The sequence below is a fragment of the Mesorhizobium sp. WSM4850 genome, from assembly GCF_055811735.1.
The window spans coordinates 227,032-449,841 of sequence record NZ_JBVVPV010000002.1 but is presented as its reverse complement, the minus strand read 5'-3'; the positions used below and the strand labels follow the sequence as shown (position 1 = coordinate 449,841).

Genomic DNA, 222,810 nt, shown 5'->3' with positions numbered 1-222,810 from the left:
CTTGCCGCACTCGGCGAGGCCGAAGCCGAATTCTCCGGCACCGCTGCATCCAATGAAGCGATCCGTCCGCCGGCCGATGCGCTCAGCCGCTTCGCCCGGGCGCTCGACGCCGAGGCCGGTCCAGCGCGCGCGCCGGCGGCGTCCTGGCTGGCGCAAGCGTGGGGCCGCTTCACGGCAGTTCCCGCCGGCGTTGCCTGGGCTGCGGCCGCGGCTCTGCTGGCGCTTGTTGTGGTGCAGTCGTTTGAGCAGCCTGGCGGCATCGACAGCGATTTCGAAATTGCCGGCCAGCAAGGCGATCTTGCGAAAATGCCGTTCGCGCTGGTCACGTTCAAGCCGGATGCGAAGATAGCCGACATTGTCGCTTTTCTTGGCGAGCACCAGCTGAAGATTGCCGCCGGCCCAACCGCCGAAGGTGTCTTCCGTCTTGGCATCCCGGCCGCGACCGCAGCCGACTATGAAAAAGTGCTCGGCCTGATTGCCGCCCAGCCTTTCGCGGAGGCTGTGGTCGAGGGAAGGAAACCGGTCGATGGCGGCTAGGGCGGTCATCCGATTTGCGGCGCTGCTCGTGGCGGCGATGATAATCGGCGCTGTGCCGGCCTTGGCGCAGACCAATGATCCGAACCTTACGCAGACTGAAATCGATTGCCTCAACCGAGGGGCGACGGCGGCCGACTGCATCAAGCGCGACACAAAGGATGGCAGCGGCGAAAGGCCCGGCGCAGGTCTTGCCGCGACAAATGCCGTGCTTCTTCCCGCGCTGATCGTCGACCTGTTCCCCAATCCGATCGGCGGCGGCCAAGCGCCGCTGCCGACGCCCGATCCGCGCCGCGATCCGGCCAGCGGTGCGTTGCCGCCGCCGGTCCCGCCTGCCGGTGCGACAGCAATACAAGCCGCTGCGGCGGGCGGCCCGATCGTTTCGCCCAGCGATCTCGTCGCGGCCGAGCCGCCGCGCGCCATCGTCGGTGATTTCGTGCCGGACGAGGTGCTGGTGACGGTGGAGGGCGATGCCGTCCAGCAGATCGCCGCCTCCTTTGGCCTCGAGGTGCGCTCGCAGCGCCAGTCTCAGTTGCTCGGCTCCACGCTGGTGCGCTTCGGCATTCCCGATGGCCGTCCGGTCGGCGTCGTGCTGGCGCAGCTTGCCGCCGACGGCCGTGCTTTGCGGCGCGAGCCCAACCATATCTACTCGCTGCAGCAGGCAGCCACCATCGTCAACTATGCCTTCGAGCGCATTGCGCTCGATGCGAAAGGGGCGAGCGGCGAGAACGTGCGCATTGCCGTCGTCGACACCGCCATCGACGACACCAATCCAGCACTCTCCGGCGTCATCGCCGATCAGTTCGACGCCATGCCCGACGTGCCGATCGAGGCGCGCGATCACGGCACCTCGATCGACGGCCTGATCGCCGGCGTCGGCGCGCTCAAAGGCATGGCGCCGGGCGCCAGGATCTACCACGCCCGCGCCTTCGAGGGCGGCAAATCGACGATGGACGTCATCCTTGCGGCGCTCGACTGGGCGGCGGAGCAGGACGTCCGCATCATCAATATGAGCTTCGTCGGCCCGAAGAACGACCTGCTCGGCGTCGCCTGCCGCAATGCTCGCGCCTTGGGCATCGTGCTGGTCGCCGCCGCCGGCAACAACGGACCGAAGGCGCCCTACGGCTATCCGGCCGCCTTCGACGGCGTCATCGCGGTGACCGCCACCGATGCCAAGGACGGGCTGATGCAGCAGGCCAATCGCGGCGCCTACGTCTTCCTCTCCGCTCCCGGCGTCGAGATGGTGGCGCCGAGCGGCGCCGGTTCGGATGTCGTCACCGGCACCTCGTTTGCCGCAGCGATCGTCACCGGCGCGATCGCCAATCTGCTGCATACCGCACCCGACCGTTCCGCCGACTGGGTCGAGAAAGCGCTGGCCGCCACGGCAAGGGATCTCGGCCCCAAGGGACGAGACAATGATTTCGGCTATGGCCTGCTCAATACCAAGGCGGCCGAGGCGGCGAAAGAATAAGTCTCGGGCTTGAAGCATCTGCTTTTATGCACGTCGTTTTCCCAGCCGCTGCATAATTTTCGGCAACAGATATTGGGGTCAAAACTCAATCAGCCGGTTGCCGCAAATGACCGAGATGGGTGGAGTGCGGCCTTGCGCTATGTCGTCTCCATCGCGTGCTAGCCGATGCCTCTGATACCGGCCTCTGACATTGCCAGCTTGAAGGTTTCTGACACGAAAGGAAGATCAAACCCGCTCATGCGCGGGTCGATCCAGACGTTGCGCCCGCGGACCCGCTGCAGATTGACGACATAGGAACCACCGGGTCTGTTCATCCAGAGTCCCGACTTTTCGCGGAACTCATGCGTCGTTTGCTCTCTATCCGTGCCGTCGATGCGGTTGCATGGGTAAAACCAGAAATAGGAGGCGGCATGGCTGCCGTCCTTCCACAGCAGCTCGACTGGAACGAATTGATGCAGGCCGGGCTCCAGTTTCTCGACCACCTCACGGAATTTGCCACTGACGAAGAAGGAGTTGTGCATCATCAGGTCCGCCGGCATGATCTTCCCCCCTCCCACCTTTATCTTCGTGGGCAGGTGGGTGGGATCGATCGGGACGCCCTGGTAGGTGGCCGATTTGTCCACCCACGTTCCATCTTCCAGCCTCGCCGAATTCGTGACCGGATGGAATTCGAACCCGGCCGGGAACACCTTCCGGCGATCGCACCATCGACTGGATCGCCGCGACGTCCGAAGTCCGCGCCCTGGTCGGCGCCGGCGATTTCGGAATAGTTAGAAATTGCTGGCAAGCAAGGTTAGCAACTGCTGGTAATCGTCGGAAGGTCCGCAACCGGGTCGAACTCGGTCGCTCAGAGTGATTGAGTTTGACCACTAGGCCGGTGCGCCGGCGACCGATCCCCTGACCACCAGATCGACCGGCCAGGCTTCGCCGCGGGCGTCAGATATCAGGCGAGTACTGTTGTATCAGACTTGCCTGGAAGCGCTCGACCTCTTCCGCAAGAGTTACCCAATGATGTTGATATCGCTCGAAGATCGACACGGTTGGGGCCGGGAAGTTTGGATCGGCCAATGCGCCAACGGCTACGCCGATCATCGTAGGCAGAGCATCAGGCTTCCAATAGACTGTCGAACCACAGGTCGGGCAAAAATACATGCGTACATTGCGGCCGCTATCGGCAACGCGAATGAACTCCCTTGCAGCTCCCGAAATCGCGACGGTATCAGTCGCATAGAACGCGTTGACGCTGAATGATGTACCGGTTCGCCGTTGGCAAGCTAAACAATGACACGCGGCAACCAATTTTGTTGGCTCTCGCATCATAAGTCTGAGTGCGCCGCATACGCATTGGGCATCGGCCATGAAGAATCCTCCGTCTTTCTCGGTGAAACAACTTTGCGGTGTAGGGGTGAGGCGCAGTTCGAACCGCTGTTGCAGACAGGCAACGCGTAGGACGTGACCCTATCGAGGATCGGGATGCGCAACGCCAACAATGATGCGGCTCACGGAAGCTGTCAACCGCAGCGCATTTCCCGGGCCTTTCTGATGCGTCTCTCGACTACACGGCGATGGCGGTCGATCAGTTCCAGTTCGACCAGGCGAGGCAGATAGCGGGAAGATCGACGCCGTCGCGCGCATTCGCGAGCGACCTTGTCATACTCCCGCAAGACCGCGCAGGTCCCAAAGGGTCGAACTCAGTCGATCGAGTGATCCTTAGCCAGGTGCGCCGGCGACCGATCCCCTGATGACCAGGTCGACCGGCCAGACTTCGCCGCGGGCGCCCTCCTCCAACCCCGAAATCCGCGCCGCCAGCCGCTCGGCGATACGAGCGCCGGCCAAACGGATCGACGAACGCGTCGTCGACAACGGCACCGAAAAATTCTCCGGCTTCAGCCAAGGGAAGACGTCGTCATGGGCGATCAGCGACAGGTCGCCCGGAATGGTCAGGCCGAGATCGCGCACCGCTCGCACGACGCCGAGCGCCATGATCAGGCTGGAGCAGGCGATCGCGGTCGGCGCATCGCTTTGCTCAAGTAAGCGCCTGGCGGCGCGGTAGCCGTTCTCCTCGGTCATGGCGAGGGAACAGACATCGCCTTCGCCAAGCGCCAGACCGCTTGCCGCCAGCGCTCGGCGCACACCACGCTCGCGGTGAATGGCGAAGGTCTCGCGGCCGTCGCCGTTGATCAGCGCCAGCCGCCGGTGACCGAGTTGGACGAGCAACCGTGCCGCCTCGTGGAAGGCGCCCTCATTGTCGATGTCGGTGAAAGGGTAATCGAAATCGAGCCCTTCACTGCGGCCATGGACGATAAAGGGGATGCCGAGCGTGCTGACCAGCGCCACCCGCCGGTCGGCCGGCCTCGGCGAGGAGATGTAGACGGCGTCGACCTGCCGGTTGGCGACGATGCGCCGATAGGTCGTCTCCTGATCGTCGGTATCGGCGGGGGACAGCACCAGGTCGAGTTCGTGCGAACGGGCGTAGTCGCCGAGACCGGAGAGGAATTCGACGAAATGTGGGTCGATGTCGACGGCCGCCCCGGTCGGCAAGACATAACCGATCATCCCGGTCTTGCCGGTAGCCAGCCGACGCGCGCTCGGGTTGGGGCGATAGCCGTGGCGCTTGGCGGCGTCGATCACCCGCCGGCGCGTTTCCTCGTTGACTTCCGGGTAGCCGTTCAGCGCGCGGCTTACCGTCGTCTGCGAAAGCGCCAGCATATGGGAAAGCTGTTTGAGGTTCACCGGAGGCCCTCCAAGCCTCAAAGCGCTTTAACTATGGGTCGCTCGCGCCACGGCGGCGAGCGCTACCGATGCGACGATCATAAGCACCCTTTCTAACCGGTTTGAAGCAAAATTTGCTATTGCAGCGCCCAAAATGGTGCTGCAGCGCACTTTGTTTGCTCTTGCGGTCGTGGAATTAAATCGATTAGTTTACCAGCCTCTTGACTTCTGATTAATTCAGTGGCGTGATTGCAAAGACCAAAGCGCTTTGGAAGACTCTTCGAAAGGTTGCGGTTCCTTTCCGAGTGAGTCACAGTCCTGCTGCGTCGGCGGACGGAATGGAGGTTCCGTCCGGTGCCTGTCACCACTGGGAGGGAATACCAATGAGGAAAATGCTTCTGCTGAGCGCCGCCTTTGTCGCGCTCGCCCTGGGCGCACCGGCGCAAGCCGAACTGAAGTTCAAGCCGGGCGAAGACCCCCGCTTCAACTGGGCGAATTACGAAGAGCTCAAGAAAGTCGACCTCAAGGGCGAGACGCTGTCGATCTTCGGGCCATGGCGCGGCGAGGACGAGGGCCTCATCCGCACCGTTCTCGACTATTTCTCGGAAGCCACCGGCGCCGAGGTCAAATACTCCTCGTCGGAAAATTACGAACAGCAGATCGTCATCGACACGCAGGCCGGCAGCCCGCCCAACATCGCCGTGCTGCCGCAGCCGGGCCTGATCCAGGATCTGGCGTCCAAGGGCCTGCTGACGCCGCTCGGCGACGACACCGCCAACTGGATCAAGGACAATTACGGCGCCGGCGAGTCATGGGTCGATCTCGGCACCTTCAAGGACAAGGATGGCAAGCCGGGCTTTTTCGCCTTCCCCTACAAGGCCGACGTGAAATCGCTGGTCTGGTACTCGCCGGACAATTTCGAGGAAGCCGACTACGAGGTGCCGAAGACGCAGGAAGAGCTCGCCGAGCTCGAAAAGCAGATCATCGCCGACGGCGGCACGCCATGGTGCATCGGGCTCGGTTCTGGCGGCGCCACCGGCTGGCCGGCGACCGACTGGGTCGAGGACATCATGCTGCGCACCCAGACGCCCGAGACCTACGACAAGTGGGTGAAGAACGAGATTCCGTTCAACGACCCCGCGGTGGTCAACGCCATCGACATTTTCGGCAAGATCGCGACCGACGACAAGATGGTCGACGGCGGCGCCAAGGCGGTGGCGGCGACCGATTTTCGCGACAGCCCGAAAGGCCTGTTCTCGGTGCCGCCGAAATGCTATTTGCACCACCAGGCGTCGTTCATCCCGACCTTCTTCCCGGAAGGCACCGAGATCGGCCAGGACGCCGACTTCTTCTACTTCCCACCTTACGCTGCCAAGCCCGACCTCGGCACCCCGGTGCTCGGCGCCGGCACGCTTGCCATGATCACCAAGGATAGCAAGAGTGCCCGCGCGTTCATCGAATTCCTGAAGATGCCGCTCGCCCATGAGATCTGGATGGCCCAGGGCGGCTTTGTGACGCCGTTCAAGTCGGTCAACAAGGACGCCTATGCCAGCGACGCGCTGAAGAAGCAGGGCGAAATCCTCGCCGAGGCCTCGACCTTCCGCTTCGACGGGTCCGATCTGATGCCGGGCAAGATCGGCGCCGGCGCCTTCTGGACCGGCATGATCGATCTCGTCGGCGGCAAGTCCGCCCAGGATGTCGCCACCGACATCCAGAAGAGCTGGGACGCGATCAAGTAGGCGGTCCCGGCTGAACGTCCGATCCTGCATGGATCCGGGCCTCGATGGCCCGGATCCGACCGGCGGCCCGCACAGCAGCAATTTTTATGAGCACATTCCGGCATGACGCGCGACCAGCAAGTGCAAAACCCTGCCTTGCATCCGATCGCGTTCCAAATAACTGAATCGGCCTGTGATCGCATCGCCAAAGTCATTCCCGACTGGCGGATCATGCGCAGAGGGAGGGACCCGTGGCGGCTCAGATTTTCTCGGCCATATTCGTCATCGTCGTCGGCGTCGGCGGCTGCGTCGCCTATTTCTGGGGCGCCAACAAGCTGGTGGACATCATCTTCCCGTCGCGCGGCGTTGCAGGTGCGGCGGCCATCGACAATCTGCGCCGGCAGGGGATGATCCGGCCGTGGCTGTTCGTCGGCCCGGCCATGATCATCCTCACCATCTACCTGATCTACCCGGTCGTGGAGACGCTGAGGCTGTCGTTCCTCGATCGCGGTGGCGCCAATTTCGTCGGCTTCGCCAATTATGAATGGGCGTTCGGCGACCGCGAATTCCGCACCTCCATCCTCAACAACATCATCTGGCTGGCGGTCGTGCCTGCCGCCTGCACCTTCCTCGGGCTGATCATCGCCGTCCTCACCGACAAGATCTGGTGGGGCACCATCGCCAAGAGCCTCATCTTCCTGCCGCTGGCCATCTCGTTCGTCGGCGCCAGCGTCATCTGGAAATTCATCTACGAGTACCGCGGTGCTGGCCAGACGCAGATCGGCCTGCTCAACGCCATCATCCAATATTTCGGCGGCCAGCCGCAGGTCTGGATATCGCTGCCGTTCTGGAACAATTTCTTCCTGATGATCATCCTGATCTGGATCCAGACCGGCTTTGCGATGGTCATCCTGTCCTCTGCCTTGCGGGGCATTCCCGAGGAGACGCTGGAGGCGGCCGTCATCGACGGCGCCAATCCGTTCCAGATCTTCTGGAAGATCATGGTGCCGCAGATCTGGGGAACGATCGCCGTTGTCTGGACCACCATCACCATCCTGGTGCTGAAGGTGTTCGACATCGTGCTGACGATGACCAACGGCCAATGGAACAGCCAGGTGCTGGCCAATCTGATGTTCGACTGGATGTTCCGCGGCGGCGGCGATTTCGGCCGTGGCGCCACCATCGCCATCATCATCATGATCGCGGTCATTCCGATCATGATCTGGAACATCCGCCAGGCCAACAAAGAGACGGGAGGACATTGAGATGGCCGTCTCGACCGGAAAGTCCTTTGCCAGCCGTTTCGGCGTCCATATCGCGGTCTTCCTCTTCGTCGCGATCTGGACGATCCCGACGCTCGGCATTCTCGTCTCGTCGCTGCGCGACAAGGACCAGATCATCGCCTCGGGCTGGTGGAACTCGTTCGCCAGTTCCACGCAGACGGAAGCGGGGCGGCTGCCACCCGCCTCGGCGCAAGTCGAGAAGGACGGCAAGTTCGTCCTCGAGGGCAACATCTTCGGCGATGATCCGGCCCGCGACATCAGCGCCTTTGGCGTCAAGTCGTCGGCGCCGACGCAATATCCCGCCGGCACGACAGCCGATCTCGGCGACGGCGAGACCTTGCAGCTCAACCCCGACGGTAGTTTCGTCATGACCTCGACCAAGCCGTTCGAGGGCGAGCGTGGCCAGCGCGTCTACTACGCCTCGTCGGCGCCACCGAAATTCACCACCGACAATTACAATACGGTGCTGTTTTCGGAGGGCATCGGCCGCTCCTTCATGAATTCGCTGACCGTCACCATTCCGGCGACCGTCATCCCGATCCTGATCGCGGCGTTCGCGGCCTATGCGCTGGCCTGGATGCGCTTTCCCGGCCGGGCGTTGCTCATAGCGGTGATCATCGGGCTCCTGGTCGTGCCGCTGCAGATGTCGTTGATCCCGCTGCTGAAGCTTTACAACGGCGTCGGCAGCTTCTTCGGCGTGCCGTCGAAAACCTATCTCGGCATCTGGCTGGCGCATACCGGCTTCGGCCTGCCCTTCGCCATCTATCTCTTGAGAAGCTACATTGCCGGCCTGCCACGAGAAATCATGGAATCGGCGCGCATCGACGGCGCCAGCGATTTCGAGATCTTCGTCAAGATCGTGCTGCCGCTGTCGTTCCCGGTGCTGGCCTCTTTCGCCATCTTCCAGTTCCTGTGGGTGTGGAACGATCTGCTGGTCGCGATGGTTTTCCTCGGCACCGAGGGCGACCAGATCGTGCTGACCGCCAAGCTCAACGCGCTGCTCGGCTCGCGCGGCGGCGATTGGGAGATCCTGACGACATCGGCCTTCATCACCATTGTCGTGCCGCTGATCGTGTTCTTCTCGCTGCAGCGCTATTTCGTCCGCGGGCTGCTCGCCGGCTCGGTGAAGGGAGGTTGAGATCATGCAATCCGCTGTGAAAGCGACGTTGAGCCCCGACCTCGCCGTCGACCGCGACTGGTGGCGAGGTGCCGTGATCTACCAGATCTATCCGCGCAGCTATCAGGACTCGAACGGCGACGGCATCGGCGACCTCAGGGGCATCATCGGCAGGCTGCCCTATATCGCGGCGCTCGGCGTCGATGCCATCTGGATCTCGCCGTTCTTCAAGTCGCCGATGAAGGATTTCGGCTACGACGTGTCCGACTATTGCGACGTCGATCCGATGTTCGGCACGCTGGCCGATTTCGACGCCCTGACCGCCGAGGCGCACAGGCTCGGGCTCAAGGTGATGATCGACGAGGTGCTGTCGCATACGGCCGACATCCATCCATGGTTCAAGGAAAGCCGCTCGAGCCGCACTAACCCGAAGGCGGACTGGTATGTCTGGGCCGACGCCAGGCCCGACGGCACGCCACCCAACAACTGGCTGTCGATCTTCGGCGGTTCGGCCTGGCAGTGGGACACCAGCCGCCAGCAATATTACCTGCATAATTTCCTGGCCGAGCAGCCCGATCTCAACTTCCACAGCCGCGCAGTCCAGGACGCGCTGCTCGATGTCACCCGCTTCTGGCTGGAGCGCGGCGTCGACGGTTTCCGCCTCGACACCATCAATTTCTACTTCCACAGCCAGGGCCTGGAGGACAATCCGCCGCTGCCGCCCGAACAGCGCAACGACCAGACCGCTCCTTCCGTCAACCCCTACAACTACCAGGACCATCTCTACGACAAGAGCCGCCCCGAAAACCTCGGCTTTCTCGAACGCTTCCGCGCCCTGCTCGACGAATATCCGGCGACGGCGGCGGTCGGCGAAGTCGGCGATTCGCAGCGCGGACTGGAGGTGGTGGCGGCTTATACCGCCGGCAGCAAGCGCGTGCACATGTGCTATTCGTTCGACTTCCTGGCGCCTGAAAAGATCAGCGCGGCAAAGGTGCGTTCGGTGCTGGAAGCCTTTGGCGAGGTCGCCAGAGACGGCTGGTCGTGCTGGGCCTTCTCCAACCACGACGTGATGCGCACTGCCTCGCGCTGGGCGGGCGGCGAGGCCGACCAGACCGCTTATCTCAAGGTGATCTCGGCGCTGCTGATGTCGCTGCGCGGCTCGATCTGCATCTATCAGGGCGAGGAGCTTGGGCTCGGCGAGGCCGAGCTGCAATTCGAGGACCTGCAGGACCCCTACGGCATCCGGTTCTGGCCGGAATTCAAGGGCCGCGACGGCTGCCGCACGCCGATGGTCTGGAATGGCGCCGACGGCAATGGCGGCTTCTCCACGGCAAAGCCCTGGCTGCCCGTGCCTGCCAAGCACCTTTCGCAGGCGGTCGATGTGCAGCAGGGCGACGACAGCTCGCTACTGGAACACTACCGGCGCTTTCTCGCTTTCCGCCGCCTGCATCCGGCGCTGGCCAAGGGCGACATCGAGTTCATCGAAAGCCAGGGCGATACGGTCGCCTTCACGCGCCGCCAGGGCAATGAGCAGATCGTCTGCGCCTTCAATCTCGGCAGCCGACCGGCCGAAGTCGATCTCGGCGGACGCTCGCTGCAGCCCTTGCCGGGGCACGGGTTTTCGGGACAGACTGACGCCCGCTTTATCCGCCTCGGCGGCTACGGCGCCTGGTTCGGGCGTATCGATTGAATTTGCAGTTCACTGGAGGGAACCCATGGCCGATGTCACGCTAAGGCAAGTGAAGAAATCATACGGCAATCTCAACATTCTCCACGGCATCGACCTCGACATAAAGTCGGGCGAGTTCATCGTCTTCGTCGGCCCTTCGGGCTGTGGCAAGTCGACCTTGCTGCGGTCGATCGCCGGGCTTGAGGAAATCACCTCCGGCGAGCTCAAGATCGCCGGCGAGGTGGTGAACGACGTGCCGCCGTCGAAGCGCGGCATCGCCATGGTGTTCCAGTCCTATGCGCTCTATCCGCACATGACCGTCTACGACAACATGGCGTTCTCGATGAAGATCGGCAAGGAGAGCAAGGCCGAGATCGACAAGCGAGTGCGCCAGGCGGCGGAAATCCTGCAGCTGACCAAATATCTCGACCGCCTGCCCAAGGCGATGTCGGGCGGCCAGCGCCAGCGCGTCGCCATCGGCCGCGCGATCGTGCGCAACCCCAAGGTCTTCCTGTTCGACGAGCCGCTGTCGAACCTCGACGCGGCCCTGCGCGTCGCCACCCGCATCGAGATCGCCAAGCTCAAGGAATCGATGCCTGCTACAACGATGATCTACGTCACCCACGACCAGGTCGAGGCGATGACGCTGGCCGACCGCATCGTGGTGCTCAAGGAGGGCCATATCGAGCAGGTCGGCACGCCGATGGAGCTCTACAAGAGACCCGGCAATCTGTTCGTCGCCCAGTTCATCGGCTCGCCGGCCATGAACATCCTGCCGGCCACGATCGACAAATCAGGCAACCCGACCATCGTCAGCCATGTCGGCGGCCGCAAGGCGACGGTGCCGATCGCCACGCCGGCCTCGGCGACGGGCGCTTCGGTGAGCTTCGGCGTGCGGCCGGAGGATCTGACGATCGCCACCGGCGCCGATTATCTTTTCGAGGGAACAGTGGACTATGTCGAGCAGCTCGGCGAGGTCCAGCTCGTCTATGTCGACATCGGCCGCGCCGACCTGCCGCTGGTGACCAAGCTGCCAGGCAATGTCGAGGTCAAGCGCGGCGCTGCGCTGCGGTTGAATGCCGATGCCGGCGACCTGCATATTTTCGATGCCGACGGACATTCATTCACGCTCCACAAAGCGGAAGCAAAGGCAGCCTGAGAGCGGCAGCCGAACTGATGGAGTTTGGTGACCCAAAAACAAGAGCGGCGGGCAAAGCCCGCCGCTCTTGTGCGTTCCGGTCGCTGTTAGAGCGACGTGCGTCCAAGTGGACGCACAAAAGTACGCTCTAACACTTTAACGCTGCGCATCGTGCTTTCCGAAAATCGAACCGATTTTCGGGCCGATGCGCTAGCGGCCGAACAGGCTCCGGTCGCTGCCCTGCGGGGCGGACTTCTGTAAGTCGCCCGACGAGTTGAGCAGCTTGTAGACCGGCGAGCCGGTATTGCGTACCGAAGACGTCTGCGTGTTGTCGACGTTGATGGTCGCCTGCTTGTTGATGTCGGTTCCGCCAAAGTTGTCGCTACCGGCAAAAGCGCTGCCGGCAGCAATCAAAAGCGCGGCGGCGGTAACAACGATCTTCTTCATTTTCAAAACTCCTGGATTTTCTTGGTTCCACCAGCGCGGCGGGCAAATGCCGCCGCCGCTGTTGGAACGAACTGTTAGTTGTTGCCGAACAGGTTACGGTCGCTGCCGTTGACGGGTTTCTCGTGAGCCGGAACCGGATTCTGCGCCGAAGCCGAATTCCGAATCGAAGCCGTGTACGAGTTGCTGTCGACCGCGGCGGCCGGTTGGTTGGCACCGTTCGATCCAAAGTTGTCGCTGCCGGCAAAAGCGCCGCCGGAGATGGCCACAATGGCGGCGGTGGCAAGAATGAGCTTCTTCATTTCAAATACTCCTGAGTTCCTCAGATCCCGAGCGGCGGACCGCCACTTTGCTGTTTGGGACCAGCTGTTAATTGTTGCCGAAAAGGTTGCGGTCGGCGCCCGGGCCAACGGGCTGCTTTTCAGCGTGAGCCGGCGTCTGGACAGAGGCCGTATACGAGCTGTCGATCGCAGCAGTCGGCTGGTTGGCGGCGTTGGACCCATAATGGTCGCTGCCGGCAAAGGCGCTGCCGGTGATGGCCAGAGCGGCGACGGCAGCAAGAGCGATCTTTTTCATTTTAGTACTCCAGTATCTTAGTCTTCCGTCCGCCTAGCGGCGTGTCTTGGGAGGATGCGCGTCATTCGGACAGCCCCGATGTGGGAAGGCCATTCGGCGGATTCCAATCACGAAGTTGTTCCGTGTGGACCAAGAATCTACACCTTGAAATTGTACCAGAGGCATCTGCTACCATGGTTTTATGGTTTGTTTTCAATATCTTATTCAAAATTAGCCATTCATGATTTGACGGATTGGCGGATCTGCGTTCACAGGGTGCTGCACGCTGTCAACAGAAACGAACCGTTCGGTTCGATTTTAGAAGCGGCTAATAGTCACTTTGGTAAACTGTTAACTTTCCTGATCTCCGCCGCGGGTCAGATTCGATGTCACAGCAGCCGACAGTGGCCGCCGAAAAGTGGGTTTCAGCCCTGCAGATATAAACCTGCAGGTTTCGCCGGCGGTGTCGCGCCGCATGGATACGATGTCGCTTTCATGCCGACAGTCAGCCGGCCGGCATGATTAGATCACGCCATCTCAGGTGCCGCTTGGTGACGACGAAGCGGAGAATTGGGAAGCCGGTCAGAACCCGGTGCTGCCCCCGCAACGGTGGTGGAGTTCAAGTCGCAACGGGAGACCACTGGGCCACAAGCCTGGGAAGGTGTCGCGATGAGTCCGCAAGGACACTCCAGAGCCCGGAAACCAGCCCGAGATTTTTAGACTCGACTGATCGCGGTGGGCGGTCAAGAGGTGGATGATGCATGTCGGCCCTGTCGCCGGTCTGCGGCCGATCCTCCCTCCATCACCACCAGTTCAGTCCTTACACGAGGACAGGACATGGACGCGCGCAACGACATGCTGAGGCTCTTGCACGGCCGCAGGCAAGGCTATTCGCTCGAGCAGCCCTTCTACACCGATCCAGATTTCTTCAAGCTCGACATGGAGCTGATCTGGTATCGCGACTGGCTGTTCATCGGCCACGATTGCGAGTTGCCGAAAGCTGGCAGCTATATCACCGCCCAGATTGGCGACTATCCGGTCGTGCTGGTCCGCGACCAGCAAGGCAAGATCAATGCCTTCCACAATTCCTGCCGGCATCGCGGCAGCCGTGTCTGCAATGCCGACAAGGGCACTGCGGCGAAGCTGGTCTGCCCCTATCACCAGTGGACCTACGAGTTGGACGGCCGGCTGTTGTTTGCTCGCCAGATGGCAGACGGCTTCGACAAGAGCCAGTTCAGCCTGAAGCCGGTGGCTTGCGAAAGCGTTGGCGGCTACATCTTCATCTGCCTGGCCAACGAGCCGGTCGACTTCGCGCCGATGCGAGCCATGATCGAGCCTTACCTCCTGCCGCACCGGCTGCGCGAGGCAAAAGTCGCCTTCGAATCGACCATCGTCGAGAAGGGCAACTGGAAGCTCGTCTGGGAGAACAACCGCGAGTGCTATCATTGCGCCGGCAACCATCCGGAACTCTGCAAGACATTCCCGGAAGCGCCGACGGTGACCGGGGTGCAGGGCGCCGACAGCGATCCGGAGATGCTCGCGCACTGGGCGAAATGCGAGGCGGCAGGCCTGCCGAGCAAGTTCCGCATCGATCCGGCCGGGCAGTATCGCGCCACCCGCGCGCCGCTGCTGCGCGACGCCGTCAGCTACACGATGACGGGAAGACGCGCGGTGAAGAAGAACCTTTCCGACAGCGTTTCGACCGACCGTATCGGCTCGCTGCTGCTCTATCACTATCCGACGACCTGGAACCATATCCTCGGCGATCATGCCGTCACCTTCCGCGTGCTGCCGATCAGTGCCACGGAAACGGCCGTCACCACCAAATGGCTTGTCCATAAGGACGCGGTCGAAGGCGTCGATTACGACCTCGCCGAACTCACCCATGTCTGGACCGAGACCAACGATCAGGACCGTCGCATCGTCGAGGAAAACGCCTTCGGCATCCTGTCGCCGGCCTATGAGCCCGGCCCCTATTCGGAACTGCATGAGGGCGGCGTCATCCAGTTTGTCGAATGGTACGCCTCCTTCATCGGGCCGCGCCTTGCCGAGGTCGGGCGGCCGGCGCTGCGCAGCGTCGCCTGAACGAGATCAAGGGGATGAATGCGATGACGGACCTTGGCCTCTACCGCCATCTCGACGAGATGGCGCCCTGGAACGACAGGCTCCAGGTGCTGGAAGTCATCAGCGTCAGCGACGAGGCGCCTGAGGTGAAGACCTTCACCTTCCGCTCTGACAACCAGACCTGGTTCCGCTACAGACCGGGGCAGTTCGTGACGCTGGAACTGCCGACCACCGAGGGCCCGCTAATGCGGACCTATACGCTGTCGTCCTCGCCGTCGCGGCCGTTCTCGATCGCGGTGACGGTGAAGGCGCAGGCCGGCAGCCTCGGCACCCGCTGGATGTTCGACAATCTGAAACCCGGCGTTCACGTGAAGGCCTATGGGCCGGCGGGCGACTTTTCGCTGCACAGCCATCCAGCGGCCAAGTATCTGTTCATTTCGGCCGGCTCCGGCGTGACGCCGATGATGTCGATGCTGCGCTGGCTGAACGATTGCGCGCCATGGACAGATGTCGGCTTCGTCAACTGCGCGCGAACGCCCGAGGAGATCATCTTCCGCAAGGAGCTCGAGCTGCTCGGCAGCCGCATGCCGGGCCTGACGCTCGGGTTCATGATTGAGGAGCGGTCCAGCCGTGAGGGCTGGTTCGGCCATATGGGCCGGATCGACGCCATAAGGCTGCCGCTGCTGGCGCCCGATTTTCGCGAGCGCGAAATTTTCTGCTGCGGCCCCGACCCGTTCATGCGCGCCGTGCGGCAGACGCTGGAGGCGGCCGGCTTCGACATGGCCAACTACCATCAGGAGAGCTTTGCGGCCCCGGCGGTGGAGGAAATACCGGCCCCGTTCGGTTCGCCGGCAGAGGGTGGGCCGGCAAAGGGTGGGCCGGCAGAGGGCGGGGTCGAGGTACCTGCCGAGGCCGCAACTCCGATCCGCTTTTCGCTTTCGGATATCGATGCCGACTGCGTTGCCGGCCAGACCGTGCTGCAGACGGCGCGCGCTTCGGGCGTACGAATTCCCGCAGCCTGCGAGTTCGGCCTGTGCGGAACCTGCAAGGTGAAAAAGGTCTCGGGCACAGTCGAGATGAGCCACAATGGCGGCATCCTCGATCACGAGATCGACGACGGCTTCATCCTTGCCTGCTGTTCGAAGCCGCTGACGGAGCTCGAGATCGACGCCTGACCGGGGAGCTTAAACCCCGTAGCGCTCGGTGCGGATGAGGCTTGCCGGAACGCCAGCATCGATCAGCGCCTGGGCGGCGGCCGACACGAAGGCATTCGAGCCGCAGACAAAGGCGAACCTTGGCGGTGCGGGCAGCCTCAGCATCGATTGCTCCATCATCGCAACGTCGATCCGCCGTGAATAGTCCGCCGGGCGCCGGGCCGGCTCGCGGGTCAGCGCCAACACCAGATCGAAGCCGTCCCGGCGAGCGTGGAGGTCGATCAGCTCGTCGCGAAAGATGACCTCGTCCCAGACCCGTGCGGAAAATACCAGTGCCACGGGCACCGCCGATCTGCGCGCGGCGCGATGGCGGATCATCGCCATCAGCGGCACCACGCCGGACCCGCCGCCGACCAGCAGAAGCGGGCCGCCGTCGCTGTCGGACCAGACGAAGTGGCCGCCGAGCGGGCCGCGCAACTCGACCTCGTCGCCGACCGCCGCGATATCGTGGAAGAAGGGTGAGACCTCGCCATCATCGAGCCTTTCGATCGCCAGTTCGATCGTCTCGCCGGCTTCCGGCGCCGAGGCGATTGAGTAGGAGCGGCGCGCCTGATAGCCGTCCGGCGCCGTCAGCCTGACATCGACATGCTGCCCGGCACGATAGGCGAAGGGCCGCGACGGTTGGAGGAAAAAGCTGGTGACGCGCGGCGTGCGCTTTTCGATGCGGGCGATTGTCACCGTCTGCCAGGGCGACTGCGCCGCCGGCCCGTCGCTCATGGATCGCCCGTATAGCGCTGCTCGCGCCACGGGTCGCCATAGATGTGATAGCCGCGCAGCTCCCAGAAGCCCGGCTCGTCGCGCTCGGTGAACTGCAGCCCGTTCAGCCATTTGGCCGACTTCCAGAAATAGAGATGCGGAACCAGCAGCCGCGCCGGGCCGCCATGGTCCGGCGTGATCGGCTTGCCTTCGTAAAGCAGCGCCACCATCGCTTTGCCGGCGGTGAGATCCTGCGTCGGCACGTTGGTTGTATAGCCGTCGAAGGACAGCGCCAGCGTGAAGGCCGTCGGTGGCTCGATGCCGGCATCCGCCAGAATATCGTCGACCAGCACACCCTGCCACGCCGTGTCGAACTTGGTCCACGCGGTGACACAATGGATGTCGCGCGTCATCTTGGTCAAAGGCAGCGCGTTGAACTCTGTCCAGTTCCACGTCTTGATCGGCCGTGGTCCGTGCTTGAGCGTGAACGACCAGTCCTCAGTGCGCACACGCGGCGTCGGCCCGGCCGACAGCACCGGAAACCCTTGCTCGAGATATTGCCCCGGCGGGATACGCGCATCCGCATCCGTCGGGGGCTTTCGTCCTGAAGAGAAGCCGCGGGTGATCATCGAGACAATCCGTTTGCATCAGGCCGCCTGTCGGCCTTCACCAATGTTGTCAAAGATATTCCGGCGGGCAACCAGATTCTTGGCTTATGCGCCGTCTGTGCGCCTGAGATAACCGGTGGCGATCTCGCGCATCCGTTTGGCGTCGAAGCTTGGTCCATGGCCGCCATGGCCGATGCTGACAGGCAGATCGAGCAGCCGCTGCATTGTTCGGCGATAGGCTGATCGGTCGGAATCCGGCAGGTCGTCGATCAGCAAGGCGTCGTAGATGGCGTCGCCGGCGAAGAACAGGCCGTCGGCCTCATCGAACAGCGCGATGGAATCCGGCGAATGGCCGGGCAGATGCAGCACCCGGAATTGCCGGTCGCCGAGGTCGACCAGATCGCCCTCGTCAAGCGTCCGCGTCAGCGGCGCCGGCTGGATTCTGTATTCGGCCGCTCTCCAGCCCGGTGCCGGCAGCTTCGAGACGGCGCCGTCGAGATCATGAAACATGTGGGCGTAGGTGACGGCGTCATCCATGCTGTCGAATTGCGCAGCACTCATCCTCGGCCCGGCTCGCAGCGGGAATTCGTGCAGCGAGCCGACATGGTCGAGGTGGATATGGGTGGCGACGACGAGCAGCGGCTTGCCATCAGGCGTGTCGATCTCCGGCGCCAGCGGGCAAATCCCCATGCCGGTGTCGACAAGCAGGTCGACGTCGCGGCCGCGCAGATGCCAGATGTTGGCGCGCACGAAATCATGCACGAACGGCTCGGTCAGCATCGTCGTATCGGCGTCGATGACGGTCTTGCTGAACCAGTCACGCATCACGAAGATTCCGGCATCAGAAGCGAGCCGGCTCAGACGAACGGCCTTCCGACCTTGTACTTTTCGGGAACCAGCCGCTTCAGATAGGCCATTCCTGCGTCGGAGAGCTGGTTGGCATCCGGCAGCATGAAATCGTCGGGCATGTGACGGGTCTTGCCGGCAACGTTTTTCAGCGGCACCTTGTTCAGCACGGTTTTCTCGCCGTCATATTGCAGTGCCACCGAGCCGCCGCCCTGTTCGGCGACAGCGACCGCAAAGACGCCGGCATCGAAGGCTTCCTGCGCATCGACGGCGTTGATGGCGCCGACATAGCCGCGCGGCATGTAGCCGAGCGCATCGACGCGTGCCCGCTTGCCCGGCAATCCTTCGGCCAGCGCGCGCTCGAGGGCGGCCGGCAGGTCGCTGCCCGACAGCTTGACGTTGCCATGCGCATCGCGCTCCAGTTTGTCCGGCGGGACAAGACTTTCGACCAGCGCCTTGCCGTCGGCTGTGCTGACGCCTTCGGAGACTGCGACGATGCAGCGCTTGTGGCGATCGAGCGTGGCGCGCACGTCGTCGATAAAGGCTGAAGCCGAGAACGGTCGCTCCGGCACATAAACGAGGTGCGGGCCGCTGTCGGGATCAAGCTGCCATGCGGCGGCGGCGGCGGTGAGGAAACCGGCGTGCCGGCCCATGACGATACCGACATAGATGCCCGGCAGAGCACGGAAGTCGAGGTCGACCGAGAGAAAGGCGCCGGCGACGAACTCGGCTGCCGAAATGAAGCCCGGCGTGTGGTCGTTCTCCTCGAGATCGTTGTCGATGGTTTTCGGCGCATGGACGAAAGCCATCTTGCCGCCGGCGGCGTCGGTCAGGATCTGCTGCGTGCCGGACGTGTCGTTGCCGCCGATATAGATGAAGGCATCGGCGCCAGCCTTCTTCAGGCCGTTGAGGATGATTTCGCAATAGGCCTCGTCCGGCTTGTCGCGCGTCGAGCCAAGCGCGGCGCTCGGCGTCGCCGCAATCAACCGCAACCGGTCCTCAGGGATAGCCGAAAGATCGACATAGTTGCCGTCGCGGATGCCGCGCACGCCATGGATGGAGCCCAACACCTTGGCGCCGGGATGCCGCCTGCGAATCTCGAGTGTGGCGCCCACCACCGTCTGGTTGATGACGGCGGTCGGGCCGCCGCCTTGCGCGATGACAAAAGTTCCGGACATGCTTCACGTCTCCCGAGCAGTGACTTTGCAGGCACATTCGCCTGTCTTGCGAGATCGCGCAACGGGAGAGTCGAGCGGCCGCGTCAGCCGCCTCGAGTTCAGACGATGACCGGGAGGGTCAGACGACGACGACCGGGTTCTTCCTGGAGACGCGGCTGTAGAGGTCGATGATGTCCTGGTTGATCAGGCGAACGCAGCCCGACGACATCGCCTGGCCGATGCTCCACCATTCGGGCGAACCGTGGATGCGGTAGCCGGTGTCCTGGCCGTTCTGGTAGATGTACAGCGCACGCGCGCCGAGCGGGTTGTCGAGGCCGCCGGGCTGCCCGGCCTGCCATTTCACCAGTTCCGGCTTGCGGGCGATCATCTCGGCCGGCGGCCTCCAGGTCGGCCATTCCTTGCCGTACTGGATGTTGGCGCGGCCGGACCAGCGAAAGCCTTCCTTGCCGATACCGACGCCGTAACGGATAGCGTCACCGCCGGGCTGCACCAGGTAGAGCAGCCGCTCCTGCGAATGGACGACGATGGTGCCGGGCTGCTCGCCGGTCGGGTCGACGACGATCTGGCGGCGGAACTCCGGCTTGACCTTGAGGTAGGGCACTTCCGGCAGCGTGAAGCCGCCGTCGGTGACGGAGGCATACATCACACCAGGGCTGGTGATGTTCTTGTCGACGCTGATGCTCGGGCGGACAGGGGTAATCGCGCCGGTGGTGACGCCGTCGAGTTGCAGCGCCGACAGGTCGAGCGTCTGGCTGCAGCCGGCGACGCCGAGCAGCCCCAGCGCACCGGCGCCGGACAACACTGCGCGGCGGGAAAGCTGGATTTCGGAAATTTCGATTTCGTCGCCATTGTGCGGCGGCGTCAGACCTTGCGGCAACTCGCGCATCTACGCAAACCCTACGCTGTCGGCGGGAAACACAGTCCGGCCGGATAGAGTGCATTTTCACCAATCATGGTTGAAAAAGCGTGAAGAACCGTCGCCTGATGTTAACCAGGGGCATTTTCGATTTTTGCCCCTTTACATCTTTGTGAGCCCAAGGATTTATCCTCTTCTTTGAGCTCAAGGAGACGAACATGTCCTTCGAAAACTGGGCCGCCTTTGCCGCCGCCTCGACGATCCTTCTTGTCATTCCCGGCCCGACCATCCTTCTGGTCGTATCCTATGCGCTCGGCCAGGGCTGGCGCACCGCGCTGCCGATGGCGGTTGGCGTGGCATTTGGGGACTTTACCGCGATGACGCTGTCGATGCTGGGCATCGGCGCGCTGCTGGCGGCGTCGGCCACCGTATTCACGTTGCTGAAGGTGGTCGGCGCCGGCTATCTGATCTATCTCGGCATAAAGCTGTTTCGCGCCGGCGGCACGCTCAAGGCCGAGCCGCGCCTGGACGCGGTGTCCTCGGCCAAGATGATGGCGCATGCCTGGCTGGTCACCGCGCTCAATCCGAAAAGCATCACCTTCTTCGTCGCCTTCCTGCCGCAGTTCCTAGACCGGCATGCCGATTTCTGGACGCAGATGGTGATCTTCGAGACGACTTTCCTGGCGCTCGCCTTCGCCAATGCCTTCGGTTACGCGCTGATCGCCGCAAGGGCACGCAACGTCGTTCGCAACCCGACGGCGATCCGCATCTTCAACCGCACCGGCGGCACGCTGCTGGTCGGCGCCGGCATCGCCACAGTGGCGATGCGCTCGGGCAATTGAGGACATGACGTGGCAGTCAGGGACGCATTCGGGCTGACGTTTTCGGGCGCGACGGAGGCCGGGTTCTCGTCCTACAGCCAGGCCGTGCGCGAACTGCAATGCTTCATCGGCGACCCGGTCGGCTCGGTCGATCGCGCCATCGCCGAGGATCCTGGCTTCGTCATGGCGCATGTGTTCAAGGGCTATCTCTTCGGCCTCGCCACCGAGCGCGAGGCGGCAGCCGTGGCCAGGACATGCCACGAGGCGGCACTGCCGCTTGCCGCCACGCCGCGCGAGCAGGCGCATGTCGCAGCACTTGGCCATCTTGCCGCAGGATGCTGGCATGAAGCCGCTCGTCTGCTCGAGGATATCGCCATCGAGTTTCCGCTCGATGCGCTGGCGCTGCAGACCGGGCACCAGATCGATTTCTTCACCGGCAATGCCCGCATGCTGCGCGACCGCATCGGCCGCGCGCTGCCGTCGTGGCAGAGCGGCATGCCGGGCTACCACGCCGTACTCGGCATGCAGGCGTTCGGGCTGGAGGAAATGGGCGACTATGCAAGCGCCGAAAAGCTTGGCCGCATGGCAGTCGACATCGAGCCGCGCGACGGCTGGGCGCAGCACGCCGTCGCCCATGTCATGGAAATGCAGAGCCGGCAAAGGGACGGCATCGCTTGGATGCGCGCCAACCCCGACGCGTGGACGCGTGAAAGCTTCCTGAAAGTGCATAATTGGTGGCATCTGGCGCTGTTCCACTACGATCTCGGCGAAACCGACGAGGCGTTGGCGCTCTATGACGGCCCAATCTACGGCGAACGCTCGACGCTGGCGCTCAACATGGTCGATGCTTCGGCGATCCTGTGGCGGCTGCATCTCGGCGGCGTCGATGTCGGCGGCCGCTGGGCGGCGCTCGCCGCCAACTGGGCGAAGGCCAGCGCCGGCAACTATGCCTTCAACGATGCCCACGCAATGATGGCCCTCGTCGGCGCCGGCCAAGAGACGCCGGCTCGCACCTTGCTCGAGGCGCAGCACGAGGCCATGCACGCCAACGACGACAACGCCGCCTTTACCCGGGATGTCGGCCATCCCGTGACGCTCGCCATCAAGGCGTTCGGCGAAGGCAATTATGCCGAGACGGTCCGCCTGATCCGGCCCATCCGGGCGATCGCCCACCGCTTCGGCGGCAGTCATGCACAACGCGACGTCGTCGACCTGACGCTGATCGAGGCAGCGCTGCGGTCGGGCGACCGTGCATTGGCAAGGGCACTTGCCGCGGAACGCGCGCTGGCGCGGCCCCACAGCCCGCTGTCGGCGCTGCTTTCGCGGCGGGCTGCCGATTTGTCGGAGAATTGACCGGAGGCGGATCTTGTCTTAAAAACTGCCAAGTCAGATTTTTTCGAGATCCGAAAAAATTAATGACAATGGGAGGACACCATGTATCTCGGCCTCGATCTGGGCACGTCGGGCGTCAAGGCGCTGTTGATCGATGCCGGGCAGAGCATCATCGGCTCCGGCCACGCGTCACTCGACGTGTCTCGGCCGCACCCCGGCTGGTCGGAGCAGAACCCCGCCGAGTGGATCCGCGCCTGCGAGGGAGCGATCGCCGAGCTCAAGGTTTCTCATCCAGAACAGCTCGCCGCCGTCAAAGGAATCGGCCTCTCCGGCCAGATGCATGGCGCTACATTGCTCGATGCCGGCGACCAGGTGCTGCGCCCCTGCATCCTGTGGAACGACACGCGCAGCCATGCCGAGGCCGCCAAGCTCGACGCCGACCCGCGCTTTCGCGAGCTGACCGGCAACATCGTGTTTCCCGGTTTCACCGCGCCAAAGCTGGTCTGGGTGAGAAACAATGAGCCGGATATTTTCGCCAAACTGGCAAAGGTCTTGCTGCCAAAGGATTTTCTGCGGCTCTGGCTCACCGGCGAGCATATTTCGGAGATGTCGGACTCGGCCGGCACGTCCTGGCTCGATGTCGGCAAGCGAGGCTGGTCATCCGACCTGCTTTCCGCCACGTCGCTCGACGAGAAGCAGATGCCGTCACTGGTCGAAGGCACTGAGAAGGCTGGCGCGTTGCGCAGCGAACTGGCCTCGAAATGGGGGATGCAGGCGGGCATCCCGATCGCTGGTGGCGCCGGCGACAATGCGGCGTCGGCTTGCGGCATGGGCACGGTCGCCGCCGGCCAGGCCTTTGTCTCGCTTGGCACGTCAGGCGTGCTGTTTGCCGCCAATGCGTCCTATCTGCCCAACCCGGAAAGCGCGGTGCACACATTCTGCCACGCGTTGCCCGACACCTGGCACCAGATGGGCGTCATCCTGTCGGCAACCGATTCGCTCAACTGGCTGTCCGAGATTTCAGGCAAAGGCGCCGGCGAGCTGACCGCCGAGCTCGGCGATACGCTGAAGGCGCCGACCGGCGTGTCCTTCCTGCCCTATCTCTCGGGCGAGCGCACCCCGCACAATGATGCGGCCATTCGCGGCTCGTTTACCGGGCTTGCGCATGAATCGAGCCGCGCCGTGTTGACCCAGGCCGTGCTGGAGGGCGTGGCTTTCGCCTTCCGCGACAGTCTCGAAGCCCTGGCCAAAGCCGGCACGACGCTGACGCGGGTGACGGCGATCGGCGGCGGCTCGCGCTCGCACTACTGGCTAAAGGCAATCGCCACCGCGCTCGGCCAGCCCGTCGACATTCCCGCCGACGGCGATTTCGGCGCCGCCTTCGGTGCCGCGAGGCTTGGCCTGATCGCGGCGACGGGCGCCGATCCGCTCAGAGTGTGCACGGCGCCGGCCACCGATGCCACAATCGAGCCGGTCGCCGCGCTAAGCAACGCCTATGCGGATGCCTATCAGCGCTACCGCTTGCTTTACCCGGCTATCAAGGCGGCCACGGCGTGAGTGGTTTCCCACCCACGCCGCGGCCCGAGATCACCTCACTGTGCCGGGACCTTGTCGAGAAAGCCGGTGACGCTTTTCAGGCGGCCATTCTCGATGACGCCGATGTCGGTGCCTTCGATGACGGAATCGGTGCCTTCCGGCCCGAGATTCCACGAGAAGCGGATCGTGCCGCCAAACCCGTCCGGCTTGCCCTTCAGCGAGAACCGGAAGCCGGCAAATCGTTTTTGGACACCATCGATCAGTGCGGCGAGGCCATTGTGGCCGTCTCCCTGCATGATCGGATCGCGGTAGCTGACGTCATCGGTGAAGGCCGCCTTGAGCAAGGCTTGCCGGCGCGCGGCATCGCTCTCGTTCCAGGCGGCGATGTAGTTTTCGGCGATCGTGTTGAGGTCGGTCATGGTCTGTCTCCGTGGTTGATTGGCTTTGACATGACCCTTTTCATCCAGCGCCAGCGCGAAACCAATTACGCCTGAGGTAATCAGGACCGAACCCTGCGAGAGGACAGACAGACATGACCAGCGGCTTTTTCGGCGACATCCAGAAGATCAAATACGAGGGGCCGGATTCGACCAATCCGCTGGCCTACCGGTTCTACAATCCCGATGAGGTTGTCGCCGGCAAGCGGCTGGAAGACCATTTGCGCTTTGCCGTCGCCTACTGGCATTCCTTCGCCTGGCCAGGCGGCGATCCGTTCGGCGGCCAGACCTTCGAGCGGCCGTGGTTCGCCGAGGCCGGTGGCACCGACACGATGGAACTGGCCAAGCTCAAGGCCGATGTCGCCTTCGACATGTTTTCGCTGCTGGGTGTTCCCTATTTCTGCTTCCACGATGCCGATGTGCGGCCGGAGGGAAAAGATTTTTCTGAAAGTGCCGCGCGGCTCGACGAGATATCAGACTATTTTGCGGCGAAGATGAAGAAGACCGGGGTCAAGCTGCTTTGGGGCACGGCCAACCTGTTCTCCAATCGCCGCTTCATGGCGGGAGCCGCCACCAATCCCGACCCGGACGTCTTTGCCTATGCGGCAGCGACGGTCAAACACTGCATCGACGTCACCAAGCGGCTGAAGGGCGAGAATTATGTGCTGTGGGGCGGCCGCGAGGGCTATGAGACGCTGCTCAACACCGACCTTGCCCGCGAACAGGAACAGGCCGGCCGCTTCCTCAACCTGGTCGTCGACTACAAGCACCGGATCGGCTTCAAGGGCACCATCCTGATCGAGCCGAAGCCGCAGGAGCCGACAAAGCACCAGTACGACTATGACGTCGCCACGGTCTACGGCTTCCTGAAGCGCTTCGGGCTGGAGAAGGAGGTCAAACTCAACATCGAGCAGGGCCATGCGATCCTGGCCGGCCATTCCTTCGAGCATGAACTGGCGCTGGCCAATGCGCTCGGCATCTTCGGCTCGATCGACATGAACCGCAACGACTACCAGTCGGGCTGGGACACCGACCAGTTCCCCAACAACGTGCCGGAGATGGCATTGGCCTACTATCAGGTCCTGCAGGCCGGTGGCTTCAAGACCGGCGGCACCAATTTCGACGCCAAGCTTCGGCGACAGTCGCTCGATCCGCAGGATCTGCTGATTGGCCATATCGGCGGCATGGATTGCTGTGCACGCGGCCTCAAGGCCGCCGCTCGCATGGTCGGGGACAAGGCGCTGTCGGGACCGTTGGCCGAGCGCTATGCCGGCTGGAACTCGGCCGAGGCCAAGGCGATGCTTGCCGGCAAGCGGACGCTGGAGGAGATCACCGAGCGCGTCGTCAAGAAGAAGATCGAGCCGCAGCCGAAATCCGGCCGCCAGGAACTGCTCGAGAATATCGTCAACCGATACGTCTGAGGTGCCGCACCGGCGGGTCTGTTGACCGACCCGCCGGCCCGGAACAGCTTTGCGCGAGGGCGGAACCGACGACAAGGTTTTGCCTCGCACCGCCCCTCAATCGCCTCGCTCTTGCCTTCAAACAGCCGTCACGAATCTTGTATATATATGGTTGGTGGCGGAAACAGACCGAAGGAGGCGAAACGATATGCAGCACGAACGCGAAATCGACGCCCTGCTCTCATCTGGCGAGGGATCGATCATCGACCGGCTGATGGCGCTGCCGCATCCGAAGGATGGCGCGCGCGGTGCAAACGAATGGGACCGCGCGGTCGCCAGCCGCTTCGAGACCCACCTTGCGAGACAGATGCGCTCGCAGATCGACGGCAAAAGCGACCGCCAGGACGCTGCCTGATCCCGACTATCTCCTGCGCAGCCTGACCGGCGCTTCGCCGAAAGCTCTTGAGAACGCCCTGGAAAATGCCGCGGCGGACGAGAACCCCGTTCGCCCGGCAATATCGGCCATGGCCACGCGCGTGTCGACCACCAGCCGGCGCGCTGCACCCAGCCGCAGCCTGAGATAATAGGCGCCCGGCGTCTCGCCGATCGACTTGCGAAAGATGCTTTCCAGCGTACGTGCCGTCACCCCGGCACGCTTTGCCACCGCGGCGATGGTCAAGGGCTGGTCGACGTGGGTTTCCATCAGCCGGATGGCTTGCGCAAGCCGCGGATCGTAGCCGTCGAGGCGGCCGAGCGAGACCAAAGGCTGCGCGTCGGTCGCGGCGCGTGCCTGGTCGTAGATGAAGACGCTTGCCACATCGAGCGCGACCGCCATGCCGAGCCGCGTGCGGATCAGATGCAGCATCAGGTCGAAGGTCGGCGAAGCGCCACCGGAGGTGAAGACCGGCCCGTCGATGACATAGCGGTCGGGGCGAACGTCGATCTCGGGAAAGGCCGAGGAGAAATCCTCCATGTCCTCCCAATGGGTGGTGGCGCTGCGCCCTTCCAGCAGACCGGCGCGGGCGACCAGCCAGGTACCGGCTTCGACGCCGCCGCAGGCGCGTGCGGCGCGCCCCGCTCGGCGCAGGCCGGCAAGCAGGGCCGACGTGGCATAGTTCTGCGTGCCGAAACCGGCGACGACGACAAGCACATCCGTCGTATCCGCCGCATCGAAGCGGCCGCTGACCGCAACCGGCAGGCCGCATGTGGTGACCGGGGCTTCGCCGGTCACCGAAACCAGCCTAAAATCGAACAGCGTCTCGCCGGCAATACGGTTGGCGGCGCGCAGCGGATCGACGGCCGAGGCCACGCACATGATCGACGACCCGGAAAACACCAGCAGCGTCACCTTGAGCGGCAACCGTTCGGCGCGAAAGATCGACGACTTTTCGTTTTTCATCATACGCACTTCGTAAAATGCAAAACAGTTTCCTGCAAGTCAGGCATTGTTGCCATCTGTTCGATTGCGTCCATGTTTGATCGGGACCATCTGTGCTGATTGGGAGAAAAGTCGATGCCGCTTGCGATGAACCGTGAGGTCTTCATTACCTGTGCCATAACTGGGTCCGGCAGCTCGCAAGACCGCAGCCCGCATGTGCCGCGCTCGCCCAAGCAGATCGCCGACTCGGCCATCGACGCGGCAAAGGCGGGTGCGGCGATCGTCCACTGCCATGTGCGCGACCCCGAAACCGGCAGGCCGCGCCGCGACGTGCAGCTTTATCGCGAAGTGACCGAGTGCATCCGTGCGGCAGACGTCGACGTGGTGCTGAACCTGACCGCCGGCATGGGCGGCGACATGGTGTTCGGCTCGCCGGAAAACCCGCTGCCGCTGAACGAGAAAGCCACCGATATGGGCGGCGCCACCAACCGCGTGGAACATGTGCGCCAGTGCCTGCCGGAGATATGCACGCTCGACTGCGGCACCATGAATTTCGCCGAGGCCGACTATGTCATGACCAACACGCCAGGCATGCTGCGCGCCATGGGCGGCATGATGACGGCGCTTGGCGTCAAGCCGGAGATCGAGGCCTTCGACACCGGCCATCTGTGGTTTGCCAAGCAATTGGTCGAGGAAAAAGTGCTGGACCCGGATGCTCTCGTGCAATTGTGCATGGGCGTGCCATGGGGCGCGCCGGACGATCTCAACACTTTTATGGCGATGGTCAACAATGTGCCGTCGGGTTGGACCTGGTCGGCGTTCTCCATCGGCCGCAACCAGATGGCCTATGCCGCCGCTGCGGTGCTGGCGGGCGGCAATGTCCGCGTCGGACTCGAGGACAATCTCTGGCTCGACAAGGGCGTGCTGGCAACCAATGCGCAGCTGGTCGAGCGGGCGGTCAGCATCGTGTCGAACATGGGCGCAAGGGTCATCGGCCCCGATGAAGTGCGCAAGAAGCTCAATTTGACGAAGCGCGCACCGCTTTGAACAAGCAATCGGTAGGGAGGAGCCGCCGATGAAGACCGTGAAATTCACCGCAATGAAGGATGGCGACCGCGACGATTACGCGTTCCTCACCGAGCACGAGATCGACTATGCGGCGAAGACCGGCGAACGGCTGCTTGACGCGCTTGTCCAACTCGACGAAGGCCTGTCCGGCTACAAGATCACCCGGCTCGGCCATTCGCTGCAGGCGGCGACGCGCGCATGGCGCGACGGCGCCGACACCGACTGGATCGTCTGCGCCCTGCTGCACGACATCGGCGACGTCTACGCACCGTACAATCACGACGAATATGCAGCTTCGGTCCTAAAACCTTTCGTGCGCGAGCAGTGCACCTGGGTTGTGGAAAAGCACGGCGACTTCCAGCGCCTCTATTACGCCCACCATCTCGGCGGCAATCCGCATGCGCGCGACCGTTTCGCCGGCCACCTTTATTTCGACGATTGCGACCAGTTCTGTGAGCGCTGGGACCAGTCGAGCTTCGACCCCGACTACGAGACGTTGCCGATCGACTTCTTCCGGCCCTTCGTGCTCGAGGTGTTTGCGCGCAGGGCCTATGACCCCACCGTGATCCGCACCGGCGAGCGCGTGCCTCTCATCGACCTGGAAAAAGCCAGGACAAGAACCGGAGCCTCCGCATGAGCATCATCACCAAGGCAGCTGTAATCGGCGGCGGCGTCATCGGCGCCGGCTGGGTGGCGCGACTGCTCTTGAACGGCATCGACGTGTCGATTTTCGATCCCGACCCCGAAGCCGCGCGCAAGGTCGGCGAAGTGATGAAAGGCGCGCGCCGCGCCTACAAGCAGATGCTGCCCGACGGCCTGCCAAAAGAAGGCAAATTGACCTTTGCCAAGACCATTGCCGACGCCGTCGCCGATGCCGATTTCATCCAGGAAAGCGTGCCGGAACGGCTCGACCTGAAACACCGCGTGCTGGTCGAGATCGACCTCTATGCGCCGGCCAATGCCATCGTCGGCTCCTCGACCTCCGGCATCAAGCCGACCGACATGCAGGTGGCGATGAAGAAGCATCCGGAACGGCTGGTCGTCGGCCATCCATTCAACCCGGTCTATTTGCTTCCGCTGGTCGAGATCGTCGGCGGCGAGCAGACCTTTCCCGAGGCGATCGAGGTCGCCAAGGAGATGTACGCCTCGATCGGCATGAAACCGGTGGTGATCCGCAAGGAGATCGAGGCGTTCGTCGGCGACCGCCTGCTGGAGGCGGCATGGCGCGAGGCGCTGTGGCTGATCAAGGACGGCATCTGCACGGTCGAGGAACTCGACGACATCATGCGCTATGGCTTCGGCCTGCGCTGGGCGCAGATGGGCATGTTCCAGGTCTACCGCGTCGCCGGCGGCGAGGCCGGCATGCGCCATTTCATGGCGCAGTTCGGGCCGTGCCTGAAATGGCCGTGGACCAAGCTGATGGATGTGCCGGAGTTCAACGACGAACTGGTCGACCTGATCGCCACGCAGTCGGACGATCAGGCGGATGGCCTGTCGATCCGCGAGCTCGAAAAGATCCGCGACGACAATCTGGTCGCCATCATGGATGCGCTGTCGAAGCAGAACAGAGGCAAAGGCTGGGGCGCCGGCGCCTTGCACAAGGACTATACCAAGCAGCTCGCCAAGCTTGCGGCGAAGAAGCCCACCGCCTCCAAGGCGGCCGAGAAGGCCAAGGCCGAAAAGCCGAAGAAAAAGAAGAAAGGCTGAGACCATGGATTTTGGCCTCTCCGAGGAACAGAAACTGATCGTCGAGACGACGCGCGCCTTCGTCGAGAACGAGCTTTACCCGCATGAGCGCGAGGTGGAGCGCACCGGCGTGCTGCGCCGCGAGCTGATCGATGAGATCAAGGCCAAGGCGATCGAAGCCGGGCTCTATGCCGCCAACATGCCTGCGGAGGTCGGTGGCGCCGGCCTCGATACGGTGACCTGGCTGCTTTACGAAAAGGAACTTGGCCGCGCCAATTACGCGCTGCACTGGACCTGCGTGGCGCGGCCTTCCAACATCCTCTTGGCCGGCACGCCGGAGCAGCGCGAAAAGTATCTTTATCCCTGCATTCGCGGCGAGAAATGGGATTGCCTGGCGATGACCGAGCCGGGCGCCGGCTCCGATCTGCGCGGCATGAAGGCGACCGCGGTTCAGGACGGCGACGACTGGGTGCTGAACGGCACCAAACACTTCATCAGCCATGCCGATCTTGCCGATTTCGCCATCGTCTTCATGGCTTCGGGCGAAGAGGAGACGCCGCGTGGAAAACGCAAGAAGATCACCGCCTTCTTCGTCGACAAGGGCACCAAGGGTTTTACGGTGCGTGACGGCTACCGCAACGTCTCGCACCGCGGTTACACCAACGCCATCCTCGAATTCGACGATTGCCGGCTACCCGGAGCCCAGGTTCTGGGCGAGGTCCACAAGGGTTTCGACGTCGCCAATTCGTGGCTTGGCGCAACCCGCCTGCAGGTCGGCGCGACCTGTCTCGGCCGGGCCGAGCGGGCGCTTGGCCATGCGATCGAATACGCCGCGCAGCGCCAGCAGTTCGGCCAGCAGATCGGCAAGTTCCAAGGCGTTTCATTCAAGCTTGCCGATATGGCGACAGAACTGAAAGCGGCCGACCTGATGGTGTTCGAAGCCGGCTGGAAGTACGATCAGGGCACCGTCACCGATCAGGACATGGCCATGGCCAAGCTGAAGGCCACCGAGATGCTTGCCTTCGTCGCCGACGAGGCGATCCAGATCCATGGCGGCATGGGGCTGATGGACGATCTGCCGCTGGAACGCATCTGGCGCGACGCCCGCGTCGAGCGCATCTGGGAAGGCACGTCGGAAATCCAGCGCCACATCATTTCACGGGCGCTGCTGCGCCCGTTCGGGGGCTGATCAATGCACAAACTTGAGCGCCTCTTGCGCCCGCGCACGATTGCCGTGTTCGGCGGCGCACAGGCCGCCGCCGTCGTCGCGCAGTCGATCAAGATGGGCTTTGCCGGCGCGATCTGGCCGGTGCACCCGACCAAGGACGAAGTCGCCGGTCGCAAGGCCTACCGTTCGGTGGCCGACCTGCCCGGCGCCCCGGACGCCGCCTTTGTCGGCGTCAACCGGCATTCGACCATCGAGGTGGTCAAGGCGCTGGCCGAGCGCGGTGCCGGCGGCGCCGTCTGCTTTGCCGCCGGCTTTCTCGAGACCGAGGCTTATGACGAGCATGGCGAGCGATTGCAGGCGGAACTGGTCGCTGCGGCGGGCCAGATGCCGATCATCGGGCCGAACTGCTACGGCCTGATCAATTATGCCGACGGCGCGCTTTTATGGCCCGACCAGCATGGCGGCATCAGGCTGGCCGAGGGCGGCCGCGGCGTCGCCATCATCACCCAGTCGTCGAACATCGCCATCAACATGACGATGCAGAAGCGCGGCCTGCCGATCGCCTTTCTGATGACCGCCGGCAACCAGGCACAGACCGGCCTTTCGGAAATGGCGCTCGGCCTGATCGAGGACGATCGGGTCACTTCGCTCGGCCTGCATATCGAGGCGTTCGATTCGGTAGCCGGCTTCGAAAGGCTGGCCGCGCGGGCGCGAGAGCTGAAGAAACCGATCATCGCCATGAAGGTTGGCCGCTCCGAGCAGGCGCGGCAAGCAACGGTGTCGCATACCGCGTCGCTGGCCGGCTCGGACGCTGCCTCGGGCGCCTTCCTGAAGCGGCTCGGCATCGCCCGCGTCGATTCCATCCCTGCCTTCATCGAGGCGCTCAAGCTGCTGCACGTCACCGGCCCCCTGCCCGGCTACCGGCTGTCGTCGATGAGCTGTTCGGGCGGCGAAGCGTCTGTCATGGCCGACAGCGCCGAAGGCCGCTGGGTCAATTTCCCGGCGCTGACCGACACCCACCGCGCCCACGTCAAATCGACGCTCGGGCCGCTGGTTGCGGTGGCCAACCCGCTCGACTACCACACCTTCATCTGGAACAACGAGCCGGCGATGACCGCCACCTTCACCGCCATGGTGTCGGGCGGCTTCGACCTCAACATGCTGGTGCTCGATTTCCCGCGCCCCGACCGCTGCTCCGACACCGACTGGTGGACGACGCTGCGCGCCTTCGAATCGGCGCTGAAGACCAACAAGGCGCAGGGCGCGATCGTCTCCTCGCTGCCGGAAAACCTGCCCGAGGAATACACCGCCGGGCTGATGGGACGCGGCATGGTGCCGTTGTTCGGCATTTCCGAAGCCATGGACGCCGCCCAGGCGGCCGCCTTCATCGGCTGGGCCTGGCGCGAGCCGCAGGCGCAGCCGATCGACACCTCCGCTTCCGGGGCGCCGGCCGGCGACCATGTCACGCCTGATGAGGCCGAGGCGAAAGCGCGGCTGATCGAGGCCGGGCTCCCCGTGCCGAGCGGTGAACGCGCCGGCAATGCGGTCGAGGCGGTCATCTCCTCGATGGCGCTCGGTTTTCCGGTTGCGCTGAAGGCTTTGGGCGTCACCCACAAATCCGAGCTTGACGCGGTTCGGCTCAACCTCAGGGACGCCGAATCCGTCAGCACGGCCGCCCATGATCTCGATGCGCTCGGCACCGGCCTCTATGTCGAGCGCATGGTGCGCGACGGCGTCGCCGAACTGCTCGTCGGCTTCACCCGTGACCCGATGTTCGGCGCGGTGATGACGCTGGGCACCGGTGGTGTGCTGGTCGAGCTGCTGCGCGACAGCGTCACGCTGATGCTGCCGGCGACCCGCGACGACATCGAGGCGGCATTGCGCCGGCTCAAATTGTTCCCGCTGCTCGAAGGCTATCGCGGCCGGCCCAAGGCCGATCTCGCGGCGGCCATCGAGGCGATATCAGGCATCGCCGCCTTCGTGCAGAAAAATGCCGGCGAGATCGAGGAGCTCGACATCAACCCGCTGATCGTCTGCGCGCAAGGCAAAGGCGCCTGGATCGCCGACGCGCTGCTGGTGCTTGGAGAAAACTAGAATGTCTGACGTCATCACCACCCGCCGCGAGGGCACGATCCTCGAAGTCACGCTCGATCGGCCCAAGGCCAACGCTATCGACCTCAACACCTCGCGGCTGATGGGCGAGACCTTCAAGGCGTTCCGCGACGATCCGGATCTGCGGGTCGCCATCGTCAAGACCGCCGGCGACAAGTTCTTCTGCGCCGGCTGGGACCTGAAAGCCGCGGCCGGCGGCGATGCTGTCGACGGCGACTATGGCGTCGGCGGGTTCGGTGGGCTGCAGGAGCTGCGCGATCTCAACAAGCCGGTCATCGCCTGCGTCAACGGCATGGCGGTCGGCGGCGGCTTCGAGCTGGCGCTGTCCTGCGACCTCATCTACGCGTCGGATCACTCCTCCTTTGCGCTGCCGGAAATTCGCGCCGGCACGCTGGCCGATGCAGCGACGATCAAGCTGCCGAAGCGCATTCCCTATCATGTCGCCATGGACCTTTTGTTCACCGGCCGCTGGATGGATGTCGCCGAAGCGCATCGCTGGGGTCTGGTCAACGAGGTTCTGCCCAAGGAGAAGCTCGAGGATCGCGTGTGGGAGATCGCACGACTGCTCGCCGGGGGTCCGCCGCTGGTCTTTGCCGCGATCAAGGAGACGGCGCGGGTCGCCGAAGCACTCACCTTCCAGGACGCGATGAACCGGGTGACGCGCCGCCAATTGCCGACGGTTGACGCACTGTACGGCTCGGAGGACAATCTCGAGGGTTTTCGCGCCTTTGCCGAAAAGCGCGACCCAGTGTGGAAGGGGAAGTGAAGGTATTGTTGAAATGACGGCACTCCGTCACACCCCCCTCTGGCCTGCCGGCCATCTCCCCCTCAAGGGGGGAGATCGGATGTCGCTTCGATTTTCGCCAATCTCCAACGTTGCAAGATGGGCTGCAAGGCCGAAGCTGCCAATCTCCCCCCTTGAGGGGGAGATGCCAAATTCTGTCAAACAGGGCAGGCCAGAGGGGGGTGTCCAGGCGAATTCGTTGCGATCCGGTCAGCGTCCATGACCGACTACAAAAAACTGATCGACGCCGAGACCTGGGCCTTCATCGAACGGACCAATTCCTACTATCCGCCTGATGCGATCGACTACACGATCGATCAGCAGCGCGACATCTACGACCGCATGTGCCGTGAATTCTCTGCCGGCCACCCAGACAACGTTACGGCGGAGACCACCGCCATTGCCACGCCTTCGCATCCCATCCCGATCCGCATCTACCGCACACCCGCGCCGGAAGCGGCGGCGATGGTGCTTTATTTCCATGGCGGCGGTTATATCCTCGGCGGGCTCGACAGCCATGACGACCTCTGCGCCGAGCTTTGCAGCCGCACCGGCTATGAGCTGGTTTCGGTCGATTACCGGCTGGCGCCGGAACATCTGCATCCGGCCGGCTTCGACGATGCCATCAGCGCCTTCGAATGGGCGGCGACGACCTACAAGCGCCCGATCCTGCTTTGCGGCGACAGCGCCGGCGGCAATCTTGCCGCCGCGGTCAGCCATGCGACGCGCGGCCATGCACGAAGGCCGATCGGCCAGGTGCTGATCTATCCCGGCCTTGGCGGCGACCGCTCGCAAAGCTCTTACGTGACCCATGCCGAGGCGCCGATGCTGACGGTCCGCGACCTCGATTTCTACACGAATATCAGGACCGGCGGCGAAGACCGCACCGGCGATCTCACGCTGTCGCCGCTGGCCGATGCCGATTTTGCCAATCTGCCGCCGACTGTGCTGATCACCGCCCAATGCGACCCGCTGTCGTCAGACGGCGAGGCTTATCGCGACCGCCTCGTCGCGGAGGAGGGTCACGCCTACTGGTTCGAAGAGCCGGGGCTGGTGCATGGCTATCTCAGAGGCCGGCACACGGTCGGTCGTGCGCGGTCGAGCTTTTCCCGGATCATCGACGCGGTGTCGGCTCTGGGACGCGGCGAATGGATCTGGTGAGGGTCCTACCCCACTGCCCGGGACGCCGCCCGGCCGGCGCTGCGGCCTGAAAAAATGCAGCCGCCAAGAAACGTCCCTTCCAGCGCCGCATAGCCATGCATGCCGCCGCCGCCGAAACCGGCGGCTTCGCCAACCGCGTACAATCCTTCGACCGGTTGGCCATCGGTACCCAGGACGCGGCTGTCGAGATCGGTCTGCAAACCGCCCAGCGTCTTGCGGGTCAGGATGTTGAGCCTGACCGCGATCAGCGGCCCATTGGCAGGGTCGAGCATCTTGTGCGGCTTGGCCGTGCGGATCAGCCGGTCGCCGAGATAGGCTCGGGCGCCGCGCAAGGCGGTGATCTGCATATCCTTGGAGAACGGATTGTCGAGCTGCCGGTCACGGGCGCGGATTTCGTGCTCGACCTGCGCCAGTTCGAGCAGCGGCTCGCCGCCGACAAGCGCGTTCATGCGGGCGACCAGCGCCGGCAAATCAGGCTCGACGATGAAATCCTCGCCCTTCTCCATGAACGCCTTTACCGGACCGGGAACGCCCGATGTGGCGCGGCCAAGCACTTGGCGCCAGCTTTTTCCGGTGAGGTCGGGGTTCTGCTCGGAGCCCGACAGGGCGAACTCCTTCTGGATGATCTTTTTGGTCAGGATGAACCAGGAATAATCGAAGCCGGTGCTCATGATGTGGCTGAGCGTGCCCAGCGTGTCGAAGCCGGGATAGAGCGGCACCGGCAGGCGCTTGCCGCGGGCGTCGAGCCACAGCGACGACGGGCCGGGCAGGATGCGGATTGCATGGTCGGTCCAGAGCGGCGCCCAGTTCCTGATGCCTTCGACATAGTGCCACATGCGGTCGCGGTTGATGATGCTGCCGCCGGCCTGTTCGGTGATCGCCAGCATGCGGCCGTCGACATGGTCGGGAACGCCAGAGATCATGCACTTGGGCGGCGTGCCGAGCCGCTGCGGCCAGTTTTTGCGGACAAGCTCGGGATTGCCGCCGATGCCGCCGGAGGCGACGATGACCGCTTGCGCCTTGAGCTCGAAATCGCCGGCGATATCGCGCGAACTCCTGCGGCCGCGCTCGACATCGCTCGGCTCAAGCATGTCGCCGCGCACGCCATTCACGGCGGCGCCTGTCTGCGTCAGTTCGTTGACCCGGTGGCGGAATTTGAATCGGATCAGCCCGCTATTCTCGGCCTCGCGCACGCGCCGTACGAACGGGTCGAGCACGCCCGGCCCGGTGCCCCAGGTGACGTGAAAGCGCGGCACCGAATTGCCGTGGCCGACGGCGTTGCCGCCGCCGCGCTCGGCCCAGCCGACGATTGGGAAGAACTTCATGCCGCGCTGCGTCAGCCAGGAGCGCTTCTCGCCGGCGGCGAAGCCGACATAGGCCTCGGCCCAGCGGCGCGGCCAAAAATCTTCCGCACGGTCGAAGGCGGCGGCGCCAAGCCAGTCCTCGAGCGCCAGATCATGCGAATCGCGGATGCGCATGCGCCGCTGCTCGGGCGAATCGACGAGGAAGATGCCGCCAAGCGACCAGAACGCCTGGCCCCCGAGCGACTGTTCAGGCTCCTGGTCGACAACGATGGTCTTCTTGCCGGCCTCGGCCAGCTCGGCCGCCGCGACGAGCCCGGCAAGGCCGGCGCCGACAATGATCACATCCGCATCGTCAGTCACTTTCTCCCCCCGGCTCTCCTCCCCGGCTGACGATTGTCAGACCGTCTCCCAGCCTTCCTTCTCGCCGGCGCGGAAGATGGCGTCGATGACCTTCTGGTTGAGCACGGACTCTTCCAGCGTGAAGACGCGGTCGGTGCCGCCCTGTGCCGCCCGCGCGAAGGCCTCGACCTCCAGCCGGTATTGCTGCATGCCGGGGAAGCGGAACACTTGCGCCTCGCTGTGGTTCTGGTTGTGCAGCTCGATGCGATGGTGGTCGTAGATGCCGGCGTTGAACGGCGAAAGCACCTCGATGAAGCCCTTCTCGCCGTGGAACACCATCACCTGCCGCGCCGCCATCTGCGTCGACAGATAGAACGACAATTCGAAGTCGCCGAAATCGGCGCGGATCGAGGAGTAGATGTCGGTGCCGAATGTCTTGTCGCGCTCGATCGTCGCCTGGACGCGCAGCGGCTCCTTGCCCGTCGAAAAGCGCGTCGACACCGTCGGGTAGACGCCGATGTCGGGCAACGCGCCGCCACCGAGGTCGAGCTGGTTGCGCATGTTCTTGGGATCGACATTGTAGTAGGAGAACGCGCCCTGGACATGGCGCAGCCGGCCGATGGCGCCGTTGGCGATCAGCTCGCGCACCTTGACCCATTGCGGGTGGTAGACGACCATGAAGGCTTCGCAGACCAGCACGTTTTTGGCGTCGCGCAGCTTGATCAGCGGCGGAATGTCCCTGGCGTCGAGCGCCAGCGGCTTTTCGACCAGAACATGCTTGCCGGCCTCGATCGCCTTGGCGGTCCATTCGACATGCTGGGCGGTCGGCAGCGGGATGTAGACGCCGTCGACATCCCTGGATGCGAGCAGCTCGTCATAGGAGCCGAAGGCATGGGGGGCGCCGAACCGATCGGCCAGGGCACGGGCTTTCGACAGGTCGCGGCTGGCGATCGCCGACAGCACGCCGTTCTCCGCCTCGACCATTGCAGGCAAAAGATGCTCGCGGCCGATCTTGGCCGTCGACAAAACACCCCATCGGAACATCAGGCTTCTCCCTCTTCAAATTGCAGGCGTGGAGGTTTGCCTGAAATCGGCAAAAAAGCCAATGCGAAGCATGGCAGCGAGCAAGCCGATCGTCTGCGGCTTGTTCGGATGCCGGCGCTGCCCTCCGCAGAGCTTGGGTTCCTCGTCTCCGCAAAAGGGGAGGAAACCAGGTCCTGCAAAGGCTATCCCCTTCTACCTGTATGTGTCATGTCGAAGCCGACGACGCTCCTACAAGCCGGCTTTCTATCTTGAAGAAATCGACAAAGGCTCGCAGCGCCGGCCGCATCTGGCGGCGGCTCGGGTAGTAGGCGAAGAAACCGTCGAAGGGCGGGCACCAGTCTTCCAGCACGCGAATGAGCCGGCCGGTGGCCAACGCCTCGCGGACATAGTCCTCGAACAGGAAGGCAAGCCCAGCGCCGTCGGCCGCCGCATTGGCGATCAGATGGTCCTCGTCGAGGATCAGCGGCCCTTGCACCGCCAGTTCGATCTCCTCGCCGTCCTTCTCGAATTCCCAGCGGTAGAGGATGCCGCTGGAGAAACGGAAGCGGATGCAACGGTGACCGACGAGATCGTGTGGATGGCGCGGCCTGGGCATGGTCGCGAAATAGGATGGCGCGCCGACGACGGCGCCGCGAAGGTTTGGACCGATGCGCACAGCGATCATGTCGCGTTGCAGGCTCTCGCCGAGCCGGACGCCGGCGTCGAAGCCGCCTTCGACCACATCGGTGAAGCGGTCTTCGATGACGATCTCCAGCACGATGTCGGGATAGGCCGATGCAAAGGCACCGAGCCGCGGCGTCAGCGCCAGGTGGGCGGCGGTGCGCGGCACGGTCAGCCGGAGATTGCCAGCCGGCCGGTCGCGCGCCTCGACCGCCGATTCCAGCGCCAGATCGATTTCCGACAGCGCCGGCCTCAGCCGCTCGAGCAGCTGCGCGCCTTCCTCGGTCGGGGCGACGCTGCGCGTGCTGCGCGCCAGGAGCCGCACGCCAAGACGCGCCTCCAGGCTGGAAACCGCATGGCTGACTGCGGAGGGCGCTATGCCAAGCTCCTTGGCCGCACCGCGAAAGCTGCCGCACTGGGCGACGGTTGCCAGCACCGCAAGTTGGGAGAGATGCGTTCGGTTCATTGATCTATCTTTTAGAACAGCCCGTGCGAGTAAGAGCCGATTATAGAACGCGGTGCAAGGCGCTATCTCTGTCGCATCACAACAAGGAGACGCGTGATGCAAACCCGCAAGCTTGGAAATGAACTTGACGTCTATCCGGTCGGCCTCGGCTGCATGGGGATGAGCTTCGGCTATGGCGGCCAGCCGGAGGTGGACGCGATCGCCACACTTCGCCGCGCCGTCGATATCGGCGTCAATTTCTTCGACACGGCCGAGGTCTATGGCCCGTACGAGAATGAGATCCTGCTCGGCAAGGCGCTGAAGCCGGTACGTGACCAAGTGACGATCGCGACGAAATTCGGTTTCAAAATCCTTGAAGAAGGCAACGGCGTCGAGCGCATGGCGGGTGTCGACAGCCGCCCCGAACACGTCAAGGCGGTGGCCGAAGCGTCATTGAAGCGGCTGGGCACCGAGGTGATCGACCTGTACTACCAGCATCGCGTCGATCCCAATGTGCCGATCGAGGATACGGTCGGCGCCATGGCCGAGCTGGTGCGCGAGGGCAAGGTGCGCGCGCTCGGCCTGTCGGAGGCGAGCGCGGTGACCATTCGCCGGGCGCATGCGGTGCATCCGATATCAGCCGTGCAGAGCGAATATTCGCTGTGGAGCCGCGATCCGGAGGAAGAGGTGTTCGCCGTCTGCCGCGAACTCGGCATCGGCTTTGTCCCCTACAGCCCGCTCGGCCGCGGCCTGCTGACCGGAACGATCGCCAAGCCAGAGGTGCTCGGTGCCGATGACTGGCGGCGTGGACTACCGCGCTTCCAGGCCGACGCCATGGCCGCCAATGCGGCCGTTGTCGCCACGCTGGAGACAATGGCGGCGGACAAGGGCGTGACGCCGGCGCAGCTGGCGCTCGCCTGGGTGCTGCATCAGGGCGATTTCATCGTGCCGATCCCCGGTGCGCGAAAAATCCGCCATCTCGAGCAGAATGCGGCAGCAGCACAGATTGCGCTGAGCCAGGCGGAGGTGGCGGCCATTGGCGACGCCCTGTCGCCGGAGAAGGTCGTCGGCAAGCGCTACACCGAAGAAATGCTGGCGCTGGTCAATGGATGAACGGTGATCTACGGAGTAATCGAAACGGGGCGTTTCGATGCGCCTTTTTCGAGCCCCGCGCAACAATTGCGAGACGTGGGCGCGAGACACCCCCCTCTGTCCTGCCGGACATCTCCCCCTCAAGTGGGGAGATTGGATCTCTCCCACTTTCGCCAACTGCCAACGCCGTAAGATGGCGGGACGGCGAAACAGCCATTCTCACCCCTATCGGAGGAGATGTCCGACAGGACAGAGAGGGCGCTGTCCCGCCAACTTCTGCGGAGAATACTCGGCTCACCACGGCACGACAGTGATCGCCATGTGCTCGCAGCGTCAGGCTCTGAGCACGCCACCGGTCTGCTTTTGCACATTCTCGACGATGCGCTTGGCCAGCGCCTCGAAATCCTCGTCGGTCAGCGTCCTTTCGACCGGCTGGATCGACACTTCAATGGCGATCGATTTCTTGGCTGCGCCGAGTGACGCCCCTTCGAAAACATCGAAGACCGAGACGTTGGTGATCAGCTTCCTGTCGGCGGCAAGGGCTGCGCGGGTCAGCGTGCCGGCTTCGACCGCCTTGTCGACAACGAAGGCGAAATCGCGCTTGACCGCCTGGAAGGCGGACAGTTCCAGTCTCGGTTTTGTCCGCGTCGGCTTGGCCTTCGGCTCGGGCACGGCATCGATGAAAACCTCGAAGCCGCAGAGCGGCCCGGAGACGTCGAGTTCCTCCAGCGTCTTCGGGTGGAACTCGCCGAACGTGCCCAAAATGACCTTGGGCCCGAGCTTGATCGTGCCGGAGCGGCCGGGATGATACCAGGCCGGGCCGCCGGCCTCGATCTGCAGCCGCTCGACCGGCGCACCGCAGGCTTCAAGTGCTGCGATCGCGTCGGCCTTGGCGTCGAACACGCCGACCGGATCGGCATTGCCGGCCCAGTGGCGGCTGGAGCCTTCGAGCTTGGCCGTGCCGCGCCGCACGCCGGCGGCGACGCGCCGCTGCTGGTCGGCCGCGTCACCCTCGTAGGTGCCGGACACTTCGAACAGCGCTACATCGCCGATGCCCTTGTCGGCATTGCGCTGCGCGGCGGCGATCAGGCCCGGCAGCAGCGACGGCCGCATGTCGGACATGTCGGCAGCGATCGGATTGGCGAGCCTGAGTGCGGTCTGGCCGCCGCCGAACAGTTCGGCATGTTTTGCCGGAATGAACGACCAGGTGACCGCCTCCATCATGCCGCGCACCGCCAGCGCCCGCTTGGCGGCGCGGGTGCGGACCTGCAGGACAGTCAGGATCTTGGCGTTGACGGCATCGTGCGCGCCGAGCGGCTGCGGCGCGATGTTGTCGACGCCATGGATGCGCATGACCTCCTCGACCAGATCGGCCTTGCCGTCGACATCCGGCCGCCAGGACGGCACCGCCACATCGACGACATCGCCCGCGCCTTCCGGCTTGAAGCCGAGGCGCGAAAGAATGGCGAGGCTCTCCTCCATGGGCACCTCTGTGCCGGTCAGCCGCCTCACTTCCGACAGCGGGAAGGAAACGATCTTCGGCGCGTGACCGGCATAGCCGACGACTTCGGTTTCGGTCGGCGTGCCGCCGCAGAAGTCCAGCACCAGCTTGGTCGCCAACTCCACGCCGGGCACCATGAATTCCGGGTCGACGCCGCGCTCGAAGCGGTAGCGCGCATCGCTGATGATGCCGAGCGTGCGGCCGGTGCGGGCCGTGGTGATCGGATCCCACAGCGCCGATTCGATCAGCACGTCGGTGGTGTTCTCGTCGCAGCCGGAATGTTCGCCGCCCATGATGCCGGCGATCGATTCGACGCCGTCCTGGTCTGCTATCACGCACATGTCAGGCGTCAGCGTGTATTCGCGGCCGTCAAGCGCCAGCACCTTTTCACCGTCACGCGCCCGGCGCACGGTAAGGTTGCCGGCGACCTTGTTCGCGTCGAACACATGCAGCGGCCGGCCGCGATCGAAGGTGACGAAATTGGTGATATCGACCAGCGCGCTGATCGGCCGAAGCCCAATGGCGATCAGCCGCTGCTGCAGCCATTTCGGCGACGGTCCGTTGTTCACGCCTTTCACCAATCTCAGGGCGAAGCCGGGGCAGAGCTCCGGGGCTTCGATCGTCACCTTCACCGGGCACATGCCGCTGCCGGCATGCGGCATGATCGCGCCGCCGACGAGGCGGCCGAGCCCGCTCGCCGCCAGATCGCGGGCAATGCCGTAGACGCTGGTCGCGTCCGGACGGTTCGGCGTCAAATTGATCTCTATGACCGGATCGTCGAGATGGGCATAGGCGGCGAAGCTGGTGCCGACCGGCGCATCGGCCGGCAGATCGATGATGCCGTCATGCTCTTCGGAAAGCTCGAGCTCGCGCTCGGAGCACATCATGCCGTGGCTTTCGACACCCCTGATCTTGCCCACCGTCAGCGTCACGTCGATGCCCGGAACATAGGTGCCGGGCGCTGCAAAGGCGCCGATCAGGCCCGCGCGGGCGTTCGGCGCTCCGCACACAACCTGCACGGGTGCCTTGCCGTCGCCGGTATCGACCGTCAGCACGCGCAACCGATCGGCATCGGGGTGCTGCACCGCCGCCAGCACCTTGGCGATGACGAAGGGTTTTAGGCTCGATCTGTCGTCGACATGCTCGACTTCGAGGCCGATCGAGGTCAGCCGCTCGACGATCTCGTTGAGCGAGGCGTCGGTCTCGAGGTGGTCCTTGAGCCAGGAGAGGGTGAATTTCATGACTGTGTTCCGTCTGGTCTGGGCACGCTGGTCTTCAGATGTCTCGGCAAGTCATCCGGCATGTGCACGAAGGGAAGCTGCTCGCGCACATGGGCGTGGTGCGTCGGCTTGAAATAGGCCGGCATGTCCATGGCGCCGAGCATGAAGTAGATGTGGTCGGCCAGCCGCTCATCGACATAGGCGATCGGCGAGCCGCAGATGCCGCAAAAGGAGCGCGTCACCGGCCCGTTCTCGAACATCTTCAGCGCCTTACCCGTGAAGGCGACCTGCTCGGTGATGAAGCCGACGAAGGCCGATACCGGCGCGCCGCTGGCCCGCCGGCAATCGCCGCAATGGCAATAGCTGACATGGTGCGGTTCGGCCGAAGCCTCGAACCGCACGGCGCCGCAGCGGCAGCCGCCGGTGTGGGCCGCTGTCATGTGCTCAAGCCTGCGAACAGCGTCGGCATGTCGAGCGGCCGGAAGCCGTAATGCGACAGCCAGCGCACATCGGCGTCGAAGAAGGCGCGCAGGTCCGGCATGCCGTATTTCAGCATGGCGATGCGATCGATGCCCATGCCCCAGGCAAAGCCCTGATATTCGTCGGGATCGAGCCCGCCATATCTCAGCACATTGGGGTGGACCATGCCGCAGCCGAGGATCTCCATCCAGTCGGAGCCTTCGCCAAAGCGCACCTCGCCCGGCCGCGAACGGTCGCACTGGATGTCGACCTCCATGCTGGGTTCGGTGAACGGGAAGAAGCTCGGCCGGAAGCGCATCTTGACCTGGCGTACCTCGAAGAAGGCCTTGCAGAACTCCTCCAGCACCCATTTCATGTTGGCGACGTTGGCTGATCTGTCGATCACCAGCCCTTCGACCTGATGGAACATCGGCGAGTGCGTGGCATCGGAATCCTGGCGGTAGGTTTTTCCGGGAATGACGATGCGGATCGGCGGCTTCTGCATCTCCATGGTGCGGATCTGCACCGGCGAGGTGTGGGTGCGCAAAAGCTTGCGCTCGCCCTTCTCGTCCGGCTGGAAAAAGAAGGTGTCATGCATCTCGCGCGCCGGGTGGCCTTCCGGGAAGTTCAGCGCAGTGAAATTGTAGTAATCGGTCTCGATATCGGGACCTTCGGCGATGGCAAAGCCGAGGTCGCCGAAGATCGCGGCAATCTCGTCGCTGACCTGGCTGATCGGATGGATGCGGCCGCGCTCGGCCGGCGATTGCCGCACCGGCAGTGTGACGTCGACCTTTTCCGCCGCGAGCCGTGCCGCGATCGCTGCGTCCTTGAGTTCGGCGCGGCGCGCGGTAAGCGCCTCGGTGATGCGGTTCTTGAGACCGTTGATCGCCGGGCCTTTTATCTGGCGCTCTTCTGCGCTCATCGAGCCGAGCGTCTTCAGCATTTCGGAGACCGAGCCCTTCTTGCCGAGCGCTGAAATACGCACGGCTTCGATCGCCTGCTCGTCGGCGGCCGACGCAATGTCGCTCATCAGGGAATTTTCGAGAGTTTCCATGTCACTCATGTTTCAGACTCGATTGAAGGCAAAGAAAAACCCGCGCCAGCCCTGCCAGCGCGGGTTTCCCAAATCAAGTGTCGATGTGCTTGGGAAGGCGCTGGTTAGGCTACAGCGCTTTCAAAAGCGTTCGGCGTGGTGTTCTTGAGGTACTCGAGCGCGACCTTGGCCTTGGCCACAAGGGCGGCAAATGCCTGCGGCTCGTGGATGGCCATGTCCGACAGGACCTTGCGATCGATCTCAATGCCGGCCTTGTTGAGACCGTCGATGAACCGGCCATAGGTCAGGCCATGCTCGTGGGTCGCGGCATTGATGCGCTGGATCCACAGAGCGCGGAACGAACGCTTACGGTTCTTGCGGTCGCGGTAGGCATACTGCAGCGACTTTTCCACCGCCTGCTTGGCGATGCGAATGGTGTTCTTGCGGCGGCCGTAGAAACCCTTGGCGGCTTTCAGGACCTTTTTGTGCTTGGCGTGCGAGGTGACGCCTCTTTTTACGCGTGCCATGTCATGATCTCCTTAAAACTTGTCCAGACCGAATGCCTTAGAGGCCGTTCGGCAGAAAATTCTTGATGACCTTCTTGCCATCCGGTTCAGCCAGAACCATCGTGCCGCGGGCATTTCGAATGAACTTGTTGGAACGCTTGATCATGCCGTGACGCTTGCCGGCCGCAGCCGACAGGACTTTACCCGTACCTGTGATCTTGAACCGCTTCTTGGCGGCTGACTTGGTCTTCATCTTGGGCATTTTGCTACTCCGTTTATGTGCGCATCATCGCGCTTTTTGTTCGCTTCAGGCCGACCAAAGCCCGAAAAGCAAATGAAACCGCCACGGCATGCCCTGCCGGGCGGTTTTTGGGAACGGCGGTGCTATACGTCAAAGCGGGCCGGCGTGCAACACCCTGTGCCGACACACCCTTTGCCGACACACAATGGGCCTATGGGAAACGGAACAGCACCGGCAGTATGCCCGATTGCTGGGCGGCGTCGATCGATTCGAAAAACGGCATGGCGACGAGGAACACCAGTCCGTCCAGCAGCGTCGTCCTCAGCAGGCGCGGCTTGAAGCTGCCGGTGTCGCCTTCCTGATACAGCGAAAGCTTCGGGAAAAAGCGCGGCACTCGCGCCATATAGGCCTGGAATGGCGTTCCGAAGGCCTCCTTCAGGAACGTCTCTTCGCGCTGGATGACGACATGAAAGGCGGCGGCGCAAATCACCGCGAAGCCGATCGCCGCAGTGATCGAGCCCATCTGTGCGCCGACGCCGGCGGCAGCTATCGAGGAGAAGACATAGAGCGGATTGCGGGTGATCGAATAGGGTCCGCCGGTAACCACCTCGGAGGATTTGCGTCCGCCGATATAGAGCGTCGACCACAAGCGCCCGACAATACCGAGAAAGATCAGCAGGACGCCGACCATTTCGATCGTTTCGTGCGGCACGCTTTCGGGAGGAAAAGCAGACTGGCCAAACAGCAGCGCTGCGAACATGACGACCACGAGGGCGGCAAGCACCATCCTGCGCGCGTGCTGATACCTGCCCAACGCACGCCTGGCCTGCGCTTGTTCGGCCTGCGCAGATTTAACTTCATTGAGCATGTCGGGAATCCAATCGTCGAGGAACTTGCCGGCGATCGCGGCATCCGCAGCTCAATACAGCCAGAAGAGGACGGGAATTACACCGCTTTCCTGTCCGGACTCGATGAGTTCGAAAAACGGTACGGAAGCCACGAACATCAAGCCGTCGCGCAGCGTGTGATTAAAAATGCGCGGTGTAAAGGTGACCTCGGCCTGATCGCGATAAAGCCGGGGATTGGGAAAAAACCGCGGCACCCGTGCGATGTAGTCCTTGTACGGCGCCCCGAGCACGGTCGTCAAATGCCGTTCCTCGCGCAGCGTGACGATGTAGAACGCGGCGGCGCACAAAACCGCCGACGCCACCGAGACGATCACGCTGCCGGTCTGGGCGCCGATGCCGGCGGCCCCTATGGTGGAGAAAAAATACAGCGGGTTGCGCATTACCGAATATGGGCCGGTAGCAACCAGTTCGGCCGACTTGCGGCCGCCGATATAGAGGATCGACCAGAGCCGGCCGCCGATCCCGATCAGTATCAGGGCGATGCCGTACTGCCCCTCTATGCGTTCGTGGCCTAGTTCATCGTGCGTGGAGCCGCCGAAGATCAGCAAAGCGCAAAAAGCACCGATCAGCAGCGCCAGCAGGACGCGCCGGCGCCGCTGATAGCGGCCCATTTCGTCGAACGATCTTTCAATCGGGGAACGTGCCGCAGCGGCCATGGACAATCCTTTCGCCGCGAGGACCGGCAACCGGAATCCTTGTCGATGCAACTTGCGGAGAAATCATGGCGAAGACAAAAACAAACAAAAGGCCGCCGAAGCGGCCTTTGCTTTGACGGGACCGCTTTAGCGGAATCGCCTAGCGGGGCGCCAGCACCATCATCATCTGGCGGCCTTCGAGCTTCGGTTCGGCTTCGACCTTGGCGATCGGTGCAACTTCCTCGCGAACCTTGTTCAAAAGCTGCATGCCGAGTTCCATATGCGCCATCTCGCGGCCGCGAAAGCGCAATGTCAGCTTGACCTTGTCACCTTCCTCGAAAAACCGCCGGACCGCTTTCATCTTGGTCTCGTAGTCATGGCTGTCGATGTTCGGGCGCATCTTGATCTCTTTGATCTCGATGACCTTCTGGTTCTTGCGCGCCTCGGCCGCCTTCTTCTGGTTGGCGTATTTCAGCTTGCCGAGATCGAGAATTTTTACGACGGGCGGCACTGCGTTGGGCGATATCTCGACCAGATCGAGCCCAGCCTCTTCGGCGAGCAGCAATGCGTCGTTGATGGAGACATCGCCATGGTTGTGGCCTTCGGCGTCGATAAGCTGGACCCGGGGAACCCGGATGTCACGGTTGGAGCGCGGGCCCTCCTTGGTGGGCGCCGTTGCTTTGAAAGGTCTGCGAATGGTCGTGGTCTCCTTGAGCCGTTTCGTTCGGGGTTTTCAATTCAGAATTGCGAACGCGCCAATGTGGTGAGCGCGCGGCCGGAGTCAATAGCACAGCGCTCACAGGAAATCACCTGTTCCCTGACTTCTGCCTGCACCAAACGAAGAAAGTTGCCGAGCACTTTTCGTTGAACCGTCCGCTGTGTCAAAAGACCTGCGTGAGGAGTGAGCAATGACCGCACCGGTTTTTCTCGACGTCGACGGAACCAGCATCGCTGTCAGGCGCGCTGCGGGTGCCGAGCCAGGCATTGTCTGGCTCGGCGGCTACAAGTCGGACATGCTGGGCACCAAGGCCGAGAAGCTGGCGGAATGGGCGAGCGGGCAAGGCCGGGCTTTCCTACGCCACGACTATTCCGGTCACGGCGAATCGGGCGGCGCCTTTGCGGACGGCACCGTCTCGAACTGGCTTTCGCAAAGTCTCGCCGTCTTCAATCATTTCACGCAAGGCAGGCAAATCCTGGTCGGCTCCTCGATGGGCGCATGGATCGCGCTGCGCATGGTCCAGGAATTGCGCCAGGAATTGCACACGCCAGGCGAGAACCGCATCGCCGGTCTGGTGCTTCTAGCGCCGGCGCCGGATTTCACCGCCGAGTTGGTCGAGCCGGCGCTGACCAAAGCGCAGAAGCGCGATCTTGCCAAGAAAGGTTTTTTCGAGGAGCCGTCGGACTATTCGGCCGAGCCTTACATCTACACCCGAGCGCTGATCGAGGACGGCCGCAACAACCGGGTGCTGACCGGGCCGATCGACACCCACTGCCCCGTCCACATATTGCAAGGGCTGGCCGATGCCGACGTGCCGCCGAGCCATGCGCTGAAACTGGTCGGCCTGCTGCCGGCCGACGACGTCACGCTGTCGCTGATCCCCGACGGCGACCATCGCCTGTCGCGGCCTCAGGATCTCGACATGCTGGTGCGGGCGGTCAATGCCATCGTGCGGCAGGCAGGCTAGGACATGCGCATTTCCATTCCGGTATCCGCCTTCGTTGCAGCGATTGTCGGCTTCGGCGGCACGTTGGCCATCGTCATCGCCGCCGCCAAGGCAGTCGGCGCGACGCAAGTCGAAACCGCGAGCTGGGTGACGGCGATCTGCCTCGCGATGGCGATCGAGAGCCTGTGGCTGTCGTGGCGCACCAGGATGCCGGTCATCGCCGCATGGTCGACGCCGGGGGTGGCGCTGATCGCGGCATCGAGTGGCTTTTCGATCAACGAGGCCGTCGGCGCCTTCATCGTCACCGGGATTTTGCTGATTGCCACCGGCCTGTTCAGGCCCTTGACCAAGCTGATCGCCAGGATACCGGCCTCGGTCGCGTCGGGGATGCTCGCCGGCATCGTCGTCACCTTCGCCGTCAATGCGGTGAAGGCGATTCCCGTCGACCCGTGGCTGATCCTGCCGCTGATCGCCACCTTCTTTGTCATCCGCCTGTTCAATCCGGCGCTCTCGGTGCTGGCGGTGCTGATCGGCGGCGGCGCTGCCGCGTTCCTCACCGGCCGGGTCGGTGGTCTGCCGACCCCGGAACTTTCGACATTGACGCTGATTGCGCCGCAGTTCACCGTCACAGCGATCATCGGCCTGGCGCTGCCGCTTTATCTCGTCACCATGGCCTCGCAGAACCTCTCCGGCCTCGCCGTGCTGAGGGCGGCGGGCTACCACCCGGAACCCGGCCCGCTGATCGGCGTCACCGGCCTGCTTTCGTTGCTGTCGGCGCCATTCGGGGCCTCGACCACCAACCTGGCGGCGATCTCGGCGGCGATCTGCACCGGCCCCGACGTGCATCCCGATCCGGGCGAGCGCTGGAAGACCGGTCCCTTCTACGCGCTTGCCTACCTCGTCTTCGCCATTTTCGGCGCCTCGCTGGTGGCGATCTTTGCCGTGCTGCCGCAGAGCCTGATCGTGCTTGTCGCCGGACTGGCGCTGATGGCGCCGCTCGCCAACGCGCTGTCGATCGCATTGAAGGAAGACGGCGAACGCATGGCCGCTACCGTCACCTTTGCCGTCACCGCCTCGGGGCTGACGCTATTCGGCGTCGGTGCGGCGTTCTGGGGCCTGATTGCGGGCCTGGTCGTCCTTTTCCTTGAAACGCTCAAAAAGCGATAATCATTTCAAACGCTTGTCCGGTTTTGGCCGACACTGTCTTGAATCGCCGTTTTTCTCATCCCATTTCGATTCCACGCAGCCGGGATTGGCTGTCTCCAACTGAAGGATTGGGAGAAAATGAACACATCTGCATTGATCCGTCCGGCCTGGACGCCGGCGACCATCGCTCTGATGGTGATCGGTTTTATGGTGTTCTGGCCGCTCGGCCTCGCCATGCTCGCCTACATCATTTGGGGCGACCGGCTTGACGGCTTCAAGCGCGACGTCAACCGCGCGACCGACGGCATCTTCGCCGGCTGCCGCCGCGGTTCCGACAAAGCGGCGCGCTGGGGCCACGGCTCTGCCCGCACCGGCAACGTCGCTTTCGACGACTGGCGCGAAAAAGAACTCGAGCGGCTCAATGAAGAGCGCCGCAAGCTCGACGAGATGCTGAGCGAGTTCGACGAATACGCCAGGGAATTGCGTCGCGCCAAGGACCAGGAAGAGTTCGACCGCTTCATGGCGAACCGCAACAAGTCGACGTCGCCCACAACCGGCGGGCCCACAACCGGCGGTGGCAAATCCACGCCAGGCCTGCTTGACGAGTAAGGCACTTGCCTCGACATAAATAATAATCAAAAACGGCGTCGCGTCAGCGGCGCCGTTTCTTTTTTGTTCTATTCGTTTTCCTCGAATCACGTATCGTCCTGGCCATGTCATTCGGCTTCTTCCGCAACCTGACCAAACCCAGGCCCGCCCCCGTCGTGGAGCGGGAGCATTGTGTTGCCGGCCGCACGCTGCCGCTCAAGATCGTCGAGAGCGACCGGGCGCGGCGATTGACGCTGCGCATCGATTCCGGTGGCCGGGGCCTACGCATCACCGTGCCACCGGGCCTGCGGCGAGGCGAGGTGGAAAAATTCCTTGACCGCCATCAGGACTGGCTGGAGCAGCGGCTGGCCAAAGTGCCCAACCGGCCGCAGGTGCGGCCCGGTATCAAAATTCCGGTGCGCGGCGTGCCGCATCGCATCGTTCATGAGCCCTCGAAACGCGGTACCGTCACGCTGTCGTGCGACGAACGCGGTCCGCTGATGATCGTGCATGGCGAGCGCGTGCACCTGCCGCGCCGCATCGCCGATTTCCTCAAGCGCGAGGCCAAGCGCGAGATCGAGCGGTTGGTGGTCAGGCACACTGGGACGATCGGCAAGCGCGCCAAGGCAATCCGCTTCAAGGACACGTCGAGCCGCTGGGGGTCATGCACGTCGGACGGCAACCTGTCGTTCTCCTGGCGCATCATGATGGCGCCGCGACCGGTCATAAACTATCTCGTCGCGCATGAGGTGGCGCATCTCAAGGAGATGAACCACGGCCCGAAATTCTGGAAGCTGTGCGAGCAGCTCTGCCCCGACACCGAGCGCTGCAAGGACTGGCTCAAGCGCAATGGCGGCGCGCTACAAGCGATCATGTTCGAATAGATCGCCCGGTCAATCATCATTCGCCGCGTTCAACTCCTCTGGGCGCAGCCCCTCGTCGGTATGGCGCGGCCATGGCAGGAAGTCCTTCTTGAAGGCGTTGCTGCCGAAATAGTCGAGCGCGCGGTGTGCCTCGGCGCCGTTGAAGGCGGCCTTGTCCATCAGATGGGCGATGACCTCGCGAGCCTGCGCGACTTTTTGCCTGAGTTGGGCGACGGTATCGTCTGCCATGCTTGTTTGCTCCCGTCGGTATTATCTTTAGTAAGTAGCCCGTTCCGCTCTCTTGTCTTAGGAAGGTAGCGCGTTCCGCGCCGGTGGCAAACATGCGCTTTTTCTCGACTCTTTTGCCGTTTCGTGCCAATCCCCGCGTCATGGCGCTCGACATCAAGATATGCGGACTGAAGACCGACAAGGCATTGGCCGCGGCATTGGCCGGCGGCGCCAGTCATGTCGGCTTTATTTTCTTTGCCAAAAGCCCGCGCTATGTCGAGCCGGCGGAAGCCGGCCGCTTGCGCGAAGCGGCAATCGGCAAGGCCAGGGCGGTTGCCGTGACAGTCGACGCCGGCGATGCGTTTCTGGATGAAATCGTCGAAAAAATGCAGCCCAACATGCTGCAGCTGCATGGCTCGGAAACGCCGGAGCGGGTGGCCGAGATCAAGGCCCGCTATGGCCTGCCGGTGATGAAGGCGCTGCCGGTCAGCGAGGCTGCCGACCTGGAGCGGACAAGACCGTTCGTCGGCATTGCCGACCGTTTCCTGTTCGACGCCAAGCCGCCGAAGGGTTCGCAACTGCCGGGCGGCAACGGCGTTGCCTTCGACTGGCGCGTTCTGGCCGGCCTTGACGCAGGCGTCGATTACATGCTTTCCGGTGGGCTCAACGCCGCCAACATCGGCGATGCCTTTCGGCTTGCCAACCCGCCCGGACTAGACATTTCCTCGGGCGTGGAAAGCGCGCCGGGCGTCAAGGATCCGGCGCTGATCGAACAGTTTTTCCGGGCCGTCAGGGCAGCACACGCCAACCGCGCCGCCTGACCGTGCTTCAAACCACAAGCTAGGAGATCGGCGATGAACAAGCCGGCGATACCCAATTCCTTCCGCACCGGACCCGATGAGCAGGGCATGTTCGGCATCTTCGGCGGTCGTTTCGTTGCCGAAACGTTGATGCCGCTGATCCTCGACCTTGAACGGCACTGGAACGAGGTCAAGGACGATGCGGATTTCAAGGCCGAACTGACTGACCTTTCGACCCACTATGCCGGGCGGCCGTCGAAGCTTTATTTCGCCGAAGGTCTGACCAGGCATCTTCGCGAGGCTTCCGCGGCGAAAGGCGTTGGGGGCGGCGCAAAGGTCTATTTCAAGCGCGAGGATCTGAACCACACCGGCTCGCACAAGATCAACAACTGCCTCGGCCAGATCCTGCTGGCCAAGCGCATGGGCAAGAAGCGCATCATCGCCGAGACCGGCGCCGGCCAGCACGGCGTGGCGTCGGCCACCGTGGCGGCGCGTTTCGGCTTTCCGTGCGTCGTCTATATGGGCGCCACCGACGTCGCCCGGCAAAGCCCGAACGTCTTCCGCATGAAGCTGCTCGGCGCCGAGGTGCGGCCGGTGACTGCCGGCCACGGCACGTTGAAGGACGCCATGAACGAAGCTCTTCGGGATTGGGTGACCAATGTCGAGGACACCTACTACCTGATCGGCACCGCCGCCGGCCCGCACCCCTATCCGGAGCTGGTGCGCGACTTCCAGTCGGTGATCGGCATCGAGGCGCGCGCCCAGATCCTCGAGCAGGAAGGCCGGCTGCCGGACACCATCATCGCCGCCGTCGGCGGCGGCTCCAACGCCATCGGCCTTTTTCACCCGTTCCTCGACGACCGCAGCGTAAAGATCATCGGCATCGAGGCCGGTGGCCGCGGCCTCGACGGCATCGAGCATTGCGCCTCAATGAACGCCGGCGCGCCCGGCGTGCTGCACGGCAACCGCACCTATCTCCTGCAGAACGCCGACGGGCAGATCATGGACGGGCATTCGATTTCGGCCGGCCTCGACTATCCCGGCGTCGGGCCGGAGCATTCCTGGCTGCGCGACAGTGGCCGCGTCGACTATGTGCCTGTTCTCGACGACGAGGCGCTGGAGGCGTTTCAGTTGACGACACGCGTCGAAGGCATCATTCCGGCGCTCGAATCCGCCCATGCCATCGCGCATGCGGTGAAGATCGTGCCCGCCATGGACAAGGACCAGATCGTCATCGTCAACCTGTCCGGCCGCGGCGACAAGGACGTGCATACGGTGGCCAATATGCTGGGCATGGAGATCTGATCATGACCCCCCGCATCGACCGCCGTATGGCCAAACTGAAGGCCGAAGGGCGCCCGGCACTCGTCACCTATTTCATGGGCGGCGACCCGGACTACGACACCTCCCTGTCGATCATGAAGGCGCTGCCCGGCGCCGGCAGCGACATCATCGAGCTCGGCATGCCATTTTCCGATCCGATGGCCGACGGCCCGGCGATCCAGGCGGCCGGCCTGCGCGCGCTGAAAGGCGGGCAGACGCTGGTCAAGACGCTGAAGATGGCTTCGGAATTTCGTGCCACCGACAATGAAACGCCGATCGTTTTGATGGGCTACTACAATCCGATCTACATCCACGGCGTCGACCGCTTCCTCGGGGATGCGCTGGCCAGCGGCATAGACGGGCTGATCGTCGTCGACCTGCCGCCGGAAATGGATGAGGAGCTTTGCATTCCAGCGCTGAGGGCCGGCATCAATTTCATCCGGCTGGCGACGCCGACCACCGACGACAAGCGCCTGCCAAAGGTGCTGCAGAACACCTCCGGCTTCGTCTATTACGTGTCGATGACCGGCATCACCGGCTCAGCACTTGCCGACACCGGCAAGGTGGCGGCGGCGGTCGGGCGCATCAAGGGCCATACCGACCTGCCGGTCTGCGTCGGCTTCGGCGTCAAGACCGCCGAGCAGGCGCGCATCATCGGAGCGTCGGCCGACGGCGTCGTCGTCGGCACTGCGATCGTCAATGCGGTCGCCAATGTTCTGGGGCCGAAGGGCGAAAAGACCGCCGACCCGGCCGAGGCGGTCGCCACGCTGGTCAGCGGGCTTTCGCAAGGCGTGCGCGCGGCCCGCCTTGCTGCCGCCGAATAGTCTTGATCTTCTGGTTGACCATGATCTCCACCGAAAACCGGTTTCCACTTTTCGGGATCATGGTCTAACTCTTCGTCAGGACAGGAGCCGAAGCGATGAACTGGATCACCAACTACGTTCGACCGAAGATCAATTCGATGCTCGGCCGGCGCACCGACATGCCTGAAAACCTCTGGATCAAGGATCCGGAGACCGGCGAGATGGTCTTCCACAAGGATCTGGAGCAGAACCAGTTCGTCATCCCGTCCTCCGGCCATCACATGAAGATCTCGGCCAGGGAGCGGCTGAGATTCTTCATGGACGACGGCAAGTACGAGATGCTCGAAAACCCCAAGGTGGTGCAGGATCCGCTGAAATTCCGCGACGAGAAGCGCTACACCGACCGGCTGAAGGACGCCAAGGCCAAGACCGGGCTGGAGGACGCGATCATCAATGCGCTGGGCACCGTCGAAGGCCTGCCGGTGGTGGTGACCGTGCAGGACTTCGCCTTCATGGGCGGCTCGCTTGGCATGGCCGCCGGCGACGCCATCGTTCGTGGCTTCGAGGTCGCAGTGCAACGCAAGCGGCCGCTGATCCTGTTCGCGGCCTCCGGCGGCGCCCGCATGCAGGAGGGCATCCTGTCGCTCATGCAATTGCCGAGAACCACGATCGGCGTCGATCGGCTGAAGGAAGCCGGTCTTCCCTATATCGTCGTTCTGACCAATCCGACTACCGGCGGCGTCACTGCCTCCTACGCCATGCTGGGCGACGTGCACATCGCCGAGCCCGGCGCGCTGATCGGCTTTGCCGGGCCGCGCGTCATCGAGCAGACGATCAGGGAAAAGCTGCCCGACGGCTTCCAGCGCTCCGAGTATCTGATGGAGCACGGCATGGTCGACATGGTGGTGTCGCGGCTGGAGATGCGCCAGACGATCGCACGGCTCCTGAAAATGCTGCTCAAGCTGCCGGAAGAAGAAAAGCCGCTGGAACCGGAAATCCTGCCGCCGGTGGCGGTCCCGGCGGAAGCACGCCCGCAAGCCTGACGCGACATCCGTCGTCGCGAACCGCGATTGCGCGCCATCTGTGGCGCTGTAGCATCTTGATTCACGCATGATTCCTTTCCGAAAATCGATTTCGATTTTTCGGGGTCATGCGCTAGGATTCTCCCATGAGCACGCTTGCCGCCGACCGCGAAATCGAAAGCCTGATGTCGCTTCATCCGAAGGGCTTTGATCTTTCGCTCGACCGTATTTCGCGGCTGCTGGAGCGGCTTGGCAATCCGCAGGACCATCTGCCGCCGGTCATCCACATCGCCGGCACCAACGGCAAGGGCTCCTGCGCCGCGTTTTCGCGGGCGCTGCTCGAAGCGGCCGGCCACCGCGTCCATGTCCACACATCGCCACATCTGGTGAACTGGCATGAGCGCTACCGGCTGGCCGCCGACGGCGGCGGCAGGCTGGTCGAGGACGAGGTCTTCGCCGATGCCATCGCCCGCGTCGCCAAGGCCAATGAAGGCCAGAAGATCACCGTCTTCGAGATCCTCACCGCCGTCACCTTCCTGCTGTTTTCCGAACATCCGGCAGATGCCGTCATCATCGAGGTCGGCCTTGGCGGCCGCTTTGATGCCACCAATGTCATCACCGAGCCGGCGGTGTCGGTGATCATGCCGGTCTCGCTCGACCACGAATCCTTTCTCGGCGACCGTGTCGAACTGATCGCAGCCGAAAAGGCCGGCATCATCAAGCGCGGTTGCCCGGTGGTCATTGGCGCGCAGGAAAGCGAAACGGCGCTTCAGGTGCTTATCGAAACCGCCGAGCGGCTCGACTGTCCCGCCTTCGTCTATGGCCAGGATTTCCTCGCCTTCGAGGAAAACGGCCGGATGGTCTATCAGGACGAAGACGGGCTGATGGACCTGTCGCCACCGCGCCTGCCAGGGCGCCACCAGTTCGCCAATGCGGCGGCGGCGATTGCGGCGGTCAAGTCGGCAGGTTTCGAGATCAGCCATCGCGTCGCCGACAAGGCGATGGCCAATGTCACCTGGCCGGGGCGGATGCAGAAATTGCCGCAAGGCACGCTGACGGAACTGGCGCCAAAGGGCGCCGACATCTGGCTCGACGGCGGCCACAATCCCGGCGCCGGCGTGGTCGTCGCCGAGGCATTGGCCGAGCAGGAGGAAAAAAACCCGCGGCCGCTGTTCTTGATTTGCGGCATGATCAACACCAAGGACCAGAGCGGCTATTTCCGCGCCTTTAAGGGCCTGGTGCGGCATGTCTACACGGTGCCGGTGAGCCTCAGCGAGGCCAGTGTGCCGAATGACGAACTGGCGATCCGCGCCGTCGAGGCCGGCCTGTCGGCCGAACCGGTGAGCTCCGTCGCCAATGCGCTGATGCTGCTACGCGACACGTGGGACGGACCGCCGCCGCGCATCCTGATCAGCGGCTCGCTCTATCTGGCCGGCGCGGTGCTGGCCGAAAACGGCACGCCGCCGGTTTGAGGCGCGTGTTCACCAGGGCACGATGACGCCGGACTTCGTCAGATCACCGCGAGGAGCCAGCCGTGATCAAGGTAAAGCAGCTCGCTCACGTTTGCATCTTCGCAGATGATCTCGAAGTGACGCGAAGCTTCTATCGGGACGTCCTCTGCATGGACACCCAGTTCAACTTCCTGCGCGACGGCAAGATTTTCGGTTCTACCTCAATTGCGGCAGCCGCAGCCACGTCGAGGTGTTCCAGAAAGACGGGGCCAGCTATAGCGACCTGAACCAGATCAACCACTTCTGCCTTGAAGTGGAAAACCTTGACGCCGCGATCGCCGACGTAAGAGCGAAAGGCGTTGAAGTCACGTCAAAGAAACACGCATGCGATGATACCTACCAGGCCTGGATTCGCGATCCTAACAACGTGAAGATAGAACTGTTTGAATACACAGAGAAAAGTGCGCAGTTCGTCGGAGGCGATCGCATCGCGGATTGGTGATCGCCTCACGCCTATGGCGGAGACGGCCTCGGTGGGGACTACTTCAGCTCAATCTCGATGAAGGCATACTCGCCCTCATTGGCATTGATGACGTCATGCTCCACGCCCTCCTTGCGGAAATAGGGCGCCCCCTCCTTCATTTCGGCGAAGGATTCGCCGTCCTTGGTCAGGAGCTTGAGCTTGCCGTCCATCAGCGGCACGACGACATAATCATGGCCATGGCGGTGCCAGCCGGTATTGTCGCCCGGCGCGAAGCGGTATTCGGTGACGATGACGCGCTCATTGTCGATGAAGACGGTGGCCTTGGCGGATCCGGTCATGTCGTTCTCCTGCTTTAAGTCAGACAAGAACATGGGCCGGCAAGTGGCGAGTGCCACGGCGGACCAGCCGCATGACCCAGAAAATCCCGATCCGATCTTCGGTCAGATCAAGTGCAGCAGCGTCCTTCGCGCGTCCAGGGGGACGCGCAGTACATTAGATGACGCAGCAAAAAGCCCGGCGCGAGGGCCGGGCTTGTCTCCGGATTTCCGCCGGATCAGGCGAGATTGCCGTTGATCCAGTGCGACAGCGCCGTCTTCGGCGCGGCGCCGACCTTCATGTCGGCCATTTCGCCGCCCTTGAAGATCATCAGCGTCGGGATCGAGCGCACGCCGAACTGCGCGGCCAGCTCGGGATTCTCGTCGATGTTGAGCTTGGCGATCTTGACCTTGCCGCCGAGTTCGATGGCGATGTCTTCCAGCGCCGGCGCGATCATCTTGCACGGGCCGCACCATTCCGCCCAGAAATCGACGACGACCGGTTCCTTGGCGTCAAGCACATCGGTCTGGAAATTGCTCTTGTCGACCTTGACGGTGGCCATGCGAAAATCCTTTCGAGAGTTATTGTCGCACCAAATGTGGTGGTGATCGCGCCCTTCTTCAAGCAGCTGTTGTGTCACGCTCCCGTGAGTCGGGCAAGGGCGTCGTCCATCGCCGCCGGCGGCAGCTCGATCAATCGCGGCGCTTCAGTGAACAGCAGCGCCGCCGAGACCTCATGCCCGGGATAAAGCGGCTGGAGCAGCGAGCGATAGAGCGCGAGCTGCAGGACATAGGCCGGTGGAACGTCCGCCAGCGCTGCAGGCGCCGGCCGGTTGGTCTTGTAGTCGACTATCGACACCTTGCCTGATGTGATCGCCAGCCGGTCGATCTTGCCGGAGATCGAGCGCAGCTTGCCCTTGACCTCCAGGCTGCCCATGACCGCGACCTCAGCGCGTGAGTTCGGCGCAAACAGCTGATCGAAGCGGCTGTCGGCAAGGATCGCCGCCACTGAAGCCAAGGCCTTGTCGCGCTCGGTTTCAGGCCATTGCGCGCCAGCGCGCTTGAGGTAGCGCTCCGCGGCATCGCGGCGTTCGGTCTCGGCGATGCCGGGCAGCATCTGCAGCAATTTGTGCAGCGCCAGGCCCCGCATCACCGCAAAGCCAGGTTCTGCCTCGGTGTCCAGCACCGGCGAGCCGGTGTCGACTACGGCTTGCCTGGCCTCATCGATCAGCGCCGAGGCGCCGGACGGCGACAGCGGCCGCGGCAGATCCTCGAAGGGCGGCAAGGGCTGGAACAGGCTCTTCGGCAACGGCTCGAACTGTTGCGCCTGCCGCGCCGCTTCGGCGGCCGCCTGTGCGACCGGCGGCAATTTTGTCACGTGAAAGCGATGCACGGTCTCGCCGGTGGCGGGATGCTGCCGCTCGATGCTTTCGGGCGCGCCGACCAGCGCGCGGCTGACGATCGAGTGCCAGGTGCCGGCATTCGGCACCCGCTTGCCGTGATAGCCGCAGACGATCAGCCGGTCCTCGGCGCGGGTCATGCCGACATAGAGCAGCCGGCGGTATTCGTCGTCGGCCAGCTCGCGCGCGCGGACCGAAGCGGCCCGCGAAAAGCCATTGGCGACATCGCCGGCCGAACGCCAGAGATAGCCCTTGCCGTCCCAGTGTTGGCCCGAGCCATCGAACGGCATCAGTCGCGGCAGATGCTGATCGCTGAACGGCGCCGAGCCACCATCGGCCAGGAACACGACGGGCGCCTCGAGGCCCTTGGCGGCATGCACGGTCATGACGCGAACCTCGTCGCGGGTCTGGTCCATTTCGCGCTTGATCTCGGGGCCGGCATTCTCCAGCGTCGACAGGAAGGATTCCAGCCCCGGCAGGCCGGTCCGCTCCTCGGCCAGGCAGAAGCTCAGGAATTCGTCGAGGATGTCGCCGGCTTCCGGCCCGAGCCGCGCGACCATTTTCTTGCGCAAGCCGTCGCGGGCGAGAGCCCCGGCATAGAATTCGAACACCGGCCTGAATGCGGCTTCATCGGACCATGTGTCGAGCTGGGCAGCGATTGCGGCCAAGGCGGCGCTTTCGCCGGCTTGCTGCCTGAGCGAAGCGATCAACGAGAGGCCGGACGGCCGCTCGCCGGCGAGCGCGAAAAGCGTCTCTTCCGAAACACCGAAAATCGGGCTGCGCAGCACGGCGGCAAGCGACAGATCGTCCTCAGGCTGGACAAGAAAGTGGCCGAGCGCGATCAGGTCCTTGACCGCGATATGACCGGGCAGGCTGAGGCGGTCGGCACCGGCGACCGGGATGTCGCGGCGCTTCAGTGCGCGCGTCAGCGCATGGACGAAACGATCGCGCTTGCGCACCAGCACCAGCACGTCGCCGGGCCGAAGCTTCTTGCCGCGGCCTTCAATGATCTCGCCGGCGCCGATCCAGCCGGCAATGGTTGCCGCCACGTTTTCGGCAATACGCACCGCCGGCGCATGGGCGTGGTCGACGGCTTGCGTCCAGTCGTCGGGTTCGTCGACGACGTCGGCGCCGATCGACGGCCAGACCTCGACATAGCCCGGCGCATCGCTGCGGATCGCCTTGTGGGTCAGCGGGTCGGGATCGTGGCTGATGCCGCGCCGCACGAGCGGGTCGGCAAAGACACGGTCCACCGCCGCAAGCACGTCTTCGGTCGAGCGGAACGACCAGGTCAGCTTGAGATCGGCGAAGGCGGCTTTGGCGTCGCGCACTTTTGCGGAAAACAGCAGCCTTGAGTCGGCGAAGGAGTCGGGCGCCGCTCCTTGAAAGGAATAGATCGACTGTTTTTCGTCGCCGACCGCGAACACCGTGCGGTGAACATTGTCGCGTGCGCCGAGCCCGGCAAAGAATTCCTCGGCCAGTCGCTTCACCACCTCCCACTGGTCGGGACTGGTGTCCTGCGCCTCGTCGAGCAGGATATGGTCGATGCCCTGGTCGAGCTTGTATTGCACCCAGGGGCCGGCGTCGGGCCGCGCCAGGAGATTGACCGTTCGGGTGATGAGGTCGTTGAAATCGAGGAAGCCGCGGGCGCGCTTCAAGTGCTCGTAGCGGGCGATCAGCCAGTCGGCGATGGTCAGCGCGGCACGTGTGCCCTCCAGCATCCTGAACAAGGCCAATCGGTCGGAGATTTCGAGAATGGCATCGACCGCTGACAGATAGCGCTCGGCAAGATCCGGCAGCCGGTCGAGCAACGCCTTCTTGAACATTGCCGGCTCATAAGGCTCGCCATCACCTCGCAGGAAGGCTTTTGCCAGCAGATGCAGCCGGCGAACCGGATCATCCTCGGCGAAGGCAAGGCGCGCATAGGGCAGAACGTTGTTGAGTACGAAGCGGGCATCGGCGGCTTCGGCAGCGCGGGCAAAGGTGATGAAATAGTCCGGCAGGAAGCCCGGCAGCGGCCAGACGGACGCCGCCAGGCCTTCGGCGGTCTGGCCGGCGGGAAACCTGAACTCGTCGAACAGCGCCTGAAAACCATCGCCGCCAGCCGCGCTGATGAAGGCGCGCAGACCTTCGCGCTTGCGCACGATCTCGGCCAGCAAGGCGTCGAGCCCGTGTTCGCCGCCGCGTTCCAGAATGGTGGCGAAAGCCTCGGCCAGCTCCGCATCGCCGGCCGCCGTGCCCGAGATCATGTCGCGGCGGGCGGCGGCGAAGAGCGACGCCTCCATCTGCGGATCGAGCATTTCGAAATGGGCCGGTATGTTGGCTTCCAGCGGGAACTGGTGCAGCACCGATTCGCAGAAGGCGTGGATGGTCTGGATCTTCAGCCCGCCGGGCGTCTCCAGCGCCTCGGCGAACAGGCGGCGGGCGCGGCGCATGGCTTCGCGATTGGGCTGGCGACCGTCCAGCGCCTCTATCCTTGTCGCCAGTTCTGCGTCGCCAAGCGCCGTCCATTCCGACAATGTCGAAAACACCCTGTTCGACATGTTGGCGGCGGCGGCGCGGGTGTAGGTCAGGCACAGGATCTTCGACGGATCGGTGCCACGCAGCAGAAGACGGATGACACGCTGGGCCAGCACATGGGTCTTGCCCGATCCGGCGTTGGCCGACACCCAGGCGGAATTTTGCGGATCTGAGGCGCTTGCCTGGCTGACGGCGGTATCGGTCGGGATGGGATAGGCCTTCTTCATGCCTCCCCTCCCTCGTCGTCGGCATCGCCGCCGGCAGACCATTCGAGCACGCGGGCGAGATGGTCGTAGTCGCCGTCGGTCTCGCCCTCGCGGAACGGCAACGCCCGCGACAGGTATCCGGTCGCCGGGTTGGCATAGTGGATCAGCAGTTTTTCGAGCCGCGCCCAGGCTTCCTCGGCGAGGTCTGCGGCGGTTCGCGGCTTGCGGTTGTATTCGAGGATGGATTCCTCGAACACCTCGCCATTCGGCTTCAGCCTGATGAAGGCCAGCTGCGACGGCTCGCGCGCGCCTAGCCCCTTGAAGGCGCCGCGCCTGAGTAGCGCGCCCTCGAGCGCCAGTTGCGGCGAAAGCAGCGTATGGGCCTGCGCCTTCGACGGCGAAGAGCCGGTCTTGTAATCCAGGATGTCGGCCATGCCGCCGGCCAGGAGATCGACACGATCGGCATAGCCGGACAGCGTCACGCCGGACTGGCCGACGCCTGTTTTCTCGGCGTGCTCCTCGGCATGCCGCATTGTCACGGCGAAGGCGCGGCCGCGCTCCCATTCGATGATGCCGGCGGCGAGCTTTTCGAAGCGCGGCCACCACACCGCCTCGACATCGGGAGGAAGGGCCGCCTCGGCAAAGCATTCGCGGCCGGCGGCAATGAGACCGTCCAGCGCCTCCGGCACAAGCGGATCGGCCACGGTCCGCGAAAAGAGATGCAGGATGGCGTGAAACAGCGTGCCGCGTTCGGCAGCACCCGGGTCGCGGATGACCGGGTCGAGCGGCATCAGGCGGAGGATCCTCCTGGCATAGATCGCGTAAGGGTCGCGGCGCAGCGTTTCGATCTCGGTGACCGAGAAATGTTGCGGCCGCACATCCAGCGGTGGCTTCGGCTGCGGCCGCGGCGCGAAGTCTCTTCGTTCGCCGGCATCGAGCGCACGGGCCCAGGACAGGAATTCATCACCACGCCGGCGAAGCACCGCCGCATGGTCCTTGCCTATGAAGGTCAGCAGGCGCTGCAGCCAGCGCGACGGCACCGCCGGTGCGTCGCCGGAGCGGGCGGAGCGCGCCAGCACCACTTTCCTCGCCCCCATCGCCATCTGGAAATCATGGGCGGCCAGGCCGATGCGCCGTTCGGGCGGCTCGAGGTCGATGCCGGTCTTCATCAGCCGGGACATGAAGCGGTCGCTTTCCGGCTTGCGCGGCCACACGCCTTCGTTGAGTCCGCCGACGACCAGCGTGTCGACGTTTTGCAACCGGGCTTCCAGCGCACCCCAGATGGCGATGTTCCTGTCGGTGCCTTGTGCCGGCTTGACCGTCTCGGGTGCGATCAGCGCCTCCATCACATCGGGCCATTCGTCGGCTCCGAAGGAGAACGACGCCGAGGCAGCGACCAGCCCGCGCAAGAGCTCGGTGAGCTTTTCGCCGGCGTCGTCGGCATAGAGTTCGCTCAGACAGCCACCCGCGGAGCGGCCGAGACCTTCGAGCGCGACGACGCTGGCCCGCACAAGCGTGGCAAGATCGGCATTCTCCTCGTCGCGATAGGCAACCAGCGGCGCAAGCGCGGCGGTTAACCGGATCAGCAGGTCTCGGGCTTCTTCGATGCGCCTGACCGAAAGCCGCGATCGCCAGAAGGGCGGGCGGCGATTGCCGCGATCGTCGAATTCGAGGAGCCGGGCATCGAAGAGCTCCGGCAGCGAGGCGACGTCGGGGCGGCCGATGCCGCCGCGCAGCGCCACCAGTTCGACGATCTCCACCGCGCGACGGACGCTTGTGCGTTCCAGACCGAGGCCAAGCAGCGGGTGCTTGAGCAGCGACAGCAGGGCCACGGGATCGCCGGGGCGGAACGCCGCCTGAAGCGCCAGTCTGAGCAGGCCGGCGGCTGGCGTGTTGATGAGCGGTGTGCCGCCCGAATCGTCGGCGACGACACCAAAGCGCAAAAGCTCGACCGAGACGCGCCGCGCCAGGGCGCGGTCGCCGGTGACGAGCGCGGCGCGCTGGCCGGGCTGTTCGACGGCGCGTTTCAGCGCGACGGCGATCGCCACCGCTTCGTCGCGCTCGCCGGCGGCTTCGAGCAGCGTCACGTCGGCGAAGGCCTCGGTGATATCGCCGGCCGTAAAGCGGGCGCGCGTCTCGACCCACAGCTCGGTGGTCTCCGCCGGCCGCAGCGCCTCGCCGACAAGTGCGGCGCGCAGCGCGAGCGGCCTTTCGGCAACGGCGATCTCCTCGACATCGCCGCGCAGCACGCCGATCTTGCCGATCAGTTTTGCCAGGCCGTATTGCGGGTGGCCAAGCAAGGCCGGCCGCGCGCCGGGCACCGCAATTGCCTGGAATGACGGCTCATCCAGCATCAGGTCGAGGCCGGGCAGCACGACCGCGCCGCTGGGCAGGCCGGCGATCACCGCAAGCAATTCAGCGGTGGCGGGAATGGACCCGGTGGAGCCGGCGGCGATCACCGGCCCGGTCGGCGGATTGCGCTTCAGCCGCGCTGCTTCCAGCCTTATCAGCCCATTGCGATGCGCAGTCGGGTTGGAGCGATTGCGTTCTTCGAGGAGATTCGGCCAGTTTTCGGTGACGATGCTCAGGAAGTCGAGCGTCACTTGCCACCAGCCGGCGAGGTTGCCGGTCACCAGATCGGCGAGCCTGGTCCAGTCCGTGCCTTCCGTCTCGATCTCGTCCATCAGCCGGGCCAGGTCGCGCGCCAGCCAGATGGCATCGGCGGCCGACGCCGGGACAACGATCTCCTCGTCGAAAAGTGCCGCGACATGCGCCGGCAGGCGGCGTTTCCAGGCGCGCACCAGCGGCGCCAGCAGCAGCAGGCGCTCGATCGCGGCGATCGGCGGCGCGAGGTCGATGGCGGCCGATGCGTCGGCCTCGAACGCGGCCTCGTCCTCGTCGAACTCGCCGAGCGGGCGGATGACCGGCAGGATCGCCGAGCGGCCACCCAGACAGTCGACGAAGACGCCGCGCAGCGCCCGCGCGGCGCGGCGCGTCGGCACGTAGATGGTGGCGTCGGCCAGCGCCAGCGGGTCGCCGTCGAAGCGGAAACCGGAAACGAGGCGCCCTGACAGCAGGGCGTCGGCCAGCGTCGGCAGAAACGGCGCTCCGGGCGGGATCGAGAAAACGCGGCGGGAGCCGCTCATTTCAACTCGGTGAGAGCGCTGGTCAACTCGGTAAGAGTGCCGGGCGACTCAGCAAGAGCGGTGGCAACGACCGCTTCCGCAAGCGGAATGGCGTCGGGCGTGCCAACGGTGATCCAATGGCCGTGCATCACCATGCCGTACAGGCGGCCGGCTGCGATGGCCGCATCGAAATAGGCGTTGAGCGAGTGTGGGCCGGCCGGCGCATCCTTGAAAAGCCTGGGATGGACGATCGCCGCGCCGGCATAGATCAGGCCTGTCGGGTCGCCTTTCGAACGCCGCAAGGCTCCGTCCGGCGCCATCAGGAAATCGGTGCCGCCGCTGTGTCCGGTTGCTGACTGGGAATCCGCGAGCATCAGCAGAATATCCATTTTCGCCGCGTCCCATGCAAGGGCGAGGCGGGCAAGGTTGGGCACGCCGCTGTCGATCCAGAAGGTGTCGGCATTGACGATGTAAAAGGGAGCCCCTCCCAGTTCCGGCAAAGCATGGACGATACCGCCGGCGGAATCGAGCAGTCTTTGGCTTTCGTCGGAAATGACGACGCGCGGCGCGCGGCGCGCGGCGACGTGGGCGACGATCTGCTCGGGAAAGTAATGGACGTTGACGATGGCCTTGTCGACGCCGGCACGGGCCAGGCCGTCCAGGCTCCAGTCGAGCAACGTCTTGCCTGATATCCTGACCAGCGGTTTCGGCATTGTGTCGGTGATTGGCCGCATGCGCTTTCCCAGCCCGGCGGCAAGCACCATTGCGGTTTTGGGGCGTGTCGTCACAGCGGCCGTTCCTCCAGCAGCCCTTGGGCGGTATAGAAATCCCGCAGGCCGGCCAGTGCCGGATGCGCCAGAGCCCGCCGGAGATAATCGCGAATGCGCGGCAGGTGTTTCAGATAATAGGGCTTGCCGTCCCGCTTTTCGAGCCTGACGAAAATGCCGAGGATCTTCGAATTGCGCTGCGCCGCCATGATCGCATAGGTTTCGACGAATTCGTCCTCGTTGAAAGCACCGGCCTTATGGCGCGCGGCGATATAGGCATCGACCGTCCGTCGCTCGATCTCAGGCGAGATCGTAACCCGGGCGTCCATGGCGAGAGAGGCGAGATCGTAGGCGGAAGGGCCGATCAGCGCGTCCTGGACATCGACGATGCCAAGGCGATCGTGACCGGAACGATTGCCGCGCCAGATGATGTTGGGCGAATGAAAGTCGCGCAGCATGAGCGTGTATTCGCGCCCCTCCAGCCGGTCGAGAGCAGCGTTCCATTGCTTGGTATAGCCGGCGCGCAAGGCATCGCTTGCCGGGCCGCCTGTGATCGCCGGCACATACCAGTCGAGCAGCAATTCGGCTTCGATCATCATGGCGTCGCGGTCGAAAGGCGGCACGTCGTGAAAGACGCCGGGCGCGGCCTCGATGCTATCGGGCCACGTCTTGCCGTGCATCATCGCAAGCAGTTCGGCCGCCGCCGCGTAGCGCTCCGCCAGCGGCTGACCGTGCTGGCCGAGAAATCCCTCCGAGCCGAGATGCTCCATGAGAAGAAAGCCCTGGTCCAGGTCCTGCGCGTGGATTTCCGGGGCGCAGACGCCGCCGGCCCGCAATGCCCGATCGATGGCGACGAAGGCCGCGACGGATTGTGCGGTGTGGGCGATCACCGCATAGGGCTTGCCGTCGCGGACCGGCGGCCCGAGCACCAGCCGCGGCGAGTTCATCAACACGCGCGGCGGCAGGCCGGCCAGCGAGACGACCTCATAGGAGCGGGCCGAGGCGTCGCCGATAAAATAGCGTCTCTGCGCTTCACCCCAGCCGGCTCTTTCCAGAAAATTGCGCATGGCCAGCGAGCGCGCCGCGCGCTCGAAGGCAACGCCTTGTCCCGACAATCTCGCCAGGCGTCCGTCGTCCTGATGGACGAGTTCGATCAGCACCGAAGTCTTTGGCAAATAGGCCTCTGCCCGCTCCGGCCATTCGACCAGGGCAGCGCCTTGCGCCAGCGCCTCGTCGAAACCCAGTTCGTCCAGTTCGGACGCCGCGGACAGGCGATAGAGGTCGAAATGATGGACGGGGACGCGCGCCTCATAGCTCTGGACGAGCGTGAAGGTCGGGCTCGGCACGTCGAGACCGGCATCGTCGGTCATTGCCCTGATCAGCGCCCGCGCCAAACTCGACTTGCCGGCGCCGAGATCGCCTCTGAGAGCCAGCACGTCGCCGGGGCGCAGCGACATGGCCAGATCCTCGCCCAGCCTTGCGGTCGCAGCCTCGTCGGCGAGAAAACGCTCCAGCACCATGCCTGCCATCGAACGCGCTACTCGGCCGCCGCGCGGATGCCGGACGGCGTGTCGGGAAAGGCACAAATGACGGTGGTGCCCATGTCCTTGCCGGTTTCGATGCGGACACTGCCGCCATGCAGCTCGACAAAGCTCTTGACGATCGACAGGCCGAGGCCGGGGCCGCGCCGGCGGCCGCCATTGGTGCGCGGTTCGAAACGGCGGAACACGGAATCGAGCAGGTCCGGCGGCATGCCGGGACCATCGTCGTGAACGGAGAATTCCACGCCTTCGGCAAGCGAGCGGCAGGCGAGCGTGATGGTGCTCGCCTCCGGTGCGTAGTTCGCGGCATTGCTCAGCAGGTTGTAGAGGATCTGGCGGATGCGGATTTCGTCGCCGTGGAACGTCTTTGGCGCAGTGGCCGCATCGATCTTGAGCCTGATCGCATGCTCCTCCAGCCGGTCGGCAACAAGCTCGGCAGCGGCAGCGATGGTCCGGTCGACGTGAACTTCGGAGATATCGAGTTCCATGATGCCGGCATCCACGGTCGCCAGGTCGAGGATGTCGTTGACGATGGTGAGCAGGACCGAGGAAGACGAGCTGACATGCTCGACATATTCGCTCTGCTTCTGGTTCAATGGCCCGGTCGAGGGCAGCGAAAGCAGCTCGGTGAAGCCGATGATGTTGGTCAGCGGCGAGCGCAGCTCGTAGGAGACATGCTGCACAAACTCGTTCTTGAGCTGGTCGGATTTTTCCAGTGCCTCATTCTTGTCCTTCAGCGCCCGCTCGACATTGACGCTGTCGGTGACGTCGACGAAGGTCATCATCACCTGACCGTTGGGCAGCGGGATCATCGCGTAGCGCAGCACGGTGCCGTTGTTCAGCTCAGTCTGGCCGTGGCGGTCGCGGCGCTCGTCGTCGAAACCGGTGATGGCGGCAACGAACCCGCGCCAGGGGCTGTCGGCGGCCCGCCGGTCGCACAGATCGCGGATCGTGGAGACGTGAACGTTGGGCTTGGCGGCGTCGGCGTCGAGCCCCCAAAGTGCTGCGAATGCCGGGTTCGACAATCTGAGCCTGCCGTCGGGGCCGAACACGGCTACGCCTTCGGCAAGATTGTCGAGCGTTTCGCCCTGGACCCGCACCGCGGTCTGGTAGCGGCTTTCAAGGTCCATCTTCTCGGTCAGGTTCTCGAACACCCAGGTGACGCCACCTTTGGGCTGCGGATTGGCGACGACGCGGATGGTCTTGCCGTCCGGCAAATGCCACCAATGTTCCTGCGACTCGACCGCGCGATAGGCGCCAAGCAGGCTTTCCTTCCAGCGCCGCCATTCGGGCTGCTCGGCGATCTTGCCTTCGCTGCGCAGCCGGTCGAGCAACAAGGCGTTGTCCGGAGCGCTGTGCAGGAAGCCGCTGTCGAGACCCCATAGTTTCTGAAACGCCTGGTTGAAAAACCGCAGTTTTTCGTCGGTATCGAAAATCGCCACGGCGGTGTTGAGCTGGTCGAGCGTGTCGGCATGGCTGCGCACGGTCCGCTCATATTCGCTACGGATCGTTTCGATGGCGCTGGTGTCGCAGGCGAGACCCGCCGAGCCGTCCGCGCCGGCGAAGTCGGTCACGGCGAACATGCGGCGGTCGCCTTCGATCACGGTGGAAAGCGCCTGCTCGAAGATGGGATGCGACTTGTGCTGCGCAGCGATCGCATCGCGCGCCTGGCCGCCCAGGAACTCCTTCGCGTCGCGAACCGCAGCTTCGGCGTTTTCCGCCTCGACCGCCCTGGCATAGGCGCGGTTGACCCATTTCAGCCGCCCGTCCGCCGAGCGCAGCCAGGCTGGCATGCTGAGTGCGTTGAAAAGACCGAGCATGGTGTCATAGTCGGCGGCAAGGCGCTGGTTCTCAATTCTTAGCCTGGCCTCGCTTCGCTGCGTTTCAGAAAGCGAGACGAAGCGGACGAGCACGTGTGCTGCGCTCTTGCGGCCGTGCACTTCGAGCGGCGCCCCGGCCTGCGATTCGATGACGAGATCGAACGGCTTCGCCTTTTCCCGCAGTCCCGCCACGGCATTCTCGAGCGCCGCCGCCGAGCGCGGCATCAGCCAACGGCCAAAGGCGAGGAAGGCGGCACGGTCTTCCGGAGCCCCGCTTTCAACCGGCAATGTCCCGACGAGCTCGGGCTTTTTGTTTTCCGATGCCCACATGACGACACGCTGGCCGCGCAGGTTGAGCAGCGCCTCGGAGCGCTGCAGCGCAGCGTTGACGTCGGCCAGGCGGGCTCTGAGTTCGCCATTCTGGGCCGAGGTGCGCGCCCGTTCGCGGATCAGGAAAATGGCCGAGACAAGTGCCGCGCCCATGACGCCGACAAACATGGCGAGTTGCATGACCTCGACCGTGCTGACCGACAGCCCGGCTTTGGGCGCAGCCGCGTGGGATGCAGCAGCCGGTCCAGCGTGTGCCGAAAGGCCAAGCAGCGGGCCGGCGAGCGCGGAAGAAGCAAGCAATTTTCCGACGCGGGCGCCAGCGCGCCATAAGAGGCTTCCGCCTCTGGCAGCGGAACCCGTGGTCGCCATATCGTTGTGGCCGCCGGAAACGGCCTGTCCCGCGCAAGGCGGGTAATCCCCCGGCATGTCCTGGTCCTCTTCGCCGCCTGAATGCAAGACCGCCCTGATGCGGGCCTCGGCCCTCGTCCCCGGGCCCGCGAATCAGCACCATAGCGCTTGCGCGAATCGGCGTGAAGAATCAATCGGCGCAAAAATAAAGCCGGGCGAAAGTCAATCGCCCGGCCTCAATATCTAGTGGTAATTTCCGCTGTGGTTAATAGCGGTAGTGTTCCGGCTTGAACGGTCCCTGCGGGGTCACGCCGATATAGGCGGCCTGTTCGCCGGACAGTTCGGTAAGCCGGGCGCCGAGCTTGTCGAGATGCAGGCGCGCGACCTTTTCATCGAGATGCTTCGGCAGGACATAGACCTGGTTCTGATACTGGCCGGGCTTGCTGTACAGCTCGATCTGGGCCAGCACCTGGTTGGTGAAGGACGCCGACATAACGAAGCTCGGGTGGCCGGTGGCGTTGCCGAGATTGAGCAGGCGGCCTTCCGACAAAAGGATCATCCGCTTGCCGTCCGGGAAGGTGATCATGTCGACCTGCGGCTTGATGTTGGTCCACTTCAGATTGCGCAGCGACGCCACCTGGATCTCGTTGTCGAAGTGGCCGATATTGCCGACGATCACCATGTCCTTCATCGCCCGCATATGGTCGATGGTGACGACATCCTTGTTGCCGGTGGTGGTGATGATGATGTCGGCGGTCGGGGCGGCATCTTCGAGGGTGACGACTTCGAAGCCGTCCATTGCCGCCTGCAATGCGCAGATCGGATCGACCTCGGTGACCTTGACGCGGGCGCCGGCGCCCTTGAGCGACGCCGAAGAGCCCTTGCCGACGTCGCCATAGCCGCAGACGACCGCAACCTTGCCGGCCATCATCGTGTCGGTGCCGCGGCGAATGCCGTCGACCAGCGATTCCTTGCAGCCATATTTATTGTCGAATTTCGACTTGGTCACGCTGTCGTTGACGTTGATCGCCGGGAACGGCAGCAGGCCCTTCTTCTGCAACTGATAGAGCCGGTTGACGCCGGTCGTCGTCTCTTCGGTGACGCCGCGGATCGCCTCCTTCTGCTTGGCGAAGAAGCCGGGCGATGCCGCCATCCGCTTCTTGATCTGGGCAAACAGGATTTCTTCCTCCTCGCTGCCTGGATTGGAGAGCACATCCTCGCCGGCTTCGGCGCGCGCGCCGATCAGGATGTACATGGTGGCGTCGCCGCCATCGTCAAGGATCATGTTGGAGGTGCCGCCATCGGCCCACTGGAATATCTTGTCGGTGTAGACCCAGTAGTCCTCGAGCGACTCGCCCTTGACCGCGAAGACCGGAATGCCGGCTTCGGCGATGGCCGCGGCCGCATGGTCCTGGGTCGAGAAGATGTTGCAGGAGGCCCAGCGGATCTCGGCGCCGAGCGCCATCAGCGTTTCGATCAGCACCGCCGTCTGGATGGTCATGTGCAGCGAGCCGGTGATGCGCGCGCCCTTGAGCGGCTGCGCCTTGCCAAATTCTTCGCGGCAGGCCATCAGGCCCGGCATTTCGGTTTCGGCGATCTCGATCTCCTTGCGGCCCCAGCCGGCAAGCGAGATGTCGGCGACCACATAGTCATTGCTACCCGTCATGGCAGTGCTCCGATCAAGAATTGTCTTCGGGATGCGCCCGCGCCGGAAGGCGTGTCGAAGGGCGCGAGTTGCCGGCCTGACTAGCAGATCGTCGGTCGGACGACAATGGGATATAAAGAAATCTTTATCCGTGCATGTCCTCAGAGGCGCGCCGGCGCGAAATCGGGTTCAGCCGCGACGCGCTCCAGGCGTCAGGACTCTTCGCCGAAGCGGGAGGCGACCAGTTGCTCCAGCGCGTCGATCACCTGCCCGGCCTCCGGGCCGCTGGCGGTGACGCGGATCGAATAGCCGGGGCTTGCCGCCAGCATCATGAGGCCCATGATCGAGGTGCCACCAACCGTGACGCCGTCCTTCTCGACCTGGACGGAGGCGTCGAAGCCGCTGGCAACCTGAACGAATTTTGCCGAGGCGCGGGCATGCAGGCCACGCTGGTTGACGATTGGAAATTCCCGGACGATGTCACCCTTGTTGGCCGACAGCGCGCTCATTTGCTGCTCAGAAGCTGGCTGGCGACATTGATGTATTTGCGGCCGGCCGCCTGCGCCTCGTCCAGCGCTGCGCTCATATTGTCGCCCTTGCGAATGCTGGACAGCTTGATCAGCATCGGCAGGTTCATGCCGGCAATGACCTCGGTACGACCGGATTCCATCACCGAAATTGCAAGATTGGAAGGCGTGCCGCCGAACATGTCTGTCAAGACGATGACGCCCGCTCCCGTGTCGACACGGGCAACGGCATCGATGATGTCGCTGCGGCGCTGCTCCATATCGTCATCGGCGCCGATCGCGACGGTCTCGAAACTGTCTTGTGGCCCGACGACATGTTCCACGGCATGGCGGAATTCGGCGGCCAGTTGACCGTGCGTTACAAGCACGAGTCCGATCATTCTTTGGTGGCTCCCGTCATCGCCGCTTCACAGGCGTTTCATGCTCGCCGGCCTTTTCAGGCGGCGGGAGCGCTATCTTGTCGACGCGAGGCGCGTTGACAAGCCCAAAATTGCACAGGCCCAGGCCATTTTGACGCATTGCAGCAACAATTCGAAATCGCATCATACGAAAGGCGCAATTGGCAGCCGCGCCATCACGGCCGGCAGGGCCGCCGGAACATTGCGTTCGGCAAGATCAATACGCGGCACCGGACAGCCCGCGATGAACTCGCTGGCATCTTCCTGGAAGCGGTCCATTTCGCTTGCCGGGACCAGCCGGACGCAAAGGTCGATGACGCCGCCGGGCTCGAACGACAATGGCCGCGGGCCGAATCCGGGCACCTCGGCGAGGCCGGCGATGGGAGCGGGCACCCGGCAGACCAGCCGCCCCGCGTGATCGGCCGCGAGGAGCCTGTCGTCACCGATCAGCCGCGAAAACAACCCACGTTGGCGGCAATGATCGATGAGGGCGAACGCCAGCGTCGTCTTGCCCGACCCGGACGGTCCCGTGATGAGGACACCACGCTCGCCGATCAGGATCGCCGTGCCGTGAATGTTCTCAGCCTTCACAGTCGGCTCAGGCATGATTCTTGTCCGGAAACCGGTCGCCACTTTTCGGGATCATGCTTTTTGGTTCACGCATGATCTTGTCCGAAAACCGGTTCCCACTTTTCGGGATCATGCGTCAGCCTTCCGCCGGCAGTGTCACGACGAAACGCGCGCCCTTGATCTCGCCGGGTTTGGTGCCCGGGATGTTCTCGGCGGTCAGCGTGCCGCCATGGGCTTCGACGATCTGCCTGCTGATCGACAGGCCAAGACCCGAGTTCTGGCCGAACGCCTCGCCGGCCGGCCGGTCGGTGTAGAAGCGCTCGAAGATGCGGTCGATGTTGTCGGCCCTTATACCGGGACCATTGTCGTCGACGGTGATTATGTTGACCTTGCCGGCACGCGCCAGCGATATGGCGATGTGGCCGCGCTCCTCAGGAACGAAGGAGCGGGCATTCTCGATCAGGTTGGTGATGACCTGGCCGATCCTCAGATCATGGCCGGCGACGAAATAGCCTTTGACGCCCTGCGGCAGTTTGGCGACCTTGAACTCGATATCGACCGTCTTCTTGTTGCGCGTGGCCGTGCGCGAAACGTCGACCAGATCGGTGATGAATTTCTTGAGATCCACGGTTCCTGCGTCTTCGCGCGCGAGCTCGGCGTCAAGGCGGGAGGCATCGGAAATGTCGGTGATGAGACGGTCCAGCCGCCGGACGTCGTGCTGGATGATCTCCATCAGCCGGGCGCGCGACGCCTCGTTCTTGGCCAGAGGCAGGGTCTCTACGGCGCTGCGCAGCGAGGTCAGCGGGTTTTTCAATTCGTGCGAGACGTCGGCCGCGAAACTTTCGATCGCCTCGATGCGGGCGTAGAGCGCATTGGTCATGTCGCGCACGGCGATCGACAGATTGCCGATCTCGTCCTGCCGATCGGAGAAGTCCGGGATTTCCTCGCGATTCTTGACGCCGCGCCGCACCCTGACCGCCGCCGCCGACAGCCGGCGCAGCGGGTTGGCGATGGTCGAGGCAAGCAGCATCGACAGGATGGCGGTGACAAGGGCGGCGATGCCGAAGACGCGCAGGATCGCCTTGCGCTCAGCCGCGACGATCTTGTCGATGTCGCCGCCTTCCGTCGACAGCATCAGCACGCCGAGGACGGCGCGGAAGCGCTGGATCGGCACGGCGACCGAAACAATCTGCTCGCCCTGTTCGGAGATCCGCACGATGGTCGACGGGCTGCCGGTAAGCGCCTTGACCACCTCCGGAAATGCAGCGCCGTTGCCACCCGGCTGCTCATGGTAGACCGGCAGCGCGGTGTTGCGGAAAAAGTCGAAGACGAATTTCTGGATTCGCTCGAGAAGATCGGGCTCTTCCTTGTCGGTCGGCGGCAGATCGTAGCGAAGGATCTGGCCGCGCGAATAGAGGTGGCGCGAATCGAGCAGCAGATTGGCGTCGCGGTCATAGATCCGGGCGCGCGTCCGCGTCGGCGAAATCAAGCGCCTGAGCACCGGCGCGACGCGCTCAGGATTGATCGGAAAGTCCAGATTGTCGAGCTGATCGGAGCCGGGGCCCAGACTTTCGCCGGCCTGCAGTTCAAGCAGCTTTTCCGGATCGATGCTGATCGAATCGGTCTCGACCGTCGCCGATGCGGCGATCGCGCCGGCGATGATCTCGCCCTGGGTCATCAGGCTCTCGACGCGGGCATCGATGAGCCCGTCGCGAAACGTGTTGAGGTAGAGAATGCCGGTGACCAGGACGGCCAGGCCGGCGAGGTTGAGGAAGAGAATGCGCCGCGTCAGGCTGGAAAAGATATGGTGGCCGAGGAAGCGGCGCATCGGCACCGTGATCCTCGACAGGAATGCGGGCAGAATCCGCGACGGGCGCCGGGCGCCCGTCCGTCTCACTCGCTCTACGTCCACTGCCATCGAATAGCAGCCCCCGCTTAGTAATTAGTGAGTAGGCAGTAGGGAATAGAGAAATGGTTGGCTGAGGTCGCGGCGATGCTGAGTGGCCGTTCGCACCATTCAAAACTGACTACCGACTATTCCCTACTGCCTATTGCCTATTTACGCTTCGCGAAACCGATATCCGACTCCGTAAAGGGTTTCGATCATCTCGAAGTCATCATCGACGGCCTTGAACTTCTTGCGAAGGCGCTTGATGTGACTGTCGATGGTGCGGTCATCGACATAGACCTGCTCATCATAGGCCGAATCCATCAGCGCATCACGGCTTTTTACCACACCGGGGCGTTGGGCCAGAGAATGCAGGATCAGGAATTCGGTGACGGTAAGCGTCACCGGCTCGCCTTTCCAGGTGCAGGTGTGGCGCTCCTGGTCCATGACAAGCTGGCCGCGCTCAAGCGAACGGGCCTGCTGGTTGGGCGTCTTGGCCGACGCCTCGCGGGCGCTGGCACGGCGCAGCACGGCGCGAACCCGCTCGACCAGAAGACGCTGCGAGAAGGGTTTGCGGATAAAGTCGTCGGCGCCCATCTTGAGGCCGAAAAGCTCATCGATCTCGTCGTCCTTGGAGGTCAGGAAGATCACCGGCAGGTCGGATTTCTGGCGCATCCGGCGCAGAAGCTCCATGCCGTCCATGCGCGGCATCTTGATGTCGAGGATGGCGAGATTCGGCGGGCGCGCCGCCAGACCTTCCAGCGCCGACGCCCCATCCGTATAAGTTTCGACGCGATACCCCTCCGATTCCAGGGCGATCGACACCGACGTCAGAATGTTGCGGTCGTCGTCGACAAGCGCGATTGTTGCCATTTCAAGTGGCTCCCTCATGAGCTGTCCCTTCTTTGGTCGAGAAGGGGCTTTTGCAGGACAAATTAGGTACAAAATGTGGCACAGGCTTCGTCCGCTGTCACGAGCGGCATGCCGGCGGCCACAATCTCACCTCAACATGGATTGGACCGATACAGACCGCCAATCCTTTGGGCACCGGCCTGATTTTTCGCACATATAAACGATTTAAACAACTTTCAAAATATTTAAATCGATTAAATATTTGATATCATTTGGCTTTTCTGGTTCTGACCGTTACAGTCTCCATCGTTGGGGGCTCCGGAAGTTCGCCGGCCAGGATGCTGCAATCGAAGAAGGAACCCCTCATGTCGGAAGCCGGCAAACGCAATCCCGCATGGGCGATCGACCGGATCGGCCTGAAAACCACCGGCGCGGTGCGCTATAATTTCGGCGAGGCGGTCCTTTACGAGGAGGCGATCCGCCGCGGCGAGGCCCGGCTTACCGCGCATGGCGCACTGGTCGCCGAGACCGGGCAGCACACCGGCCGCTCGCCCAAGGACAAATTCGTCGTCCGCGACGAGACCACCGGGCCGCATGTCTGGTGGGACAACAACAAGTCGATTTCGCCGATCCAGTTCGACACGCTGCTCGCCGATTTTCGCGCCCACGCGGCGGACAAGGATCTTTATGTGCAGGACCTGGTCGGCGGCGCCGATGAGGACTTGAAGCTGACGACCCGGGTCGTCACGGAGCTTGCCTGGCACTCCTTGTTCATCCGCAATCTGCTCATTCGCCCGGAAGCCGCCGAGCTCGAGAATTTCGTGCCCGAGTTGACGATCATCGACCTGCCGTCGTTCCGTGCCGATCCCGTCCGCCACGGCACCCGAACCGGAACGGTGATCGCCGTCGATCTGACGCGCATGATCGTGCTGATCGGCGGCACCTCCTATGCCGGCGAAATGAAAAAATCGGTGTTCACCGTGCTCAACTATCTGTTGCCGGCGAAGGGCGTGATGCCGATGCATTGCTCGGCCAATGAAGGCGCCGGCGGAGACGCGGCGATCTTCTTCGGCCTCTCGGGAACCGGCAAGACGACGCTGTCGGCCGATCCGTCGCGCACGCTGGTCGGCGACGACGAGCACGGCTGGGGTCCGCATGGTATCTTCAACTTCGAAGGCGGCTGCTATGCCAAGACGATAAAGCTCTCGGCCGCAGCCGAGCCGGAGATCTTCGCCACCACCCAACGCTTCGGCACGGTGCTGGAGAATGTGGTGCTCGACGCCAGCCGCGTGCCGGATTTCAACGACGGCAATCTCACTGAAAACACGCGCTGCGCCTATCCGCTCCACTTCATCCCCAACGCCAGCAAGACGCGCCGCGCCGGTCACCCGAAAAACATCATCATGCTGACCGCCGACGCATTCGGCGTGATGCCGCCGATCGCCCGGCTGACCCCGGCGCAGGCGATGTATCATTTCCTCTCCGGCTACACCGCTAAGGTGGCAGGGACCGAAAAGGGCGTCACCGAACCCGAAGCGACGTTTTCGACCTGTTTCGGCGCACCGTTCATGCCGCGCCATCCGTCGGAATACGGCAATCTGCTGCGCGAGCTGATCGCCCATCACAGTGTCGATTGCTGGCTGGTCAACACCGGCTGGACCGGCGGTGCCTACGGCACCGGCAAGCGGATGCCGATCAAGGCAACGCGGGCGCTGCTCGCCGCGGCGCTCGACGGCTCGCTGAAAGGGGCCGATTACCGGACCGACGCCAATTTTGGTTTCGAGGTGCCGGTGGCGGTCGCGGGCGTCGACCGTGCCATTCTCGATCCAAGATCGACATGGGCCGATACCTCAGCCTATGACCTGCAGGCGGCGAGGCTGGTCGGCATGTTCGCCGTCAATTTCGAAAAATTCGAACCGCATGTCGACGCCATCGTGCTCGGCGCCGCGCCGCGCATGCGCGAAGCCGCGGAATAGTCGCCGCTGCATCTCGAGGCGCCGGACCGGGGTCGGGAACGCCCGACCCGGGACCGGGATCGGGAAGGCCCGACCCGGGGGAAGGTCCGATCCGGGGATCGGGCCTTTTCTTTTTTCGTTCGCCGCGCCATGACTGCGGCATGAACGCCGACGACAAGATCATCATTGCCGACGATGCGGTGATCCATCCGGATGACCTGCACGAGGACTTCATCCGCTCGTCCGGCCCCGGCGGCCAGAACGTCAACAAGGTGGCGACGGCGGTGCAATTGCGCTTCGATGCAGCGAATGCGCCGGGCCTGTCGGAGCGCGTCCGCGAGCGAACCATAAGGCTGGCCGGCCAGCGCGCCACCAAGGACGGCGTCATCGTCATCGAGGCCGGTCGCTTCCGCACGCAAGAGCAGAACCGGGCGGACGCCCGGGCGCGGCTTGCGGAACTGGTCGCCAAGGCCGCCGAACCGCCGCCGCCGCCGCGCAAGAAGACGAGGCCTTCGAAAGGCGCGGTCGAAAGGCGGCTGAAGACCAAGGCTGGGCGCGGCACGATCAAGAAGCTGCGCGGTCGCGTGGACGACGATTGACACGCGTCCACCCGGACGCAAAGGGTGCGCGCTCTGGCAGCCACGCATGGTGCTTTTCCAAAAATCGATTCCGAGTTTTGGGCCGATGCGGCGGGCGCGACATCGATCGCGGTCGAGACCGCTTCCAATTCGAGGTTGCAGGTGGCAAGTTCGGTATTCGTCACAGCAAGGAGACCCCAGATGGGCATGTTTGATTTCGTCAAGGACGTCGGCAAGAAGCTCGGCTTCGGCGACGATGAGCCGGAGCCGACCGCCGATACGCTGAAGAAGGAACTCGATTCGCACGCGCTCGGCACCGACAATGTGGAAGTCGACGTCAAGGGCGATACGGCTGTGCTGAAAGGCGTGGTCAAGGATCAGTCGATCTTCGAAAAAGCCATCATCGCCGTCGGCAACACGCTCGGCGTGTCCAAGGTGCAGGCGGATGAATTGCAGGTCGCCGCACCCGAGGCCGGCACGCCCGCAGCCCCGGCCAAGCAACCGACCTTCTACACGGTCAAGAAAGGCGACAATCTCTGGAAGATCGCGGAAAAGAGCTATGGCAAGGGCAAGGGTGCGAAGAACACGATCATTTTCGAGGCCAACAAGCCGATGCTGACCGACCCGGACAGGATCTATCCGGGGCAGGTTCTGCGCATCCCGGACCTCGACTAAGGTATGTTGATATTCAGGTGATGCCGGCCTGCAAACGGCGGTTTCCTGCGCTTCCGGTGCTCACGTACTTAAATACGCTCCGCTCCGGTTCTCTGAAACCACCATTTTCGGCTCGGCCTGACCTGAATCTCACCACACCTTAAGCTGGCGATTGCCATCCAAGGACAAGAACGGCGGCTTTCGGGTCGCCGTTCTTGTTTGTTGGTGGCATTGTCCGCCAGATGAACCCGATGAAGCGACCAAGCTGATGCTCGTTCTGCCCAGAGGCGTCTGTCACATGCCCGGCTACCTATCCCGCGCGGTGCAGGAAGCGCTGGTCGAGGATGTGAGGCAGGTCGTGCAGGAAGCGCCGCTGTTCGTGCCGGCGATGCCGCGCACCGGCAAGGAGATGAGCGTGCGCATGACCAATTGCGGTTCGCTTGGCTGGGTCACCGACAAGCAGCACGGCTATCGCTACCAGCCGACGCACCCGGTGACCGGGACGCCCTGGCCGCCGATCCCGGACGTGCTGCTGGAGCTGTGGCGCGAGGTGTCTGCCTATCCCCATCCGCCGGAGGCCTGCCTGGTCAATTTCTATTCGCCCGACGCGAAGATGGGCCTTCATCAGGACCGCGACGAGATCGATTTCTCCGCGCCGGTCGTCTCCGTTTCACTGGGCGACGATTGCCTGTTCAGGGTCGGCCAGAGCACGCGCGAAGGCGGCACCAAATCGTTCAGGCTGAAAAGCGGCGACGTCGTCGTGCTTGGCGGCGAAGGCCGCCTGTGTTTCCACGGCGTCGACCGTATCTATCCATCGACCTCGGCACTGCTCAGGAACGGCGGGCGGATCAATCTGACGCTGCGGCGGGTGACCTATCCTGGCTAATGCTGTCGCGCAAAAGCGCGGACTTTCAAGTCGAGCCGTATCGCCGTTCATCACTTTTTTCAGGCATCGGATTTTCCCAAAACCGGCACCCGCTTCGTGTCACGGCCGAGGCCCGCGACTGAGCGACCGGAAAAGATTGCCGCGACCGCATAGGCGGCGACGGAGGCTGTGGCCGGTGACAGGTATGTTGACCCGGCACTGGTGAAGGGGCAGGCACAAAGCGCATAGAGCACTGTGGCCGCAAGTCCGACCGAGGCGAATTTGAGAAGCCGGCGCGGAGCGAGCGTTCCGCGCCAGGTGGAAATGTCAGGCCGGCGCTATGCAGTGACCGGCCTCATGCGACGCGCTTCAGGTTATTGTTTTATGCATGTCGTTATCGCAAAACCGCTGCACACTTTTGCGCGACATGCATTAAAGCGCCGTTAACCGCTCGTTACAGCTTCCTGAGCGCCACTTCCTCGACCAGATGATTGGCGCCCTTGCGCAGGATGAGATCGGCGCGGGCTCGCGTCGGCAGGATGTTCTCACGCAGATTCTTCAGGTTGATGTTGGCCCACAGGCCTTCCGCGATGGCGCGGGCCGCTGCGTGCGAAAGCTGCGAATAGCGGTGGAAGAAGGAGTCCGGATCGCGGAAGGCGGTCTCGCGCAGCCGCATGAAGCGGGCGATGTACCATTGATGGATCAGCTCCTCTTCGGCATCGATATAGATGGCGAAGTCGAAGAAATCCGACAGGAAAGGCACGATCTTGCCGTCCTTTGGCAGCTTGCCCGGCTGCAGGACGTTGATGCCTTCGAAGATCAATATGTCCGGCCGGTCGATGGTCTGGAACGCGCCGGGAACGACGTCGTAGGTCAGGTGCGAATAGACTGGCGCGCGGACATTGCGCTGCCCCGATTTGATGCCCGACAGGAAACGCAGCAGGGCGCCGACATCGTAGCTGTCGGGAAAGCCCTTGCGCTCCATCAAATTGTTGCGGCGCAGGATTTCGTTGGGAAGCAGGAAGCCGTCGGTGGTGATCAGATCGACCTTGGGGCTCGACGGCCAGCGCGCCAGCAATTCCTTGAGGACGCGCGCCGTGGTCGATTTGCCGACCGCGACGGAGCCGGCAATGCCGATGATGAAGGGCGTCTTGACGACATCCGCCGCGTTGAAGAAGGCCTGGCGCTGCCTGAACAGCAGTTGGCTGGCCTCGACATGGGCCGACAACAGCCGAGATAGCGAAAGATAGATGCGCTTGACTTCTTCGAGGTCGACCGGATCGTTGAGCGAACGCAGGCGACGAATCTCGTCCTCGCCGAGCGTCATCGGCGTATCGGCGCGGAACTGCGACCATTCTTCCGCCGAGAAAAAACGGAAGGGCGAATATTTCTCGGTGGGGGCGAGCTGGTCCATCGAGTTTCCTGCCCTCCGCAGCGATCAGCCCCGGTCCTGCCGAGACGCCTTTTCGGCGATGCCCGAACGACTGGTGCGGCGCTCGAGTTCAGTCAGGACATCGGCAAGCGGAACGCCGGCGACACCCAGAACGACGAGCCAATGATAGATGAGATCGGCGCTTTCCGAAACGAGGGCTTGTCTGTCACCGCCAACGGCCGCGATCACCGTTTCGACCGCCTCTTCGCCGAGCTTCTGCGCCGCCTTGTCGATGCCGCGCGCGAACAGCTTTGCCGTCCACGAATCCGGATCGCCGGAATGCGCGCGTTCCCTGATGATTGTCTCCAGATCGGAGAGCGAAAACTCAGCCATGGCGCCATTTATCTGCTTGTTTAAGCATGATCTTTTCCGAAACCGGTTCCCCCTTTTGGCTGGCGCACGGACCTTCGGTTCGGGATCATGCTTTAGAGCCGATCCCCTGACGAGTCCAGTCGCATCGGCAGGCCGGCGCGGGCCATGTGCGACTTGGCTTCGGCAATGCTGTACGTGCCGAAATGGAAAATCGATGCCGCCAGCACCGCGCCGGCATGGCCGTCGCGAATGCCCTCGACCAGGTGATCGAGCGTGCCGACGCCGCCGGAGGCGATGACCGGCGCACGCACGGCGTCGGCGACCGCGCGGGTGAGCGCGATGTCGTAGCCGGCCTTGGTGCCATCGCGGTCCATCGACGTCAGCAGGATCTCGCCGGCGCCGCGATCGACCATCTGCCGAGCGAATTCGACCGCGTCGATGCCGGTCTTTTCGCGTCCGCCATGGGTGAAAATCTCCCAGCGGTCGGCCTCGCCTTCGGCCGACACTTTCTTGGCGTCGATGGCGACGACGATGCACTGGTTGCCGAACTTGTCGGCCGCCTCGGCGATGAAATCGGGATCTCTCACCGCCGCCGTGTTGATCGACACTTTGTCGGCGCCGGCCAAAAGCAGCTTTCTTATGTCGGCGACCTGGCGCACGCCGCCGCCGACGGTCAGCGGCATGAAGCATTGCTCGGCGGTGCGGGCGACGATGTCGAAGATGGTCTCGCGATTTTCGGACGAGGCGGTGATGTCGAGGAAGCAGAGCTCGTCGGCGCCGGCGGCATCATAGGCCTTGGCCGCTTCGACCGGATCGCCGGCATCGATCAGGTCGACGAAATTGACGCCTTTGACGACGCGGCCGTTCTTGACGTCGAGACAGGGGATGACGCGGGCTTTCAGCATCAGATCCTCGCATGCGCGGCAAGAAAATCGCCAAGCAATTGCCCAACGACAGGCGGAACCTCGCCTTTGGCGTCAAAGGCAGGATCGTAGGCGGACAGGGTGATGCCGACGATCGGGATCGACTTGGCCAGCCCGCAAACCAGTTGCCGCAGCTGCTCCGGATTTGGACCTCCCGGCAGCGCATAGCGGTTCACTTGCAGCACATCCGGATCGTGAACATCAAGATCAAGATGCAAATGCGCTTGGGCCGCGCCGGCCGCCTTGAGCTTTCCGACATTGTCGAGTGCATCGGTCCACTGGGCGCGAATGATCGGCAATGTCTCGAGAAACCGCCTTTCATCTGGATCGAGGTCGCGCGCGTCGATCAGCATGCAGCGCGACGGGTCGATCGCCTGGAAGCCGGGAATCGCTGACGTCATCGGCCGCCAGCAGAGCCCCAGCGTCGTCGCCAGCGCCATGCCGTCGAGAAAGCCGTAGGCGGACGTCTCGGGCGTGTTGAGATCGCCATGCTGATCGATCCAGATGATCGAATCAGCGGCGTCGCCAGCCACCGCACCGGCGGCGGTCAGGCAATTTCCGGCGAGCACGATGGGAAAACGCTCATCGTCGCGCGCCATGTCGACCTTGGTGGCGACTGCCCGACAAACCGCGAAACCTGTCGCGATTTCGCGTCTCTGGGCATCGCCGACCTCGCCGATGTCCTCGACGATGACATCATGGCCGCGCAACGCAAGTTCATCGACAAGGCCGCCGGCAATGATGGCGTCGGGGCCCTGGCCAAAGCCGGCGTGGTAAAGGCCGCTGTCATAGGGTGCGAGGATGATCGAGAGTTTCATCGCGCCCTCGCCCTCTCCGGTCCGGCCGCCAGGATCGCCAACGCCTCGGCCGGGTCGATACGTCCGTCATAAAGTGCACGCCCTGAGATGGCGCCTTCGAGCATTTGCGCATCGGGCATCGTCATGCGCACAATGTCGGCGATCGACGCCAGCCCGCCGGAGGCGATGACCGGGATGGACACGGCGTCGGCAAGATCGATGGTGGCGTCCCAGTTGATGCCGGTCAGCACACCGTCGCGGTCGATGTCGGTGTAGATGATGGCGGCAACGCCGGCGCCCTCGAACTTCTTCGCCAGTTCGATGACGCCGAGACTAGAGGCCTCGGCCCAGCCCTCGACCGCCACCTTGCCGCCCTTGGCGTCGATGCCGACGGCGATCTTGCCGGGGAATGCCTTGCAGGCCTGCCTGACCAGATCCGGATCGCGCACCGCCACCGTGCCGAGAATGATGCGGGCCAGGCCGCGATCGAGCCAGTCCTCGACCTGCGCCAGGGTGCGGATGCCGCCGCCGAGCTGCACCGGGTTTTTCGATGCCTTGAGAATGGCGCCGACCGCCGCGCCGTTGACGCTCTGGCCCTTGAAGGCGCCGTTGAGGTCGACGACATGCAGCCATTCAAAGCCTTGTTGCTCGAAAGCCCTGGCCTGCGCGGCCGGGTCGTCATTGTAAATCGTCGCGGTCGCCATATCGCCGTGCTTCAGGCGCACGCACTTGCCGTCCTTGAGGTCGATGGCCGGGAACAGGATCACCGTTCAGGCGCCTTCAACAATGACGAAGTGACCGGTCGAGGCGGCAAGCCTGTACTTCAATGCCTCCCGGTATTCAGGCGATTCGTAGCATTCTATCGCCTTGTCGTAGGACTCGAACTCGACCAGGACGTGGCGGTTGCCTGTCGGCCCTTCCGGGTTCGCATAACGCCCCGCCCGCACGGGAAACTTCGCGCCATATTTCGCAAAAGCCGCCGCGTTCGCCTCGATATACTGCTTGTAGCCCTCGGGATCGCGGACATCGACCATCGCCATCCAGTAGCCTTTCTTGCTCATTTTCTTAGGGCCTCCAGCGCAGGAAATTGGTGATCAGCGCCAGGCCAAGCGCCTGGCTCTTTTCGGGATGAAACTGCGTGCCGGCGAGATTGTCGCTGATAACAGCAGCTGTAACCGGACCACCATAGTCGGCAATCGCCAGCACCTCGTCCGGCTTCTGCGCGTCGAGATGGTAGGAATGAACGAAATAGGCGTGCAGCCCCTTGCTGCCGGTCGGAATGCCGGAAAACAGCGGATGCTTGCGCGTGAGCTCGATCGTGTTCCAGCCGATCTGCGGGATTTTTAGCGCAGGATCGGCCGGAGTGATCTCCTTGACGTCGCCGGCGATCCAGCCAAAGCCTTTTGTGACAGTCTTTTCCAGGCCCCGCTCCGACATCAGCTGCATGCCGACGCAGATGCCGAGGAACGGCCGCGCCTTGACGATCGCGACCTCCTCGACCGCCTCCCACATGCCGGCCACAGCGCGCAGCCCGGCCGCGCAATCGGCATAGGCGCCGACGCCGGGCAGGACGATGCGGTCGGCGGTTCTGACACGCTCGGCATCGGCGGTCAGGTCGATGGCGGCGGCGATGCCGGCTTCGTGCGCAGCGCGCTCGAAGGCCTTGGTGGCCGAGCGCAGGTTGCCCGAGCCGTAATCGATGATCGCGACCCGCATGTCAGGGTTTTCCCGGCGTGTGCGTCAGTCCGAGCACCATTCCCGTCTGTGCCGGCCGGGCATGGGCGGCGTCCGGAACGATGCGCGGCACTGGCGCTGGCTCATCCGCATGCGCTTCGGCTTCCAGCACATAGCGCGTATCGGCATCGTCGAGCCTGTCGGCCTCGACGACGCCCCATTCGTGCCAGCCACGACGGCGCAGTGCGGCGATCCGCAAGGCCTGCCCTTCCAGCCCGACATAGAGCGATACCAGCAGCGACAGCAGCGGGCCGGCCAGCCCAAGGCTCAGCCCTTCGGCAAGCATCGAAAGCAGAGCCATGGCGACAAACGCCAGTGCTGCCTCGATCCACAACCGGTGCCAGAGCAGCCATAGCGGCGGCACGAGGAAGCCAAGCCAGGAAAACCCATCACGGACAAAGGCCGTTGTGTCAGGCTTTTCGCCGCGGCCCGGCGGTTCCATCACGACATAGACAGCCATGGCCTATCCCTTCAGAGATCCCTTGGTGGAAGGAACCGCGTCAGGCTGGCGCGGGTCGCTTTCAAGCGCGAAACGCAGCGCACGCGCCACCGCCTTGAAGCAGGTCTCGGCGATGTGGTGATTGTTGGCGCCGTAGTGGTTGGTGACATGCAGCGTGATGCCGGCATTTTGCGCCAGGGCCTGGAAGAATTCGCGCACCAGTTCGGTGTCGAACGTGCCGATCTTCGGCGACGAGAACACAACGTTCCAGACAAGGGAAGGACGGCCGGAAACGTCGATCGCCGCGCGCGTCAGCGTCTCGTCCATGGCTAGATCGATCGAGGCATAGCGCATGATGCCGCGCCGCTCGCCTAGTGCCTTGGCCAGCGCCTGACCGAGCGCGATGCCGGTGTCCTCGACAGTGTGGTGATCGTCTATGTGGAGGTCGCCCTTGGCCTTGACCGTCATGTCGATCAGCGAATGGCGCGACAGCTGGTCCAGCATGTGATCGAAGAAGCCGACGCCCGTCGAAATATCGGATTTTCCCGAGCCGTCGACCTGGACCGATACGGAGATGTCGGTTTCCCTGGTCTTGCGGCTTGCGTGGGCGGAACGGGGCGGCATGTTCATCCTTGTCCAGAGTTCAGGCGTTCCAAGCGTCCACACGCTTGAAAGCGTCCACATGCTTGAAAACGAGAGCCTTCTAGCAGCATGATCCGGTGATTGCCAGTTGCCGTGCCAAGCAGTATCGAGCCTGGCCGATGACCGGTTGGCAATCGTCGGACCTATGCATACATAGGGTCGATCAAGTCACTCGTAATGCGCCAATCGCCTTGTCGGGACCGGTGCTGATCGGAGCAGAGATGTCGAACGAACTGACCATGCACGCCACGACGATCCTGACCGTGCGCAGGGGCGGCAAGGTGGTTATCGCCGGTGATGGCCAGGTCAGCCTTGGCCAGACGATCATGAAAGGCAACGCCAAGAAGGTGCGCCGAATCGGCAAAAGCGGCAATGTCATTGCCGGTTTCGCCGGCGCCACCGCTGACGCCTTCACGCTTCTGGAGCGGCTGGAGGCCAAGCTCGAACAATATCCTGAGCAATTGACGCGGGCCTGCGTCGAACTCGCTAAGGACTGGCGCACCGACCGCTATCTGCGCCGGCTGGAAGCGATGATGCTGGTTGCCGACAAGTCGGTCTCGCTGGCGCTGACCGGCACCGGCGACGTGCTCGAACCCGAACATGGCGTCATGGCGATCGGCTCGGGCGGCAATTATGCGCTGGCCGCGGCGCGCGCGCTGATGGACACCGACAAGGATGCCGAAGAAATCGCCCGCAAGGCGATGCAGATCGCATCCGACATTTGCGTCTACACCAACAACAATTTTGTCATCGAAATCCTCGATGCCGGCTGAGCCGGCCGCTGGCCATGATCCCGAAAAGTGGAAACCGGTTTTTGCTTCGCTGACCTTCGGTTCGCATGAGATCATGGCCAAACAAGAAAATAGATATGATTTTCGACCGGTGACGGAGGCGGACCTGCCGATGATCGCGGCATGGCTGGCCGAGCCGCATGTCGCCGAGTGGTGGGACGATCCCGAGACGGAGATCGCCCAGATCCGTGAGCACATCGACAGCATTTCCGTCGAGCCGCTGATCATCGAGCTCGACGGCGAGCCGATCGGCTACATGCAGAGCTACGATCCGCATCTGGAGGACGGCCACCCCTACAGCGACCAGCCTTTCGGCACGCTCGGCATCGATCTGTCGATCGGCAGGCCCGAGCTTGTCGGACGCGGCCACGGCTCGGCAATTGTCCGGCAGTTCGTGGAACAGCTGTTCGAGGAAGGGGCACCGCGTGTCATCGTCGACCCGGATCCATCCAACGGACGAGCGATCCGTGCCTATCAAAAGGCCGGGTTCAGAGCTATCGATCGCAGGCAATCGGAACATGGCGACGCCGTGCTGATGGCAATTGACGCCGAAGCGGGCGACGCGGAAGAGGGCGGCGCCCAAGAGGGCAATATCGAATAGGGTAACGCCGAATAAGGCGCCGAAGAGGGGCAGTAACAGCATGAGTACAAGCGGCGCCGACAAGACCGTCTCGGCCTATGAAGACAGCTGGCGGATGGGACTTCTGCTCGTCCTCGGCCTGATTATATTCCAGGCTGGAGCCCTTTACGGCATGGGCCGAACGCCGATCTGCGAATGCGGCTATGTCAAGCTGTGGCACGGCATCGTGCAGAGCTCGGAGAATTCCCAGCATATCTCCGACTGGTACACATTCTCGCACCTCATCCACGGCTTCCTGTTCTACGCGCTGGCGTGGGCTCTGTTCCCGCGCTCGCCGATCGGGCTCAGGCTGGCATTTGCCGTCGTCATCGAGGGCGGCTGGGAGCTTCTCGAGAACAGCCCGTTGATCATCGAGCGCTACCGCGCCGGCACGATCTCGCTCGACTATTACGGCGACAGCATCATCAATTCGGTGGCGGACACGCTGGCGATGGTGCTGGGATTTGTGATGGCGCGCAGGCTTCCTATATGGGTGATCGTAACCCTCGCTCTCATCTTCGAATTCGGTGTCGGCTACATCATCAGGGACAATCTGACACTCAACGTGATCATGCTGCTGCATCCGTTCGAGTCCATCCGGCAGTGGCAAAGTGGAATTTAGCGATATGACCACATTCTCGCCCCGCGAAATCGTTTCGGAACTCGATCGCTTCATCATCGGCCAGAAGGACGCCAAGCGCGCCGTGGCCATCGCCTTGCGCAACCGCTGGCGCCGCCAGCAGCTCGAAGGCCAGATGCGTGAAGAGGTGATGCCGAAGAACATCCTGATGATCGGCCCAACCGGCGTCGGCAAGACCGAGATATCGCGCCGCCTGGCGCGCCTTGCCGGTGCGCCGTTCGTCAAGGTCGAGGCGACCAAGTTCACCGAGGTCGGCTATGTCGGCCGCGACGTCGAGCAGATCATCCGCGACCTGGTCGAGATCGCCATCGGCCTGGTGCGCGAGAAGATGCGCGAGGACGTCAAGGCGCGCGCCCATATCAATGCCGAGGAACGCGTGCTGGAGGCGCTCGTCGGCAAGACGGCGAGCCCGGCGACGCGCGACAGTTTCCGCAAAAAGCTGCGCGACGGCGAGCTCGACGACAAGGAGATCGAGATCGAAGTGAGCGATACCGGCACCGGCGGCATGCCCGGCTTCGAGATCCCCGGCATGCCGGGCGCCAATATCGGCGTGTTGAACATCAACGACATGCTGTCGAAAGCGATGGGCGGCCAGAAGACCAAGACCCGCAAGACGACGGTGAAGGAATCCTACGCGGTGCTGGTCGGCGACGAGTCCGACAAGCTGCTCGACCAGGACGAGGTGGTGCGAAGGGCGCTCGAATCGACCGAAAACGACGGCATCGTCTTCCTCGACGAGATCGACAAGATCGCCTCGCGCGAAGGCGGCATGGGCGCCGGTGTTTCCCGCGAAGGCGTGCAGCGCGACCTGCTGCCGCTTGTCGAAGGCACCACGGTCGCGACCAAATACGGACCGGTGAAGACGGATCACATCCTGTTCATCGCATCGGGCGCGTTCCACGTTGCCAAGCCATCCGACCTGCTGCCCGAACTGCAGGGCCGTCTGCCGATCCGCGTCGAGCTGCGTGCGCTGGAGAAGGACGATTTCGTCCGCATCCTGACCGAGACCGAGGCCAGCCTGATCAAGCAGTACATCGCGCTGATGAAGACCGAGGGCGTCGATCTCGTCTTCACCGACGACGCCATCGATTCACTGGCCGGCATCGCCGTCGATCTCAACGCCAGCGTCGAGAACATCGGCGCCAGGCGACTGCAGACGGTGATGGAGCGGGTGCTGGACGAGATCTCCTATGACGCGCCGGACCGCCACGGCACGTCGGTGACAGTCGACGCCGCCTATGTGGAGAAGCATGTCGGCGATCTGTCGAGAAACACGGATCTGTCGCGATTCATCCTGTAGCAGGCGATCGATCCGCAAGAGTCGGACCGGCGGAGCCGGCACGTGTGGCCAAATGGAAGCATCTGGCCAGCTTTTGTCTTGCCGGGCGACGGGGCTCTCGACTCCCGTTGCAGCTTTACCTAGTTTGCCGGCAACACCAGCGCCGCGCAGCTTTTTGGATGCGCAAAGGACGCTGTACAGTTGGTTCTGCGCATGACCCCCGAAAATCGGTTCCGAGGGTCATGCGTTGTTGCAGGCGGCGGCGCATGAAAAAAACGATCCTCGTCACTCTCGGGCTGACGCTGGCGACAGCCATGTTCGCCGCCGAAGCGGCGACGATGGTGCCGCCGGGCAACAGTCATGTCGAGCAGCCCAACATACCGGGCGCCTCAAGCCGGCGCACCCAGGCCACCAACACCACCTTCCAGTCGAAATACCGCAAGGTCTATGCGCTGCTGCAGCACGACGCCGGTCTTCGCGGCAAGATCGAGCAGGCAGCAGCGACCTATGGCATCGATCCTATGCATATCGTCGGCGCCATCGTCGGCGAGCACACCTACAATGTCGACGCCTACGACCGGCTGCAGACCTACTACGTCAAGGCGATCTCCTATCTGTCGAGCAAGCTGTCCTTCGCCTACGAAGGCGAGGACATCACCGATTTCGTGCAACGGCCGCAATTCCAGGAATGCGTCGGCAAATCGGATAGTTACGAGCTCTGGGAATGCCGCGAGCAGGTGTGGAACCTTTCCTTTCGCGGCAAGACTGTCGGCGGTGAGAGCTTCCCCGACGACCGCTTCGGCGCGACTTTTTTCCAGCCCTATTATGCCGGCCAGACTTTTGGCCTGGGCCAGCTCAATCCGCTGACCGCCTTGCAGATGAGCGATCTCGTGCACCAGGTGTCCGGCCTGCCGAAGCTCGACGTCGGCGATCCGAACGCGGTCTACAAGACCATCATGGATCCGGACCTGACCTTGGACTATGTCGCGGCGACGATCCGGAAATCGATCGATGCCTATCAGAGCATTGCCGGCTTCGACATATCGGGCAATCCCGGCATCACATCGACGCTCTACAATGTCGGCAATCCTGAGCAGCGCGCCCATGCGCTGAAGGCCGAAAACGACAGGCGCCGCGCCGCGGGCGAACCGGAGAAGCTGCCTGAGGAAAATTACTATGGCTGGCTGGTCAACGACAAACTGCCGGAGCTCAACGCGCTGTTTTAGTGGGTGTTGAGATCTGGCGTTCGAGCTGAAATCGAAGTCGCCTCTTCGGCGTTTGCGCTGCCCCTCATCGCCCTGCCGGGCACGTCTCCCCGTATAGCGACGGGGAGAAGGACGCCTTCGCAAAGGATTTCGCCAATCGCCCAGGGTTGCAGAAAGAACGCCAGGGTCGCGGCCAGCTTCTTTCTCCCCGTTTACGGGGAGAAATGCCCGGCAGGGCAATGAGGGGCGGCGCCTGCTTTCGACAATCGGCACGCACCGGGCTCACGCCGCCAGCAGCGACTTCAGCTTGATCGTTTGCGAACCGAGCGCCTCAGGCGCCGGCTTGGCCCTTCTTGCGATCAGCATCTCGGCCAGCTTGATGTCGCGGGCGACAGAATTGCCCGGACCGATTCCGCTCGCCGCGACCAGCCTGCCGTCTTGCGCCAGGTGAAACAGGATGAAGGCGCCGTCGTCGAGGTCGCGGCGCACGACCTTGCTGCCCTCGTCCGACAGCCCAGATATCTGCAAGGTCAGGCCGTACTGATCCGACCAGAACCATGGCACAGCCGAGTGGGCCTCACGGGCGCCAAGCATGTTGCTGGCCGCAATCGCGCCCTGCTCCTGCGCGTTGCGCCAGGCCTCCAGCCGCACGCGCCGGCCGCCATAGACGGCAAGCGGAAACGAGCAGCAATCGCCGGCGGCAAAGATATCCGGATCGCTGGTGCGAAGCTCGGCACCGACGGCTATGCCGTTGTCGATCGTCAGGCCCGCTTCTGCGGCAAGTCCGGTCACCGGCACAGCGCCGATGCCGATCACCGCCAGGTCGGCGACGATGTCCTGCCCGCCGGCAAGCGCGATGCTCACCTCGGCGCCGTCATCGGCAATCGCGGCGATTGCGTCGCCGCACAGGATTTTGACGCCTTCGGCTTCATGCGCCTCGTGGACGATCTTGGCGATCTCGGCCGGCACGCCGCGCATCAGGATGCGCGGCTGCGCCTCGATGACGGTGACAACTGCCCCCAGTCTGCGTGCTGCGGCGGCGAGCTCAAGACCTATGAAGCCGCCGCCAACGATGGCGATGCGGTTTCCGGCGCGGAGATGGGCTCGAATTGCCAGCGCGTCGTTGAAGGTCCGGAGATAGGCACAACGCGGCCCGAGGCCCGGCATTGGCAGTCTGCGCGGCAGGGAACCGGTCGCCAGCAGCAATTTGTCGTATGGCAGCGCCGAGCCGTCCGACAGGCGCACGACATGAGCAGCGCGGTCGATCGCCACCGCCTGAACCGAATGGATATGCCTTATCGATCTCTCGGCCAGGATCTCATCGCTGGCGATCGCCTTGATCACGGGCGCATCGCCTGCCATTGCGTCCTTCGACAGCGGCGGCCGCTCATAGGGCAGATGCGGCTCGTCGCCGACCAGCGTCACCGGGCCATCATAGCCGAGATCGCGCAGCGCCAGGGCAGCCCGCCCGCCGCATTCGCCGGCGCCGATGATGAGCATTCCTTTCGCCATCACCGTCACCCGATCTGAATGAGGATTTTGCCGGCGTCGAGTTTGACCGGATAGGTCTTGAGATTGACGCAGACCGGCGCGCCCCTGGCTGCACCGGTCTTGTAGTTGAAGCGGCCATTGTGCTTCGGGCATTCGATGATGTCGTCCATCACCAACCCGTCGGCCAGATGCACCTTCTCATGCGTGCAAAGGCCGTCCGTCGCGAAATATTCGTCGTCGGGACTGCGATAGATGGCGAAGGTGCGGCCATCATGGTCGAACCGCATCACGTCCTCTTCGTCGATGTCATCGGCACCACAGGCCTCGACCCAGTCGCTCATTGGTCCTCCCGGCAGAATTTTGCTTGATCAACATGCCCCGGCACAGGCGCGCGTATCATTCGGCTGCTGCCGCGACAGCATCGTTATCGTTGTGGAATTCCTCGCGATAAGGCTTGGCAGTCGGCGGCAGTTCGCGCTTGAGAAAATAGTCTTCATTGCGCAGCTGGCGCAGGAAGGCAGGCACCATCTCGCGATAGCCGGCCAGGATCGATGGCGTCGGCGCCGGCAGGTCGTGCTTGATCATCTCATGCAGCCTCGGCAGCGCGTGGTAGGGCACCATCGGGAACATGTGGTGTTCGACATGGTAGTTCATGTTCCAGTAGATGAAGCGGCTGATCGGGTTCATGTGGACCGTGCGGCTGTTGAGGCGGTGGTCGATGACGTTTTCGGCGAGGCCGCCATGCTGCAGCAGGCCGGTCATGACATGGTGCCAGGCGCCGTAAAGCCTGGGCAGACCGACCAGCATCAAGGGAAGGAACGAGCCGCTATAAAGCGCCAGCGCGAATGTCGCGGCATAGATCGCGGTCCAGATGCGGGCAATGCGGATCGCCTTTGGCTGCTCCTGCTCGGGAATGAAGGTCTTTTCCGCCGGGCTGATGATGCCGGCCGCATTGCGCACCATGTCGGTCATGGCATGCCAGGCATCGACAATGCCGAAGAAATTGAGCACGACGCGCAACAGGTCCGGCGGGCGCATCACCGCGATCTCCGGATCGCGGCCGACGATGATCGTGTCAGTGTGATGCCGCGTATGGCTCCAGCGCCAGGTCACCGGGTTGCGCATGATCATGAAGCAGGCGATCTGATAGACCGCATCATTCATCCACTGCGTCCTGAAGGCGGTGCCGTGGCCGCATTCGTGCCAGCGTGAATCAGTGGAAGAGCCGTAGAGCACGCCATAGACGAAGAAGAACGGCACGCACCACAATGTGCCCCAGAACCAGGCGCCGCCGGCGCCGCTCACGACCAGGGCGGAGAGCCAGATGATGGTGTCGCGGATCGCCGGCCCATCGGAGCGCTGCATCAGCTCCTTCATCTGCTTGCGGGGCACGTCGGTATGATACCATTCGGCCGCCGCCAGGCCGGTCTCGACGGCGCGTTTCGCGTCGCGGCCGAGCAGGCTGTAGTCTCGCCGGGACGGCATTGCGGATAGTGTCGCTTCCATTGAGGCTGCCTCCGTCGGCATCCGTCGGAACGGGTGCCTCTGCCACAGGTGCTTATGCCCTAAAATAACGCCAAGCCGTGATATGCTCAACATCATGAAGATAGTTTCTATCATTTCCCATCAGAATGATGTATAGCCTATGCTAGGCAATCAGGCAGGAAGCGTATGGCAAAACGGCCGACCATCACCGATCTGGCGCGTATTTCGGGGGTCAGCGTCGCCACCGTCGATCGGGTGCTGAACAATCGCCTGCCGGTGCGCGAGGAAACCGCGCGCCGCGTCTATGAGGCCGCCACCAGCATCGGCTACCACGCCGCCGGGCTGATCAAGCAGCGGATGCGCCAGGAACTGCCGGAATACCGGCTCGGCTTTCTGCTGCTGAGGGGCAATGATGTTTTCTACAGCGATTTCGCCCGCGAGATCGAACTGGCTGTTTCGCAATCGCAGCGCTTCCGCGGCGTCGCAACCATCGATTTCGCCAGTTCGCTGGCCCCCGACGAGATCGCCGCGCAGATGCGCAAGCTGGCGGCGAAATCCAGGGCAGTCGCCCTTGTCGGTCCGGACCATCCGACGCTGACGGCAGCCGTCGAGACCCTGAAGGCGAGGGGGCAACCCGTCTTCTCCCTGCTATCCGACTTTGCAGCCGGCATCCGCGAGGGCTATGTCGGCCTCGACAACCGCAAGGTCGGTCGTACCGCGGCATGGATGATCGCCAGAGCGGCGAGAAAGCCCGGCAAGGTCGCCCTTTTCGTCGGCAGCCATCGCTTCCATGGCCATGAGCTGCGCGAGATCGGCTTCAGATCGTTTTTCCGCGAGCATGCGCCGGAATTCACGGTGATGGAGACGCTGGTCAACCTGGAAGCCAACCAGGTGACCCATGATGCAATGATCGATCTTCTGGCGCGGTACCCGGATCTGGCCGGCTGCTATGTCGCTGGCGGCGGCATGGAAGGCGCGGTTTCTGCGCTAAGGGCGGCCAGGCCGGCAAACATGCCAGTGGTCGTCTGCAACGAGATCAACGCCGAATCGCGCGCGGCGCTCGCCGACAACATCCTGACCATGGTGATTTCGACGCCGCTGGCAGCACTATGCCGCGAACTTGTCGGGCTGATGGTGCATGCCATCGAGGCAGGCGCCGCCAATGCGCCGGGCCAGACCTTCCTGCCCTTCGACATCTATCTGCCGGAAAACATCTAGGCTCGGGCAGAAGATCTGGGCTCAGCCAAGACATCCTGTTTAGATCGGGGCGTCGGCAGTGATGTGAACCATCAGCTTGATGGATTCTTGCAGAAGGTTTGCCGGCCCTCAGCCGCGTTGTCCGAAAAAACCGGCAGCCGCTTTCGGAATCTCCTTGACGCACGCCAGTAGAATGGAATAAATATTTCACCAACTAGGTATTTTGGTTCTTTCGTTCCGGAGCATCTGTTTCAACGGAGGGCTTGGCGTTCCAGCCAACGCGGAAATCGCCATCGGAAACGGAGAAGCAATCGGGAGAGATTCCCCGGGAGATCGGGGATTCCGGGTAGATCGGTGCAGCCGGACACCAATTCTGTGGAGGAGAGATAGAATGAAAAAGCTGCTGTTGGGCGCCGCATTCCTGGCGCTGATGAGCTCGTCCGCCCTCGCTGCCAAAATCGGCGTGTCGATGGCGCTGTTCGACGACAATTTTCTCACCGTGCTGCGCAACGGCATGATTGAGCAGGCCAAAGGCATGGAAGGCGTCGAACTGCAGGTCGAGGACGCGCAGAACGACGTCGCCAAGCAACTCGACCAGATCAAGAACTTCGTCGCCTCGGGCGTCGACGCGATTGTCGTCAATCCAGTCGACACCTCGGCCACCCAGGCAATGTCGGATGCCGCCGCTGCGGCCAACGTTCCGCTGGTCTATGTCAACCGCGAGCCGGTCAATGTCGACACGCTGCCGGACAACCAGGCTTTCGTTGCCTCGAACGAGGTTGAGTCAGGCACTCTCGAGACCCAGGAAGTCTGCCGGCTGTTCAAGGAAGCCGGCAAGACCGAGGCCAATGTCTATGTGATCATGGGCGAACTGTCGAACCAGGCCGCGGTGCAGCGCACCAAGGACATCGACGATGTGATCGCCACTCCCGAATGCAGCTTCATCAAGATCATCGACAAGCAGACGTCGAACTGGAAACGCGAGGAAGCACAGAACCTGATGACCAACTGGCTGTCGACCGGCGCGCCGTTCGATGGCGTGATCGCCAACAATGACGAGAGCGCCATCGGCGCCATCCAGGCCATGAAAGCTGCCAACATCGACATGAAGTCGGTTGTTGTCGGCGGCGTGGACGCCACCCAGGACGCGCTTGCCGCGATGCAGGCGGGCGATCTCGACGTCACCGTGTTCCAGGACGCGGCCGGCCAAGGCGCCGGGGCGCTGGACGCGGCGCTCAAGCTTTCCAAGGGCGAGGCGGTCGAGCAGAAGGTCTACATCCCCTTCCAGCTGGTCACGCCGGCAAACATCGACAAGTTCCTGCAGAAGAATTGAGCAGAGGAGCGTTCTCGATAGGAGCGGCGCGGCAGAGGATCGGACCGGTTTTTGGAAATCCGACGCTTTAAGAACAAAAAGCAGCGCCGCTCCCTCTTTTCCCTCATCGCCGAAACAAGCGGCGGGAGGGCGACTGCAGCTGATGGAGGAAGCAAAAGTTGACACAGACAACCCATGGCGTCGGTGGACTGAGCTATGATGCGAAAAAGCGGACATGGCCTGCCGAATTCAACGTTTTCCTGGCGCTCATCATCCTGGTCGGCGCCTTCGAGCTGATAGGCCGCGTCTTTCTTGGCGACAGCTTCCTGTTCAACACCCGCCCCAATGTCGATACGATCTTCAACGAGGCGCGCCTGCAGATCATCATCCTGCAGGTGTCGATCGTCGGCATCATCGCCATTGGCGTGACGCAGGTGATCATTTCCGGCGGCATCGACCTTTCCTCTGGTTCGATCGTCGGCGCCACGGCGATGATCGCCATGAGTTTCGCCCAGGTGGCGACGGTCAACGGCAACCCTAATCCCAAGGCGGTGTTCCTCGCGCAAGGCTGGACCGACCTGCCGGTGATCGTGCCGGTGCTGGTCGCGATCGGCTGCGGCCTGCTGGCGGGCCTGGTCAACGGCTCGTTGATCGCCTACACGCGCATTCCGCCGTTCATCGCCACGCTCGGCATGATGGTCACGGCGCGCGGCATCGCCAAATGGTGGTCCAAGGGGCAGCCGATCTCGTTTCCCACCGAAAGTTTCGCCGCCATCGGCAAGGGGCTAATGCCGGTCATCATCTTCATATCGCTGGCGATTCTGTTCCAGCTGATCCTGTCATACACCAGGTACGGCAAGCACTGTTATGCCATCGGCTCCAACGAGGACGCCGCCCGCATGTCCGGCATAAATGTCCAGAACCACAAGATCCTCGTCTTTGTCATTGCCGGCATCCTCGCCTCGCTCGCCGCCGTGGTGCTGAGCTCCAAGAACCTCACCGCTCAGGCCGGCATGGGCGTGATGTACGAACTGGACGCGATCGCCATGGCGGTCATCGGCGGCGTCTCGCTGTCGGGCGGCCGCGGCTCGATCATCGGAACGGTGATCGGTGCGCTGATCTTCGGTGTCATCATCTCCGGCTTCACCTTCCTGCGCCTCGACGCCTACTACCAGGAGATGGTCAAGGGCGTGATCATCATCGGCGCAGTCGTTCTCGACCAGTGGCGCCAGCGCCTGCGGGCAATGAGGGCTTGATCATGTCAGACATCGTCCTGAAGACCGAAAACCTGACCAAATACTATGGCGGCGTGCATGCGCTCGAAAGCGCGAATTTCGAACTGCGCAAGGGCGAGCATGTCGCCATCATGGGTGACAACGGCGCCGGCAAATCGACCTTCGTGCGCCAGATCACCGCCGTCGAGCAGCGCACCAGCGGCAAGGTCTGGTTCGACGGCAAGGAAGTGAACTTCGCCGGCCCGATCGCGGCGCGCGAGGCGGGCATCGAAACGGTGTTCCAGAACCTGGCGCTTGCCGACGATCTCGACGTGCCGTCGAACCTGTTTCTCGGCCGCGAGAAGGTGCTTTTCAATCTCGGGCCTTTCTCGATTCTCGATCGCAAGTTCATGCGCAAGGCGACCGAGGCAGCGTTGATCCGCACGGCGGTCAAGATTCCCAACCTTTCCAACACCATCCGACACATGTCGGGCGGCCAGCGTCAGTGCGTGGCGATCGCCAGAACCGCTACCTTTGCGTCCAAGCTCATCATCATGGACGAGCCGACGGCAGCACTTGGTGTGCAGGAGACGATGCAGGTCGAAAACATCATCCGCACGCTGAAAGCCAATGGCGAGCCGCTGATCCTGATCAGCCACAACATGCGCCAGGTGTTCGACCTCGTCGACCGCATCGTCGTCTTCCGGCGCGGCCGCATCGTCGCCAATCTGCGCAAGCAGGACACCGACGGCAACGACATCGTCTCATACATCACCGGCGCCAAGACCGGGGAGGCCGAACTTGCGGCCTAGGGCGGATGCCGGCGCGGTCATCGACCCGTCGCCGATCTGCCGCGATAAGAAAATCTACTGCGCCTCGCGCTGAACGGTGCAGGAAAGACGTAATTCCATTTTCGAACAATCCTCAAAGGAAATTCCCATGCCTCTCCGCTTCGCTCTTCTCGGTGCCGGCCGCATCGGCAAGGTCCACGCCCGCGCCGTCGGTTCCAATCCGCAGGCCAGGCTGGTCGCAGTTGCCGATGCCTTCGAGAAGGCGGCGACCGATCTGGCGTCGGCCTATGGCGCGGAAGTGCGCAGCATCGACGCCATCGAAAAAGCCGGGGATATCGATGCGGTCATTATCTGCACGCCGACCGACACCCATGCCGATCTGATCGAGCGGTTCGCCAAGGCCGGCAAGGCGATCTTCTGTGAGAAGCCGATCGACCTCGACGCCGGCCGAGTGGAAGAATGCCTGGCCGTGGTCGACAAGGCCGGCGCCACTTTGATGGTCGGCTTCAACCGCCGCTTCGATCCGCATTTCGCCGCCGTGCGCAAGGCGATCGACGACGGCGCCATCGGCACGGTCGAGATGGTGACCATCACCTCGCGCGATCCCGGCCCGCCGCCGCTCGACTACATCGGCCGCTCGGGCGGCATCTTCCGCGACATGACCATCCATGATTTCGACATGGCGCGCTTCCTGCTCGGCGAGGAGCCGGTGGCGGTCAGCGCCCACGCCTCGGTGCTGGTCGACAAAAAGATCGGCGAGGCCGGCGACTTCGACAGCGTCAGCGTCATCCTCGAAACCGCCTCCGGCAAGCAGTGCATCATCTCCAATTCGCGACGCGCCACCTATGGCTACGACCAGCGCATCGAGGTGCATGGCTCGAAAGGCATGGTTGCGGCCGAGAACCAGCGGCCGGTGTCGATCGAGCTGGCCAATGAAAAGGGCTATACGCGCCCGCCGCTGCACGACTTCTTCATGACCCGCTACCTCGACGCCTATGCCAACGAGATCGCCGCCTTCATCGCGGCGGCGACGTCGGGCAACAAGGCGGCGCCGAGCGGTGGGGACGGGCTCGTCGCGCTGCGGCTGGCGGACGCGGCGCTGAAATCGGCGACGGAAGGCAAGACCGTCCGCCTCGACAAGACAGTCTGACCATCAAGCACAGGAGCAAGGCGATGAACGGTTCCGCCGGTCGAAATTCACAAACACGCGCCATCGTCACCGGCGGCGCGCAAGGCATCGGCTTCGCCGTCGCCGAGGCGCTGGCCGACGAGGGCTGCCGCGCCCTGGCGCTGGTCGGCCGTTCCAGGGAGAAGGGCGATAAGGCGGTCGCCGCACTTGCGAAAGACGGCGTCGAGGCCATTTTCATCAGCGCCGACGTCTCGGTGGTGGCCGATTGCAAGCGGGTCGTCGAAACCGCGATCGCTCATTTCGGCACCGTCAATGCGCTGGTCAACGCCGCCGCCACCTCGGCCCGCGGCTCACTGGTTGAGACCTCCGAGGATCTTTTTGACCAGATCTTCCAGACCAATGTGCGCGGCCCCTTCTTCCTGATGCAGGGTGTGGTGGCGCATCTGCTCGACCGCAAGGCGCTTGGCTCGATCGTCAACGTGCTTTCGATGTCGGCGCATTGCGGCCAGTCGTTCCTGGCGCCCTACTCGTCGAGCAAGGGCGCACTGGCGACGCTGACCAAGAATGTCGCCAATGCCTATCGCAGCAATCGCATCCGCTGCAACGCCGTGCTGCCCGGCTGGATGGATACCGAGGGCGAGGCGATCGTGCAGAAGAAATGGCACGACGCGCCGGACGACTGGCTGGAAAAGGCCGAGGCAGCGCAGCCGATGGGCCAGTTGGTGAAGCCGGCGCAGCTTGCCCGGCTGATCAGCTATATGATCAGCTCGCAGTCCGGCGTCATGACCGGCTCGCTGGTCGACTACGACCAAACCATTGCAGGGTCTTCGCCGGAATAGCGTCATCTGAGTAGCGTCATCTGAACGTGACAAGCACCCTGGCTTCGGCTATAGGGCTGGCATGATCCACCTGACCGCCTCGTTCTGGTACTTTAGCTACGGCAGCTCGCTGGCGGCGGGAGGATTGCGCTCGATCTGAAGATTGCAGCAACAACATCCGAACAGCCGCCAGACCTGGCGGCTTTTTTGTTTCAGCCGGCAGGTCTCCCAACCAGGAGCAGAAAGCCGTGTTGACCACCACAGATGATCTTCGGGTTAAGGAAATCCGAGAGCTGAGTACGCCGGACGACGTGATGCGGGAGATACCGCGCACGCTGACGGCGACGCGCACCGTTGCTGCGTCACGCAACGCTATCCATGCCGTGCTGACCGGCGCCGACGATCGGCTGGTCGTCGTCGTCGGCCCCTGTTCGATCCACGACCCGATCGCTGCCGTCGACTATGCCAGCCGGCTGGTGGCGCTGCGCGAGAGCCTGTCGGACCGGCTGGAGATCGTGATGCGCGTGTATTTCGAGAAACCGCGCACGACCGTCGGCTGGAAGGGCCTGATCAACGATCCCGACCTCGACGGCAGCTTCAACATCGACAAAGGCCTGCGGATGGCCCGCAACGTGCTCTCCGCGGTCAACAATCTTGGCCTTCCGGCGGCGACCGAATTCCTCGACATGGCCACCCCGCAATACATTGCCGACCTCGTCGCCTGGGGCGCTATCGGCGCGCGCACGACGGAGAGCCAGATCCATCGCGAACTCGCATCCGGCCTGTCCTGCCCGGTCGGCTTCAAGAACGGCACCGACGGCAATTTGCGGATCGCCGCCGAGGCGGTGAAGTCCGCCGCCCAGCCGCATCATTTCATGGCGGTGACGAAGGGCGGGCGCAGCGCCATCGCGACGACCACCGGCAATGAGGACTGCCACGTCATCCTTCGCGGCGGCATTCAGCCCAATTATGACGCGGCAAGCGTCGTCGCCGCCAGTGCGGAACTCGCCCGGATCGGTGTCGCGCCACGGTTGATGATCGATGTCAGCCACGCCAACAGCAACAAGAAGCCCGAGAACCAGCCGAAGGTCGCCGCCGACGTGGCGGGCCAGGTCGCGGCAGGCGACGAGCGCATCATCGGCGTCATGATCGAGAGCAATCTCGTCGCCGGCCGGCAGGAAGTCACGCCCGGCAAGCCGCTCATCTATGGCAAGAGCATCACCGATGGCTGCATCGACTGGGCGACCACCGAGACGGTGCTGTACGGCCTTGCCGACGCCGTCGAGCAGCGCCGATCGGCGCGACGCGCCCTGGTCGCCAGCCGTCCAGGCGCCGCTTGAGACAGCTGACGCCGTTGGCCGCGAAAGCGCGGCCGGCGGCCGGCTGGAAGCAGCCTCTACCGCACCGCCACCCAGCGCTGTTCCTCGAACGAGCGCGCCATGGCATGCACCGTGCGCTCGATCTCAAGGCCTTCGTCAAAATCGATGATCCGCGCCGGCTTGCCGGCCAGCCGCATCAAAAGCTCGCGGCATTCGATGATCTTGAGGTCGTTGAAGCCGAGGCCGTGGCCGGGCGCCGGCAGGAAGGCGTCGTAGGGCTTGTGGTGCGGCGCCACCAGGATGGTGCGATAGCCTTGCTCGGTCGGGCGGTCGGCTGTCAGGTAAAGCTGGAACTCGTTCATCTGCTCCTGGTCGTACAGGATCGAGCCCTTCGAGCCGAAGATCTGAATGGCGATCCGGCCCTTGCGGCCCCAGGCCGAACGGTTGACCAGCAGCGTGCCGGCAATGCCGTTTTCGAGATGCATCAGCACGCTGGCGATGTCGTAGGTCTCGACCGCGCGACGCCCGCCTGATGCGACGCGGCGATCGGCATAGGGTTTTGCCATGTCGCACATGACGCGGGCGACGCGGCCGAACAGCACCGAGACCAGCGACAGCGGATGCACGGCGAAATCGTCGAGGGCGCCGTAACCGGACGCCGCCTCGTGCTTCCAGAAGAACAGCGCCTCCGGGTCGGCCATGAAATCCTCGTCCATCTCGATGCGCAGATGATTGACTTCACCGATGATCTTTTCGTCGAGCAGCGCACCGATATGGCGGATGACCGGATTCTGGATGTAGTTGTAGCCGAGCGCGGCCACCTTGCCGGACTTTTTGGCCGCGGCCGCCATGGCTTGCGCCTCGGAAAAACTCGGCGCCATCGGTTTTTCGCACCACAGATGCTTGCCGGCTTCGAGGATGGCGATGGCCATCTCCGGGTGGAACTGGTTCGGCGTGGTCAGCGAGACGATATCGACGTCCGGGTCATCGACGACGGCGCGCCAGTCGCCGGAGCCCTTGGCGAAGCCGAACTCGGCTGCCCGGCGCTTGGCAAGGTCGTCATCGACCTCGCCGAGATGGACCAGCCTTGGCTTGGCCACGTCGGGAAAGACGGTGCCGACCGCGTTCCAGGCAATGGAATGGCACTTGCCCATGAACCCCGTGCCGATAAGACCGACTCCGACCATTTCCTTGTCTCCGCTGCCAGAAAGGTTGTGTGGATGAATTAGTCCATTTTTTCCAGAAATGGAACGCATGGCTCATTTTTTATGGCCTTCTTGCACAGGCTCGCTATGATGGGGCATCACACGGCATCGACTGATGGACCTGGGCGGAGCGACTATGGACGAACGGGTGCCCCGCGATTTCGAGACGCTGCGTACGACGATCCTGGAACGGCGCCTGAGCCTGCCCAAGCGCATCGCGCAGATCGCCGCCTATGCGCTCGACAATCCCGACGATATTGCCTTCGGCACAGCCGCCAGCATCGCCGCCTCCGCCGGCGTCCAGCCTTCGACCTTGATCCGCTTCGCCCAGCAGCTCGGCTTCGACGGCTTCACCAGCCTGCAACTGGTGTTTCGTGAGCGCCTGCGCGAGCGCAATTCGTCTTATGATGAAAGACTGGCGGCATTGCGCGCCAAGGCCGAGGAAGGCGCCGGTCACCGGGCGATTTTCGACGGCTTCGTCGCCGCGGCGAGCACCTCGCTCAACGATATTTCAGGCAGGTTGAACGAAGACCATTTCGAAGCTGCCATCGCCTTGCTGGCGAAGGCGGAGACGATTTATGTGCTGGCCAAGCGCCGCTCCTATCCGGTCGCCTCCTACATCGCCTATGCGCTGGGCAAGCTCAAGATCCGCAACCAGCTGATCGAATCAGCCGCCGGCCTCAACGCCGAGATGATCAGCTTTGCCTCGCCCAGGGATGCCGTCATCGCCATCAGTTTCTCGCCTTATGCCCCGGCGACCATTGAGGAGGCGCGCGTCATCTCGGAGCAAGGCGTTCCGATCGTAGCGATCACCGACAGTTCCTTTTCCCCGCTCGCCCAGTTCGCCAGAGTCTGGTTCGAGGTCGCCGAGGCCGATTTCGCCGGCTTCCGCTCGCTGTCGGCGACGATGGCGCTGGCCATGGCGCTGACCGTTGCGGTCGGCGAAAAGCGGCGCGACACCGGCGGGAAGCACAAGGCCTGACAGGCTACTTTTCGGCAAAGGAACGCGCGTTCCATATTGACTATCGATTGGAATTATTATTTCATATTGCCGGCGCCACGCTGCCGCTCGCGCGTGTTACCCAAACAATGTGTTACCAAGACAACAAGGCTGATGGGAGGTTCGAATGAGCGAAGCCGTGGACGCGAAACATGCGCCGCTCGACGTCATCACCATCGGCCGCGCCTCGGTCGATCTTTATGGCCAGCAGATCGGCTCGCGCCTGGAGGACATCACCTCCTTTGCCAAGTCGGTCGGCGGCTGTCCGGCCAACATTTCGGTCGGCACGGCGAGGCTCGGCCTGCGCTCGGCGCTGCTCACCCGCGTCGGCGACGAGCAGATGGGCCGCTTCATCCGCGAGCAGTTGACGCGCGAAGGGGTTTCGGTTGACGGCCTCAGGACCGATCCGGACCGGCTGACCGCGCTGGTGCTGCTGTCGGTCGAGGACGAGGGCGTGTCGCCGATGATCTTCTATCGCACCGACTGCGCCGACATGGCGCTTTCGGAAGACGACATCGATGAGACGTTCATCGCTTCGGCACGCGCGATCGTCGTCACCGGCACGCATTTTTCGCGGCCCAACAGCGACGCCGCGCAGCGCAAGGCGATCCGTGCCATCAAGGCCACGGGCGGCAAAGTGGTGTTCGACATCGACTACCGCCCTAATCTGTGGGGCCTTGCAGGCCATGCCGAAGGCTTCGAGCGCTATGTGAAATCCGACCGGGTCTCCGCCCAGCTGAAGACAGTGCTGCCCGACTGCGACCTGATCGTCGGCACCGAAGAAGAGATCATGATCGCCTCCGGTGCCGATGATTGCCTGAGCGCGTTGAAGACGATCCGCTCGCTATCCAAGGCCACGATCGTCTTGAAGCGCGGCGCCATGGGCTGCATCGTCTATGACGGGCCGATCAGCGACGACCTCGAGGACGGGATCGTTGGCAAGGGCTTTCCGATCGAGGTCTACAATGTGCTCGGCGCCGGCGATGCCTTCATGTCGGGTTTTTTGCGCGGCTGGCTCGGCGGCGAGAGCCTGGAGACGGCAGCGACCTGGGCCAACGCCTGCGGCGCCTTCGCCGTGTCGCGGCTGCTCTGTGCGCCGGAATATCCGACCTTCGAGGAATTGCAGTTCTTCCTGAAGAACGGCAGCAGGCAGCTGGCGCTGCGCAAGGACGAGGCGATCAACCATATCCATTGGGCGACGACGCGCCGGCGCGACATTCCATCGCTGATGGCGCTGGCCTGCGATCACCGTATCCAGCTCGACGATGTCGCCGCGAAGGCAGGCGCCGACCCGTCGCGCATCCATGATTTCAAGGTGCTGACGGTCAAGGCGGCGGCAAAGGTTGCCGCCGGCCGCGCTGGCTACGGCATGCTGCTCGACGAAAAATACGGCCGCGAGGCGATGTTCGAATTCGCCCGCCATTCCTTCGCCTGGCTCGGCCGGCCGGTCGAACTGCCGGGATCGCGGCCACTTCGTTTCGAATTCTCGCAGGATATCGGCTCGCAACTGATCGAGTGGCCGGTCGACCATTGCATCAAGTGCCTGTGCTTCTACCACCCCGACGACCCGGAGGCGCTGAAGACCGAGCAGCAGCAGAAGCTCAAAAGCCTGTTCGAGGCCGCGCGGAAAGTAGGCAGAGAACTTCTCATCGAGATCATCGCCGGCAAGCACGGCGAACTCGACGACACGACGATCCCGCGGGCGCTGCAGGAACTCTATGCGCTTGATATCAAGCCCGACTGGTGGAAGCTTGAACCGCAGGCCTCAGCCGGGGCCTGGGTGAAGATCGAAGCGGTGATCCTGAAGAACGATCCGTGGTGCCGCGGGGTTGTGCTGCTCGGCCTCGAAGCGCCACAGGACGAACTGGAAGTGGCCTTTGCCGCCACCGCCAAGGCACCGATCGTCAAGGGCTTCGCCGTCGGTCGCACCATCTTCATCAACGCGGCCGAACAATGGCTTGCCGGCAAGATGTCGGACGAGGAGGCGGTGGCCGACATGGCGTCGCGCTTCGAGGGGCTGACCGAGGCATGGCTTGCCGCGCGCGGCCGCAAAGCAGCATAAGAAGGCGCGGCACAAGGACTGCGGAGGAAAACAACATGACCAAGACAATACGCCTGACGATGGCGCAGGCGCTGACCCGCTTTCTCGGCTGCCAGATGACCGAGATCGACGGCAGGAAAATGCCGATCTTCGGCGGCGTCTGGGCGATCTTCGGCCACGGCAATGTCGCCGGCATCGGCGAGGCGCTTTATCAGGTGCGCGACGAATTGCCGACTTTTCGCGCCCACAACGAACAGGCCATGGCGCATGCGGCGATCGCCTATGCCAAGGCCAATTTCCGCCGCCGGTTCATGGCGGCGACCAGTTCGATCGGCCCCGGCGCGCTCAACATGGTGACGGCGGCGGCACTTGCGCATGTAAACCGGTTGCCCGTCCTGTTTCTCCCCGGCGACGTCTTCGCCAATCGTATCCCCGATCCCGTGCTGCAGCAGGCAGAGGATTTCTCCGACGGTACCGCGACGGTCAATGACTGCTTCCGGCCGGTGTCGCGCTATTTCGACCGCATCACCCGGCCCGAGCAGATCATCCCGGCGCTCAACCGTGCCATGCAGGTGCTGACCGATCCGGCCGAATGCGGACCGGTGACTTTGGCGCTCTGCCAGGACGTGCAGGCCGAGGCCTTTGATTACCCCGAGAGCTTCTTTGCCGAACGGGTCTGGCATCAGCGCCGGCCGCGTCCGGACCGTGGGGAATTGGCGGCCGCCGTGGCGGCGCTGAAGGCGGCAACAAAGCCCTTGGTGATTGCCGGCGGCGGCGTGCTTTATTCGCAGGCTTCCGGCGAACTGGCGAAGCTGGCGCAAGGCGCCGGCATCCCGGTCTGCGAGACGCAGGGCGGCAAATCCTCGCTGCCGGACGATCATCCGCTCAACATGGCGGCGGTCGGCGTCACCGGCACTTTGGCGGCCAACCGGCTGGCTGAAGAAGCCGATGTCGTGCTTGCCGTCGGCACCAGGCTGCAGGATTTCACCACCGGCTCGTGGGCGCTGTTCAAGAATTCCGGCAAGACCGTCATCGGGCTGAACGTCCAGCCTTTTGACGCGGGCAAGCACCAGGCGTTGCCGCTGGTCGCCGATGCGGCGGAAGGGCTGGCCGAACTCGGCGCGGCGCTGAATGGCTGGCAGGCGCCGGCTGCCTGGACCGATAATGCGGCCAGCGGGAAGAAAGAATGGCAGGCCGAAGCCGGCAAGGTGACGGCCTCGACCAATGCCGCCTACCCGTCGGACGCGCAGGTGATCGGCGCCGTGCAGCGCGCCATGGGCTCCGACGTGATATTGCTTCATGCCGCCGGCGGCCTGCCCGGCGAATTGCACAAGCTCTGGCAGGCGGGCGCGCCCGGCTCCTACCACGCCGAATACGGCTTCTCGACCATGGGCTACGAGATCGCTGGCGGGCTCGGCGTCAAGATGGCGAAGCCCGACGAAGAGGTCGTCGTCATGATCGGCGACGGCTCCTATCTGATGCTCAATTCCGAGATCGCAACCTCGGTCATGCTCGGCCTCAAGCTGACCATCGTGCTGCTCGACAACAGGGGCTACGGCTGCATCAACCGGCTGCAGATGGCAACCGGCGGCGCCAACTTCAACAATCTGCTGAAGGACGCCCGCCACGAGATTTTGCCCGACATCGACTTCGCGGCGCATGCGGCAAGCCTCGGCGCCATCGCCGAGAAGGTTTCGTCGATCGCCGGGTTGGAAACGGCGCTGGCAAAGGCGAAAGGCGATAGCAAGACGACGGTACTGGTCATCGACACCGATCCACTGGTGTCTACCGATGTCGGCGGCCATTGGTGGGACGTCGCCGTGCCGGAAGTTTCTTCGCGGCCGCAGGTCAACGCCGCACGCAAAGCCTATGAAGAAAAGCGGCGGATGCAGAGTGTTGGTGATTGATGTCGGCGAATGAAAATTGAACGAACTGACATTGGAGTGACGACTTGAAAGCCAAACTGGGCATGTCCCCCATTGCATGGTGGAACGACGATCTTGCGGAACTCAGCGATGATGTGTCGCTGGAGGAATGCTTGGCGCAGTCGCGATCGGCGGGCTTCACCGGCATGGAAATGGGCCGCCGTTTTCCCAGTGATCCGAAAATCATGCTGCCGATCCTGAAGGAGGCCGACGTGACGCTCTGCGGCGGCTGGTTCTCCGGTACGCTGGTCGACGACGACATGGCCAGGAATAAGGATCGCATCCAACCGATGATCGATCTGTTCAAGGCGGTGAACGCGCCCTGCATCGTCTATGGCGAGGTCGGCCGCTCCATCCAGGGTGACCGCTCAAAGCCGCTCGCCACCAAGCCGAGGCTTTCGGACGACGAGATGAAAGCCTATGCGAGGCGTCTCACCCAGTTCGGCGAATGGTGCGCCGAGCAGGGCATGCCGCTCTCCTACCACCATCATATGGCGGCGGTCGTCGAGACCGAGCCGGAGCTCGACGCCTTCATGCGCTATTCGGGAGAAGGCATTCCACTGCTGCTCGACGCCGGTCATCTGGCCTTTGCCGGCGGCGATGTGCTGCGCGCCATCGACAACCATCACCGGCGCATCAATCATGTCCATGTCAAGGACGTTCGCATGGACGTGATCGAAAAACTCGATCGCCAAAAGCAATCCTTCCTCGATGCCGTGGCGCTCGGCGCCTTCACGGTGCCGGGCGATGGCTCGCTGGATTTTGGTGCCATTGTGGAAAGGCTGGCGAACTACGGCTATGAAGGCTGGTTCGTGGTCGAGGCCGAGCAGGATCCCAAGAAGAATCCGCCGCTCAGGATGGCGCAAGTCGGCTACAAGGAATTGATGCGGGTGATGACAGCCGCCGGCTACACGGTTGAAACGCAGGGCTTCCCCAATGCTTGAGCGACTCTATTCCCGGCGACGGGGCGATCCGATGCGGGGGCTGATCCGATGAAGGACTCCGAGCATCCGTTCTTCAGGCCCCTGTGGCGGCGCGTTGCCATCGTCGCCGTCTGCCTGGGCTGGGCCGTGGTCGAGTTTGCCACCGGCGTGCCGTTCTGGGGCACGATCGCGCTCGGCTTCGCCGGCTATGCCGTCTGGCAATTCTTCTATCTCTACAAGCCGGCCGACGGCGGCAAGGATTCGGCCGACACCGAACCAAAGGAGTGAGGCTGGATGTCGAAACTGCTCGTCAAAGCCGATAAGGGCCATGGCCGCGTCGCCCATGTGACGCCGCAAAACGCCGGCTGGACCTATGTCGGTTTCGATCTGCATCGATTGCGGCCCGGCGAGACCGTCTCCGGACAAACCGCGAGCCGTGAAGTCTGCCTGGTGTTCGTCACCGGCGAGGGCAAGGCCAAGGCCGGCGGCAACGATCTCGGCCTGCTCGGCGAACGCATGTCGCCCTTCGAAGGCAAGCCGTGGTCGATCTATGTGCCGCAGGGCTCTGACTGGTCGGTGACCGCCGACACCGGTCTCGAACTCGCGGTCTGCTCAGCGCCGGGGCTTGGCGGCGGCCTGCCGGTCCGCGTCATTGCGCCAAAAGATCTCGGCCAGGAGGTTCGCGGCAAGGGCACCAACACGCGCTATGTCACCAACATCCTGCCGGAAGGCAAGCCGGCCGATTCATTGCTGGTGGTCGAGGTCATCACGCCTGGCGGCCACACGTCGAGCTACCCACCGCACAAGCATGACCAGGACAATCTGCCGGCCGAGTCCTATCTCGAGGAGACCTATTACCACCGCCTCAATCCGCCGCAGGGCTTTGCCTTCCAGCGCGTCTACACCGATGCCGACCGGAACGGGGCTCGTTCGCTCGACGAGGCGATGGCGATCGAGGACGGCGACGTCGTGCTGGTGCCCAAGGGTTATCACCCTTGCGCCGCCTGCCATGGCTACGACCTCTACTACCTCAACGTCATGGCCGGGCCGAAGCGGACGTGGAAGTTCCACAACGCGCCCGAGCACGAATGGCTGATGAAGGCCTGAGGCGCTGCCCGTCCGGGTCGGCAACTGGCCCAAGGCGAAAAAAATCGTCGGCTAATGACCCGCCTGAACAAGTTTGTTATCAGGAGCGATCATCAGCTTCGTCATTTCGTCATGCAAATCGCCTATGGCAGCGGGAGTTGACGAGGACTTTCGATGCGCTACGCTATCTATTCCACCCCCCGGCAGGACGAACCGCTGGCGCGGATCGCCGCCAATTGGCTCGGCCGTGACCCGTTCGGCGCCGCCACGAGGCCGGTCGAGGCCGTGGGCGAACTGTCGGCGGCGGAAGTCGCCTTCCATACCGCTTCGGCGCGCCGCTACGGTTTTCATGCGACGCTGAAGGCGCCCTTCCGGCTGGCTTCGAACGAAACGGAAGCCGCGCTTCGCGCGGCACTGGACGATTTCGCCGAAACGACGCCGGTGGTGACGATCCCACGGCTGGTCGTCAGCCAGATCGACGGCTTCTTCGCGCTGGTGCCGGAAGGGCCGCTGCCGGCGCTCAACCGCTTCGCCGACGACGTCGTGCGCGACTTCGACCGTTTTCGCGCGCCGCTGAGCGAGGCTGAGATCGAACGGCGCAGCCCTGACTCGCTGAAACCGGCTGAATTCCGCAATCTCTGCCAGTGGGGTTACCCCTATGTCTTCGAGACCTTCCGTTTTCACATGACGCTGTCCGGCCGGGCCTCGTCACAGGAAGGCCCTCGTCTTCGCGCAGCAATCGACAGCCTGTTTGCGGGAGTCCTGCAACGGCCGGTGCCGGTGGACGCACTGACCCTGTTTGTCGAAACCGAACCTGGCGCCCCGTTCATGGTGCTCTCCCATCACGCGCTCGGGCGCCGCCCGGCGAGAAAAACCGCCTAAAATACAATTTGTTCAACCGCTTTTGTGCGACGCCAACTCATCCCAATCGGTGATTCAATTGGCTGCAAAAATGCTCCAAGGACTGCCTGAAATGACCGTCGAGACCGTTCTCAACAATGCCCGCATCGTGCTTGCCGACGAGATCGTCGAAGGCTCGATCGTGCTGCGCGACGGCTTGATCGCCGGGATCGATGCCGGCGCCGGCCGAAGCGGCGAGGACATGGGCGGCGATTTCATCATTCCCGGGCTGGTCGAGCTTCACACCGACCACCTCGAAGGCCATTACGCGCCGCGGCCGAAGGTGCGCTGGAACCCGATCGCCGCCGTTCTCGCCCACGACGCGCAGGTGGCGACCGCCGGCATCACCACCGTGCTCGATGCCTTGCGCGTCGGCATGGACGACGACGCCGACATGAATTCGGCCGACATGCGCAAGCTGGCCGATGCGATCGAGGACAGCGTCCAGCAGGACCGGCTGCGGGCCGACCATTTCATCCATCTGCGCTGCGAGGTTTCGGCGCCGGATTGCCTCGCAGCCTTCGCGCATTTTGACGGCGATGACAGGATCAAGCTGGCGTCGCTGATGGACCATGCGCCGGGACAGCGCCAGTTCGTCGATTTGGAAACCTATGCCTATTACTACCGGCGCAAGCTGAAGCTGACGGACCGCGAATTCCAGCAATTCTGCGAGAAGCGGATGGCGGAGTCGGCGACGAATTCGGGGCCGAACCGCGCCTTCATCGCTGCCGCCTGCCATCAGCGCGGCATCGTGCTGGCCAGCCATGACGACGCCACGACCGGCCATGTCGACGAGGCGATCGAACAAGGCGTCCGCGTCGCCGAATTCCCGACCACCAAAGAGGCCGCAAAAGCTTCGAAGGCCGCCGGGCTCGGGGTGCTGATGGGCGCCCCGAACGTCATGCGCGGCGCCTCGCATTCGGGCAATGTTTCGGCCCGGACACTCGCCGGCGAAGGCCTGCTCGACATATTGTCGTCCGACTACATCCCCTTCAGCCTGATCCAGTCGGCGTTTTTCCTCGGCGACGTTGTCGATGGCATCTCCCTGCCGCAGGCGGTGGCGATGGTTTCGAAGAACCCGGCCGAGGCAGTCGGCCTTGCCGACCGTGGTGTCATCGAGCAAGGCCGGCGCGCCGATCTGGTTCGCGTCCGTCTTGACGATCATGTCCCGGTTGTCCGCACGGTCTGGCGGCAGGGACGTCGGGTCGCGTGATGGTGTCGGCGTCGATCGAGCGTGAATTGTCCGCCGCGGCGTTTCCGATCCGCGACGGGGTGTTCGTCGCTGTCGTCGGGCCGAGCGGCGCCGGCAAGGACACGGTGATCGGCTATGCCCGGTCGCTGTTTGCCGACGAGACCCGGCTGGAGTTCGTGCGCCGGGTCATCACCCGGCCGAGCGACACGGCAAGCGAGGATCACGACACGCTGGCCGATGCGGCCTTCGTCGAGGCGGAAGCGGACGGCGCCTTCGCCATCTCCTGGGAGGCGCATGGCTTGCGCTACGGCATCCCGGCTGAAGTCGACCGGTCGGTGGCCAATGGCCGCGTCGCCATCGCCAATGTCTCCCGCGCCATCATCCCGGCGCTGCGTGATCGCTATGCCAATCTGGCTGTCGTCGAGATCACCGCATCGCCGCAGATCCTGGCCGAACGACTGGCGATGCGCGGCCGCGAGTCGCGCGGCGAAGTGCTGGCGCGGCTGGCGCGCAGCGCCAATGTGGCGTTGTCCGGGCCAGGCGTCACCCCGATCGACAATAGCGGCCAGCGCGAGGCGGCCGGCGAGCGTTTTGTTGAAGTGCTGCGCAAGGCAATGGCCTTCTCCGACCGGTCGGGCACGATTTAAGCCGCCTCTTACCTTCTCCCTCTGTGGGAGAAGGGAGAGGCGGAGCCGCTACTCCGCTGCCGCGCCGGCCGCGCCCTTGCGGGTTGCCTCCAGCATCAGCCGCCGCTCCCGGTACACGCCCCATTGCTGGTCGACCAGCACGCCGATCAAAATCACGCCGCCCATCACCGCGAAATTGAGCGAGGACGGGATGCCGAGCAGGTTGACGAGGTTTTGCAGTTCCTGCAGCAGAACCGTGCCCAGGATCACGCCGAGCAGCGAGCCTTCGCCGCCGCGCAGCGAGAAGCCGCCGAGCACGGCTGCGGCAATGGCGTAGAGTTCGTAGAACTGGCCGTGGCTGGCCGGCGAGATCGAGCGCGTGTACATGGCGAAATAGATCGCCGACAGCGCCGTCAGCACACCGCAGATGACATAGGCCGCCATGACGACGCGGCCGGTGCGGATGCCCGAATATTTCGCCGCCTCCTCGTTCTTGCCGATGGCGTAGAGGTAGCGGCCGAACACCGAACGGTGCAGCACCACCCACATCACGATGGCGATGACGATCAGCGCGATGAAGCTGTTCGGCACGCCATAGGATCGCCCGGCGGTCAGGAATTCGAGCTCCGGAAAGTTCTGCCCGAAGGCAAAGCCCGCCGTGCCGTCGGCTGTGTAGAACCGCGCCACGCCGCGATAGATCAACAGGCCGCACAGCGTCACCACGAAAGGCTGCAATTTGAGCCGCGTGATCAGCCAGCCATGTGCCAGCCCGATGATGCCGCCAAGCACCAGGATCAGCGGCAGTGCCACCGGCCATGCCATGCCGCGCGTGGCGATGAAATCGACGAACAGGACGCCGAGCAGCGCAACCACCGAGCCGACCGACAATTCGATGCCGCCGGTGATGATGACGAAGGCTTGGCCGATCGCCAGGATGCCGAACAGCCCGATCAGGTTCGAGGTGTTGGCGAGGTTGATCGGCAGCAGGAAGCGCGGATTGATGATCGCCACCACCGCTCCGACCACGAGGATCAGGATCAGCAGGCCGAGATCTTTCTTGCTCATCGTCTTCTCCCCAATGCCTGCCTAAGCAGGTTCCGCAAAAGTGTTGCGCGGTTTTGCGACCGGAACCTGCGCCAAACAAAAGCTATTTCGGCTGCTTGCCGACGGCCAGCAGCAGCACGTTTTCCTGGCTGAACTGATCCTTGTCGAGAATGCCTGAGATCTGGCCCTCATGCATGACTGCGATGCGGTCGGAGACGCCGATCACCTCCTCCATGTCGCTCGATATCATCAGCACGGCGACGCCGGCATCGGCCAGCGCCCGCATCAGCCCGTAGATCTCCGCCTTGGCGCCGATGTCGATGCCGCGGGTCGGCTCGTCGAGGATCATCACCTTGGGGCTCATGGCCAGCCACTTGGCCAGCACCACCTTTTGCTGGTTGCCGCCCGACAGCGTGCCGGTGCGAGTCGCCACCGAGGGTGCCTTGATGCCGAGATTGCGTTTCTGCTTCTCGGCGGTGACGGCTTCGGCGCGGGCAGAAACCAGGGATCGCCGGGCATGCGCCGGCAGATTGGGAAGCGAAATATTCTGGGCAATCGACAGGTCAAGCAGGATGCCGGTCAGCTTGCGATCCTCGGGGACGAGGAAGATCCCGTTGGCCACAGCGTCGGCCGCCGACCCAAGAACCAGATCTTTTGCATCAAGCTGGAGCGCGCCGCCAAGGCTCTTCTCGATGCCGAAAAGCACGCGCGCCAGCTCCGTGCGGCCGGAGCCGACAAGACCCGCCAGGCCAAGGATTTCGCCGCGCCTGACGCCGAGATCGACCGGTCGGTCTGGATAGGCGCTGGTGCGAACGGCCTTGGCCGACAGTGCGACGGCGCCGGGCGGGCGGGCCGATTCTGCGGCCTTCTCCCGCTCCTTCAGCATGCGGCCGATCATCAGCTTGACCATAGAGTCGTGGTTGATGGCGTTCTTCGGCAGCGTGCCGGCAAGCATGCCGTCCCTCAGCACGACGACGCGATCGGCAACCCGCTCGACCTCGTGAAGGCGATGCGAGATGAAGATGACGCTGATGCCGTCGGCCTTCAGCGCCTTGATGACATCGAGCAGCTTGTCGGTTTCGGCAAGGGGCAGGCTCGACGTCGGCTCGTCGAGGATGACCAGCCGCGCCTCGATCGACAGCGCCTTGGCGATTTCGACCATCTGCTGCTGGGCAAGCGACAGCGCCGATACCGGGGTGTTTGCCGAGAAATTGGCGCCCACGCGTTTGAGCAGCGGCGCCGCCAGCGTGCGCAGCCTGGTGCGGTCGACAAGCCTGAGCGGACCGGCGCGCAACGGCTCGCGGCCGAAAAAGATGTTGGCGGCAACGTCGAGGTTTTCGAACAGGTTGAGTTCCTGGTGGACGAAGGCGATGCCGGAACCGATGCTGGCCTCGACCGTCAGCCCCTCATGGGCGACGCCGTCGACGGTGATCGTACCGGTGTCGGGTGTGGTCACGCCGCCGAGGATCTTCATCAGCGTCGACTTGCCGGCGCCGTTTTCGCCGACGAGGCCGATAACCTCGCCAGGCCTGACCTCCAGCGAAAACCCGTCCAGCGCGACCACGCCGGGATAGGTCTTGCGCACGCCCTCGAGACTGAGGAACGGGGCAATCGTGGATGCGCCGATGGATGCGTCGGAATAGTTCATCATGCCTGACAGCAGTTGGCGGGCCGGCCTCCCCGCAGATTGACGAGCCTGATCAGGTCCGTCAATAACAAGCGGAGCCAGTCACGCCAGCGTCGCGCTGCCCCTCACCCCTAACCTCTCCCCGTAAAGAACGGGGAGAGGGATTCGCCAGCGTTGCAACCACTGCCCTTCTCCCCGTTCTGCACGCGGAGAAGGTGGATGAGGGGCCAGCGCCGACGACGCTCAATTTCCGGACATCGCTTTCAGATTGGCGGCATAGGCGTCGACGTCGTCCTTGCCGATGATCTTGGTCGGGATGATGATCAGGCCGTTCTCCGGAATGCCCGACTTGTCGCCCTCGAGATAGGCCGCCATCAGCTTCATGCCCTGGTAGGCCCATTCGAAGGGCTGCTGCACGACGGTGGCGGCAACGGTGCCTTCCTTCACGCCGCCGAGCGTGATCGGATCGTCGTCGAAGCCGACGACCGTGATCTGGCCGAGCTTGCCGGCGTCGCGCAGCGCTTCATAGATGCGCGGGGTGTTGTAGGAATAGAAGCCGACCATGCAGGTGACGTCGGGGCTGGCGACCAGCGCGTCCTCGACGTTCTTCTTGGCGCGGGCCTGGTCGATGTCGTCGCCACGCACGTCGATCAGCTCGATCTTGGTGCCGGCGAGCCCTTCCTTCATGCCTTCGATGCGCTCTTTGGCATTGTCGGCGCCGAGCAGGCCGACGAAGCCGAGGCATTTGCCGCCGTCGGGCATCGCCTTCTTGGCGATCTCGGCCGCCTGCTTGCCGGCATCGATGTTGGACGAGCCGATATAGGCGATACGCTTGGTCTGCGGCGCGTCGCTGTCGGTGGTGAACAGCGCCGTCTCCGAGGCGATCTTGTTGAGCCCGTCGGTCGAGGTCTTGGGATCGACGGCCGAAACCATGATCGCCTTGACGCCGGCCGTCACCAGATCATCCATCAGCCGCTGCTGGATGGCGACCGACGACTGTTCCGGATATTTGAGCTCGAGATTGTAGTTGGGCAATTCGGTCTGGGCCTTCTTGACGCCGGCTTCGGCCGCCTTCCAGAAATCGGAAGCGCCGTTGACGACGAAGGCCAGCGTCGGTTTGTCCTGGGCACCGGCGATCGCCGTGAAGGACAGACCGAGAGCCAGGGCCGCTGCGGCGACGGACACATTTCGTATCGCAGATTTCATGTTCAACCTCCCGTTTGATCCAGTCATTTTCGCTGATCTGAACTTTGTCGAATGCGGCTTGGACGCCCTCCTCCTCAAGGGTGCTGGCAGCGAAAGAACGGCGCCATCCCAGCCGCGATTTTGGACTTTAGAGACTCATTGGCAGTTCGTATAGTCGGATTTGTCTGACATTTCTGTAATTGCGTGGCGTTGCTTTGCCGGCCCAAGAGCCCGGATGCCGCGCCACACGCCTGCTTCCCGTCATGGCCCGTTCGGTCCCGAGCCGGGCATGACGAATTGAGAATAGAACGCTTACTGCTATTAGTAAATAGTATTAGTCTCTGGTTGGAAACCTGGTTGTCGCTGGCGAATGGCTGCCTGCCGTGTGGTGAGAAAGGGAACCTTGAAATTGGATCACGTTCCCAGCAATCGATCTTCCAGAACCGCGTATCGCTGTCTCCGTGCTGCTAGCCATTCGGCTGCCAGGATGATAATAATGATTAATCGAGTGCCTGTTTTATAAATGCGAAGCGCCGTCGGCCGTCTTGCCGTCTTTAATGATGTCCCAGGACGACCGCTGGTTAGCCAAGCCGGGAATATGGAATACAATGCCATGAGCGAACCAACGGATCTGCGCGATCCTGCCCTCGAAGCCTCCCGGCGCCGAAAGCCATCGGCCAAGAATCCCAAGAGTCGCGTCACCATGACCGATATCGCCAGGGCCGCCGGCTGCTCGCAGGCAACGGTTTCGTTCGTCCTCAACAACACGCCGGGCATAAGGCTCTCGCAGCAGACCCGCGATCGGGTGATTGAGGCCGCGCGGGGTCTCGGCTATGCGCCACCAGCCTTCTCTGCTCTTCGCAGCCCTATCGCCTCGTTCGAAGGGCTGGACGGGGTGATCGGCTTCGCAGTCGATCAACTGGCGACCAGTCCCGAGGCAGTCGTCGCCATAGAAGGAGCGCGCCAAGCCTCGTGGAATGCCGGGAACGTCGTGCTGGTCGCTCAGACTTTGGGTGATTCCGTCATGGAGCCGCGCGCGATTGCGGCACTGACCAAGCGAGGCATTTCGGCGCTGATCTACATGACCATCTTCACGCGCGAGATCGCCGCGCCCGACTATCTCTACGACCTCGATATCCCGGTCATCCTGCTCAATTGCTATACCGCCGACTACGCCTTCCCCGCCGTGGTGCCGAGCGAAATCGCCGGCGGGCAGAGTTCCACCCGCCACCTGATCAGCCATGGCCACCGACGCATCGCCACCATCACCGGCGAGCCGTGGATGCAGGCGGCGCAGGATCGGCTGAAGGGCTACCGCCGGGCGCTGGCGACGGCCGACATCCCGTTCGATGCGGAGCTGGTGGTCGAGGGCGACTGGTCAGCGAGCGCCGGCTACGCCGCGACCGTCAAGCTTCTGGCGCTCAAGGACCGCCCAACCGCAATCTTCTGCCAGAACGACCGAACCGCGATCGGCTGCTACGAAGCGCTGAAGGAAGCCGGCCTGCACATCCCTGGGGATATTTCCGTGATCGGCTATGACGACGAGGAAATCGCCCGGCATCTGTTCCCGCCTTTGACGACGTCGATCCTGCCGCATATGGCGATGGGGCAATGGGCGATCGAGCAATTGGAAGTCCCTGCACCGCCCGGCCGCGGCCGCTACCCCATTACCAAGCTTGAATGCCCGCTGGTCGAGCGGGAATCGGTCAGTGCTGTGGCGCCTGGGCGCACACACGGGCTGACAGCCAGCTGAGCACCTCCAGACTTCCGTCAATGCAAACGCCGTACTGATGCCGCTCCAAGCCGGACAAGCGCCCCGCAAAGGGCAGTGGCCCGAATTGTCGCCTGGCATGGTGGATCGGGATTCTTGTATTACGAGTTCTGCGGATTGACATACGGTTGCTGCAGTCTGGTTGGATCCAAGGGTAAATCTGATCTGGTTCGCCGTTCCGCGCCGGCCTTCGAGCCCGATCTCCTCGCTGACTCGTCCATGCGGGTCGGCAACCCGCCAGAAGTTGTACTGCCATGAAGCTCCAGCATCGCCATGGCCCGCAGCGCGATTTCGTCGGTTACGGCCGGCGGCCGCCGCAGATCATCTGGCCGGACGGACGTCTGGCTGTTTCCGGCCGAGGGCGAAGCGCCATGAGCCAACTTCCAACTCGCATGGCGAACGGCATCCTTAAGCATCGGTGCGGGAAGGGAATTGCTCACCCCAACGGCATAACGCCTCTGCTCCAGCATTGAGCGCCGCTCCGCTTTCTGTCAACGAATAGACGACCTTGGTCGGCGATCCCGGATAGACTTCTCGGTTCACAAGCCCGTCAGCCTCCAGTTCGCGTAATTGCTGCGTCAGCATCTTTTCACTGATCGCCGGAATGGACTGCCTCAATCGGCCGAACCTGCGAGACGCCGTTCCAAGCTCACAAAGAATGTCCACTTTCCACTTCCCTTCGATCGCCTTGATCGCCGTTGCGAAGCCGCAATTGCCCGTCGGCTCATTCATGATGCTCTCCTTACCCTTGTGTAACCACTTACCTCCAGGTGCGTATTGTGCGCGCCATTCACTCCGACATACCTCTGCCCTTGACGGCAAAACCATGGCGCCGCTCGCCTATTGGCGTCTATTGGCATGGAGTGTTGCAATGAAGCTTTCAATCAGCGTTGTCGGGACGGGTCGTATGGGATCGGCGCTCGCCCGCGCCCTGCTCCGGTCGGGATATCGGACGACGGTCTGGAACAGGACGAAACAGAAGGCCGAATCGCTGGCCACGCTCGGCGCCACTGTCGCGGGGTCCGTCCTGGAAGCTGTCAATGCGGCTGAAATTGTCATTGTGAACGTAAGCGACTACCAGGCAACCGCTGCAGTTCTGCACGACGATGCTGTTGCTTCAGCTATTCGCGGCAAGCTGGTCGTGGAACTCACTTCGGGAACGCCGCATGGCGCACGTGAATCCGCTGAATGGTTTGCCGAGCACGGAGCCAGCTATCTCGATGGCGCAATCATGGCCACGCCGGATTTCATCGGCACAGATGCCGGGACGATACTGATCTCGGGGCCAAGGCAGGCTTTCGACGCGAACGAGGAGATGTTTCGTGCCTTGGGCGGCAATGTCCAGCATATCGGGGAAGAGCCGGGACGTGCGAACGCACTTGATAGCGCGCTGCTTGCTCTCATGTGGGGCGCGCTGTTCGGCACGCTGCATGCGATCGCCGTGAGTCAGGCCGAAGAGATCGACCTCGGCGAGTTGGCTCGGCAGTGGACCGCAACAGCACCTGTTGTTGACGGGCTTGTCGCCGACCTGATCAAGCGAACGGATGCTGGCCGTTTTGCCAGCGACGATGAGACGCTTTCGTCGATCTCCCCGCGCATTACGGCGCATTCCAGCATCTTTTGGAGCTGATGGAGGCGCGCAAGATCGACCGCTCTGTGGCCGACGGTTACGACGCGATCTTCCAACGGGCGATTGCAGCTGGCCACTTACATGATGATTTCGCAGCGTTGTCGCAATTTCTGGGATGTCCGGATAAGAGATCTCTCCGATCTGGAGTGCGAGGCGGATCCCTTCTGACTGGCTGAGCGGATTTGGTCTCCGGCCTTATTGAGGCGGACCACGCTTTGCCGTCAGCCAGCGGGATCGGGCTTTGTTGTCCGAGCATGGGCCGGTCAGACCAGTGACCTACCTGGGGGAATAGAATGCCTTTGACGCTTCTCATCGATTCGTACTGTGCTGCTTGGTCCGATCAGAACGCCGAGCAGCGGCGGGCATTGCTGTTACCGATCTGGAGCGATGGCGCGACATACACAGACCCTACAGTCCATGCGACTGGCGCGGAAGAACTGCTCGCGCACATCGCAAGAGTTCTGGCCAAGCGTCCCGGTGCCCGCATCCTACGGACAAGTGACGTGGATGTTCATCATGGGATCGGACGCTTTGCGTGGAAGTTTGTGATGCCTGATCGATCGTCCTTCCCTGAGGGTTTGGACATAGCCTTCCTCGACCCTGGTCATAAGCGAATAACGCGTATCATCGGCTTTTTTGGGCCGTTGGCACGGTCAAGCTGATCGACCAGCGCGTGCCTGCCCGTGCGCCACCAGCCGATCGATAATCTCGCAATAGCGACGCCGCTTGCCGCCATCGCCTTGGAATACATGCTGATATCGGTGGCGAGGATGGGACGGAATGCGACTGGGGCGAAGTGCTGGCCTGGGAACCGCCAAACCGCATCGTCCTGGCATGGCGGATTCGCGCCGACTGGCAATATGATCCGTCGCTGCTGACCGAAGTCGAGGTCAAGTTCTCCGAGGCCGGCGAGAACGCGACTCGCGTCGAGCTCGAGCATCGTCAGCTTGAGAACATGGGCGCGGCCGGTGAAGCGGTGCGTGAGATCTTCGAATCCGATCGTGGCTGGAGCTGTATCCTGCAAAACTATGTCCGGTTGATCGAGAAGCGGTAGGCTGCCAACCGATCGGCCAACTGACTTACCCTTTGAGTACGTGAAAGCTGCGCTTCAATTCGCAACGCAAGTGCTATAGTGAGACCAGGAAAGCGGCTCGCCGCTTACCGAGGCAACGAAAGCGAAAGCGTATTGGTCGCAGTGTATGCAAGCCGTAGCGATGGGATGAGACGAGGCGGCCGAGGACGGGACGGGCCTGGCGTCCTGCTCAGCCTGGGTGCCGGTCTGCGGCTGCTGGCTTCGCTGCTCTTTTTGCTCTGGACCATTCCTGCGGCAACAGCCGACCAGGTTGCGCATGACCTTGCCGAAGGCCAAATCGGCGAGACCGAACCGGTCACACACCCGACTGTCCTTGCCCGCAGTATTGCGCGCCACGTCGGTGCTGAGACTTCCCGTGTCAAGACACCTGTCATTGCGAGAGATGGCAAGCCGTTTTGCATTATCGCGGATTTGCGGCTGCCGCTCGAAACTGCGTCAGCCGCACCGTTTGGCATATGGTCTGACGGCCGGCCGGAACTGTCGCCGATCCGCGCCTTTGATGCGCGCGCGCCTCCGCTTCTCACGGCGTGAACCTGGCCGCGCGACCGCGGCTCTAGACTCGCAAAACTTCACATCGCGTTCCGTTCGTCGAGTTGCTCGCCGATCGGAACGCCAAAGCTCTTGTCGGAGGCGGTTTGCGCCCGATATGGGCTGAACGGACAAGAACATGCTGCATTTTTCGCGCTGGAAGACCATTCTCATCTGGCTGACGGTCCTGGCCGGTATTCTTTACGCAGCTCCCAATCTGGTTCCCGCCTCCACTCTGGCATCGCTGCCGAATTGGCTGCCCAAGCAGCAGCTGACGCTGGGGCTCGACCTTCAGGGCGGCTCGCACATCCTGCTCCAGATCGATCGGCAGGACCTTGCCAACGAACGTCTCGAAGCGGCACGCGACGAGGTCCGCACATCGCTGCGCGATGCCCAGATCGGCTATACCGGGCTTGCCGGCACCGCCAATTCCATCCAGGTCCGCATTCGCGACCAAGGCCAGATCGAAGCGGCGAAGAGCGCGCTCGAAAGGTTGGCGCAGCCGATCTCGACGGGCATGTTCATGAGCGGCTCGGTGACCGAGATGGAGATGACCGAGCCGGAACCGGGCCTGCTGCGCTTCACGCTGACCGAAGCCGGGATCGACTACCGGATCGCCGCGGCGCTGACCCAATCGATCGAGGTGGTGAGCCGGCGCGTCAACGAACTCGGCACGACCGAGCCGATCATCCAGCGCCAAGGATCGGACCGCATCATGGTCCAGGTGCCGGGCCTGCAGGATCCGCAGCGGCTGAAGGATATCCTCGGACAGACGGCTAAGCTGACCTTCCAAATGGTCGACCAGTCGATCCCGGTCGAGGAGGCGATCTCCGGCCGCCCGCCGGCGGGCTCGACGGTGATGTATTCGACGGAAGAACCGCGGGTTCCGCATCTGATCGAGAACCGGATCATCGTTTCCGGCGAAAACCTTGTCGATGCGCAGGCAACCTTCGACCAGCGCACCAACGAGCCGGTGGTCTCGTTTCGCTTCGACAGCCGCGGCGCCACCCGCTTCGGTCAGGCTACCCAGGCCAATGTCGGGCGCCTGTTCGCGATCATCCTCGACAACGAGGTGATCTCCGCGCCGCAGATCCGCGAACCGATCCTGGGCGGCACCGGGCAGATATCCGGCAGTTTCACGGTGGAGAGCGCGAACGATCTTGCGGTCCTGCTGCGCGCCGGTGCACTGCCTGCCGACCTCACCATCGTCGAGGAGCGCACCGTCGGTCCGAGCCTCGGCAGCGATTCGATCGAGGCGGGCCAGTTCGCGGCAATCATCGCCGGGGTCCTCGTCGTCGGCTTCATGCTGTTCGCCTATGGGCGACTGGGGTTGATCGCGAATATCGCGCTCCTCGCGAATGTCGCACTGATCATCGCCGTCCTGTCCGTGCTCGGGGCGACGCTGACGCTGCCTGGCATCGCCGGCATCGTGCTGACGATGGGCATGGCGGTCGATTCCAACGTCATCATCTTCGAGCGCGTCCGCGAAGAGAACCGCCAAGGGCGCTCGATCGTGCAGTCGATGGATTCCGGGTTCAAACAGGCGCTGGCGACTGTGGTCGACGCCAACGTGACGACGCTGATCGCCGCCGTCATCCTGTTCTTCCTCGGCTCGGGGCCGATCAAGGGGTTTGCCGTCACCCTCGCCATCGGTATCGTCACCACCGTGTTCACGGCGTTCACGCTGACGCGTTGGCTGGTCGCGTTCTGGCTTCGCCGGCAGCGGCCGAAAACCATGCCCGCCGGTGTCATGCGGCTGGTGCCCGACGACACGCGCGTGCCGTTCATGGCCTTCAGAAAATACGCCTTCACGCTGTCCGTGCTGTTGTCGATCGCTTCGGCGGTGCTGTTCTTCACTGTCGGCATGAACTACGGCATCGACTTCCGCGGTGGTTCGAGCATCGAGGTGCAGGCAAAGGGCCAGCAGGCCGACATCGGCGACATCCGTGAGCGGCTGACGGGTCTCGAACTGGGCGAGGTGCAGGTGCAGGAGTTCGGCTCGGCCCGGGATGTGCTGATCCGCATTGGCACACAGGGGGGCGGCGACGTTGCCGAACAGTCCGCCGTCGAGAAGGTAAGAAGCGCGCTCGAAACCGACTACGAGTTCCGCCGCATCGAGGTTGTCGGTCCGACAGTGTCCTCCGAACTCGCGTTCAACGGCACAATGGGCGTGCTCGCCTCGCTGCTGGCGATGCTCGTCTACATCTGGATCAGGTTCGAGTGGCAGTTCGGGCTCGGCGCCATCATTTCGACGTTCCACGACGTGATCCTGATGGTCGGCTTCTACGTCGTCGCCGGCATAGAGTTCAATTTGACCTCGATTGCCGCGATCCTGACTATTGTCGGCTATTCCATCAACGATACGGTTGTTGTCTATGACCGGGTCCGCGAGAATCTGCGCCGCTATAAAAGGATGCCGATTGCCGAGCTGCTCGACCTGTCGATGAACCAGACGCTGGCGCGAACGGTCCTGACCGGCGTGACCACGCTGTTTGCGCTGGCGGCGCTTTCGATCTGGGGCGGCGAGGTGATCCAGTCCTTCACGGTCGCAATGATCTTCGGCATCCTCGCCGGGACCTATTCCTCCATCTTCGTCGCCGGGCCGCTGCTGATCCTGTTCAAGCTCCGGCCGGGCGCCCTCAGCCAGGAGGAAGCCGCAGTGGCGAAAGAGCCGCCGGCGCAACAGGCCTTGTAATGGGCGGTGCCATCTCTTTGGGTCCGCTGTAGCTCCAGCGCGGCCGCCTGCTCCAGGCTGACACCCGGGACGAGCGGGTCCGCGTGACGGTGCTCGAGCCGCCATTCGCGTTCGTCCGAGCGATGCACCGCTCAGCCGGCAGAATTGCATGTTGATCTTGCTGAAGCCAATGATATGATTTCAGGATTATGCTGAATGAAATTGATCTTTCGCGCACCGATCTCAATCTCCTCGTCCTCTTCGAGGCCGTGCTCGGAGAGGGCCACGTGGGCCGGGCGGCGGACCGGCTTAACCTGACGCCATCGGCAGTCAGTCACGGACTCGGCCGGCTGCGCCGGCTCCTCAACGATCCGCTGTTCCTGAGAACGCCCAAGGGCGTGGTGCCGACGGCTCGTGCAACGGAACTGGCCGCGTCGATCGCCGACGTTCTGGCGCGCGTGCGCAGCGTGATGGCGACTGCCGCGCCCTTCGATCCCGCCACGGCCATGCGCCGGTTCGCAATCGGCGCACCGGACGGTGTCTCAGCCGTGATCCTGCGCCCGCTCCTCGCCGAACTCAGCCGGATTGCGCCACACATCGACGTCGGCGTGCGTCAGATCTTGCCCTCGCCAGCCCGCGTCTGGCGGAGCGCGATTGTCGATCTCGAGGCGCACGCCATCGATATCGCGATCATTCCGTCCGACGACATCCCGCCTCGCTTCGAAAAGCGCTGCATCTACGAAGAGGACTTTGTCATTGCCATGCGCCCTGGACATCCGTTCGCGCGTGATCCGAGCCTGGAGCGATACTGCAGCATGCAGCATCTGGTCGTCTCGGACAGCGGCGATCCTTACGGCTTCGTCGATGAACAACTGGCCAAGCAAGACCGGGCGCGACGGGTTGCGTTGACGGTTCCGAACTTCATGTTCGCGCTTGCCGTCATCGCCGAGACCGACCTCATCTCGGCCCTGCCGCGGCGGTTCGTTGCCATGCATGCGGCGCGTTTCGGCGTGCTGAGCCTCGATGCCCCGTTGCCGTTGCCCGGCTTCCGGCTCAACGCCGTCGCTCCCAAGGTCGCGATGATGGATGCGGGCGTGGCATGGCTCTTCGATCTGCTTGCAGGAGTGGAGCAGACTGCGCAGAAGCACCACAGCGGGCGATCATAGCTCGGAAAGCTTCTCGGCGCCGCCCGCGTGGATGAAATTGACAATTGCGTTTCCGCTACCGGGGACGTCCACTTGCGCCTCGACCGAGCGATTGCCGGCAGCATCTCTTCTTATTGGCATTGACCCTCCTTTGCTTGCGGATTGGCTGGTGAGGGGTGCGCCGTCACGACAAGGCGGTGCGACCGTCCCTGCGGCGCGGTTTCGTCGTGATAGCGTGCCGCCAGCGTGGTGATGGCCTCAGTCAATTCACGCGTGAACGAGGCGCGGTCGGCGGCGGAGCGGAAGCGGATTTCGGTGTCGATCGCCAAGGTCGCCAGGCGCTTGCCGGCATCGGTGGCGGCGCGCTGGAGAGCGCCAATCTCCCGCACCAGCCGAGCGCCGAGTGCGATGAGGTAGCTTGCCGACAGGCGGTCCGGGGTGCGGTTCGGATCGGCGCCGACCGGACCCAGCGCGCTCGTCGAGACGACATAGCTTGTGGCGCTCGCCACCATCAGCCGCTCGGTCAGGCCACCCCACTTCCGCGTGTCTGCAACCTGGACAAGCCCGTGCTCCTCCAGAGCATGCAGGTGGTAATTGATCTTCTGCCGCTTGAGGCCGAGGCGTGTGGCGAGGGTAGCGGCCGAGGCCGGCTCCCGCAGTTCTGAAAGGAGTTGACTCCGAACGGGCTCCAACGCGGCGGCGGCCGCGCTCGGCCGATCTATGACTTCGATATCGAGCATGCAGCCCTCACATTGACAATCATTCCTGTCAATGCGCGTTGACGAGTGTAATTGTCAAGAGCGAAAGGGCCGCTTCGTCCGAACTTTCCAGCTGGCTGCGGCTGCAGCAAGCGAGCCAGCTATCGTCCACTGCGGAAGTCGATGCGTCCCGCAGACGGCCCCGCACGGGGCAATTGCAATGACGGTGCCGTTCGTTGTAGCCATTGCGACCGCTTGATTTTGGAGGAGACGCAGCATGGACCGATTCACTGGCAGTTGCCTGTGCGGCAGCGTCCGGATTGTGGCGTCGGGGCTCCCATACCGGGTCGGCATCTGTCATTGTCTCGACTGCCGCAAGCACCATGGCGCCCTTTTTAACGCTTCGGCGGTGTTCCCCCAGGATGCGGTGACGATCGAAGGCGAGACGCGCGACTACGCCGGGCGGTTTTTCTGCCCCCGCTGCGGCTCGACAATTTTCGGACGCACCGCAGACGAAATCGAAGTGAACCTGGGATCACTGGATGCCCCTGACCAACTGATGCCAACCTACGAAAGCTGGATAATCCGTCGCGAGTCCTGGTTGCCGCCGTTTCCGCTCACGGGGCGGTACGAGCGCGATCGTGACGCCACGAGTCGCTTTGAGGAATAGTCGCACGAACGGTGCGAAAGCGTTTGGGAGGCCGGCACGTCACTCCGGAAGACCGGCCTTGCGGAAGCCATCGACGAAATGCTCGAGCGTCACAGCGTCGCGGAATGGCTCCGTCGCGGCCCAGTGCCGGGTGGTGAAATGCGGGTTGCCGACGAGGAACAGTTCGGCCTCTGCGCGCGCCTCGTCGACTTGGCCCAGTTGGGCAAGGCTTGCCGCCAGGAAGCGGCGCGAGCTTGTACGATAAGTCTCGTCCCTGCGCAGTGTTTCGACAGCCGCTTCGTATTGGCCGGCCGCATATTGCGCCTGGCCAAGCGTCAGATAGTACCAACTTGCCGGAAACGGGTTCAACCGGAACGCCTTGCGAATGTGCTCAAGGCCTTCCTTGACCCGTCCGGCCAGGACCGCGATGTCGGACAATGCCGCCCAGGCATCGGCCTCGTTCGGATCGAGCTCGATCGCCCTGGCGAATTCCGCATCCGCCTCGGCGAAGCTGCGCTCATAGGCAAGCAGGTAAGCCAGAACCCAGCGGCAGCCGGCATCGTTCGGATCGATCGCCACGGCTTTGCGCGCCAGTTCCAACGCAACGCTACGGGACGTTTCGGTTGGTCCGCCGGAATGCACCCATCCCATCCAGTGGTTCATGGCAAGCCAGCGATAGGCCTCGGCATATTCCGGATCGAGCGAAACCGCGCGGGTAAGCATCAGATGCGCTTCGCGCGCCGTCTGCGGCGTGTCATCCATCAGCTTGCGCGCCCGCACGCAGAGATCGTAGGCCTCAAGACTTTTGGGCCGGTTGCGCGGCGGCGGTGCGCGCAGCCTGCCGAGCAACGCCTCGACGATCTTGCCGGTGACCTCGTCCTGAACGGCAAAAATGTCTTCCAGGCTGCGATCGAAGCGTTCTGCCCACAAATGGTCGCCACTCACTGCGTCGACCAATTGGGCGTTGATGCGCACGCGCCCCGCAGCACGTCGTGCGCTCCCCTCCAGCAGGTAGCGCACGCCGAGATCCTGCGCGATATCGCGCACGTCCATCGCCTTGCCTTTGTAGGCGAAGGCCGAGTTGCGTGCGATGACGAACAGCCCGGAGATCCTAGACAGGTCGGTAATCAGGTCTTCGGTCAAGCCATCCGCGAAGGATTCCTGCTCGGGATCGTTGCTGACATTGACAAAGGGCAGCACCGCTATCGATGGCTTGCCGGGCAGCGGCAAAGGTTTTCGCTTCGCGCCGAGCTGTTCGACGGCCCCCGTGAAGCGGTAGCCGACGCGCGGGACCGTGGCGATCCATTCGCCGCCCCCATTACCGGCATCGGCGGCCGGGCCAAGCAGCTTTCGCAGCAGCGCGATCTGCACGGTGAGGTTGCCTTCCTCGACGGCCGTGCCCGGCCACGCCGCGTCCATCAACTCGGCCTTCTCGAGGATCTCGCCGGCTCGTCCAACGAGCGCCGCAAGCAGCTTTAGCCCGCGGTAGCCTAAGGCAACGGGGACATCGTTGCGAAGCAGCGTTCCCGCACCGGAATCAAGCACGAACGGACCAAAGGCAAAGCGCGATCCCTGCATGCGGCGTATCTTTAGCCCGTTTGGAAGTTTTGAGAACTATTTGGCAGAGCTTAATTACGACGCTGTTCGTATCCTGCAGAATTCAGCCTCTTTCAGGTCGAAGGTCCCTAGACCTCATACCTATGGAGGTTGCTATGAACGATACTCTTGCATCGGCCCCGCATCAGGCAGGGGGAACGCCGGTGGAGCCGGCGGGAATATTGCGTCGGCAACACAGCCTGGCGACCCTGAGAAGCATTATCGCGGCGTGGGACGACCGGAAACGCTTTCGCTGGGAACTTGAGCAAATGGCGAAGGACAATCCCCATTTGATCGACGACATCGGTCTGACGAGACGGCAGGTCGAGGCAGAGATCGCCAAGCCCTTCTGGCGACGATGATCCTCGTCGCCGCAAGGTCGCGAAGCCGATAACCGTCATCCTCGCCCCTGGTGCGCCAAAAGCATTTCGGAACGGTGGGAGAAGCTGGGCCGCCGATCCGGTCCCAAAATCGAGCGTTCGCGTGCGTCAGCGGGGCGGCCTTTTTCCCCTAGTCGTCGTCGTCATCATCCGTGTAGCGGTCGCGATAGCGGCGACGATCATAGTCCTGGTAACGACGGGAGGATCGGTCCTCCTGGTAAACCCTGCGCTTGACGTAGGTCTCACAATAGTCGTCTTCACAGTAGGTCTCGACAATCCGCTCACGCACAACGCCGTTGTTCGACGAGCTATTCGAGCTTGTGTTCGAGGACTGACTGTCCGCGTGGGCAACGACTGTCGCCATCATCGTCGCTGATGTCACCAGTAGGAACTTCATACGCATGGCTGCCTCCATTTTTGGCTAGATGGCGCAACGCAAAGCCAAATCGAGGTGAAACTCAACGGCTGGGCATGCAGAGCGTGCACCGCAGTCCAGCCCAAAGAAGTTCGCCGGACAGGATGAAACTGGGAACTCATATATTGTTGTTGCGCCTTTTCTGAGATCACCGCTCGGAGCGGTCCGCCTTGCGCTTCATAAACTGCCCTTGCCGCCCCGGCTGAACAGCCAAAATCGGACCCAACCGGTCATTGGTCAAGGGGAAGGTCACTCCGGCTTACCCGAGCAATGGAACTGTTCACCCCAGCGGCATAAGCCCTCTGCCCCGGCACAGAGCGTCGATCCGCTTTCCGTCAACGAATAGACGGCCTTCGCCGGAGAACCCGGATGGACTTTTCGGTTCACAAGCCCGTCTGCCTCGAGTTCTCGCAGCTGCTGCGTCAGCATCTTTTCGCTGATCGCCGGAATTGACCGCCGCAGCCGGCCGAACCTGCGTGGTGTCGCGCCGAGTTCGCAGATGATGTCCAGCTTCCATTTGCCGGAGACCATCTTTATCGCGGTTGCAAAACCATTCTCGGTGGGTTTGTTCACCTTGCCCTCCTTACCGGCAGGTAACCACTTACGCATCCGTGCGTATTGGTGTCGCGCTTCCCAAATCATAGCTCTTCCTCGGAACGACAAGCGAGCCGAGCGTTGCGCCAATCAAAATATGGATGTCGGAATGATGCCTGCAATCGGTGCCCTGGACACTGGACGTATGGGATCGGAACTCGCCCGTGCGCTGCCTGGAGCGGGATATCCCACGACCGTCCGGGACAGGACAGCAGAAGAGCCAGGAGGCGATCCAAGCCTTCATCATCAACCAATCATGGAACGCCTACAAAAAGCGAACTCCTGCTTCGCCGGCGCAAAACAGCAAATCACGTCGGCGAGGCTCGATTGACGACCGCTGGAAGCGGTGGCCGTTTCATGACCAACAGGTTCCCAGGAGAAAAAGCATGACGAATGCAAAACCGGATACAATGCAGGCCGCCGCCATCGACCGGTTCGGTGGAGCCGAGTTGGTTACTGTGCGAGCCGTGCCAGTGCCCGAGGTCGGGCCGAGCGATGTCCTAATCCGGGTCGAAGTGGCGGGCGTGGCCTCGTGGGACGCGCTCGAGCGTGAGGGTCTCTACGACGGGGCTTTCGGAATGCCGTCGACATTCCCCTATGTGCTCGGCTGGGACTGCGCGGGCGCAGTCGTCGCCGTTGGCAGCCAGGTTAGCCGCTTCAAGGAAGGCGACCGGGTGTACGCTGCATCCATGCCGCTTCCCAATGGTGGAACCTATGCCACCTACGCAGTGACGGATGCGGACAACGTTTCGCTCATCCCCGCCAAGCTCACGATCGAGCAAGCGGGCGTCATGGGCTGGGATGCGTTGACCGCGCTCAGCGGCCTGGAAGAGAGCGGCCTAAAGCAGGGCGATACAATGATGATCTTCGGCGCCAGCGGCGGTATCGGGCACATGGCCATCCAACTCGCAAAACGATTGGGCGCCCGCGTATTGGTGGTGGCTTCGGGCGATGACGGCGTGGCGCTATCGCAGCGGCTGGGTGCCGACGCCATCGTCAACGGGCGCAAGGACGACGTGGTGGCGGCCGCTCGTGAATTCGCCGCCGGCGGCCTCGGCGCTGCCCTTGTCACAGTAAGCGGTGAGGCGGCCAACCGCGCGCTGACGTCAGTGCGCGACGGCGGTCGGGTCGCCTGCCCGCACGGCGCGATGCCCGATCCAACTGTCCGGCGCGGCGTGGAGCTCATTCGCTACAACGGCGCCCGCAGCAAGGACGCGACCGACAAGCTTAACCGCCTGATCGACTCTGGCCCGTTCGACGTCCATGTCGCCCGTACATTCCCGTTCGACAGGGTTGTCGATGCGCACCGAGCGCTTGCCACCCACTACGTCGGCAAGCTCGCCTTGCGGGTGAGTTGAGCAAAGGGTGGATCCATCAGACATCACCAGGCGTTGCGACGGCGGAACAGGATTATGACAGCCATGGAAATGTGCTGGCGCTTTCCCATCCGCCGATCGCCGCTGATCTGCCAGAAACAAAAAAATGTGCTGCCGTTTGCGGTCACCGACTATCGGCTGCAAATGGCGCGTCGGAGAGGATGAAACTGGGCACCGCTATGTCGTTGCTGCGCCCATAGATTTCTAGGATCACTTCTCGGAGCGGAGGGGCGGCTTTGCGCCACTTGCCGACCTCAGCACCTCCAAGCGCGAACGTCTGGTGTGATGCGGGCGTTCGTAGGGCATCTCGCTGTTACATCGCGGTGACAAAGCACCGCAACGGTGGCGTCAACCGGTTACACAGAGCAGGAAATATCTCCGGCCTTCTGGGAGTGGTCAGCGTCCCAGAGGCTGCGTGGGCGTGTCGTCGGTTGGCTGTTAGCGCGGCGACTGGAACGCTCCACGCCTCGCAAGCGGGATAGCGAAGTCTCGTGAAGGCAAGGTCAGCTGCGTTCTCCGTTCTGTATCGGCGACGGGCGGCGACTGGGAGAGATGGATACCATGCACATAGGGCGTCCGGAAGTTGGCAGGACATGGACGCGGGGCGGCCCGCGTGCAGGCGCTTGGCTGAGCGGTGCAATGACCACGCAGCGCCGCCTCGCAGCGATCCTGGCTTGCGACGTGGTCGGCTATTCGCGCCTGACGGAGCGCGACGAGCGCGGCACGCTCGAGCGGCTGAAGATCTACCGCAAGGACCTCCTCGAACCGCTGGTCTCCGAGCACCAGGGTCGGATCGTCAAGCTCACCGGCGACGGCATGCTGTGCGAGTTCGCGAGCGTCGTTTACGCGGTGACCTCGGCGATGGCGATCCAGCAGACCCTGGCAGAACACGAGGCGGAGACGCCCGAGGAAGAGCGGTTTCGCTTCCGCATCGGCGTCAATCTCGGCGACGTGGTCTGCGAGGAGGACGGCGACCTCTACGGCGACGGGGTCAACATCGCCGCCCGCCTCGAAAGCATCGCCGATCCCGGCACCGTGGTCGTCTCGGGCACCGCCTACGACCACCTTCAGGGCAAGCTCGACTGCGGCTTCACGCCGCTCGGCGACCTGCGCCTCAAGAACATCGAGCGGCCTGTGCGCGCCTACCGCGTCGAGACCGACGCCAGCGCCTCGGTGGCTGCACTGCCTCCCCTGCCCGAGAAACCCTCGATCGCGGTTCTGCCTTTCACCAACATGAGCGGCGACCCCGACCAGGAATACTTCGCCGACGGGCTGGTGGAGGACATCATCATGGGATTGAGCCGGGTGAACTCCTTCTTCGTGATCGCCCGCAACTCGTCCTTCACCTACAAGGGCCGGGCGGTGGACCTGCGCCAGGTCGGGCGCGAGCTGGGCGTCCGCTACGTGCTCGAAGGCAGCATCCGCAGAGCAGGATCGCGGGTGCGCATCAGTGGGCAGTTGGTGGACGCGATCAGCGGACACCATGTCTGGGCCGGCCGCTTCGAGGGCGACGTGAGCGACATCTTCGACCTGCAGGACAAGGTGACCGAGAGCGTCGTCGGCGCCGTCGAGCCGAGCATCCGGCTGGAGGAGATCAAGCAGGCGCGCATGAAGCCGACCGACTACATCAGCGCCTACGACCTCTACCTTCGCGCGCTGCCGCTCTTCTACAGCATGACGCGCGAAGGCTTTGCCGACGTGCGCCGGCTCACCAACGAGGCGCTCAGCATCGACCCTAGCTTCAACTTGGCGAAGGCACTCGGCGCCTATATCCGCAGCATATCCGTGAGCCAGTGCTGGCACGAGCCCGACGATATCCGAGTCGCCGCGCGCATGGCGCGCGAGGTATTGGCTGAAGCGCGCGACGACCCCACGAGCCTACGCTTCGCCGCGCAGGTGATCGCCTACAGCGCGAAGGACTACGAGATGGCGCTGGGCACGATCGAACGATCCCTGCTACTCAACCCCAATTCGGCGCAAGGCCATACGGGCAGTGGCTGGGTGAACGCACATTCCAGCCGCCCGCTCGTCGCGATCGAGCATTTTCACAGGGCAATGCGGCTGAGCCCGGTCGACCCCGAGAAGGGCATCGCGCTCTCCGGCATCGGGATGAGCTACCTGATGCTCGAGCGCTACGAAGAAGCGTTGGCATGGGGAGAGCGCGCGCTGCACGAGATGCCGAACTACGGCTCCTCGCACCGGGTGGTGATCATGGCGCTGGTCAAACTCAACCGGCTGGATGAGGCGCAGGCGGCGGCGCGGCGGCTGATGGAGGCGTTCCCGACCTACACGCTCACCCTGCAGAGACAGATCAACCCGTGGCGAGACAAGGTGTTCGCCGAGAGTTACGTCGAGGCGCTGGGCATCTCCGGCGTGCCGGAGTGATCGTCGTGGTTGCAAAGATGCCCCCCTCCTGCGCGTCACGTCCGGCTAGGCGACGTCCCTTGATCCCGCGTCGCTTCTGGAAGGACAGTTCTCTGGCCGGCTTGTCCGAGGACTGAGCGCGTAGAGCAGCCGTGAGCAGCAGCTCTCTGTTGGGTTCGCGTCGAACTCCGGTTTTCACCCTGACGAGACCTACCGGCGGTCCAGACAAAAGTCGCCGTTGGGTCAGAACTGAACGTCGCGACACGATTTTGGAATGTACATCCGATTGGCGCGCCCGAAGAGATTCGGACTCCTGACCCCGATTCGTCAAAACATTGTTTTCCGGAAGCCCTGGAAAACCAAGATCTCGGATCGCCTATAGAGGAGAGGCTGCGTCTCGCGCACGGTTCGGTTCGTGCGATCGATTCAGCAGTTGCCGATTGAGCAGCATGGAATCGCCGAATTCATGCGCGCGGTATCGGTGCGCGGCGAAGGCTGCGGAGGCGTTGGCGAGCAGAGCATCGTCGGCAAAGGCGCGCAGGAGCTCGAAATGGCTTTCGCCCGGCTGGTGGACGCCTGTGAGAATCGCATCGACGACGCGAAGCGGCGTGCCCCGCGCGACGCGGCCCGTCGCAATGCCACTTCCTGCACGCAAGCTGCCATCGGGATTGGCGGCCGCCTCAAGCGCGCGCACGACGCTTGTGCCGACCGCGATGATGCGGCTGCCGCGCAGCTTCGCCCGCGCGACCTGCGCCGCGGTGTGCTCGGGGATGCGGTATGGCTCGTCGAAGGGAAGTCGCGAGTCGAGCGCGTGATCCCCGGTGGAGGAAATGCCCGTGGCATGCGTGAGCGTTGCGAAGCCGATTTCGTGCCGCCGCCAGCTTTGAAGCGTGCGCCAGTCGAGCGCAAAGCCTGCCGATGGCGCCTCGAACGCGATCGGCCGGGCGGCAATCTTCGTCCAAACATCCCAAAGTGCCAACGGCTCGGGAACATGCGCGTATTGGATCGGCCGGCCGTGCTGCGCCAGTCCTGCAAGCACAGCTGCGCGGTTGCCCAAGAAGCGCAGCTCGAGAAGGCGGGGATGGTTGAGAAGGCGCTCCACAACGGCTTCAAGCGGGCCGAGCCGGAGGCGATTGCCCGCTGACAGTGGAGGCGCAGGCAGCCGATCTTCGGTGCGCGTGCGGTGATCGCCCGCGCCGAAGGCAATCGCCACGAAACGCGTTGGATCGGCAAGTGCAGCCAGCCCGCCAGGCGGATCTCGATCGCTTCACTGCTGGGGACATGCGTGCCGTGCAAGCTGGCAGGCAAGGTCGCGGCGTCATTGGCGACGACCAGGTCGTCGGGCTCGAACAGCTTCGCGAGGTCAGCGCGCGGCAGGTCGGTCATCGCGCCGTCCGCCATGACGACCAACAGCCTGGCGGAGCGCCGATCCGGATGGTCGGCGGCAATCATCCACGTGCCACGGCGCGTGGCGCTGCGCCAGCCGGCAACGCGTCAAGCAGTTTTTCAATGATCTCGGCAGCTGCCAGATCGGGGTGCTTCAAGGTGGCCGGATCGGCATCAGGAAGCGCCAGCGCGTGCAGCGGGGTGTCCATATCGCCGGGGTCGAGCGCGAGGAACCTTATGCCATCGTCTTTCGCCTCCTCGTCCCAGATCGCCGTCAGATGGGCAAGAGCGGCCTTGCTCGCGCCATACGCGCCCCAGCCAGGATAGGCGTTCATCGCCGCGTCGCTGGAGATGTTGATCACCAGCGCGCCACGGCCCTCGCGCGCCGACGTGGCAAGCGCACCGAACAGCCCTTTGGTCAGGCGAAACGCGCCGACGAGATTGACCGCAAGCGCTTTTTCCAGATCCTCGCACTCGGTGTCGGCGAGCAGCGCAAGAGGCACCGGCCCGAGGCTCGATGCATTGTTGATAAGGACGTCGAGCCCGCCGAGGCTGGCGGTGACCTGCAACGCGATCGGGTAGATGTCGTGCTTCTTGCCGAGGTCGCCGACAATGCCGTGCGCGCCCGTCTCGTCAGCAATGCGCTCGACGTTTGCGGCAGTGCGTGCGACGAATGCGACGCTCGCACCGCGCGCGGCGAGCTGCCGCACAAGCGCCAGCCCGAGGCCGGACGTGCCACCCGTGACCGCTACGCGAAGACCGTGGAATTCCATATTCGTCAGCATTGCCGATGCTCCTTCCATCCGTGCAAGCCAATGCTACAAGCTCAAGTTAACTTGAGGTCAAGCGTTCATTGCGTGGATCTTTCCTTCTCCCCTTGTGGGAGAAGGTGGATTGGCGCGCAGCGCCAAGACGGTTGAGGGGTGTTGGACGGAGTGCGGCGGCGCCAAGCTGGAACACCCCTCATCCGGCCGCTTCGCGGCCACCTTCTCCCACAAGGGGAGAAGGGAGAGCCGCGCTCGGACGCCCCCGCGGTCGCTGGCGCGTTCGATGCCGAGGCGGCGCGAGACGCCGGGTGCCGCCAGCGATCAGCTGCGGTATTGTTCGTCGCTGACTTTCTCCAGCCATTCGACCGGCTTGCCATCAAGCGATTCCTGGATAGCGAGATGGGTCATCGCCGTGGTCGCAGACGCGCCGTGCCAATGCTTCACGCCAGGCGGAATCCAGACGACGTCACCTGGCCGGATTTCTTCTACTGGCGCGCCTTCGCGCTGGACCCGGCCGAGACCGGCCGTGACGATCAGCGTCTGGCCGAGTGGGTGCGTGTGCCAGGCGGTGCGGGCGCCAGGCTCGAACGTGACGCTGGCGCCACCGACGCGCGCCGGCTCGGGCGCCTGGAAGAGCGGATCGATGCGCACGGTCCCGGTAAAGTAATCGGCCGGCCCGGGGCCGGACGGCTGTGATCCAACTCGCGTGATCTTCATTGTCTCATTCCTTCCTTGGACAGAAGCTGCGCCAACCTGGCCTGCTGCAGCCACGGCGGCGAAAGCACTCGTCGCGGCAAGGACGTCTCTGCGGGTGATGATCATGTCTCAAGCCCCTTCGTTTTCGACGAGGTGGATCAGAGCAGCTTGTCCGGCGTGATCGGCAGTTCGCGGACGCGCTTTCCGGTAGCGTGGAAAATGGCATTGGCGATCGCTGGCGCGACGCCGACCAGCGCGATCTCGCCGAGGCCTTTCACGCCGAGCGGGTTCACGTGCGGGTCGTGCTCGTCGACGAATATCACGTCCATGACAGGCGGGGCGTCGGCGTGCACCGGCACGGCGTATTCGGCGAGATTGGCATTGATGACGCGCCCGTTGCGGGGGTCGACAACCGAGTGCTCCATGAGGGCCATGCCGATGCCGCCGATCATGCCGCCGATGCACTGGCTGCGCGCGATCTTCGGGTTGACGACGCGGCCGGCGCCATAGGCGCCGACCATGCGCCGCACGCGCGTCTCGCCGAGATCGGGATCGACGGCCACCTCCACGAACACGGCGCCAAAGGCGTGCATGGAAAACCGCTTCGTCTCATCTCCGGGAGCGACGTCGGCGGTTGCCTCGATGACTTGGCCGAGACGCTTCATGGCCTCTTCAATTTCGTTGGCGCCGGCGCGTGCCAGCGCGTCGTCGAGCGCCTTGCGGCAAGCCGCCTGCACCGCACTGCCGACGCTCGCCATGGTCATGGAACCGCCGTGGATAGGGGCGCGCGGCAGGCGGGTGTCGCCAAGCGTGAACTTGACCCGCTCGATCGGCAGGCCCAGCGTGTCCGCCGCGACCTGCGTCATCGATGTCCATGTGCCGGGTCCCATGTCGCTCGCTGCGCTCATCACTTCGGCAGTGCCGTCCGGCAAGAGCCGGGCCATGGCCGAGGCGGGTGCATAGTTCATCGGATAGGTGGCGCTGGCCATGCCCCAGCCAATCAGCGAGCGCCCGTCGCGCATGGAGCGCGGCGCGGCGTTCCTTTGTGCCCACCCGAAACGCTCGGCGGCGGCCCGGTAGCATTCCCTGGTCGAACGGCTCGAGAACGGGAGGTCCTTGAATTCGTCCCGGTCCGGCTCGTTGCGCAACCGCAGTTCGACGGGATCCATGTTCAGCGCGACCGCCAACTCGTCCATGGCCGATTCGAGGGCATACATGCCGCTCGCCTCACCGGGCGCGCGCATGTAGGTCGGCGTGTGGACGTTCATCGGCGCGATGCGATGGCGCGTGTGGACGTTCGGGCAGGAGTGCAGGAACCGGGTCGCGCTGAGCAGCGCCTCGGTGAACTCCTCGTAGGTCGAGGTCTCCTGGTGGCCCTCGTGCCGGATGGCCTGGAGCTGGCCGTCACGGGAGGCGCCAAGCGCGGCCCGCTGCGCCGTGTGAGGACGGTAGCCGACGCCGTAATACATTTCGCGCCGCGACAGCACCAGCTTGACTGGCCGTCCGGCTACACGGGCGCCCAGCGCGGCGAGCGTGACATGCGGCCAGCAGCGCAGCGCCGAACCAAACGCGCCGCCGACGAAGGGCGAGATGACACGGACGTTCTCGGCAGCGATGCCGAACACGGCGGCGATCTCCTCGGCGACGTTGTGCACCCATTGTGTCTTGTCCCACAGGGTCAGGCTGTCGCCCTGCCATGAGGCAATGGTGGCGAACATCTCTATCGGATTGTGGTTCTCGCGCGGGATCACATAGGTCTGGTCGACCCGGAATTCCGCTTGTTCGAAGGCGCTGTCGGGTTCGCCTCGCCGTATCTCCCACTCCGCCGGTTTCCCGGTAGGCAGAACTGGATCGACGCTTTCCATGTCGGTGGACGCCGCTTCGTGCCGGTAGGTAACCCGCACGACCTCCGCCGCGTAAACCGCCTGTTCAAGCGTCTCGGCGACCACCAGCGCGATCGGCTGGCCCTGGTGAGTCACTCGGTCGTCCTGCAGCACATGCAGGCGCTCGCCAACGGCTGCGTCCGGGAGGCCTTTGTGCCGCTGGTAGGCGAGCCTGGGCGTGTTGCTGTGCGTCACAACCGCGATTACGCCGGGCGCCCGTTCGGCCTCCGCCGTGTCGATGGATGCAATGCGGCCGTTCGCGACAATGCTCCTGACGACGGCGGCATGGGCGAGGTTGGGTACCTCAAACTCGGCGGCATAAGTCGCGGCGCCGGTAACTTTCAGGCGGCCATCGACGCGGCTGACGGATTTTCCGATCAAGGCAGCAGTCATGCGCGTGCTCCCGCGATTTCGACCGCACGCACGATGGCGCGCTGCATGAGTTCGATCTTGAAACCGTTGTGGCCGCGACCCCGTGTGCCGTCTAATGCGAGCGCCGCCGCCTGGCGGAGCACCGCTGGCTCGAAGTCGGCGCCGGCGAGAGCGGTCTCGACGTTCGACAGGCGCCAGGGTTTCGTTCCAACGCCGCCGAGCGCTACGCGGGCCTGCCGGATGCGAGCGCCGTCCGTCTCGATTGCGACTGCGGCCGAGACCACGGCGAACTCGAAGGAGGCGCGATCGCGTACTTTGAGATAGTGAGACCGCAGTCCTGCCGCCCTGGCCGGGACCGTGATCGCGGTGATCACTTCGCCCGGTTTCAGGACGGTTTCGAGGTGCGGCGTATCGCGGGGAAGGCGATGGAGATCGGAGAGCGGCACGGAACGGTCACCGCCAGCTCCTCGGAGCTCGACCGACGCATCGAGCGCCACCAGGGCAACCGCGAGGTCCGACGGGTGAACGGCGATACAGTTGTCGCTCGTGCCGAGCACTGCGTGCCAGCGGTTCTCGCCGTCCAATGCGGCGCAGCCGGAGCCAGGCACGCGCTTGTTGCATGCCTCGTAGCCGACATCGCGAAAGTAGGGACAGCGTGTGCGCTGAAGCAGATTGCCGCCCATGGTCGCCTGGTTGCGGACCTGCGGGCTCGCCGAATTCAGCAGCGCCTGGGATATCAGAGGGAACTGCTCGACCACAGCTTGATGGGCGGCCACCTCCGCCATCGTGGCGGCGGCGCCAAGCCTCAGGCCTTGCGGACCGATCTCGATGCCGTCGTCGAGAACTCCCGCGAGGCTCACAAGCCGATCCGGTCGGCGGACATTCTCCTGCAGAAGCTGCACCATGTCGGTGCCGCCGGCGATGTATTCGACCGGCGCATCATTGCGGCCGGCTTGAGCGCCGAAGCTGAGTGCGGCAGAGAGATCCCGCGGACGTTCGAGCACAAAGGGATGCATGGCTCAGCCCTCCTGCGTCGAGTTGGACACGGCAGCCGCGTCCTGGATGGCCGCGACGATATGGTCGTAGGCGCCGCAACGGCACAGATTGCCGCTCATCCATTCGCGGATCTCCTCCGGCGACCCGGCATGGCCTTCGCTGATGCAGGCGACGCCGGCCATGATCTGCCCCGACGTGCAATAGCCGCACTGGAAGGCATCGCGCTCGATGAAGGACGCCTGCAACGGATGGAGCTCATCGCCCTGCGCCAATCCTTCGATGGTTTTGATTTCGCGGCCCTGAGCGAGCGCCGCGAGCGAGAGGCACGCCTTCACGCGCATGCCATCCATCAACACCGTGCAGGCGCCGCATTGGCCGAGGCCGCAGCCCTTCTTCGAGCCCGTCAGATGCAGGTGCTCGCGCAGCGCATCCAGCAGCGTCGTGCGCGGGTCGAGCGAAAGCCGGTGCTCCGTCCCGTTGATGCGCAGCGACACATCGAGCGGCACCGTCGCGGCGCCGGCAGCCTGTGCCAGCGCCGGAGATATAGCTCCGGGCACGAATTGTTCTCCTAAAAGAGCACCGCCAGTCACAGCAGCCGCTTGCATGAGCTCCCGGCGCGTTATGTCCGAACTGGCTGTCGAAGTTCTTTGGCTATCAGACATGTCGATTGTCGCTTTCGTGATGATCCGCCAAATTCGCGGCCCAAGATATGGATGGCCCCCGGCCCGAAGACACGCTGGGTGCGTGTGCGACGCTAAAAGCTTAGGGCGCTTGAGGCGCCTTGATTAGCGCCCGCTCCCCGATAGGACCTATCGGTCGGGGCCATGAATGGCAGCGACGCGAATGAACTGCCGCCGGTTCTTCCTTCATCGTCATTGCTCAGACGGGTTCGCGCCACCGTCCGGGAAATTTGCGGTGCTCTCGGCAATCGCGATCGATTGAGTGTGTGCAGTTCGCTCGATTAGTCCGTATAATCCGCCCAAACTTATGGGGCGGAACCATAAATGCAGCGCGGACGACTCGATATGCTTCTGGCCTTTCTGGCGGTTGCGCGGGAGGGCAGCTTCACGCGCGCCGCTGCGCAGCTCGGAATTTCGCAGTCCACGCTCAGCCACACGGTCCGCGATCTGGAAGAGCGGCTGGGCATTCGGCTGCTGACGAGAACGACCCGAAGCGTTTCGCCTACAGAGGCCGGCGAGCGGCTGCTGCGCAATATCGGCCCGCGCTTTGAGGAGATCGAGGCCGAGGTCGAGGCGTTGAGCGAATTGCGGGAGAAGCCCGCCGGCACCATTCGCCTCACGGCAAGCGATCACGCGTTCAACGCCGTCATCTGGCCGAAGCTGGCGAAGCTCCTGCCGGACTATCCCGACGTCACCGTCGAGGTCTTCCTCGACAACGCACTGACGGATATTGCTGCCGAACGGTTCGACGCGGGCGTGCGAATGGGAGAGCGTGTTGCAAAAGACATGATCGCGGTGCGCGTCGGACCGGACATCCGCTTCGCCGTCGTCGGGACGAAGTCGTATTTCGCCAGGCGGCCGCCGCCAACGACGCCGCAGGAGCTGACCGACCACGTTTGCATCAACCAGCGCTTTTCCATCAATGGCGGGCTTTGGGCCTGGGATTTCGAGCGCGATGGTCGCGAGCTGAAGGTGCGGGTGGACGGCCAGATTGTCCTCAATGGCACCCTCGAGATTCTCGAGGCGGCGCTGGCTGGTTTCGGCCTCGCCTATGTGCCGGAGGATGTCGCGGAGCGTCATCTGGAAAGCGGCCGCCTGATGCGGGTGCTGGATGAGTGGTCACCGCCCTGGCCGGGATATCACCTCTACTATCCAAGCCGTCGCCAAGCGTCGCCGGCTTTCGCCCTGCTCGTCGATGCGCTCCGCTTCTCGGGTTGAGGCAATGCAGTGCGAAGCGTCTTCGGCCAGGATTGACCGTTCAGTACCGCCGGAACCGGTCAGCCGAAGACGAACGCCATCAGCAGCTCCGGCTCGATCACCGGCGCCCGCACGACGTTCAATTGACCACGGTACCGACGTTCGCCCGTGCCGAGGACAAATCCGCTGGTGACCGGCGTTTCACCGTTGATGTCGAGGCGCGCAAAAATGTCGGCGACATTGAGGTCCAACGCCAGCTTGAGGTCGTGCCGCGCATCGTCCTTTGGTCCGGAAGGCAGTTGGCGCTTCACCAATTGCTGGAACGGAACATTGAAAGTCAGGATCTTCTTCGATGACGTCAAGGCAAATGCAGGCGAGGGGCAGGCAACCAGTATGGCGTTGATTGTCGTTATTGACGCGAGCTTACTCAACGTCACGTTTTCCTTCGCCTGTCCGCGTATGCAGGCTACCCGGATCGCCGATGTCAGATTGCCACTCTGTGCCTGAACTCCGGCTATCTCATCTATGAGCATGCCGATCGTGCACTTCCGGCTCTCAGCCATCTGCTTCAGCGATATCCAAAAAGCCCGCTCCAGACGGATCCCGCGGCGTGTTCCGCCACGCGCCACAACTCGAAATTCCAAGCCAAAATCCTCCTTGGCGAGCGGCAGGAGTCGCTGATCGGTATTGGTGGAGGGAGAGGTGGCGCTAGCGCTCACTCATGGCCTCCTGACGCGCCTTGTTGATCGGCTTCAAAAGGGAACTCAGGATCGTCTTGCGTCTGGTCTTGATGTCGACAGAGCAGATCACGCCCGGGATGATCGGATAAGCCTCGCCATCCCGTTCGATCGTCGAAATCGCAAATGTGATCAGGAGGCCAAGGCGCTTGCCAATGGCCACTTTGATTATCGTATTCGTTTCTACCCCACCCACGCTTCTGCCCGGTACTTTTTATGGCCAAGCCTTCTCACCGAAGCTTTGACAAATTATCCGACAGATTCTTCGAATACGTGAGTGTTTGTTGATCTAGGGCCGGCTAAGAACCGAATTCGGGCCATAAGTTTCGGGAATGTAGCAAAAATGGCACATAAAACGGGCGCTCGCTGCGGTTGCGGCAAGCGCCTGCGCCTGTGATCAATGCTGTTCGCGGCGCTTTCCTTAAGCCTCGCGCAATCTTTGCAGTCTATTCTGCTTGTCGATTGGCGAGGGAACATGACGCGCAAGCCGCTACTGCTTTTTGCCTTCCCGGCTCTCATTCTTCTCATTCTGGCAGGGGAACGAGCAGCGACGTTCCTGCTCGGAACCTATCCGGCCAGCCCTGCCCTGTGGCGGATCTGGCTTGAGTTGCGCCCTTTGGCCACGATGTTCTGGCAGCAGGTCGACCTCTATCTCAGCGGTTCAATGGTCCTTGATGCCGCTATCCTGATCGCCGCATCGATCCTCTGCTGGATGGCTTGCCGGACGAGAAAGTCGGCCGCGTTCTTCCTTGTCAACCACGCTGCTCTGCTCTTCGCCGGGCTGATGATCGCTTCCAGCAGCCATTCTGAAACAGCGAGCACGATAGCGGCGTTCACCGCGCCCAGCGGCCATCCATTCTCGCTGGTGCTCGATTTCACATGGCAGAACAGCCTGGTGCTGGGTCTCGGCACTGCAGCCTGCGCCTACTGTCATTTTACGTTTCTCAGCGAAGCGCGACAGCGTTCCGAAGCGCTCGCCGTACGGCTTATTGCTCTGCAGCGGGATCTCTAGGACCCCGGGGCACAGCCGTGCCAACTTCGTCATCCCAGGGCGGAGCAAGGAGCGAAGCGACGCGGCGCAGACCCTGGGATGACGAAGTTGAGGTGTTTGGGCTGATCGCAGACGTTGGGTTGGAGATTGGCGGCTGAAGGCCGGCCGACAGGGACCGTCGACAGTCCCTTTCAGGCTAAGAACCAAATCCTCTGTAGAGAGGAACTAGTTGATTTTCTTGTAATGGACCTTGCCGTCAGGCTGCACTATGCGCTGGTAGGAGGCGTTCGGGGGAGGGGGCGCCGCGGCGATCTTCCTTTTGAGCGGGCGCGGCACATCGACGATACTGGGTTCGGTCGCTTCTTCGAGATCGGTGGCTGCTTCCGCCATGGTGCTGGTCGTGACCACGGAAGGCTCCGCAATGCTCGACATGTCGTCGTCACTGTCCAGGGGCAGCTCCTGTTCAAGCCGGGCAATGCTGCCTTTGACTTCGTTGAAGCTGCCCTGCAGTTGACTGTCCAGTTTTTCGAACCGGCTTTGAAAGCCGTTGTTGACCGCATCGAGCCGGGCTGCGATCCGTTGCTCGAACGATCCGAGCTGTTCCAGCCGCCGTTCGACAAGGCGCAGATCGTTGATGCCGCGGTAGAAATAGACCGCGGCCGTTATGTTCACCGCCGTGATCAGTAAGGCGCCGACGGCGACAACGCCGATCATCCTTGCATTGCTCGGTTTCCACGCTGGAGCTTGCTCTTCAGTGTGGGTTGCCGGCCCAATGTCGATTGCCGGCATATCCAGGTCGCTGATCATCGTCATTGGACCACCACCTTTGCGCCGACCGAGACGCGCTTGAAAAGATCGATCACATCAGTGTTGGTAAGACGGAAACATCCCGATGTTCCGTCGAAGCCGATGCCCTTGGGATCGTTGGTGCCGTGGATGCGGTAGAGCGTGTCGCGCCCATCCCGCAGCAGATAGAGTGCCCTGGCGCCGAGCGGATTGTAGGGACCGGCGGGCACCATTTCCGGCAGCTCCGGCTGGCGGGCGCGCATTTCCCTGGGCGGGCGCCATTCCGGCCATTCCGTTTTCGCCCCGACCTTGACGATGCCGGTCCAGCCAAAGCCGTCGCGTCCGACGCTGATCTGGTAGCGCAGCGCCTGGCCCTGCCGGGTCACCAGATAGAGCGCCTTCTCGTCCTTGCGGATGATGATCGTGCCGGCCCGTTCCACGGTTTGGAGAGCAACCGCCTTGCGCAGGCTGGGGCCCATTGCCGGCAGCGGCGGCCGGTCCGACAGCGCGGATCGGGCATGGGCGAATTCCCAGGCCGGCATCCCCAAGGCAAGGCCGATGATGCAGGCGCCGGCGAGTCTCGGGACGGTGCGAAATCTACCGTGCAGCGTCATCGAGCCGCTCTTTGAACATCCGCTTCAGGTCCTTGTTGAAACGTGCCCGCCCATCCACTTCGGAAGGCAGGATGGCCCGGTTCAGCGCGTCGGTCAGCAGCGCATTGTCCAGGCCGACCGACTTGATGTGCGGCGCCTTGAAGATCTTCTCGAGTTCGCTGCGCGAAAAGTGGTTGCCGAACCATTTGCGCTTATGCTTGTTGGCGACCAGGGTGATGCTCACCGAATTGCCGCGCAGCTCGCGGATCTTCGTGTAGAGCCGCTTGCCTTGCCGCAGCGAGGCGACGTTGAGCTCGAAGACGATGAAGATCTCGTCGCTCGTCGAAAGCACGGAATTCTGCCAGGGGGTTTCGATATTCGGCAGGTCGATGATGATGTCGTCGAAGCGGTAGGCGACGAGGTCGAGCAACCGGAACACGAAATCGGCGCCCTGCGGCTCAAACGGCAGCTGCGGCCTCTCGAATGAATAGAGGGTCAGGCTGGACGGACGAGAGAGCTTGATGACGTCCATCAGTTCGACATCGAGCCTTTCCGGCTGGCCGATGATGCCGGCCAGGTCGAACTGGTTGAACAGGTTGAGATAGGCGCCGCAATTGGCGCTCTGGAAATCGAGGTCGACGAGGCACGTCGAAGCCGCGCGTTCGGTGGATTTCGACGCCAGGAATTCCGCCGCCGACAGAGCGAGCGTCGTGGCGCCGGCGCCGCCGCTGGCGCTGATGAAAGTGATGATTCGGCTCTTGGTGCCCTGGTTGCCGGTGTCGTGGAAGGTGACCGCGTTGAGCAGTTCCTTGGCGTCGAGCGGCTTGTGCAGCCAGTCCGAGGCGTTCATGCGAACCAGGATACGCGTCTTTTCAGAGGTCAATTCGTCGGAGACCGCGATCAGCGGCACGGTCGCCCACAAGGCGCGCGCCGCGACAATGCCGGGCTCGCCGAGCAGCTCGCCGTTGGCCAGGTCGAGGATGACGATGCCCGGGCGCGTCTCAGCGGGCGGACCGTTGAGAAAGTCGGCCGTGTCGGAAATCCTGACATCGTAGATGGCCAGCGCGTCGAGCCGCGTCGCCACCTCGCGCTTGAACTGCGGATCCGATGAGAATAGGGCCACCTGCTTTCGTTTGGTCGGCAGAACCTTGGTGTTGATGGCATTCATGGGGATATACTCTTCAGGTCTTCGCCCGTGACCGTGCTGAGCATCGAGGGCATGGTGAGGTTTCCGAATCCTAGCAGGCCGCCCAGGAAGAAGAACTGGAAGGTCCGGTTCTGAAGGCTGACGGTGATTGTCGGCACCGGTCCGCCCAACCGAGTCTGGTAGCCCAAGCCGGTGGCGGAGTACGCGATGACAACATTGTCGCGCCGCAAGCCAGGAAAGAAATGACACATTCCATGCCGCGTGCTGGGTTGCTGGGCAGGGGTGATTATCGGACAGGCGTCGTCATTGGTGTTTGCAGTGTCGCCCCGAAAGATGCGGCTGAAATTGGCGGCATTGAATGTCCCGCCATTACTGCAGGCCCCAGTGCCAGCAGTATAAGTGCAAGTGAATGGTCCGTAGGCCGCGGCGATGACCGGAGCGCCCGGCGTGGTCGTCGGTGCGGCTGTAGCTAGCGCGGTGGCAACCGGATCGGAAATCGAGGCCAGTCGTGCGCCGAGTTGCACGGCTTTGGTGGCGGCGTTCCACTGATAGAGGGCGTAACCGAAATCGACGAAGCCGAGGACAAGGGTAAACAGCAGTGTCGATACGATGGCCATGTCCACCATCGTCGCGCCGTCCTCCGATTTTGCGAAACGCCTGATCATGATCAGAACCGGATCAACCGCTCCTCGTGAAAGCTGTTCAGGGTAATCGTACCGATGCTGAGCAGCGACAGCATGCCGACGCCGCTATATGGGTAGTTGCCGACCGCTCGGACGATGCAGACTTGTGCCGCGGTGGAGCGATACTGGGTGACGCCAGCTTGCACAGCATCGTGGCAGGATGCGGGGGCGGCAATAGTCACCGTCGCGTTATTGGATGTCCCCCCCGCTTTCTGCCAGCCGCTGACCCGCGCACTCCCCGTGCCTGCCGGATTGCCGAAGACGGCGATGTTGGCAGCGATATCGGCGCAATTGATCGCCGCGAGCCCGGCCTTAGTGTATAACTGGCTGTTGCAGCGCGCGGCAAAGCGCGCCGCATCCGACAGGCCGGCCTCCATCAGTAGCTTTTTGTGGATCAGATTGCCGAACTCGAACACGCCTGCCGACAAGACCAGCATCAGTGGCGCGATCAGCGCCATTTCGACGAGAGCCGTGCCGCGCTGCTCGCGTCGAAATCTGTGGAGATGATGGTACAGCGCTCCGATCATCACCATCACCGATAAAGCTGGGCTTCGTCGCGAAGGAAATTGTCGAGCGTACCCTGGCCGGCACCGCCGGTTACGTCGACCACTTCGACCATCACCGAAGCGTCCTCCGATGGCGACGCAACCGGTTCAGTGAGGAAGAAGCTGCCGAAGGCTTCGACCGGAAGATTGGTGCTGTGGCCGGACAGGCCGTTGCCCGCAGCTTCGAGAGCATTGCAGTTCAGGATCGCGCCATAGATCAACCGACGATCAACTGTCGTGACGGGCGGTTGGCAAGCTGCCGACGGCGTTCCGGTCTCTCCACCGGTCGACGCGGTGCCCACCAAGCCCGCCGATATTTCGTAGCGGTAGACCTCATAGCGCGTCGGCTTGGTCGTATCCCATGACGATGGATAGCTAGCTGAACCGAAGTTGGTGCTCCAATAGCCGGAGAAGTTCCAATCTCCGTCGCCCATCCTGCCGCCCATATACGGCGTTGTCGCATCGCGCGGAAGGCCCATTGTTCCAGCTTCGGTGAACGAAAGCTGGTTCATGGCAGCGCATTGATTGGCGCTGCCTGTGGTCCGTATTGCCCCTTTTCGGACATTGGCGGCGGGACCGTAAGCTGGGCTGTTGAAGTGATTGCCGTTAGCTCCAATCCCGAAACGAACGTTGAACGCATCTTGAACCGGGCCGGCATTCTGACCGGTCTTCGTCGTTACGTTCGCGGAATTGTAGCAGCCGATCGGCGTCGACGTTGCAATCGTCTGAGCCAGCGCTTGGGCACCATTTCCCACATTTGGCGGAGGCTCGAGGAAGCCGAAGTTGCCCGGACCGGCCGCAGCCCCATTTCCGACCTTCCGCAGTTCGATCAGCCTGCGACGGACGGCCGGATTGGAAACGGCCTGCTCAAGCGTGAAGCCGCCGGCATTGTTTGTCCCGTTCACCATCTCATAGGGGTTGCACATGAAGACCGGTGTGAAATCGCAGACGCCGGAGGTGAAGCCCGCTACCGCGACTGCCCCGACATTGAAGCTGTTGCTGGCGCCGGATGTCACAAATGAGGCGGGAAAGATCGCGGCAAACCCTTGGGGAGCGACTGTCACCTGGATGAACCGTGTTTCCGCCTCACCGACAGCCTGGTTGGCATCTGCAAGATAGTTGGCCTGATTAGCGGCTGTAATCTTGGTTCCGTCGTTGGCAGGGATCGCTTTGAGGAAGCACCAGGAAATGTTGCCAGCATTGTTGCAGCGCTGCGTGCCTCCCGGCTGACCGGAGGTCAGAGTGAACCGGCCTGCCGTGGAGAAGTTGCTTTCATTGTCTACGAGCGTCGCCATGGCGCGTTCAGCCCGCGCCCAGGAACCGCTGCTTCCGTCCAGTTCCGCTGCCGCCGCGAGCGCAAACGCATCCGCCCCCTTCTGAAGATCGTTGTGGAGGTTGTTGACCCGGCTCATATCGATCGCCAGCAGGGAAAAGCCGATGATTGCCGGCAGCGTGATGCTGACCAGTATCAGCGCTATTCCCCTCTGATCGTGCCAGAACGCGCGAACAATCCGCAGCATGGCCTTACCGTTAGCTCCCCTGACGCCAGTCGCTTTGCCTGACGTTGAACCCGCACCCTTCTATTCAACCCCGGTGTTGCCGACATTGACCGTTATGGCCGGCGGCGGCGGTGGCGGTGGTGGAAATTTGTAACTCTGGGCAACAGCGGCAGCGCGCGCGCCGTCGCCTTCGATCGCCGTGTTTCTCGACGCCGGATTGAGCGGATCGACCGTCTGCAGCAGCGAATTGTATTTCTGCGTGTCGCCGGCAGCCAGTGTCACTGTTTCGTAATTGTTCAGGTAGTCGGCGGCGCACCCCGTCAGCCCGCCGGCGCACAAAAGCAGGATCAAGGCGCTATTTCTTGACATAGATCATCTTGTCCTTGGATTTCAGGTCGAGCATGTGGCCATAGGGGCCGACGACGCCTTCGCCCAGTTCATATTTGCGAACCATGTCCTTGGTCACTTCGAGCTGACCGAGTATGAAGAGTTCCGGGTCGTTGGCCGGCCGTGTCTTGTCGAACGGCGTCGCCAGTTGTTCCCCGGGCTTTACCGGCCGCACAATACGCGGCGTCACGATCACGACCAGTTCGGTCTCTTCCTTCTGGTTGCTTGAATTCCGGAACAGCGTCCCGACGATCGGGACCTGGCCGAGCCACGGCACCTGCCTCTGGATCTTGGTGTTCTTGCTGGACAAAAGACCGCCGACCGCGAAGCTCTGGCCGTCGCGCAACTCGACGACGGTAGACAGCTTGCGGTTGGTGAAGATCGGGTCACCGGCGGTGGTGAAGCCGGTGAGGTCGCTGACTTCCGGAGCCAACCTGATGTTGATCTTGTCGTTGGCGAGCACGACCGGCGTGAACAGCAGATTGACGCCGAACTGCTTGTATTCGATGCTGATCTCGCCATCACCGTCGTCGACGCGGATAGGTACTTCGCCGCCGGCATTGAAGCTGGCAACCTCACCGGAAAGCGTGGTGAGGTTGGGTTCGGCAAGGGTGCGCACCACGCCCTTGGCCTCGAGCGCCTCGATGATCAGGTCGACCTTGATGTTGCTGTCGATGACGCGGGTGATCAGCGCCGCGAACGGGTTGGTGTTCGAAAGAAGGCCGGTAAGCAGACCGCCCGGCCCCAGCACCACATTGTCTTCATCGACGGCGGCAATCCCCGTCCCGGTGCGGGTCGTGCCGCTGCCATTGGTGCTCCTGATCGAGACGCCAAGATCACGGCCGGCATTGCGCTTGGCCTCCAGCACCCGCACTTCGAGGTTTACTTGCTGGCTGTCGTCGACGGTCACTGCGTTTATGATCGCGTCGGGGCCATATTGCTGGGCGACCTCCATGATCGCCGCCAGCGTGGCGCCGTCCTTGACATGGCCGCCAAGCCTGACCTTGCCGTTGATCGAACCGATATCGATGCGCGAATTGGGCGCGACCTGCCGGATCGCTTGCGCCATGTCGCTCACGTCGACGCCGACTTCGATCTGGATCACGCCAAGCGAGCGCTTGTCTTCTGAAAAGAGGTTGACGGTGGTGGTGCCGGCGCTCTTGCCGATGACATAGAGCGTGCGGTCGGTCATCGGCTGGGCGTCGGCGATCTTCTCGTCGCCCACGACGATGTCGCCCAGCGTGGCGTTCACCTGGATCGTCACCGACTGCGACATGGGCAGGAAAACGCGGTGGACGCTGGGGTTCGATACATCGATCTTGCGGTCGGCTGCATGAGCAGCAAGATCGATCGGCAATAGCATCACCGAACAGGCCAGCGCGGCAGCCGCCAGTGGTCCCCGGAACATTCGCATCTAGACTATCCCCCTTGCCGATTCGTTCGGCAATACCCTAGCGTTATTTTTGTCGCGGCACGTCGTAAGATTCGAGTTTTACACCCCTGAAGACGCCGATTGTCGCACGCGCCGGCGGTTCCGGCTGCACATATTTGATGACTTCCTTAACCACCTCTTGCACCTGGGGCGCTGAGGCCACTGCCGGAGCGGGTTTTGCCTTGCTCAACAGGTCGAGCCTGCTTCCCACCCGTTCCACGGCCTGGGTCAGCCCATTGATCTTGTCGTCCGCGCGCTTGCGTTCGGCCGCGGCCTCGGCGTCGGCTGCAGCCTGTTTGGCGAGTTCGGCCTGCCTGGCGGCGACGTCGGCCGGCGTGTCGCCGGTCAGGTCGGAAAGCGTGACGCGTTCTGTCGTTTCGCCCTCGCTGGCGGCTGCCTGGCGAAGCGCTAGCGACAACTGGCCGGCGCCGGCGGCCAGCGTAAGCTTCTGCGCGTCCCTGGTGTTGGCCTCGAGCGTCACCGACTTCACCACCGTCGGGCTTTCAGTGCTTTCGTCGGCAACCTGGTCGACTGCAAGCACCTTCATGCTCTGCAACAGCACGTCGACAAAACTTCTATCGGCCCCGCCATCACCACGCGCCGTTCGCGTCAAAAGCACGTCGACGCGGTCGCCGGGGAAGACGAACCCGGCGACGCCTAGCACGTCGTTGACGCGAATGGAAACGGCCTTCATGCCTTCGCCGAGCACTGCGGAAAGCGTGGCGCGCTGGCCGGGGCCGGTAATCTTGGTGGCGAGAACGGGCTCATTAGCGCCGATCGCCTGCAGCGCCTGCCTCGTGCCTTCGCCAGCCAGCGCCTCTTTCGCCGTCTTGAAAGCGCCGGCCGGAACCGCGCCGGCTGGCCATGCGATCTCGCGCAGTTTGTCGGCCGATAGGGTGTCGCCGAATTTCAGCGCCACTGCGGCCACCACGACCGTATCGCCTTGGACGCCAGTAGTCTGCGCCATGGCGCTGCGCTGATTGGCCAGCCAGATATTAGCAAGCACCACCGCCAGGACGCCGAACACGCTGGCGAGAACAATCATGATGAGTGTATTGGCGCGCATAACCCCAGACCCCAAACCCCAAAGGCGGGAATTCGCCCGCCGCGATTGGATTCAGGCCCGGATCGAATAAATCCGGGCCTGATGCTGATTAAACGATCAAGTACCGGCACCGGTAGCGCAGGTTCCGACGCCGGAGGCCTGCATTGCGGTGCAGAGGCCCGTGAAGCGGCCCGTGACCCAGCCGCCGATACCGATGATGAATCCGATTGCGGCGACCGCGATGATGCCGATCAGGATGGAATATTCGACCATGGCAGCGCCGTTTTCGTCGTCGCGGAACTGCCGGGTCATCGTCATGAGCTTCTTCATGCCAATTTCTCCCTTTCTGGAGGTTCAAACCCGACGAGACGAGCCAAGGATGAAATCCATACCCAAGCATCCCCCGTCATCTCGATCTAAGTCCCGGCGAAAATCAGAGTCAAACAGGATTAAGGGTTTCTTAACTTTCCTATACATTGTGGAGCAAGAATATTGCCGATCTCGGGCGAACCAAAACATTGATTCAGCTCGTTTTTCAACCCCTCTTAACCATTCGTTCACAATTCGGCCGTGGCTATGGCGAAAGTGGGGCGGTATTAGCGATGGTGTATATTCGTTTATATCTAAGGCCTTAGGGCGGCTCCATGACACCTTTGTGGTTAGAAAGGCACTTGGCATTGAAAACGAGCCCTCGTTCTCCCTAAAGACAGCGCCGCTGACCAAATAAACGTCGCGTTTTCTGATCCTTGATCTTAACTATGTCTGAAGTATTAAATTGGATGGTGGGCGGCTGGCGCTTGTGCCACGCGTGGTTAACGCTTAGTTTCGCGGTGGGGATTAAACGGGGAAAAAGCGTCATGCTGGGTCGATTCACAAAAGGGCCAAGCGAACCGCGGATCGAGCCAAAGCTTGAGCCGATTGCGGTATTGCCTGTTGCGCCGGCGCTTTCCCCTGCAGCCGATATCGAATCGAGTGGCGACGATTTCCTGACGCTCAAGGTCGAGCTCCACCGTCATCTAATCGACCGGTTCAATCTTGCAGCGCTTGAAACGGCGTCGAAGGATGAGATCCTGAATGAGATCCGGCCGATCGTGCGCCAGTTCGTGCGCGCTCGTTCGGTGCCGCTGAATGCGCGTGAGCTTGACCGGCTGACCAGTGAGACCGCCGACGAGATGCTCGGCCTTGGGCCGATCGAACCATTGCTCAAGGACGACTCGATCACCGACATATTGATCAATACCCACAAGCGGGTCTTCATCGAGCGGCGCGGCATGATCGAGGAGACGGCGATCCGCTTCCGCGACGAGGCGCATCTGCTGCGCGTCATCAACAAGATCGTTTCTGCCATCGGCAGGCGCGTCGATGAATCGGCGCCGATGGTCGATGCGCGCCTGGAAGACGGCTCGCGCGTCAATATCGCGGTGCGGCCGATCTCGGTCGATGGGCCGCTGGTGTCGATCCGCAAATTCTCGAAGAATCCCTACTCGCTCGAACGACTGATGGTGTTTAATTCGATCCGGCAGCCGATGATTGACCTGCTGCGCATTGCCGTGCAGGCGCGCAAGTCGATCTTGGTTTCGGGCGGCACCGGCAGCGGCAAGACGACCTTGCTCAACGCGCTTTCAAGCTACATCCCGTCCCGGGAGCGCCTGATCACCATCGAGGACGCGGCGGAACTGCAACTGCAGCAACCGCATGTCGGCCGGCTGGAGACGCGGCCGCCCAATGTCGAGGGCAAGGGCGAGGTACGTCAGCGCGAGCTGCTCAAGAATGCGCTGCGCATGCGGCCGGACCGCATCATCGTCGGCGAGGTGCGCGGCGAGGAAGCCTTCGACATGCTGCAGGCGATGAACACCGGCCATGAAGGTTCTATGACCACCATTCACGCCAACACGCCGCGCGATGCAATATCGCGGCTGGAACAGATGGTCGGCATGGCCGGCATGCCGATGACCCATGAGTCCATTCGGGCGCAGATTGCGTCGGCCATCGACATTATCGTGCAGACGCAGCGTCTTGCGGACGGTGGCAGGCGTGTCGTTTCCATCTCCGAACTGACCGGCATGGAAGGCAATGTCGTCCAGCTTCAGGAAATTTACCATTTTGTTCGCCGGGAGGTGACGCCCGAAGGCAAGATTATCGGCGATTTTCGCGCCACCGGCATCCGCCCCCGCTTTGCGCCGGAGGCAGCAACGCTGGGCCACCAATTCGCCAAGGATGCCTTCAATCCGCAGGTGCCGCTCTGATGCCGACCGGCCAGACGTTGCTCTACTTTATTTACGTGCTCGCGGCGGCATCGGTTATTCTCGCCGGCGAGGCCATGTATCTTTCCTTTGCCAAGAGCCGGGCACGGATTGGCGCGATCAACCATCGGCTGAGGCGGCTTGCTGACGACGTTCCGGCCGAACAGACCTTGCAAGGGCTGCTGCGCGAGCGCGGGCTGACGGGTTCGGGCGACTTTCTTTTTGGCATGATAGGGCTGAACAGGCTCTATACCCAGTCCGGTATCACCGGAAACCCGCTGACGTTCGCCGCGAAGTTCCTCCTGACGGGGTTGGCATCGGCGTCGCTGCTGTCGTTCCTTATGGGTTTCTCGACTTTGGTGTCGTCCATCGTTTTTGTGTTGGTCGGATTTGTGCTGCCGCTTCTCGTTCTCCGGCGCGCTCGCAACAAGCGAATCCAGAAATTCGCCAAGCAACTCCCAGATGCGCTCGACATGATCGTTCGTTCACTGCGCGCCGGACATCCGGCTTCGGTAGCGGTTGGTCTCGTCGCCCGCGAAATGCCCGACCCACTCGGTACCGAATTCGGCATCGTGTCCGACGAGATCACCTTTGGACTGAGCATGGAACAGGCGGTGCGAAAACTTTCGCAGCGTGTCGGCTTCGAGGGCCTTCATCTGGTTTCGGTATCGCTGTCGATCCAGGCAAAGACCGGCGGCAATCTGACCGGGATCCTGTCAAATCTTTCGTCAGTGCTGCGCGAAAGGCAGAAACTCAGGTTGAAGATCAGGGCGCTTTCGGCCGAGGGCCGGGTATCGGCCTGGATCATCTCCCTTTTTCCACTGGTGATGTTCGGGCTCCTGCTCGTGTTGTCCCCGAGTTATTACGGCGGGGTATGGAACAGCCCATTGATTACGCCAGTGTTCTTGATGTCCGGGCTATGGGCGCTTTTGGGGGACTTCATCATGTATCGCATGGTCAATTTCGATTTCTAACAGAAGCGAGCCATAATATTGTTTTCGGCTATTCAGGATCTCAGCACTCTGGTCTCCGTCGCTGTCTTTCTGGCGGCAGCGGCGCTTTTTCTGTTCGGCGCGCTCATCTTCGTGCCGGCGCTGCAGACGCGGAAGCTGGTCTCACAAAGCCTGATGGCCGAGGGTATTACGGATCGCCGTTCGCTCGTTGGACAGGAACAGCTTGCCAAAATCGCAGCGCAGCGGCCGGTCGATGCGTATTTTCGATCGATAGAAAAGGAGCGGGACGAGCCCAGCGCCTTGGAGGCGAAACTCTTCCGCGCCGGTTTTTATCAACCGAGCGCTCCGCTCATTTATACCTTGTCGCGGCTGGCTGCGGTCTGTGTCGGTTTTCTGGCCGCCTATGCGCTCTTGTCGTGGGTGCTCCCACCGCAACTCCCCAGTTTGATAGCCTTTGTCGGCTCCGCCCTATTCGGGCTCGCCTGCCTCGTGATTCCAAGCGTCATGCTCGATCGCTTCGAGAAAGGACAAAAGCAGGTCTACCGCCGCGGTTTTCCCGATTTCATGGATATGATGATAACCTGTGCCGACGCAGGCATGAGCCTGGAAGCTGCAGTCGAGCGCGTCAGCGCCGAACTGGCTGGTACCCATAAATGGCTCGGCATCCAGCTTACGATCATGAATTTGCAGTTGCGTGCCGGCAAGCCGCTACGGGAGGCGTTGCGCGAACTCGCTGACCGAATCGGTCTTGACGAGGCGCGGGCGCTGGCTGTGCTGTTTCGGCAATCGGAAGAACTCGGCACCAGCCTGACCGACGCTTTGCGCGTCTATAGTGACGAGATGCGCAGCCAGAGAATTCTGAGTGCCGAAGAGCGTGCCAATTCGCTGCCGGTCAAAATGATGATTCCGTTGGGACTGTGCATCTTCCCGGTTGTGATGATGATCATCATGTTGCCAGTGATCATTCGCATGATGGGTGTTTTCTTCTAGGCACGTCTGTGCTTTGGTCGGAATAGAGAGTCGGAGAGAACTCTTTTGGGGGACGAAATGACAGGGCCAATGCGCCTCGCGGCCGTAGCCGGTTTGCTGCTTATCGTGCTTTCCGGCTGTCAGACGGCTGATAGCGGCGTCGTCCGCACCAACGAGCCCTCGAAAGGTGATGTGACAGCGTTTGGCGATGCCTTCGACGGGCTGAAGACGGTCAGCGACGTCGAATATTATGCCTCTGACCAGGCAGTCGCCGAAGCCAAGAACCAGTTCCGTGCGGAAAACTACGGCAATGCCGGCGCCCTGTTCTACAAGGCGACGCAGCTGGCGCCTAATGATGGTGGTGCCTGGATGGGCCTGGCCGCCTCCAGCGATCGCATCCGCCGCTTCGACCTCTCCGACCACGCCTATCGCCAGGCCTTCCGGCTGGTCGGCGGGACGCCCGAATATTACAACAATGTCGGCTATTCCTACCTGCTGCGCGGCAAGCTGCAGGACGCACGCAGCAGTTTCCTCAAGGCTTACGAGCTCGCACCCAACGATCCGACCGTGGCCAACAATTTGAAGCTTCTGTCGTCCAGCGTGAAGAATCTCGAACGGTAAGGCGACAGCATGTTGCTCGCCGCATCGCTGCTGCTGAAGGGGCTAGCCATTCCTTTGCTGGCAAGGATCGCCTGGCTCGACTTCACCACCCAGAAGATATCCAACCAGAATGTGCTGCTGCTGCTTTGCCTGGGTTTGGGCTCGCTGCAGCTCCTGTCGGTGCAATCCGGATCGTGGTGGGACATGGGCCTGAGCGCAATCGCCGGCCTTTTATTGTTCGGTGCGCTGTTTCCGTTCTGGGCTTTGCGCAAGGTCGGGGCCGGCGATGTCAAGCTGATGGCGGTGGTGCCGTTGCTGATCGGCGGCAGCGGCCTCCTTGTGTTCTCCGTACTGCTGCTGGTTTTCGCCCTCGCCACAGCGTTGATCGTTAAAAACCCGTTCATGCTGCCCGCAGGCGCTTTCCGCCTCTACGTTCAGCACCTGGACCGCAAAGGCGTTGTGCCGTTTGGCGTGCCGATCTCGCTCGCAGCGATCTGCACGATCGGGTTCGTGATCTACGTCACCTTGATGCCCCATGCTGGCCCGGCGATCTGAGAGGACAGGACTGCAGCAACTGCCTCCAGAGGTATCAAAGTATCTGTTCCGCTAGTCATTTGCCGCGGCGATCTTGGTGATGCCCCAGATAGGCGCCGGCCAGAGCGAAGCCACATCGAGCGTAAGCAGTATGATTTGCACGGCTCGGGCTACTCGCGCGTTGGCGGCGAGCCCGAACGGCTATTGCCAAGGCGATCGGCCCGCGCCTGGCGGCAACGCGAATCTTAGCGTCACCGATCGAGGCGACTTCATCACAACGAAGGGCGACAATCGCAATTGAGTCAGGGCATGAAGGCGTACCGGCGCGAAAAAGGCCTGGCGAAGAGGAAAGGCGGAATCGGATCCGAACTGGCCTCGGTGGTCGGGCAAATCCGCCCGGAAACTACGGGAAGCGTGCGAGAAGAAATTTAGCGGGATCGAACAGATGTGTTGGCTGGGGAATAGGCAAATTACTCGCTCCGCGAAGGTGATGGCTGAGGCTGAGCGCGCCGAACGCGCCGCGAAGACAGCAAGATTGAGGTCGCTTCGTATGGCGTCGCAGAGTGACCTAAGATTTTCGTTCCCTGAGGAATTGGATTGTTCTCTGCTTATCGCAGCACTGACTCAAGGCGACTCATCGGCTGATCGGGACCGCCGAATTCGGGTGTGAGCGAAACAGGCTCCCGCTGCCAGATTTTTTTGACGTTCTGATTACCAAATTCTGGCGCACTGGTAGCGATCCCGGATCAATTCTCGCTGTGAGTTCAACAGGCTGCCTTGATGACAGTTTGCGAACTGATGCCTATCCAAAGCGGCGAGAGCCGATGGTTGCTGAAGCGCTGTCTCGCCTGACCTACAACGCGTCGGTATTCGACATTTTAAAATTCGAGCGCTTAGCGGCATCGGCGCAGCCCGGGCGCGGCCCGACGCTCACCGAAAAGCTCGCCATCCCGGTCCGGATCAGCCTTCGCTCGGCACGGGCGTGTTGAGCAGCTGCTGCTCCCACAGGTACGCCATGCCGCTGCCGGCCATGTGATCCTTGAGGAGCTCAATCAATGCAGGCAGGGTCTCGGCCCTCGTGTAGTCGCGCTGCCTCATGGGCTTCAACCGACACGCCGCCGCAGGCGTCCGTGATGACCGTGACGTCCCATCCTTCGCCGGCAGCCTGGATCGCCGGCATCGCGACGCAGATCTCCGTGAACAGACCGGCGATGATCAGCTGCTTGCGGCCGGTCTTCTTGACCGCGTCGACGACCTTCTGGTCTTCCCAGGTGTTGATAAGCATCCGGTCGATCACCTCCTGGCCGGGGAAGACGTCGGTGATCTGCGGAAAGATGAGCCCGCCTCGGTCAGCGAGCACGCTCGTGAGGATCGTCGGTACGCTAAATGCCTTGGCGGCCTTCGCCAGACCCGTAGCATTGTTGACCGCCATATGCGGGTCGTGGCTGTTCAGGTTCGTGAGCTGGTAAGGCTGGTGGTCGATCAGAACGAGTACCGAGTCTTCGGGACGAAGAAGCGAATCAAGGCCGTTACGGGGGGTCATCAAGACTTCCTTTCTCTGCCGTTGTGGACGGCAATGGGTTCATGGGAGACATGCGCCGGCGGGCGACGTTGCTTGCCGCAATTTGCTGTTCCTTTTGGTGATGCGGTAGTGCCATAGTCAGGCATGCTGCGTCGCGAAACGAGGAACGCCGAATTGGACATCGAAGATCTGCAGACATTCGTCGCAGTGGCCGATGCAGGGGGCGTATCGGCCGCCGCGCGCCGGCTCGGCGTCTCCAAGTCAATCGTCAGTCGGCGGCTCTTTCGGGTTGAAGCGGAGCTTGGCGTCCAGTTGCTTGCACGAACGACCCGCGGCGCCGCGCTCACGGAAGCGGGAATCACGTTCAGGGATCATGCGGCCCGGGCCAGCGCCGAGATCGACACGGCCAGGGAAACCATCCTCCCAACCGGTGAGCTGCGCGGCCGCCTGAGGGTTGCCATGCCGCTTACTTTCGGCGCGACCCACTTCGCCCCCGTGCTCGCGGAAATGGCGCGTCTGCACCCGAAGCTTCACATGCATACTTCCTACAGCGATCGCTTCGTCGATCTCATCGCAGAGGGTTTCGATTGCGCGATCCGGGGCGCCTACCTTCAGGACTCCAACCTGATCGCGAAGCGCGTCGGGCCGATCCATGGAAAGCTTGTCGCGAGCCCAGACTATATCGAAGCGCACGGGTCACCCGAGTCTCCAGACGAACTCGTCACCCATCAGGCCCTCATGCAGGGAACGGAAGCCTGGCAGTTCATGGATGGCGACAAGATTGTTACGGTCCAGCCGCAGGGCAGGTTCAAGGCCGACAGCGCCACGGCGCTTGCCGCCGCCGCAGTGGCAGCGCTCGGCATCGCCTGGCTCCCCGATTGCATCACACATGAATTTGTGGCCTCCGGCGCGCTGGTCCCGATCATGACACGCTATCCGGTACCTCCGGGGGCCACGTATGTCGTCCGACCGCCGGGTCAGCACCCCACACGGAAAGTCCGGGTGCTCACCGAGTTGCTGATCGAGTATTTCAAACAGACCCGGATCTTTGGGGAGTTGATCGTTAGAACACGAACGGTTCAAAGCATTGTCAAGGAACCGTGTTCGACGGTCCGGTCGCACTACTGCGAGCCGTCGCGTTCGGCGACATCGCCCGCACGTTCCACTTGCTGCGACACAGCTAGACGTATCACAGGACTAGTTGGGCAGACGGTCGCTCGCCAGTTTAGGCATTTGTCGGGCCGAAAGCGCTCTTCCCGCTCGCGGTTCGGATTAGTCGAAATCGGGCATTCGTATCGGCAAGGGCGAGGCTGTCTGGACGGCCTAAGTGAGGATGACGCGCATGAGTTGGAACCCAGCAATCGAACCGGGCGGCGGCGCAACGCTCAGCGGACCGCGCTATATCTGGTGGAACTCGTCGCCTCGAAGGACCGCATCGAAGAAGCGAAGGCCGAATGGCGCGCCGAGGACCGGGGCAAGGGACGTTTCGATCTCCCGATCGATGACCGAGATGAGCACATTCCGTACCGGACTGACCGGCGCTAAGACTGACGGACCTGGGCGGTTCAGACGAGATGACGCGTCGCGTGCCGGTATGTTCTGAATGGAGAAAGCACAATGAGCAACAAGTGGCCCCACCTGGACTACCTCGGCTGGCGCGAGACGTGTTCGGCCCTGCATCTCTATTTGCAGATCGCCGGGAAATATCGCCTTGCTCATACCCCGTGGCTCAACCATTCCTGGAACGCGACCTTCTATGTCACGCCGCTCGGCCTGACCTCCTCGCCTATCCCCGACGGCCCGGGCATCGAGATCCTCTTCGACCTTCGGAACCATACGGTTGTTGGCACATGCGGCAATGGTCGCAAGGCATCGTTTGCGCTCGGGCCATCCACAGTCGCGGCGTTCCACGCCAATCTCGTGCAGTTGATTTCCGAACTTGGAGGCACACCGACCTTTAACGGCAATCCGAACGAGGTGCCCAATCCCGTGCCGTTCACCGAAGATCATCGCGACCGGCCCTATGACCGGGAAGCCGTTCAGCGCTTCCATCATGCATCGGTGGCGGTCGACAGGGTATTCAGTCGGTTCCGGACCTCCTTTCTTGGCAAGTCCAGTCCCGTTCACCTGTTCTGGGGCAGTTTTGACCTGGCCGTCACCCGCTTTTCAGGGCGGCGCGCGCCTCTCCATCCCGGCGGCATTCCTTCATTGCCCAACGATGTGGCCCAGGAAGCCTACGACCGCGAGGTCTCCTCAGCCGGTTTCTGGCCCGGCGGTGGCGGCATCGATTACCCCGCGTTCTATGCCTACGCCTATCCGGCGCCGAGTGGCTTCAGGGGCGCGTCGGTCCGGCCCGAGGACGCGTTCTGGCATGACGGCCTATCGGAATTCATCCTGCCGTACGATGCCGTTCAGTCGGCTGCAAATCCCGACGCGGCGCTTATGGAGTTTCTCGTCTCGACCTACGACGCTGCGGCCGATCTCGGAAGATGGGACCGCGACCTACTGGACTGCATGCCGGGGCGGCGGGGTCAGGCGCGGCCGCATGACGCCGAGCAGCCGGGCCCTGCCTCTCGATTGACCGTCGAAAAGGTCGAGCGGGAGGATACCGCATCGAAGGGACGCTACCGGATGCTCGTCGACGGCATCGAAGCTGAGATGACCTATAGCCGGGCCGGCGAAGGGTTGATCATCATCGACCATACCGAAGTTCCAGCGGCGTTGCGCGGCCGCAAGGTCGGCGAGCGACTGGTACGCCAGGCGGTCGAGGATGCCCGGCGCGAAGGGGTCGCCATCATTCCGCTTTGTCCGTTCGCAAAAGCGCAGATCGACCGTCATCTCGAATGGCAGGACGTGCTGCGTCGGTCATAGGCTGCTCGTAACTTCCTCCACCCGCCAACGTACCGGCGTGGAATGGCAAAAATTGGCGCGCCCAAATGGATGAAACTGGGCACCGCTATATGATTGAAGTCGCTCTGTAAAAACTGTCAGGCTGATTCAGGAGCCTTGGCCTTTGCGAGGTCCTGCAGGAACTCTTCCATCAGCGGCCTGTCACCGAACCGGCGGTAAGCGCGCTCTGCTTCCAGCGAGAATGCCGGATGCGCCTCGACCAGCTTTGCCATCGTCTGCTGGGCTGCCTCGATCTCGCCGCCCCCGGCCTGCAAAGCCGCCTGAATCAGAAGGCAGTTTGCATCGCGCGGCGCCCGGATCAGGCATTCTTCTATGACGGCGGAAGCCTCGTCGCGGCGGTCAGCCGCGTAGAGCGCCTGCCCGTGCACATAGGCGTAGTACTCGGGCGCCATAGGATGAAGGCGGCGGGCCCGCTCTGCGTTGGCGACGGCATCATCATATTGCCCGAAGCGAACCTGCGCCTTTGCAAGCGCCATCATGCTGTCGGGATCGTTAGGGTTGAGTTCCACAGCGCGCCGCGCGGCCTGCAAGCCGCCTGAATAGTCGCCCTGCAGGGCAAGCCCGAAGCTGATGACCTGATAGCCAAGGCCAAGATTGGGGTCGAGACGGACCGCCTGCCGAGCTTCGCTAAGCCCAAGATGGAGTTCCGGTGCGTTTTCCCGGCCGTCACCGCTCTGCGCCACGCTGGCGATAAAGGTCAGCGCGAGGCCTGCGCGGGCGGCCGCATAGGACGGGTCCATTTCAAGGGCGCGCTGGTAGAGGCCCCGCGCCTCCAGAATGTCCTGCGGGTCATCGCCGCCGTGCCGGTAGCGGTTGCGGGCCTGCAGCACGAGGTCATAGGCCTGCAGGTTGTCGGTCGGGCGTTCCGCTGCCGCCGCCGCCTCGCTCCTGCCGATATAGGGCGCGATCTGCGCGACGATTTCAGTGGTCAGCTCGCTCTGGACGGTGAACACGTCGGCGACCTGCCGGTCAAAACTGCGCGACCACAGATGCGCGCCTGTCTTTACATCGATCAGCTGCGCCGACACGCGAAGCTGGTCGCCTTCACGGCGGGCGCTGCCTTCAACCACATAATCAACGCCGAGCTTCGCCCCAAGCTTGCGCACGTCCGTACCCTGCCCGTGCACGGCGTAGGTGGAATCGCGCGCGATTACCTGTAGCTCTGAATTGCGGGCAAGGGCTGTCGTCACATCCTCGGCCAATCCGTCCGCGAAATACGATTGCTCGCCGCTGCCGCTCATCGCGGCAAAAGGCATCACCGCCACTGACGGCCGGGGGTCTGAGCGGCTCTGGTCCATCGACAAGACCCCCGGGATGCGGCTGACCATGGCTGCCAGGGGGAGCGGCTGGATTTGGGTGCCGATGAGGATGAGGGCTATGGCGGCTACGCCATAAGACCAGCGGGCAGCGGTGCTGCGCGGCACCTGCGGCACGTGCCGCCATGGCGACCACGCAGAGCCCGCGCGCCTTACGCGGTAGACGTTGAGAAGTTCGGGAATGTTCTTGGCCCGCCTGCGGCCGATGCGGACGAACCTGTCCGCGCTGTTGCGGTCGGCCGCCATCACCACGGCGCCGCTGACGAATATCTGCCCCGGATCGCACATGGCCTCAAGACGGGCGGCCACATTGACGCCGTCGCCGTATACGTCGCCGTCATCTTCGATGACATCGCCAAGATTGATGCCGATGCGCAGCTCGAACGGGCCCTTGTCGAAGCCTTCCTGTATGGCCAGCGCCGCATCGACCGCTTCGTTGACGCTTGGAAACATGGCGAGAAAGCCGTCTCCCGCCGTCTTGACGATGCGCCCGCCATGGCGGGCAGTGGTCGGGTCAATGAGCTCATCAAAAACAGCGCGCAGCTTCGTGTAGGTGGAAGCCTCGTTTTCAGCCATCAGCAGGCTGTAGCCGACGATATCGGCGGCCATGATTGCCGCGAGCTTGCGTTCCATCAGCATTATTCCTGAGCGGCGGCCCTGCAGGGACTATTACTAGTGACACTTAAGACGACGCACGCTTCAAGATTAGACCCATAATCCCGAATAGGCTTATCATACAGCTCACAAATGCGTGACCATTGTGGCCTATACCGTTCTGACCTTCGTCAGCCATCATCCGCTTCGCGCGGAGCCGTCCCCGCATCCGAAGCGGCGTTGGGCATGCTGGTCAGGCAATTATTGCGCCTACGCTTGTGGGCTCCGGGTAGGCAAGGGACGTTATTCGCGACAGTGTCGCCACCGCGAATAACTCCTGAGCTTACGGGATTGCAGGCCGCGAGGCCGGATTCGATCTGATGCTTGCGGATGTGGCCGTCAGGCCCGACGCCCGAACAGGTCGGCGTATCGCTGCAGGTAGAGCGGCCAGCCTTGATCGGCGGCGACACCATCGCGCACGCTTTCCCAGCCGGCGCCGTGGCGCTCCAGTTTGCGATGCTCGAGATCCAGGCGGGTCCGATTAGCCGTCTCGGCAGTGAAGCGGACTTCCCACTCGCTGGCCTTGTTCGGATCGGTCTCCAACCGCCATTGCGGACTGATGTCCCAACTTAGCAGCACACGGTGCGGCGGCTCATAAGCCAGCACGCGCGCCCACCGGCACTCGCTGCCGTCGGCGCCGCGATCATAAATATGGCCGCCGACGCGCGGCTCGAACACGGTCTCGGCGATCGGCACGGCGAGCAGATTGTGCTCCCTGGGTTTGAACTTGCCAAAATCCTCCGTGAAGACCTCGAAGGCGCGCTCGATCGGCGCCTCGACCACGATCGAGTGCCTTACCAAGGTGTCTGCTGCTTGCGTGTTCATTTTTTCACTCCTTTCGCGGTTGTTCGACAGCTTGCTTGAAGGCAGCGAGCGTCTTCATCCAGAACCGGTCGAGCTCTGTGCGAAGCGCCGCCAGCCCGTCGGGTTCGACGCGGTAGATGCGGTGCTTGCCAGCCGGCGTGTCTGCAACGAGCCCTGCCTCTTTCAACACCTTCAGATGCTGCGAGACCGCCGACCGGGTCACCGGCAGGGCACGCGCCAACTCGGTAACCGAACGCGGATGCTCGACCAAGAGTTCGAAGATCGTGCGCCTGGTGGGGTCGCCCAGGGCGGTCCAGCTGTTGTTCACGTTAGTCACCACTAACGCGTTAGCACGAACTAACGTGATGAGTCAACCTTGCTACGGCAAAGAGGGCTGAGTGAGGGGGACTTTGAAGTTGAAGTCGATCAAGCCTCGACAGCTAAGCCCGCGTCACGCCATTCGGGCAGGCCATCTTCCATGCGGCGTGCGCGGAAGCCGTGCTCACGCAGCAATGCGACCGCCTCGAATGACATCACGCACCACGGACCGCGGCAGTAGGCGACGATCTCGGGCTTCGCCTCGAGGTCGGACAACCGCTGCTCCAGTTGGCCGAGGGGGACGTTGATCGCGCCGGGCAGATGTCCGAGCGCAAACTCATCGGGCGGTCGGACGTCGATGACTGTAACGAGCCCGTCTTTCATTCGCGCGGCCAGCTCTTCCCGGGACACGGGCTCGATATCGTCGCGCCGGTCGAAATAGCCCCTCACGATGCGTTCGACCTCGGCCGAATGCCGCTCGGCAACGACTCGAATGGAGGCGAAGGCGGCAAGTACGCTTTGATCTGCGAGCCGGTAGTTGACGAACTTGCCAGCGCGCTCTGACGTCACGAGTCCGGCGCGGCGCATCGCCTGGAGATTCTGCGAGACATTCGCCACCGGACGCGCAAGCTTGGCGGCCAAGGCTTCCACGCTGCGCGGACCCTGCGCGAGTTGCTCGATCAGTTCCAGCCTCTGCGGATTGCCCAGAGCCTTCGCGACAACCGCGAACTGCTCGTAAAGTGCCTGCTTCGGATTGCGGATTGACATCAGGGTAGCAGCCACGCTAGTTCATTCAACATAATTATTGAATGATGCGGTATCACACGGCCCCCGAGGAGACAAGTCCGTGGTCGAGAAGCCCCTTCAATCGCTTAGCAGCCTTGGCTCCGGCTCTGACGGCTCCCGAACGGGATTGATGTAGTGATGGCCGCACGCACCCGAGCCATCAATGCCGGTGCCGCATGACAACGATGGCGGCGCCAGCAGTGAGCCTCGGTCTCAAGGCCAACTGGCGGCAGTTCGCGCTGCTTGTGCTTATCAATGCATTCGTCGGCGGCATGGTCGGCATCGAACGCACCGTCGTGCCGTTGATCGGCTCAGAGGAATTCGGGCTCGCCTCGACCACGCTGGTCGTCTCCTTCATCGTCAGCTTCGGCGTCGTCAAGGCGCTGGCCAACCTTGTCTCCGGACAGCTCGCCGACAAATGGGGGCGCAAGCGCGTGCTGGTTCTCGGCTGGCTGTTCGGCCTGCCGGTTCCCTTCATGATCATTTGGGCGCCAGACTGGAACTGGGTCATCGCCGCCAACGCACTGCTTGGCATCAGCCAGGGCTTCGCCTGGTCGATGACCGTCATCATGAAGGTCGACCTTGTCGGCCCGAAGGGGCGTGGCCTCGCCGTAGGGCTCAACGAGTTTGCCGGTTACCTCGCAGTCGGGATCACCGCCTTTCTCACCGGCTATCTCGCCAGTCGCTACGGTCTGCGACCAATCCCGATCTATCTCGGCGTCGGCTACGCAGTGCTGGGCACGGTGCTCTCGATCCTGCTCGTGCGCGACACGCGCGATCATGTGCGTGCGGAACTGGCGAACCATCCGCGCGGGGCATCACCCCTTTCCTTCCGCGAGGTCTTTGCGTTGACCTCCTTTCGGGATCGCAACCTCTTTGCCGCTTCGCAGGCCGGGTTGGTGAACAACCTCAATGACGGCATGAGCTGGGGCATCTTTCCGCTCTTCTTCGCAGCCGGCGGGCTCGGTGTGGAACGCATCGGCATTCTGAAGGCGGTCTATCCCGTCACCTGGGGCGTGCTGCAGGTCGTGACGGGACCGCTCAGCGACCGTTGGGGCCGCAAGGGCCTGATCGTCGCCGGCATGTGGGTGCAAGCGTCGGCGCTCTTTCTCACGGCGCTGACCTCGAATTTTGGCTGGTGGCTGGTGGCGAGCCTCCTGCTTGGCCTGGGCACGGCGATGGTCTATCCGAGCCTGATCGCCGCAGTGTCAGATGCGTCGCATCCTTCATGGCGCGCCCGCTCGCTCAGCGTCTACCGCTTCTGGCGCGATCTCGGCTACGCGATCGGCGCGCTGTCGGCGGGACTGATCGCCGACTTCTTCGGCCTGGCGTGGGCGGTTGCCTCGATCGCCGCCCTCACTTTCCTGTCCGGTACCGTGGTCGCTTTCATGATGCGCGAAGGTCATGCCGGACGAAGCAGTTGAACGTCGCCTCGGATGCGTCCGCCTCCGCCGCGCCAGCGTCGGGTTCCTGACGCTGCCACTCGCGCGAAATCACACGAAAAAGCATCCGGCCGTTCAAACCGTTTCAAAAACCGATTTGAAACGGTGTCGCGCCGCTAACTGATAGAGATTATTGGCGCGCCCGAAGAGATTCGAACTCCTGACCCCCAGATTCGTAGTCTGGTGCTCTATCCAGCTGAGCTACGGGCGCGCAACAGGCCATGCTTTGAATGGCCCGCGATCCGATCCTTAACGACCGGCCGCGATGTGACGTGTTCCCTAGCGACTGAATTTCCGAAAAGCAAGCCGATCCGGCAAAAGTTTTGCTGTTGTGCCTTGACGGGGACCGGGCGGGCGAGGATCAGGCGGGACGGCGCAGGCCGTTGCGGGCCTGGTCGAGCCGGACCGGCTGGTCGGGAATGGTGACCGCGAATGTGGTGCGGCCGCCTCTGCTTTCGACGAGCTCCACCGTGCCGCCATGGGCGCGGATCAGTTCATGGGCGATGGCCAGGCCAAGGCCGGTGCCACCGCTGCGGGCCGAGCCGCGGAACGCCGCGAACAGGTTCTCGCGCGCCTTCGGCGGCAGGCCGGGGCCGGTGTCGGTGACGGTGATGCGGCTGACGCTGCCGACGCGCTCGGCCGACACCTCCAACCGACGCACCACCGCGCTTTCCGCGTCCGCCGCCATCGCCTGGACGGCGTTGCGGCAAAGATTGGTGAGAACGCGAAAAAGCTGATCGGAATCGGCATCGACCTCGAAAGCCAGTTCGACGGCATTGACGAATTCTATGCCGCCTTCGGTGTCGAGCAGGCCGTGGACGTCATCGACCAGCTGGCGCAGTCTGAGCCTGCGGCGCGAGGGCGGCGGCTCCTGGGTGCGGCCATAGGCAAGCACACCTTCCGAATAGGATACGGCACGATCGAGCGCGCGCAGCAGTTTTGGCGCGAAGGCCTGCACGGTCGGGTCCTTGACCTGGCGCAGACGGTCCGACATCAGCTGCGCCGACGCCAAGATATTGCGCATGTCATGGTTGATCTTCGATACCGCGAGGCCAAGGTCGGCGAGATGCTTCTGCTCGGAGAGCATCTTTTGCAGCCGCTCCTGCATCTGCGAGAGCTCGCGCTCCGCAACGCCGATTTCGTCGGCGCGGGCAGCAGGGCGGATGATCCGCCCGGGGTCGTCGGGAGCCTCGGAGAAGGCCAGCATCGAGCGCGTCATCGTCCGGATCGGGCCGATCATGATCAGGTCTATGGCGGCATAGACCAGCATGGCGGTGAACAGCGAGATCAGCAGCGAGACGAAGGCGACGTTGCGCGAATAGATGAGCATGGCATTGCGCAGGCTGTAGTCGGGCATGATCAGCTCGAATTCCTTGTCGCTGTCGCCGACCGGCCCGAAAACGCGCAGCATCCGCTCGCCGCCGAACAACAGCGTGTCCAAGGCGCCGGTCATGCCCTCGATCAGGCCGACATTGGCAATGTCGATATGCTCGTCGACGTGCGGCGGCATCTCAGCCACCACCAGAAGCCGCGAGACACCGCCGTCGCGCACGGCGATCGCCTTGGCGCCGATCGCCATCAGCACATCGTTCTGGGCAGCGCGCGACAGGGAGGCGGGCTCTCCCTGCACCAGCACGATCGAGACGGCCGCGGCGGTGCTCAGCCTCTCTTTCAGCCAGCTCAGCCGGTAGCTGGCGATCCAGGGCAGAAAGATGAGGACCTCGGCCAGGAGTACGAAGACGATGGTGAGCAGCAGGAGCTTTGTCGACAATCCACGCGACAACGGCACCCTGCGGGCGGCTGCGGTCGCCCGATCGGTGCTTTCGTCCGCGGATGGGATTTCGCTCATGCTGCTTTTTCTTCACGATCACTTGATCGGCCAAGATTAGGCTATTGCGGCTTTGTTGCCAATTTCATCCTTCGTCCCAATGAGGGATAAGACCGCCCAGACCTCGGCCACACGCCAGCCGTTGGCCCGAGACGCCGGAATGTCGGGGCCGGTGTCGGCCCCGGATTGACTTCCAAAGCCCTTCTTTCTATAAGCCCGCTCACGCTCGGGCCATTCGTCCCGGCGCGGTTTCGATCGCGCCAAAAGCCGGCCGGGCAAAGCTCCTGTTACAGAGTGGCAGAATCAAGAAGGGCCGCACCCCGCGGTATTAAAACAAATGAAGCGTACCTACCAACCGTCCAAACTCGTCCGCAAACGCCGGCACGGTTTTCGTGCCCGCATGGCCACCAAGGGTGGTCGTGGCGTCGTCGCAGCCCGCCGCAACCGCGGCCGCAAGCGGCTCAGCGCCTGAACGGAAGACGAGATCGTTGCCCGCAACCGGCAAGCCAGTGGGAGCACATCCCAAGCGGCTTCTGAAGCGCGCGGAATTCCTGGCCGTCCGGCGTGGCGAAAAGCGCCGCGGGCGGCTTTTTCTCGTCGAGGTTCTCGACCGCAGCGACGCAGAGGCGCCTCGCGTCGGCTACACGGTCACCAAGAAGGTCGGCAACGCAGTCGTCCGCAACCGCATCCGGCGGCGGCTGAGAGAAGCCGTGCGCACGCATGCCGCGGGTGACATGAAGCCAGGCAATGACTATGTCATCGTGGGGCGCGAAGATGTGCTTGCCATTCCGTTCGGCCAGTTGAAGGCCGAACTCTCACGCCGACTGCGCGGAACACGATAGGCCAAGGCTTTCGATGGAAAACAACCGGAACTTCTTCATCACCATCGCGCTGTCGGTGCTGATCCTGTCACTTTGGCAGTATTTTTACGTGCTGCCGCACAGCGAGGCGCAACGCGAGGCGGCCCGTATCGAAGAGCAGCGGCTAGCGGAGCAGAAGAAGGCGGCCGAAGCCGCCAGTCCGGGCGGCAGCGACACGCCGGTGCCGCAGCAAGGCGCCATTCCCAATGCACCCAATGCACCTGGAACTGACGGCACGACGCTGGCCAGCCGCGAGCAGGCGCTGGCGTCGACGAAGCGCGTCAGGATCGACACGCCGAGCCTGGAGGGCTCGATCAATCTCGCCGGCGCCCGTCTCGACGACCTCAAGCTCAAGCACTACAGGCTGACGGTCGACAAGAACTCGCCCGAGATCGAACTGCTCAACCCGGCAGCGCTGCCTACGGGCTACTATGCCGAGATCGGCTTTATCGGCAGCGACAAGACCGGCACGGTGCCGGGCCCGGAAACCGTGTGGACCGTCGACGGCAATGCGACGCTGACGCCGGCGACCCCGGTCACGCTGAGCTTCACCAACGACAAGGGCCTGACCTTCAAGCGCACCTTCTCCGTCGACGGCGACTACATGTTCACGGTGTCGGACACGGTGCAGAATTCGGGGTCGGCCGCCGTTACCCTGTCGAATTACGGCCGTGTCACCCGCTTCGACAAGCCTGCCGTTGCCAGCATCTATGTGCTGCATGAGGGGCTGATCGGCGTCACCGGCACGGAAGGCCTGCAGGAACACACATATTCGTCAATCGAGGAGGACAAGCAGTTTACGCCGAGCAAGTCGACCGATGGCTGGCTGGGCATCACCGACAAATACTGGGCGGTGACGCTGGTGCCGACCGAGAAGCAGCCGTTCCAGCCGCGTTACGCCTATTTCGAGGACGGCCGCCCGCGCTACCAGGCCGACTTCCTGACCGACCCGATCACCGTCGATGCCGGCCAGTCGGCGACGGTCGAGAGCGAAATCTTCGCCGGCGCCAAGGAAGTGGCCAAGGTCAACGCCTATGCGGAAGACCGCAACATCAGGCTGTTCGACCGTTTGATCGACTGGGGATGGTTCATCTGGATCACCAAGCCGATGTTCTATCTGATCGACACGATGTACAAGTTCTTCGGCAATTTCGGCCTGGCCATCCTGGCCACCACCGTCGTCGTCAAAGCCGCCTTCTATCCGCTCGCCAACAAGTCCTACGCGTCGATGGCGAACATGAAGAAGGTGCAGCCCAAGATGCTCGAGATCCGCGAGAAATACGCGGACGACAAGATGAAGCAGCAACAGGCGATGATGGAGCTCTACAAGACCGAGAAGATCAATCCGCTCGCCGGCTGCTGGCCGGTGGCGCTGCAGATCCCGGTCTTCTTTGCGCTCTACAAGGTGCTCTACATCACCATCGAGATGCGGCACGCACCGTTCTTTGGCTGGATCCAGGATCTGGCGGCGCCCGATCCGACCTCGATCTTCAACCTGTTCGGCCTCATCCCGATCGCTCTGCCGGACATGTTGATGATCGGCGTTTGGCCGCTGATCATGGGCCTGACCATGTTCCTGCAGATGCGCATGAACCCGACGCCGCCGGACCCGACGCAGGCCATGATCTTCACCTGGATGCCAGTGGTCTTCACGTTCATGATGGCCGGTTTTCCGGCCGGCCTCGTCATCTACTGGGCCTGGAACAATCTGCTTTCGATCATCCAGCAAGGCGTGATCATGAAGCGGCAGGGCGCCAAGATCGAATTGTGGGACAATCTGGTCGCGCTGTTCCGGAAGAAACCGTCGCCGGCGGAATAGACGGCGCTGCCTGCCGAATCCAGGAAAGCCCGGCGCGGCGGTAGACGCCGCCGCGACCTATAAGCTCCGCTGTCGTTTCAGGGGCGCTGCGTCGATGAACAGGTGAGGATGATCCGCTGCGCACGCGGTCGGTGCTGCCGGGCGGATCGCACTAATTTGACCTGTTGTTTCGTCGATGGAGCCAGACCATGATCGGACCCAACCCCAACATCAAGCACCCGATCCCGATGCATAGCCGCGTCGGCTTCCTGAAGGGGCTGGTCACGGCGCCGAACATCGAGATCGGCGACTTCACCTATTATGACGATCCGGACGGGCCGGATAAATTCGCCGAGCGATGCGTGCTGCATCACTATCCATTCATCGGCGACCGGCTGATCATCGGCAAGTTCTGCGCCATCGCCGAGGGCGCCCGCTTCATCATGAACGGCGCCAATCATGCCATGTCCGGCTTTTCGACCTATCCGTTCAACATCTTCGGTCATGGCTGGGAAGAGGGTTTCGATCCGGCGACCTGGTCGAAGGAATTGCGCGGCGACACAGTGATCGGCAATGATGTATGGATCGGCATGGAAGCGGCGATCCTGCCCGGCGTGGCGATCGGCGATGGCGCCATCGTTGCGGCAAACTCGGTGGTGACGCATGACGTGGCGCCCTATGCGATCGTCGCCGGCAATGCGGCCAAGGTGGTGAAGATGCGTTTCGACGACAGGACCATCCGGCGGCTTTTGGCGGCGGCGTGGTGGGATTGGCCGGTGGAAAAGATCAGCCGCAACCTCAATGCCATTCGTGGCGCCGATATTTCTGTTCTGGAGGCAGCGGTTTGAACGCGTTGAACAAGTCCGTGATCGGCATCGAGCTGTTCACGCGGCCGTGGATCTTCATCCGCGGCGTGCCGGCGATGAAGTTTTTGCCGCCGGAAGGACCGCCGGAGATCGCCTTTGCCGGCCGCTCGAATGTCGGCAAATCGTCGCTGATCAACGCGCTGGTCAACCAGAAGGGACTGGCGCGCACGTCCAATACGCCGGGGCGGACACAGGAACTCAACTATTTCGTTCCGGGCGGGTTTTCCGGCGAAGGCGCCGACCTGCCGCCGATGGCGCTGGTCGACATGCCAGGCTACGGCTACGCCACCGCGCCCAAGGAAAAGGTCGACGACTGGACGAAACTCGTCTTCGACTATCTCAAAGGCCGTGTCACGCTGAAGCGCGTCTACGTGCTGATCGACGCCCGCCATGGCATCAAGGCCAAGGATGACGAAGTGCTGTCGCTGCTCGACAAGGCGGCGGTGTCCTATCAGATCGTGCTGACCAAGACCGACAAGATCAAGGCGGCCGGCGTGCCGCGATTGATCGAAGAGACACTGCAGAAGATCAAGAAGCGGCCGGCGGCGTTTCCGTTCGTTCTCGCCACGTCGTCGGAAAAAAACGAGGGCCTCGAGGAATTGCGCGCGGCGATCGTGCTGGCGGCCAATGGCGGCTAGAGCGGGATGCGTTCAAATTGAACTGGCATCCCGCTCTATCTATTTGTTTTTAGCCGCATTTCTGCGACGCCAAGTGATTCCACGTGGCTGCAAAATGCTCTAGGACTTTGCCTCCAGGGCGATCGTCTGGGTGCTTTCTTCCGTGGCAAGCCTTTCGGTGCCGTAAGCCTTCAGGAACATGCCGACGCCTGACCTGACGATGTGGTCGATTTCATCCTGGCTCGGGGCTTTGGTGCGGTAGGCGAATATGCACTGACGGAAAAGACCCGCCAGGCACAGTTCGGTGAACTGATAGGCGGCAAGATCGACATCGTCGATCTCGAGCAGGCCGCGCTCGATGGCGGCATTGAGAAAAGCAACGACCTTGTCGTGGCCGCGTTTCGGGCCGCGTTCGTAAAAACGTGCACCAAGTTCGGGCATCCTGTCGGACGCGCCGATCACGGTGCGCTGCGCCTGGACCACCTTGGCCGAGGTGATCTTGAGGGAGAGCACCTTGCCGAACCTCACCAGCGTCTCGCGAAGATCGTCGGCGCGGTCGAGCAGATCGTACATGTTCTTGAAGATCGTGCCGCGCTCTTCCTCGATCAGCGCCTCGAACAGCTCTTCCTTGTTGGCGAAGTAGACATAGATCGTGCCCTTGGAAACGCCGGCCTCGCGGGTGATGTCGTTCATCGACGCCGCTTCGAAGCCCTTGTCGATGAAGACACGACGCGCGCCCTCGATGATCTGGCTGCGCTTGACCGGGTCCTGTCCCGCCGCCGGGCGGCCGCGACGCGGGCCATCCAGCGGATCCCACTGGTTCTTGTCGGGCTCGGTCATAACGTCACACCTCGAAAAAATTCGAACCGATCGGTTCGATCATCCTTGATATGGGCCTCTCACCGCGCTAAGTCAACGTCATCATCGAACCGAACGGTTCAGTCTGATGCCCAGATTCTAGCGATGCCAAGAGAGATGCCATGTCCTCGAACGCGACCCCAACCGCCGAAGTCCGTCCCTTCCCTAACGCCAAGGTTGCGCCGGCAATCGAAGCGCCGAACCCACCGACTGAGCCCGCAACAAGCCCTCCGGCCGGGGAGCCGGCCAAAAAGAAACGCTCAGCACGCTCCTTTCTGTTGCTGATCATTGCGCTTGGCTTGCTGGGCGCAGGCGCCTGGTATGGCCATGATTACTGGACCGACGGACGTTTCATGATCTCAACCGACGACGCCTATGTCCAGGCCGACATGGCGTTCATTTCGCCGAAAAATTCCGGCTATGTCGATCAGGTCAAGGTCACGGAGAACCAGCAGGTCAAGGCCGGCGACCCGCTGCTGGTCGTCGACAATGGCGACTACAAAATAGCGGTCGCCCAGGCCGAGGCGCAGATCGCCACCTTGAGCAAGACACTCGACCGTATCGACGCCCAGACCGGGGCGGCGCGCGCCTCGCTCGAGCAGGCGCAGGCACAGAAGACCGCCGACCAGGCCGCCGCCGCCAATGCGGCGCGGGTTCAAGCGCGCGCCGCCCAATTGCTCAAGACACATGTCGGCACCCAGGCCCAACTGGACGATGCCCAGACCGCGGTCGAGCAGGCCAATGCCGCCCTTGTCGGTGCCGACGCCCAGATCGCGGCGGCTGAGGCCAATATCGGTGTGCTCCAAGCGCAGCGCGCGGAGACGGCAAGCACGCTGGCGTCGCTGCAGCTTGCCAGGGACAAGGCCGCACGCGACCTGTCCTTCACCGTGCTGCGCGCGCCCTATGACGGTGTCGTCGGCAACCGCTCGGTCGAGCAGGGCGACCTGATCAGCCCCGGACAGAAGCTCGCCGTCATCGTGCCGATGGACAAGCTCTATATCGTCGCCAATTTCAAGGAGACCCAGCTTGCCCGGCTGGTGCCTGGTGAAAAGGTCAGGATTTCGGTCGACGCGATCGACGGCCAGGATTTCGAAGGCACCGTCTCGTCGCTGGCGCCGGCATCCGGCGCGGTGTTCTCGCTGCTGCCGCCGGAAAACGCCACCGGCAACTTCACCAAGGTCGTGCAGCGCGTCCCGGTTCGCATCGACGTGCCGGCGGATGTGCTGAAGACAGGCAAGCTGCGCGCCGGCCTCAGCGTCGTCGTCGCCGTCGACAGCCGTACCGCACCTTCGGCGTCGAACTGAGCCGCCGCTTGGGAGCAATGCCGTGGCAACCGCAACCTCGACAGCAGGATCGCCGCCGGCGAGGCCGGCTACGCCTGATACCATTCCCACACGCCGCATCATCGCCTTCCTGGCGATGGTGTTCGGCATGTTCATGGCGATCCTCGACATCCAGATCGTTTCGGCCTCGCTGGCCGAGATTCAGGCCGGCTTGAGCGCCAGCTCCGACGAAATTCCGTGGGTGCAGACCGCCTATCTCATCGCCGAAGTCATCATGATCCCGCTGTCCGGTTTTCTCAGCCGGATGCTGTCGACGCGTGTGCTGTTCACCGTCTCCGCGGCCGGCTTCACCGCCGCGAGCGCGCTGGCGGCGACCGCCACCAACATCGACCAGATGATCGTCTACCGCGCCGTCCAGGGTTTTATCGGCGGCGGCATGATCCCAAGCGTGTTCGCTGCCGCGTTCACCATCTTCCCGCCGTCGCGCCGTGCCATGGTGTCGCCGATGATCGGCCTGGTGGCGACGCTGGCGCCGACCATCGGCCCGACTGTCGGCGGCTATATCAGCCATGCCATGTCCTGGCACTGGCTGTTCCTGATCAATGTGGTGCCCGGCATCATGGTGACCGCAGCCGCATGGTCGCTGATCGACTTCGACAAGCCCAATCTCAGCCTGTTCCGCAAGTTCGACTGGTGGGGCCTCGCCGGCATGGCGGCTTTCCTCGGCTCGCTGGAATTTGTGCTCGAGGAAGGTCCCAACAACGACTGGCTTCAGGACCAGGCCGTGTTCATCTGCGCCATCCTGATGACGGCCGGCGCGGTGCTGTTCTTCTGGCGCGCCTTCACTGCCGAGGAGCCGATCGTCGACCTGAAGGCCTTCGCCAACGTCAACTTCGCTTTCGGCTCGCTGTTCTCCTTCGTCATCGGCATCGGCCTCTACGGCCTGACCTATCTCTATCCGGTGTATCTGGGGCGCATCCGCGGCTACGACTCCCTGATGATCGGCGAGGCGCTGTTCGTCAGCGGCCTGGCGATGTTCGTCACAGCGCCGATTTCCGGCATCCTGTCGCGCAAGATGGATCCGCGGCTGATGATGATGATCGGCTTCTTCGGCTTCGCTGCCGGCACCTGGCGGATGACCTATCTGACCGCAGACTGGGATTTCTGGGAGCTTTTGCTGCCGCAGATCCTGCGCGGCGCCTCGATGATGCTGTGCATGGTGCCGATCAACAACATCGCGCTTGGAACGCTGCCGCCTGACCGGCTTAAGAATGCATCAGGTCTGTTCAACCTCACCCGCAATCTTGGTGGCGCCGTCGGCCTTGCCGTCATCAACACCGTGCTGATCGATCGCAGCGCCTTCCACTACGCAAGGCTGGCCGAGCATGTGCAATGGGGCAGCGCCGAGGCGCAGACCAGGCTGCAGAACATGACGCTCGACTTCCAGCAGAATGCCGGCCTCGACGCCTCCAAGGCGGCGATCTCCAAACTGTCCGGCATGGTCCAGCAGCAGGCTTCGCTGCTGTCCTTCATGGACGTGTTCTATCTGTTGACGGCGCTGTTCGCGACGCTGGCGATCTTCACTATGGTCATCCGCAAGCCGGCCGAGCCGGCGGGCGGAGGCGGCGGACACTGACCGCGCAACTTTGCGCGTCCAGGATGCGGCGCTCTCATGCCTGTCGCGCAAAAGTGCGCAGCGGTTTTGCGATAACGACATGCATAAGACAACAACCTAAAGCGCGTCGCGTGAGGCCGGCCAAATGCGCGCGCTTTAGGTCAGGCCGTGGCCGGCTTGAAAGTCAAGGCGACGCCGTTGATGCAATGACGCAGGCCGGTCGGCGGCGGGCCGTCGTCGAAGACATGGCCGAGATGACCGCCGCAACGGCGGCAGTGGACCTCGGTCCGGGTCATGCCCAGCGACCTGTCCGCGGTCATGCCGACGGCGTTGGGAATCTCCTGCCAGAAGCTCGGCCAGCCGGTGCCGGAATCGAACTTGGTTTCGGAGGAATAGAGCGGCAGGTCGCAGCCGGCGCAGGCGAAGATGCCCTTGCGATGTTCATTGAGCAGCGGGCTGGTGCCGGGATATTCGGTGCCTTCCTTGCGCAGCACATTGAAAGCCGCATCGGACAGGATGGCGCGCCACTCGGCCTCGGTCTTGGTGACCTCGAAGGTTTCGACCGCGTGTGCATCCTGCGGCCGGCCGATGCGCAGCGCTGCTGCCGTGCCTGCCAGCAATGCCACAGCAGCACCACTCCAAAGAAAGTCGCGCCGGATCATCACCATTCCTCCTTCTGTCCGTTTGCCAAATTCGACCATCACATGGAAATCAAAAGCCGGTGACGGCCAGCTCCCGACAACGGGCACTCCGCACCTGCCCCACGCTTACAGCGGACGGTGCGGAGTGTACGCCTGTCGATTGCGCGGGTCACGCAAGCGGAAACCCGCGCACTCGGCATGGAGCCTCAGCCATATGTTCGCTGGCGACGGGCGCTTCGTTACATCTTCGGCAGGAGAACCTTGTCGATGACGTGGATGACGCCGTTCGACTGCTCGACATCGGCGATGGTCACATTGGCGACATTGCCGTTCTCGTCGGTCGCGGTGACCTTGCCGTTTTCGGCCTTGAGCGTCACCTCGCAGCCGCCAACCGTCCTGACCTTGTGCGCGCCACCATCGTCCATGGCCATCTTGGCAACGTCGGCGGCCATCGCCTTGGCACCGATGACGTGGCAGGTCAGGATCTTGACCAGCTTGTCCTTGTTTTCGGGCTTGAGCAATGTATCGACGGTGCCGGCCGGAAGGGCGGCAAAGGCCTCGTTAGTCGGCGCGAACACGGTGAAGGGACCGGCACTCTGCAGCGTGTCGACGAGACCGCCGGCCTTGACGGCCGCGACCAGCGTCGTGTGATCCTTCGAATTGACGGCGTTCTCGACGATGTTCCTGGTGGCATACATGGCGGCGCCGCCGACCATCGGATTTTCGGCATAGGCGGCGGTGGCGAGCGCGGAGACGGCGACCGTTCCGGCAAGCAAAAGTGTAGCGAACTTACGCATTATTTCTATCTCCTCAGTTTATTTTTCTTCCCTTTTTTGGGGCGCAAGGAGATACGGGGGATAAATGCTCGAGTTTCGCCCGTTCAGGAGAAAATTTTATTTTTTATAACGGCGAGCATGATTTTCATGGCAGGACTCTTACAGCCTGCATGCTTCCACGATGAAGTCACCACAGGCGATAGACTTAAAATCTTCTCGAAAACCGGCAGACAGGGGTGATTTGCAGACAGGGGCGATCAGATGCTCTTCAGATCGCCCGCAGCGACCACAGGGCCGGTCGGCTGGCCGGTCGGCGAACCGCCGGTCGGTTCAAGGCTGACCGCAAGCACGGCGCCTTGCGCAAGTTTTTCCTGCACCGCCGAGGAGATGATCATACGCGCGGTCTGGCCGGCCGGGATGACGCCCATAGAGACCGGCGCATTCTTGCCCTCTATCATCCACAGCTCGAAATCCTTGCCGGCGGCGCGCTCGCCGGAGACATGCGACAGGCCGACCTCGCGACGGGCGGCATCATAGACGGCGAGGTATCTGACGTCGCTGCCATCGGCAGCCAGCGAGGCGATGAGCCGCGGCGGCTCGGCCGGCGGGTTGAGGTAAGGCACGGCGATATAGATCGCCAACGCCGCGACGGAAGCGGCGGCAAGACCGCGCCAGAAGGCAAGGCTTGACCAGAGGCCGGCGCGAGGCTCTGCGACGAACAGCCGGCGATCCAATGCCTCCTTGACCCTGATCGGCGGCTCTGTCTCCGGATAGGCGTCGGCCATCGGCGAAAGACGCGCCTCCCAGGCATCGACAAGGCGCGCGAAAGCGGCGTCCGCGTCGATGCGGCGTGACGCAATCTCGCGTTCGTCCGCGGCCAGGACGCCAAGAACGTATTCGGCGGCGAACAGGTCGTCGCCCCCAGATTCCGGCCCGTCATCCTCTGCCAGCGTCATCTTTCAAGACACTCTCTGAGCTTCAACAGGCTGCGCCGCAGCCAGGTCCGCATCGTGTTCAGCGGCACGTCATGGCGCGCCGCCAGTTCGGCATAGCTTTCGCCCTCCAGATAAGCGCCCCGGACGGCCGCCCGGTCCTTTTCCAATTCGTCGAGACAACGATAGATGCGCCCGGATTCACCGCCCGCAACAGCCGCAGCCTCCGGTCCCGGCGCCGGATCGGCGACGTCGAGCGCAGCGTCGATATAGGCGACAGGCTCTCGCCGCGCCCTTATCCGATCGATCGCGTGATTGCGCGCAATGGCCACCAGCCAGGAAATCGGGCTTAGCTCCGAGACGGCGAAACGGTGGGCCTTCGTCCATATCTTGACGAAGACCTCCTGCAGCGCCTCTTCTGCCTCTCCCCGGTCCTTCAATACACGAAGGCAGACGCCGAAAAGTTTCGCGCTGGTCTGCCGGTAGAGCAGATCGAACGCAGCCCGGTCCTTCATCGAAGTCCGGACGATCAGGTCGCTGATGTCCTGCGGCGTCATCGGCTGCCAAATTAAGCAATTGGCCAAATTAGGCAATTGCCCCAGATCATTCCACTGCAATGTATTGCAACGGCGGAAGCGTTCCTGTGCACCGGGAGCGCCGTCGGCTTCCATTGACGAGAAAGAGCCGACCTTTTTGAGCATCGGATTTTCCCAAAACCGGGTTTCCACTTTTGCATCCGATGCTCTAGCTTGCCGACAGTTGGGGGAGCAAGAATGTCGGTCGAACGGGCCCTGTGGGAACATGACGCTACCGGCCTGGCCGGCTTGGTGCGCAAAGGAGAAATCTCGCCGCAGGAGCTCGTCGACGCGGCGATTGCGCGGGCCGAGGCCACTCGCCCGGATATCAATGCCATCGCCGAGCCGCTTTACGAGGCGGCGCGGACGCGGGCGAAAACCATCGACCGCAAGCTGCCGCTGGCCGGTGTGCCCTTCGCGCTGAAGGATCTCGGCATCGCCATGAAAGGCGTGCCGACGCACGGCGGCAGCCGCATTCCGGCTTTCGTTGCCGATTTCGACTCGGTGATGACCGAACGCCATCTGGCCGCCGGCCTCGTCCCGATCGCCACCAGCACCTCGCCCGAACATGGGCTGAGGCTGATGACCGAATCCGCCGCTTTCGGCATCACCCGCAATCCGTGGAATACAGCCCATACCAGCGGCGGCTCGTCTGGAGGTGCGGCGGCGCTGGTCGCGGCCGGCGTCGTACCGGTGGCACATGCTTCGGACGGCGGCGGCTCGATCCGAGTTCCCGCCGCCTGCACCGGGCTGGTCGGGCTGAAAACCTCGCGCGGCCGCGTGCCGCTGACACCGCTGGTCAGCGAAAGCTGGTACGGCCTGGTCATCGACCACGCCGTTTCCCGCTCGGTCCGTGATTCGGCCCTGCTGCTCGACCTGACGCATGGGCCCGATCCGCTGTCGCCGTATGCGGCGCCGACGCCGAAAGGAACTTTCGCCGCCGCAGCAGTGCGTGACCCCGGCAAGCTGAAACTGGCGGTCTACCGAAAATCGCCGCTCGGCCTGCCGATATCGACCGAGACGCTGGCGGCGCTGGACACTGCGATAGCTTTGGCGCGCGAAGGCGGCCATACGATAGAGGAGATCGACCTGCCCTATATCGATCGCGATTTCATCGCTGATTTCGCCAGAACCGTCGCCGCGGCGGTGGCCGGCACGATGCGCGGCGAGGTCTTGCGCGTCGGCCGCTCCATTTCGGGTGATATCGAACGCACCACGCGGGTGATGAGCGCCTTCGGCGAAGTTCTTTCGGCCGGCGAGATCTATGCCAGCCTGCAGCGGCTGCATGCCACCTCGCGCCGGCTGATCATCGAGACCGCGCGGTACGATGCCGTGCTGATGCCTGTCATCGCGCATCCGCCGCTCGCCTGCGGCGCGATGGATCCAAAAGGCGCAGATGCGTTCCTGGAAGAAATGCTCGACAGGCTGCGGCTTGCCCGCTTGCTGAAATTTAAGCCGCTGTTCGGCCAGTTGATGGACAAGAGCCTGTGGTTCGCCCACTGGCCGGCAATCCAGAACGTCAGCGGCCAGCCGTCGATCGCACTGCCTGTTCATGTCACCGATGCCGGCCTGCCGCTCGGCATCCAGGCCGCCGGCCGCCCCGGCGACGAGGAGACCTTGTTGTCCCTCGCCGCGCAAATGGAAAAGATTTCGGGATGGCTGACGCGGCGGGCGCCACTGCAGGTGCCCGGGATGAAAGCAGGCCGATTTCACCTGACGTGACAGCAAAGCCGTTTGCCCCCTGCTCCAATTCCCGCTAAGACGCCGCCGTTCATGCCAAGCTGGGAACCAAGCCGAATGACGGACCTCGCCGCCACCGCCGAAATGCAGGCCGCGCTGCTTTCGAGGGCGCTGCCCTATATGCAGCGCTACGAGAACAAGACGGTCGTGGTGAAGTATGGCGGCCACGCCATGGGCGACATCGCGCTCGGCAAGGCCTTTGCCCGCGACATCGCGCTGCTCAAACAATCCGGCGTCAACCCGATCGTCGTGCATGGCGGCGGGCCGCAGATCGGCGCCATGCTGAGCAAGATGGGCATCGAATCGAAGTTCGAGGGCGGATTGCGCGTCACCGACCAGAAGACGGTCGAGATCGTCGAGATGGTGCTGGCCGGCTCGATCAACAAGGAGATCGTCGCGCTGATCAATGCCGAGGGCGAATGGGCGATCGGCCTGTGCGGCAAGGACGGCAACATGGTTTTCGCCGAAAAGGCGCGCAAGACCATGATCGACCCGGACTCCAACATCGAGCGTGTGCTCGATCTCGGCTTCGTCGGCGAGCCTGTCGAGGTCGACCGCACCCTGCTCGACCTTCTGGCGCGGTCCGAAATGATCCCGGTGCTGGCGCCGGTGGCGCCGGGCCGTGACGGCCACACCTACAACATCAATGCCGACACCTTCGCCGGCGCCATCGCCGGCGCCTGCCAGGCGACACGCCTTCTGTTCCTCACCGACGTGCCCGGCGTGCTCGACAGGAACAAGAAGCTCATCGACGAACTGACCGTCGCCGAGGCAAAGGCATTGATCAAGGACGGCACGGTGTCGGGCGGCATGATCCCCAAGGTCGAGACCTGCATCGATGCGATCGAGCGCGGCGTCGAAGGCGTCGTCATCCTCAATGGCAAGACGCCGCATTCGGTGCTGCTCGAATTGTTTACCGAACACGGCGCCGGCACACTGATCGTGCCTTGAGCGCAGGCTGCAACTTGTCGGCCAGAAATCCAGGGTTGAGCAGGCGTCAGGGCGAACTTATCGCCTGAGGTGCCCAAGCGGCACGTGGCCCGGCCCCTTGATGTTCTGCAGCACGAGCTGCGTGTGGACATCGCGCACGCCGTCGAGCCGCATCAGCCGGTGCATGACAAAGGCGTTGAGCTCGTCGACCGACGGCACCATCACATGCAGCAGGAAATCGTAGTCGCCAGTCATGGTCCAGCACGACGACACCTCGTCCATGCGCTGCACGGCGGCGATAAAGGTTTCGGGCGACCCGTCGCTGTGGGTCACCAGGCGCACCTGAATGAACACTTCGACCATCAGGCCGATGGCGCGGCGGCTGAGCACAGCGGCAAAGCGCTTGATGATGCCGGCGCTCTGAAGAGCCTCGAAGCGGCGCGCGCATGGTGTCGTCGAAAGCCCGATTTCCTGGGCCAGTTCGGACACAGGCTTGCGCCCATCGCGCTGCAAGATATCGAGCATCTTGATCTCAAAATCGTCAAACTGAGGCACTTTCACTCTCCTGCAGCTCCGCTGTGGTGTCTTTTACCTCAAATCGCCTGTTCGAGCCATCATCAAAGCGGATTTGCCTCACCGGATCCGGCTAAACTTTCAAGATGTTAGTCGTGATTTCCAGGGAGAACAGCCATGACGATGAACGTTGCCGATTACGCCCGCGAATGCGCGGCGCAAGGCCTTCGCGGCGACTATTCGGTCTGCCGCGCCGATTTCACCGTTGAGCAGAGCTACAACTACACAGCTGACGAGCAGGCAGTGTGGCGTACTTTGTGCGACCGCCAGACGAAGCTGACCAAAAAGTTGGCACACCGGTCCTATCTCGACGGCGTCGCCACGCTGGGCCTGCTCGACAGGATTCCGGATTTCGGTGTGGTCAGCGAGAAGCTGCGCAAGCTTACCGGTTGGGAGATCGTCGCCGTGCCGGGCCTCATTCCCGCACCGGCCTTCTTCGTCCACCTGGCCGCCCGGCGCTTCCCGGTGACCAACTGGCTGCGGACGAAACAAGAGCTCGACTACATCGTCGAGCCGGATATGTTCCACGACTTCTTCGGCCATGTGCCGGTGCTGACCCAGCCGGTCTTTGCCGATTTCATGCAGATGTATGGCGAGAAGGCCGAGCATCTGATCGCGCTCGGCGGCGACGAGATGATCAGCCGCCTCTACTGGTACACCGTCGAGTACGGGCTGATCCAGGAGGCCGGCCAACCGTTGAAGGCTTTCGGCGCCGGGCTGATGTCGTCCTTTGCCGAACTTCAATTCGCGGTTGAAAGCAAGGACGCGCATCATGTTCCCTTCGATCTGGAAACGGTAATGCGCACCAGCTATGAGATCGACAAGTTCCAGCGCGCCTATTTCGTGCTGCCGTCCTTCGACGTTTTGCGCGATGCCTTCCACAACGTCGCCGACATGGCAGCGATCATCGGACGCCACAAGGGCAAGCCGGCGCTCGACCCGGCAAAACTTTAGACGCTGGCCAGACGCGGACGCTCGCAGCCGATCGGCGCGGGCGTTATTGGTGGCGCGCTGGAATGACGATCCATCGGCAGGCCGGAAGCCGAGAAGATGGGACCGTTCAGGCCGCTTCGGAAACGTCCCTGTCCAGGATGGTCAGATTGCGGCCGCGATCCTTGGCCTGGTAAAGGCGGCGGTCGGCGACACGCATCAGATCCGATACGCCGGCATCCTCGCCGCAGGTGACACCGCCGATGCTGACGGTGAGGGGTATGACCCGCTCATCGACGGGACGGAAGCGGATCAGCTCGACTTCACGGCGAATGCGTTCAGCGACGCGTTTGGCTTCCTGTTCGGTGGCGCCGACCAGAAACGCACCGAATTCCTCGCCGCCGATGCGGCCGATCACGTCGCCGCTGCGCACGCCGCGCTCGATTGCGCTTGCAATCAGGAGCAGCGCATCGTCGCCGGTCAGATGGCCGTAGCTGTCGTTGATGAGCTTGAAGTGATCGGCGTCGATGATCAGCAACGCACCGCGATCGGATTTACGCCGGGTGGCCTCGAGGGCGGCGAAGAAGCTCTCGCGGTTGAGCATGCCGGTCATGTCGTCGCGGCTTGCCTTCTCCGACAGGCGCCGATGCGCAGCGGCGAGCTGGGCATGAGCGCGGGCGAGGTCGCGATGAGCGCCTTTCAACCTCTCGCCCTGCCAGAACGTGTAGGCGCTGGCGATCCAGGCGAGCACCAGCGGGCAGACCGTGGACGTCAGCCAGATCGTGCGGTTGATCGGAAAGCCCATTGCCGGAACGACGATCAGCGTCAACAACAGCGAGACTGCGAGGGAGGCGAAAGCGACGGCGGCAGACTTCAGAAATATGCGGCTCATCGCTGGTTCCCCCTGGACCGTCTGTGTGCCAGCAAGCCCTGAATGGCACCTTTCGGCGATGCCTAAAATTTGAATCATCGGGCCATTTTCGCCACCCATGACGCGCATAAGTTGTGGATAAAGCCTCTGCCAAAAGCATTGTTTCGTGCCATAAGGGGTTGCATGACCACGCTCCCGGACCCCGCCCGCTTTGCCCATGTCACCGACTGGGTGTTCGACCTCGACAACACCCTCTATCCGCACCATTCGAACCTGTTCTCGCAGATCGACGTAAAGATGACCGCCTATGTCGGAGAACTGCTGACGCTGCCACGCGACGATGCCCGCAAGCTGCAGAAGGAACTCTACCGGGAATATGGCACGACGCTGAACGGTCTGATGGCGCGCCACGGCATCGATCCCGACGACTTTCTCGAGAAGGTCCATGACATCGACTATTCCTGGCTGGTTCCCGATCCCGTTCTCGGCACCGCCATCCGCCAGCTTCCCGGCCGCAAGTTCATCTTCACCAATGGCGACCGCAGGCATGCCGAACGCACCGCGCGCCAACTCGGCATCCTCGATCATTTCGACGACATCTTCGATATCGTCGCTGCCGGGCTGAACCCCAAGCCGGCCCGCCAGACCTACGAGAAGTTCGCGGAACTCCACGCGGTCACCGGCCACAATGCGGTGATGTTCGAGGATCTGGCCCGCAACCTGTCCGTGCCGAAATCGCTGGGCATGACCACGGTGCTGGTTGTGCCGCGCAACTTCGAGCCGACCTTCTCGGAAATCTGGGAACGTGACCCGGGCCACGAGGACGATGTGGATTTCGTCACCGACGATCTTGCCGAATTCCTCACCGCGATCGTCGACATCACCGCTTGAGCCGTTGCTTCGTAAAGCCGGATCGAAGCCCGCGGCCTAAAGCTGATAGAAGCGGCTGATGATCCCCCAGGCTTCGTCGGCGGTGTCGACGAAATCGATGATGTCCTGGTCGCCAGGGGTGATCGTGCCTTGCTCGGCGAGGAAATCGAGATCGATCGCCCGTTTCCAGAAAGCCTTGCCGAACAGGATCACCGGCACGCGCTCCATGCGGCCGGTCTGGATCAGGGTCAGCGTTTCGAAGAATTCGTCCATCGTGCCGAAGCCGCCGGGAAACACCGCGACAGCCTTGGCGCGCATGACGAAATGCATCTTGCGGACCGCGAAATAGTGGAAGTTGAAACAGAGCTCCGGCGTCACATAGGCATTCGGCGCCTGCTCGTGCGGCAACACGATGTTGAGGCCGATCGACGGGGCGCCGACATCGTCGGCGCCGCGGTTGCCGGCTTCCATCACGCCGGGTCCGCCGCCTGTCACCACGACGAATTCGCGATAATAGGAGGTGGCCGACTGCTGCGAGCAGAGCCGGGCGAATTTTCGCGCTTCCTCGTAATATTTGCTGTTTTTCTCGAGGTTTTCCTTCTGCGTCTCGTTCTTGGCTGCCCAGGCTTCACCGCCCGGCTCGGGTATGCGCGCCCCGCCGAACAGGATGACGGTCGAGCCGATGCCGCGCTCGGCCAGGATCATCTCCGGCTTCAACAGTTCGAGCTGCAGCCTGACCGCGCGCAATTCGCGCCGTGTCATGAAGTCGGGATCGTTCCATGCCAACCGGTAGGTCTCGGCACGCGTCTGCGGCGTGTCCGGCACGCTTTTCGACCGCTCCAGATCCTCGTCCGAATGCGGCAGCGGCGTCCACCCCGCCTTTTCCATAGGAGTCATATTACCTACCGTCCAATTATTCAGTTGCGCCGTCCCGCGACGCAGCCGCGATTGACCCTCACCAAGCCTTCACATAGGGTCCGGCGACTTTCAAAACAGGTTAAGGTGCGGCCCCTTAACAGCTTGGTAATGGAGCGAATTCATGTCAAAGCCCGATCTGGCGAGCCTCGAAAAGACCATCGAAACCGCCTTCGAGGAACGCGAGACGATTTCGACGGCAACCCGCGGCGCAGCGCGCGACGCCATCCAGGCGGCGCTCGACCTACTCGACCGGGGTGTTGTCCGCGTTGCCGAGCGCCAGGCCGACGGCAAATGGCATGTCAACCAGTGGCTGAAGAAAGCTGTGCTGCTGTCGTTCCGACTCAACCCGATGGAGATCATCAAGGGTGGTCCGGGCCAGGCCGTGTGGTGGGACAAGGTGCCGTCGAAATTCGACGGCTGGAGCGCCATCGACTTCGAGAAGGCAGGTTTCCGTGCCGTGCCGTCGTCGATCGTGCGGCGCTCCGCCTACGTCGCGCCAGGTGCCGTGCTGATGCCGTCCTTCGTCAATGTCGGCGCCTATGTCGACAGCGGCACCATGGTCGACACATGGGCCTCGGTCGGCTCCTGTGCCCAGATCGGCAAGAATGTGCATCTGTCGGGCGGCGTCGGCATCGGCGGCGTGCTGGAGCCGATGCAGGCCGGCCCGACCATCATCGAGGACAATTGCTTCATCGGCGCACGCTCCGAAGTGGTTGAAGGGTGCGTCGTGCGCGAAGGCTCGGTACTCGGCATGGGCGTCTTCATCGGCCAGTCGACCAAGATCGTCGACCGTGCCACCGGCGAGGTTTTCTACGGCGAAGTGCCAGCCAATTCAGTGGTGGTGGCGGGCACGATGCCGGGCAAGAACGTGCCAGGCGAAAACTGGGGTCCCAGCCTCTACTGCGCCGTCATCGTCAAGCGGGTCGATGCCAGGACCCGTTCCAAAACTTCGATCAATGAACTGCTTCGCGATTGATCTTTTCAAAAAGACGGACCTACCCGCTTGCTCGACAGACCTCGATTTCTATGGCTTTTCTTCAGCCTTTCCGGGCGAGTGAACCCCAGCGCCTATGTTTTGGCGGGTCTTTTACCGCTCCTCACTCAGCTTTTCCTGCTCTACCAGTTCTCGCGAACGCCGCTGGGCACTGCTGCAAGTCAGTACTGGGCGCTCGCCTGGTGGGTCGCTGTGGTTGTCTCGACATGGTCGACCTTTGCGCTAACGGCGAAGCGGTTCCATGATTTCGGCAAGCCTACCTACTACGCATTGATCTCTCTCATCGTCGGCGCCATTCTCCTTGTCATTCTGGCCTTTTTCAAAAGTGATCCCGGACCCAACCGCTACGGCAAACGCACCAATGCGCCGGCCGAATCATGAGCGCCGGGCGGGTCTCTAGCCATGCGCTACCGCACGCTTGATGCGAAACTGATCATCGAAACTGCCGAGCGACTGGAAAAACGCGTCGCCGAGCGGTTTCCCGATACCGGCTTGCGTGGCGTTGCCATCGAACTTGTGTCGCTGTCGCGTGATCTGGCCAAGGCGGCGAAGGCGCTGGAAGCGCCGATCTGGTGGCTGCGCGGCGTCGTCATCGTCACCATTGCCGCCGGCGCGGTGATGTTCCTGTTCGTCGGCACCATCCTGCCGCTCGGCCGCATCTCGGGAACCCACGACGCCATCCAGTCGGTGCAAGGCATCGAATCCTTGATCAACATGATCATCCTCGCGATGCTCGGCTTCCTGGCCTTGATCCGGACCGAGGAGCGCATCAAGCGCAAGCAGGTGTTTCGAAAGCTTCATGGCTTGCGATCGCTGATACATGTCATCGACATGCATCAGCTGACCAAGGATCCGGCAGCGCTTTCAACCGATTTCAAGCCGACATCGCATTCACCGGCACGCATAACCGACCGTGCCGATCTCGCGCGCTACCTCGACTATTGCTCCGAAATGCTGTCGATCACCGGCAAGATCGCCGCGCTGTTCGCGCAATCGGTCAACGACGATGTGGTCGTCGATGGCGTCAACGATATCGAGTCCCTGGGCTCCAATCTGTCGCGAAAGATCTGGCAAAAGATCACGCTGATCGACGGTCCATTGCGGTCGGCTCGTCCAGGTACCTAAGCTAATCTTAATCACCTTGATCCAGCATGCCCTGTGAAGACTGTGTCGACCGGCACGGAGCACTCGACTGGCACACGACGAACCCCTGGCCAACCCGAAAACGCGCGGAAAGCGAAGCGCCGGCGCGCGGCTGTTCGCCCGGTTTTCTTCACCGATCAGCGCGGAACCGGAAGCTGTCCGCGCGCGGCTTCTCGACACCACTTTCGAGCGCAAATTCGCTGTCCTGTTCGGCACCATCAGTGTCCTGGTGCTGGCAGTCGGCGCCACTGTCGTCACCGGCGACCGGTGGCCCTACGCCTGGATGGCGGCCGACCTCATTCTGTTTGCCGTCCGCTTCCTGCTGATGCGGGAATGTGAGCGGACCCGCAAGCGCGGGGGAACGGGGCCGCTGGCAGGCCTCATGGCCGCCGGTGGGTCATGGTCGGTGATTTTCGGCCTCGGCTGCTATGGCTGCGTCGTCAGCGGGGATATGGCGCTTGCCGTGCTGGCTGCCTTGAATGTCGCAGGCGTCGTCGGCGTGGTGTCGTCGCGCAACGCAGCGACCCCGCGCTACGCCATATTCGTCATGCTGGCGGTAAGCCTGCCTTTCCTGGTTGGCGCGCTGTTATCTCCGGCGCCCGGAATGTCGATCGTCGGATTTCAAGTGCCTTTTTATGTGGCCGGCGTCATCATCGTGCTGCTTCAAAATCATGCGATCAACGCCCGCATGATCCGCGCCGAACTGGACAATCGCGATCTGGCGATCAAGGACGCGCTGACCGGCCTGCCCAACCGCATCTTCCTTCAGGAGAAACTGCGCGGCATGTGCAGCGAGCTTGCGGCGCCGGCAGCAAACGGCGGCATGCCGTTTGCCGTTCTCAGCATGGACCTCGACGGCTTCAAACACGTCAATGACCGCTTCGGCCACGCGGTCGGCGACATGCTGCTGCGCAAGGTGGCCGAACGATTGAAGCGCGCTTTCCGACCGGGGGATATGGTCTTTCGCATCGGCGGTGACGAATTCGTGATCCTGCTGCCCGACACATCCGAGATCGAAGCCACCATGCTGGCAAAGCGCGCCATTGAGAAGATTTCGGTACCCTTCGACCTTGGCGTGGGCACCGCAATACCCATCGGGTTGAGCATTGGAAGTGCCTTCGCGCCTGCCGACGGCGGCGAGCCGGAACTTCTTCTCACCTGCTCCGATCACACGCTCTATGAAGCCAAACGCACCGGAAAGGGCCGTTACCGGGCGCATGTGCGGGCCGCGAACTGACCACAGCGATTATTTGGGCCTTTTGTCGCTCAGTCCATGCAATATCTCGTATCCCGCCTAAGTGCGTCGCGTCTGAAGCGACCCCTGCGACGCACTTTAAGCCTTTGTTTGTTTTATGCGCATTTGCCCAAAACCGCTGCGCCCGCACCGGTCAAGCCCAGGGCCATGCCTTTTGGGCGACATGCATCAGGCCTGCGACAATACGCCATGAAAACCATAGTGTCGGCGGGATGGCTGGCCCTTATGTCTGGCCGTGACAGGCCTTGCGCTTTCGACTAACGCTTTTGCCCATGACGTTGCCGACCGATCCCGCTGGAAATCTCGCCGCCCTCATCCGCTGCCCCTCCGTGACACCTATCGAGGGCGGGGCACTGAGCACGCTGGAAACAATGCTGAAACCACTCGGCTTTTCCGTCGAGCGCCCGGTGTTCTCGGAGGACGGCACGCCCGATATCGAAAATCTCTATGCGCGGCGCTCCGGCAACGGTCCGCACCTGATGTTCGCCGGGCATACCGACGTGGTGCCGGTCGGCGACGAGACCTCATGGACGCATCCGCCTTTCGCTGCCGAGATCGCCAAGGGCGAGATGTTCGGTCGCGGTGCCGTCGACATGAAGGGGGGCATCGCCTGTTTCATCGCCGCCGTGGCGCGCCATCTCGAGTCGAAAGGCGGCCTGAAAGGCTCGGTCTCGCTGCTGATCACCGGCGACGAAGAAGGGCCGGCCATCAACGGCACGACAAAGCTGCTCGAATGGGCGGTCGCCAAGGGCGAGAAATGGGATGCGTCGATCGTCGGCGAGCCGACCAATCCCGATGCGCTGGGCGACATGATCAAGATCGGCCGGCGCGGCTCTTTGTCCGGCAGCATCATCGTCAACGGCCGCCAAGGCCACGCCGCCTATCCGCAGCTTGCCGACAATCCGGTGCGCGGCCTGATGACGCTGGTCGAAGCCTTGCTGCACCCAGTCTTCGACAAGGGCACCAAGGACTTCCAGCCGACCAATCTGGAGGTAACCTCGATCGACGTCGGCAATCCGGCCACCAATGTTATTCCGGCAAAGGCGACCGCCGCCTTCAACATCCGCTTCAACGACACATGGACCGCCGAGACCATCCAGGCGGAAATCCACAACCGTCTCGACAAGGCGGCGAAGCGAAAGAAATACCGGGCCGGCAAGACGACACCGGTCGATTACGAACTCGTCTGGCGCGACCGGCCGAGCCACGTCTTCCTCACCCGCGACGAGCGGCTGATCGAAGCGCTCAGCGGTTCGGTCAAGGCGGTGATCGGCAGGAAGCCGGCGCTTTCCACCTCCGGCGGCACCTCCGACGCACGCTTCATCAAGGATTATTGTCCGGTGGTCGAGTTCGGGCTGGTCGGCAAGACCATGCACATGGTCGATGAACGCGTCGCACTTGCCGACCTCGAGACGCTGACGCAGATTTATCTGCGCTTCATCGAAGACTGGTTCGAGCAAGGCGCATCGTAATCATGCTTTCGTCGGATGAAACCTATGCTTCGCTCAACGGCGCCTGGCGACTGATGCTCGGCAAGGCCGATGGGCTGCGCCAGTTCGACCTTTCGGCCGACGGTTTCTGGAATTCCTTCTTCGCCATCGTCGTCGCGGCACCGGCGCTGATCGTCGGTTGGGTCGGCCTCGCCAACGAGATCGGCGATCCGAATGCATTCGCCGGACGCTTCAGCATGCTGATCCGTCTGGCGACAGTCGACATCGGCGTCTGGGTGTTGCCGCTTGTCGGCCTTGCCCTCGTCGCGCCGCGCGCCGGCATCGGCGGGCGCTTCGTCCACTATGTCGTCGCCAGCAACTGGGCGTCGGCGATCATCGCCTGGATGATGCTGCCAGCGGCGTTGATCAGGCTTTTCCTGCCGTCCACCAACGAGTTCGCCGTACTGGCGTCGCTGCTTTTGTTCGCGCTGTCGATGATCCTGACCTGGCGGATGACAAACGTTGCCATCGGCAGGGGCGCGGCTGTCGGCAGCGCTGTCTTCGCCGGAATGTTCGTGGCGTCGCTGGTCGTTCTGTTCGCGCTGCAGGCGCTGCTCGGCATCGGTGCGCCGAGCGGGACCGGGACTTGAATAGCTTCGGATCATCGGATTCACACGCCGCGTCACCATCGCCTTCATTGTAGAGTCCGAGCGCGTGGTGATTGTGCGCGTGTTCTACGGCTGGGCCGATTGGCAGGACGACCTAGCCTAGTGACGCTGACTGATCGGCACATCTAGCCGCGTCATCCGGACGCCTTCGGATAATCTACCCCAACGAGAAAAAGCCCATCGGGCGGCGCTACCTGGCCACAGGCTGCACGGTCGCGCGCGTCGAGCGCCGCCTTCAGATCGGCAATTGTCCAGCCGCCTTCGCCGACGCGCTTCAGCGAGCCGACCATCGAGCGCACCTGATTGTGCAGGAACGAGCGCGCCGAGGCTCGCACTTCGATCATGTCACCCAGCCGACTGACATCCAGCCGGTCGAGCGTCCGGACCGGGTTGTCGGCCTGGCACTGGGTCGAGCGGAACGTGGTGAAATCATGCCGCCCCAGCAGCACCTTTGCCGCTTCGTGCATGGCCTCGGCGTCGAGCCGCTTCGGCACCCACCAGATCTTGCCCTTGTCGAGCGCCGCCGGCGCGCGCCGGTTGACGATGCGGTAGAGATAGTGGCGGCCGATCGCCGAGAAACGCGCATCGAAGCTATCCGGCACCACAGCCGCCTTGAGGATGGCGATGCGCGCCTTGGCCGTTTGCAGGTGGGCGTTGACGGCATCGCGAACCTTGTCATCAGGCCACGCCCTGACGAGATCGACATGCGCCACCTGACCGGTCGCGTGGACGCCGGCATCGGTGCGGCCGGCGCCGCGCAGCGAGACCTGTTCGCCGCAGAATTTCTCGATCGCCTGTTCGATCGCCTGCTGCACCGAAGGCTGGTCTGCCTGGCGCTGCCAGCCGGCATAGAGGCTGCCGTCATATTCGATGTCGAGGCGAAAACGCGGCATTCCTAAGAAGGATGAGGTTAGGCGGCGAGCGCGGTGCCGAAAGCCGAAGCGTAGACCAGCTTGCCGGTCTCAGGCGCTTCGCCCCAGACCAGCGCCTGCATCGCTTCGCCCTGGAACTCGCTTTCGAATTTTTCGGCGCGCGCGTGACTGTAGCCGAAGCGGCCATAATATGCGGGATCGCCAAGCACCACCGCCAGCACCTCGCCGGCATCCTTCAGGCGGATATGCGCCTCGCGGACCAGCGCACCGCCGATGCCGGTGCCATGGAATGACGGCTCGACCGCCAGAGGCGCCAGCGCCACTGCCGGAAAGCTCTTGCCGCCGTTCTGCACGTAAAGCCGCGAAAACAGAATATGGCCGACCACCTGTCCATCTTCTTCCGCCACCAGTTCGACGACGGCATCGCCGCCGCTGACCAGCGCGTCGACCAGTCCGGCCTCCGCCTGCTGGCCGAATGCGTGTTCCTCGACCAGGCGGATCGCCTCGCGGTCCCGCGGCGTCGCCGCGCGTATCGACATCATGCTCATGAGAATTTCATTCCTTTTTCGAGCTTGGCCCCGCGCAGAAATTCCTGCGCGGCAATGGGCCTTCCGCCCGCACGTTGAACTTCGACCAACCTGATCGCGCCTGACCCGCAGGCGACCGTCAGCCGGTCGTCGAGAATTCCTCCCGGCTCGCCGGCGCCTTGCGAAAGCGTCGAGCGAAGCAGTTTCAGCCGCTCCAAGCGGCCGGCAATTTCGATCTCGCACCATGCGCCGGGAAAGGGCGACAGGCCGCGAATATGATGGTGGACTTCGCCAGCAGGCCGCGTCCAGTCCACGCGCGTCTCCGCTTTATCGATCTTTTTGGCATAGGTCACCCCCTCCGTCGCCTGTGCGGTAAAAGTCAGGGCATCCCGTTCCAGACGAGCCAGCGCTTCCGCCATCAGCGCGGCGCCAATGTGCATCAACCGATCATGCAGTTCGCCGGCCGTCATATCGGGGCCGATGGCGCATTTTTCGGCCATCGCCACCGGGCCGGTGTCCAGGCCCTCTTCCATCCGCATCACCATCATGCCTGTCTCGGTATCGCCGGCCATGATGGCGCGCTGGATAGGGGCGGCGCCGCGCCAGCGTGGCAACAGCGACGCGTGACCATTGAGGCAGCCGAGCCGCGGCGCCTCGAGAATGGGTTTGGGCAACAGCAATCCATAGGCGACGACGACGGCGACATCGGCCCGCAAGGCGCGGAACGCCTGCTGCTCGGTCTCGTTCTTCAGCGACACCGGCGTCCGCACCTCGAGGCCCAGCCGCTCGGCCTCGCGCTGCACCGGCGACGGCGTCAGTTCCAGCCCCCGGCGACCGGCGGCGCGCGGCGGCTGAGTGTAGACGGCTCCAATCTCATGTCCGGCATCCGCGATCGCCCGCAGCGTCGGCACCGAGAATTCGGGCGTACCCATGAAGATGACGCGCAAGGGCATTTTGTTCCGGGTCAGGTCTTCGTCTGGCCGTTAAGTCGGCTCAGTCGAAGTCGCGAACTTTGCGGGTCGGCGACCGAAGTCGCGTTTCCTTTCTGCTTCGATTTCGTTCATGATCTTGGCGAATTCATCGCCAATTGCGTTTTCAGCAGCGAAAGTCGCGCGAATAGCGTCCCATGCCGAAAGACCCGGCTCCAGCCTGGCTTGCCTTTCGGCGACCATGCCTTCGCGCAGAAGAGCTATCGCCTTGCCCGACAGGCTCTGGCCGCTCTTACGCGCCGCCTGCTCGATTTCCCGCTTCAAGGGTTCGGGAATATTTCTGATCAGCATGTCGCTCATCGGCGTCTCCATTTCCTGATCTGGAACAGGGTAGAGGGGCGCTGTCCCGCCAACATCTTCGAAAGGTTCAGCATCAAACTGCGCGAGTATCGCCCTATCCCACTAACTTGCCCGGCGCCTTGCTGCCTGATGGTTTGTCCCTGGCGAGCTTCTTGAACTTCTTCACCACCATGTCGCGCTTCAGCTTCGAGATGTGGTCGATGAACAGAACGCCGTTGAGATGGTCGATTTCGTGCTGCAGGCAAGTCGCCATCAGCCCTTCGGCCTCGATCTCCTGCAGCTTGCCGTCGCGATCGAGATATTTCACCCGCACGGCGGCAGGGCGCTCGACCTCGGCATAGTAATCCGGGATCGACAGGCACCCCTCCTCGTAGACCGAGCGCTGATCGGCGCTCTCAAGAATCTCGGGATTGATGAAGACATGCGGCGCCGGCGGCTCGTCTTCCTTGGCGAGGTCGATCACCAGCATGCGCAGCGGTTCGCCGATCTGGATCGCCGCCAGACCAATGCCCGGCGCATCATACATCGTGTCCAGCATATCGTCGGCCAGTTTGCGCAAGGCGCCGTCGACGCGCTCGACCGGTTTCGAAACCTGGCGCAGGACGGGATCGGGAAGGATGATGAGCGGCTTGATCGACATGGCGTCTCACCTAAGACCTCGCACGAAAAGCGTCAACCGGGGCATTTGCAGCGGCGTTCACGTTTTGATCTGTGTCGTCAGGCCGAATCATCTATGCTGTCCGATATGAACGACCTGACCACCATCCTGTCTGAACCGATCGCCCGGCTCGGCGCCACCACGATCACGCTCGGCCACGCGCTGGCATTCGGCGCGGTCCTGTTCCTGGGCCTGTTCGTGGCGCTCGTCGTCGCGCTCTGGCGCTCGGCCAAGGCGCGTGCGGTGGCTGCCGCGGAAGCCGCCGACCACGCCCGCGACGCCGAGGCGCGGATGGCCGGCATCCTGGCAAGCCAGGCCGAGATGCAGGGCCGCATGGGCGCCATCGCCGAAGTGTTCGGGGCGCGGCAGGCCGAACTCACGCAGTCGATCGGCCAGCGTCTCGACGCGATGACCGGCCGTCTCGGCCAGACCATGACCGAGCAGACGAAATCGACGCATGAAAGCCTCGCCAAACTGCAGGAGCGGCTGGCGGTCATCGATACAGCGCAAGGCAACATCCAGTCGCTCGCCAGCCAGGTCGTGCAACTTCAGGCAATCCTCTCCAACAAGCAGACGCGCGGCGCCTTCGGCCAGTCGCGCATGGAGGCGATCGTCGCCGATGGCCTGCCGCACGGTGCCTACGAATTCCAAGCGACCCTGTCGAACGGCAGCCGGCCTGACTGCCTGGTGAAGATGCCGAATGGCGCGCCCGCACTCGCCATCGACGCCAAGTTTCCGCTGGAAGCCTGGAACGCCATCCGTGCCGCCGAAGGCGTCGATTTGCAGAAGGTCGCGGCACAAGCGTTTCGGCGTGACATCGAGGTGCATGTCCGCGATATTTCCGACAAATACCTGATCCAGGGCGAGACGCAGGACACCGCCTTCATGTTCGTGCCGTCGGAATCGGTATTCGCCGAGATCCACGAGAATTTCGAGGGGATTGTCCACAAGGCGCACCGCGCCCGCATCGTCATCGTCTCGCCGTCGCTGCTGATGCTGTCGATCCAGGTCATCCAGGCGATTCTCAAGGACGCCCGCATGCGCGAGCAGGCGCATCTGATCCAGGGCGAAGTCATCCGGCTGATGGAGGATGTCTCGCGCCTCGACGAGCGGGTGCGCAAGCTGCAGAGCCATTTCGGCCAGTCGGCCAAGGATATCGACGATATTCTCGTCTCGACGTCGAAGGTGACCAAGCGCGGCCAAAAGATCGAGGCGCTGGAGTTCGGCGCGCAGCCGACGGAGGGCGACGCCGGATCGGCGGCCAGTGCGAAGACCGAAGCGGGTGCGCGCGTCGCCGACTCCAAGACCGGCCAGCTGAGGCTAAGGGTGGTCGAAGGCGACGACTGAGAGGCTACTGCTCCTCGACGATCATCGTGCCTTCGAACTCCGGCAGCCAAGGCAGCGCCGAGCGGTGCCAGATCTGTTTTCTCGGGATCAGTTGTTCGCGCTGCCGCGCCGTGCCGACCCTGATGCCGTAGACTTTCGGCCCGTCGCCAACCGACGTGGCATAGAGGTGCGTACCGCATTCGCCGCAAAAGGCCTGGGCGCGCCTGGCGCCGCTCGCTGCGGTCTTGATGTAGATCTTCGGCGTGCCCTTGGTGATCCGGTAGTGCTCCTCCGGCGCCGGCACGGTCACCCGAAACGCTGTTCCGGTCAGCTGCTGGCAATCGATGCAGTGACAAATACTGGTGTTGTCCGGATCGACCTCCGCCTCGTAAGTGATGGCGCCGCAATGGCACCCGCCGTCGATTTTCATCTTCGCTCCTCCCTTCAGCCGAGCCTCGACGCGTTGGAGCTTAACGGCGCACCGGCCGAAGCTCCACCGGCAATCACAACGCGCGAAGCATCCTGTGGTTCAAGACTGCGGCGCCGACGCCTGTTCGATGATTTCATCAGTCCAGACCTTGAAACCGGCCAGCATACCCGGCCCGAAGATATGGGTCAGCGGCACATCGGCTGCGTCGCGGCCGGAGGCGATCAGGATGCGGCCGATGCGCGGCGCATTGTTGCGCGGATCGAAGGCATGCCAGCGGCCGCCGAGGTAGACCTCCATCCAGGCAGCGAAATCCATGTCCGACCACGGTTTCGGCAAGCCGATGTCGCTGATGTATCCGGTGCAATAGCGTGTCGGGATATTCAAGGCGCGGCAGAAGGCGACGGCGAGATGGGCAAAGTCGCGGCAAACGCCGCTTTGCTCACGATAGGCCTCTGCTGCCGTGCGCGTCGGCCGCGCGTTGCCGTAGTTGAAGATGATGTGGTTGTGGACGAAATCGCAGACCGCCTGCACGCGTGGAATACCGAGCGGTGAGTGGCCGAACAGCCGCCACGCCTCGTTCGCCAGCACGTCGCTCTCGCAATAGCGGCTCGGCAGCAGGAACAGCAGCGTCTCCGACGGCAGGTCGCGCACCTCGTGCTGCCACGCCAGCAGATCGCCCATCTCAAAACTTCCGGGATCGCGGATCACCGCGTCCGTGCCGAAGGTGAAGCGACCGGGAGGGGCGACAAGGCGGTTGCACCAATTGCCGAAACTGTCGCGGTAGCTCTCGATCGGCACCGGTGGGTTCGAAGTCAGGAAATCCGGCCGCTCGAGATCGGACGCGCGGGAATAGTGAACGTTGAGCATCGCGATCAGCGGCGTTTCCTGCGGAAAGTCGAAGCTCATCTCGCAGCCGATATGGATTCGCATTATCGTCCTGACCGTCCTGCCGGATCACCACCCGGCGAAGGCACGGGCCGTTGCTGCAGCGCAAAAAAGATCATCGCACGGACCAGCGCGGTTTACGAGCGATTTAGAAATGGTTGACAGCCAACGGCTGGCGCCGGCGCCAGATTATGCCTCTTGCGGTCGAGCGTTTCTCTTGGTTCATTTCGCTTGCCACAATTGGAGGAAACGAATCATGGCTAAAGGTGCGATGAAGGCGGGCAAGGAAGCCCGCAAGCCGAAGAAGGACGCGAAGAAACCTGCCGCTGCCCCGACCCTGAAAGCGCCGCCCGTCAAGGCGACCAAACTCAAGGACAAGTAAGCCTCGGCGTTTCGGCGCAGTCATGACCGACGGCATTCCAGGACCATCGACATTCAGCGACTGGTCCTGAAGTGCTGTCGGCGCTGCTGTTGATTGGGCATTTCTGAATCAATGCCGCGAAGACGACTTCGCGCTTTCCGAAAAGACCGGGACGACCCGCAATCCAATGGAGCGTTCCGATGTCGTGGATTCTTCTCTTCTTCGCTGGCCTGTTCGAGATCGGCTGGGCGATCGGCCTCAAATACACTGACGGTTTTTCGAAGCCGCTTCCGACCGTCCTGACGGTTGCCTCAATGGTCGTCAGTCTCGCCTTGCTCGGACTGGCGCTGAAGACGCTGCCGGTCGGCACGGCTTACGCGGTGTGGACCGGCATCGGCACCGTCGGCACGGCGCTGCTTGGCATCTGGCTGCTCGGTGAGCCTGCGACCGCGATCAGGCTGGCCTGCATCGCACTCATCGTCTGCGGCATCATGGGATTGAAACTCGCGACCTAGTTCTTGCTGCAAGGCAGCAGCACAAACGCCTTCAGGGCCGCTGCAAGGCGGCCCTGAATTTGATTGGTGAATCGCGCTTGGAGCACTAGCGAGCGGAAAAGCCCGGAGGCGTCCTGCCGGTGCGCTGCTTGCGCGCCGCATAGCGCGCGTCGCGCTTGGCTTTGCGCTCGGCCTCGTCGGCAAGCAAACGAGCGATGCGCTCGTTCTCTTCGGCTTCCCGGATCTTCGCTTCCGCCTGCGCCGCTTCTTCCGCAGCAATCCGCGCGGCTTCGGCAGCAGCTTCGCGCTCGGCCTTTTCGGCCGCTTCGCGCGCCAGCTTCTCCTGCTTCAGCCTGGCCTTTTCGGCCTCGCGTATCGCACGGGCTTCGAGGATCGCCTTGCGTTCGGCCTGTCGTGCCAGCACCGCTGGATCGTCCGCTGCCGGCTTTGCCTTGAAGCGCTCGAGAAGCGCCTTCTTTGCCTCGTTTGCGGCATTGCGCCGCTCGAAAACGTCTTTTTCCCTATAGATAGCCAAGTCCACTTCCCTGGAGTCAATTTGCGAGGCTTACATACGCGTGAAAACCCAGAGTTCAAGCGCCAAAACGGTATGCCAGCCATGAAATTCTGAGCTGTTGCAGCCGGGAGACGCCTTTTCGGCTGAATTCGGCTGAAACGGACATGCACTGTTCACCATCCGACCCTCTGGCGGCGCGGCGGACTGGTCGCTACCTGTAGCGCGAAAAACAAAACACCAGAACAAAACACCAGGATGACAGATGATGGAACTCGGTCTCTACACCTTCGCCGACGTCAGCCCGGAATCAGGCCCAGGCGCCATCGGTGCGCATGAGCGGCTGCGCAACCTGATCGAGGAGATCGAGCTGGCCGACCAGGTCGGCCTCGACGTGTTTGGGTTGGGCGAGCATCACCGTCCCGATTATGCGGCTTCAGCGCCAGTCGTGGCCCTGGCCGCGGCGGCCGAACGCACCAGGCGCATAAAGCTGACCAGCGCGGTCACTGTACTGTCATCCGACGATCCGGTCCGTGTCTTCCAGCAGTTTGCAACGCTCGACCTTCTATCCAGCGGCCGGGCCGAGATTATGGCTGGGCGCGGCTCGTTCATCGAATCCTTTCCGCTGTTCGGCTACGATCTTGAGGACTATGACGAGCTCTTTGCCGAAAAGCTCGATCTGCTGCTTGCCGTCCGCGATCATGTCAAGGTGAGCTGGTCGGGCAGGCTGCGCGCTCCGATCAACGATCGCGGCGTCTACCCCCGCCCGTTCCAGGACAGATTGCCGATCTGGATCGCGATCGGCGGCACACCGCAATCCGCCGCGCGGGCCGGTGCGCTCGGGCTGCCGCTGGCGCTGGCCATCATCGGCGGCGAGCCGGCGCGGTTCGCGCCGCTGTTCGATATTTACAGGGAAGCGGCCAAACGGGCTGGCAACGATCCGGCTGGTCTGGCCACCAGCCTCAACGTGCACGGCTTCATTGCCGCGACCACCGACCAGGCGGCCGACGATTTTTATGGGCCGCAGGCCGAGGTGATGAACCGCATCGGCCGCGAGCGCGGCTGGGGTCCGACGTCGAGAGCACATTTCGACCAGTCGCGCGGCCCGAACGGCGCGCTGTTCGTCGGCAACCCCGAACAGGTGGCCGAAAAGATCGTTGCCCAGCACAGGATATTCGGCAACGACCGCTTCCTGCTGCAAATGGCGATCGGCACGATGGCGCACGCCAAGATCATGAAGGCGATCGAACTCTACGGCACCAAGGTGGCACCGATCGTGCGCAAGGAAACGGCGAAGGCGATCCCCACCGTTGCCGCGCCGGCCGCCTGACTCGCCGGCCAGGTAGGGCCTAAGGTCATCGTCAGCGCCGGCTAACGCATCGGCCGAAAATCGGAATCGATTTTCGGGGCCGATGGTAAATTCAAAGTGTTAGAGCGTACTTTGAGCGTCCAAGTGGACGCACGTCGCTCCAGCGGAACCTTGAAGCCGCAAAGGCGTTTCCGCCAACAGCGTACACCAATCGCAGTGTGCCGCCGAGGGCCAGAATGAAAGCCGAACCCGCCGCTTCGGGTGCTGCCGAGAGCCCCGATCCGCGCGTCGAGGCGCGTGCGGACATGCACCTGATACGTTCGCTGCTAGTCGGCATCTTCATCCTCATGGCGATCTACGCGCTCTCCTTCGCTCGTGCCTTCTTCATGCCGGTCATCCTGGCTTTCCTGCTGGCGCTGACGCTGACGCCGATCGTCCGTTTCCTACGCAAACACGGCATGCCCGATGTGATATCGGCGACACTGCTGGTGCTGCTGTCGTTCTGCGTCATCGCCGTCGCAGGCTATCTGCTCAGCGGCCCGGTCATCGACCTCATCAACAACACCTCGGCGATTGGCCAGCAGCTGACCGAACGTCTCGCGCAACTGCGGCGTCCTTTCGAAAGGATCATGGAGATTTCGCGGCAGATAGAGGGACTGACGCAGACTTCCCAAGGGCCGGGCGTCCAGAGGGTAGCCATGGCGCAATCGGGCATCCTCTCGCAAGCCGCCGGCAATTTGCTGTCGGCGGGCACCAGCCTCATCATCGTCTTCGTCCTGTCGCTGTTCCTGCTCGCCTCCGGCACGATGTTTTATGAGAAGATCGTCGAATCCTTCCCCAGTCTCAGCGAAAAGAAGCGGGCACTGCGCGTCGTCTATGACGTCGAACGTGAAATCTCGCACTATCTGCTTACCGTCGCCGTCATCAATACATGCCTGGGCGTGGTCATCGGACTCGGCCTCTGGGCACTCGGCATGCCCAACCCGCAGGTCTGGGGCGCAGCAGCGGCTCTGCTCAATTTCCTGCCCTATATCGGGGCGCTGATTACCATCACGCTGGTCACGATCATCGCGCTGATCAGCTTCGACAGCATCTCCTACGCGCTGCTGGCGCCGGCCTTCGTGCTGTTGTGCGATACCGTCGAGGGCCAATTCGTGACGCCGACGGTGGTTGGCCGGCGCCTAGAGATCAACGCCGTGGCGATCCTCATCGCCATTGCCTTCTGGTCCTGGCTGTGGGGTTTCGTCGGCGCGCTGATGGCGGTGCCGCTGCTGGTCGTCATCAAGGTGTTCTGCGATCATTTCGACGAGCTCAGCCATGTCGGCAATTTCCTGGCGGCGCAACATACGGCGGTTGAGGACGAACAGATTTCAGAAACCGACACGGCTGCGGGCGCATGATCCGAGAAGCGGGATAAGCTGCGGCAGGCAGCCGTGGATACTAAATTCCAGAGCGTCCCTTTTTGCTTGAGTGGACTCATGGGCGTCAGTTCAATTTTTTGAATTTGCGGCCGTCGCGGTCGGTTCCTACATCCCTCCCGTCCACAGGATCCCCGCCCATGACCGCACTTTCGGTTCTCGACCTGTCGCCGATCGTCGAAGGCAGCAACGCTTCGCAATCGCTCACCAATTCGCTCGATCTCGCCCGCCATGCCGAGCGGCTGGGGTACAGGCGCTATTGGCTGGCCGAGCATCACAATATGCCGGGCATCGCCAGCGCCGCCACCTCCGTCGTCATTGCCCATGTCGCCGGCGGCACCACAACGATACGCGTCGGAGCCGGCGGCATCATGCTGCCCAACCATTCGCCGCTGGTCATTGCCGAGCAGTTCGGCACACTTAACGCGTTGCATCCAGGCCGCATCGACCTCGGCCTCGGCCGGGCGCCGGGCACCGACATGGGCACGGCGCGTGCGCTGCGCCGCAACCTCGACGCCGGCGCCGACAGTTTCCCGCAGGATGTCGTCGAACTGATGGGCTATTTCCAGCCGGCCGAAGACGGTCAGCGTATCCGCGCCGTGCCCGGCGAGGGCGAGCAGGTGCCGATCTGGATTCTGGGCTCGAGCCTCTATGGTGCGCAGCTCGCAGCCATGCTCGGCCTGCCCTACGCCTTCGCCTCGCATTTCGCGCCGGCCGAACTCGACCACGCACTGGAGATCTATCGCTCGCGCTTCCAGGCGTCGAAACAGCTCGACAAGCCCTATGTCATGCTCGGCCTCAACGTGTTCGCTGCACCCTCCGACGCCGAAGCGCGGCTGTTGTTCACCTCGCTGCAGCAGGCCTTCGTCAATCTGCGCACAGGCCGGCCCGGCCGCTTGCCGCCGCCGGTCGACGGATATGAGCGCGACCTCGACCCGATGGCCAAAACCATGCTCGGCCAAGCGCTGTCCTGCGCCGTCGTCGGCGCCCCGGAAACGGTCAGGCAAGGCATCGAGGCGTTCGTGCAGCGCACCGGCGCCGACGAGCTGATGGTCACCGCGCAGATTTTCGACCACGCAGCGCGGGTGCGATCCTTCGAGATCCTGGCCGACGTCCACAAATCGCTGTCGGAAGCTGCCTGACTTTTTTGCGAGGCTGCGAAGGCGCGTTAGGCGCTGACGCTTTGTGCGATCGCCCCCAGCGGCGCGCCAAGGGGCCGGCATGAATTGCGGATCATCAGGCGTCCCTTGAGCGTCAGCTTGCGCGGCGGCGCGTCCCTGTTTCCGGCGAGCCGGTCGAGCAGCAGATTGGCCGCCTGCTCACCGATCGCCTTGACCGGTTGTGCGACCGTGGTCAGTTGCGGCTGGAACACGTCCGACCACGGAAAATCGTCGAAGCAGGCGACCGAAATGTCCTCGGGGCAGGACAGCCCGATATCGCGGATCGCCTTCATGGTGCCGATCACCATCGGGTTGTTGGCCGAGAAGATCGCGCTCGGGCGGTCGTGCAGCGAAAGCAGCTGCATTGTCGCGTTGTAGCCGTCGACTTCATGGAAATTGCCGAAGCGGACAAGCTCGCTCTCGACCGGCAGGCCGGCAGCCTGGAGCGCCTCGCGATATCCCGTCATGCGATCATGCATGGGCGAGATGTCGAACGAGCCGGAGATGTAGCCGATCCGCCGGTGGCCGAGATCGATCAGATAGGTGATGGCGTCGAACACCGCGCGCTGGTTATCGAGAACGACCGCGTCGGTATCGACGCCTTCGCAAACGCGGTCGAGCAGCACCACCGGCACGTTGGCGTCGTCGACAATTCTCTTCAGGATCGCGCCGTCGCCGACGCGCGCAACAATCAGTCCGTCGACCATTCGGTCGAGCAGCAGCCTGATCTGGTCGTCCTGCGTGTTCAGGTCCTCGTCCGTGCAGCACAGCATGACCGCATAGCCGGCGCGGTCGAATGCCTGCTGGATGACCGAAACGACATCGGTGAAGAACGGATTGGTGATGTGGGGAACGGTCAGCCCGATGGTGCGGGTCGTGCCCATCTTCAGGCTGCGGGCGATCGCGTTGCGCTTGTAGCCGATGTCGCGGATCGCCTGTTCGATGCGCTGGCTGAGCTCGGGACTGACGGTCGCGGTGCCGTTGATCAGCGCCGAGACGGTGGCGACCGAAACACGCGCCACTTCAGCCACGTGCAGCATGGTGGGGGCCGTGGACTTTCGCTGCTTTTTTCGTCCTGACGCCATCATTTTCGAAACGTTTCATCGCCTCTGGCTGCAATACCTAAGGAATCCTGCGGATTTGTGCAAGAATTGAAATGCATCAATCCCGCCTCATCAGATAGCGACTTGACATGTTCGAAACGTTTAGATTAGCGTTTGAGATGTTCGACGACAACGGAAGGGAGGCCGTTCTTGTCATGGAGCATGGCAATTCCATCACGTCCGGAGATGATGCGGCCGCCGGCCGCTCGGCTGTCGTTCTGAGCGCCGAGCACATCTCCAAGACCTTCGGTGGCATCGCCGCACTTGTCGATGTCGGCTTCGAGCTGCGGCGCGGCGAGATCCATGCGCTGATGGGGGAAAACGGCGCCGGCAAGTCGACGCTGATGAAAATCCTCTCCGGCATCTATACGGATTACGACGGAACGGTGAACGTCGATGCCCATCCGGTCCGTTTCGCCGGGGTGCGCGACGCCGAGCATGCCGGCATCGCCATCATCCACCAGGAGCTCAATCTCGTTCCCGAGCTCAGCGTTGCCGATAATATCTTCCTCGGGCGCGAGAAGCTGATCGCCGGACTTATCGTCGACCGCAAGGCAAGCAGCCATGCCGCAGGCGCCCTGCTGCAGAGGCTCGGCATCGAGCTCAACCCGGATGCGCGGGTCGGCAGCCTGCGTGTCGGCGAGCAGCAGCTGGTCGAGATCGCCAAGGCATTGTCGATGTCGGCGCGCATCCTGATCATGGACGAGCCGACCTCCGCGCTTTCGCCGGCCGAATGCCAGAGGCTGTTCCGGATCATCCGCCAGCTCGCCGACAACGGCGTGGCGATCGTCTACATCTCGCACCGCATCGACGAGGTCATGCATCTGGCCAGCCGGGTCACCGTGTTTCGCGATGGACGCCGCGTGCTGACCGAGGCGATGGCAAAGCTCGACGAAGATACCATCATATCGGCGATGGTCGGGCGCAACCTGCTTGCCTCTTCCCAGGAAGAGCGTGGTCCCAGCGGCAAGGTCGTTCTCTCCGTAGGCGGCCTATCGCTGTCGAAACCAGACCGCCACGGCTGGCGCACCGCGCTCGACGGCGTCGCCTTCGATCTTGCCGAAGGCGAAATTCTGGGGATAGGCGGACTGCTCGGCTCGGGACGCACCGAAATCCTGGAGACCATCTTCGGCTCCAGCGGCGGCCGCGCCGGCGGCGAAATCCGGCTCGACGGCGAGCCGGTGGAAATCCGTTCGCCGCGCGACGCCCGCCGGCTCGGCATCGCCTTGGTGACCGAGGACCGCAAGACGCAGGGCCTGCATCTTCAGGCCTCGATCACCGACAATGTCGCGCTGCCGCTGGTCGGCACGCTGGCCCGATTCGGGCTTCGCTCGCGGGCCGCCGAGCAAGGCCTGGCGCGGCAGGCGGTCAAGGCGCTCGGCATTCGCTGCGGGACCATCGAGCAGCCGGCCGGCACCCTGTCCGGCGGCAACCAGCAGAAGGTCGTCATCGGCAAGTGGCTGGCGACGCGGCCGCGGGTGCTGCTGCTGGACGAGCCGACACGCGGCATCGATGTCGGCGCCAAGCGGGAGATCTACGACCTGATCTTCAAGCTGGCGCGAGACGGGCTCGCCATCGCCGTCATCAGCTCGGAATTGCCGGAGCTGCTGCTTCTTTCCGATCGCATCCTGGTCATGGCCGATGGTCGCCAGACGGGAATCCTTTCGCGCGCGCAGGCCAGTGAGGAGGCCATCATGCGGCTCGCGGCGCCGCGCCGGACCATGACGAGACCCGCAGCATGAGCATCTTGAACATCCTGTCGCGGACGAAGCTCTATTGGGGCCTGATCGCAATCTTCCTGATCGGCGTGCTGGGCTCGCCGATCAGTTCCAAGGGCAACAACATCTTCCTGTCCTACGGCAATCTGCTCGATGTGCTGCGCCAGGTGTCGACCACCGGCCTGATCGCCACCGGCATGACGGCGGTGATCATCACTGGCGGCATCGATCTTTCCGTCGGCTCGCTGATGGCGATCTGCACCGTGGTCTGCGCCATGCTGCTGACGGTTCCGGGTGTCACGCCGGCGGTGGTGCTGGGGGTGCCGACAGTTGCCGTGGTCGCCCTTTGCCTCGGCATTCTGGTCACCCGCTTCATCTTCCTGAACATCGAAAAATCGCGCGCCGGCCCGCAGGTCACCCACGCCGTCAGGCTGGACAGCGTTCGTGGGCTGGTCACGCCCGGCATTGTCGGGGTGATCCTCTGCAGTCTGGTGCTGTGGTTCCTGCTGCCGCAGGTCGGCTCGAAATTCGGCGTGGTCGGCGTGTTGCTGGTGGCGCCTTGCGTCGGCCTGCTGTTCGGCGCGCTCAACGGCTTCATCATCGTTGCCGGGCGGCTGCAGCCTTTCATCGTCACGCTGGCGATGATGGTGACGGCGCTCGGCATCGCCCGGCTGACCGCCGGCCAGAACAATGCAGTGCTGCCGGTCTACACCGGGTCGAACGCCACCGCCGATTTCGAAATGCTGCGCTCGCTGGTGTTCGGCGTGATCCCGATGCCGGGCCTGTTCTTCCTCGGAGCGATCCTGATCTACGGCGCGGTGCTGCGCTTCACCCCGTTCGGCCGCTATGTCTACGCCATCGGCGGCAACGAAGAGGCGGCGCGGCTGTCCGGCATTGCCGCCGGCCGCGTCAAGATCGCCACCTACGCCGTGTCCGGGCTGCTGGCCGGCGTGGCGGCAGTGCTCTATGTCGCGCAATACAGGCAAGGCAAGCCGGATGCCGGCGCCGGGCTGGAGCTCGATGCCATCGCCGCCGTGGTCATCGGCGGCACCAGCCTGATGGGCGGGCGCGGCAGCCTGATCGGCACATTCTGCGGCGTGCTGATCTTCGGGCTGCTCTCGAACATCCTGCAACTGCACAACATCAATTCGAACCTTCAGCTCGTGCTGAAGGGGATGATCATCATCGGCACCGTGCTCGTCCAGGAGCGCAATGCCGTTGATCTTCTCTTCTATCTGCGCCTGCCCTTTGGAAAAACGGCGCACAAGGAAACGACCGCAGCAAAGCGGCCGTCAAAAGAGACCCCGTCTCTAAATCTTGGAGGAAACAAGAAATGAAACGACGTGAATTGCTGAAGCTTGCCGCTGTCGCCGCGGCGCTGCTGACCACGACCGCCCTTCTGACCAGCGGCAACGCCTACGCGCAGGACAAGAAGTGGAAGATCGGCTTCTCGCAGGTGACGACCATCGAGCCGTGGCGCGCCCAGTTCAACAAGGACATCCTGGCTGAGGCCGCCAAGCATCCGGAAGTCCAGCTGATCGTCACCGACGGCGAGGACAAGACGGAAAAGCAGGTCGCCGATGTCGAGAACCTGATCCGCCAGGAAGTCGATGCGCTGCTGGTGTCACCGAAGGAATCCGCCGGGTTGACCGGCGTCGTGCAGCAGGCGATCGACGCCAAGATCCCGGTCTTCGTCCTCGACCGCAATGTCGAAACCAAGGACTACACGCAGTTCGTTGGCGGCGACAACAAGCTGATCGGCCGGGCTGCCGGTGAATACGCGGTCGAATTGCTCGGCGGCAAGGGCAAGGCATCAGGCAATGTCGTCGAGATCTGGGGCGGCATGGGCACCCAGCCGGCACATGACCGCCATGACGGCTTCCATGAATTCACCGACAAGGAGCCGGGCATAAAATATTTGCTCGACCAACAGTCGGGCGACTGGAAGCAGGACCAGGCCTACAACATCATGGCCACGGCACTGCGCAACAACGAGAAGATCGACCTCGTCTATGGTCACAACGATCCGATGGCCTACGGCGCCTATCTTGCCGCCAAGGATGTCGGCCGCGAGAAGGACATCAAGTTCATCGGCATCGACGGCCTGCCCAATGAAGGCGTGCAGCTTGTTGCCAATGGTGAGCTGACGGCGACGTTCACCTATGTGACGCCGGGCGCCGAAGGGCTGCGGCAGGCGATCAAGTTCCTGAACGGCGAGAAGGTCGAAAAGACCATCACGCTGCCGACGCAGAAGATCACCAAGGAAAATGCCGCCCAAATCCTGAAGGAGCACGGGCTCTGAGGCGTGTCGCCGGTGAGGGCGCTTGAGGGACGCGGCATGGCGCTGCCCCTCATCCGCCTGCCGGCACCTTCTCCCCGTATAGTGACGGGGAGAAGGGGACTGACCGAAACGCTGCACCCTTATTTCAACGCTGGCGATTGGCGAAACCATCGGTGGCGGCTTCTTTCTCCCCGTCACTATACGGGGAGAAATGCCCGGCAGGGCAATGAGGGGCAGCGCAGACCGAACAAGCTGACTCGGCCAGGTATCCGAAAATGCGGACTCTTACGGCCTAGGCTGACCAAGGCCGCGCTCACGCCAGCTTGGTCAATAGCCTCATGAAAATCGCGGCCTCCTTGGCCGAAAGCGGCGCCAGCGTTTCCTCCGTGATCTCGCGGGCGATCGGGATCAGCCGCTCGACGGCCTTGCGGCCTTCAGCGGTCAGATTGACCAGCAGGCGCCTTTTGTCGACCTCATGCTTGGAAAGCTCGACCAGGCCGCGCGCCTTGAGCCGGTCGATGACACCTTTCACCGTCGCCGCGTCCATGGCGATCAGGCTGCCAAGCTGGTTCTGCGAGGTCTCGCCGACATCGTGCAACTTGGCCAGCGCGGCGAATTGCGGCGGCGTCAGGTCGGCGATGTGCGCGGCGAAGATCGAGACATGGCGCTGGTGCGCCTTGCGCAGGATGAAGCCGACCTGCTCCTGCAGGCGGTAATCGTTCTCGTCGGGCTCCTCGGCCTCGACCAGCTTGAGCTTGACGTCTTCGGCGCTCACCGCAGTCCGTCCCATGCCTTGATGTCCTTTGCCGCGAGACCGCCCATGCGGTCGTGCACGCGCGGGCCGCAGGTCATGGCGAGGCAGAACAGGATCTCGTCGGGACGAGGCCCGTCGCTGATGCCGACCTCCATGGCATCGAAATGACTGCGCACATAGGCGGCGTTGATATGGCCGAGCGGCACGTCGAGCCGCGCGCCGAAGGCGCCGACCTTCTTTGCCGACGGCACGATCGCCTTGGCGTCACCGAGCCGCTCGCGCATGGCATAGCCGCCAGGCACATGCCACAGCGCGCCATGCTCCAGTTCGCCGGCGATACCGACGATGGCGCCCTTGCCGTAGCCGTCGATCTGTTTCAAGTCGCCGCCCAATGCGGCGATCAGCTTGTCGGAGAGCAGCAGCCCGAGCGGCTTCAGATCGTCCATCGCGCTCTGCAGGTCTTCCACGTAGCGGCCGGCGAATGGGTTGTTCACCACCGCCATGGCGGCGGCGCGGCGGCGCGGCACCTTCGCCACCGGCCCGCCCTCATGAAATATCTCCTCGGTCAGCACCGCAATCTTGCGGATCGCAAACTCAGGCATGGGCAATTTCCTTCCTTGATTTCTCGTTGGGCGCAACGAGCGCCATGGGACCGGCGATCCGTGCCTGACCGGCAAGGAACAACGCTGAAGCGGCAATCGGGCCATGTCGCCGAAAATCTTCGGCCACGGCGAGGCCGTGGTCCAGCGCGACGGCGATTTCGCCTGATGAAAGCGCGCCGACGGCCTGGGTGACCAGGCGATCGCCAAGGTCGCTGTCGGGCGCCAGATCGCGCGCCGGCATGCGCTCGATGGCGCCATGACCGGGCAGGTCGACGGCGTTGGCGATCAGGGTCGCGGCGGCATCGGCTTCAGCACCGGTCCGCGCCAGTACGGTAACAGCGTCGGCGATGCCGAGCGAAAAGGAACGGCCGCGCCAGCCGCTGGTCGCGATGCCGCGGATCCCGTCTTCGGCGCGGATCGTGATCCGGTCCGCCAGTCCATGACCTGTCCCGGCAATGGCAAGCGTCATCGACCGGCCATTGCCGAGATGGATCGCGCTGTCGCCGCCATTGTTGACGTAGGCGCGATCGAGCCGGCGACCGGCCAGCAGCGCGCCAAGCATTTCGTCGGCTACCGAACCGGCGACCGCAGCCATCGGCGTGATGAATTGTTTCGCCAGCGGAACAACCGCCGCTTCCATGCGTCGCGCCGTCGGGCCAGCGAAAGCACGTGGTCGCGACGAGGCCGGGCGGCGCAGTTCCGGCAGTTCGTCGACGAGCTCCTGCAGGATTGTTTGAAACCGCGCCACCGCCTGGCCATAGGCGGCGCGGCGTTCGTCCCCATCGCCAAATGCCTCGACGATCAGGTCGATCGGGCCATGATTGAGATGCAGCCGCCTGCCGTCCTCAAGCCAATGCGCCTGCGGGCCGTTCATCACTACTTTGCCCCGTCTGCCGCTGCGCGCCGCAACTGCGCCAGCGGCGGCCATGGATTGCTGGCCGGCGCAGACGTGCCGCGGCGCGGGTTGAGATACTCGCCGCCTTTGGCGAGAATGTCGTCAACGCTGCGGATCTCGGCTTCGTAGCCGCCGAGCCTGATATAATCGTCGCGGCGCAGGGTGAACTCGATCGGCGCCACCAGCGCCGGCGTCGGCACATAGCCGAAGGCCCCTTCCGGCACACGGGCGACATCGACCATCAGCGTGATGCCGCCGCCCGGCCAGACATAGACCGGCGCGCCGCCGACCGTCACATACGTAGTCAGGCCCTGCACCGAGCGGGTCAGATTGACCGGATTCTCGGTGACGCCGGCGCGCAGCGAGCCGCCGGCGCCGCCGACGAACAGCACGGTGCACAGCGCCGGCTCGCAATTGTCCTCGATCAGCCCGACGGATTTCTGCAGCCGCTCGGGGAACGGTTTCTGCACCGGCTTCAAGGCGTCGTCGAGCTCGTAATAGGCGAACTGCTCGCCGGTGGTCGAGACCATCAGCAGCGACAGGCCGGGATGTGCGCCCTTCTTCGCATTCCACTCACCAAGGATCGACAGCGGGTCGGAAATGCTGGTACCGCCCCAGCCGAGGCCGGGCTCCGACACCTTGAAATAGCGGCCCGGCGTCGAACGGCGGCCGATGATTTTTATGCCGGTATCCTGCCAGCCGAGCACCTTGCCTGCCTGATGCTCGGAAACGACGCCGGTGATGTGGTCGTCGACCACCACCACCTCGTCGACCAGGCCGCGCCACTGGGTGGCGAACATGCCGATGGTGGCAGAGCCGCAGCCGACGCGCATCCGCTGCTCGAGCTTGCCGTCGATGACCGGCGGCTTGCCGGCTTCGACGATGACCGTGGCACCGCCGTCGATGGTGAGTTCGACCGGCTTGCGGCTGCACAGATTGAGCAGCGCATCGCAGGTGGCACGACCTTCGGCTTTCGAGCCGCCGGTCAGATGATGCACGCCGCCCAGCGACAGCATCTGCGAGCCATATTCGCCTGTCGTGACATGGCCGATCGCCTCGCCTCCGGCGCGCACCGTTGCCGTTTCGGGGCCGATATGCCGGTCGGTGTCGATCTTCACCTTGACGCCGCAGTAGGAGAAGATGCCCTCGGTGACGACAGTGACGAGATCGACGCCTTCGACCTCCTGGCTGACGATGAAAGGCGCCGGCTTGTAGTCGGGATAGGTGGTGCCGGCGCCGATCGCGGTGACGAAGCGGCGGCCGGTGTTGACCAGTTCGCCGTCCCATTCTTCGCCCTCGGCGACAAACGGCACGACCGCGCCGCCGGCCTCAGTCGCGTGGTCGAGGATGGTCAGCGGATCCATCCGGACGATCCTGCCGCCGACATTGCCGTAGCGGTCGCAGGCGCCGGTGCGGCCGTCTGCTATGTAGCACATGACCGGGCAGGCGTCGCAGCGGATCTTTTCCGCCACCTGCTTCTCGCCGGGATCATGCGTCTCGAAACGTTCGGCAAGCTCGCTCATCGGCGTGCCTCCTTGTCGCGGATCGCGGCGCGGATGCGGCTCGGCGTCGCCGGAATTTTGCTGACCAGGGCACCGGTGGCATGGCGGATGGCATTGAGGATCGCCGGTGCCGTCGGGATCAGCACATGCTCGCCCAGGCCCTTGGCGCCAAAGGGTCCTTCCGGATCCGGAACTTCGATCAGGATGGTCTCGATCGGCGGCACGTCGCCGATCGTCGGGATCAGGTAGTCGTGCAGATTCTCGGTGCGGCCGGGGATGTATTCCTCCATCAGCGCCATGCCGATGCCTTGCGCGATGCCGCCCTCGATCTGGCCTTCGGCGAGCAGCGGATTGATCGCCTTGCCGACATCATGCGCGGCGGTGATCTTGATCAGCTTGACCGTGCCGAGCTTGAGGTCGACCTCCAGTTCGGCGATCTGCGCGCCGTAGCCATAGACGGCGTAAGGCTTGCCCTGGCCCCTGGCGTCGAGCGGCAGGGTCGGCGGGTCATAGCTTTCCTCAGCGCGAAAGACCAAGCCGTCGGCATCGGCCTTCAGCGTGGACAAATCGATATGCCGTGTCGCTTCGCCCTCGCGGATGACCAGGCTTGCGCCATCCAGAGCGATCGCCGCTCTCTCCGACACATTGGCGAAGCGCAGCATCGTCTCGCGCAAGGCACGGCCGGCCTTTTCGGCGGCCTTGCCGGTCACGAAGGTCTGACGCGAGGCGGACGTCTTGCCGGCGTCCGGCGTGATCGCCGTGTCGGCGCTTTTCAAGCGGAATTTTTCGAGCGGCAGGCCGACCGCGTCGGCACAGATCTGCGCAATGACCGTGTTCGAACCTTGCCCGATATCGACCGCGCCCTGATGCAGGACGACATCGCCTTCAGCCGAGATGCCGACCCTGATGGTCGACGGATTGGGCAGGGAGGTGTTGCCGCAGCCATACCAGCAGGAGGCGACACCGACGCCGCGTTTCCTGCTGTCATTGGCACTGTTGAACGCATCGGCATCGACAAGCGCACGCATCCAATGCGGCCGCAGCGCTTCGAGGCAGTCGGCGATGCCGACGCCCGATTCCAGCCTCTGGCCGGTAACCGTTTCGGATCCGTTACGAAGGCAGTTTTTCAGGCGAAAATCGAGCCGATCCAGCCCAAGCTTTGCGGCAAGTTCGTCGTAGAGCGTCTCCTGCATGATCGTCGCCTGCGGCACGCCGAAACCGCGGAAGGCACCGGAGATCGGCCCATTCGTGTGGATGGCGCGGCCTTCGGCCCGATAATTCGGCGTCGCATAGGGACCGGAAGCATGCACCGGCACGCGGTTGGCGACGGTCGGTCCCCAACTCGCATAGGCGCCGGTGTTGAAATCGCCTGCGAAGACCATGCCGGTGACGCGGCCATCGGCATCGGCGCCGATGGTCGCCTTCATCTCGGCGGGATGACGCTTGGTGGTCGAGATCATCGATTCATGACGGGTATAGGCGAGTGCCACCGGCCGCCCGGTCTTCATCGCGACCAGACCGATCAGCGGCTGCAACGAAACGTCGAGCTTGGAGCCGAAGCCGCCGCCGGTGGCGGTCGGCACGATCCGCACCTTGTCGACGGCAAGGCCAAGCACTTTTGCCACGTCGTCCCGGTCCATATAGGGCGCCTGCGTGCAGGCGACGACGACCAGCGTGTCGCCGTCCATATAGGCATAGCCGGCTTCCGGCTCGATATAGGCGTGCTCGACATAGGACGTGTCGATGGCGCCGGAAACAGTGAACGTAGCGCCGGCAAGGGCGGCGTCGGGGTCACCGCGCTCGACAAAGCCTGATGTGAGCAGGTTTGCCGGCCGGTTCTCGTGGATCAGCCGCACGCCGCCGGCCTGCGCCTCGCAAGGCTGCAGCACATGCGGCAACTCGGTCCATCGAACAGGAAAATCCGCAAGATCCAGATCGAGGATGGCCTCGCGCTCGCCGGCAACCAGCGCCACCGCCTCGCCGCGAAAGCGCGAAAAATCCTCGGCCAGCGCCGGCTGGTCGGCAAAAGGCGCGATGACGCCGAAGCAGTTCCTTCCCGGAATGTCGGCAGCGGTGAAGACGCCGACGATGCCGGGATGGACTTTCACCCAGGCGTCGAGATCGCCGAAGGCGAAGCGGGCGTGATGATGCGGCGAGCGAACCACCAGCACCGCCAGCGCTTCGGCCGGGAAGGAATCGCCGCCGAATTTTTCCCCGCCGGTGACTTTCGGCAGGCCGTCGAGGCGAATTGGAGAGGAGCCGACGGCGTGGCCTGAGATCGGCATTCTGCGGTCAAGATCGAGAGAAGGGGTAGCCAGCGCAGAAACTTGTCCTTTCTCCCCGTCATTATGCGGGGAGAAGGTGCCGGCAGGCGGATGAGGGGCAGCGCCGTCGGTCAAAAATTCGCTCGCGAACCGTCCCGCATCCATCACCGCAGCGACGATCTTGCGATAGCCGGTGCAGCGGCAGAGGACGCCGCCCAGGGCATCCAGAGTTTCGGCCTCGGTTGGATTGGGGTTGCTGTCCAGAAGCGCTGTCGCCGCGATGAGCAGGCCGGGTGTGCAGATGCCGCATTGCGCCGCGCCATGGTCGAGAAACGAGGCCTGCAGCGCCGACAATCTGCCGTTGGCGAGACCCTCGACCGTGGTCACCACGGTGCCGGCGGCAGACGCCGCAGACATCAGGCAGGCGCAGACGGGTTCGCCGTTGACAAGCACCGTGCAGGCGCCGCAGTCGCCGGCGTCGCAGCCGACCTTGGTGCCGGTCAGCCGCAATTCGTCACGCAGCACCGAAGAGAGACGGCGAACCGGCGGCACGCAGACAGAGACGGCGGCGCCGTTGACCTCGAAGGCGATGTCGGCGCGCTCCATGCTCACGCCAGTCTGAGCTCCGCTCATGCGAGGCTGAGCTCCGCTCATGCCAGGCTGAGTTTTGGTCATGCCAGGTTGAGCTTGGCTCATGCCGCCGCTACCTTCCCGACCGACGCGTGACCCGCGGCACCGAGAACGGCGCGGGCGACAATCTCGCGCGCGGCGTCCAGCCGGTATTCGGCGCTGCCGCGCACGTCGTCGATCGGCGAAAGCTCGTCCATCGGTGCGGACTGGATCGCAGCGACGAGAGATCCGTCGACCGGGACGCCGCGCAAAGCTGCTTCGACACTTGCAAGACGCCTGGCGACCGCCGAACAGGAGCCGACGGCGACGGCGGCGTTGGCGACGATGCCATCCTCAATGGTCAAGCGAGCCGCCGCCATGGCTATCGAAATGACGAGATAGCGGCGCGCGCCGAGTTTTTCGAAAACCGACGTGCCGGTGGCCGCTTCTTTCGGCACGCGGATGGCGGTGACCATTTCGCCCGGCTGCAGTTCCGTGCGGCGGTTCCCCAGGATGAATTTTTCCAGCGGCAGATGGCGGACCATCGCCACCGCGCGAAGTTCGACCTCGGCGTCGAGGACGAGCAGCGCCGGCACGCCGTCGGCCGCCGGGGAGGCGTTGCAGAGATTGCCGGCGATGGAGGCGACGTTCTGAATCTGGACGGAGCCGACTTCCCGCGCCGCCTGCTTCAGCGCGTCGAAGGCCGCCGGCAGCGGATGACGGACAAGATCGGTCCAGGTCGTGCGCGCGCCGATGAGCCAATGGCTGTCGGTCTCAGCAATACCACGCAGCGTCGCCAAGCCGTTGATATCGAGGACATTGTCGCGGAAAGGCTTGGCTCCTTGTGCCGGGTAGAAATCGGTGCCGCCGGCAAGGATGCGCCACCGAGCCTCGCCAAGCAAAGTGAGCGCCTCATCGACCGTGGTGGGTTTCGCGTAACGGATCACGCCCGCCTTCCCAAAAAATGGGCCTTCCCAAAAATAGGGAATCCTTCCGGCATTCGGGCCGGTCAAATTCATTCGTATGCAAATGATATCAAGCCGGCAGGAATTGTCAAAGCCAGAGTTTCGAGCCGCTATCCGCATCGGCGCGACGGCACGCATTTGTTATGCCGTTGGAGTTGACGCAGCCGGCCATCTGGTCAAGTTTCTGCATCCGTTGCGTCAGCGGCATTTTCGGCGGGTTCGAACACCGGATTCCACGTTTCGGCAGACTTCATGCCTCCGGGACAAACAAGAGGGAGGCTCCATGGCCGACGAAGCGCTTGTCATCATCGACCTGCAGAACGATTTCTGTCCGGGCGGCGCGCTGGCGGTGGCCGGCGGCGACGAGATCGTGCCGCTGGTCAACGACCTGATCCGGCGGACCGAACATGTCGTGCTGACGCAGGACTGGCATCCCGCCGGCCATTCGAGCTTTGCCTCCAATCATCCCGGCAAGCAGCCGTTCGAAACGATCGAGATGCCCTATGGGCCGCAGACGCTGTGGCCCGACCACTGCATCCAGGGCAGCCTGGGTTCGGATTTCCATTCGGGCCTTGCCTGGACCAGGGCCGAATTGGTGATCCGCAAGGGTTTCCGCCCGGAGATCGACAGCTATTCGGCTTTCTTCGAGAACGACCATGCGACGCCGACCGGCCTTGCCAGCTATCTCAGGGAGCGCGGCATCGACACGCTGACCATGGTCGGCTTGGCGACCGATTATTGCGTCGCCTTCTCGGCGCTCGACGCGGTCAAGCACGGCTTTCACACGACAGTGCGGCTCGACGCCTGCCGCGGCATCGATCTCAATGGCTCACTCGAGACGATGCTGAACCGAATGCGCGATGCCGGCGTGACGCTGGCTTGAACATCACCAATCGCATTCGACACAATTCCAGAGGGGGCATTATGCGGTTTGCGGCGGCTTTGACGGCGGGCGCTGTGGTGGCAGTCGCAACCCTGTTTCCGGGAACAGTGCTTGCAGCCGAGGCCCACGAATTGCCCGGCGAAACAATGTCACTGTGGTGGGCGCTGCCCTTTGCCGGCCTGCTTCTGTCGATCGCCACCGGGCCATTGCTCTTCCACCATGTCTGGGAGCATCACTACGGCAAGATCACCTTGTTCTGGGCGGCGCTTGCGGTCGTGCCGCTGGCGCTGGCGTTCGGCATGGCTTCGGCTGCAGAGGCGGTGCTGCATGCGCTGCTCACCGAATACATGTCGTTCATCATTCTTCTGTTTGCGCTGTTCACCATTTCGGGCGGCATCCTCGTCGCCGGCAACATCCACGGCACGCCGCTGGTGAATGCCGGACTGCTGCTGATCGGGGCGATGCTCGCCTCGGTCATCGGCACGACCGGCGCCTCGATGATCCTGATCAGGCCGATCCTGCGCGCCAACGACAACCGGCCGTTCAACGCCCATGTCGTCATCTTCTTCATTTTCCTGGTGTCCAACATCGGCGGCTCGCTGACGCCGCTCGGTGATCCGCCGCTGTTCGTCGGCTTCCTGCGCGGCGTCGATTTCTTCTGGACCACCACCAATCTCTATCAGGAGACACTGTTCGTTGGCGGCCTGGTGCTGGCCGTCTTCCTGGCCATGGACATCATCCTGCATCGCCGCGAGGCCGGTGCGCCGAAGATCAAGGATCCGACACCGGACACCAAGGTGCGCATCCGAGGCCTGGCCAACTTCCCGCTGCTGGCCGGGGTGATCGGCGCGATCCTGCTTTCCGCGACCTGGAAGCCGGGCGTGGCGTTTTCCGTCCAGGGCGTGAGCCTTGAATTGCAGAACCTTGTGCGCGACGCCATCATCCTGGCCCTCGCCTTGCTTTCGCTCGCTGTCTCAAGCAAGAGCCACAGGCGGGCGAACAACTTCCACTGGGAGCCGATCGCCGAAGTGGCAAAACTGTTCGCCGGCATCTTCATCTGCATCGTTCCGGTCATCGCCATTCTCAGGGCCGGTGCTGACGGCGCGCTGGCGCCGCTGGTCTCGCTGGTCAGTTCGCCGACGGGCGAGCCCAACGACCTGGCGTATTTCTGGATGACCGGAGCGCTGTCTTCCTTCCTCGACAATGCGCCGACCTATCTGGTGTTCTTTGAGCTCGCCGGCGGCGATCCGCAGCATCTGATGACCACCTTCGCCTCGACGCTGGCGGCGATCTCGGCCGGCGCGGTGTTCATGGGCGCCAACACCTATATCGGCAATGCGCCAAATTTCATGGTTTACGCCATTGCCAGGCATCGCGGCGTAAAAATGCCAGGCTTCTTCGGCTACATGGCATGGTCGGGCGCGGTGCTGATCCCGATATTCCTGATCGCGGGTTTCCTGTTCTTTCGCTGATCAGCCGACGCCGACATAGCGGCGGACCGCCGACGGATCGGCACGGAGCTCCTCGACATCGACGGTCTCGCGGTTGCGGCCGTTTTCGATGAACGAGACCCGGTCGGCGACGGACAGCACGGCATCGACGCGCTGCTCGACCAGGATCGTCGAGACGCCTGATACCCGCAGCTTCGCTACCGTCTCGCGGATTTTTGCGATCATCGACGGCATCAGCCCTTCGGTCGGCTCGTCGAGCAGAAGCACCTGCGGTTCGAGACACAGGGCCCGAGCCATGGCCAGCATTTGCTGCTCGCCGCCCGACAGCGTGCCGGAGCGTTGTCTCAGCCGCTGGCGCAGCAGCGGGAAGAGGTCGAGCACGTTTTCGCGCGTCGCCTTGCCCTTGCCGCGGGCCATCAGGCCGATCTCGATGTTTTCGGCCACCGTCATCTCGGCAAACAGCCGCCGGCCCTGCGGCACATAGGCGACGCCGGCCTTCGGCACGTCGTGCGCCGGCAGGCCGGTCAATTCCCTGCCGTCGAGCCTGATCGAGCCGGCGCGTGTGGGAAGGAGTCCCATGATCGCCTTCAGCGTCGTCGTCTTGCCGGCGCCGTTGCGGCCGAACAGGCAAAGCACCTCGCCCTTGTTCAGCACGAGGTCGAGGCCGTAGAGCACCTGGACCTCGCCGTAGAAGCAGTCGAGCCCGGAGATGGTCAGTGCTTCAGCCCGTGGTTGCGTCATGGGGTCGTCCCCAAATAGGCGTCCTGCACTTGCGTATTGGCGCGGACCTGCTCGGGCGTGCCTTCGGCCAGGATCTTGCCGGCGTTGAAGACGGTGATGCGGTCGGCAAGCTGCATGACCACCGGCATGTTGTGCTCGATCAGCAGCACGGTGGCGCTTTTGGCGATCTCGCGCACCAGCCCGATGAAATTGTCGATCTCGCTGTCGGCCAGTCCCTGCGTCGGCTCGTCGAGGATCAGCAGGCGCGGTTTCAGCGCCAGCCCCATCGCCACTTCGAGCAGGCGCTGATGGCCATAGGACAATTGCCCGGCCGGCATATGGGCGCGGTCAGCAAGGCCGGTGCGCTCCAGCGCCGCCATGACGCCGGCATGCACAGCACCTTTCGAGCGGCCGTCGGTCAGCGTGCGCTGCACCGGCAGCGCGACATTGTCGTAGGCGGTGAGGTTGGCGAAGACGCTGGTGATCTGGAAGGTGTAGGCGATGCCAAGGCGGACCCTGGCGTAGGCCGGCAGGTTGGTAATGTCGGCGCCGTCGAAGACGATCATGCCCGATGACGGCTGGATGCGGCCGCTGATCAGGCTGACGAAGGTGGTCTTGCCGGCGCCATTGGGGCCGATGACGGCGCGGATCTCGCCCGGCATGAGGGCGAAATCGACACCATCGACAGCGCGCAGGCCGCCGAAATTGCGGGACAGGCCTTTGGTCGTCAGCAGCGGCATCATGGCAGCCATGCGAGCCAGCGCTGGCGGATGGTGCCGAGAATGCCCCTGGGAAAGAACAGCACCAGCGCGATGAGGGCGATGCCGACGATCAGCAGATAGGCCGAGGTGTAGCCGCTGGTGACGTCGACGACATAGTACATGAACAGAGTGCCGATCAGCGGACCGAGCGTGGTCGCAGCACCGCCGAGCAGCACCCAGAGCAACGGCAGGATGGAATATTGCACCGAGGCGAAGGTCGATCCGACATAACCGAACAGCAGCGCGTAGGCGGCGCCCGATGCCGCGCAAATGGTGCCGGAGACGACGACCGCGGCAAGCTTGTTGGAAAAAATGTCGTAGCCAAGCATTTTGGTCCGCTCCTCGTTTTCGCGGATGGCGACCAGCACACGACCATACCTGGAGCGGACTATGCCGAGCGTCACCAGCAGCACGATCGAGAACAGGACCAGCGCGCTCATGTAGCGCACGGTCGGATTGGTGAGGCCGAGCGAGGTGTCGCCCAAAACAAGCACACGCGCCGACTGCGGCACCACCAGGCCCTGATCGCCGCCGGTCCAGGCCGCGAGATAGAGGATTATCAGATAGAACACCTGCGCGAACATCATGGTGACGATCATGAAGGCGACACCGGAAGTGCGCAGCGCCAGCAGCCCGATCACCAGCGCGAGAAGCGCGCCGCAGGCAAGGCCGGCGGCGAAGGCGGCCGGCACACTCCAGCCGAGGTGGATGACGGCAAGGCCTGCGCCATAGAGCCCAGCCGAAAAGAACATGGCGTGGCCGAGGCTGAGCAACCCGACATAGCCGAACAGCAGGTTGTAGCCCATGGCGAAAACCGCCAGCACCATGATGCGGGCGAGCAGCCCGTGGTGATATTCCGGCAGGACGAAGCTTAGGGCGAACAGCAGGACGATGACGCCCAGATGCAACGCATAGGCCTTTGACGGTGAAGCCTCCTTCATCGCGATGCCGTCCCGAACAGCCCTTGCGGCCGGAACACCAGCACCATGGCCACCAGCAGCGTGGCGATGATCTTGGCCAGCGTCGGCGAGAAGAACACCGAGATGATGCCGTCCGACAGGCCGATGAGCACGGCGGCGACCACGGTTCCGCGCAGCGAGCCGAGGCCGCCGATGATGACGACGATGAAGGACAGCAGCAGCGGGTCCTGTCCCATCAGGTAATGCGCCTGGCTGATCGGCACGATCAGCACCGCGGCCACCGCCGCCAGCATGGCGCCGAGCGCGAAGACGCCGGCATAGACGCGGTCGACCGGAATGCCAAGGGCCTGCGCCGTTTCGCTGTCATATTGCGTGGCGCGCATGACGAGGCCGATTCTCGTACGCGTCAGCACGAACCAGGTCGCCACCAGCAGAAGCGCGGATGCGGCGATGATCGACAGCTTGTAGCCGGAGTAGCCGAACCACGGCAAAAGGATGCGGTAGCTGAAGGGCGGCTCCACTGGCCGTGCCTCCGGACCATAAAAGGTCAGCGCCAGTTGCTGGATGATGTAGAGCATGCCGATGGTGGCGACGATGGTGGCTTCCGGATTGTAATTCAGCCGGCGCAGCACCAGCCGTTCGGAGACCAGCGCGATCAGGCCGACGATCAGCGGCGCCAGCACCAGGGCTGCGAGGAAGCCGAGCGCCGGATGGCCTGATATCGCCGTGGAGATCGCCCAGGCAAGCACCGCGCCGAGCATGAAGAACTCGCCATGGGCGACATTGACGACGCGCATGACGCCGAACACCAGCGACAGGCCAAGCGCCGTCAGCGCCAGCACGGCGGAGGTGACGAGGCCTTCGAGGGCGGCGAGAAGAAGATGAGGTCCGAAGTGCATCGGCTATACGCTGGCGGGGTGCAAGCTCACAGCGGCTGCGTCGTGTAATCCCCTTCCGGCTCGTAGAGGCCGTCCTCGATCTTGGTCTTGTGGACGACGTTCAGCCGGCCGCCTTCGACCTTTGAGATGTTCTGGATGCCAAAACACTGGTGGATCTTGCCGTTGAAGGTCTTCGGCCCTTGCGGATGCTCGGGGCCCTCGGCGAACTCGGTCAAGGCCTCGGTCGCCTCGACCAGCTTGGCACGGTCTTCCGGGCCCTTGTAGCCGGCATCCTCCATCGCCTTTTTCACGACATAGAGCGTTTCCCAGCAGCCGAACATGTGCGCGGCGGTGGAGACGTCCTTCGGATCGCCGACGGCAGCGCCATTGTCGTCGATGCCGACGGCGGCGCGATAGGCCTTCTGCGCGGCGGAATCATCTGGCTGCGCGTAGCGCGGCGAGCCTTCCCAGAAATGGCTGCCGTCGAGGAATTCGAGGCCGGGGCTGTTGATGTCGGTGGCTTCGAGCGAATCGATGAAGCCGAACAGCTGCGGCCGGCTGGAGCCGTAGAACTCGCCGAGTTCCTTGACGAAGGTAAGCACAGCAGGGCCGACCATGACGTGGTAGATCACCTCGGTCTCGGCCGGGATCTGCGGAAAATATTTGGTGAAGGACGATTCCGTCGGCGGGATGGCGATCTGGGCGATGACCTCGGCGCCCTGCGCCTTCAGCGCCGGCGGCAGGTAGTCGCGATGGTCGTAGCCGAAGGCGAAATCGGGGAAAATCTGCGTCACCTTCTTGCCGGCATTCGCCGCGATCCACGGCGCCATCGCCTGGATCTGGCTCTTCACGTCGGTGATGCCGGGCTGGAAGACGTAGCGGTTGAGCTTGGTCGAGGCGACGTGGTGGCCTTCGCTGACGACAAAATAGGGCATCTTGGCCTCGCCGGCGGCCGGCGCCGAGCCGATGACGACATGCGAAAACAGCGTGCCGTAGACGATGTCGGTCTTGTGCTGGGTGGCGAACTTGCCGACCACTTCGGCGCCGCGGCCGGGATCGGTGCCGTCATCCTCGATGATCACCTCGACCGGCCGGCCGTTGATGCCGCCGGCTTCGTTGATCGCCTTGACCGCGGCTGCGGTGGTCCGCTCGTACCAGCGGCCATAGGCGGCGCCGATGCCGGTGCGGTGGCACTGGAAGCCGATCTTTATCGGCGCCGAGCTTTGCGCCTGGCTGTATCGCACGAACCCAGGCGCGACGGCAAGGCCGGCGCCCGCGGCCAACCCCTTGAGCGCGGTGCGGCGGGTGAGACCGATTTTGGAGAGATCGAAAAACCCATTCTTGTCAGTCACGGCAGTTCCCCTTGTTTTTGAGTTTGACCAATGGCTGTAGCGAGACGGGCCACTCCTGGTAAGAGCGCCGAAATTGCATGTGTACAAACTAAATCATCAAAGCCCTGACGTGGCAAGCGAGCTTTCCCCCGGGGACTGATCGACGTCATCGAAGCCGGGTTTTGTCTCACCCGACCGAAGGCGTGGCAAGCAACCACAGGCCGAAGACCGTATAGGCGATCATCAGCACGGTGAGTGGAAACTGGCTGAGCGCGGCGCCCGCGGGACGCGGATGCAATCGCCAGGCGAGGCCATGCGCGACGAGCACGGCGAGCATGTGGCCAATGATGATGACGCCGGCCTGGAAATTCCACAGCCACCGTGCCGAGCCGGCGCCGGCAGCGACGCCGGCTTCGATCGGCATGTCGGCGGTGCCGAACAGGTTCCAGCCCAGCGTGAACGGGTCGGAAAGCGCAGCAAGCGCATATTGGCCATCGACAAGCAGCGCCGTCAGATAGTGCGCAACATGATAGGCGAGCGCGATCGGCACGATCGACCAGACCAGCAGCCCTGCGGCCTGACTGAGGGAATGCGGGCTGCCGGCAAGATGCTGGCCAAGGACAATGGCAATGATGAACGCGGCTGCAAGCAAGACGAACGTCAAAACGAGCCCGAAGCTGCCGATGCCGATCACCGCCGTGCGGCCCGGGAATTCCAGCGGATTGATGCCGAACAGGCCGAGCCAGAAGAAGGTTTTCGACAGGCCGTCGAAGGACACCGACGACAGCGCAAGCAGCAGGAAAGCGATGCCGCTGAGCGAAAGCGGCCCGGCATTGCCGAGCTTGGCGCCCGGCCAGCACAGACTGAGCCGACCGCCTTCCTTGCGCTCGACTTCATTGCGCCCGCCTTCATTGCGCCCGCCTTCATTGCGCTTGCCTTCGTCGCGCTCAAGCAGGGCGAAGCGCGCAACCATGGCGAGGAAGACGGTCAGGAACTCACCGCGCCGGGTCCAGTCGCGGTAGCCGAACACCAGCATGGCGGCAAAACTCAGCAGCCAATAAAGGCCGGCGGCCCAGGCGAGCCGCGCCGGGTCGTCGGGCGCCGGGTCGATCAACTCGAACCAGGCGAAGGCGAAGAACAGCGCGAAAGCCGGCCAGCAGCCGAGCCACGCAAGCGGTCGCCATGTCTTGTGATTGACGACCTTGCGATTGCCGAACAGGCGCGAAATGACATGCCAGGGCCCGTACCACGGATTGAGCCATGACCAGAGATTGCCGAACAGCCCCTGCAGTAAAACCAGGCCAACCCAGAGCAGCGTCCAGATCGCCAGCGGCAGCGGGTTGGAGAGCGGATCACGGCTGCCGAACAGGCCGGCCGCAATCAGAATTACAAAGCCGGCAAAGGATATCAAGCTGACGACCGCCCGCGCGCCGTCGCCGAATGCGAACAGCGGCAGGCGCCGCCGCCAGAAGCGGGCAGGAAGGTCCGAGGGCAGCAGCGCCAGGACAAGAAAACTGGCTGCGACCGCGAACGCGCCGCCGGCGACGTAGTAGCCGGTGGGCAGAAGCAGGACGTGGCCGCGATCGGAGGCATGGGCGAAGGCTGGGGTGGGTGATGCGAAGAAAGCCGAACAGATGAAAGCTCCCGTCCTGAAAGAATATGCTCGCCCGCAGTGATCCTTCGCACCCCCCTCTGTCCTGCCGGACATCTCCCCCGCAAGGGGGGAGATTGGCTGGCATGCCGGCTTTCGCCAATCTTCAACGTTGCAGGAAGGGCGCCGTTCGAACGAACTGCCGATCTCCCCC

General features: G+C 63.2%; 219 protein-coding genes, 1 tRNA gene, 4 pseudogenes and 1 riboswitch (1 of these 225 only partly in view). Of the genes and pseudogenes, 108 read left to right on the top strand and 116 right to left on the bottom strand.

What is annotated here, in order from left to right; translation table 11 throughout:
- A protein-coding gene (locus AC0L2Z_RS05205) for an anti-sigma factor (protein ID WP_473626945.1) crosses the window boundary here: on the top strand, window positions 1-537 show its 3' portion. Its footprint begins 129 nt before the window's first position; only the last 537 of its 666 coding nucleotides appear in the window; the start codon falls outside the window, past its left edge; its stop codon occupies window positions 535-537.
- Entirely contained in the window at window positions 527-2,005 is a 1,479-nt protein-coding gene (locus AC0L2Z_RS05200) for a S8 family serine peptidase (RefSeq protein ID WP_473626943.1), read from the top strand. The genes AC0L2Z_RS05205 and AC0L2Z_RS05200 overlap by 11 nt, the downstream gene beginning before the upstream one ends.
- Before the next feature lie 158 nt (window positions 2,006-2,163).
- Here the strand turns inward: AC0L2Z_RS05200 and AC0L2Z_RS05195 are convergent, their stop codons facing one another.
- The 3 genes from AC0L2Z_RS05195 to AC0L2Z_RS05185 form a co-directional block, all read right to left on the bottom strand.
- Entirely contained in the window at window positions 2,164-2,628 is a 465-nt protein-coding gene (locus tag AC0L2Z_RS05195) for an imm11 family protein (RefSeq protein ID WP_473626942.1), read from the bottom strand.
- A gap of 313 nt (window positions 2,629-2,941) precedes the next feature.
- Window positions 2,942-3,364, bottom strand: coding sequence for a GFA family protein (locus AC0L2Z_RS05190; RefSeq protein ID WP_473626940.1), 423 nt, complete (start codon window positions 3,362-3,364; stop codon window positions 2,942-2,944).
- Between the two features lie 351 nt (window positions 3,365-3,715).
- A complete protein-coding gene (locus tag AC0L2Z_RS05185; protein ID WP_473626939.1) occupies window positions 3,716-4,738 on the bottom strand; it encodes a substrate-binding domain-containing protein in 1,023 nt (340 codons plus the stop codon).
- 362 nt (window positions 4,739-5,100) lie between these two features.
- Between AC0L2Z_RS05185 and AC0L2Z_RS05180 the strand changes: the two genes are divergently transcribed.
- From AC0L2Z_RS05180 to AC0L2Z_RS05160, 5 genes are all read left to right on the top strand, one after another.
- Window positions 5,101-6,456: an ABC transporter substrate-binding protein gene (locus AC0L2Z_RS05180; protein ID WP_473626937.1), complete on the top strand. Its 1,356-nt coding sequence runs from the start codon at window positions 5,101-5,103 to the stop codon at window positions 6,454-6,456.
- 230 nt (window positions 6,457-6,686) lie between these two features.
- Window positions 6,687-7,700, top strand: a complete 1,014-nt coding sequence (locus tag AC0L2Z_RS05175; RefSeq protein ID WP_023796848.1) for a carbohydrate ABC transporter permease — start codon at window positions 6,687-6,689, stop codon at window positions 7,698-7,700.
- Window position 7,701: 1 nt separating this feature from the next.
- Complete coding sequence (locus AC0L2Z_RS05170; protein WP_027151438.1) at window positions 7,702-8,856, top strand: carbohydrate ABC transporter permease; 1,155 nt, start codon at window positions 7,702-7,704, stop codon at window positions 8,854-8,856.
- Window positions 8,857-8,860: 4 nt separating this feature from the next.
- Window positions 8,861-10,525, top strand: a complete 1,665-nt coding sequence (bglA, locus tag AC0L2Z_RS05165; RefSeq protein ID WP_473626936.1) for a beta-galactosidase BglA — start codon at window positions 8,861-8,863, stop codon at window positions 10,523-10,525.
- 25 nt (window positions 10,526-10,550) lie between these two features.
- Window positions 10,551-11,663, top strand: coding sequence for an ABC transporter ATP-binding protein (locus AC0L2Z_RS05160; protein ID WP_027151436.1), 1,113 nt, complete (start codon window positions 10,551-10,553; stop codon window positions 11,661-11,663).
- A 189-nt stretch (window positions 11,664-11,852) separates the two neighbouring features.
- On the opposite strand, the gene AC0L2Z_RS05155 is transcribed toward AC0L2Z_RS05160, so the two are convergent.
- The 3 genes from AC0L2Z_RS05155 to AC0L2Z_RS05145 form a co-directional block, all read right to left on the bottom strand.
- Window positions 11,853-12,089 (bottom strand): DUF680 domain-containing protein, encoded by a 237-nt coding sequence (locus AC0L2Z_RS05155; RefSeq protein ID WP_027151989.1) that lies wholly within the window; start codon window positions 12,087-12,089, stop codon window positions 11,853-11,855.
- 74 nt (window positions 12,090-12,163) lie between these two features.
- Window positions 12,164-12,388, bottom strand: a complete 225-nt coding sequence (locus AC0L2Z_RS05150) for a DUF680 domain-containing protein (protein ID WP_473626934.1) — start codon at window positions 12,386-12,388, stop codon at window positions 12,164-12,166.
- 67 nt (window positions 12,389-12,455) lie between these two features.
- A complete protein-coding gene (locus tag AC0L2Z_RS05145; protein ID WP_473626933.1) occupies window positions 12,456-12,662 on the bottom strand; it encodes a DUF680 domain-containing protein in 207 nt (68 codons plus the stop codon).
- Between the two features lie 501 nt (window positions 12,663-13,163).
- A riboswitch (cobalamin riboswitch) is annotated at window positions 13,164-13,366 on the top strand.
- 112 nt (window positions 13,367-13,478) lie between these two features.
- Between AC0L2Z_RS05145 and AC0L2Z_RS05140 the strand changes: the two genes are divergently transcribed.
- Together AC0L2Z_RS05140 and AC0L2Z_RS05135 are read left to right on the top strand one after the other, a co-directional pair.
- Window positions 13,479-14,726, top strand: a complete 1,248-nt coding sequence (locus AC0L2Z_RS05140; protein ID WP_287285087.1) for an aromatic ring-hydroxylating oxygenase subunit alpha — start codon at window positions 13,479-13,481, stop codon at window positions 14,724-14,726.
- A 23-nt stretch (window positions 14,727-14,749) separates the two neighbouring features.
- Window positions 14,750-15,880: an FAD-binding oxidoreductase gene (locus AC0L2Z_RS05135; protein ID WP_473626931.1), complete on the top strand. Its 1,131-nt coding sequence runs from the start codon at window positions 14,750-14,752 to the stop codon at window positions 15,878-15,880.
- Between the two features lie 9 nt (window positions 15,881-15,889).
- Here AC0L2Z_RS05135 and AC0L2Z_RS05130 read toward each other — a convergent pair whose 3' ends face one another.
- The 5 genes from AC0L2Z_RS05130 to AC0L2Z_RS05110 form a co-directional block, all read right to left on the bottom strand.
- Window positions 15,890-16,636, bottom strand: a complete 747-nt coding sequence (locus tag AC0L2Z_RS05130; protein ID WP_473626930.1) for an FAD-binding oxidoreductase — start codon at window positions 16,634-16,636, stop codon at window positions 15,890-15,892.
- A complete protein-coding gene (locus tag AC0L2Z_RS05125) occupies window positions 16,633-17,244 on the bottom strand; it encodes a molybdopterin-dependent oxidoreductase (RefSeq protein WP_287246715.1) in 612 nt (203 codons plus the stop codon). Before AC0L2Z_RS05125 ends, AC0L2Z_RS05130 begins: the two co-directional genes overlap by 4 nt.
- Window positions 17,245-17,328: 84 nt before the next feature.
- Window positions 17,329-18,048: an MBL fold metallo-hydrolase gene (locus tag AC0L2Z_RS05120; RefSeq protein ID WP_473626928.1), complete on the bottom strand. Its 720-nt coding sequence runs from the start codon at window positions 18,046-18,048 to the stop codon at window positions 17,329-17,331.
- Window positions 18,049-18,080: 32 nt separating this feature from the next.
- Complete coding sequence (locus tag AC0L2Z_RS05115) at window positions 18,081-19,247, bottom strand: diphosphate--fructose-6-phosphate 1-phosphotransferase (RefSeq protein ID WP_473626926.1); 1,167 nt, start codon at window positions 19,245-19,247, stop codon at window positions 18,081-18,083.
- 118 nt (window positions 19,248-19,365) lie between these two features.
- A complete protein-coding gene (locus AC0L2Z_RS05110) occupies window positions 19,366-20,133 on the bottom strand; it encodes a L,D-transpeptidase (protein ID WP_027151997.1) in 768 nt (255 codons plus the stop codon).
- A gap of 188 nt (window positions 20,134-20,321) precedes the next feature.
- On the opposite strand from AC0L2Z_RS05110, the gene AC0L2Z_RS05105 reads away from it, so the two are divergent.
- The 3 genes from AC0L2Z_RS05105 (at window position 20,322) to xylB (ending at window position 23,813) form a co-directional block, all read left to right on the top strand.
- Window positions 20,322-20,945, top strand: coding sequence for a LysE family translocator (locus AC0L2Z_RS05105; RefSeq protein ID WP_128170381.1), 624 nt, complete (start codon window positions 20,322-20,324; stop codon window positions 20,943-20,945).
- A gap of 9 nt (window positions 20,946-20,954) precedes the next feature.
- On the top strand, window positions 20,955-22,277 hold the full coding sequence (locus AC0L2Z_RS05100) for a tetratricopeptide repeat protein (RefSeq protein ID WP_287258177.1): 1,323 nt from the start codon (window positions 20,955-20,957) through the stop codon (window positions 22,275-22,277).
- An 81-nt stretch (window positions 22,278-22,358) separates the two neighbouring features.
- Window positions 22,359-23,813: a xylulokinase gene (xylB, locus tag AC0L2Z_RS05095; RefSeq protein ID WP_023796864.1), complete on the top strand. Its 1,455-nt coding sequence runs from the start codon at window positions 22,359-22,361 to the stop codon at window positions 23,811-23,813.
- 35 nt (window positions 23,814-23,848) lie between these two features.
- Here xylB and AC0L2Z_RS05090 read toward each other — a convergent pair whose 3' ends face one another.
- Window positions 23,849-24,211, bottom strand: coding sequence for a nuclear transport factor 2 family protein (locus AC0L2Z_RS05090; RefSeq protein ID WP_128170379.1), 363 nt, complete (start codon window positions 24,209-24,211; stop codon window positions 23,849-23,851).
- 113 nt (window positions 24,212-24,324) lie between these two features.
- Between AC0L2Z_RS05090 and xylA the strand changes: the two genes are divergently transcribed.
- Together xylA and AC0L2Z_RS05080 are read left to right on the top strand one after the other, a co-directional pair.
- Window positions 24,325-25,650 (top strand): xylose isomerase, encoded by a 1,326-nt coding sequence (xylA, locus tag AC0L2Z_RS05085; protein WP_023796866.1) that lies wholly within the window; start codon window positions 24,325-24,327, stop codon window positions 25,648-25,650.
- A 187-nt stretch (window positions 25,651-25,837) separates the two neighbouring features.
- Window positions 25,838-26,044 carry a hypothetical protein gene (locus AC0L2Z_RS05080; protein ID WP_023796867.1) on the top strand — a complete coding sequence of 69 codons (207 nt, stop codon included), beginning with the start codon at window positions 25,838-25,840 and terminating at the stop codon, window positions 26,042-26,044.
- Window positions 26,045-26,050: 6 nt separating this feature from the next.
- Here the strand turns inward: AC0L2Z_RS05080 and AC0L2Z_RS05075 are convergent, their stop codons facing one another.
- Window positions 26,051-27,031 (bottom strand): GlxA family transcriptional regulator, encoded by a 981-nt coding sequence (locus AC0L2Z_RS05075; protein ID WP_473626925.1) that lies wholly within the window; start codon window positions 27,029-27,031, stop codon window positions 26,051-26,053.
- A gap of 111 nt (window positions 27,032-27,142) precedes the next feature.
- Between AC0L2Z_RS05075 and bcoG the strand changes: the two genes are divergently transcribed.
- The 7 genes from bcoG (at window position 27,143) to AC0L2Z_RS05040 (ending at window position 34,986) form a co-directional block, all read left to right on the top strand.
- Window positions 27,143-28,054 carry a 3-dehydrocarnitine:acetyl-CoA trimethylamine transferase BcoG gene (bcoG, locus tag AC0L2Z_RS05070; protein ID WP_473626924.1) on the top strand — a complete coding sequence of 304 codons (912 nt, stop codon included), beginning with the start codon at window positions 27,143-27,145 and terminating at the stop codon, window positions 28,052-28,054.
- A 28-nt stretch (window positions 28,055-28,082) separates the two neighbouring features.
- Entirely contained in the window at window positions 28,083-28,712 is a 630-nt protein-coding gene (locus AC0L2Z_RS05065; RefSeq protein ID WP_287258174.1) for an HD domain-containing protein, read from the top strand.
- Window positions 28,709-29,782 (top strand): 3-hydroxyacyl-CoA dehydrogenase NAD-binding domain-containing protein, encoded by a 1,074-nt coding sequence (locus AC0L2Z_RS05060; protein ID WP_128170376.1) that lies wholly within the window; start codon window positions 28,709-28,711, stop codon window positions 29,780-29,782. The genes AC0L2Z_RS05065 and AC0L2Z_RS05060 overlap by 4 nt, the downstream gene beginning before the upstream one ends.
- Window positions 29,783-29,786: 4 nt before the next feature.
- Entirely contained in the window at window positions 29,787-30,950 is a 1,164-nt protein-coding gene (locus AC0L2Z_RS05055; RefSeq protein WP_128170375.1) for an acyl-CoA dehydrogenase family protein, read from the top strand.
- A gap of 3 nt (window positions 30,951-30,953) precedes the next feature.
- Window positions 30,954-33,023 (top strand): acetate--CoA ligase family protein, encoded by a 2,070-nt coding sequence (locus tag AC0L2Z_RS05050; RefSeq protein WP_128170374.1) that lies wholly within the window; start codon window positions 30,954-30,956, stop codon window positions 33,021-33,023.
- 1 nt (window position 33,024) lies between these two features.
- Complete coding sequence (locus AC0L2Z_RS05045; RefSeq protein WP_091592612.1) at window positions 33,025-33,807, top strand: carnitinyl-CoA dehydratase; 783 nt, start codon at window positions 33,025-33,027, stop codon at window positions 33,805-33,807.
- A gap of 237 nt (window positions 33,808-34,044) precedes the next feature.
- Window positions 34,045-34,986, top strand: coding sequence for an alpha/beta hydrolase (locus tag AC0L2Z_RS05040; protein ID WP_128170373.1), 942 nt, complete (start codon window positions 34,045-34,047; stop codon window positions 34,984-34,986).
- Window positions 34,987-34,991: 5 nt separating this feature from the next.
- On the opposite strand, the gene AC0L2Z_RS05035 is transcribed toward AC0L2Z_RS05040, so the two are convergent.
- The 3 genes from AC0L2Z_RS05035 to AC0L2Z_RS05025 form a co-directional block, all read right to left on the bottom strand.
- Window positions 34,992-36,650, bottom strand: a complete 1,659-nt coding sequence (locus AC0L2Z_RS05035; protein WP_473626921.1) for an FAD-binding dehydrogenase — start codon at window positions 36,648-36,650, stop codon at window positions 34,992-34,994.
- Window positions 36,651-36,686: 36 nt separating this feature from the next.
- Window positions 36,687-37,673, bottom strand: coding sequence for a Gfo/Idh/MocA family protein (locus tag AC0L2Z_RS05030; protein ID WP_091592606.1), 987 nt, complete (start codon window positions 37,671-37,673; stop codon window positions 36,687-36,689).
- Between the two features lie 205 nt (window positions 37,674-37,878).
- Window positions 37,879-38,799: a LysR family transcriptional regulator gene (locus AC0L2Z_RS05025; protein ID WP_023796877.1), complete on the bottom strand. Its 921-nt coding sequence runs from the start codon at window positions 38,797-38,799 to the stop codon at window positions 37,879-37,881.
- 96 nt (window positions 38,800-38,895) lie between these two features.
- Here AC0L2Z_RS05025 and AC0L2Z_RS05020 point away from each other — a divergent pair, with 96 nt between their 5' ends.
- Window positions 38,896-39,891, top strand: coding sequence for an aldo/keto reductase (locus AC0L2Z_RS05020; protein WP_128170371.1), 996 nt, complete (start codon window positions 38,896-38,898; stop codon window positions 39,889-39,891).
- A gap of 312 nt (window positions 39,892-40,203) precedes the next feature.
- Here AC0L2Z_RS05020 and pheT read toward each other — a convergent pair whose 3' ends face one another.
- The 8 genes from pheT to infC all read right to left on the bottom strand — a co-directional run bounded on the left by pheT (window position 40,204) and on the right by infC (window position 47,070).
- Window positions 40,204-42,612 (bottom strand): phenylalanine--tRNA ligase subunit beta, encoded by a 2,409-nt coding sequence (pheT, locus tag AC0L2Z_RS05015; RefSeq protein ID WP_128170370.1) that lies wholly within the window; start codon window positions 42,610-42,612, stop codon window positions 40,204-40,206.
- Entirely contained in the window at window positions 42,609-43,031 is a 423-nt protein-coding gene (locus tag AC0L2Z_RS05010) for a GFA family protein (protein WP_027152017.1), read from the bottom strand. The genes pheT and AC0L2Z_RS05010 overlap by 4 nt, the downstream gene beginning before the upstream one ends.
- Window positions 43,028-44,113: a phenylalanine--tRNA ligase subunit alpha gene (pheS, locus tag AC0L2Z_RS05005; protein ID WP_023796881.1), complete on the bottom strand. Its 1,086-nt coding sequence runs from the start codon at window positions 44,111-44,113 to the stop codon at window positions 43,028-43,030. The genes AC0L2Z_RS05010 and pheS overlap by 4 nt, the downstream gene beginning before the upstream one ends.
- 95 nt (window positions 44,114-44,208) lie before the next feature.
- Window positions 44,209-44,610 carry a 50S ribosomal protein L20 gene (rplT, locus tag AC0L2Z_RS05000; RefSeq protein ID WP_023796882.1) on the bottom strand — a complete coding sequence of 134 codons (402 nt, stop codon included), beginning with the start codon at window positions 44,608-44,610 and terminating at the stop codon, window positions 44,209-44,211.
- Window positions 44,611-44,647: 37 nt separating this feature from the next.
- A complete protein-coding gene (rpmI, locus tag AC0L2Z_RS04995; RefSeq protein ID WP_006201248.1) occupies window positions 44,648-44,851 on the bottom strand; it encodes a 50S ribosomal protein L35 in 204 nt (67 codons plus the stop codon).
- Between the two features lie 190 nt (window positions 44,852-45,041).
- Window positions 45,042-45,698 carry a methyltransferase family protein gene (locus tag AC0L2Z_RS04990; protein WP_023796883.1) on the bottom strand — a complete coding sequence of 219 codons (657 nt, stop codon included), beginning with the start codon at window positions 45,696-45,698 and terminating at the stop codon, window positions 45,042-45,044.
- A 51-nt stretch (window positions 45,699-45,749) separates the two neighbouring features.
- Complete coding sequence (locus AC0L2Z_RS04985; protein WP_023796884.1) at window positions 45,750-46,394, bottom strand: methyltransferase family protein; 645 nt, start codon at window positions 46,392-46,394, stop codon at window positions 45,750-45,752.
- 139 nt (window positions 46,395-46,533) lie between these two features.
- Window positions 46,534-47,070: a translation initiation factor IF-3 gene (gene infC / locus AC0L2Z_RS04980; protein WP_077374810.1), complete on the bottom strand. Its 537-nt coding sequence runs from the start codon at window positions 47,068-47,070 to the stop codon at window positions 46,534-46,536.
- 211 nt (window positions 47,071-47,281) lie between these two features.
- Between infC and AC0L2Z_RS04975 the strand changes: the two genes are divergently transcribed.
- From AC0L2Z_RS04975 to AC0L2Z_RS04960, 4 genes are all read left to right on the top strand, one after another.
- Entirely contained in the window at window positions 47,282-48,058 is a 777-nt protein-coding gene (locus AC0L2Z_RS04975; protein WP_128170369.1) for an alpha/beta hydrolase, read from the top strand.
- Between the two features lie 3 nt (window positions 48,059-48,061).
- Window positions 48,062-49,204 (top strand): benzoate/H(+) symporter BenE family transporter, encoded by a 1,143-nt coding sequence (locus AC0L2Z_RS04970; RefSeq protein WP_473626920.1) that lies wholly within the window; start codon window positions 48,062-48,064, stop codon window positions 49,202-49,204.
- 117 nt (window positions 49,205-49,321) lie between these two features.
- Entirely contained in the window at window positions 49,322-49,792 is a 471-nt protein-coding gene (locus AC0L2Z_RS04965; RefSeq protein ID WP_023796888.1) for a DUF2852 domain-containing protein, read from the top strand.
- 104 nt (window positions 49,793-49,896) lie between these two features.
- Window positions 49,897-50,655, top strand: a complete 759-nt coding sequence (locus AC0L2Z_RS04960; protein WP_027152023.1) for a M48 family metallopeptidase — start codon at window positions 49,897-49,899, stop codon at window positions 50,653-50,655.
- 9 nt (window positions 50,656-50,664) lie between these two features.
- Here AC0L2Z_RS04960 and AC0L2Z_RS04955 read toward each other — a convergent pair whose 3' ends face one another.
- Complete coding sequence (locus tag AC0L2Z_RS04955) at window positions 50,665-50,883, bottom strand: hypothetical protein (RefSeq protein ID WP_023796889.1); 219 nt, start codon at window positions 50,881-50,883, stop codon at window positions 50,665-50,667.
- A 140-nt stretch (window positions 50,884-51,023) separates the two neighbouring features.
- On the opposite strand from AC0L2Z_RS04955, the gene AC0L2Z_RS04950 reads away from it, so the two are divergent.
- From AC0L2Z_RS04950 to AC0L2Z_RS04920, 7 genes are all read left to right on the top strand, one after another.
- The gene (locus tag AC0L2Z_RS04950) at window positions 51,024-51,683 is read left to right on the top strand and encodes a phosphoribosylanthranilate isomerase (RefSeq protein WP_128168877.1); all 660 of its coding nucleotides are present in this window, start codon (window positions 51,024-51,026) and stop codon (window positions 51,681-51,683) included.
- A 33-nt stretch (window positions 51,684-51,716) separates the two neighbouring features.
- On the top strand, window positions 51,717-52,967 hold the full coding sequence (gene trpB, locus AC0L2Z_RS04945; protein WP_128168868.1) for a tryptophan synthase subunit beta: 1,251 nt from the start codon (window positions 51,717-51,719) through the stop codon (window positions 52,965-52,967).
- 2 nt (window positions 52,968-52,969) lie between these two features.
- A complete protein-coding gene (gene trpA, locus AC0L2Z_RS04940) occupies window positions 52,970-53,809 on the top strand; it encodes a tryptophan synthase subunit alpha (RefSeq protein WP_473626919.1) in 840 nt (279 codons plus the stop codon).
- A 95-nt stretch (window positions 53,810-53,904) separates the two neighbouring features.
- Window positions 53,905-54,831: an acetyl-CoA carboxylase, carboxyltransferase subunit beta gene (accD, locus tag AC0L2Z_RS04935; RefSeq protein WP_023796893.1), complete on the top strand. Its 927-nt coding sequence runs from the start codon at window positions 53,905-53,907 to the stop codon at window positions 54,829-54,831.
- Window positions 54,832-54,956: 125 nt separating this feature from the next.
- Window positions 54,957-56,282, top strand: coding sequence for a bifunctional folylpolyglutamate synthase/dihydrofolate synthase (locus tag AC0L2Z_RS04930; RefSeq protein WP_473626917.1), 1,326 nt, complete (start codon window positions 54,957-54,959; stop codon window positions 56,280-56,282).
- Between the two features lie 62 nt (window positions 56,283-56,344).
- Complete coding sequence (locus AC0L2Z_RS04925) at window positions 56,345-56,548, top strand: VOC family protein (RefSeq protein WP_473626916.1); 204 nt, start codon at window positions 56,345-56,347, stop codon at window positions 56,546-56,548.
- Window positions 56,512-56,763 (top strand): VOC family protein, encoded by a 252-nt coding sequence (locus AC0L2Z_RS04920; RefSeq protein ID WP_288141837.1) that lies wholly within the window; start codon window positions 56,512-56,514, stop codon window positions 56,761-56,763. Before AC0L2Z_RS04925 ends, AC0L2Z_RS04920 begins: the two co-directional genes overlap by 37 nt.
- Before the next feature lie 38 nt (window positions 56,764-56,801).
- On the opposite strand, the gene AC0L2Z_RS04915 is transcribed toward AC0L2Z_RS04920, so the two are convergent.
- From AC0L2Z_RS04915 to AC0L2Z_RS04855, 13 genes are all read right to left on the bottom strand, one after another.
- The gene (locus AC0L2Z_RS04915; protein ID WP_473626914.1) at window positions 56,802-57,083 is read right to left on the bottom strand and encodes a cupin domain-containing protein; all 282 of its coding nucleotides are present in this window, start codon (window positions 57,081-57,083) and stop codon (window positions 56,802-56,804) included.
- Window positions 57,084-57,298: 215 nt separating this feature from the next.
- Window positions 57,299-57,622, bottom strand: a complete 324-nt coding sequence (gene trxA / locus AC0L2Z_RS04910) for a thioredoxin (RefSeq protein ID WP_091592579.1) — start codon at window positions 57,620-57,622, stop codon at window positions 57,299-57,301.
- A 74-nt stretch (window positions 57,623-57,696) separates the two neighbouring features.
- Window positions 57,697-61,206 carry a double-strand break repair helicase AddA gene (addA, locus tag AC0L2Z_RS04905; RefSeq protein WP_473626912.1) on the bottom strand — a complete coding sequence of 1,170 codons (3,510 nt, stop codon included), beginning with the start codon at window positions 61,204-61,206 and terminating at the stop codon, window positions 57,697-57,699.
- Window positions 61,203-64,331 carry a double-strand break repair protein AddB gene (gene addB, locus AC0L2Z_RS04900; RefSeq protein ID WP_473626910.1) on the bottom strand — a complete coding sequence of 1,043 codons (3,129 nt, stop codon included), beginning with the start codon at window positions 64,329-64,331 and terminating at the stop codon, window positions 61,203-61,205. The genes addA and addB overlap by 4 nt, the downstream gene beginning before the upstream one ends.
- Window positions 64,328-65,098, bottom strand: a complete 771-nt coding sequence (locus tag AC0L2Z_RS04895; RefSeq protein ID WP_091592573.1) for a nucleotidyltransferase family protein — start codon at window positions 65,096-65,098, stop codon at window positions 64,328-64,330. The genes addB and AC0L2Z_RS04895 overlap by 4 nt, the downstream gene beginning before the upstream one ends.
- Window positions 65,095-66,606, bottom strand: coding sequence for a tRNA (adenosine(37)-N6)-threonylcarbamoyltransferase complex ATPase subunit type 1 TsaE (gene tsaE / locus AC0L2Z_RS04890; RefSeq protein ID WP_473626908.1), 1,512 nt, complete (start codon window positions 66,604-66,606; stop codon window positions 65,095-65,097). Before tsaE ends, AC0L2Z_RS04895 begins: the two co-directional genes overlap by 4 nt.
- A gap of 8 nt (window positions 66,607-66,614) precedes the next feature.
- A complete protein-coding gene (locus AC0L2Z_RS04885; RefSeq protein WP_473626907.1) occupies window positions 66,615-69,194 on the bottom strand; it encodes a sensor histidine kinase in 2,580 nt (859 codons plus the stop codon).
- 187 nt (window positions 69,195-69,381) lie between these two features.
- Window positions 69,382-70,782 (bottom strand): adenosylhomocysteinase, encoded by a 1,401-nt coding sequence (gene ahcY / locus AC0L2Z_RS04880; RefSeq protein WP_473626905.1) that lies wholly within the window; start codon window positions 70,780-70,782, stop codon window positions 69,382-69,384.
- 191 nt (window positions 70,783-70,973) lie between these two features.
- Window positions 70,974-71,270 carry an HPr family phosphocarrier protein gene (locus tag AC0L2Z_RS04875; RefSeq protein WP_473626903.1) on the bottom strand — a complete coding sequence of 99 codons (297 nt, stop codon included), beginning with the start codon at window positions 71,268-71,270 and terminating at the stop codon, window positions 70,974-70,976.
- Window positions 71,267-71,668: a PTS sugar transporter subunit IIA gene (locus AC0L2Z_RS04870; RefSeq protein ID WP_027152037.1), complete on the bottom strand. Its 402-nt coding sequence runs from the start codon at window positions 71,666-71,668 to the stop codon at window positions 71,267-71,269. The genes AC0L2Z_RS04875 and AC0L2Z_RS04870 overlap by 4 nt, the downstream gene beginning before the upstream one ends.
- A 162-nt stretch (window positions 71,669-71,830) precedes the next feature.
- Entirely contained in the window at window positions 71,831-72,292 is a 462-nt protein-coding gene (locus tag AC0L2Z_RS04865; protein WP_091592568.1) for an HPr kinase/phosphorylase, read from the bottom strand.
- Between the two features lie 100 nt (window positions 72,293-72,392).
- Window positions 72,393-74,174 (bottom strand): sensor histidine kinase, encoded by a 1,782-nt coding sequence (locus AC0L2Z_RS04860; RefSeq protein ID WP_023796908.1) that lies wholly within the window; start codon window positions 74,172-74,174, stop codon window positions 72,393-72,395.
- A gap of 141 nt (window positions 74,175-74,315) precedes the next feature.
- A complete protein-coding gene (locus tag AC0L2Z_RS04855; protein ID WP_023796909.1) occupies window positions 74,316-75,017 on the bottom strand; it encodes a response regulator transcription factor in 702 nt (233 codons plus the stop codon).
- Window positions 75,018-75,361: 344 nt separating this feature from the next.
- On the opposite strand from AC0L2Z_RS04855, the gene AC0L2Z_RS04850 reads away from it, so the two are divergent.
- From AC0L2Z_RS04850 to AC0L2Z_RS04835, 4 genes are all read left to right on the top strand, one after another.
- Window positions 75,362-76,972, top strand: coding sequence for a phosphoenolpyruvate carboxykinase (locus AC0L2Z_RS04850; protein ID WP_473626901.1), 1,611 nt, complete (start codon window positions 75,362-75,364; stop codon window positions 76,970-76,972).
- Between the two features lie 140 nt (window positions 76,973-77,112).
- The gene (gene arfB / locus AC0L2Z_RS04845; RefSeq protein ID WP_023796911.1) at window positions 77,113-77,550 is read left to right on the top strand and encodes an alternative ribosome rescue aminoacyl-tRNA hydrolase ArfB; all 438 of its coding nucleotides are present in this window, start codon (window positions 77,113-77,115) and stop codon (window positions 77,548-77,550) included.
- A 180-nt stretch (window positions 77,551-77,730) separates the two neighbouring features.
- Entirely contained in the window at window positions 77,731-78,204 is a 474-nt protein-coding gene (gene lysM, locus AC0L2Z_RS04840; protein WP_023796912.1) for a peptidoglycan-binding protein LysM, read from the top strand.
- A 247-nt stretch (window positions 78,205-78,451) separates the two neighbouring features.
- Complete coding sequence (locus tag AC0L2Z_RS04835; RefSeq protein WP_287171459.1) at window positions 78,452-79,069, top strand: alpha-ketoglutarate-dependent dioxygenase AlkB; 618 nt, start codon at window positions 78,452-78,454, stop codon at window positions 79,067-79,069.
- A gap of 433 nt (window positions 79,070-79,502) precedes the next feature.
- Here the strand turns inward: AC0L2Z_RS04835 and coaA are convergent, their stop codons facing one another.
- The 9 genes from coaA to hisB all read right to left on the bottom strand — a co-directional run bounded on the left by coaA (window position 79,503) and on the right by hisB (window position 85,309).
- Window positions 79,503-80,462, bottom strand: coding sequence for a type I pantothenate kinase (gene coaA, locus AC0L2Z_RS04830; protein ID WP_419695684.1), 960 nt, complete (start codon window positions 80,460-80,462; stop codon window positions 79,503-79,505).
- Between the two features lie 24 nt (window positions 80,463-80,486).
- Window positions 80,487-80,813 carry a phosphoribosyl-ATP diphosphatase gene (locus AC0L2Z_RS04825; protein ID WP_473626899.1) on the bottom strand — a complete coding sequence of 109 codons (327 nt, stop codon included), beginning with the start codon at window positions 80,811-80,813 and terminating at the stop codon, window positions 80,487-80,489.
- A 92-nt stretch (window positions 80,814-80,905) separates the two neighbouring features.
- Complete coding sequence (gene hisF / locus AC0L2Z_RS04820) at window positions 80,906-81,700, bottom strand: imidazole glycerol phosphate synthase subunit HisF (RefSeq protein ID WP_287180504.1); 795 nt, start codon at window positions 81,698-81,700, stop codon at window positions 80,906-80,908.
- Window positions 81,697-82,533 (bottom strand): arginase family protein, encoded by an 837-nt coding sequence (locus AC0L2Z_RS04815; RefSeq protein WP_473626898.1) that lies wholly within the window; start codon window positions 82,531-82,533, stop codon window positions 81,697-81,699. Before AC0L2Z_RS04815 ends, hisF begins: the two co-directional genes overlap by 4 nt.
- Window positions 82,530-83,279, bottom strand: coding sequence for a 1-(5-phosphoribosyl)-5-[(5-phosphoribosylamino)methylideneamino]imidazole-4-carboxamide isomerase (gene hisA / locus AC0L2Z_RS04810; protein WP_023796918.1), 750 nt, complete (start codon window positions 83,277-83,279; stop codon window positions 82,530-82,532). The genes AC0L2Z_RS04815 and hisA overlap by 4 nt, the downstream gene beginning before the upstream one ends.
- A gap of 3 nt (window positions 83,280-83,282) precedes the next feature.
- Window positions 83,283-83,573 carry a DUF1330 domain-containing protein gene (locus AC0L2Z_RS04805; protein WP_023796919.1) on the bottom strand — a complete coding sequence of 97 codons (291 nt, stop codon included), beginning with the start codon at window positions 83,571-83,573 and terminating at the stop codon, window positions 83,283-83,285.
- 4 nt (window positions 83,574-83,577) lie between these two features.
- A complete protein-coding gene (gene hisH, locus AC0L2Z_RS04800; RefSeq protein WP_023796920.1) occupies window positions 83,578-84,228 on the bottom strand; it encodes an imidazole glycerol phosphate synthase subunit HisH in 651 nt (216 codons plus the stop codon).
- A 1-nt stretch (window position 84,229) separates the two neighbouring features.
- Window positions 84,230-84,706, bottom strand: coding sequence for a DUF2628 domain-containing protein (locus tag AC0L2Z_RS04795; protein WP_287064047.1), 477 nt, complete (start codon window positions 84,704-84,706; stop codon window positions 84,230-84,232).
- A gap of 3 nt (window positions 84,707-84,709) precedes the next feature.
- Window positions 84,710-85,309: an imidazoleglycerol-phosphate dehydratase HisB gene (gene hisB / locus AC0L2Z_RS04790; RefSeq protein WP_473626896.1), complete on the bottom strand. Its 600-nt coding sequence runs from the start codon at window positions 85,307-85,309 to the stop codon at window positions 84,710-84,712.
- Between the two features lie 239 nt (window positions 85,310-85,548).
- On the opposite strand from hisB, the gene hslV reads away from it, so the two are divergent.
- The 5 genes from hslV (at window position 85,549) to AC0L2Z_RS04765 (ending at window position 89,882) form a co-directional block, all read left to right on the top strand.
- Window positions 85,549-86,100, top strand: coding sequence for an ATP-dependent protease subunit HslV (gene hslV, locus AC0L2Z_RS04785; protein WP_023796923.1), 552 nt, complete (start codon window positions 85,549-85,551; stop codon window positions 86,098-86,100).
- Window positions 86,101-86,173: 73 nt separating this feature from the next.
- Window positions 86,174-86,719, top strand: a complete 546-nt coding sequence (locus AC0L2Z_RS04780; protein ID WP_473627062.1) for a GNAT family N-acetyltransferase — start codon at window positions 86,174-86,176, stop codon at window positions 86,717-86,719.
- Between the two features lie 40 nt (window positions 86,720-86,759).
- Window positions 86,760-87,359, top strand: coding sequence for a DUF2585 domain-containing protein (locus AC0L2Z_RS04775; protein WP_023796925.1), 600 nt, complete (start codon window positions 86,760-86,762; stop codon window positions 87,357-87,359).
- A 4-nt stretch (window positions 87,360-87,363) separates the two neighbouring features.
- Window positions 87,364-88,677: an ATP-dependent protease ATPase subunit HslU gene (gene hslU / locus AC0L2Z_RS04770; protein ID WP_023796926.1), complete on the top strand. Its 1,314-nt coding sequence runs from the start codon at window positions 87,364-87,366 to the stop codon at window positions 88,675-88,677.
- A 245-nt stretch (window positions 88,678-88,922) separates the two neighbouring features.
- Window positions 88,923-89,882, top strand: a complete 960-nt coding sequence (locus tag AC0L2Z_RS04765) for a DUF1402 family protein (RefSeq protein WP_023796927.1) — start codon at window positions 88,923-88,925, stop codon at window positions 89,880-89,882.
- A 261-nt stretch (window positions 89,883-90,143) separates the two neighbouring features.
- On the opposite strand, the gene AC0L2Z_RS04760 is transcribed toward AC0L2Z_RS04765, so the two are convergent.
- Genes AC0L2Z_RS04760 through AC0L2Z_RS04750 form a run of 3 tightly spaced genes read right to left on the bottom strand, consistent with a single transcriptional unit; the run spans window position 90,144 to window position 92,858 of the window.
- Window positions 90,144-91,373 carry an NAD(P)/FAD-dependent oxidoreductase gene (locus AC0L2Z_RS04760; RefSeq protein ID WP_473626895.1) on the bottom strand — a complete coding sequence of 410 codons (1,230 nt, stop codon included), beginning with the start codon at window positions 91,371-91,373 and terminating at the stop codon, window positions 90,144-90,146.
- Between the two features lie 5 nt (window positions 91,374-91,378).
- The gene (locus AC0L2Z_RS04755; protein WP_473626894.1) at window positions 91,379-91,693 is read right to left on the bottom strand and encodes a MocE family 2Fe-2S type ferredoxin; all 315 of its coding nucleotides are present in this window, start codon (window positions 91,691-91,693) and stop codon (window positions 91,379-91,381) included.
- A 55-nt stretch (window positions 91,694-91,748) separates the two neighbouring features.
- Entirely contained in the window at window positions 91,749-92,858 is a 1,110-nt protein-coding gene (locus tag AC0L2Z_RS04750; protein ID WP_473626892.1) for a fatty acid desaturase family protein, read from the bottom strand.
- Between the two features lie 165 nt (window positions 92,859-93,023).
- Here AC0L2Z_RS04750 and AC0L2Z_RS04745 point away from each other — a divergent pair, with 165 nt between their 5' ends.
- From AC0L2Z_RS04745 to AC0L2Z_RS04715, 7 genes are all read left to right on the top strand, one after another.
- Window positions 93,024-94,055: a LacI family DNA-binding transcriptional regulator gene (locus AC0L2Z_RS04745; RefSeq protein ID WP_023796930.1), complete on the top strand. Its 1,032-nt coding sequence runs from the start codon at window positions 93,024-93,026 to the stop codon at window positions 94,053-94,055.
- A 370-nt stretch (window positions 94,056-94,425) separates the two neighbouring features.
- Window positions 94,426-95,367: a sugar ABC transporter substrate-binding protein gene (locus AC0L2Z_RS04740; protein WP_077374705.1), complete on the top strand. Its 942-nt coding sequence runs from the start codon at window positions 94,426-94,428 to the stop codon at window positions 95,365-95,367.
- A gap of 158 nt (window positions 95,368-95,525) precedes the next feature.
- Window positions 95,526-96,602, top strand: coding sequence for an ABC transporter permease (locus tag AC0L2Z_RS04735; RefSeq protein ID WP_027152058.1), 1,077 nt, complete (start codon window positions 95,526-95,528; stop codon window positions 96,600-96,602).
- 2 nt (window positions 96,603-96,604) lie between these two features.
- Window positions 96,605-97,372, top strand: coding sequence for an ATP-binding cassette domain-containing protein (locus AC0L2Z_RS04730; RefSeq protein ID WP_023796933.1), 768 nt, complete (start codon window positions 96,605-96,607; stop codon window positions 97,370-97,372).
- A gap of 127 nt (window positions 97,373-97,499) precedes the next feature.
- On the top strand, window positions 97,500-98,501 hold the full coding sequence (gene iolG, locus AC0L2Z_RS04725; RefSeq protein ID WP_287246772.1) for an inositol 2-dehydrogenase: 1,002 nt from the start codon (window positions 97,500-97,502) through the stop codon (window positions 98,499-98,501).
- Between the two features lie 23 nt (window positions 98,502-98,524).
- Window positions 98,525-99,319, top strand: coding sequence for an SDR family oxidoreductase (locus AC0L2Z_RS04720; RefSeq protein ID WP_023796934.1), 795 nt, complete (start codon window positions 98,525-98,527; stop codon window positions 99,317-99,319).
- A gap of 227 nt (window positions 99,320-99,546) precedes the next feature.
- Entirely contained in the window at window positions 99,547-100,638 is a 1,092-nt protein-coding gene (locus tag AC0L2Z_RS04715; RefSeq protein ID WP_473626891.1) for a 3-deoxy-7-phosphoheptulonate synthase, read from the top strand.
- A gap of 56 nt (window positions 100,639-100,694) precedes the next feature.
- Here the strand turns inward: AC0L2Z_RS04715 and AC0L2Z_RS04710 are convergent, their stop codons facing one another.
- Window positions 100,695-101,804 (bottom strand): Gfo/Idh/MocA family protein, encoded by a 1,110-nt coding sequence (locus tag AC0L2Z_RS04710; RefSeq protein WP_023796936.1) that lies wholly within the window; start codon window positions 101,802-101,804, stop codon window positions 100,695-100,697.
- A gap of 154 nt (window positions 101,805-101,958) precedes the next feature.
- Here AC0L2Z_RS04710 and AC0L2Z_RS04705 point away from each other — a divergent pair, with 154 nt between their 5' ends.
- The 9 genes from AC0L2Z_RS04705 (at window position 101,959) to phnN (ending at window position 111,536) form a co-directional block, all read left to right on the top strand.
- A complete protein-coding gene (locus AC0L2Z_RS04705; protein WP_473626890.1) occupies window positions 101,959-102,804 on the top strand; it encodes a MurR/RpiR family transcriptional regulator in 846 nt (281 codons plus the stop codon).
- A 145-nt stretch (window positions 102,805-102,949) separates the two neighbouring features.
- Window positions 102,950-104,884 carry a bifunctional 5-dehydro-2-deoxygluconokinase/5-dehydro-2-deoxyphosphogluconate aldolase gene (locus AC0L2Z_RS04700; protein ID WP_023796938.1) on the top strand — a complete coding sequence of 645 codons (1,935 nt, stop codon included), beginning with the start codon at window positions 102,950-102,952 and terminating at the stop codon, window positions 104,882-104,884.
- A gap of 35 nt (window positions 104,885-104,919) precedes the next feature.
- Entirely contained in the window at window positions 104,920-106,770 is a 1,851-nt protein-coding gene (gene iolD, locus AC0L2Z_RS04695; protein WP_473626887.1) for a 3D-(3,5/4)-trihydroxycyclohexane-1,2-dione acylhydrolase (decyclizing), read from the top strand.
- Window positions 106,771-106,814: 44 nt separating this feature from the next.
- The gene (iolE, locus tag AC0L2Z_RS04690) at window positions 106,815-107,732 is read left to right on the top strand and encodes a myo-inosose-2 dehydratase (RefSeq protein WP_023796940.1); all 918 of its coding nucleotides are present in this window, start codon (window positions 106,815-106,817) and stop codon (window positions 107,730-107,732) included.
- 48 nt (window positions 107,733-107,780) lie between these two features.
- Complete coding sequence (locus AC0L2Z_RS04685) at window positions 107,781-107,999, top strand: DUF3329 domain-containing protein (RefSeq protein WP_023796941.1); 219 nt, start codon at window positions 107,781-107,783, stop codon at window positions 107,997-107,999.
- A 6-nt stretch (window positions 108,000-108,005) separates the two neighbouring features.
- Window positions 108,006-108,818, top strand: a complete 813-nt coding sequence (iolB, locus tag AC0L2Z_RS04680) for a 5-deoxy-glucuronate isomerase (protein ID WP_023796942.1) — start codon at window positions 108,006-108,008, stop codon at window positions 108,816-108,818.
- 153 nt (window positions 108,819-108,971) lie between these two features.
- The gene (locus AC0L2Z_RS04675; RefSeq protein WP_473626885.1) at window positions 108,972-109,679 is read left to right on the top strand and encodes a DUF1045 domain-containing protein; all 708 of its coding nucleotides are present in this window, start codon (window positions 108,972-108,974) and stop codon (window positions 109,677-109,679) included.
- A gap of 91 nt (window positions 109,680-109,770) precedes the next feature.
- Entirely contained in the window at window positions 109,771-110,910 is a 1,140-nt protein-coding gene (locus tag AC0L2Z_RS04670) for an alpha-D-ribose 1-methylphosphonate 5-triphosphate diphosphatase (RefSeq protein ID WP_023796944.1), read from the top strand.
- On the top strand, window positions 110,907-111,536 hold the full coding sequence (gene phnN / locus AC0L2Z_RS04665; protein WP_023796945.1) for a phosphonate metabolism protein/1,5-bisphosphokinase (PRPP-forming) PhnN: 630 nt from the start codon (window positions 110,907-110,909) through the stop codon (window positions 111,534-111,536). The genes AC0L2Z_RS04670 and phnN overlap by 4 nt, the downstream gene beginning before the upstream one ends.
- A 48-nt stretch (window positions 111,537-111,584) precedes the next feature.
- Here phnN and AC0L2Z_RS04660 read toward each other — a convergent pair whose 3' ends face one another.
- The 3 genes from AC0L2Z_RS04660 to AC0L2Z_RS04650 form a co-directional block, all read right to left on the bottom strand.
- Window positions 111,585-112,580, bottom strand: a complete 996-nt coding sequence (locus tag AC0L2Z_RS04660) for an ABC transporter permease (protein WP_023796946.1) — start codon at window positions 112,578-112,580, stop codon at window positions 111,585-111,587.
- A gap of 82 nt (window positions 112,581-112,662) precedes the next feature.
- A complete protein-coding gene (locus AC0L2Z_RS04655; RefSeq protein ID WP_023796947.1) occupies window positions 112,663-114,207 on the bottom strand; it encodes a sugar ABC transporter ATP-binding protein in 1,545 nt (514 codons plus the stop codon).
- A 222-nt stretch (window positions 114,208-114,429) separates the two neighbouring features.
- Complete coding sequence (locus AC0L2Z_RS04650) at window positions 114,430-115,392, bottom strand: sugar-binding protein (RefSeq protein ID WP_473626884.1); 963 nt, start codon at window positions 115,390-115,392, stop codon at window positions 114,430-114,432.
- A 592-nt stretch (window positions 115,393-115,984) separates the two neighbouring features.
- On the opposite strand from AC0L2Z_RS04650, the gene AC0L2Z_RS04645 reads away from it, so the two are divergent.
- On the top strand, window positions 115,985-117,124 hold the full coding sequence (locus AC0L2Z_RS04645; protein ID WP_023796950.1) for a LacI family DNA-binding transcriptional regulator: 1,140 nt from the start codon (window positions 115,985-115,987) through the stop codon (window positions 117,122-117,124).
- 426 nt (window positions 117,125-117,550) lie between these two features.
- On the opposite strand, the gene AC0L2Z_RS04640 is transcribed toward AC0L2Z_RS04645, so the two are convergent.
- Window positions 117,551-117,874, bottom strand: coding sequence for a winged helix-turn-helix transcriptional regulator (locus AC0L2Z_RS04640; protein WP_023796951.1), 324 nt, complete (start codon window positions 117,872-117,874; stop codon window positions 117,551-117,553).
- 94 nt (window positions 117,875-117,968) lie between these two features.
- On the opposite strand from AC0L2Z_RS04640, the gene AC0L2Z_RS04635 reads away from it, so the two are divergent.
- Window positions 117,969-118,772, top strand: coding sequence for an NAD(P)-dependent oxidoreductase (locus AC0L2Z_RS04635; protein WP_473626882.1), 804 nt, complete (start codon window positions 117,969-117,971; stop codon window positions 118,770-118,772).
- 604 nt (window positions 118,773-119,376) lie between these two features.
- Here the strand turns inward: AC0L2Z_RS04635 and AC0L2Z_RS04630 are convergent.
- A complete protein-coding gene (locus AC0L2Z_RS04630; RefSeq protein WP_156942541.1) occupies window positions 119,377-119,523 on the bottom strand; it encodes a hypothetical protein in 147 nt (48 codons plus the stop codon).
- A 45-nt stretch (window positions 119,524-119,568) separates the two neighbouring features.
- On the opposite strand from AC0L2Z_RS04630, the gene AC0L2Z_RS04625 reads away from it, so the two are divergent.
- The 3 genes from AC0L2Z_RS04625 to AC0L2Z_RS04615 all read left to right on the top strand — a co-directional run bounded on the left by AC0L2Z_RS04625 (window position 119,569) and on the right by AC0L2Z_RS04615 (window position 124,233).
- A complete protein-coding gene (locus AC0L2Z_RS04625; protein WP_023796954.1) occupies window positions 119,569-119,826 on the top strand; it encodes an SRPBCC domain-containing protein in 258 nt (85 codons plus the stop codon).
- A 706-nt stretch (window positions 119,827-120,532) separates the two neighbouring features.
- Complete coding sequence (gene secDF, locus AC0L2Z_RS04620; RefSeq protein ID WP_473626881.1) at window positions 120,533-123,088, top strand: protein translocase subunit SecDF; 2,556 nt, start codon at window positions 120,533-120,535, stop codon at window positions 123,086-123,088.
- Window positions 123,089-123,276: 188 nt separating this feature from the next.
- Complete coding sequence (locus tag AC0L2Z_RS04615) at window positions 123,277-124,233, top strand: LysR family transcriptional regulator (RefSeq protein WP_473626880.1); 957 nt, start codon at window positions 123,277-123,279, stop codon at window positions 124,231-124,233.
- Here the strand turns inward: AC0L2Z_RS04615 and AC0L2Z_RS04610 are convergent.
- Both AC0L2Z_RS04610 and AC0L2Z_RS04605 read right to left on the bottom strand, forming a co-directional pair.
- The gene (locus AC0L2Z_RS04610) at window positions 124,228-124,353 is read right to left on the bottom strand and encodes a hypothetical protein (protein ID WP_473531358.1); all 126 of its coding nucleotides are present in this window, start codon (window positions 124,351-124,353) and stop codon (window positions 124,228-124,230) included. The two genes, AC0L2Z_RS04615 and AC0L2Z_RS04610, sit on opposite strands and share 6 nt — an antisense overlap.
- On the bottom strand, window positions 124,344-124,952 hold the full coding sequence (locus tag AC0L2Z_RS04605) for an ArsR/SmtB family transcription factor (protein ID WP_473531357.1): 609 nt from the start codon (window positions 124,950-124,952) through the stop codon (window positions 124,344-124,346). The genes AC0L2Z_RS04610 and AC0L2Z_RS04605 overlap by 10 nt, the downstream gene beginning before the upstream one ends.
- Window positions 124,953-125,187: 235 nt before the next feature.
- On the opposite strand from AC0L2Z_RS04605, the gene AC0L2Z_RS04600 reads away from it, so the two are divergent.
- Window positions 125,188-125,580 (top strand): GFA family protein, encoded by a 393-nt coding sequence (locus AC0L2Z_RS04600; RefSeq protein ID WP_023796958.1) that lies wholly within the window; start codon window positions 125,188-125,190, stop codon window positions 125,578-125,580.
- 39 nt (window positions 125,581-125,619) lie between these two features.
- On the opposite strand, the gene AC0L2Z_RS04595 is transcribed toward AC0L2Z_RS04600, so the two are convergent.
- The gene (locus AC0L2Z_RS04595) at window positions 125,620-127,137 is read right to left on the bottom strand and encodes a winged helix-turn-helix domain-containing tetratricopeptide repeat protein (protein ID WP_023796959.1); all 1,518 of its coding nucleotides are present in this window, start codon (window positions 127,135-127,137) and stop codon (window positions 125,620-125,622) included.
- Between the two features lie 134 nt (window positions 127,138-127,271).
- Between AC0L2Z_RS04595 and AC0L2Z_RS04590 the strand changes: the two genes are divergently transcribed.
- Complete coding sequence (locus tag AC0L2Z_RS04590; protein WP_287171490.1) at window positions 127,272-127,517, top strand: DUF1127 domain-containing protein; 246 nt, start codon at window positions 127,272-127,274, stop codon at window positions 127,515-127,517.
- Window positions 127,518-127,665: 148 nt separating this feature from the next.
- Here the strand turns inward: AC0L2Z_RS04590 and AC0L2Z_RS04585 are convergent, their stop codons facing one another.
- A complete protein-coding gene (locus AC0L2Z_RS04585; RefSeq protein ID WP_245277571.1) occupies window positions 127,666-127,932 on the bottom strand; it encodes a hypothetical protein in 267 nt (88 codons plus the stop codon).
- A gap of 267 nt (window positions 127,933-128,199) precedes the next feature.
- Complete coding sequence (locus tag AC0L2Z_RS04580) at window positions 128,200-128,592, bottom strand: winged helix-turn-helix transcriptional regulator (RefSeq protein ID WP_473626878.1); 393 nt, start codon at window positions 128,590-128,592, stop codon at window positions 128,200-128,202.
- Between the two features lie 338 nt (window positions 128,593-128,930).
- Here AC0L2Z_RS04580 and AC0L2Z_RS04575 point away from each other — a divergent pair, with 338 nt between their 5' ends.
- The 3 genes from AC0L2Z_RS04575 to AC0L2Z_RS04565 all read left to right on the top strand — a co-directional run bounded on the left by AC0L2Z_RS04575 (window position 128,931) and on the right by AC0L2Z_RS04565 (window position 132,305).
- A complete protein-coding gene (locus AC0L2Z_RS04575; protein ID WP_473626877.1) occupies window positions 128,931-129,902 on the top strand; it encodes a quinone oxidoreductase family protein in 972 nt (323 codons plus the stop codon).
- Between the two features lie 54 nt (window positions 129,903-129,956).
- Window positions 129,957-130,085, top strand: a complete 129-nt coding sequence (locus AC0L2Z_RS04570) for a hypothetical protein (RefSeq protein WP_023796963.1) — start codon at window positions 129,957-129,959, stop codon at window positions 130,083-130,085.
- A 474-nt stretch (window positions 130,086-130,559) separates the two neighbouring features.
- Window positions 130,560-132,305 (top strand): adenylate/guanylate cyclase domain-containing protein, encoded by a 1,746-nt coding sequence (locus AC0L2Z_RS04565; RefSeq protein ID WP_473626875.1) that lies wholly within the window; start codon window positions 130,560-130,562, stop codon window positions 132,303-132,305.
- Window positions 132,306-132,660: 355 nt separating this feature from the next.
- Here AC0L2Z_RS04565 and AC0L2Z_RS04560 read toward each other — a convergent pair whose 3' ends face one another.
- The 7 genes and pseudogenes from AC0L2Z_RS04560 to AC0L2Z_RS04530 form a co-directional block, all read right to left on the bottom strand.
- Window positions 132,661-133,497: an S-adenosylmethionine:tRNA ribosyltransferase-isomerase gene (locus AC0L2Z_RS04560; protein ID WP_473626873.1), complete on the bottom strand. Its 837-nt coding sequence runs from the start codon at window positions 133,495-133,497 to the stop codon at window positions 132,661-132,663.
- An 89-nt stretch (window positions 133,498-133,586) separates the two neighbouring features.
- Window positions 133,587-133,670 (bottom strand): annotated as a pseudogene (locus AC0L2Z_RS04555) (hypothetical protein); the annotation flags it as partial.
- A gap of 62 nt (window positions 133,671-133,732) precedes the next feature.
- A complete protein-coding gene (locus AC0L2Z_RS04550) occupies window positions 133,733-134,455 on the bottom strand; it encodes an SDR family NAD(P)-dependent oxidoreductase (RefSeq protein WP_473626872.1) in 723 nt (240 codons plus the stop codon).
- 303 nt (window positions 134,456-134,758) lie between these two features.
- On the bottom strand, window positions 134,759-135,154 hold the full coding sequence (locus AC0L2Z_RS04545) for a (R)-mandelonitrile lyase (RefSeq protein ID WP_473626871.1): 396 nt from the start codon (window positions 135,152-135,154) through the stop codon (window positions 134,759-134,761).
- 137 nt (window positions 135,155-135,291) lie between these two features.
- Complete coding sequence (locus tag AC0L2Z_RS04540) at window positions 135,292-137,409, bottom strand: xanthine dehydrogenase family protein molybdopterin-binding subunit (protein ID WP_473626870.1); 2,118 nt, start codon at window positions 137,407-137,409, stop codon at window positions 135,292-135,294.
- The gene (locus AC0L2Z_RS04535) at window positions 137,406-138,404 is read right to left on the bottom strand and encodes an FAD binding domain-containing protein (protein WP_473626869.1); all 999 of its coding nucleotides are present in this window, start codon (window positions 138,402-138,404) and stop codon (window positions 137,406-137,408) included. Before AC0L2Z_RS04535 ends, AC0L2Z_RS04540 begins: the two co-directional genes overlap by 4 nt.
- 3 nt (window positions 138,405-138,407) lie before the next feature.
- Window positions 138,408-139,046: a (2Fe-2S)-binding protein gene (locus tag AC0L2Z_RS04530; RefSeq protein WP_023796970.1), complete on the bottom strand. Its 639-nt coding sequence runs from the start codon at window positions 139,044-139,046 to the stop codon at window positions 138,408-138,410.
- A 342-nt stretch (window positions 139,047-139,388) separates the two neighbouring features.
- Between AC0L2Z_RS04530 and AC0L2Z_RS04525 the strand changes: the two genes are divergently transcribed.
- Window positions 139,389-140,282, top strand: a complete 894-nt coding sequence (locus tag AC0L2Z_RS04525) for a LysR family transcriptional regulator (protein WP_473626868.1) — start codon at window positions 139,389-139,391, stop codon at window positions 140,280-140,282.
- Window positions 140,283-140,341: 59 nt separating this feature from the next.
- Here the strand turns inward: AC0L2Z_RS04525 and AC0L2Z_RS04520 are convergent, their stop codons facing one another.
- Window positions 140,342-140,980, bottom strand: coding sequence for a ribbon-helix-helix domain-containing protein (locus AC0L2Z_RS04520; protein WP_027152091.1), 639 nt, complete (start codon window positions 140,978-140,980; stop codon window positions 140,342-140,344).
- Window positions 140,970-141,116, bottom strand: a pseudogene (locus tag AC0L2Z_RS04515) (HlyD family type I secretion periplasmic adaptor subunit); the annotation flags it as partial. The gene AC0L2Z_RS04520 and the pseudogene AC0L2Z_RS04515, both read right to left, overlap by 11 nt.
- Before the next feature lie 357 nt (window positions 141,117-141,473).
- Here AC0L2Z_RS04515 and AC0L2Z_RS04510 point away from each other — a divergent pair.
- A complete protein-coding gene (locus AC0L2Z_RS04510) occupies window positions 141,474-142,010 on the top strand; it encodes a hypothetical protein (protein ID WP_473626866.1) in 537 nt (178 codons plus the stop codon).
- A gap of 204 nt (window positions 142,011-142,214) precedes the next feature.
- Here AC0L2Z_RS04510 and AC0L2Z_RS04505 read toward each other — a convergent pair whose 3' ends face one another.
- The 10 genes from AC0L2Z_RS04505 to AC0L2Z_RS04460 form a co-directional block, all read right to left on the bottom strand.
- Window positions 142,215-142,802 carry a hypothetical protein gene (locus AC0L2Z_RS04505; protein WP_473626865.1) on the bottom strand — a complete coding sequence of 196 codons (588 nt, stop codon included), beginning with the start codon at window positions 142,800-142,802 and terminating at the stop codon, window positions 142,215-142,217.
- A complete protein-coding gene (locus AC0L2Z_RS04500; protein ID WP_473531342.1) occupies window positions 142,799-143,389 on the bottom strand; it encodes a L,D-transpeptidase in 591 nt (196 codons plus the stop codon). Before AC0L2Z_RS04500 ends, AC0L2Z_RS04505 begins: the two co-directional genes overlap by 4 nt.
- On the bottom strand, window positions 143,373-144,536 hold the full coding sequence (locus tag AC0L2Z_RS04495) for a CpaE/TadZ family protein (RefSeq protein ID WP_473626863.1): 1,164 nt from the start codon (window positions 144,534-144,536) through the stop codon (window positions 143,373-143,375). The genes AC0L2Z_RS04500 and AC0L2Z_RS04495 overlap by 17 nt, the downstream gene beginning before the upstream one ends.
- On the bottom strand, window positions 144,533-145,180 hold the full coding sequence (locus tag AC0L2Z_RS04490) for a TadE/TadG family type IV pilus assembly protein (RefSeq protein ID WP_473531340.1): 648 nt from the start codon (window positions 145,178-145,180) through the stop codon (window positions 144,533-144,535). The genes AC0L2Z_RS04495 and AC0L2Z_RS04490 overlap by 4 nt, the downstream gene beginning before the upstream one ends.
- A gap of 2 nt (window positions 145,181-145,182) precedes the next feature.
- The gene (locus AC0L2Z_RS04485) at window positions 145,183-145,725 is read right to left on the bottom strand and encodes a TadE/TadG family type IV pilus assembly protein (RefSeq protein ID WP_473531339.1); all 543 of its coding nucleotides are present in this window, start codon (window positions 145,723-145,725) and stop codon (window positions 145,183-145,185) included.
- A gap of 5 nt (window positions 145,726-145,730) precedes the next feature.
- Entirely contained in the window at window positions 145,731-147,263 is a 1,533-nt protein-coding gene (locus AC0L2Z_RS04480; RefSeq protein WP_473626862.1) for a TadE/TadG family type IV pilus assembly protein, read from the bottom strand.
- A 60-nt stretch (window positions 147,264-147,323) separates the two neighbouring features.
- Window positions 147,324-147,611, bottom strand: a complete 288-nt coding sequence (locus AC0L2Z_RS04475) for a hypothetical protein (RefSeq protein WP_292576756.1) — start codon at window positions 147,609-147,611, stop codon at window positions 147,324-147,326.
- A complete protein-coding gene (locus AC0L2Z_RS04470) occupies window positions 147,598-149,043 on the bottom strand; it encodes a type II and III secretion system protein family protein (protein WP_473531337.1) in 1,446 nt (481 codons plus the stop codon). Before AC0L2Z_RS04470 ends, AC0L2Z_RS04475 begins: the two co-directional genes overlap by 14 nt.
- Window positions 149,044-149,086: 43 nt before the next feature.
- Window positions 149,087-150,127 (bottom strand): Flp pilus assembly protein CpaB, encoded by a 1,041-nt coding sequence (cpaB, locus tag AC0L2Z_RS04465; protein WP_473531336.1) that lies wholly within the window; start codon window positions 150,125-150,127, stop codon window positions 149,087-149,089.
- Window positions 150,128-150,223: 96 nt separating this feature from the next.
- Window positions 150,224-150,436 (bottom strand): Flp family type IVb pilin, encoded by a 213-nt coding sequence (locus AC0L2Z_RS04460; protein ID WP_473531335.1) that lies wholly within the window; start codon window positions 150,434-150,436, stop codon window positions 150,224-150,226.
- Between the two features lie 527 nt (window positions 150,437-150,963).
- Here AC0L2Z_RS04460 and AC0L2Z_RS04455 point away from each other — a divergent pair.
- The 6 genes from AC0L2Z_RS04455 (at window position 150,964) to AC0L2Z_RS04430 (ending at window position 156,394) form a co-directional block, all read left to right on the top strand.
- Window positions 150,964-152,352 carry a CpaF family protein gene (locus AC0L2Z_RS04455; protein ID WP_473531334.1) on the top strand — a complete coding sequence of 463 codons (1,389 nt, stop codon included), beginning with the start codon at window positions 150,964-150,966 and terminating at the stop codon, window positions 152,350-152,352.
- Window positions 152,352-153,323 carry a type II secretion system F family protein gene (locus AC0L2Z_RS04450; RefSeq protein ID WP_473626860.1) on the top strand — a complete coding sequence of 324 codons (972 nt, stop codon included), beginning with the start codon at window positions 152,352-152,354 and terminating at the stop codon, window positions 153,321-153,323. The genes AC0L2Z_RS04455 and AC0L2Z_RS04450 overlap by 1 nt, the downstream gene beginning before the upstream one ends.
- Before the next feature lie 18 nt (window positions 153,324-153,341).
- Window positions 153,342-154,292 carry a type II secretion system F family protein gene (locus tag AC0L2Z_RS04445; RefSeq protein WP_473531332.1) on the top strand — a complete coding sequence of 317 codons (951 nt, stop codon included), beginning with the start codon at window positions 153,342-153,344 and terminating at the stop codon, window positions 154,290-154,292.
- A 57-nt stretch (window positions 154,293-154,349) separates the two neighbouring features.
- Window positions 154,350-154,892, top strand: a complete 543-nt coding sequence (locus AC0L2Z_RS04440; RefSeq protein ID WP_473531331.1) for a tetratricopeptide repeat protein — start codon at window positions 154,350-154,352, stop codon at window positions 154,890-154,892.
- 9 nt (window positions 154,893-154,901) lie between these two features.
- Complete coding sequence (locus AC0L2Z_RS04435) at window positions 154,902-155,426, top strand: prepilin peptidase (protein ID WP_473626859.1); 525 nt, start codon at window positions 154,902-154,904, stop codon at window positions 155,424-155,426.
- 803 nt (window positions 155,427-156,229) lie between these two features.
- Complete coding sequence (locus tag AC0L2Z_RS04430; RefSeq protein WP_473626857.1) at window positions 156,230-156,394, top strand: hypothetical protein; 165 nt, start codon at window positions 156,230-156,232, stop codon at window positions 156,392-156,394.
- Here the strand turns inward: AC0L2Z_RS04430 and AC0L2Z_RS04425 are convergent.
- Window positions 156,366-156,948: pseudogene (locus AC0L2Z_RS04425) on the bottom strand (isochorismatase family protein). The gene AC0L2Z_RS04430 and the pseudogene AC0L2Z_RS04425 overlap by 29 nt on opposite strands.
- Before the next feature lie 153 nt (window positions 156,949-157,101).
- On the opposite strand from AC0L2Z_RS04425, the pseudogene AC0L2Z_RS04420 reads away from it, so the two are divergent.
- The 3 genes and pseudogenes from AC0L2Z_RS04420 to AC0L2Z_RS04410 all read left to right on the top strand — a co-directional run bounded on the left by AC0L2Z_RS04420 (window position 157,102) and on the right by AC0L2Z_RS04410 (window position 159,798).
- Window positions 157,102-157,994, top strand: a pseudogene (locus AC0L2Z_RS04420) (LysR family transcriptional regulator).
- Between the two features lie 280 nt (window positions 157,995-158,274).
- Window positions 158,275-158,472 carry a hypothetical protein gene (locus AC0L2Z_RS04415; protein ID WP_473626855.1) on the top strand — a complete coding sequence of 66 codons (198 nt, stop codon included), beginning with the start codon at window positions 158,275-158,277 and terminating at the stop codon, window positions 158,470-158,472.
- Between the two features lie 72 nt (window positions 158,473-158,544).
- Entirely contained in the window at window positions 158,545-159,798 is a 1,254-nt protein-coding gene (locus AC0L2Z_RS04410) for a DUF5996 family protein (RefSeq protein WP_473626853.1), read from the top strand.
- A 116-nt stretch (window positions 159,799-159,914) separates the two neighbouring features.
- Here AC0L2Z_RS04410 and AC0L2Z_RS04405 read toward each other — a convergent pair whose 3' ends face one another.
- The 4 genes from AC0L2Z_RS04405 to AC0L2Z_RS04390 all read right to left on the bottom strand — a co-directional run bounded on the left by AC0L2Z_RS04405 (window position 159,915) and on the right by AC0L2Z_RS04390 (window position 163,697).
- Complete coding sequence (locus AC0L2Z_RS04405) at window positions 159,915-161,786, bottom strand: adenylate/guanylate cyclase domain-containing protein (RefSeq protein ID WP_473626851.1); 1,872 nt, start codon at window positions 161,784-161,786, stop codon at window positions 159,915-159,917.
- Window positions 161,787-162,146: 360 nt separating this feature from the next.
- A complete protein-coding gene (locus AC0L2Z_RS04400) occupies window positions 162,147-162,632 on the bottom strand; it encodes an SRPBCC family protein (RefSeq protein WP_023796993.1) in 486 nt (161 codons plus the stop codon).
- 4 nt (window positions 162,633-162,636) lie between these two features.
- Window positions 162,637-162,948 carry an ArsR/SmtB family transcription factor gene (locus AC0L2Z_RS04395; RefSeq protein WP_236378022.1) on the bottom strand — a complete coding sequence of 104 codons (312 nt, stop codon included), beginning with the start codon at window positions 162,946-162,948 and terminating at the stop codon, window positions 162,637-162,639.
- An 89-nt stretch (window positions 162,949-163,037) separates the two neighbouring features.
- Window positions 163,038-163,697 (bottom strand): ArsR/SmtB family transcription factor, encoded by a 660-nt coding sequence (locus tag AC0L2Z_RS04390; RefSeq protein WP_473626850.1) that lies wholly within the window; start codon window positions 163,695-163,697, stop codon window positions 163,038-163,040.
- A 203-nt stretch (window positions 163,698-163,900) separates the two neighbouring features.
- Here AC0L2Z_RS04390 and AC0L2Z_RS04385 point away from each other — a divergent pair, with 203 nt between their 5' ends.
- Window positions 163,901-165,139, top strand: coding sequence for an MFS transporter (locus AC0L2Z_RS04385; RefSeq protein WP_473626848.1), 1,239 nt, complete (start codon window positions 163,901-163,903; stop codon window positions 165,137-165,139).
- Between the two features lie 152 nt (window positions 165,140-165,291).
- On the opposite strand, the gene AC0L2Z_RS04380 is transcribed toward AC0L2Z_RS04385, so the two are convergent.
- Together AC0L2Z_RS04380 and AC0L2Z_RS04375 are read right to left on the bottom strand one after the other, a co-directional pair.
- Window positions 165,292-165,368, bottom strand: a tRNA-Arg gene (locus tag AC0L2Z_RS04380).
- Window positions 165,369-165,518: 150 nt separating this feature from the next.
- On the bottom strand, window positions 165,519-167,006 hold the full coding sequence (locus AC0L2Z_RS04375) for an ATP-binding protein (RefSeq protein WP_128244644.1): 1,488 nt from the start codon (window positions 167,004-167,006) through the stop codon (window positions 165,519-165,521).
- A gap of 316 nt (window positions 167,007-167,322) precedes the next feature.
- Between AC0L2Z_RS04375 and rpmH the strand changes: the two genes are divergently transcribed.
- The 5 genes from rpmH (at window position 167,323) to yihA (ending at window position 171,147) form a co-directional block, all read left to right on the top strand.
- The gene (rpmH, locus tag AC0L2Z_RS04370; RefSeq protein ID WP_008833937.1) at window positions 167,323-167,457 is read left to right on the top strand and encodes a 50S ribosomal protein L34; all 135 of its coding nucleotides are present in this window, start codon (window positions 167,323-167,325) and stop codon (window positions 167,455-167,457) included.
- A gap of 16 nt (window positions 167,458-167,473) precedes the next feature.
- On the top strand, window positions 167,474-167,827 hold the full coding sequence (gene rnpA, locus AC0L2Z_RS04365) for a ribonuclease P protein component (protein ID WP_023801590.1): 354 nt from the start codon (window positions 167,474-167,476) through the stop codon (window positions 167,825-167,827).
- A gap of 13 nt (window positions 167,828-167,840) precedes the next feature.
- Window positions 167,841-169,664 (top strand): membrane protein insertase YidC, encoded by a 1,824-nt coding sequence (gene yidC, locus AC0L2Z_RS04360; protein ID WP_473626847.1) that lies wholly within the window; start codon window positions 167,841-167,843, stop codon window positions 169,662-169,664.
- A 188-nt stretch (window positions 169,665-169,852) separates the two neighbouring features.
- Window positions 169,853-170,491: a CatB-related O-acetyltransferase gene (locus AC0L2Z_RS04355; protein ID WP_473626845.1), complete on the top strand. Its 639-nt coding sequence runs from the start codon at window positions 169,853-169,855 to the stop codon at window positions 170,489-170,491.
- Complete coding sequence (gene yihA, locus AC0L2Z_RS04350; protein WP_023801587.1) at window positions 170,488-171,147, top strand: ribosome biogenesis GTP-binding protein YihA/YsxC; 660 nt, start codon at window positions 170,488-170,490, stop codon at window positions 171,145-171,147. The genes AC0L2Z_RS04355 and yihA overlap by 4 nt, the downstream gene beginning before the upstream one ends.
- A gap of 99 nt (window positions 171,148-171,246) precedes the next feature.
- Here the strand turns inward: yihA and AC0L2Z_RS04345 are convergent, their stop codons facing one another.
- Window positions 171,247-171,966, bottom strand: a complete 720-nt coding sequence (locus tag AC0L2Z_RS04345) for a TetR/AcrR family transcriptional regulator (RefSeq protein ID WP_473626843.1) — start codon at window positions 171,964-171,966, stop codon at window positions 171,247-171,249.
- Window positions 171,967-172,106: 140 nt separating this feature from the next.
- Here AC0L2Z_RS04345 and AC0L2Z_RS04340 point away from each other — a divergent pair, with 140 nt between their 5' ends.
- Both AC0L2Z_RS04340 and AC0L2Z_RS04335 read left to right on the top strand, forming a co-directional pair.
- The gene (locus tag AC0L2Z_RS04340) at window positions 172,107-173,288 is read left to right on the top strand and encodes an HlyD family secretion protein (protein ID WP_473626841.1); all 1,182 of its coding nucleotides are present in this window, start codon (window positions 172,107-172,109) and stop codon (window positions 173,286-173,288) included.
- 82 nt (window positions 173,289-173,370) lie between these two features.
- A complete protein-coding gene (locus tag AC0L2Z_RS04335) occupies window positions 173,371-174,903 on the top strand; it encodes a DHA2 family efflux MFS transporter permease subunit (protein ID WP_287238507.1) in 1,533 nt (510 codons plus the stop codon).
- Between the two features lie 140 nt (window positions 174,904-175,043).
- On the opposite strand, the gene msrB is transcribed toward AC0L2Z_RS04335, so the two are convergent.
- From msrB to AC0L2Z_RS04315, 4 genes are all read right to left on the bottom strand, one after another.
- Window positions 175,044-175,544 carry a peptide-methionine (R)-S-oxide reductase MsrB gene (gene msrB / locus AC0L2Z_RS04330; protein ID WP_473626840.1) on the bottom strand — a complete coding sequence of 167 codons (501 nt, stop codon included), beginning with the start codon at window positions 175,542-175,544 and terminating at the stop codon, window positions 175,044-175,046.
- Window positions 175,545-175,762: 218 nt separating this feature from the next.
- Entirely contained in the window at window positions 175,763-176,320 is a 558-nt protein-coding gene (locus AC0L2Z_RS04325; RefSeq protein ID WP_473626839.1) for a fasciclin domain-containing protein, read from the bottom strand.
- 236 nt (window positions 176,321-176,556) lie between these two features.
- Window positions 176,557-177,255, bottom strand: a complete 699-nt coding sequence (locus tag AC0L2Z_RS04320; RefSeq protein WP_473626837.1) for an anti-sigma factor — start codon at window positions 177,253-177,255, stop codon at window positions 176,557-176,559.
- Window positions 177,252-177,788, bottom strand: coding sequence for a sigma-70 family RNA polymerase sigma factor (locus tag AC0L2Z_RS04315; protein ID WP_473627060.1), 537 nt, complete (start codon window positions 177,786-177,788; stop codon window positions 177,252-177,254). The genes AC0L2Z_RS04320 and AC0L2Z_RS04315 overlap by 4 nt, the downstream gene beginning before the upstream one ends.
- A 216-nt stretch (window positions 177,789-178,004) precedes the next feature.
- On the opposite strand from AC0L2Z_RS04315, the gene AC0L2Z_RS04310 reads away from it, so the two are divergent.
- Window positions 178,005-179,528 carry an amidase gene (locus AC0L2Z_RS04310; RefSeq protein WP_473626836.1) on the top strand — a complete coding sequence of 508 codons (1,524 nt, stop codon included), beginning with the start codon at window positions 178,005-178,007 and terminating at the stop codon, window positions 179,526-179,528.
- A gap of 75 nt (window positions 179,529-179,603) precedes the next feature.
- Window positions 179,604-180,497 (top strand): acetylglutamate kinase, encoded by an 894-nt coding sequence (argB, locus tag AC0L2Z_RS04305; protein WP_023801578.1) that lies wholly within the window; start codon window positions 179,604-179,606, stop codon window positions 180,495-180,497.
- 57 nt (window positions 180,498-180,554) lie between these two features.
- Here argB and AC0L2Z_RS04300 read toward each other — a convergent pair whose 3' ends face one another.
- Window positions 180,555-181,031: an Lrp/AsnC family transcriptional regulator gene (locus AC0L2Z_RS04300; RefSeq protein WP_023801577.1), complete on the bottom strand. Its 477-nt coding sequence runs from the start codon at window positions 181,029-181,031 to the stop codon at window positions 180,555-180,557.
- A 135-nt stretch (window positions 181,032-181,166) separates the two neighbouring features.
- Between AC0L2Z_RS04300 and phhA the strand changes: the two genes are divergently transcribed.
- Window positions 181,167-182,003, top strand: coding sequence for a phenylalanine 4-monooxygenase (gene phhA, locus AC0L2Z_RS04295; protein ID WP_128175770.1), 837 nt, complete (start codon window positions 181,167-181,169; stop codon window positions 182,001-182,003).
- 106 nt (window positions 182,004-182,109) lie between these two features.
- Here the strand turns inward: phhA and AC0L2Z_RS04290 are convergent, their stop codons facing one another.
- Complete coding sequence (locus AC0L2Z_RS04290; RefSeq protein ID WP_023801575.1) at window positions 182,110-182,871, bottom strand: GGDEF domain-containing protein; 762 nt, start codon at window positions 182,869-182,871, stop codon at window positions 182,110-182,112.
- A gap of 162 nt (window positions 182,872-183,033) precedes the next feature.
- Between AC0L2Z_RS04290 and AC0L2Z_RS04285 the strand changes: the two genes are divergently transcribed.
- Window positions 183,034-183,741: a pyrimidine 5'-nucleotidase gene (locus tag AC0L2Z_RS04285; protein ID WP_023801574.1), complete on the top strand. Its 708-nt coding sequence runs from the start codon at window positions 183,034-183,036 to the stop codon at window positions 183,739-183,741.
- Window positions 183,742-183,777: 36 nt separating this feature from the next.
- On the opposite strand, the gene AC0L2Z_RS04280 is transcribed toward AC0L2Z_RS04285, so the two are convergent.
- A complete protein-coding gene (locus AC0L2Z_RS04280; RefSeq protein WP_023801573.1) occupies window positions 183,778-184,617 on the bottom strand; it encodes an LOG family protein in 840 nt (279 codons plus the stop codon).
- Between the two features lie 142 nt (window positions 184,618-184,759).
- Between AC0L2Z_RS04280 and dapD the strand changes: the two genes are divergently transcribed.
- From dapD to AC0L2Z_RS04250, 6 genes are all read left to right on the top strand, one after another.
- Complete coding sequence (dapD, locus tag AC0L2Z_RS04275; protein ID WP_128175767.1) at window positions 184,760-185,614, top strand: 2,3,4,5-tetrahydropyridine-2,6-dicarboxylate N-succinyltransferase; 855 nt, start codon at window positions 184,760-184,762, stop codon at window positions 185,612-185,614.
- A 27-nt stretch (window positions 185,615-185,641) separates the two neighbouring features.
- Window positions 185,642-186,013 carry a DUF805 domain-containing protein gene (locus tag AC0L2Z_RS04270; RefSeq protein WP_473626834.1) on the top strand — a complete coding sequence of 124 codons (372 nt, stop codon included), beginning with the start codon at window positions 185,642-185,644 and terminating at the stop codon, window positions 186,011-186,013.
- 21 nt (window positions 186,014-186,034) lie between these two features.
- Window positions 186,035-186,757 (top strand): hypothetical protein, encoded by a 723-nt coding sequence (locus AC0L2Z_RS04265; RefSeq protein WP_473626833.1) that lies wholly within the window; start codon window positions 186,035-186,037, stop codon window positions 186,755-186,757.
- Window positions 186,758-187,004: 247 nt separating this feature from the next.
- Window positions 187,005-188,012 carry a diguanylate cyclase domain-containing protein gene (locus AC0L2Z_RS04260; protein WP_473626832.1) on the top strand — a complete coding sequence of 336 codons (1,008 nt, stop codon included), beginning with the start codon at window positions 187,005-187,007 and terminating at the stop codon, window positions 188,010-188,012.
- Between the two features lie 290 nt (window positions 188,013-188,302).
- A complete protein-coding gene (gene dapE, locus AC0L2Z_RS04255) occupies window positions 188,303-189,502 on the top strand; it encodes a succinyl-diaminopimelate desuccinylase (RefSeq protein ID WP_128175761.1) in 1,200 nt (399 codons plus the stop codon).
- 2 nt (window positions 189,503-189,504) lie between these two features.
- Window positions 189,505-190,110: a hypothetical protein gene (locus AC0L2Z_RS04250; RefSeq protein WP_027152135.1), complete on the top strand. Its 606-nt coding sequence runs from the start codon at window positions 189,505-189,507 to the stop codon at window positions 190,108-190,110.
- 152 nt (window positions 190,111-190,262) lie between these two features.
- Here the strand turns inward: AC0L2Z_RS04250 and truA are convergent, their stop codons facing one another.
- The 5 genes from truA to def all read right to left on the bottom strand — a co-directional run bounded on the left by truA (window position 190,263) and on the right by def (window position 193,456).
- Complete coding sequence (gene truA / locus AC0L2Z_RS04245; RefSeq protein WP_128175759.1) at window positions 190,263-191,021, bottom strand: tRNA pseudouridine(38-40) synthase TruA; 759 nt, start codon at window positions 191,019-191,021, stop codon at window positions 190,263-190,265.
- A 17-nt stretch (window positions 191,022-191,038) separates the two neighbouring features.
- Entirely contained in the window at window positions 191,039-191,548 is a 510-nt protein-coding gene (locus tag AC0L2Z_RS04240) for a GNAT family N-acetyltransferase (protein WP_027152137.1), read from the bottom strand.
- Window positions 191,545-192,480: a methionyl-tRNA formyltransferase gene (gene fmt, locus AC0L2Z_RS04235; protein WP_473626830.1), complete on the bottom strand. Its 936-nt coding sequence runs from the start codon at window positions 192,478-192,480 to the stop codon at window positions 191,545-191,547. Before fmt ends, AC0L2Z_RS04240 begins: the two co-directional genes overlap by 4 nt.
- 30 nt (window positions 192,481-192,510) lie before the next feature.
- Window positions 192,511-192,816 (bottom strand): hypothetical protein, encoded by a 306-nt coding sequence (locus AC0L2Z_RS04230; RefSeq protein ID WP_023801563.1) that lies wholly within the window; start codon window positions 192,814-192,816, stop codon window positions 192,511-192,513.
- Window positions 192,817-192,910: 94 nt separating this feature from the next.
- Window positions 192,911-193,456: a peptide deformylase gene (gene def / locus AC0L2Z_RS04225; protein ID WP_128170220.1), complete on the bottom strand. Its 546-nt coding sequence runs from the start codon at window positions 193,454-193,456 to the stop codon at window positions 192,911-192,913.
- 105 nt (window positions 193,457-193,561) lie between these two features.
- On the opposite strand from def, the gene AC0L2Z_RS04220 reads away from it, so the two are divergent.
- Window positions 193,562-194,821, top strand: a complete 1,260-nt coding sequence (locus AC0L2Z_RS04220) for a DNA recombination protein RmuC (RefSeq protein ID WP_023801561.1) — start codon at window positions 193,562-193,564, stop codon at window positions 194,819-194,821.
- 4 nt (window positions 194,822-194,825) lie between these two features.
- Here the strand turns inward: AC0L2Z_RS04220 and AC0L2Z_RS04215 are convergent, their stop codons facing one another.
- Both AC0L2Z_RS04215 and AC0L2Z_RS04210 read right to left on the bottom strand, forming a co-directional pair.
- Window positions 194,826-195,230 (bottom strand): GFA family protein, encoded by a 405-nt coding sequence (locus tag AC0L2Z_RS04215; RefSeq protein ID WP_023801560.1) that lies wholly within the window; start codon window positions 195,228-195,230, stop codon window positions 194,826-194,828.
- A 99-nt stretch (window positions 195,231-195,329) separates the two neighbouring features.
- Window positions 195,330-196,160 carry a transglutaminase-like domain-containing protein gene (locus tag AC0L2Z_RS04210; protein ID WP_023801559.1) on the bottom strand — a complete coding sequence of 277 codons (831 nt, stop codon included), beginning with the start codon at window positions 196,158-196,160 and terminating at the stop codon, window positions 195,330-195,332.
- A gap of 211 nt (window positions 196,161-196,371) precedes the next feature.
- On the opposite strand from AC0L2Z_RS04210, the gene AC0L2Z_RS04205 reads away from it, so the two are divergent.
- Together AC0L2Z_RS04205 and sugE are read left to right on the top strand one after the other, a co-directional pair.
- Window positions 196,372-196,497, top strand: coding sequence for a hypothetical protein (locus tag AC0L2Z_RS04205; protein ID WP_023801558.1), 126 nt, complete (start codon window positions 196,372-196,374; stop codon window positions 196,495-196,497).
- Window positions 196,498-196,676: 179 nt separating this feature from the next.
- On the top strand, window positions 196,677-196,991 hold the full coding sequence (gene sugE / locus AC0L2Z_RS04200) for a quaternary ammonium compound efflux SMR transporter SugE (RefSeq protein WP_023801557.1): 315 nt from the start codon (window positions 196,677-196,679) through the stop codon (window positions 196,989-196,991).
- A gap of 85 nt (window positions 196,992-197,076) precedes the next feature.
- Here sugE and AC0L2Z_RS04195 read toward each other — a convergent pair whose 3' ends face one another.
- Window positions 197,077-197,505 carry a DUF6481 family protein gene (locus AC0L2Z_RS04195; protein WP_023801556.1) on the bottom strand — a complete coding sequence of 143 codons (429 nt, stop codon included), beginning with the start codon at window positions 197,503-197,505 and terminating at the stop codon, window positions 197,077-197,079.
- Between the two features lie 244 nt (window positions 197,506-197,749).
- Here AC0L2Z_RS04195 and AC0L2Z_RS04190 point away from each other — a divergent pair, with 244 nt between their 5' ends.
- The 3 genes from AC0L2Z_RS04190 (at window position 197,750) to AC0L2Z_RS04180 (ending at window position 201,350) form a co-directional block, all read left to right on the top strand.
- Entirely contained in the window at window positions 197,750-198,811 is a 1,062-nt protein-coding gene (locus AC0L2Z_RS04190; RefSeq protein ID WP_023801555.1) for an LLM class flavin-dependent oxidoreductase, read from the top strand.
- Window positions 198,812-199,026: 215 nt separating this feature from the next.
- Window positions 199,027-200,190 (top strand): AI-2E family transporter, encoded by a 1,164-nt coding sequence (locus tag AC0L2Z_RS04185; protein ID WP_473626829.1) that lies wholly within the window; start codon window positions 199,027-199,029, stop codon window positions 200,188-200,190.
- A 158-nt stretch (window positions 200,191-200,348) separates the two neighbouring features.
- Window positions 200,349-201,350, top strand: a complete 1,002-nt coding sequence (locus AC0L2Z_RS04180; protein WP_287225235.1) for an LLM class flavin-dependent oxidoreductase — start codon at window positions 200,349-200,351, stop codon at window positions 201,348-201,350.
- 26 nt (window positions 201,351-201,376) lie between these two features.
- On the opposite strand, the gene AC0L2Z_RS04175 is transcribed toward AC0L2Z_RS04180, so the two are convergent.
- Complete coding sequence (locus AC0L2Z_RS04175) at window positions 201,377-202,408, bottom strand: LacI family DNA-binding transcriptional regulator (RefSeq protein WP_023801552.1); 1,032 nt, start codon at window positions 202,406-202,408, stop codon at window positions 201,377-201,379.
- 218 nt (window positions 202,409-202,626) lie between these two features.
- On the opposite strand from AC0L2Z_RS04175, the gene AC0L2Z_RS04170 reads away from it, so the two are divergent.
- Genes AC0L2Z_RS04170 through AC0L2Z_RS04160 form a run of 3 tightly spaced genes read left to right on the top strand, consistent with a single transcriptional unit; the run spans window position 202,627 to window position 206,491 of the window.
- Complete coding sequence (locus tag AC0L2Z_RS04170; protein WP_473627058.1) at window positions 202,627-204,213, top strand: sugar ABC transporter ATP-binding protein; 1,587 nt, start codon at window positions 202,627-202,629, stop codon at window positions 204,211-204,213.
- Window positions 204,210-205,526, top strand: coding sequence for an ABC transporter permease (locus AC0L2Z_RS04165; protein ID WP_473626827.1), 1,317 nt, complete (start codon window positions 204,210-204,212; stop codon window positions 205,524-205,526). The genes AC0L2Z_RS04170 and AC0L2Z_RS04165 overlap by 4 nt, the downstream gene beginning before the upstream one ends.
- The gene (locus AC0L2Z_RS04160) at window positions 205,523-206,491 is read left to right on the top strand and encodes a substrate-binding domain-containing protein (RefSeq protein WP_473626826.1); all 969 of its coding nucleotides are present in this window, start codon (window positions 205,523-205,525) and stop codon (window positions 206,489-206,491) included. Before AC0L2Z_RS04165 ends, AC0L2Z_RS04160 begins: the two co-directional genes overlap by 4 nt.
- A 292-nt stretch (window positions 206,492-206,783) precedes the next feature.
- Here AC0L2Z_RS04160 and AC0L2Z_RS04155 read toward each other — a convergent pair whose 3' ends face one another.
- Genes AC0L2Z_RS04155 through AC0L2Z_RS04130 form a run of 6 tightly spaced genes read right to left on the bottom strand, consistent with a single transcriptional unit; the run spans window position 206,784 to window position 214,043 of the window.
- On the bottom strand, window positions 206,784-207,245 hold the full coding sequence (locus AC0L2Z_RS04155; RefSeq protein WP_473627057.1) for a MarR family winged helix-turn-helix transcriptional regulator: 462 nt from the start codon (window positions 207,243-207,245) through the stop codon (window positions 206,784-206,786).
- Complete coding sequence (locus AC0L2Z_RS04150; protein ID WP_287238346.1) at window positions 207,242-207,826, bottom strand: amino acid synthesis family protein; 585 nt, start codon at window positions 207,824-207,826, stop codon at window positions 207,242-207,244. Before AC0L2Z_RS04150 ends, AC0L2Z_RS04155 begins: the two co-directional genes overlap by 4 nt.
- The gene (locus tag AC0L2Z_RS04145; RefSeq protein ID WP_473626825.1) at window positions 207,819-208,700 is read right to left on the bottom strand and encodes a UPF0280 family protein; all 882 of its coding nucleotides are present in this window, start codon (window positions 208,698-208,700) and stop codon (window positions 207,819-207,821) included. Before AC0L2Z_RS04145 ends, AC0L2Z_RS04150 begins: the two co-directional genes overlap by 8 nt.
- 2 nt (window positions 208,701-208,702) lie before the next feature.
- Window positions 208,703-210,244 carry a 6-hydroxynicotinate reductase gene (locus AC0L2Z_RS04140; protein ID WP_473626824.1) on the bottom strand — a complete coding sequence of 514 codons (1,542 nt, stop codon included), beginning with the start codon at window positions 210,242-210,244 and terminating at the stop codon, window positions 208,703-208,705.
- Window positions 210,241-213,120 (bottom strand): molybdopterin-dependent oxidoreductase, encoded by a 2,880-nt coding sequence (locus AC0L2Z_RS04135; protein WP_473626823.1) that lies wholly within the window; start codon window positions 213,118-213,120, stop codon window positions 210,241-210,243. Before AC0L2Z_RS04135 ends, AC0L2Z_RS04140 begins: the two co-directional genes overlap by 4 nt.
- A 59-nt stretch (window positions 213,121-213,179) precedes the next feature.
- Complete coding sequence (locus AC0L2Z_RS04130; protein ID WP_473626822.1) at window positions 213,180-214,043, bottom strand: FAD binding domain-containing protein; 864 nt, start codon at window positions 214,041-214,043, stop codon at window positions 213,180-213,182.
- Between the two features lie 301 nt (window positions 214,044-214,344).
- On the opposite strand from AC0L2Z_RS04130, the gene pncA reads away from it, so the two are divergent.
- Window positions 214,345-214,944 carry a bifunctional nicotinamidase/pyrazinamidase gene (gene pncA, locus AC0L2Z_RS04125; RefSeq protein ID WP_473626821.1) on the top strand — a complete coding sequence of 200 codons (600 nt, stop codon included), beginning with the start codon at window positions 214,345-214,347 and terminating at the stop codon, window positions 214,942-214,944.
- Between the two features lie 41 nt (window positions 214,945-214,985).
- Window positions 214,986-216,416: a sodium:proton antiporter gene (locus tag AC0L2Z_RS04120; protein ID WP_473626820.1), complete on the top strand. Its 1,431-nt coding sequence runs from the start codon at window positions 214,986-214,988 to the stop codon at window positions 216,414-216,416.
- Here the strand turns inward: AC0L2Z_RS04120 and AC0L2Z_RS04115 are convergent, their stop codons facing one another.
- The 6 genes from AC0L2Z_RS04115 to AC0L2Z_RS04090 form a co-directional block, all read right to left on the bottom strand.
- Complete coding sequence (locus AC0L2Z_RS04115) at window positions 216,417-217,136, bottom strand: ABC transporter ATP-binding protein (RefSeq protein WP_473626819.1); 720 nt, start codon at window positions 217,134-217,136, stop codon at window positions 216,417-216,419. It lies immediately after the preceding gene.
- Window positions 217,133-217,858, bottom strand: a complete 726-nt coding sequence (locus tag AC0L2Z_RS04110; RefSeq protein WP_473520976.1) for an ABC transporter ATP-binding protein — start codon at window positions 217,856-217,858, stop codon at window positions 217,133-217,135. Before AC0L2Z_RS04110 ends, AC0L2Z_RS04115 begins: the two co-directional genes overlap by 4 nt.
- Window positions 217,855-218,817: a branched-chain amino acid ABC transporter permease gene (locus tag AC0L2Z_RS04105; RefSeq protein ID WP_473626818.1), complete on the bottom strand. Its 963-nt coding sequence runs from the start codon at window positions 218,815-218,817 to the stop codon at window positions 217,855-217,857. Before AC0L2Z_RS04105 ends, AC0L2Z_RS04110 begins: the two co-directional genes overlap by 4 nt.
- Window positions 218,814-219,695 carry a branched-chain amino acid ABC transporter permease gene (locus AC0L2Z_RS04100; protein ID WP_473626817.1) on the bottom strand — a complete coding sequence of 294 codons (882 nt, stop codon included), beginning with the start codon at window positions 219,693-219,695 and terminating at the stop codon, window positions 218,814-218,816. The genes AC0L2Z_RS04105 and AC0L2Z_RS04100 overlap by 4 nt, the downstream gene beginning before the upstream one ends.
- A gap of 26 nt (window positions 219,696-219,721) precedes the next feature.
- Window positions 219,722-221,026 carry an ABC transporter substrate-binding protein gene (locus AC0L2Z_RS04095; protein ID WP_473626816.1) on the bottom strand — a complete coding sequence of 435 codons (1,305 nt, stop codon included), beginning with the start codon at window positions 221,024-221,026 and terminating at the stop codon, window positions 219,722-219,724.
- 166 nt (window positions 221,027-221,192) lie between these two features.
- Window positions 221,193-222,713 carry a hypothetical protein gene (locus AC0L2Z_RS04090; RefSeq protein ID WP_473626814.1) on the bottom strand — a complete coding sequence of 507 codons (1,521 nt, stop codon included), beginning with the start codon at window positions 222,711-222,713 and terminating at the stop codon, window positions 221,193-221,195.
- Between the last annotated feature and the right edge of the window lie 97 nt (window positions 222,714-222,810).

Bases quoted from the DNA above. Each gene is read 5' to 3' on its own strand.
- AC0L2Z_RS05200 (WP_473626943.1), top strand. From the start codon at position 527: ATGGCGGCTAGGGCGGTCATCCGATTTGCGGCGCTGCTCGTGGCGGCG.
- AC0L2Z_RS05190 (WP_473626940.1), bottom strand. From the start codon at position 3,364: ATGGCCGATGCCCAATGCGTATGCGGCGCACTCAGACTTATGATGCGA.
- AC0L2Z_RS05180 (WP_473626937.1), top strand. From the start codon at position 5,101: ATGAGGAAAATGCTTCTGCTGAGCGCCGCCTTTGTCGCGCTCGCCCTG.
- AC0L2Z_RS05170 (WP_027151438.1), top strand. From the start codon at position 7,702: ATGGCCGTCTCGACCGGAAAGTCCTTTGCCAGCCGTTTCGGCGTCCAT.
- bglA (WP_473626936.1), top strand. From the start codon at position 8,861: ATGCAATCCGCTGTGAAAGCGACGTTGAGCCCCGACCTCGCCGTCGAC.
- AC0L2Z_RS05160 (WP_027151436.1), top strand. From the start codon at position 10,551: ATGGCCGATGTCACGCTAAGGCAAGTGAAGAAATCATACGGCAATCTC.
- AC0L2Z_RS05155 (WP_027151989.1), bottom strand. From the start codon at position 12,089: ATGAAGAAGATCGTTGTTACCGCCGCCGCGCTTTTGATTGCTGCCGGC.
- AC0L2Z_RS05150 (WP_473626934.1), bottom strand. From the start codon at position 12,388: ATGAAGAAGCTCATTCTTGCCACCGCCGCCATTGTGGCCATCTCCGGC.
- AC0L2Z_RS05145 (WP_473626933.1), bottom strand. From the start codon at position 12,662: ATGAAAAAGATCGCTCTTGCTGCCGTCGCCGCTCTGGCCATCACCGGC.
- AC0L2Z_RS05140 (WP_287285087.1), top strand. From the start codon at position 13,479: ATGGACGCGCGCAACGACATGCTGAGGCTCTTGCACGGCCGCAGGCAA.
- AC0L2Z_RS05135 (WP_473626931.1), top strand. From the start codon at position 14,750: ATGACGGACCTTGGCCTCTACCGCCATCTCGACGAGATGGCGCCCTGG.
- AC0L2Z_RS05130 (WP_473626930.1), bottom strand. From the start codon at position 16,636: ATGAGCGACGGGCCGGCGGCGCAGTCGCCCTGGCAGACGGTGACAATC.
- AC0L2Z_RS05125 (WP_287246715.1), bottom strand. From the start codon at position 17,244: ATGATCACCCGCGGCTTCTCTTCAGGACGAAAGCCCCCGACGGATGCG.
- AC0L2Z_RS05120 (WP_473626928.1), bottom strand. From the start codon at position 18,048: ATGCGTGACTGGTTCAGCAAGACCGTCATCGACGCCGATACGACGATG.
- AC0L2Z_RS05115 (WP_473626926.1), bottom strand. From the start codon at position 19,247: ATGTCCGGAACTTTTGTCATCGCGCAAGGCGGCGGCCCGACCGCCGTC.
- AC0L2Z_RS05110 (WP_027151997.1), bottom strand. From the start codon at position 20,133: ATGCGCGAGTTGCCGCAAGGTCTGACGCCGCCGCACAATGGCGACGAA.
- AC0L2Z_RS05105 (WP_128170381.1), top strand. From the start codon at position 20,322: ATGTCCTTCGAAAACTGGGCCGCCTTTGCCGCCGCCTCGACGATCCTT.
- xylB (WP_023796864.1), top strand. From the start codon at position 22,359: ATGTATCTCGGCCTCGATCTGGGCACGTCGGGCGTCAAGGCGCTGTTG.
- AC0L2Z_RS05090 (WP_128170379.1), bottom strand. From the start codon at position 24,211: ATGACCGACCTCAACACGATCGCCGAAAACTACATCGCCGCCTGGAAC.
- xylA (WP_023796866.1), top strand. From the start codon at position 24,325: ATGACCAGCGGCTTTTTCGGCGACATCCAGAAGATCAAATACGAGGGG.
- AC0L2Z_RS05080 (WP_023796867.1), top strand. From the start codon at position 25,838: ATGCAGCACGAACGCGAAATCGACGCCCTGCTCTCATCTGGCGAGGGA.
- AC0L2Z_RS05075 (WP_473626925.1), bottom strand. From the start codon at position 27,031: ATGATGAAAAACGAAAAGTCGTCGATCTTTCGCGCCGAACGGTTGCCG.
- bcoG (WP_473626924.1), top strand. From the start codon at position 27,143: ATGCCGCTTGCGATGAACCGTGAGGTCTTCATTACCTGTGCCATAACT.
- AC0L2Z_RS05065 (WP_287258174.1), top strand. From the start codon at position 28,083: ATGAAGACCGTGAAATTCACCGCAATGAAGGATGGCGACCGCGACGAT.
- AC0L2Z_RS05060 (WP_128170376.1), top strand. From the start codon at position 28,709: ATGAGCATCATCACCAAGGCAGCTGTAATCGGCGGCGGCGTCATCGGC.
- AC0L2Z_RS05055 (WP_128170375.1), top strand. From the start codon at position 29,787: ATGGATTTTGGCCTCTCCGAGGAACAGAAACTGATCGTCGAGACGACG.
- AC0L2Z_RS05050 (WP_128170374.1), top strand. From the start codon at position 30,954: ATGCACAAACTTGAGCGCCTCTTGCGCCCGCGCACGATTGCCGTGTTC.
- AC0L2Z_RS05045 (WP_091592612.1), top strand. From the start codon at position 33,025: ATGTCTGACGTCATCACCACCCGCCGCGAGGGCACGATCCTCGAAGTC.
- AC0L2Z_RS05040 (WP_128170373.1), top strand. From the start codon at position 34,045: ATGACCGACTACAAAAAACTGATCGACGCCGAGACCTGGGCCTTCATC.
- AC0L2Z_RS05030 (WP_091592606.1), bottom strand. From the start codon at position 37,673: ATGTTCCGATGGGGTGTTTTGTCGACGGCCAAGATCGGCCGCGAGCAT.
- AC0L2Z_RS05025 (WP_023796877.1), bottom strand. From the start codon at position 38,799: ATGAACCGAACGCATCTCTCCCAACTTGCGGTGCTGGCAACCGTCGCC.
- AC0L2Z_RS05020 (WP_128170371.1), top strand. From the start codon at position 38,896: ATGCAAACCCGCAAGCTTGGAAATGAACTTGACGTCTATCCGGTCGGC.
- pheT (WP_128170370.1), bottom strand. From the start codon at position 42,612: ATGAAATTCACCCTCTCCTGGCTCAAGGACCACCTCGAGACCGACGCC.
- AC0L2Z_RS05010 (WP_027152017.1), bottom strand. From the start codon at position 43,031: ATGACAGCGGCCCACACCGGCGGCTGCCGCTGCGGCGCCGTGCGGTTC.
- pheS (WP_023796881.1), bottom strand. From the start codon at position 44,113: ATGAGTGACATGGAAACTCTCGAAAATTCCCTGATGAGCGACATTGCG.
- rplT (WP_023796882.1), bottom strand. From the start codon at position 44,610: ATGGCACGCGTAAAAAGAGGCGTCACCTCGCACGCCAAGCACAAAAAG.
- rpmI (WP_006201248.1), bottom strand. From the start codon at position 44,851: ATGCCCAAGATGAAGACCAAGTCAGCCGCCAAGAAGCGGTTCAAGATC.
- AC0L2Z_RS04990 (WP_023796883.1), bottom strand. From the start codon at position 45,698: ATGCTCAATGAAGTTAAATCTGCGCAGGCCGAACAAGCGCAGGCCAGG.
- AC0L2Z_RS04985 (WP_023796884.1), bottom strand. From the start codon at position 46,394: ATGGCCGCTGCGGCACGTTCCCCGATTGAAAGATCGTTCGACGAAATG.
- AC0L2Z_RS04975 (WP_128170369.1), top strand. From the start codon at position 47,282: ATGACCGCACCGGTTTTTCTCGACGTCGACGGAACCAGCATCGCTGTC.
- AC0L2Z_RS04970 (WP_473626920.1), top strand. From the start codon at position 48,062: ATGCGCATTTCCATTCCGGTATCCGCCTTCGTTGCAGCGATTGTCGGC.
- AC0L2Z_RS04965 (WP_023796888.1), top strand. From the start codon at position 49,322: ATGAACACATCTGCATTGATCCGTCCGGCCTGGACGCCGGCGACCATC.
- AC0L2Z_RS04960 (WP_027152023.1), top strand. From the start codon at position 49,897: ATGTCATTCGGCTTCTTCCGCAACCTGACCAAACCCAGGCCCGCCCCC.
- AC0L2Z_RS04955 (WP_023796889.1), bottom strand. From the start codon at position 50,883: ATGGCAGACGATACCGTCGCCCAACTCAGGCAAAAAGTCGCGCAGGCT.
- AC0L2Z_RS04950 (WP_128168877.1), top strand. From the start codon at position 51,024: ATGGCGCTCGACATCAAGATATGCGGACTGAAGACCGACAAGGCATTG.
- trpB (WP_128168868.1), top strand. From the start codon at position 51,717: ATGAACAAGCCGGCGATACCCAATTCCTTCCGCACCGGACCCGATGAG.
- trpA (WP_473626919.1), top strand. From the start codon at position 52,970: ATGACCCCCCGCATCGACCGCCGTATGGCCAAACTGAAGGCCGAAGGG.
- accD (WP_023796893.1), top strand. From the start codon at position 53,905: ATGAACTGGATCACCAACTACGTTCGACCGAAGATCAATTCGATGCTC.
- AC0L2Z_RS04930 (WP_473626917.1), top strand. From the start codon at position 54,957: ATGAGCACGCTTGCCGCCGACCGCGAAATCGAAAGCCTGATGTCGCTT.
- AC0L2Z_RS04915 (WP_473626914.1), bottom strand. From the start codon at position 57,083: ATGACCGGATCCGCCAAGGCCACCGTCTTCATCGACAATGAGCGCGTC.
- trxA (WP_091592579.1), bottom strand. From the start codon at position 57,622: ATGGCCACCGTCAAGGTCGACAAGAGCAATTTCCAGACCGATGTGCTT.
- addA (WP_473626912.1), bottom strand. From the start codon at position 61,206: ATGAAGAAGGCCTATCCCATCCCGACCGATACCGCCGTCAGCCAGGCA.
- addB (WP_473626910.1), bottom strand. From the start codon at position 64,331: ATGAGCGGCTCCCGCCGCGTTTTCTCGATCCCGCCCGGAGCGCCGTTT.
- tsaE (WP_473626908.1), bottom strand. From the start codon at position 66,606: ATGGCAGGCATGGTGCTGGAGCGTTTTCTCGCCGACGAGGCTGCGACC.
- AC0L2Z_RS04885 (WP_473626907.1), bottom strand. From the start codon at position 69,194: ATGCCGGGGGATTACCCGCCTTGCGCGGGACAGGCCGTTTCCGGCGGC.
- ahcY (WP_473626905.1), bottom strand. From the start codon at position 70,782: ATGACGGGTAGCAATGACTATGTGGTCGCCGACATCTCGCTTGCCGGC.
- AC0L2Z_RS04875 (WP_473626903.1), bottom strand. From the start codon at position 71,270: ATGAGCGCGCTGTCGGCCAACAAGGGTGACATCGTCCGGGAATTTCCA.
- AC0L2Z_RS04870 (WP_027152037.1), bottom strand. From the start codon at position 71,668: ATGATCGGACTCGTGCTTGTAACGCACGGTCAACTGGCCGCCGAATTC.
- AC0L2Z_RS04865 (WP_091592568.1), bottom strand. From the start codon at position 72,292: ATGCCTGAGCCGACTGTGAAGGCTGAGAACATTCACGGCACGGCGATC.
- AC0L2Z_RS04860 (WP_023796908.1), bottom strand. From the start codon at position 74,174: ATGGCAGTGGACGTAGAGCGAGTGAGACGGACGGGCGCCCGGCGCCCG.
- AC0L2Z_RS04855 (WP_023796909.1), bottom strand. From the start codon at position 75,017: ATGGCAACAATCGCGCTTGTCGACGACGACCGCAACATTCTGACGTCG.
- AC0L2Z_RS04850 (WP_473626901.1), top strand. From the start codon at position 75,362: ATGTCGGAAGCCGGCAAACGCAATCCCGCATGGGCGATCGACCGGATC.
- arfB (WP_023796911.1), top strand. From the start codon at position 77,113: ATGAACGCCGACGACAAGATCATCATTGCCGACGATGCGGTGATCCAT.
- lysM (WP_023796912.1), top strand. From the start codon at position 77,731: ATGGGCATGTTTGATTTCGTCAAGGACGTCGGCAAGAAGCTCGGCTTC.
- AC0L2Z_RS04835 (WP_287171459.1), top strand. From the start codon at position 78,452: ATGCTCGTTCTGCCCAGAGGCGTCTGTCACATGCCCGGCTACCTATCC.
- coaA (WP_419695684.1), bottom strand. From the start codon at position 80,462: ATGGACCAGCTCGCCCCCACCGAGAAATATTCGCCCTTCCGTTTTTTC.
- AC0L2Z_RS04825 (WP_473626899.1), bottom strand. From the start codon at position 80,813: ATGGCTGAGTTTTCGCTCTCCGATCTGGAGACAATCATCAGGGAACGC.
- AC0L2Z_RS04815 (WP_473626898.1), bottom strand. From the start codon at position 82,533: ATGAAACTCTCGATCATCCTCGCACCCTATGACAGCGGCCTTTACCAC.
- AC0L2Z_RS04805 (WP_023796919.1), bottom strand. From the start codon at position 83,573: ATGAGCAAGAAAGGCTACTGGATGGCGATGGTCGATGTCCGCGATCCC.
- hisH (WP_023796920.1), bottom strand. From the start codon at position 84,228: ATGCGGGTCGCGATCATCGATTACGGCTCGGGCAACCTGCGCTCGGCC.
- AC0L2Z_RS04795 (WP_287064047.1), bottom strand. From the start codon at position 84,706: ATGGCTGTCTATGTCGTGATGGAACCGCCGGGCCGCGGCGAAAAGCCT.
- hisB (WP_473626896.1), bottom strand. From the start codon at position 85,309: ATGCCGCCCCGTTCCGCCCACGCAAGCCGCAAGACCAGGGAAACCGAC.
- hslV (WP_023796923.1), top strand. From the start codon at position 85,549: ATGTCGAACGAACTGACCATGCACGCCACGACGATCCTGACCGTGCGC.
- AC0L2Z_RS04780 (WP_473627062.1), top strand. From the start codon at position 86,174: ATGGCCAAACAAGAAAATAGATATGATTTTCGACCGGTGACGGAGGCG.
- AC0L2Z_RS04775 (WP_023796925.1), top strand. From the start codon at position 86,760: ATGAGTACAAGCGGCGCCGACAAGACCGTCTCGGCCTATGAAGACAGC.
- hslU (WP_023796926.1), top strand. From the start codon at position 87,364: ATGACCACATTCTCGCCCCGCGAAATCGTTTCGGAACTCGATCGCTTC.
- AC0L2Z_RS04765 (WP_023796927.1), top strand. From the start codon at position 88,923: ATGAAAAAAACGATCCTCGTCACTCTCGGGCTGACGCTGGCGACAGCC.
- AC0L2Z_RS04760 (WP_473626895.1), bottom strand. From the start codon at position 91,373: ATGGCGAAAGGAATGCTCATCATCGGCGCCGGCGAATGCGGCGGGCGG.
- AC0L2Z_RS04755 (WP_473626894.1), bottom strand. From the start codon at position 91,693: ATGAGCGACTGGGTCGAGGCCTGTGGTGCCGATGACATCGACGAAGAG.
- AC0L2Z_RS04750 (WP_473626892.1), bottom strand. From the start codon at position 92,858: ATGGAAGCGACACTATCCGCAATGCCGTCCCGGCGAGACTACAGCCTG.
- AC0L2Z_RS04745 (WP_023796930.1), top strand. From the start codon at position 93,024: ATGGCAAAACGGCCGACCATCACCGATCTGGCGCGTATTTCGGGGGTC.
- AC0L2Z_RS04740 (WP_077374705.1), top strand. From the start codon at position 94,426: ATGAAAAAGCTGCTGTTGGGCGCCGCATTCCTGGCGCTGATGAGCTCG.
- AC0L2Z_RS04730 (WP_023796933.1), top strand. From the start codon at position 96,605: ATGTCAGACATCGTCCTGAAGACCGAAAACCTGACCAAATACTATGGC.
- iolG (WP_287246772.1), top strand. From the start codon at position 97,500: ATGCCTCTCCGCTTCGCTCTTCTCGGTGCCGGCCGCATCGGCAAGGTC.
- AC0L2Z_RS04720 (WP_023796934.1), top strand. From the start codon at position 98,525: ATGAACGGTTCCGCCGGTCGAAATTCACAAACACGCGCCATCGTCACC.
- AC0L2Z_RS04710 (WP_023796936.1), bottom strand. From the start codon at position 101,804: ATGGTCGGAGTCGGTCTTATCGGCACGGGGTTCATGGGCAAGTGCCAT.
- AC0L2Z_RS04705 (WP_473626890.1), top strand. From the start codon at position 101,959: ATGGACGAACGGGTGCCCCGCGATTTCGAGACGCTGCGTACGACGATC.
- AC0L2Z_RS04700 (WP_023796938.1), top strand. From the start codon at position 102,950: ATGAGCGAAGCCGTGGACGCGAAACATGCGCCGCTCGACGTCATCACC.
- iolD (WP_473626887.1), top strand. From the start codon at position 104,920: ATGACCAAGACAATACGCCTGACGATGGCGCAGGCGCTGACCCGCTTT.
- AC0L2Z_RS04685 (WP_023796941.1), top strand. From the start codon at position 107,781: ATGAAGGACTCCGAGCATCCGTTCTTCAGGCCCCTGTGGCGGCGCGTT.
- iolB (WP_023796942.1), top strand. From the start codon at position 108,006: ATGTCGAAACTGCTCGTCAAAGCCGATAAGGGCCATGGCCGCGTCGCC.
- AC0L2Z_RS04675 (WP_473626885.1), top strand. From the start codon at position 108,972: ATGCGCTACGCTATCTATTCCACCCCCCGGCAGGACGAACCGCTGGCG.
- AC0L2Z_RS04670 (WP_023796944.1), top strand. From the start codon at position 109,771: ATGACCGTCGAGACCGTTCTCAACAATGCCCGCATCGTGCTTGCCGAC.
- AC0L2Z_RS04660 (WP_023796946.1), bottom strand. From the start codon at position 112,580: ATGAGCAAGAAAGATCTCGGCCTGCTGATCCTGATCCTCGTGGTCGGA.
- AC0L2Z_RS04655 (WP_023796947.1), bottom strand. From the start codon at position 114,207: ATGAACTATTCCGACGCATCCATCGGCGCATCCACGATTGCCCCGTTC.
- AC0L2Z_RS04650 (WP_473626884.1), bottom strand. From the start codon at position 115,392: ATGAAATCTGCGATACGAAATGTGTCCGTCGCCGCAGCGGCCCTGGCT.
- AC0L2Z_RS04645 (WP_023796950.1), top strand. From the start codon at position 115,985: ATGAGCGAACCAACGGATCTGCGCGATCCTGCCCTCGAAGCCTCCCGG.
- AC0L2Z_RS04640 (WP_023796951.1), bottom strand. From the start codon at position 117,874: ATGAATGAGCCGACGGGCAATTGCGGCTTCGCAACGGCGATCAAGGCG.
- AC0L2Z_RS04635 (WP_473626882.1), top strand. From the start codon at position 117,969: ATGGCGCCGCTCGCCTATTGGCGTCTATTGGCATGGAGTGTTGCAATG.
- AC0L2Z_RS04630 (WP_156942541.1), bottom strand. From the start codon at position 119,523: ATGTATTCCAAGGCGATGGCGGCAAGCGGCGTCGCTATTGCGAGATTA.
- secDF (WP_473626881.1), top strand. From the start codon at position 120,533: ATGCTGCATTTTTCGCGCTGGAAGACCATTCTCATCTGGCTGACGGTC.
- AC0L2Z_RS04615 (WP_473626880.1), top strand. From the start codon at position 123,277: ATGCTGAATGAAATTGATCTTTCGCGCACCGATCTCAATCTCCTCGTC.
- AC0L2Z_RS04610 (WP_473531358.1), bottom strand. From the start codon at position 124,353: ATGCCAATAAGAAGAGATGCTGCCGGCAATCGCTCGGTCGAGGCGCAA.
- AC0L2Z_RS04605 (WP_473531357.1), bottom strand. From the start codon at position 124,952: ATGCTCGATATCGAAGTCATAGATCGGCCGAGCGCGGCCGCCGCCGCG.
- AC0L2Z_RS04600 (WP_023796958.1), top strand. From the start codon at position 125,188: ATGGACCGATTCACTGGCAGTTGCCTGTGCGGCAGCGTCCGGATTGTG.
- AC0L2Z_RS04595 (WP_023796959.1), bottom strand. From the start codon at position 127,137: ATGCAGGGATCGCGCTTTGCCTTTGGTCCGTTCGTGCTTGATTCCGGT.
- AC0L2Z_RS04590 (WP_287171490.1), top strand. From the start codon at position 127,272: ATGAACGATACTCTTGCATCGGCCCCGCATCAGGCAGGGGGAACGCCG.
- AC0L2Z_RS04585 (WP_245277571.1), bottom strand. From the start codon at position 127,932: ATGAAGTTCCTACTGGTGACATCAGCGACGATGATGGCGACAGTCGTT.
- AC0L2Z_RS04580 (WP_473626878.1), bottom strand. From the start codon at position 128,592: ATGATTTGGGAAGCGCGACACCAATACGCACGGATGCGTAAGTGGTTA.
- AC0L2Z_RS04575 (WP_473626877.1), top strand. From the start codon at position 128,931: ATGACGAATGCAAAACCGGATACAATGCAGGCCGCCGCCATCGACCGG.
- AC0L2Z_RS04570 (WP_023796963.1), top strand. From the start codon at position 129,957: ATGACAGCCATGGAAATGTGCTGGCGCTTTCCCATCCGCCGATCGCCG.
- AC0L2Z_RS04565 (WP_473626875.1), top strand. From the start codon at position 130,560: ATGACCACGCAGCGCCGCCTCGCAGCGATCCTGGCTTGCGACGTGGTC.
- AC0L2Z_RS04550 (WP_473626872.1), bottom strand. From the start codon at position 134,455: ATGCTGACGAATATGGAATTCCACGGTCTTCGCGTAGCGGTCACGGGT.
- AC0L2Z_RS04545 (WP_473626871.1), bottom strand. From the start codon at position 135,154: ATGAAGATCACGCGAGTTGGATCACAGCCGTCCGGCCCCGGGCCGGCC.
- AC0L2Z_RS04540 (WP_473626870.1), bottom strand. From the start codon at position 137,409: ATGACTGCTGCCTTGATCGGAAAATCCGTCAGCCGCGTCGATGGCCGC.
- AC0L2Z_RS04535 (WP_473626869.1), bottom strand. From the start codon at position 138,404: ATGCATCCCTTTGTGCTCGAACGTCCGCGGGATCTCTCTGCCGCACTC.
- AC0L2Z_RS04530 (WP_023796970.1), bottom strand. From the start codon at position 139,046: ATGTCTGATAGCCAAAGAACTTCGACAGCCAGTTCGGACATAACGCGC.
- AC0L2Z_RS04525 (WP_473626868.1), top strand. From the start codon at position 139,389: ATGCAGCGCGGACGACTCGATATGCTTCTGGCCTTTCTGGCGGTTGCG.
- AC0L2Z_RS04510 (WP_473626866.1), top strand. From the start codon at position 141,474: ATGACGCGCAAGCCGCTACTGCTTTTTGCCTTCCCGGCTCTCATTCTT.
- AC0L2Z_RS04505 (WP_473626865.1), bottom strand. From the start codon at position 142,802: ATGACGATGATCAGCGACCTGGATATGCCGGCAATCGACATTGGGCCG.
- AC0L2Z_RS04500 (WP_473531342.1), bottom strand. From the start codon at position 143,389: ATGACGCTGCACGGTAGATTTCGCACCGTCCCGAGACTCGCCGGCGCC.
- AC0L2Z_RS04495 (WP_473626863.1), bottom strand. From the start codon at position 144,536: ATGAATGCCATCAACACCAAGGTTCTGCCGACCAAACGAAAGCAGGTG.
- AC0L2Z_RS04490 (WP_473531340.1), bottom strand. From the start codon at position 145,180: ATGATCAGGCGTTTCGCAAAATCGGAGGACGGCGCGACGATGGTGGAC.
- AC0L2Z_RS04485 (WP_473531339.1), bottom strand. From the start codon at position 145,725: ATGATCGGAGCGCTGTACCATCATCTCCACAGATTTCGACGCGAGCAG.
- AC0L2Z_RS04480 (WP_473626862.1), bottom strand. From the start codon at position 147,263: ATGCTGCGGATTGTTCGCGCGTTCTGGCACGATCAGAGGGGAATAGCG.
- AC0L2Z_RS04475 (WP_292576756.1), bottom strand. From the start codon at position 147,611: ATGTCAAGAAATAGCGCCTTGATCCTGCTTTTGTGCGCCGGCGGGCTG.
- AC0L2Z_RS04470 (WP_473531337.1), bottom strand. From the start codon at position 149,043: ATGCGAATGTTCCGGGGACCACTGGCGGCTGCCGCGCTGGCCTGTTCG.
- cpaB (WP_473531336.1), bottom strand. From the start codon at position 150,127: ATGCGCGCCAATACACTCATCATGATTGTTCTCGCCAGCGTGTTCGGC.
- AC0L2Z_RS04460 (WP_473531335.1), bottom strand. From the start codon at position 150,436: ATGAAGAAGCTCATGACGATGACCCGGCAGTTCCGCGACGACGAAAAC.
- AC0L2Z_RS04455 (WP_473531334.1), top strand. From the start codon at position 150,964: ATGCTGGGTCGATTCACAAAAGGGCCAAGCGAACCGCGGATCGAGCCA.
- AC0L2Z_RS04450 (WP_473626860.1), top strand. From the start codon at position 152,352: ATGCCGACCGGCCAGACGTTGCTCTACTTTATTTACGTGCTCGCGGCG.
- AC0L2Z_RS04440 (WP_473531331.1), top strand. From the start codon at position 154,350: ATGACAGGGCCAATGCGCCTCGCGGCCGTAGCCGGTTTGCTGCTTATC.
- AC0L2Z_RS04435 (WP_473626859.1), top strand. From the start codon at position 154,902: ATGTTGCTCGCCGCATCGCTGCTGCTGAAGGGGCTAGCCATTCCTTTG.
- AC0L2Z_RS04430 (WP_473626857.1), top strand. From the start codon at position 156,230: ATGGTTGCTGAAGCGCTGTCTCGCCTGACCTACAACGCGTCGGTATTC.
- AC0L2Z_RS04410 (WP_473626853.1), top strand. From the start codon at position 158,545: ATGAGCAACAAGTGGCCCCACCTGGACTACCTCGGCTGGCGCGAGACG.
- AC0L2Z_RS04405 (WP_473626851.1), bottom strand. From the start codon at position 161,786: ATGGAACGCAAGCTCGCGGCAATCATGGCCGCCGATATCGTCGGCTAC.
- AC0L2Z_RS04400 (WP_023796993.1), bottom strand. From the start codon at position 162,632: ATGAACACGCAAGCAGCAGACACCTTGGTAAGGCACTCGATCGTGGTC.
- AC0L2Z_RS04390 (WP_473626850.1), bottom strand. From the start codon at position 163,697: ATGTCAATCCGCAATCCGAAGCAGGCACTTTACGAGCAGTTCGCGGTT.
- AC0L2Z_RS04385 (WP_473626848.1), top strand. From the start codon at position 163,901: ATGGCGGCGCCAGCAGTGAGCCTCGGTCTCAAGGCCAACTGGCGGCAG.
- AC0L2Z_RS04375 (WP_128244644.1), bottom strand. From the start codon at position 167,006: ATGAGCGAAATCCCATCCGCGGACGAAAGCACCGATCGGGCGACCGCA.
- rpmH (WP_008833937.1), top strand. From the start codon at position 167,323: ATGAAGCGTACCTACCAACCGTCCAAACTCGTCCGCAAACGCCGGCAC.
- yidC (WP_473626847.1), top strand. From the start codon at position 167,841: ATGGAAAACAACCGGAACTTCTTCATCACCATCGCGCTGTCGGTGCTG.
- AC0L2Z_RS04355 (WP_473626845.1), top strand. From the start codon at position 169,853: ATGATCGGACCCAACCCCAACATCAAGCACCCGATCCCGATGCATAGC.
- AC0L2Z_RS04345 (WP_473626843.1), bottom strand. From the start codon at position 171,966: ATGACCGAGCCCGACAAGAACCAGTGGGATCCGCTGGATGGCCCGCGT.
- AC0L2Z_RS04340 (WP_473626841.1), top strand. From the start codon at position 172,107: ATGTCCTCGAACGCGACCCCAACCGCCGAAGTCCGTCCCTTCCCTAAC.
- msrB (WP_473626840.1), bottom strand. From the start codon at position 175,544: ATGATCCGGCGCGACTTTCTTTGGAGTGGTGCTGCTGTGGCATTGCTG.
- AC0L2Z_RS04325 (WP_473626839.1), bottom strand. From the start codon at position 176,320: ATGCGTAAGTTCGCTACACTTTTGCTTGCCGGAACGGTCGCCGTCTCC.
- AC0L2Z_RS04320 (WP_473626837.1), bottom strand. From the start codon at position 177,255: ATGACGCTGGCAGAGGATGACGGGCCGGAATCTGGGGGCGACGACCTG.
- AC0L2Z_RS04315 (WP_473627060.1), bottom strand. From the start codon at position 177,788: ATGACGCCGCAGGACATCAGCGACCTGATCGTCCGGACTTCGATGAAG.
- AC0L2Z_RS04310 (WP_473626836.1), top strand. From the start codon at position 178,005: ATGTCGGTCGAACGGGCCCTGTGGGAACATGACGCTACCGGCCTGGCC.
- argB (WP_023801578.1), top strand. From the start codon at position 179,604: ATGACGGACCTCGCCGCCACCGCCGAAATGCAGGCCGCGCTGCTTTCG.
- phhA (WP_128175770.1), top strand. From the start codon at position 181,167: ATGACGATGAACGTTGCCGATTACGCCCGCGAATGCGCGGCGCAAGGC.
- AC0L2Z_RS04290 (WP_023801575.1), bottom strand. From the start codon at position 182,871: ATGAGCCGCATATTTCTGAAGTCTGCCGCCGTCGCTTTCGCCTCCCTC.
- AC0L2Z_RS04285 (WP_023801574.1), top strand. From the start codon at position 183,034: ATGACCACGCTCCCGGACCCCGCCCGCTTTGCCCATGTCACCGACTGG.
- AC0L2Z_RS04280 (WP_023801573.1), bottom strand. From the start codon at position 184,617: ATGACTCCTATGGAAAAGGCGGGGTGGACGCCGCTGCCGCATTCGGAC.
- dapD (WP_128175767.1), top strand. From the start codon at position 184,760: ATGTCAAAGCCCGATCTGGCGAGCCTCGAAAAGACCATCGAAACCGCC.
- AC0L2Z_RS04265 (WP_473626833.1), top strand. From the start codon at position 186,035: ATGCGCTACCGCACGCTTGATGCGAAACTGATCATCGAAACTGCCGAG.
- dapE (WP_128175761.1), top strand. From the start codon at position 188,303: ATGACGTTGCCGACCGATCCCGCTGGAAATCTCGCCGCCCTCATCCGC.
- AC0L2Z_RS04250 (WP_027152135.1), top strand. From the start codon at position 189,505: ATGCTTTCGTCGGATGAAACCTATGCTTCGCTCAACGGCGCCTGGCGA.
- truA (WP_128175759.1), bottom strand. From the start codon at position 191,021: ATGCCGCGTTTTCGCCTCGACATCGAATATGACGGCAGCCTCTATGCC.
- AC0L2Z_RS04240 (WP_027152137.1), bottom strand. From the start codon at position 191,548: ATGAGCATGATGTCGATACGCGCGGCGACGCCGCGGGACCGCGAGGCG.
- fmt (WP_473626830.1), bottom strand. From the start codon at position 192,480: ATGCCCTTGCGCGTCATCTTCATGGGTACGCCCGAATTCTCGGTGCCG.
- AC0L2Z_RS04230 (WP_023801563.1), bottom strand. From the start codon at position 192,816: ATGAGCGACATGCTGATCAGAAATATTCCCGAACCCTTGAAGCGGGAA.
- def (WP_128170220.1), bottom strand. From the start codon at position 193,456: ATGTCGATCAAGCCGCTCATCATCCTTCCCGATCCCGTCCTGCGCCAG.
- AC0L2Z_RS04220 (WP_023801561.1), top strand. From the start codon at position 193,562: ATGAACGACCTGACCACCATCCTGTCTGAACCGATCGCCCGGCTCGGC.
- AC0L2Z_RS04215 (WP_023801560.1), bottom strand. From the start codon at position 195,230: ATGAAAATCGACGGCGGGTGCCATTGCGGCGCCATCACTTACGAGGCG.
- AC0L2Z_RS04210 (WP_023801559.1), bottom strand. From the start codon at position 196,160: ATGCGAATCCATATCGGCTGCGAGATGAGCTTCGACTTTCCGCAGGAA.
- AC0L2Z_RS04205 (WP_023801558.1), top strand. From the start codon at position 196,372: ATGGCTAAAGGTGCGATGAAGGCGGGCAAGGAAGCCCGCAAGCCGAAG.
- sugE (WP_023801557.1), top strand. From the start codon at position 196,677: ATGTCGTGGATTCTTCTCTTCTTCGCTGGCCTGTTCGAGATCGGCTGG.
- AC0L2Z_RS04190 (WP_023801555.1), top strand. From the start codon at position 197,750: ATGGAACTCGGTCTCTACACCTTCGCCGACGTCAGCCCGGAATCAGGC.
- AC0L2Z_RS04185 (WP_473626829.1), top strand. From the start codon at position 199,027: ATGAAAGCCGAACCCGCCGCTTCGGGTGCTGCCGAGAGCCCCGATCCG.
- AC0L2Z_RS04180 (WP_287225235.1), top strand. From the start codon at position 200,349: ATGACCGCACTTTCGGTTCTCGACCTGTCGCCGATCGTCGAAGGCAGC.
- AC0L2Z_RS04175 (WP_023801552.1), bottom strand. From the start codon at position 202,408: ATGCTGCACGTGGCTGAAGTGGCGCGTGTTTCGGTCGCCACCGTCTCG.
- AC0L2Z_RS04170 (WP_473627058.1), top strand. From the start codon at position 202,627: ATGGAGCATGGCAATTCCATCACGTCCGGAGATGATGCGGCCGCCGGC.
- AC0L2Z_RS04165 (WP_473626827.1), top strand. From the start codon at position 204,210: ATGAGCATCTTGAACATCCTGTCGCGGACGAAGCTCTATTGGGGCCTG.
- AC0L2Z_RS04160 (WP_473626826.1), top strand. From the start codon at position 205,523: ATGAAACGACGTGAATTGCTGAAGCTTGCCGCTGTCGCCGCGGCGCTG.
- AC0L2Z_RS04150 (WP_287238346.1), bottom strand. From the start codon at position 207,826: ATGCCTGAGTTTGCGATCCGCAAGATTGCGGTGCTGACCGAGGAGATA.
- AC0L2Z_RS04145 (WP_473626825.1), bottom strand. From the start codon at position 208,700: ATGAACGGCCCGCAGGCGCATTGGCTTGAGGACGGCAGGCGGCTGCAT.
- AC0L2Z_RS04140 (WP_473626824.1), bottom strand. From the start codon at position 210,244: ATGAGCGAGCTTGCCGAACGTTTCGAGACGCATGATCCCGGCGAGAAG.
- AC0L2Z_RS04135 (WP_473626823.1), bottom strand. From the start codon at position 213,120: ATGAGCGGAGCTCAGACTGGCGTGAGCATGGAGCGCGCCGACATCGCC.
- pncA (WP_473626821.1), top strand. From the start codon at position 214,345: ATGGCCGACGAAGCGCTTGTCATCATCGACCTGCAGAACGATTTCTGT.
- AC0L2Z_RS04120 (WP_473626820.1), top strand. From the start codon at position 214,986: ATGCGGTTTGCGGCGGCTTTGACGGCGGGCGCTGTGGTGGCAGTCGCA.
- AC0L2Z_RS04115 (WP_473626819.1), bottom strand. From the start codon at position 217,136: ATGACGCAACCACGGGCTGAAGCACTGACCATCTCCGGGCTCGACTGC.
- AC0L2Z_RS04110 (WP_473520976.1), bottom strand. From the start codon at position 217,858: ATGATGCCGCTGCTGACGACCAAAGGCCTGTCCCGCAATTTCGGCGGC.
- AC0L2Z_RS04105 (WP_473626818.1), bottom strand. From the start codon at position 218,817: ATGAAGGAGGCTTCACCGTCAAAGGCCTATGCGTTGCATCTGGGCGTC.
- AC0L2Z_RS04100 (WP_473626817.1), bottom strand. From the start codon at position 219,695: ATGCACTTCGGACCTCATCTTCTTCTCGCCGCCCTCGAAGGCCTCGTC.
- AC0L2Z_RS04090 (WP_473626814.1), bottom strand. From the start codon at position 222,713: ATGTCCGGCAGGACAGAGGGGGGTGCGAAGGATCACTGCGGGCGAGCA.